The 205,382-nt window shown below is 47.5% G+C and carries 162 protein-coding genes, 3 tRNA genes, 1 other RNA gene and 1 riboswitch; of the genes, 55 read left to right on the forward strand and 111 right to left on the reverse strand.

The window, feature by feature from the left end; all coding sequences use genetic code 11:
- The 13 genes from ACN0VA_RS12750 to ACN0VA_RS12810 form a co-directional block, all read right to left on the reverse strand.
- On the reverse strand, positions 1–4,459 hold a 4,459-nt coding region (locus ACN0VA_RS12750; RefSeq protein ID WP_417821526.1), incomplete at its 3' end, for a type I polyketide synthase.
- Positions 4,460–4,462: 3 nt separating this feature from the next.
- The gene (locus ACN0VA_RS12755; protein WP_417821527.1) at positions 4,463–7,501 is read right to left on the reverse strand and encodes an AMP-binding protein; all 3,039 of its coding nucleotides are present in this window, start codon (positions 7,499–7,501) and stop codon (positions 4,463–4,465) included.
- Positions 7,502–7,599: 98 nt separating this feature from the next.
- A complete protein-coding gene (locus tag ACN0VA_RS12760; RefSeq protein WP_417821528.1) occupies positions 7,600–8,526 on the reverse strand; it encodes a hypothetical protein in 927 nt (308 codons plus the stop codon).
- Positions 8,527–8,637: 111 nt separating this feature from the next.
- Positions 8,638–10,191: a TIGR04463 family radical SAM/SPASM RiPP maturase gene (locus ACN0VA_RS12765; protein ID WP_417821529.1), complete on the reverse strand. Its 1,554-nt coding sequence runs from the start codon at positions 10,189–10,191 to the stop codon at positions 8,638–8,640.
- A 96-nt stretch (positions 10,192–10,287) separates the two neighbouring features.
- A complete protein-coding gene (locus tag ACN0VA_RS12770) occupies positions 10,288–10,947 on the reverse strand; it encodes a CPBP family intramembrane glutamic endopeptidase (protein WP_417821530.1) in 660 nt (219 codons plus the stop codon).
- Positions 10,948–11,043: 96 nt separating this feature from the next.
- Entirely contained in the window at positions 11,044–11,610 is a 567-nt protein-coding gene (locus ACN0VA_RS12775; protein WP_417821531.1) for a hypothetical protein, read from the reverse strand.
- Positions 11,611–11,633: 23 nt separating this feature from the next.
- Positions 11,634–13,004 carry a TolC family protein gene (locus tag ACN0VA_RS12780; RefSeq protein ID WP_417821532.1) on the reverse strand — a complete coding sequence of 457 codons (1,371 nt, stop codon included), beginning with the start codon at positions 13,002–13,004 and terminating at the stop codon, positions 11,634–11,636.
- Between the two features lie 176 nt (positions 13,005–13,180).
- On the reverse strand, positions 13,181–13,723 hold the full coding sequence (locus ACN0VA_RS12785; protein WP_417821533.1) for a cyclic nucleotide-binding domain-containing protein: 543 nt from the start codon (positions 13,721–13,723) through the stop codon (positions 13,181–13,183).
- Between the two features lies 1 nt (position 13,724).
- The gene (locus tag ACN0VA_RS12790; protein ID WP_417821534.1) at positions 13,725–16,655 is read right to left on the reverse strand and encodes an NHLP bacteriocin export ABC transporter permease/ATPase subunit; all 2,931 of its coding nucleotides are present in this window, start codon (positions 16,653–16,655) and stop codon (positions 13,725–13,727) included.
- 1 nt (position 16,656) lies between these two features.
- Positions 16,657–19,002 (reverse strand): NHLP family bacteriocin export ABC transporter peptidase/permease/ATPase subunit, encoded by a 2,346-nt coding sequence (locus tag ACN0VA_RS12795; RefSeq protein WP_417821535.1) that lies wholly within the window; start codon positions 19,000–19,002, stop codon positions 16,657–16,659.
- Complete coding sequence (locus ACN0VA_RS12800) at positions 18,983–20,731, reverse strand: hypothetical protein (protein WP_417821536.1); 1,749 nt, start codon at positions 20,729–20,731, stop codon at positions 18,983–18,985. The genes ACN0VA_RS12795 and ACN0VA_RS12800 overlap by 20 nt, the downstream gene beginning before the upstream one ends.
- 41 nt (positions 20,732–20,772) lie before the next feature.
- Complete coding sequence (locus ACN0VA_RS12805) at positions 20,773–21,753, reverse strand: GNAT family N-acetyltransferase (RefSeq protein WP_417821537.1); 981 nt, start codon at positions 21,751–21,753, stop codon at positions 20,773–20,775.
- A gap of 237 nt (positions 21,754–21,990) precedes the next feature.
- On the reverse strand, positions 21,991–24,144 hold the full coding sequence (locus tag ACN0VA_RS12810) for an adenylate/guanylate cyclase domain-containing protein (RefSeq protein WP_417821538.1): 2,154 nt from the start codon (positions 24,142–24,144) through the stop codon (positions 21,991–21,993).
- 393 nt (positions 24,145–24,537) lie between these two features.
- On the opposite strand from ACN0VA_RS12810, the gene ACN0VA_RS12815 reads away from it, so the two are divergent.
- The 3 genes from ACN0VA_RS12815 to ACN0VA_RS12825 are packed head-to-tail and all read left to right on the forward strand — an operon-like array spanning position 24,538 to position 29,238.
- Positions 24,538–25,614: a D-alanine--D-alanine ligase family protein gene (locus ACN0VA_RS12815; RefSeq protein WP_417821539.1), complete on the forward strand. Its 1,077-nt coding sequence runs from the start codon at positions 24,538–24,540 to the stop codon at positions 25,612–25,614.
- Positions 25,615–25,654: 40 nt separating this feature from the next.
- A complete protein-coding gene (locus ACN0VA_RS12820) occupies positions 25,655–28,057 on the forward strand; it encodes an MFS transporter (protein ID WP_417821540.1) in 2,403 nt (800 codons plus the stop codon).
- Positions 28,058–28,059: 2 nt separating this feature from the next.
- Entirely contained in the window at positions 28,060–29,238 is a 1,179-nt protein-coding gene (locus tag ACN0VA_RS12825) for an ABC transporter substrate-binding protein (RefSeq protein ID WP_417821541.1), read from the forward strand.
- A 50-nt stretch (positions 29,239–29,288) separates the two neighbouring features.
- Here the strand turns inward: ACN0VA_RS12825 and ACN0VA_RS12830 are convergent, their stop codons facing one another.
- The 6 genes from ACN0VA_RS12830 to ACN0VA_RS12855 are packed head-to-tail and all read right to left on the reverse strand — an operon-like array spanning position 29,289 to position 47,345.
- Positions 29,289–31,394, reverse strand: coding sequence for a site-2 protease family protein (locus ACN0VA_RS12830; protein WP_417821542.1), 2,106 nt, complete (start codon positions 31,392–31,394; stop codon positions 29,289–29,291).
- A 3-nt stretch (positions 31,395–31,397) separates the two neighbouring features.
- Positions 31,398–32,693 carry an HlyD family efflux transporter periplasmic adaptor subunit gene (locus ACN0VA_RS12835; RefSeq protein WP_417821543.1) on the reverse strand — a complete coding sequence of 432 codons (1,296 nt, stop codon included), beginning with the start codon at positions 32,691–32,693 and terminating at the stop codon, positions 31,398–31,400.
- A 1-nt stretch (position 32,694) separates the two neighbouring features.
- Entirely contained in the window at positions 32,695–33,483 is a 789-nt protein-coding gene (locus ACN0VA_RS12840) for an efflux RND transporter periplasmic adaptor subunit (protein WP_417821544.1), read from the reverse strand.
- The gene (locus ACN0VA_RS12845; RefSeq protein ID WP_417821545.1) at positions 33,453–35,432 is read right to left on the reverse strand and encodes a TolC family protein; all 1,980 of its coding nucleotides are present in this window, start codon (positions 35,430–35,432) and stop codon (positions 33,453–33,455) included. The genes ACN0VA_RS12840 and ACN0VA_RS12845 overlap by 31 nt, the downstream gene beginning before the upstream one ends.
- 25 nt (positions 35,433–35,457) lie before the next feature.
- Positions 35,458–46,005, reverse strand: coding sequence for a cadherin-like domain-containing protein (locus tag ACN0VA_RS12850; RefSeq protein ID WP_417821546.1), 10,548 nt, complete (start codon positions 46,003–46,005; stop codon positions 35,458–35,460).
- Between the two features lie 35 nt (positions 46,006–46,040).
- A complete protein-coding gene (locus ACN0VA_RS12855) occupies positions 46,041–47,345 on the reverse strand; it encodes a formylglycine-generating enzyme family protein (RefSeq protein ID WP_417821547.1) in 1,305 nt (434 codons plus the stop codon).
- A 275-nt stretch (positions 47,346–47,620) separates the two neighbouring features.
- On the opposite strand from ACN0VA_RS12855, the gene ACN0VA_RS12860 reads away from it, so the two are divergent.
- From ACN0VA_RS12860 to ACN0VA_RS12900, 9 genes are all read left to right on the forward strand, one after another.
- Positions 47,621–48,976 carry a sensor histidine kinase gene (locus ACN0VA_RS12860; RefSeq protein WP_417821548.1) on the forward strand — a complete coding sequence of 452 codons (1,356 nt, stop codon included), beginning with the start codon at positions 47,621–47,623 and terminating at the stop codon, positions 48,974–48,976.
- Entirely contained in the window at positions 48,973–49,653 is a 681-nt protein-coding gene (locus ACN0VA_RS12865) for a response regulator transcription factor (protein WP_417821549.1), read from the forward strand. Before ACN0VA_RS12860 ends, ACN0VA_RS12865 begins: the two co-directional genes overlap by 4 nt.
- Positions 49,654–50,056: 403 nt before the next feature.
- On the forward strand, positions 50,057–50,560 hold the full coding sequence (locus ACN0VA_RS12870) for an ImuA family protein (protein ID WP_417821550.1): 504 nt from the start codon (positions 50,057–50,059) through the stop codon (positions 50,558–50,560).
- Complete coding sequence (locus ACN0VA_RS12875) at positions 50,557–52,113, forward strand: Y-family DNA polymerase (protein ID WP_417821551.1); 1,557 nt, start codon at positions 50,557–50,559, stop codon at positions 52,111–52,113. Before ACN0VA_RS12870 ends, ACN0VA_RS12875 begins: the two co-directional genes overlap by 4 nt.
- Before the next feature lie 5 nt (positions 52,114–52,118).
- Positions 52,119–55,364 (forward strand): error-prone DNA polymerase, encoded by a 3,246-nt coding sequence (locus ACN0VA_RS12880; protein WP_417821552.1) that lies wholly within the window; start codon positions 52,119–52,121, stop codon positions 55,362–55,364.
- A gap of 105 nt (positions 55,365–55,469) precedes the next feature.
- Complete coding sequence (locus tag ACN0VA_RS12885; protein ID WP_417821553.1) at positions 55,470–55,988, forward strand: sigma-70 family RNA polymerase sigma factor; 519 nt, start codon at positions 55,470–55,472, stop codon at positions 55,986–55,988.
- A complete protein-coding gene (locus tag ACN0VA_RS12890) occupies positions 55,967–56,944 on the forward strand; it encodes a FecR domain-containing protein (protein ID WP_417821554.1) in 978 nt (325 codons plus the stop codon). The genes ACN0VA_RS12885 and ACN0VA_RS12890 overlap by 22 nt, the downstream gene beginning before the upstream one ends.
- Positions 56,945–57,033: 89 nt before the next feature.
- Positions 57,034–59,397: a TonB-dependent siderophore receptor gene (locus ACN0VA_RS12895; protein ID WP_417821555.1), complete on the forward strand. Its 2,364-nt coding sequence runs from the start codon at positions 57,034–57,036 to the stop codon at positions 59,395–59,397.
- A gap of 1 nt (position 59,398) precedes the next feature.
- On the forward strand, positions 59,399–60,607 hold the full coding sequence (locus tag ACN0VA_RS12900) for a PepSY-associated TM helix domain-containing protein (protein WP_417821556.1): 1,209 nt from the start codon (positions 59,399–59,401) through the stop codon (positions 60,605–60,607).
- A 341-nt stretch (positions 60,608–60,948) separates the two neighbouring features.
- Here ACN0VA_RS12900 and ACN0VA_RS12905 read toward each other — a convergent pair whose 3' ends face one another.
- From ACN0VA_RS12905 to ACN0VA_RS12980, 16 genes are all read right to left on the reverse strand, one after another.
- Positions 60,949–61,614: an SDR family oxidoreductase gene (locus ACN0VA_RS12905; protein ID WP_417821557.1), complete on the reverse strand. Its 666-nt coding sequence runs from the start codon at positions 61,612–61,614 to the stop codon at positions 60,949–60,951.
- 4 nt (positions 61,615–61,618) lie between these two features.
- A complete protein-coding gene (gene hutX, locus ACN0VA_RS12910) occupies positions 61,619–62,146 on the reverse strand; it encodes a heme utilization cystosolic carrier protein HutX (RefSeq protein WP_417821558.1) in 528 nt (175 codons plus the stop codon).
- The gene (hutW, locus tag ACN0VA_RS12915; RefSeq protein WP_417821559.1) at positions 62,139–63,515 is read right to left on the reverse strand and encodes a heme anaerobic degradation radical SAM methyltransferase ChuW/HutW; all 1,377 of its coding nucleotides are present in this window, start codon (positions 63,513–63,515) and stop codon (positions 62,139–62,141) included. The genes hutX and hutW overlap by 8 nt, the downstream gene beginning before the upstream one ends.
- Entirely contained in the window at positions 63,512–64,348 is an 837-nt protein-coding gene (locus tag ACN0VA_RS12920) for a heme ABC transporter ATP-binding protein (protein WP_417821560.1), read from the reverse strand. Before ACN0VA_RS12920 ends, hutW begins: the two co-directional genes overlap by 4 nt.
- Positions 64,342–65,451, reverse strand: coding sequence for a FecCD family ABC transporter permease (locus tag ACN0VA_RS12925; RefSeq protein WP_417821561.1), 1,110 nt, complete (start codon positions 65,449–65,451; stop codon positions 64,342–64,344). The genes ACN0VA_RS12920 and ACN0VA_RS12925 overlap by 7 nt, the downstream gene beginning before the upstream one ends.
- Before the next feature lie 2 nt (positions 65,452–65,453).
- Positions 65,454–66,314, reverse strand: coding sequence for a heme/hemin ABC transporter substrate-binding protein (locus tag ACN0VA_RS12930; RefSeq protein WP_417821562.1), 861 nt, complete (start codon positions 66,312–66,314; stop codon positions 65,454–65,456).
- Between the two features lie 13 nt (positions 66,315–66,327).
- Positions 66,328–68,367, reverse strand: coding sequence for a TonB-dependent receptor plug domain-containing protein (locus tag ACN0VA_RS12935; protein ID WP_417821563.1), 2,040 nt, complete (start codon positions 68,365–68,367; stop codon positions 66,328–66,330).
- Positions 68,368–68,613: 246 nt separating this feature from the next.
- Entirely contained in the window at positions 68,614–69,285 is a 672-nt protein-coding gene (locus tag ACN0VA_RS12940) for an adenosylcobinamide amidohydrolase (RefSeq protein ID WP_417821564.1), read from the reverse strand.
- Positions 69,286–69,290: 5 nt separating this feature from the next.
- Positions 69,291–70,106 (reverse strand): TonB family protein, encoded by an 816-nt coding sequence (locus ACN0VA_RS12945; RefSeq protein ID WP_417821565.1) that lies wholly within the window; start codon positions 70,104–70,106, stop codon positions 69,291–69,293.
- Complete coding sequence (locus ACN0VA_RS12950) at positions 70,088–70,864, reverse strand: ABC transporter ATP-binding protein (RefSeq protein ID WP_417821566.1); 777 nt, start codon at positions 70,862–70,864, stop codon at positions 70,088–70,090. The genes ACN0VA_RS12945 and ACN0VA_RS12950 overlap by 19 nt, the downstream gene beginning before the upstream one ends.
- Positions 70,864–71,850, reverse strand: coding sequence for a FecCD family ABC transporter permease (locus ACN0VA_RS12955; RefSeq protein WP_417821567.1), 987 nt, complete (start codon positions 71,848–71,850; stop codon positions 70,864–70,866). Before ACN0VA_RS12955 ends, ACN0VA_RS12950 begins: the two co-directional genes overlap by 1 nt.
- On the reverse strand, positions 71,847–72,671 hold the full coding sequence (locus tag ACN0VA_RS12960) for an ABC transporter substrate-binding protein (RefSeq protein WP_417821568.1): 825 nt from the start codon (positions 72,669–72,671) through the stop codon (positions 71,847–71,849). The genes ACN0VA_RS12955 and ACN0VA_RS12960 overlap by 4 nt, the downstream gene beginning before the upstream one ends.
- On the reverse strand, positions 72,672–73,244 hold the full coding sequence (locus ACN0VA_RS12965; RefSeq protein WP_417821569.1) for a hypothetical protein: 573 nt from the start codon (positions 73,242–73,244) through the stop codon (positions 72,672–72,674). It abuts the gene before it with no gap.
- Between the two features lie 8 nt (positions 73,245–73,252).
- Positions 73,253–75,103 (reverse strand): TonB-dependent receptor plug domain-containing protein, encoded by a 1,851-nt coding sequence (locus tag ACN0VA_RS12970; protein WP_417821570.1) that lies wholly within the window; start codon positions 75,101–75,103, stop codon positions 73,253–73,255.
- A 309-nt stretch (positions 75,104–75,412) separates the two neighbouring features.
- Positions 75,413–75,615, reverse strand: a riboswitch (cobalamin riboswitch).
- Positions 75,616–75,690: 75 nt separating this feature from the next.
- Complete coding sequence (locus tag ACN0VA_RS12975) at positions 75,691–76,395, reverse strand: response regulator transcription factor (RefSeq protein WP_417821571.1); 705 nt, start codon at positions 76,393–76,395, stop codon at positions 75,691–75,693.
- On the reverse strand, positions 76,392–77,966 hold the full coding sequence (locus ACN0VA_RS12980) for a sensor histidine kinase (protein ID WP_417821572.1): 1,575 nt from the start codon (positions 77,964–77,966) through the stop codon (positions 76,392–76,394). Before ACN0VA_RS12980 ends, ACN0VA_RS12975 begins: the two co-directional genes overlap by 4 nt.
- Before the next feature lie 416 nt (positions 77,967–78,382).
- Here ACN0VA_RS12980 and ACN0VA_RS12985 point away from each other — a divergent pair, with 416 nt between their 5' ends.
- The 3 genes from ACN0VA_RS12985 to ACN0VA_RS12995 all read left to right on the forward strand — a co-directional run bounded on the left by ACN0VA_RS12985 (position 78,383) and on the right by ACN0VA_RS12995 (position 84,947).
- Positions 78,383–80,185, forward strand: coding sequence for a methanol/ethanol family PQQ-dependent dehydrogenase (locus ACN0VA_RS12985; protein ID WP_417821682.1), 1,803 nt, complete (start codon positions 78,383–78,385; stop codon positions 80,183–80,185).
- Positions 80,186–80,341: 156 nt separating this feature from the next.
- Positions 80,342–80,848: a pentapeptide repeat-containing protein gene (locus tag ACN0VA_RS12990; RefSeq protein WP_417821573.1), complete on the forward strand. Its 507-nt coding sequence runs from the start codon at positions 80,342–80,344 to the stop codon at positions 80,846–80,848.
- Positions 80,849–81,095: 247 nt separating this feature from the next.
- Positions 81,096–84,947, forward strand: coding sequence for an AAA family ATPase (locus ACN0VA_RS12995; RefSeq protein ID WP_417821574.1), 3,852 nt, complete (start codon positions 81,096–81,098; stop codon positions 84,945–84,947).
- On the opposite strand, the gene ACN0VA_RS13000 is transcribed toward ACN0VA_RS12995, so the two are convergent.
- From ACN0VA_RS13000 to ACN0VA_RS13010, 3 genes are read right to left on the reverse strand one after another with little or no spacing between them, the layout of a single operon-like run.
- Complete coding sequence (locus tag ACN0VA_RS13000) at positions 84,941–86,908, reverse strand: hypothetical protein (RefSeq protein ID WP_417821575.1); 1,968 nt, start codon at positions 86,906–86,908, stop codon at positions 84,941–84,943. The genes ACN0VA_RS12995 and ACN0VA_RS13000 overlap by 7 nt on opposite strands.
- Before the next feature lie 29 nt (positions 86,909–86,937).
- Complete coding sequence (locus tag ACN0VA_RS13005) at positions 86,938–93,849, reverse strand: RICIN domain-containing protein (protein WP_417821576.1); 6,912 nt, start codon at positions 93,847–93,849, stop codon at positions 86,938–86,940.
- Positions 93,850–93,903: 54 nt separating this feature from the next.
- Positions 93,904–94,254 (reverse strand): DUF333 domain-containing protein, encoded by a 351-nt coding sequence (locus ACN0VA_RS13010; RefSeq protein ID WP_417821577.1) that lies wholly within the window; start codon positions 94,252–94,254, stop codon positions 93,904–93,906.
- A gap of 505 nt (positions 94,255–94,759) precedes the next feature.
- On the opposite strand from ACN0VA_RS13010, the gene ACN0VA_RS13015 reads away from it, so the two are divergent.
- From ACN0VA_RS13015 to ACN0VA_RS13035, 5 genes are read left to right on the forward strand one after another with little or no spacing between them, the layout of a single operon-like run.
- Complete coding sequence (locus ACN0VA_RS13015; protein ID WP_417821578.1) at positions 94,760–96,664, forward strand: TonB-dependent receptor; 1,905 nt, start codon at positions 94,760–94,762, stop codon at positions 96,662–96,664.
- 15 nt (positions 96,665–96,679) lie between these two features.
- Positions 96,680–97,678 carry an ABC transporter substrate-binding protein gene (locus ACN0VA_RS13020; RefSeq protein ID WP_417821579.1) on the forward strand — a complete coding sequence of 333 codons (999 nt, stop codon included), beginning with the start codon at positions 96,680–96,682 and terminating at the stop codon, positions 97,676–97,678.
- 17 nt (positions 97,679–97,695) lie between these two features.
- Positions 97,696–98,490, forward strand: coding sequence for an ABC transporter permease (locus ACN0VA_RS13025; protein ID WP_417821580.1), 795 nt, complete (start codon positions 97,696–97,698; stop codon positions 98,488–98,490).
- The gene (locus ACN0VA_RS13030; RefSeq protein ID WP_417821581.1) at positions 98,490–99,233 is read left to right on the forward strand and encodes an ABC transporter ATP-binding protein; all 744 of its coding nucleotides are present in this window, start codon (positions 98,490–98,492) and stop codon (positions 99,231–99,233) included. The genes ACN0VA_RS13025 and ACN0VA_RS13030 overlap by 1 nt, the downstream gene beginning before the upstream one ends.
- Entirely contained in the window at positions 99,230–100,429 is a 1,200-nt protein-coding gene (locus ACN0VA_RS13035; RefSeq protein ID WP_417821582.1) for an NnrS family protein, read from the forward strand. Before ACN0VA_RS13030 ends, ACN0VA_RS13035 begins: the two co-directional genes overlap by 4 nt.
- On the opposite strand, the gene ACN0VA_RS13040 is transcribed toward ACN0VA_RS13035, so the two are convergent.
- Genes ACN0VA_RS13040 through dgcN form a run of 3 tightly spaced genes read right to left on the reverse strand, consistent with a single transcriptional unit; the run spans position 100,426 to position 103,286 of the window.
- Positions 100,426–101,289 (reverse strand): D-amino-acid transaminase, encoded by an 864-nt coding sequence (locus tag ACN0VA_RS13040; RefSeq protein ID WP_417821583.1) that lies wholly within the window; start codon positions 101,287–101,289, stop codon positions 100,426–100,428. The two genes, ACN0VA_RS13035 and ACN0VA_RS13040, sit on opposite strands and share 4 nt — an antisense overlap.
- An 18-nt stretch (positions 101,290–101,307) precedes the next feature.
- Positions 101,308–102,291 carry an N-acetyl-D-Glu racemase DgcA gene (gene dgcA / locus ACN0VA_RS13045; protein ID WP_417821584.1) on the reverse strand — a complete coding sequence of 328 codons (984 nt, stop codon included), beginning with the start codon at positions 102,289–102,291 and terminating at the stop codon, positions 101,308–101,310.
- Entirely contained in the window at positions 102,288–103,286 is a 999-nt protein-coding gene (dgcN, locus tag ACN0VA_RS13050; protein WP_417821585.1) for an N-acetyltransferase DgcN, read from the reverse strand. The genes dgcA and dgcN overlap by 4 nt, the downstream gene beginning before the upstream one ends.
- A gap of 151 nt (positions 103,287–103,437) precedes the next feature.
- On the opposite strand from dgcN, the gene ACN0VA_RS13055 reads away from it, so the two are divergent.
- A complete protein-coding gene (locus ACN0VA_RS13055) occupies positions 103,438–103,926 on the forward strand; it encodes an Lrp/AsnC family transcriptional regulator (RefSeq protein ID WP_417821586.1) in 489 nt (162 codons plus the stop codon).
- 26 nt (positions 103,927–103,952) lie between these two features.
- Here ACN0VA_RS13055 and ACN0VA_RS13060 read toward each other — a convergent pair whose 3' ends face one another.
- The 12 genes from ACN0VA_RS13060 to dctP (ACN0VA_RS13115) all read right to left on the reverse strand — a co-directional run bounded on the left by ACN0VA_RS13060 (position 103,953) and on the right by dctP (ACN0VA_RS13115) (position 117,389).
- Positions 103,953–104,801, reverse strand: coding sequence for an alpha/beta fold hydrolase (locus ACN0VA_RS13060; protein WP_417821587.1), 849 nt, complete (start codon positions 104,799–104,801; stop codon positions 103,953–103,955).
- Positions 104,798–105,865, reverse strand: coding sequence for a branched-chain amino acid ABC transporter permease (locus ACN0VA_RS13065; RefSeq protein WP_417821588.1), 1,068 nt, complete (start codon positions 105,863–105,865; stop codon positions 104,798–104,800). Before ACN0VA_RS13065 ends, ACN0VA_RS13060 begins: the two co-directional genes overlap by 4 nt.
- Before the next feature lie 12 nt (positions 105,866–105,877).
- Complete coding sequence (locus tag ACN0VA_RS13070; protein WP_417821589.1) at positions 105,878–106,909, reverse strand: branched-chain amino acid ABC transporter permease; 1,032 nt, start codon at positions 106,907–106,909, stop codon at positions 105,878–105,880.
- On the reverse strand, positions 106,906–107,634 hold the full coding sequence (locus ACN0VA_RS13075) for an ABC transporter ATP-binding protein (protein WP_417821590.1): 729 nt from the start codon (positions 107,632–107,634) through the stop codon (positions 106,906–106,908). Before ACN0VA_RS13075 ends, ACN0VA_RS13070 begins: the two co-directional genes overlap by 4 nt.
- Positions 107,627–108,403, reverse strand: a complete 777-nt coding sequence (locus ACN0VA_RS13080) for an ABC transporter ATP-binding protein (RefSeq protein WP_417821591.1) — start codon at positions 108,401–108,403, stop codon at positions 107,627–107,629. Before ACN0VA_RS13080 ends, ACN0VA_RS13075 begins: the two co-directional genes overlap by 8 nt.
- 92 nt (positions 108,404–108,495) lie before the next feature.
- Positions 108,496–109,677, reverse strand: a complete 1,182-nt coding sequence (locus ACN0VA_RS13085; protein ID WP_417821592.1) for a substrate-binding domain-containing protein — start codon at positions 109,675–109,677, stop codon at positions 108,496–108,498.
- A 242-nt stretch (positions 109,678–109,919) separates the two neighbouring features.
- The gene (locus tag ACN0VA_RS13090; protein ID WP_417821593.1) at positions 109,920–111,398 is read right to left on the reverse strand and encodes a sigma-54 interaction domain-containing protein; all 1,479 of its coding nucleotides are present in this window, start codon (positions 111,396–111,398) and stop codon (positions 109,920–109,922) included.
- A 199-nt stretch (positions 111,399–111,597) separates the two neighbouring features.
- Complete coding sequence (locus ACN0VA_RS13095; RefSeq protein WP_417821594.1) at positions 111,598–113,121, reverse strand: malonate--CoA ligase; 1,524 nt, start codon at positions 113,119–113,121, stop codon at positions 111,598–111,600.
- 11 nt (positions 113,122–113,132) lie between these two features.
- A complete protein-coding gene (locus ACN0VA_RS13100) occupies positions 113,133–114,473 on the reverse strand; it encodes a malonyl-CoA decarboxylase (protein WP_417821595.1) in 1,341 nt (446 codons plus the stop codon).
- Positions 114,470–115,786, reverse strand: coding sequence for a TRAP transporter large permease (locus ACN0VA_RS13105; RefSeq protein ID WP_417821596.1), 1,317 nt, complete (start codon positions 115,784–115,786; stop codon positions 114,470–114,472). The genes ACN0VA_RS13100 and ACN0VA_RS13105 overlap by 4 nt, the downstream gene beginning before the upstream one ends.
- Before the next feature lies 1 nt (position 115,787).
- Entirely contained in the window at positions 115,788–116,318 is a 531-nt protein-coding gene (locus tag ACN0VA_RS13110) for a TRAP transporter small permease (protein WP_417821597.1), read from the reverse strand.
- A 63-nt stretch (positions 116,319–116,381) separates the two neighbouring features.
- Positions 116,382–117,389 carry a TRAP transporter substrate-binding protein DctP gene (gene dctP / locus ACN0VA_RS13115; RefSeq protein WP_417821598.1) on the reverse strand — a complete coding sequence of 336 codons (1,008 nt, stop codon included), beginning with the start codon at positions 117,387–117,389 and terminating at the stop codon, positions 116,382–116,384.
- Positions 117,390–117,767: 378 nt separating this feature from the next.
- On the opposite strand from dctP (ACN0VA_RS13115), the gene ACN0VA_RS13120 reads away from it, so the two are divergent.
- Complete coding sequence (locus ACN0VA_RS13120; RefSeq protein ID WP_417821599.1) at positions 117,768–118,436, forward strand: GntR family transcriptional regulator; 669 nt, start codon at positions 117,768–117,770, stop codon at positions 118,434–118,436.
- A 23-nt stretch (positions 118,437–118,459) separates the two neighbouring features.
- Here ACN0VA_RS13120 and ACN0VA_RS13125 read toward each other — a convergent pair whose 3' ends face one another.
- From ACN0VA_RS13125 to ACN0VA_RS13155, 7 genes are all read right to left on the reverse strand, one after another.
- Complete coding sequence (locus ACN0VA_RS13125; RefSeq protein WP_417821600.1) at positions 118,460–118,873, reverse strand: ExbD/TolR family protein; 414 nt, start codon at positions 118,871–118,873, stop codon at positions 118,460–118,462.
- 1 nt (position 118,874) lies between these two features.
- Positions 118,875–119,495, reverse strand: a complete 621-nt coding sequence (locus ACN0VA_RS13130) for a MotA/TolQ/ExbB proton channel family protein (RefSeq protein ID WP_188665471.1) — start codon at positions 119,493–119,495, stop codon at positions 118,875–118,877.
- Positions 119,496–119,509: 14 nt separating this feature from the next.
- Positions 119,510–120,280, reverse strand: coding sequence for a TonB family protein (locus tag ACN0VA_RS13135; RefSeq protein WP_417821601.1), 771 nt, complete (start codon positions 120,278–120,280; stop codon positions 119,510–119,512).
- The gene (locus ACN0VA_RS13140) at positions 120,277–120,765 is read right to left on the reverse strand and encodes a redoxin domain-containing protein (protein WP_417821602.1); all 489 of its coding nucleotides are present in this window, start codon (positions 120,763–120,765) and stop codon (positions 120,277–120,279) included. The genes ACN0VA_RS13135 and ACN0VA_RS13140 overlap by 4 nt, the downstream gene beginning before the upstream one ends.
- Positions 120,766–120,775: 10 nt before the next feature.
- Positions 120,776–122,032 carry a hypothetical protein gene (locus ACN0VA_RS13145; RefSeq protein WP_417821603.1) on the reverse strand — a complete coding sequence of 419 codons (1,257 nt, stop codon included), beginning with the start codon at positions 122,030–122,032 and terminating at the stop codon, positions 120,776–120,778.
- Positions 122,032–124,101 carry a TonB-dependent receptor gene (locus ACN0VA_RS13150; protein ID WP_417821604.1) on the reverse strand — a complete coding sequence of 690 codons (2,070 nt, stop codon included), beginning with the start codon at positions 124,099–124,101 and terminating at the stop codon, positions 122,032–122,034. The genes ACN0VA_RS13145 and ACN0VA_RS13150 overlap by 1 nt, the downstream gene beginning before the upstream one ends.
- A 101-nt stretch (positions 124,102–124,202) precedes the next feature.
- Entirely contained in the window at positions 124,203–124,571 is a 369-nt protein-coding gene (locus tag ACN0VA_RS13155) for a hypothetical protein (RefSeq protein ID WP_417821605.1), read from the reverse strand.
- 288 nt (positions 124,572–124,859) lie between these two features.
- Here ACN0VA_RS13155 and pqqB point away from each other — a divergent pair, with 288 nt between their 5' ends.
- A complete protein-coding gene (pqqB, locus tag ACN0VA_RS13160; protein WP_417821606.1) occupies positions 124,860–125,792 on the forward strand; it encodes a pyrroloquinoline quinone biosynthesis protein PqqB in 933 nt (310 codons plus the stop codon).
- Positions 125,789–126,550 carry a pyrroloquinoline-quinone synthase PqqC gene (pqqC, locus tag ACN0VA_RS13165; protein ID WP_417821607.1) on the forward strand — a complete coding sequence of 254 codons (762 nt, stop codon included), beginning with the start codon at positions 125,789–125,791 and terminating at the stop codon, positions 126,548–126,550. Before pqqB ends, pqqC begins: the two co-directional genes overlap by 4 nt.
- Here pqqC and ACN0VA_RS13170 read toward each other — a convergent pair.
- The 9 genes from ACN0VA_RS13170 to ACN0VA_RS13210 form a co-directional block, all read right to left on the reverse strand.
- Positions 126,513–127,247 carry a creatininase family protein gene (locus ACN0VA_RS13170; protein ID WP_417821608.1) on the reverse strand — a complete coding sequence of 245 codons (735 nt, stop codon included), beginning with the start codon at positions 127,245–127,247 and terminating at the stop codon, positions 126,513–126,515. The genes pqqC and ACN0VA_RS13170 overlap by 38 nt on opposite strands.
- Positions 127,213–128,340, reverse strand: a complete 1,128-nt coding sequence (locus ACN0VA_RS13175) for a M48 family metalloprotease (RefSeq protein WP_417821609.1) — start codon at positions 128,338–128,340, stop codon at positions 127,213–127,215. Before ACN0VA_RS13175 ends, ACN0VA_RS13170 begins: the two co-directional genes overlap by 35 nt.
- A complete protein-coding gene (locus tag ACN0VA_RS13180) occupies positions 128,337–129,101 on the reverse strand; it encodes a hypothetical protein (RefSeq protein WP_417821610.1) in 765 nt (254 codons plus the stop codon). The genes ACN0VA_RS13175 and ACN0VA_RS13180 overlap by 4 nt, the downstream gene beginning before the upstream one ends.
- Position 129,102: 1 nt before the next feature.
- Positions 129,103–130,140: a 3-phosphoserine/phosphohydroxythreonine transaminase gene (gene serC, locus ACN0VA_RS13185; protein ID WP_417821611.1), complete on the reverse strand. Its 1,038-nt coding sequence runs from the start codon at positions 130,138–130,140 to the stop codon at positions 129,103–129,105.
- A 6-nt stretch (positions 130,141–130,146) separates the two neighbouring features.
- On the reverse strand, positions 130,147–130,656 hold the full coding sequence (locus ACN0VA_RS13190; protein ID WP_417821612.1) for a hypothetical protein: 510 nt from the start codon (positions 130,654–130,656) through the stop codon (positions 130,147–130,149).
- Positions 130,657–130,753: 97 nt separating this feature from the next.
- On the reverse strand, positions 130,754–131,902 hold the full coding sequence (gene pqqE, locus ACN0VA_RS13195; protein WP_417821613.1) for a pyrroloquinoline quinone biosynthesis protein PqqE: 1,149 nt from the start codon (positions 131,900–131,902) through the stop codon (positions 130,754–130,756).
- Entirely contained in the window at positions 131,871–132,158 is a 288-nt protein-coding gene (pqqD, locus tag ACN0VA_RS13200; RefSeq protein WP_417821614.1) for a pyrroloquinoline quinone biosynthesis peptide chaperone PqqD, read from the reverse strand. Before pqqD ends, pqqE begins: the two co-directional genes overlap by 32 nt.
- 84 nt (positions 132,159–132,242) lie before the next feature.
- Positions 132,243–132,389 carry a pyrroloquinoline quinone precursor peptide PqqA gene (gene pqqA, locus ACN0VA_RS13205; protein ID WP_417821615.1) on the reverse strand — a complete coding sequence of 49 codons (147 nt, stop codon included), beginning with the start codon at positions 132,387–132,389 and terminating at the stop codon, positions 132,243–132,245.
- A gap of 33 nt (positions 132,390–132,422) precedes the next feature.
- On the reverse strand, positions 132,423–134,138 hold the full coding sequence (locus ACN0VA_RS13210) for a NahK/ErcS family hybrid sensor histidine kinase/response regulator (protein ID WP_417821616.1): 1,716 nt from the start codon (positions 134,136–134,138) through the stop codon (positions 132,423–132,425).
- Between the two features lie 237 nt (positions 134,139–134,375).
- Between ACN0VA_RS13210 and ACN0VA_RS13215 the strand changes: the two genes are divergently transcribed.
- The 4 genes from ACN0VA_RS13215 (at position 134,376) to ACN0VA_RS13230 (ending at position 138,839) form a co-directional block, all read left to right on the forward strand.
- A complete protein-coding gene (locus tag ACN0VA_RS13215; RefSeq protein ID WP_417821617.1) occupies positions 134,376–134,786 on the forward strand; it encodes a c-type cytochrome in 411 nt (136 codons plus the stop codon).
- A 223-nt stretch (positions 134,787–135,009) separates the two neighbouring features.
- Positions 135,010–135,444, forward strand: coding sequence for a cytochrome c-550 PedF (gene pedF, locus ACN0VA_RS13220; protein WP_417821618.1), 435 nt, complete (start codon positions 135,010–135,012; stop codon positions 135,442–135,444).
- 31 nt (positions 135,445–135,475) lie between these two features.
- Positions 135,476–136,642, forward strand: coding sequence for a nitric oxide-sensing protein NosP (gene nosP, locus ACN0VA_RS13225; protein WP_417821619.1), 1,167 nt, complete (start codon positions 135,476–135,478; stop codon positions 136,640–136,642).
- Positions 136,635–138,839, forward strand: coding sequence for a NahK/ErcS family hybrid sensor histidine kinase/response regulator (locus ACN0VA_RS13230; RefSeq protein WP_188665424.1), 2,205 nt, complete (start codon positions 136,635–136,637; stop codon positions 138,837–138,839). Before nosP ends, ACN0VA_RS13230 begins: the two co-directional genes overlap by 8 nt.
- A gap of 6 nt (positions 138,840–138,845) precedes the next feature.
- Here the strand turns inward: ACN0VA_RS13230 and ACN0VA_RS13235 are convergent, their stop codons facing one another.
- The 7 genes from ACN0VA_RS13235 to ACN0VA_RS13265 all read right to left on the reverse strand — a co-directional run bounded on the left by ACN0VA_RS13235 (position 138,846) and on the right by ACN0VA_RS13265 (position 144,944).
- Complete coding sequence (locus ACN0VA_RS13235; RefSeq protein WP_188665421.1) at positions 138,846–139,481, reverse strand: response regulator; 636 nt, start codon at positions 139,479–139,481, stop codon at positions 138,846–138,848.
- 138 nt (positions 139,482–139,619) lie between these two features.
- Entirely contained in the window at positions 139,620–141,356 is a 1,737-nt protein-coding gene (locus ACN0VA_RS13240) for a PQQ-dependent methanol/ethanol family dehydrogenase (RefSeq protein WP_417821620.1), read from the reverse strand.
- Positions 141,357–141,535: 179 nt separating this feature from the next.
- Entirely contained in the window at positions 141,536–142,438 is a 903-nt protein-coding gene (locus ACN0VA_RS13245; RefSeq protein WP_417821621.1) for a quinoprotein relay system zinc metallohydrolase 1, read from the reverse strand.
- A gap of 38 nt (positions 142,439–142,476) precedes the next feature.
- A complete protein-coding gene (locus ACN0VA_RS13250) occupies positions 142,477–143,241 on the reverse strand; it encodes a quinoprotein dehydrogenase-associated SoxYZ-like carrier (protein ID WP_417821622.1) in 765 nt (254 codons plus the stop codon).
- Positions 143,242–143,250: 9 nt separating this feature from the next.
- Positions 143,251–144,006, reverse strand: coding sequence for a substrate-binding periplasmic protein (locus ACN0VA_RS13255; RefSeq protein ID WP_417821623.1), 756 nt, complete (start codon positions 144,004–144,006; stop codon positions 143,251–143,253).
- Between the two features lie 209 nt (positions 144,007–144,215).
- A complete protein-coding gene (locus ACN0VA_RS13260; protein WP_417821624.1) occupies positions 144,216–144,515 on the reverse strand; it encodes a hypothetical protein in 300 nt (99 codons plus the stop codon).
- Between the two features lie 6 nt (positions 144,516–144,521).
- Positions 144,522–144,944: a hypothetical protein gene (locus ACN0VA_RS13265; RefSeq protein WP_417821625.1), complete on the reverse strand. Its 423-nt coding sequence runs from the start codon at positions 144,942–144,944 to the stop codon at positions 144,522–144,524.
- A gap of 164 nt (positions 144,945–145,108) precedes the next feature.
- Here ACN0VA_RS13265 and ACN0VA_RS13270 point away from each other — a divergent pair, with 164 nt between their 5' ends.
- From ACN0VA_RS13270 to ACN0VA_RS13305, 8 genes are all read left to right on the forward strand, one after another.
- Positions 145,109–146,278 (forward strand): ABC transporter substrate-binding protein, encoded by a 1,170-nt coding sequence (locus ACN0VA_RS13270; RefSeq protein ID WP_417821626.1) that lies wholly within the window; start codon positions 145,109–145,111, stop codon positions 146,276–146,278.
- Entirely contained in the window at positions 146,275–147,240 is a 966-nt protein-coding gene (locus ACN0VA_RS13275) for a YVTN family beta-propeller repeat protein (RefSeq protein ID WP_417821627.1), read from the forward strand. Before ACN0VA_RS13270 ends, ACN0VA_RS13275 begins: the two co-directional genes overlap by 4 nt.
- Complete coding sequence (locus tag ACN0VA_RS13280) at positions 147,237–147,971, forward strand: ATP-binding cassette domain-containing protein (protein ID WP_417821628.1); 735 nt, start codon at positions 147,237–147,239, stop codon at positions 147,969–147,971. The genes ACN0VA_RS13275 and ACN0VA_RS13280 overlap by 4 nt, the downstream gene beginning before the upstream one ends.
- The gene (locus tag ACN0VA_RS13285; protein ID WP_417821629.1) at positions 147,959–148,747 is read left to right on the forward strand and encodes an ABC transporter permease; all 789 of its coding nucleotides are present in this window, start codon (positions 147,959–147,961) and stop codon (positions 148,745–148,747) included. The genes ACN0VA_RS13280 and ACN0VA_RS13285 overlap by 13 nt, the downstream gene beginning before the upstream one ends.
- On the forward strand, positions 148,744–149,274 hold the full coding sequence (locus ACN0VA_RS13290; protein WP_417821630.1) for a rhodanese-like domain-containing protein: 531 nt from the start codon (positions 148,744–148,746) through the stop codon (positions 149,272–149,274). Before ACN0VA_RS13285 ends, ACN0VA_RS13290 begins: the two co-directional genes overlap by 4 nt.
- 180 nt (positions 149,275–149,454) lie before the next feature.
- Positions 149,455–150,975 carry an aldehyde dehydrogenase gene (adh, locus tag ACN0VA_RS13295; protein WP_417821631.1) on the forward strand — a complete coding sequence of 507 codons (1,521 nt, stop codon included), beginning with the start codon at positions 149,455–149,457 and terminating at the stop codon, positions 150,973–150,975.
- An 87-nt stretch (positions 150,976–151,062) separates the two neighbouring features.
- Positions 151,063–151,398 (forward strand): DUF779 domain-containing protein, encoded by a 336-nt coding sequence (locus tag ACN0VA_RS13300; protein ID WP_417821632.1) that lies wholly within the window; start codon positions 151,063–151,065, stop codon positions 151,396–151,398.
- Positions 151,399–151,546: 148 nt separating this feature from the next.
- Positions 151,547–151,623, forward strand: a tRNA-Arg gene (locus tag ACN0VA_RS13305).
- 160 nt (positions 151,624–151,783) lie between these two features.
- Here ACN0VA_RS13305 and ACN0VA_RS13310 read toward each other — a convergent pair.
- Positions 151,784–151,876: transfer RNA gene (locus ACN0VA_RS13310), tRNA-Ser, on the reverse strand.
- 90 nt (positions 151,877–151,966) lie between these two features.
- On the reverse strand, positions 151,967–152,653 hold the full coding sequence (locus tag ACN0VA_RS13315) for a glutathione S-transferase N-terminal domain-containing protein (protein ID WP_417821633.1): 687 nt from the start codon (positions 152,651–152,653) through the stop codon (positions 151,967–151,969).
- Between the two features lie 136 nt (positions 152,654–152,789).
- Between ACN0VA_RS13315 and ACN0VA_RS13320 the strand changes: the two genes are divergently transcribed.
- Positions 152,790–153,005: a hypothetical protein gene (locus tag ACN0VA_RS13320; RefSeq protein WP_417821634.1), complete on the forward strand. Its 216-nt coding sequence runs from the start codon at positions 152,790–152,792 to the stop codon at positions 153,003–153,005.
- 142 nt (positions 153,006–153,147) lie between these two features.
- Here the strand turns inward: ACN0VA_RS13320 and ACN0VA_RS13325 are convergent.
- Positions 153,148–153,234: transfer RNA gene (locus ACN0VA_RS13325), tRNA-Leu, on the reverse strand.
- A 276-nt stretch (positions 153,235–153,510) separates the two neighbouring features.
- Between ACN0VA_RS13325 and ACN0VA_RS13330 the strand changes: the two genes are divergently transcribed.
- The 5 genes from ACN0VA_RS13330 to ACN0VA_RS13350 all read left to right on the forward strand — a co-directional run bounded on the left by ACN0VA_RS13330 (position 153,511) and on the right by ACN0VA_RS13350 (position 157,089).
- Entirely contained in the window at positions 153,511–154,092 is a 582-nt protein-coding gene (locus ACN0VA_RS13330; protein WP_417821635.1) for a YqaA family protein, read from the forward strand.
- Positions 154,093–154,102: 10 nt separating this feature from the next.
- Complete coding sequence (locus ACN0VA_RS13335; protein ID WP_417821636.1) at positions 154,103–154,621, forward strand: disulfide bond formation protein B; 519 nt, start codon at positions 154,103–154,105, stop codon at positions 154,619–154,621.
- 26 nt (positions 154,622–154,647) lie between these two features.
- Positions 154,648–155,199, forward strand: coding sequence for a demethoxyubiquinone hydroxylase family protein (locus tag ACN0VA_RS13340; RefSeq protein WP_417821637.1), 552 nt, complete (start codon positions 154,648–154,650; stop codon positions 155,197–155,199).
- 61 nt (positions 155,200–155,260) lie between these two features.
- A complete protein-coding gene (locus ACN0VA_RS13345) occupies positions 155,261–156,895 on the forward strand; it encodes a cation:proton antiporter (RefSeq protein ID WP_417821638.1) in 1,635 nt (544 codons plus the stop codon).
- A 14-nt stretch (positions 156,896–156,909) separates the two neighbouring features.
- A complete protein-coding gene (locus ACN0VA_RS13350; protein WP_188663025.1) occupies positions 156,910–157,089 on the forward strand; it encodes a DUF3012 domain-containing protein in 180 nt (59 codons plus the stop codon).
- 161 nt (positions 157,090–157,250) lie between these two features.
- Here ACN0VA_RS13350 and ACN0VA_RS13355 read toward each other — a convergent pair whose 3' ends face one another.
- Entirely contained in the window at positions 157,251–157,439 is a 189-nt protein-coding gene (locus ACN0VA_RS13355; RefSeq protein WP_417821639.1) for an RSP_7527 family protein, read from the reverse strand.
- Positions 157,440–157,569: 130 nt separating this feature from the next.
- On the opposite strand from ACN0VA_RS13355, the gene ACN0VA_RS13360 reads away from it, so the two are divergent.
- The 4 genes from ACN0VA_RS13360 (at position 157,570) to ACN0VA_RS13375 (ending at position 160,381) form a co-directional block, all read left to right on the forward strand.
- Positions 157,570–158,487: a LysR substrate-binding domain-containing protein gene (locus ACN0VA_RS13360; RefSeq protein WP_417821640.1), complete on the forward strand. Its 918-nt coding sequence runs from the start codon at positions 157,570–157,572 to the stop codon at positions 158,485–158,487.
- Positions 158,484–159,128: an N-acetylmuramoyl-L-alanine amidase gene (locus ACN0VA_RS13365; RefSeq protein ID WP_417821641.1), complete on the forward strand. Its 645-nt coding sequence runs from the start codon at positions 158,484–158,486 to the stop codon at positions 159,126–159,128. The genes ACN0VA_RS13360 and ACN0VA_RS13365 overlap by 4 nt, the downstream gene beginning before the upstream one ends.
- Positions 159,129–159,156: 28 nt before the next feature.
- Positions 159,157–159,544, forward strand: an RNA gene (gene rnpB / locus ACN0VA_RS13370) — RNase P RNA component class A.
- 27 nt (positions 159,545–159,571) lie between these two features.
- Positions 159,572–160,381, forward strand: a complete 810-nt coding sequence (locus tag ACN0VA_RS13375) for an alpha/beta fold hydrolase (protein ID WP_417821642.1) — start codon at positions 159,572–159,574, stop codon at positions 160,379–160,381.
- Here ACN0VA_RS13375 and ACN0VA_RS13380 read toward each other — a convergent pair.
- The 5 genes from ACN0VA_RS13380 to dctP (ACN0VA_RS13400) form a co-directional block, all read right to left on the reverse strand.
- Entirely contained in the window at positions 160,378–161,160 is a 783-nt protein-coding gene (locus tag ACN0VA_RS13380; protein ID WP_417821643.1) for a 3-hydroxybutyrate dehydrogenase, read from the reverse strand. The two genes, ACN0VA_RS13375 and ACN0VA_RS13380, sit on opposite strands and share 4 nt — an antisense overlap.
- A gap of 162 nt (positions 161,161–161,322) precedes the next feature.
- Positions 161,323–162,627 carry a hydroxymethylglutaryl-CoA reductase, degradative gene (locus ACN0VA_RS13385; RefSeq protein WP_417821683.1) on the reverse strand — a complete coding sequence of 435 codons (1,305 nt, stop codon included), beginning with the start codon at positions 162,625–162,627 and terminating at the stop codon, positions 161,323–161,325.
- Entirely contained in the window at positions 162,608–163,927 is a 1,320-nt protein-coding gene (locus tag ACN0VA_RS13390) for a TRAP transporter large permease (RefSeq protein ID WP_417821644.1), read from the reverse strand. Before ACN0VA_RS13390 ends, ACN0VA_RS13385 begins: the two co-directional genes overlap by 20 nt.
- Positions 163,924–164,427: a TRAP transporter small permease subunit gene (locus ACN0VA_RS13395; protein ID WP_417821645.1), complete on the reverse strand. Its 504-nt coding sequence runs from the start codon at positions 164,425–164,427 to the stop codon at positions 163,924–163,926. Before ACN0VA_RS13395 ends, ACN0VA_RS13390 begins: the two co-directional genes overlap by 4 nt.
- A gap of 74 nt (positions 164,428–164,501) precedes the next feature.
- The gene (gene dctP / locus ACN0VA_RS13400; protein WP_417821646.1) at positions 164,502–165,548 is read right to left on the reverse strand and encodes a TRAP transporter substrate-binding protein DctP; all 1,047 of its coding nucleotides are present in this window, start codon (positions 165,546–165,548) and stop codon (positions 164,502–164,504) included.
- A gap of 236 nt (positions 165,549–165,784) precedes the next feature.
- On the opposite strand from dctP (ACN0VA_RS13400), the gene ACN0VA_RS13405 reads away from it, so the two are divergent.
- Positions 165,785–167,173, forward strand: a complete 1,389-nt coding sequence (locus ACN0VA_RS13405) for a PLP-dependent aminotransferase family protein (protein WP_417821647.1) — start codon at positions 165,785–165,787, stop codon at positions 167,171–167,173.
- A 21-nt stretch (positions 167,174–167,194) separates the two neighbouring features.
- On the opposite strand, the gene ACN0VA_RS13410 is transcribed toward ACN0VA_RS13405, so the two are convergent.
- The 7 genes from ACN0VA_RS13410 to ACN0VA_RS13440 all read right to left on the reverse strand — a co-directional run bounded on the left by ACN0VA_RS13410 (position 167,195) and on the right by ACN0VA_RS13440 (position 175,717).
- Positions 167,195–169,321, reverse strand: a complete 2,127-nt coding sequence (locus tag ACN0VA_RS13410; protein WP_417821648.1) for a methyl-accepting chemotaxis protein — start codon at positions 169,319–169,321, stop codon at positions 167,195–167,197.
- 156 nt (positions 169,322–169,477) lie between these two features.
- Positions 169,478–170,929 carry an NAD-dependent succinate-semialdehyde dehydrogenase gene (locus tag ACN0VA_RS13415; protein ID WP_417821649.1) on the reverse strand — a complete coding sequence of 484 codons (1,452 nt, stop codon included), beginning with the start codon at positions 170,927–170,929 and terminating at the stop codon, positions 169,478–169,480.
- 14 nt (positions 170,930–170,943) lie between these two features.
- Positions 170,944–172,212 (reverse strand): 4-aminobutyrate--2-oxoglutarate transaminase, encoded by a 1,269-nt coding sequence (gene gabT / locus ACN0VA_RS13420; RefSeq protein WP_417821650.1) that lies wholly within the window; start codon positions 172,210–172,212, stop codon positions 170,944–170,946.
- A gap of 133 nt (positions 172,213–172,345) precedes the next feature.
- Positions 172,346–172,780 (reverse strand): universal stress protein, encoded by a 435-nt coding sequence (locus ACN0VA_RS13425; RefSeq protein WP_417821651.1) that lies wholly within the window; start codon positions 172,778–172,780, stop codon positions 172,346–172,348.
- A 4-nt stretch (positions 172,781–172,784) separates the two neighbouring features.
- Entirely contained in the window at positions 172,785–174,110 is a 1,326-nt protein-coding gene (locus tag ACN0VA_RS13430; protein ID WP_417821652.1) for a TRAP transporter large permease, read from the reverse strand.
- On the reverse strand, positions 174,097–174,570 hold the full coding sequence (locus tag ACN0VA_RS13435) for a TRAP transporter small permease subunit (RefSeq protein ID WP_417821653.1): 474 nt from the start codon (positions 174,568–174,570) through the stop codon (positions 174,097–174,099). The genes ACN0VA_RS13430 and ACN0VA_RS13435 overlap by 14 nt, the downstream gene beginning before the upstream one ends.
- A 133-nt stretch (positions 174,571–174,703) precedes the next feature.
- Positions 174,704–175,717, reverse strand: a complete 1,014-nt coding sequence (locus ACN0VA_RS13440; RefSeq protein WP_417821654.1) for a TRAP transporter substrate-binding protein — start codon at positions 175,715–175,717, stop codon at positions 174,704–174,706.
- Positions 175,718–175,895: 178 nt separating this feature from the next.
- Here ACN0VA_RS13440 and ACN0VA_RS13445 point away from each other — a divergent pair, with 178 nt between their 5' ends.
- On the forward strand, positions 175,896–176,834 hold the full coding sequence (locus tag ACN0VA_RS13445; RefSeq protein WP_417821655.1) for a LysR family transcriptional regulator: 939 nt from the start codon (positions 175,896–175,898) through the stop codon (positions 176,832–176,834).
- Positions 176,835–176,885: 51 nt separating this feature from the next.
- Here ACN0VA_RS13445 and ACN0VA_RS13450 read toward each other — a convergent pair whose 3' ends face one another.
- From ACN0VA_RS13450 to ACN0VA_RS13460, 3 genes are all read right to left on the reverse strand, one after another.
- Complete coding sequence (locus ACN0VA_RS13450) at positions 176,886–177,902, reverse strand: zinc-binding alcohol dehydrogenase family protein (protein ID WP_417821656.1); 1,017 nt, start codon at positions 177,900–177,902, stop codon at positions 176,886–176,888.
- A gap of 35 nt (positions 177,903–177,937) precedes the next feature.
- Positions 177,938–178,231, reverse strand: a complete 294-nt coding sequence (locus ACN0VA_RS13455) for a putative quinol monooxygenase (protein WP_417821657.1) — start codon at positions 178,229–178,231, stop codon at positions 177,938–177,940.
- A 146-nt stretch (positions 178,232–178,377) separates the two neighbouring features.
- Complete coding sequence (locus tag ACN0VA_RS13460; RefSeq protein ID WP_417821658.1) at positions 178,378–179,955, reverse strand: hypothetical protein; 1,578 nt, start codon at positions 179,953–179,955, stop codon at positions 178,378–178,380.
- A 320-nt stretch (positions 179,956–180,275) separates the two neighbouring features.
- Between ACN0VA_RS13460 and ACN0VA_RS13465 the strand changes: the two genes are divergently transcribed.
- Genes ACN0VA_RS13465 through ACN0VA_RS13475 form a run of 3 tightly spaced genes read left to right on the forward strand, consistent with a single transcriptional unit; the run spans position 180,276 to position 183,385 of the window.
- Positions 180,276–181,436: an iron-containing alcohol dehydrogenase gene (locus tag ACN0VA_RS13465; protein WP_417821659.1), complete on the forward strand. Its 1,161-nt coding sequence runs from the start codon at positions 180,276–180,278 to the stop codon at positions 181,434–181,436.
- 14 nt (positions 181,437–181,450) lie between these two features.
- Complete coding sequence (locus ACN0VA_RS13470; RefSeq protein WP_417821660.1) at positions 181,451–181,903, forward strand: acyl-CoA thioesterase; 453 nt, start codon at positions 181,451–181,453, stop codon at positions 181,901–181,903.
- Positions 181,904–181,918: 15 nt separating this feature from the next.
- On the forward strand, positions 181,919–183,385 hold the full coding sequence (locus ACN0VA_RS13475) for an NAD-dependent succinate-semialdehyde dehydrogenase (RefSeq protein ID WP_417821661.1): 1,467 nt from the start codon (positions 181,919–181,921) through the stop codon (positions 183,383–183,385).
- 87 nt (positions 183,386–183,472) lie between these two features.
- Here ACN0VA_RS13475 and ACN0VA_RS13480 read toward each other — a convergent pair whose 3' ends face one another.
- The 9 genes from ACN0VA_RS13480 to ACN0VA_RS13520 form a co-directional block, all read right to left on the reverse strand.
- Complete coding sequence (locus tag ACN0VA_RS13480) at positions 183,473–184,126, reverse strand: ABC transporter ATP-binding protein (protein ID WP_417821662.1); 654 nt, start codon at positions 184,124–184,126, stop codon at positions 183,473–183,475.
- Positions 184,119–184,901: an ABC transporter ATP-binding protein gene (locus ACN0VA_RS13485; protein ID WP_417821663.1), complete on the reverse strand. Its 783-nt coding sequence runs from the start codon at positions 184,899–184,901 to the stop codon at positions 184,119–184,121. The genes ACN0VA_RS13480 and ACN0VA_RS13485 overlap by 8 nt, the downstream gene beginning before the upstream one ends.
- The gene (locus ACN0VA_RS13490) at positions 184,898–185,839 is read right to left on the reverse strand and encodes a branched-chain amino acid ABC transporter permease (protein ID WP_417821664.1); all 942 of its coding nucleotides are present in this window, start codon (positions 185,837–185,839) and stop codon (positions 184,898–184,900) included. Before ACN0VA_RS13490 ends, ACN0VA_RS13485 begins: the two co-directional genes overlap by 4 nt.
- Positions 185,839–186,735, reverse strand: coding sequence for a branched-chain amino acid ABC transporter permease (locus tag ACN0VA_RS13495; protein WP_417821665.1), 897 nt, complete (start codon positions 186,733–186,735; stop codon positions 185,839–185,841). The genes ACN0VA_RS13490 and ACN0VA_RS13495 overlap by 1 nt, the downstream gene beginning before the upstream one ends.
- Before the next feature lie 94 nt (positions 186,736–186,829).
- Positions 186,830–188,116 carry an ABC transporter substrate-binding protein gene (locus tag ACN0VA_RS13500; RefSeq protein ID WP_417821666.1) on the reverse strand — a complete coding sequence of 429 codons (1,287 nt, stop codon included), beginning with the start codon at positions 188,114–188,116 and terminating at the stop codon, positions 186,830–186,832.
- Between the two features lie 261 nt (positions 188,117–188,377).
- Positions 188,378–189,616, reverse strand: a complete 1,239-nt coding sequence (locus tag ACN0VA_RS13505; protein ID WP_417821667.1) for an ABC transporter substrate-binding protein — start codon at positions 189,614–189,616, stop codon at positions 188,378–188,380.
- On the reverse strand, positions 189,613–190,968 hold the full coding sequence (locus tag ACN0VA_RS13510; protein WP_417821668.1) for a sigma-54-dependent transcriptional regulator: 1,356 nt from the start codon (positions 190,966–190,968) through the stop codon (positions 189,613–189,615). Before ACN0VA_RS13510 ends, ACN0VA_RS13505 begins: the two co-directional genes overlap by 4 nt.
- Positions 190,961–192,700, reverse strand: coding sequence for a sensor histidine kinase (locus ACN0VA_RS13515; RefSeq protein WP_417821669.1), 1,740 nt, complete (start codon positions 192,698–192,700; stop codon positions 190,961–190,963). The genes ACN0VA_RS13510 and ACN0VA_RS13515 overlap by 8 nt, the downstream gene beginning before the upstream one ends.
- A gap of 399 nt (positions 192,701–193,099) precedes the next feature.
- Positions 193,100–193,324 (reverse strand): hypothetical protein, encoded by a 225-nt coding sequence (locus tag ACN0VA_RS13520; protein WP_417821670.1) that lies wholly within the window; start codon positions 193,322–193,324, stop codon positions 193,100–193,102.
- Between the two features lie 187 nt (positions 193,325–193,511).
- On the opposite strand from ACN0VA_RS13520, the gene ACN0VA_RS13525 reads away from it, so the two are divergent.
- From ACN0VA_RS13525 to ACN0VA_RS13535, 3 genes are read left to right on the forward strand one after another with little or no spacing between them, the layout of a single operon-like run.
- Positions 193,512–195,884, forward strand: a complete 2,373-nt coding sequence (locus ACN0VA_RS13525; RefSeq protein WP_417821671.1) for a caspase family protein — start codon at positions 193,512–193,514, stop codon at positions 195,882–195,884.
- A gap of 37 nt (positions 195,885–195,921) precedes the next feature.
- A complete protein-coding gene (locus ACN0VA_RS13530; protein WP_417821672.1) occupies positions 195,922–197,940 on the forward strand; it encodes a CHASE2 domain-containing protein in 2,019 nt (672 codons plus the stop codon).
- A 16-nt stretch (positions 197,941–197,956) separates the two neighbouring features.
- Positions 197,957–198,697 (forward strand): hypothetical protein, encoded by a 741-nt coding sequence (locus ACN0VA_RS13535; RefSeq protein ID WP_417821673.1) that lies wholly within the window; start codon positions 197,957–197,959, stop codon positions 198,695–198,697.
- 10 nt (positions 198,698–198,707) lie between these two features.
- Here ACN0VA_RS13535 and ACN0VA_RS13540 read toward each other — a convergent pair whose 3' ends face one another.
- The 3 genes from ACN0VA_RS13540 to ACN0VA_RS13550 form a co-directional block, all read right to left on the reverse strand.
- Positions 198,708–199,226 carry an HPP family protein gene (locus ACN0VA_RS13540; RefSeq protein ID WP_417821674.1) on the reverse strand — a complete coding sequence of 173 codons (519 nt, stop codon included), beginning with the start codon at positions 199,224–199,226 and terminating at the stop codon, positions 198,708–198,710.
- Positions 199,223–199,888, reverse strand: a complete 666-nt coding sequence (locus ACN0VA_RS13545; protein WP_417821675.1) for a pyridoxamine 5'-phosphate oxidase family protein — start codon at positions 199,886–199,888, stop codon at positions 199,223–199,225. Before ACN0VA_RS13545 ends, ACN0VA_RS13540 begins: the two co-directional genes overlap by 4 nt.
- Before the next feature lie 73 nt (positions 199,889–199,961).
- Positions 199,962–200,510 (reverse strand): carboxymuconolactone decarboxylase family protein, encoded by a 549-nt coding sequence (locus tag ACN0VA_RS13550; RefSeq protein ID WP_417821676.1) that lies wholly within the window; start codon positions 200,508–200,510, stop codon positions 199,962–199,964.
- Between the two features lie 136 nt (positions 200,511–200,646).
- On the opposite strand from ACN0VA_RS13550, the gene ACN0VA_RS13555 reads away from it, so the two are divergent.
- On the forward strand, positions 200,647–201,546 hold the full coding sequence (locus tag ACN0VA_RS13555; RefSeq protein ID WP_417821677.1) for a LysR family transcriptional regulator: 900 nt from the start codon (positions 200,647–200,649) through the stop codon (positions 201,544–201,546).
- 73 nt (positions 201,547–201,619) lie between these two features.
- Here the strand turns inward: ACN0VA_RS13555 and ACN0VA_RS13560 are convergent, their stop codons facing one another.
- From ACN0VA_RS13560 to ACN0VA_RS13575, 4 genes are all read right to left on the reverse strand, one after another.
- Positions 201,620–202,207 (reverse strand): rhodanese-like domain-containing protein, encoded by a 588-nt coding sequence (locus tag ACN0VA_RS13560; protein WP_417821678.1) that lies wholly within the window; start codon positions 202,205–202,207, stop codon positions 201,620–201,622.
- A gap of 27 nt (positions 202,208–202,234) precedes the next feature.
- A complete protein-coding gene (locus ACN0VA_RS13565; RefSeq protein ID WP_417821679.1) occupies positions 202,235–202,669 on the reverse strand; it encodes a hypothetical protein in 435 nt (144 codons plus the stop codon).
- Positions 202,670–202,823: 154 nt separating this feature from the next.
- On the reverse strand, positions 202,824–204,230 hold the full coding sequence (locus ACN0VA_RS13570; protein WP_417821680.1) for an aldehyde dehydrogenase family protein: 1,407 nt from the start codon (positions 204,228–204,230) through the stop codon (positions 202,824–202,826).
- Between the two features lie 104 nt (positions 204,231–204,334).
- Entirely contained in the window at positions 204,335–205,129 is a 795-nt protein-coding gene (locus tag ACN0VA_RS13575; protein ID WP_417821681.1) for a substrate-binding periplasmic protein, read from the reverse strand.
- Positions 205,130–205,382: the final 253 nt, after the last annotated feature.

The raw sequence follows: 205,382 nt of genomic DNA on the forward strand, positions 1-205,382 counted from the left end.
GTCCAAGAAGATTAACCCGACAGGATAGTCCGCTCTTTTCCAATCGTTCAGAATCAGAACAAAAATCGAGATGACATGTTTGAAAGTCACCTGTTTCTGCAACAGTCACACCATAAAGATCAAGATATTTATGGGCAGCCCTCGTCTCGAATGCATTTGACAGCCCGTGCAACGTCACGCGCGGGAAAGTAGCCTTGCTTTGGAAAACGGATTCAAACACGCTATAGGCCAAGGCCGAAAGCAATGTATCAACGCAAAGATTAGCATCGACTTCGACCAGATCTTTTTCATCCATATCGATAAATCGTTTATCCACCTGTGCACAAACGCCCATATAGCGTTTAGCCCCTTTGGAACCGATAAAGCCATAAGCCCCGAATAGTTTATCATTCGAGACAACATCAATGGCCAAACGGTCACCTTGCAGGCTTTGCCCTTGTTCAACCAATGTATTCTTGAGCGGCCAATCAAAATACAATTGCCGATCAAATCGTGCCGCAACCGGTGTAATATTGGGATCAGGCAAGCGGGTCATGTGCGGGACCCATCCTTTTTGTTCACGGATATGCAAGACCGGCTGCTTACTGTTCATCCAGTCCGTCACGGTTTCCAACAGATCATCAACACGACCGTAAACCAGACGAAGGGCATCTTCGTACCCTTCTTTTTCCAAAACTTGAATAAAGCCATGCAACATATTGGCAAGATATCCGGTAGCCTCATTGTCTTGGGCAAGAACAATCAACAACGTTGCCCCACTATCCTCGTGTAATGCCGTTTTGATATGATCAAACAAAAGCGTTTCGATCTGTGCCACCGGTTGATTCAAATCATGTAGGAATAACAATTTATTATCTGCATCCTCGTCCAGATAAGGGACCAAGCCCTCAACAGGGGCAGAAGCCGGATGCAAGGCATATTTTGTCACTTCAGCACTTTGTTCTGAGGGGTGTGCCTCCCATTGACAGGCATAGCTATCCATCAGTTTTTTGGGTTCTTGCGCCAGCGCAATGAAGCGGATGCCCGCACCATAAAAGACCAGCGCTCCATCCGTCGTATTCACCCAAATATTCAAGCGAATTTCCTGCGCATCCATCTGCGTAATTTCAACCACGGCCTCCAATTCAGGCACAAGTGGTTGCAACAGGCATAAACGTTCCATCGAAAAAGGCACGTAACTTTTACGATAGGTGCTATCAGTTACAATCATGGACAAGACGCTTTGGAAAACACCATCCAGAAGCGGCGGATAACAAGCCCCACCAACGTCATGTGCCGGTGCCTCCAGACGCATGCGCAGGGTCTGGTCACCCACATACAACTGTTTGATGACCTGAAAAGCCGGACCATATTGAAAACCGATCTCCTGCACCTGTTGATAAAACTCATCAACGTCCAGCTCTTTTTCATTCTGTAGATCAGGAACAGGGGCAAAACCTGTTTCTGTGGGAGCATAGCGGGCAACAGCATTTAATTGATGGGCATATAATTGGTTACGCACACTTGTAAACAGTTCCATCTGCTGTGTGGCGCCATCAACTTTGGTGAACAAGGTGAAATTATCATTTTGATTCAGCAGCCACATGGCACGCAGTTCAACCTGATGCAATTCAACGCCGATATCGGCTGGTACCATCTGCGCCGCTGCGCTGAACATGGCGTCGAGATATCCAGCACCGGGGAATGTCGCCTCGCCTTTGACTTTATGGTCAAACAGCCAAGGGAAAAAACCGCGCGAAATATCACCTGCCCAGACAATGCCGGGAACGTTCACCCGGTTCAACAAATAAGGCGATCCGGGCAATCCAAATCGACATTGCTTGGATAAGGCGGACTCCACCCACAACTGTTTTTCCACAACCGGTGCAATCGGTACCGGACAAACAGAACGAACCGGATACCAGGCCGACCAATTCAGGTTAAACCCGCTGTTGTAGAAATGTTTCACAATATCGTGCAGGCGTTCCAATTCATCTTTTTCACGATGCAGGCTATAAAGAACAGGAACATTTTTTTGTAGATGATACAAATTTTCCTGAATTGCCCCGGTTAATACCGGATGTGGCCCGATCTCGAGAACTTGAGGGGTGAATGCCTCAATCATGGCGCAAAATCCGGCCTGAAAAGCAACAGCCTGCCGGATATTGCCCCACCAATAATCTGCTGGTGCGACATCCCCTTCAAAAAGCTGTCCACTGACGGTGGAATAAAGTGCAACATCCGGTTTTTGAAACGAAATATCAGCAAGCCCAAGACGCAAATCTTCTTCAATCGCATCCATATAATGGCTGTGATAGGCCACTTCCACCCGCAGGAAACGATTGAATATACCGGCCTTTTCCAATTCTTGTGCAATCAGGCCAAGTTGATCCAGATTTCCGCCCAAGGTCACCATATTGGTGCTGTTTTGCGCGGACAGGCACACCCCGTCATAAGCCGAGATATAGACCTGTGCCTCTTGCACATTCAGCGCTGTGGCAAGCATTCCGCCCTGCCCGCGCAATCGTGCTTGTAAGCGGCTGCGGTGATAGACAACACAAACGGCGTCTTCCAACGTCAACCATCCACTGGCCCAGAAGGCACACACTTCACCCAGACTGTGCCCCATGACACAATCCGCCTTTAATCCATAATGACGCAACAGCGTTGTCAAGGCGACCTGAAGACCAAAGCCGCAAGGTTGGTCAATTTCTGTACGCCCGATCTGGCTGTCTTCTGACGAGCTTCCCATCGCCTGAATAAACGAAAAACCGGACAGTTTCTGAAACAGTTCATCCACATGATCCAACGTATCGCGAAACAAAGGCACATTTTGATAAAGGCTGCGCCCCATCCCCCACCAATGTGGCCCCATACCCGAATAGATCAGGGCCAGCGTGTTATTTTGAACACCGGGCAAAGCCGGTTTCTCACTCAAAATTTCGTCAAGCTCTTGAAGCAGAGATGCCTCGTTTTTATACCAGATCAGCCTGCGATAGGGCCCGTCTGCATTGCTGTTGCTCAGGGAATATAAATAAGAATAAACATCCGTCGTTTCTTTTAGATCACCCTGAACCTTGCGCACATGTTCATGCAATCCATCATAACTGTAAGCCGACAGGGGAAGCGGTTTACCCTCTTCGCTTTTTACACAAGGTAAAACAGGGATTGAAGACCGCAGCGGACGTTTTACAACAACCATCGCGTTCGTCCCGCCATAACCGAAGGAATTGACAAGAATAGCTGGCTTTTTATCCAGTTTGTCGTGACGGATATAGTCTTGTGGAACCTTGAAACGGTCATCCCATGCCAGCGCGGGATTAAACCTGTTCAGATGCAGGTTTGCCGGTAAATGCCCATGTTCTAGGATCAGAAGGCTTTTAATCAGCCCCGCAATACCTGCAGCGGCTTCGAGATGCCCGATGTTGGTTTTAACCGACCCGACGTACAGACAATCCTGTTCACCAAGGCAGTCCCCGAATACATTTTTTAATGTTGTGGTTTCTGCCGTATCACCAGCTTGCGTTCCGGTGCCGTGGGCTTCCACATAACCGATATCATGGGGGCTGAGATCGCTCTTATCAAGCAAGTCCTGCAACAGACGGGTTTGTGCCGCCATGCTGGGCAGAGTAATGCCAGGGGTGTGACCATCCTGATTAATGCCACTGGCTTCAATCACACCCAAAACCGGATCGCCATCACTCAGCGCCTGTTCATAGGGTTTTAGCAGGACCAGACCGGCCCCCTCCCCGCGCACATATCCATCGGCCTCCGCATCAAAAGTGGCGCAGCGCCCATTGGGGGATAGAAAATGCCCCTTGGACATCGCAATATAATATTCCGGCGACATAATCACGTTGGCACCACCCACAATCGCACAATCGCATTCACCATTTTGCAGACTGCGCACCCCTTGATGCAGCGCAACCAGAGACGACGAACAGGCGGTATCCAGCGAAAAACTCGGTCCTGTAAAATCGAACGTATGGGAAATACGATTGGCCAACATGGTCAGGGTGGAACCTGTTGCAGTATGGGCGTTAATCTCGTCCCAATTGTTTGGCCCAAGTTTCAGTAGCAGATTATCAACACAAAATCCGCCGATAAAGACCCCAACGGGCTGATCCTTAAAAGTTTGTACGCCATACCCGGCGCGCACGAAAAGTTCCTGTGTCAGTATCAGTAAAAGGCGTTGTTGCGGGTCCATATTCGCCGCTTCGCGTGGTGAAATATTGAACGGTGCGGGATCAAAACTTTCAGGGTTCCAGTCGAGAAAGCCCCCTTTACCAACATAACTGTTACCGGTTTTCTCCGTATTGGCATCAACAAAACGCGACGCATTAAATCGACCGGACGGAATATCGGAAATGGCATTGCCTTTATTTTTCAAAAGCTCCCAAAATTCCTCAGGACTATTCGCCCCGCCCGGGAAACGGCAACTCATTGAAACGACGGAAATTTTTTTATTTCTATTGGACATTTTCTAAAGAACCAAATCCGGAAAAAGGGACAGTACATCTGCGCGACATTGTTTCAGAATATCAGCCTGTGCAGATGATTTCATCAGCTCGTATTCTTTTTTGGATATTTCAATATTTCGGTTCAGCGGTAAACTGTGCAGGACACAGACATTGCCCGTTTGCAATACCACAACCCCATAGCGATCGAAAAAGTTCTCGTCCTTCAAATCACCTGTTATGCGAGGCGGCTTGCCAGTAGGGGTCAAAATGGACCATTGCGCCCAATGATCCATTCGTCGGGCAATGGAATCCCCAAAACGCATGACCATAATTTCCGGTTCTTCTACAGGGGACTTCCCGTGATGCGGCTGGCTTAGATCCACCAGTTCCATTTCCGGCCCATTGGCCGTAAAATAATATTCCAGTTGATACACACGGCGTTCTTTTTGTGCAGCCAGTTTAAAAACACCCGCGGCAAGTGCCATATCACTCATCATAAAAGGGACAACCTGTTTGTGGGTCAGACGCCCCCCGGCAAGAACCGTATCGGGCAAGGCAATCAGCAAACGTCCTTCGTTCAACGCCTTTAACAAGTCAACATCAAAACGGGGACTGTCCACATCCAGAATTGCATTGCTGTAATATGCCCGCGTTTCCCCCGACATATATCGCCGTTTTTTATTGAGTAATTTTTCCACCACGGACGTATTGGCAATCAAAACCACGTCTTGTCCCATTTCCTGTACAACATAAAGAATGTTTTCAACAATCCATTCCCAGCCATGCATATGGGCAAGTACAAGGACACTGCCGGGTTCCACCCCATGTAATTTATTGGACAGATGTTTATAGTCAGCCGGAAAACTCGTTTTCCAATCACGCAATATTTTTTGGAAATTGGGCAAATACCAGAACCAGTTGGTATAAAGATGCTCACGATAAATTCTCAAGGCGATATTTAACAGTTTAGAGGCCTTTTGTGGCAGGAAAAAATAAAGCCGCTGACAAATATGAATGACCTGATAGGGGTTATCTTCCAACAGTCCGCTAAACCCGATGAAATCATCATAATTTTTCGCAATGGTCTGCCAGTTTTTTATGCTGATATCCCGATCCTGCGCCGTGATCTCAACCCGTGAAACCGCCTGTACGTCCTTGCTTTCATCCTGAGTGATGTTTTCAATCTGGGCATATAAATCCAGAATGGTTTCAGGAACCTGATCCAAATTCAAAGTCAGGTTAAAGTTTTTTTCCAGTTGAATATCAAGTTGCAGCAGATTGAGAGAGTCAAACCCCAAATCGGCAAGGCCGCTTTGAACCGTCAATTCCAGAGGATCTTTATCGCAAATTGTCGCAATCAGATTTAACAGATCTTGCGGTCCCAGACGGGAGAATTCAGCATGAGGATCATAGGTATGTACAACATCCAATGCCGATTTTTCAAATAAAGCCCGTGTCTGTCGGCGTTGTATTTTTCCACTGGACGTCACCGGCAGGCTGTTATGTCTGACAAAAAGAACTTTGTGCAGTTCGATCCCCATCTCCAGCAAAACCAGACGATATATCCGGTGTGCCGCAGACCCCAGTCGATCCGTGTCCAGCCCGTGATTTTTTTCAATACATAAAATCACATCACTTTCATTGGACAGGGCAAATGCAGCCGCACGGTCCACATTTAGGGTCTGGCGAACAAGATGTTCGATATCGTTGGGATGGAAATTTTCCCCATTCAGGATAATCAAATCCTTAATCCGCCCGGTAATAAACAAATGCCCGTCATACAGAAAACCCAGATCACCGGTGTGCAAATATCCGTTGATAAAACTTTTCTGCGTTTCATCCGCACGGTCCAGATATCCGCTGGAAATAGACGGGCCTTTCAATATCACCTCGCCGATCCCCCCCGGTGCACGTTCCGCATGGGTTTCGGGATCGACAATCCTGACCTCTATTTCCGGTATTGGTTTACCACTGGACACCAGTTCTATCGCATCTTTACGCTCGTGTGCATTTTCCGCACATATGGCCTGAGACTGACGATAGGCCGATTGCTTAAAGAAGGCCCGTAACGGTCCCTGATTTAAAGGGGTAGCCGAAACAAATACCGTTGCCTCGGCCAGTCCGTATGCCGGCATCAGGCTTTCCCGTTTAAAACCTGCCGGACGGCATAACTCGTAAAACTGATCCAGCGTTGACAGGTTGATCGGTTCTGCGGCATTGACGGCCGCTTTCCAACAGCTCAAATCCAAATCCGCAATCTGTTCCGCCTTAATACGTTTTACACAATTGCGATAGGCAAAATCCGGTGCACTGGAATAATCGGCACGGTAATCCGATATCGCCTTCAGCCAGCGATAGGGTGAACGGATAAAATCGATCGGTTGCAAAATAACCAGATGCCCACCAACCGATAAAGTTGAGAGTAAATGACTGAACAATCCGAGATCGTGATAAGGCGGCAACCAACTGACCACCGTCGGCGGATCTATGCGGGTGAAATGCAGATGCTGATTGATTGCCCTCAGATTATGTAAAATCTGTGTCCCGTTCAGCACCACCCCCTTGGGATCGGATGTGGACCCGGATGTGTATTGCACCAAAGCTGCAAGCTCCCCCTCCCCGCTTGCAATCTCATCATAGGAAAGCGGCGGTGGGTTCTTATCCAAAACATTCTGGACACTCAGATTTGCGGCCTCGATACCCGAAATCGGTGAGGAGGAAAGAACCAGATCCGGTTTAAAATTGTCATAAACGGATAGAAAACGTTTCAGGGTACGTGAGTTAGCCGCCTCAAATGTCGGGGCGACAAGGCGTCCCGCAAGGAAGCAACCCAACAAACCTGACAAAAAGGCGATGCCCGGTTTTTCACAAAGCAGAATACGGCTCTGCGGTTTTGTTTTCCGCTGTAGGAATTTAGCAACCTTTCGGCTGCATTCCATCAAATCGTCATAGGAAAAACATTCCTCGCCCTGAGAAGACAAAACGCGAAGCGCCGGCCTCTCCCCTAATTCAGAGAGTGACTGCCAAGCCCATTGTGCAAGGTTTTCAGGTTCTTCTGACATTTTGTTCATTGATGGAAACAGGCAAGAATTTCAAAAATAAGGCTTAGGCGGCGATAAAACGCCGCCTAAGCCCTTTGAGCCTTATCGTTTTGAAACGATTAAGTCCCCGGAACGAGCGGGATAACGTTGATGGCGCACGGACCGCAATCCGCACCGCCAAGAATGTCAACACCACAAACGTTGCCGGCGCAAACACCGGCACCCAAGGCCGCACCGCACGCATCACCAGCGCACGCACCGACACCCAAGGCTGCACCACAGGCCGTACCGACACCGGCAGCCGCAGCACAGGCATCTGCACCACAGACCGAACCGACGCCCACGGCTGCACCACAAGCGGCTGCACCACAGGCCGTACCAGCACTGGCATCGGCACCACAGGCAGCTGCACCACAGGCCACGCCTGCACCCGCAGCCGCACCGCAACCATCAGCGCCACATGCAGTTCCAGCCGATGCTTCCGCACCGCAACCTTTACCACCGGCAATCGCTTCAAGCTGATCGTCCTCAAGCTCCATATCCAGCTCGATTTCGTCATCCCATTCTTCCAACTGGTCTTCAGAAACCAATGTACTGTCACGAAGAACAATGTGACGAAGAATTAAACGGAAATCATCATATTCGCTTTCGATTACCGTATCGGGTTCACCGATCAACCCTTCTGAGATCGCACACGCACCATTGGCAACTGAGATCGTATAATCAGCTGCACCAGTGACTTTAAAGTGAATATTGGTTTCCCAATCTCCAGCATTTGCGGGAACGAAACACATCGGCAGAACTTTTAAGAACAAAAGATCTGCTTTTTCTTTTGCAGGAATGTCATCTGTTGTTTCTACAACATGATCATCTTTTTCCTGTTGTTGTTTTGCAACGTTGACCAACACTTCCGGTTTAGCCGGAAATGCGCGTTCAAACATTCGCAAATCGTCGATATTTGTTGTCTTGATCTTACCCGCCATAAAAGCTGTCTGCGGGTCAAGAATATGAACATCTGCACCAAATGGCTTGTCTACATATTCCATTCACAAGTCCCCTTCTTTGAAAAGAATTAACTGTCCTGATTGAAAACCGGTTTCCCGGCACTCTCACAGGTGACTAAGTATCATTACTGATTTTCGGTTTTGCCTATTGTCTTAACCTGCGGCAACCGCAGACTTCGTCGTAAACAAGCCCGAGTCCGTGTGGTTTCGCCCCACCTCTTCTGTTGTCGTACGGCTGACATCCAAGATATCATTTGCCGAGATTATCCCTCGTTTCTCGGCCCGAATGAGCAAGCGTTCGTTGATATTGAACTTCCAGCTCGGGCAGGGGAGTGAACCTCCCTCTCCTAAAGTTTTATCTGTATAAATAAATTTATATGCACAGGCCCCTGTACAGTTCGGCAGGATTTTGCAAGTCCGGCACGTTTCGTTCATAAAGGGCGACCATTGCATCCATTCATTATGAATGGGGCTGTCCAACGACTTTTCCGGTTCAAAAATTGTGCCGATCTTCATCGTGGTATCATTAACCGTGTCCCAGCATTTATGGAGTTCACCATTGGGAAGAAGAACCAGACCATTTTTGCGAACGGCCGCACAGTTACCATGCATTACAGGCGGACGCGGCAGGCCTGTCAGCCCTTTTTCAAAGGCATAGCGATATAATTCGGCTTCCATGGATGCATATTCCTGCTTGCCCATAGAAATATCATTACAGTTATGGCAGGCCTCTGTAATCGATTCAACCGGGGCAAAATACATGCCCAAATTATTTCGGTTTGAAAAGCCGCGTTTATGCAAATCATCAATCAAGTCAATAATATTGTCCTTGTTATGATGATCAATATTCACCCGCAATGAAACCTGAATAGGGGTACGTTCAACGGCTTCGGCCAAATTGTCCGCAATACGCATATAAGTCGGACGGCCCGACAGCAACATGCGGCGTTGATCGTGCGTTTCCGCCGCCCCGTCAAAGGTCACCTGACAGCTTGTTACGCCAAGGCTATAAAGTTTTTCAGCCGTTTTACCATCAAAGAAATAACCGTTCGTAACGATAAAGGCGCTATATCTCGTATTGTGTTTTTTACAAAGCGCTACGATTTTTTCCGTCAATGTCTCAATCGTAGACAGCCCCATCAAGGGTTCGCCACCATACCACGCAATATGCAACAGATTCAGTTCCGGCAATTTGCGATCCAGATAGTCAAGCAAGGCATCCTGAACAAATTGAGGCATTTTTTCATGCGGCTTGTCGGCACCTTGGAAACAGTAATCACAGGCGAAGTTACAGGCCATAATCGGCGCAACCGTCATAATCATGGTTGCCGGATCATTACGGGCTGCCATATAACGGCTTTCCAGCTCAAGGACCTCGTCCGTCTTGTTGCTCACCATATATCCGCCCGAGATGAAATCGCTCAGTTCCGGGTCGGTGACGGAACGTTTCTGCGTTTCGATGGATTTATAAATTTCCATATCCTGCGCATTCCAGACAGCAAAAGCCCCGGTCAGCGTGTTGTACACAAGATTGCGATCACCTTCGATCGGCACAAAAAGATTGTAAGTAGAAGCTTTGGCATGACGTTTTGAAACATCTTCGCCCGCGGTTACTGTTTTTTGCAAAACGGCATTGGATTGTTCAGCCTTAATTTGCGCCATGATAGAGGCCCGAACGATACTTCCTGCATCACTATATTCATTCATAAATTTGCTCCGTGTTAACCGACCCGCTTTTCTTATTCTTCGGGGCAATTGATAGATTTGTTACATGCGAACCTTTTACGGTCCGTTTTCGAAATATTAAGTTACCCTCAGCGTTCTTTTTTTATAATAGATGTAAAGCAGACTTCCCCCCGCCAGACATCCCAGCGCAAATACCGCGTAAAACCATGTTATTTCAATACGTAAGCCAACCGGCGGCAAGAATGAATTGTTCAACCAGTTCATGGTACCATGAGCGAGCGTCAAAGCGATGATGCCTGCCCCGCACGCTCTGGCAACCGAAAACAGGAACCCGACAGCCGTTGTCGTTAAAACGGTCCCCCAACCTTGTTGGATATGGTAAAGGCCGAAAATCACCGCACAAACACATATCCCGACAAGGGGCGACCCTCCCACATTATCCTGAAGAATGCCCCTAAACCAAAGCTCCTCAACCAATGCGATAAATATCATGTAGCGAATCAGGTCAAATACAGAGAAGTTGCCGGCCGCAAAAGAATGCACGTTCGTGCCATATTGCAGCATTTGAACAATTACCAATATAAATAAGGCAAACTGGAAATTCCCCAAAGTCACCTTTGAAATCGGATAAAGCCAGGCTGCCCAAACAAGCTGAACAACCATCAATCCCCATAACAAAGCCTGCCCGTGAGCGAAACTGCCACTGCGCAACAGCCCTAACCCGACAAGAGTGAGTATAAAGAACAATACAACATGTATGATCGGTCTTTTTCTCATGACACAATAATTACCCTAACTTAATTATTCTCTGAATTATTCATTAGAATTAAATAATAATGATACTCTGTCTAAAAAAGGCAATATACGCTTGAACTATACATGATTTTTTTTACTCCGAATACCATAAACAAGAGTCCCTACTCCAATTAAGATCATTAAAATATAGGAAAAGCTAAATTTCATTCCGTCATATTGGCGCAGGGCAACCGATGCCTCGTTCGTCATCTTATCATCCCCTTTTCTGACCAATGTGATTCGCGTTTCAAGACCTTCAAACTCATCCAATGACATCAAACGATAATAAACATGATTACCAAATTGATTGCGGAAGTTAACAATCTGAAAAGACGTGTCTTCATTTTTAGATAAGTCTCGATTCAAGGCCTCAACTCTGACCAATAATGAAATATCGGTATACTCGATCTGACGATTTCGAACTTTTAGCCATAAGCTTTGATCCGGTTTAATCACGCAACTGTCACAAACCGTTTGAACAGAATCATCGGTCAATGAAATTTTGTTCAATTCTTCAGATGTATAAAGGTTGGACGCAAAAAGAATGATGGATAAAACCAGACCGGTCACGCTCAGGCCAAATCCAACCACGATCAAAATAATTTGCTTTGCCGTCATATTTTTGAAATCAATTTTTTTTCTCATTGCTTTCAACCTTTACTTTGCCCCTATTCTATATTCAGAAATTCCATGACCGTCTGGTTCAACGCACCACGGATATAATTGATCTGGGTTTTGTTCTTTTCGAAATCCACTTTTGCCGAGGCTTTTTTATTCTGCGCCACCGCCAATTGCTGAGCCGCATTCAAGACATCCGTACTTGTTTGCTGACCTTGATTGAACTGCTGCACTTCGGCACGATAAATCCGTTGTGTGATTTCTTCTTCTGCAATCGCTGCCACGAGTTTACGATAACTCTGATAAATACTGTTCAAGGCAAGATCGACATTTTTTGCAATGGTTTGACGTTGTGTTGCCAAAGAGTAACGAACGGTTTTCAAATTAATCAACGCCTGTTTATGGGCTTCGTTATCCGCGCGTTGCATAAAGGGATAAGTTAACGTTAAGCCTACCGTCCAATCGTCTTTTTCACTGGAATTGAACTTGACCGATTTATTATCTGTTTTCCCATCCGTCTCCGTATAGGTGGCGTTAAAATCAACTTCGGGTAGCAACTGATGCTCCGCCGCCTCCAAGGTCATTTGCGCAGAATCAGTTGAATTTTCCAGAATTTTGATTGAAAGCGAATTATTCAACGCCTCATCAAGCAATTGCCTTTTATTCAACTTCGGTTCTGTAACTTCCGGCTCGCTTGTCGGTTGGATCAAGGTATAAATTTCTTCGCTTTCCTCACTGCTGACCAGTTTGGACAGGACATTGTTTGTCGCAATAATATTGTTTTGCGCCTGTAAAATCGCATCCATTCGCTGGGCAACACCGGTCTCTGCCCGTAATACTTCCACATTTGCCGCCAAACCGGCATCCGCCAATTTTTGCGCCAACACGGTCTGCTGTTTGGCCAGTTCATATTGTTCCAGTGCAATATTCAACGATTGAAAGGCCAGCCAATGATCCCAATAAGCATTGGTAACCGCAAGATATTTACCCGACATTGTATCAATATGCGTCATTTTCTGACTATCAAACGTCTTTTCAGCCGTCCGGATCGACAACGCATTCACCACCCCACCGGCATCCTTTAATAAAGGCTGGGTAAGACTAACGGATTTAGAAACCTGATCGGTGGCCAGATCGTTCGTATTGGTTGTAGAATCAGCCTGAGTATAACTGCCCGATGCGGATAAAACCGTACCGGTCTGAAAAGCTTTGCTGACGGTTAAGCTGGCCGTATCGTTAACTGTTTGTGTCGGTGTAACTTCATTTTGCGTCGACGATCTGGTCGTGCTTAACGTAACCGTTGGATCGAAACTCGACTCTGCCGAAATAATTTCCGATTGTGCCGTGTCGATAGCCAACGCAGTGGGCTGCGTCACCAGCTCGTTAAGGAACGTTCTTTGCCGGGCGGCACGCAGGCTCATTTGGACCCTGTTCCCTTGAAATTCAAAGTTATTCCAATACGGGGACAGCGCCCTCAAATCAGCAGCCTGCGCACCTTGCGCTAAAAACATATATGTTAAGATACCCACAAGGGCCTTTTTTTTCTTTATCACGCTCGCCTCATGCAATCATCATTTTAGTCTTGAAGTGAAACTGATTAACCATTTTTCATTTTATCAATTATCACTTTGAAACGGGCACCGGCCAAAGATATTTTTTCCAAAACCTGTTCATCGATTTCATCATCCAGAATGTCATCGTCATCGAACTCTTCAATATCGGCGGTATCCCCAACAGTTAGCTGCAAGTTGATACTTCTCAGACGTTGAGCAAGGAAAACACCCAGCGCTTTATATAGGCGCGCAGCAAAACGATGGTTGGAATCCAGCCGGGCCTGAAGGTCTTTAAAATCAACTCGCAAAACAATCGAGTTGGAACTCGCTGTAATCGTTGCAGAAGGCGGGCGTGAATCCAGCAAGGACATTTCCCCCACCACTTCGCCAATCGTGATTACAGCAATTTTTTTGCCGCGTACCGAAACATCGACCGTCCCGTCAACCAGAATGAAAAAACTGCCACAGGGCTGGTTTTCGGTGATCAGTACATCGCCCTCATTCAGGTGTTCACGATGTCCAACGCTGACCATCCAGTCGATATCTTCATCTTCCAGCAGGCCCAAAATATAAAGTACTTTTTTCAACTTATTCCTCCTCAGTGACGGATTGACGCCTTGCCATAGAAGCAAAGAGGCCGTCTTGTTTGACAAGTTCTTCGTATGTCCCTTCTTCGAGTACTTTCCCCTCGCCCAGCACCACAATTTTATCCGCGTCTTTAACGGTCGATAAACGGTGCGCAATCACCAGACGCGTGATTTTTCTGCGTTGCAGGCTGTCTGACACAATTTTTTGTGTTCTGTTATCAAGGGCACTGGTCGCTTCGTCAAAAAAGATAATTGACGGGTTTGCGGCCAAGGCTCTGGCAATCATCAAGCGTTGTTTCTGACCACCGGAAAGAGTTCCACCGCCTTCAGGCACGACGGTATGTAATTGCATAGGCATTTCACGAATTTCATCGGCAAGACCAGCATCTTCGGCCGCCTCCCACGCTTCTTCAAGCGTCAATTTCGTCGCCCCGATAATATTGTGATAAATAGTACCGGCACTAACGGAACTTTCCTGAAGAACCACCCCAATCTGGCGGCGTATACCCACCATATCAAGCTTGCCCGTATCGTTTTTATCATACAGGATCTGTCCGCTTTCCGGCACTTCAAACCCTAGTAGAAGCTTAAACAATGTAGATTTTCCGCACCCGGATTTACCGACAAATGCGACAAACTGCCCGGGCAGGATTTTAATATTTACCTTGTCAAGAATCGGCGGCAAATCCTCGCCATAAGAAAAACTGACATTGGAAATTTCAATCAGCCCTTCCAGTGGCGGTGGTGATTTTTTGCCTTCGCCGGTTTCAACTTCGGCTTCTAAAATCGGGCGGGCCAATTCACGTTTTGCCATTTGTTGATGAATGGTGATGAAACTGGAAAAGAAACCCACGATCCCACCGACAACCGAACTGAACGCCCCTTGAATGGCAAAAAAACTGCCGATGGTTAACAGCGCAGGCGCCATCGGATCCAGCGCACGCAGGGTTTCACTTTCCTTAATCATGGTTCCTGCAAAATAATAAAGCGCAATGGTACTGAACGTCTGAATGAACATATTGATCATTGACGAATATTGCCCCAGTTGCGCAATCCTGTAAGACCCATTCAACTGTTCACCATAGCGTTTGCTCCATTGTGCAAAAGCATGGGCTTCAGCCCCGGCAATCTGCAACTTGGACACCCCGTTGACCATCTGCACCATAAAGCCGAACAGGTCGCCACTTTTACGTTCCAGATTCAAGGCGAGTTTACGCATGACAAAAGAAAAACTGATCGAGAAAATCGACGTTAAAACCGCAGCGATTAAAGCCAGAAAAGCCAGTTTTGATGAATAATAGAAACACATCAACAACATCATCATCACTGACAGCAACGAAAACATTGCATTGATGACCGTGTTGGAAAAACCCGCACTGATTTCAGAAATCATCATGGCCCGGTTTAGCAAATCCCCACTGCTGAACTGCCGGTAAAATTTTGCCGGAAGTTTCATCAGGCGATCAATAATCATGGATTGCAACTGCGCCGTCATGGCCGTTTGGATCCGTAAGGAAATCAACCCTTGCGACAACGAAAAGAAAAATAGGCCCAAGGACATACAGCTCATCCCCACCGCCAGATCAATCATGAGATCCTTGTTGGCATCAGGGATCACCTTGTCAATCATCAGGCGATTGGCAACCGGAACAAACATCCCCAGTACACCCGACAGAAAAGACAGGCTAAACATCAAAATGAAGTCGGTTGTAAATGGCTTGTACGTAAATCGAGCAAGCTTGAAGAAACTCGTCGCTTCTTCCTTATCCAACGGCATCGGACGAATGAAGTAAAAGGCGTTTTCATTCAGATCAATTTCCATATCCGGATCAAAATCGATCATCTCGCTGGTTTCAGGATCAAACAGCACATATTTGCGCACCAATCCACCCTTGATCGGTAAATTCACAAGGGCCATCGGCTTACCGCTGACATTATCGAAACACAAGACCTGCCCGATATCATCCTTCCACCATTCCCCGATCAAGCGGACATGGCGATAGCGCACACCGGAATCGCGACAGATTTTATCAATTTGATCATCCATGCTGCCATTGACGTCAAAATTGGATTCCATATTGAAATCAATTTTGGCGTAATGTCCAACGACCTCCAGAACGGACAGGATATCATGCTCATACTCTTGCGCCTGCCATTCTGCGGGACCGGTCAGCTTGAGATAATCAATCGCTTTTTTCTTTTCTTTCTTCAGTTCCTTTTGCAAACGTTGAAAGCGTTTTCTTTCCGCCATTTCGGATTGGCGTAACTGATCGAAGAAAAGAGAAAGTAATGCATCTTGTAAATAGCGCACACCCATTACATCTTCAGATCTCGCCTGTTCGACAGGATGGATAATCGCTTTCAACGGTTCCAAAACGCTAAAGTGCATCACCCCTGTGGAATAGAACAGAATACTTTGATCTGCTGCGGTAATATCCTGACTGATCCCCGGCGCAATGGAAAGCGCGCCCTGTTCAATATCTATACGATAAAATCCTGAACTTTCCGGGCGGAATTTCTGATCTGCCGAATATTCAATTTCCTCGTCAATCAGGGCTTTCTCAGAAAAAGTATGATCGCGGAATTTTGCGATAAAATTACATATTTTCTCGCACCAGGCCTCCAACGCATGGGAATATTGTGCGCCGTTGGGACCGTCAAAAGCTTGCGGTCCCACTTTTTCAATAGAGGCTTTTTCGACCGGTTCGGCAATCATGATTAAATCATGCCCCCCGATCTGCGTTACCTGCCCCCAGATCAAAGAACCTTGATGGCAAGTCGTCAGATAATGGCGCTGTCCTGTGGCCTTATTATTTACAAGTTCCACCATATATAAAGACAAGGAACCGGACTGAACCACATAACCGATATTGGGGTCATCCAGTTGCAGATCGTCGTGTCCGGTAAGTTCCAACAATTCCATATCGTTCATCCTACTGCATCTTGACCAGACGGGTGTAGCGACCATCCAAGGCATACAGGGTTTCGTGATCCCCCACTTCCATAACCTTGCCCTTATGCATCACCAGAATTTTGTGACAATTACGAATAGTGCTGAGCCTGTGCGCAACAATCAATGCACTGCAGCCGCGTCGGTGAATATTGCGCATGATCTGTGCTTCGGTTTCCACATCCAGTGCACTGGTAGACTCGTCCATAATCAGGAAAGTCGGTTTGCGTACAAGCGAACGGGCAATTTCAAGCCGTTGACGTTGCCCCCCACTGAGGTTTCCACCGCCTTCTTCGATATCAGCATCAAGCCCACCGGCCATAGCCAGCACCTGATCCAGAATCTCTGCATCCGCCAGTGCTTCTTTTAACCAATCATCAGAAATCGTATTATCCCACAAAGTCAGGTTATCGCGCACGGTGCCCGGAAACAGCAAGAATTCCTGTTCAATAAAGGCCACCGAGTTTGTCAATAGTTCGCCCGGCACATCTTCCCGGTTAACCCCGTTAAAGCGAATTTCACCAGACCAAGGCGGGATCAGACCGGCAACAAGACGGGCCACGGTGGATTTACCGCAACCGGAACTGCCGACCAAAGCAACCCGTTCACCGGGTTGTATCTCCAGATTAAAGTCTTCAATCAACGGTCCTTCAATGGGACTATAACCATAATTCACGTTCACAAGCGAGACAGAGCCGTCCAGCCGCGTGCTTTGATCAACAAGCTGACTGGCATCCACTTCATCCTCTCTATCAGTAGAAACTTCCCCTTCTCCCTCCGTTTCTTGAGAGGAGGTGGGAAGAGTTCCTTTAGTGCCCTTAAACATTTCATCACGGGTGGGGTGGTCCAGAACATCTTCCAGGCGGACCACATTCCCGCGTATTTCCTGCATCTGCACGGCCAAATTCAACACATTGCTGATCGGGCCGAGGAATTGGCCCATCATCAGGTTGAAGGCCATCAGGGTCCCCATTGTCATGTTACCGTTAATAACTTCCAGACCGCCCAGCACCAACGTAATCGTGCTGACGATGGATTGGGACAAGGTCGGAAAGATGGAGAACATCCGGCTATCTAATGAAAGCTTCAGTCCTGCATTGGAAGAGGCAGCGAAATATCCGGCCCATTTTTCAAAAAAGGCATTTTCCATCCCAGAGGCCTTGATCGCAGAAATATTCTGGATCGCTGCAATTGTCGCGCCCTGAACTTTACCCTGTTCTTTGGCGATACGCATGTTGGCTTCAATCCGGCGCGATGACATGGACCGGATCAGGGCGAAGTTAATCAAGGTGGAAAGCACCCCGATTGCCGTTATCTGGGCATTGTATGAAAACAGAATAATGCCGAAAAAGACCATACTAACCAGCCCGACAGCCGTTTGTGTCAACTGCCCAGCCATCAGAGACACCACCATATCATTCAGACTGCTGCGGTTTACCACATCCCCGACATAACGTTGCGTATAGAAATGATAAGGCAGTTTCAGGATATGCTGGTAAAATTCCGCATAAAGCTTGGCAGACAACCCCATGGTTAGTCGCCTTGAAAACAAGCCGCTGATCGCTTGCAAAATAAGCTGGAATATCATCACCGCGACCATCGCAACCAACATGGGGCGGAGCCATTCATAATGGCCGTCGGAAATAATCGCATCGACAAAGAATTTGGAAAAGACCGCCTGCACCATGCCGGGAATAATCCCGACAATGCCAGCAATCATCATAAAGGTAATCGCCCGTTCACTGCCGGCAATCCGTTTTAACAGTTGCGGCAACGGGTTGGGTTGGGAACCTTCGGGTTTAAAATCTTCGCCCGGTTCAAACGTCAACACAACGCCGGTATAACCGTCGCTGAATTCTTCCATCGTCAGTTTACGGTGCCCGCGTGCCGGATCATTGACATAGACATACTGCGGGGTAATGCGCTCTACGACCAAAAAGTGGTTGAATTCCCAAAAGACAATCACCGGAAGTTTTAGTTCTTTGACTTTTTCCAGCCCCTTACTAAACCCTTTGGCTTTTAAGCCATGTTTACGTGCGGCCTTTAGAATATTGGACGCCTTGGACCCATCACGCGACACCCCACAATCTGCACGCAACTGCGTTAAGGGGATAAACCGTTTGTAGTAACCAAGGATCATGGACAACGAGGCCGCCCCACATTCCACAGCTTCCATTTGCAGGACGAACGGCGTCTTGCCTTCATTCAACGCAGCCGATTTCCCACGCAACAAAGCTTCAAGAAGCAAGGGAACAAGACGGGATGGATTCAGGTATTTCAGCCAACGCACATTGATCTTTTTAAGGCGATCAGATAGGAGGTGCATCATTGACATCCCCCATCAACCACTTTCTCATTAACGGAACGACGAACGAAATAGGTGCACGTTCTTCAATTGTGATGCGGCACGTCGTTGTTGTCCCCGCCGTAATTTCACGGTCATACCCTTTGGCCGTCCACGCATAACGTTTTGGATCGTCTTCGTCATATTTTAACTGTGCATTGACCAGAATAGTCCCGCCTTTTTCCAGAAGAGCGGCGGCGACATCTTTATTCCCTGTCAAATTCAGAACGCCTTCAGACGTAACAGGATAAGCCGATACATCTGTGACTTCTCCAATAATACTTCCGTAACGTTGGCGTTCCACGCTGGACGGACTAATCCTGATTTTCATTTTCGGAACGACTTTTTTCCCTTTGCCAATCGGGAAGAAACACAGGTGTTGCAAATCTTTATTCTGTACCCTTCCTCCCAAATTCAATGCCGTGGCAAAAGTTGGAATATTGGCATCATTGAGAAGGTCTTCATCATTGATTTCGAGGAACAGATCAGCATCATCCGAAAAATAAATATCAAATTCCAGTTTGGACGAGCGCGGTTTAACCTGCAATGTGTCAGGTTGCGCAATGGCTCCGGTAGATAACAACGCCTCTTTTATGCTCTGCGCATTTGCCGGATAGGAAACAGGCTGTCCTTTGGACCCGTTCAGCGTAAAGGAAAATTGTCCCTTTGCGATATCTTCCCCAAAAACAAGCCGTTTAAACGGTTCGACTGTTTCTATTTGCAAGATTGCGACCCGTTCCCCGCTGGAAACCGTTTCCCCAATGGATGTCGCAACCTCCAGCGTTTTACCGCTATAGGCACTATGAACGATTTGTTGACGGAAATGGCGTTCTTTCGTTAAACGTATTTTGGCGGCCAACTCGCTCAGCTCCATGCTTTTACGGTGCTTTTCGAAATCAAAATCCTGCTGAATTTGCTGGCGTTTAATAATCTGTTGTTGTAACTGGGTTTCCAGTTGCGTGAGTTCCTGTTTCAGGCGCAAATCCTGCTGTTCTGTATCAATAGAACGAAGCTCTGCGCTGTTTTTACGCAGGTTCATATCGGACATCCGGCTTTCGGTATCCGTCAAAGTCGCCTGCATCTGCAAACGTTGTGAATTAGAGGCTGCCCCATCGCGGATCAGTTTTGTAATGTTTTGTAGCTGTTTCTTTTGGGAACGATGAAGGTCGCTTAAAAGTTTTTGGTTACGTTGCAGACTTTCCGTTTCTTCACTGACATTCTCGCGCATTTGCTGGCCAAGGCGTTCACGAAGATCCGCGATTGCGGCCTTGTCAGTTTCAATCGCCGCAATACTGTTGTTGACCAGATCAATTTCCAGATCACGCTTTGTTGCAGAAATGGCAAGTGTGCGATCATTAAAACGGCTTAAGGCTTCATACCGCGCAATATCGATATCCAGTTGGCGATCCTGTTCCGGATTATTCAAAAGAACAATCGGATCCCCGGCGGTTACCTTACTGCCAACTTCCGTTCTGACGGAAAAAACAGTACCACTGCCGATCGCCTGTACGGTCTTGATGCTTCCGGGTTTTACCAGAATACCAAAACCATCCACTGTGATCGGAATACGGGAATAAACACCCCATACGAGACCGACCAGCAACACGACAATCAATGAAACGAGTGTCCAGACGGAACGCGGCGTCACCACGACCAGTAACTGGTCCAGACTTTCCGGTTCATGCAGTTTATCCATGGACTTCTTACGAAACATATTTATCCCTCATAACCTTTGAACGGCTCTTTTCCTTCATATCAAATCCACACGGCCTCTTGTTCCTGATGTAAAACTTTGAAACTACCCATCGAATAGGTGATCTCATCACATAAGGGGCTCAGCCACTTTTTACAGAAATCTTGCATTCGCCCGTGTTGAACGGCAACACCCATACGGATGATAGAGTAAGATGTTTGTTTCATTTGCATGGCCGCATGGTACCAAAGCCTTGCCAGCACCATATTGGCCTGTTGATCGGGATGGACATAGCTCACACTAAAACGCACCGTCTTTTCATCCAGACGGTGCGAAAAATGCCACCCGATAATTTCCCCTTTTAATCGACAGACGAAGCACAGTTCGGGAAGAACCGCCGCCCCGTCAATCCCTTGGGATGCATGTACTGAAGGTTTCAGTTCCTGCGGGATCCAGTCCTGCTGTTCTAACGCAGCACTTTCTTGCACACTGACACTGTTCCATGCGGAAACAACGCCCCCGTCCTCACCTTCCAGAAAACGCTTAACCCATTGGGCTTTTAAGACATTATCCACATGGGATTTAAACAGGATCATGCGCAAGCTGGCTTTTGGCCAGCCCGCTTTGCTCAGACATTTTTCAATTGCCGGAGATGTTTTTTCAGATTGGGAATATTTGGTTTCAATGGCCCGCACGCCTAAATCCCCCAAAAAGGTCTCAGCCTGCTTCAACAAAGTGCTTCCGATTTCTTTTTGGCGTAACGTTTTCAAAACAAAAACAGATAACAGTTCCGCATTCGCTTTATCGGGATTGGCGCTCAACAACACCAGCCCCGCTGGACGCCCTTGATACCACGCGCCAAGCGCGTAAAGGTTCGGATAGTCGCGACACCGTTTTAACATTGGTCTAAAACGTGGAAAGGTCATGGCCTTGAAATGACCGACCTCTTCATCACGGATTTCCCGCGTTATGATTTCGATGTGAGAAGTCACCGATTGTAATTTCGAAAGCAACTGGATCACACAAAATGTGCGTTTGCCCACCAGCCCTTTTCGCCCCTGAATATTATAAAAATATTATAGATTATCGACGTTGTTTTATATTTATAACCTTATTGTATGCGAGTTTTTAATTGTTTTAAACAGACAATTTCCGAAATTTATGTGTTTATTTGAAAAAAAATCAGAAATAGTCATAAACATTTATATAAGATTTCAGAATTTCGCTTAATAGTGTTCATTTCCTTACACTTCATTACAACTCATTCATTTCCTTTTTTTTCAGGTTAGCTGATCGGTCTGTTTTGTTCTTTCAGACATCGCACTTACACAACGTTCAATCATCACTTTTGAAGGTCCGTCATAACCACCTCTGGCTTTTGCGGTATCATTAAACATCTCGATGGCTTCGCTGTAGAAATGACGTTCCATCATATCCAGACCTTTTTCATAAATGGCAATCCATTCGAATCCGGGAACTGCCATACCGGGACCGGGACGTTCACTAAGTAATTCATAAATGGGTGTTTTCTGATCTTTGCCTTTGACATTGACCGAATCGACCTTACGGATAACCATCTCGTATTTAGAAAACTCAAAGGTCGTTGCACCGATGAGAATGCGGGTATCATATATTTTGTTCAATGCTTCCAGACGGGCTGCCAAATTCACTGGATCCCCAAGGACCGTATAATCCATACGTTTATCCGACCCGATATTACCTACAATCACACGCCCTGTATTGAGGCCGATACGCGCGCGAAAGACCGGTTTTCCGTCTTTTTCCGCCTGTTCTGCCTGTTGTTGTAAAAGACGATTACAGCGCAATGCGGCACGACAAGCATCCGTTGCCTGATTGTCATTGACGTTGGGCGCCCCCCAGAACGCCATGATCGCATCCCCGATAAATTTATCGATCGTGCCGTTTTCCGCATCAATTTGAGCAGACATATCCTTAAGATAATCAGACAGATACGGAACAAGGCCCGGGCCCAGTGTTTCTGAAATCGTTGTAAAACCTTCCAGATCGGAAAAGAAAATCGTCATGGTCCGATTAATCCCACCGACTTGTGCCAACTGATTATTTTTAACCAGAATTTGCACGAGATCGGCCGGCAGATATTTCTGGAAAGCCGCCAATCCATTCGACATCTGTTTAAAGGCTGTCGACAAATCGTCCAGTTCCGCAATATGACTGCCCACTTCATTGACATGTTCGAGATCAAATCGCTCAATGGCCTTGGTCTGCTTGATCAATTGGGAAACAGGTTGAACAATCAGTTTGCGAGACACATAGATTGCCAAAAGAATGACCAGCAAGACTGAGATCGTAATCGCACCAATCAAAATTTGGTTATTACGTTTAATAGAATCCAAAAAGGCAGCTTCGGGAATAATCGTTGTTGCAATCCAGCCTTCACGTCCGATCGGGGAAAACGTGACAAAATACGTCCCGTTCACACCACTTACGTCAACTTGGGCTGTTTCTTCCAACGTGCTTAGGTCCAGATTGCTCTCTCGCAACGCCTGTGCCGCAACACTCAATAACGGATGATAAGAATCTCCCAGCTTGCGCAATTGCAGTTTCTTATTTTCCTTTGAGGTCATAGTCACCTCGCTGGCATCCACAAAGGCAAGCATGGACTGGTCCGGGCGTATGATAACCGCCGTCCCCGGTTTATCCTTAAATTTTTCTTTCAGGTATGAAGACAATCGTTCCAGTTCGATCGCAATCGAAACAACCCCGACATCTCCAGATTTTTTTTCAAGCCGAAGGGCTGTATTCAGCCCAGGTCGGCTGTTGGTGGCAAAGACATAAACATCCGTCCAGATTGGTACAGAACCAGCTGTCTCTGTCTCCATTGCCCGCTTATACCACGGGCGTTCACGGGCATCGTAGCTTTGCTGTTCAAATTTACGCTGGATCAAATAATTGTTGTTATCCTGCACAACATAATATTTCCAGGAACGCTCCGCCTGCTTTAACGTCGGACTCCAAAGACTTTCAACGGAACGGAATTTATCGCCATCAATTCGGTTAACGCCCAAAAAGTCCCCATTCGCTTTACCAAGACTGATCCATGAAAAATGGTCCTGCGTTTTAATAAAGGGCAAGAACAGATTCAAAACCTGTTCGTTTGACGTGACATCAACAACACCATCACGTAGCGCTTCCTTAATGGATTGTTGAACATTCTGTGTTGAGGAAAAAACATCGCTGACTTCATTGGAAATACCTGAAATAATTTCTGTATTCAGTTGTGAAACCAGATCTTTGATATTGTTTGTAGCCGTATAATACCACGGCAAATGGATCGCCGCCGCCGATGCCAAACTGACGAACAATGTTACAAGGACAAAACTGATTTTCAAACCAATACGAAAGCGGATTTTCTTCCTTACGTCTGGCTCTACTTCCAAGGAAGGCATGGACATACTTATCTTTCTATCGAAAGGCTTATCGGGAGAGGGTTCAATAACAGTTGGTACTGTTTCTTTCTCTACCTTAGCTTTTGTTTGTTTCTCTGGCGTTTCTTCCTTGTTGATATCCATCATCCGTTTCCTTTATCTTTAAAAAGAAGAAAGGTCCTGCTTGCCAACTTTCCCCAAGTGCATATACTACTGTAAAAATAAAAAAAATTCCTAGTATTTTCTAGGGCTTGCCAATGCGTCTAGTATGATTTTAAACGCCAAGTAGAATAACTCCTGCAAAAAGAGAGTTATTGCAAATCACTGGATGGGGAGAAAACCCTTTTGCAAAAAGTCAACGAAGTCCGCAGCAATTCAGCCCTGGAATTACACAAACTCCTTTGCCATGCGCAAAAACACATGCGCGTTGCCGTAGTTTATTCTGGTTGCAAAACAGACCCGGGACGGGTTTTGTTTGAAGGTTATAATACACGCCCCTGGAAAAGTTATGAAGAAGTTGCAAACAATATTGCAGACACCCTGAAACAAGCCGGTTTCCTACATGTATCCATTTTTCCAGAAGGCGTGGATCTTCTGGAAAAACTGAACCGGCATAAAATTGATGTGGTCTGGATCAACAGCGGTGGCGTACAGGGAATAGACCCTGTCTGTCATTTACCCGCCTTGTTGGAAATGGCGGGTATTCCCTATATCGGGCATAATCCGGCAAACGCTTCAATTCTGGATAACAAACATTTTTTCAAATGGGGACTGGTTGCAAAAGATATCGCCACCGCCCCTTTTTTAGTCTGGAATAATTTGCGGGGTCGTTTTCCAGGGAGAGACACCCCCCGGTTTCAACGCAATTTCGCTGATTATGACGGCCCATTTATCGTGAAACCCATCTCAGGTCGCGGATCGGTTATGGTTGAAGTTATCGACAATATTGAAGATTTGGCCGACTGTATCGAACAGATTACACAGGAAACCCACAATCCGGTTCTGATCGAAAAATATTTAACCGGTGCAGAATATACGGTGGCCGTATGCGGCGAGGTCACCCATAAGAACCAACACCTTGAAATCGGTGATAGCCCTATGGCCTTTTCCCAAATCCGACGAAACCTGGACAAAGACGAACGAATTTTCACTTCAATGGATGTCAAACCCATTACCAATGATCGCTTCACCCTGCTCGACCCAAAACATGACAAGAAACAAGTTGATCAATTGATTGAACTGGCTCATCGGATTTTTATCGGTTTCAATCTGGAGACTCTGGTGCGGATCGACATTCGAGCCGATGAAAACGGAAAAATGCATGTAATCGAAGCAAACCCCAAACCCGATCTTAAAAGGCCGTCTCCTGAAAAAACCAGTCTGGTCGGCAGCGGTTTACAGAAAATCGGTATGACTTATGACGATTTAATCCTCTCCCTATTTGCCCATTGCTTGCATAATCAATTAAAGAGAAAGACAATTTACCATTGTGCGTAAACAAAAATATCATCTTTCTCGAAACAAGGATGTATGAGAAATGATCAAGCGGATCAAATCAACCCTGCCAATTATCGCGACAACAGTACTTGCATTATTAATGTTGGTTTACGTCGGATATGGCGAAACGTTACGGACCGCACCGAAGTTTGAAAAAGCCAAACTTCAAGCGCAGGCAGAAGTGATCCAAACCGCAATGGAGGCATTTTTACAATCCGGTCTCCCCTTAAAACAATTCATCGGTTTTGACCAATTGGCGCAATCCATTCTGGACACCGACAAAACCATCCAAGCCATTGTTGTCAGAAAAATGAATGGTACAAAAGTTTTCGACGCCGGACAGGCAGACGCGCCGCTTCTCCCGTCTCAAGACATAAGTGATATTGTACAAAAAACGGTCAATAAGGCGGCAATTGATGCCTCTGACAATAATAATTTCAGACATATTCTCCTTCTTCGAAATAAATTTGAAACCCTTGGCGTGTTGGAAATTGTTTCCCCGACCCAAACCATGTCAGCACGCATCACCGCTAAATTCAAAAGCCTGATCCCCGCCCTAGCCCTCATTGTGGCGCTGGTTTTTGTGGTTTCCTATGTCAGTGCTGCCTATCAAAAATCCAGTGTCTGGCTTCAGGAAATTGCCTTTGGCCTAGCCTTTCTCGCAGCCGCTGGCGTTATGGTCGCCACTGTTCTCCCCATCTATTCAGACGGTGTACAATCCAAAACGCGTGCCTTGGCCGATAGTTTGGCCTCACGCCTTGGCATAATTTCTGAATTACAACTGGATTTTAACGATTTTTCCGGCATTGACCGTATGATTGCCGATTATCAGAAATTAAACCCCGATATCAAAACAATCTCAGTCAATTTCAATTCCAAAATCCGTTTCAACACCGACACAGCCAAAATCGGAACCGTCTGGCAACCCGATCCCGAAGCTTATGAACATACCGCGCGCCTAAAAAATGCCGCCAACAGTCAAATTGATGTCAGCGTCGGAATTGCTAAAAAGACTGTTTACCGTGCCATTGTTCAAAATATCAAAAGCTTCATTTCCCTGTTTGTAGCAACCGGATTTATGGCGGTTTTATTTATTCAGCTGTCCGCGACCCTGCAACATAAGGTCCGCGCAATACAAGACCCTCAAGCCCGCCAGCATGACTACGATGATATGATGCTTCAGATGATTAAACCGGTTTATTTGATCGGTGTTTTTGTCGAAACATTGAACGCTTCTTTCTTGCCACAATACCTCCGTTCCATTCTATCTGGGGAAACTGTTGGGCAAGGTGCTTCCGCTGCAATTTTCGCTGTCTTCTTCGTCTTTTTTGCAGCTGTCCTTGTCCCGGCTGGTAAATTTGCCGAAACACGTGGCGCAAAGCCCTTATTACTGGTCGGCGCCCTTTTATGTGCCGTTGCCCAATTTATGCTGGCAAATGCATTCGGATTAGAAATAGCCCTCATCGCGCGCGCTTTATCCGGTGCCGGACAAGGCATTTTCCTCATTGGCATTCAGTCTTTTATTCTGGAACATTCCGCCGGCGGCAAAACAACACAAGGGACCGGTATTATTGTCTATGGCTTTAATGGCGGGATGATTTCCGGTGCAGCGATCGGCTCGCTTCTGTCTGTTTATATGGGCATCAGCGGGGTCTTTTATTGTGCCGCAATCATTGCCATTATCCTGTTTGTTTATGTTTACATGCTGGTTCCGGCGCGAACCGTTACCCCGGAACAGACAGAGGTAGAAACCGATCCTAACACACAAAAACGCCCCGTATTCCAGATATTTCACGATATTTTCAGCTTATTAAAAGACTTGGAATTTATGAAAACGATTTTATTCGTGGGCATTCCGACCAAGGCTATTTTATCCGGTGTCAGTATTTATGCCCTCCCCCTGATTCTGGCTGAATTCGGTTATGAAAACGACAGTATCGGTCAGGTCATCATGTTTTATGCTGCCGGGGTTTTACTGGCGAGCCATTTTGTCTCCAAACTGGTGGACAGGGTGCGCAAAACAGTACTGACCTTATTGATCGGTTGTCTGGTCGGCGGTGTGGGATTGCTCCTGATCGGCCTGCTTGGTAGTGATCTGGATGCATTGGGTCTTGTCTTTGCAAATCGCGAGGCTGTGTTGGTTGTCACCGGTATGTTTATCCTCGGTATCTCCCACGGCTTCATCAATGCCCCGGTTGTTACCCACGTCGTGACCACAGATGGCGTCAATAAAGTCGGCAAGGCCACATCCGTTGCGACTTATCGCTTTATTGAACGGATCGGCCATGTCATTGGCCCGATTGTAGTTGCCGCAATCCTTAGCAGTATGGGTGGTAGCCCCCTTGCCATTATGTATATCGGGGGGGCTATTGTTGTCTTCGGTCTGTTGTTTTCTCTGCCTGTGGGACGCGCCAAACCTGCAAAACCGCAAGGGAGTGTATAATCATGCCTATGTCATCATCCCGGTTCTTCCTTGTTTTATGCCTCGGTATTGTTTTGACCAACACAGCTCTGGCAGCGCCAAAACGTCATATAACCGACTGGCTGAGCCTTGATAGTGAAAAAACAAAACAATGGTCAACACACCTGCGCGCCGATGAACGTTATGTCGACATATCCCCGACCCAAAGCGGAGAAGTTGACAAACGCATCCTTGTTTTAATGGAACGCCCATCTTCTGCCTATGACACCGCCCTATCACAAATACTGGCTGTTTTTGGCAATAAAAACATCAGATCCACCTTTGAAGTTGTTCGCGTCGGCAAAGACCTGCCCTTCATCGAAGCTACACTAAAAAAGGCTGAAACAGACGGTATTGATATGGTCTACGCCCTTGGATCATCCACGGTTGCCAATGTCTATAAACTTTATAAAAACGGCGCTTTGCCCGTTGTCAGCGTCTGTGCCAAGGATCCTGTTCTGCTTGGACAAATGTCGGGATATGAAACCGGTAGCCAAAATAATTTTGCCTTTACCTCTTTGAACGCTCCTGCAGAAACATTGTTTAAGTATCTGCTTAGCCTTAAACCTGACTTGAAAAATGTCGCCGTTTTATACGCCGAACAAAACACCTCATCTGTTCAAACCCAATATAAACCCATGATCGACCCTGCCCAAAAAATGGGTGTGTCCATCATCGGGGTCGGTGTGAAAGATCGAACCCAAGCCGCAAAAGAACTGCGCACCCTGATCCCCGCTGCAATCGCACAAATGAAAGAAAGCGATCCAGCCTTGCAAAACAGTGTGTTCTGGATTACCGGTTCAACGTCGGTCTTTCAGGAAATCGCCTTAATCAACAGCTATACTAAAAACATTCCGGTTTTAAGCGCGGTCACGGATGTTGTGCAGCCGGGGCTGGACAGTGCTGTCTTATCGATAGGCATCGGTTTTGACACCAACGCCCATCTGGCAGCCATTTACGGACTGGATATCTTATCCGGGCGTCCTGCTGGCGAGTTGCCCGTTGGACTGGTCAGCCCGCCTGATATCGCGATTAATTTCCTAAAAGCCCGCCAAATCAACATGAAAATCCCCTTCGACTTCTTCGAAATTTCCAATTTCATCTACGACCAAAATGGACAACCTGTCCGTATGAGTGGCGAAAAAGTCATGGTTAAAAAATGAGGCTCTTTGCCGGTCCCAATTTGATCAAGTTATTGATCCGTGTAATGGTCTCACCATGCACTTTCTTCAATAAGCGATCTGGCAACGAAGCGATAAAGCCTAAACATGAGGCTTTCTGACTTTCCGGAAAACCGAACTAAACCACTGTGGGCAATCGCAGGCACCTTTGTTTCATCAAGCTCCAGAATAACTTTGTAGATGCTTTCATCCGGGTGCAAACCGGCCTCGTCCTGACGCACCGTAATAAGCCCGCCATTCATTGTCGCCAGTTCCTTTTGATGCAATAAACGTGTTGGGAATTTCTCAATTTCAAGGATTTTACAGTCATAACGCAATTTTGGTGCAGCCAGACTATAATATGCACAGCTCGATTGTGTGCTGATACGTTCCATATCGCGCTCAAGAACATAGGCGTTCAGTTTTAACTGTTCAAATGATGTGATCCGTCCAAGGTGTTGACCTACGCCGATCCATTGCCCCGGGCTCAACCCCGTTTCACTATCCAGCCAGACCCCATCATGCGGAGCTTTCAACATCAGGGCCTGTTTGCGTTCATTCAGGATATTTTGCTCGACATCCAATTGGACAAGGTTTGCATAAATACTGTCACTTTGCCCTCTGTAGTCGGCAGAAAGCGCTGTTAATGTCTGTTCATATTCCAGTCTTTTTTTGCGATATATCAAGACCTGTTCTTCTTCTACGAGGTCCGGGTCTTGCAAACGGGTCAGGATCTCGCCTGCTTGAACGGTTTGTCCTTCGTGAACTATTTTATCTTGAAGGATCCCTGAAAACTGGCTGTAAATTTCCGTTGCTTCACCGGCTTTTACAATTGCCGAAGCCGTCACCCCGGTGGACCACGGAATAAAAGCCATCCCAAACAACAGAAAACATCCCGCCAGTCCGATGTATCCCCGTTTTTTCCCTTTAATTTGCTCGCGTAAGCCGTACCAGACTTTCAATTCGTTAAAGACAGGTTTCAGCACAAACCATAAAATTTCAATTACAAACAATAAAATGCCGATTAGCTTGATAAAAAAACTGTAAACCAGAACAGCAATCCCCAAAAACAGCGTCAAACGGTAAATCCACACACCATAAGCAAATAAAATGAGGAAAAGCTGTTTTTTCGGTTTAAATTTTTCCGGCACGGGATGGTTCAGGTTGAATAAAATCTCGCGCATTTTCCAGCGCCCCAAGGCAAAGCTACGTTGATGCAGGTTGGGCATTCCCAGCCAATCGGACATAAGGTAATATCCATCAAAACGCATAAAAGGGCTGATATTGATCAACAGGGACGAAACCCATGTTGTGGTCGCCGTGACCAATGCCATATCGCGCCATGCCCCATTGGGCAGGAAAGACCACGCCAGTGTAGCAATTGCAGCAAACCCCAGTTCCACACACATTCCTGCGGCCCCGACATTCAAACGCTTGCGCCGCGATTTTATTTTCCATGTTTGATTGGTGTCTGTGTAAAGCATGGGCCATAACACCAAAAACGCCACCCCCATCGCCGGAACGCGACAACCATACAGTTTTGCCGTATAGGCATGCCCCAGTTCATGCCCGATCTTGCTGATACTCAAGGCTATTATAAAATAGACTAATCCCTTAACGGACAACATATCGACAAAACTGGTGATAAAAACATCCCATTGACGCGACACTAAAAACAGACCGGCTGCCAATGAAAAGAGCAAAACATAAAACACGCCCTTGCTATATAAAGGACGCACATATTTTAAGGTTGCCTGTAAAAAACGATCCGGTTTGACCAGCGGAACGCGAAAAAACAGATAATGATGCAATAGCCATAGATACCAAGTCTGTTTTTTCTTTCGCTGTTTGGTCAAGGTTTCAACCGATTTTCCCTGCGACAGACGGACAAGCTGGTTCTGAATTAAAAAAGTGCCAAAACCATCTACAAAATCTTTCGAAACTGTCTGGGAGGTTTCCTTATTCACCTCTTGAGCAATGAGTTCCGCATCTCCAAGATGCCAGCGACACAAAACTTCGAATCCTTTTCTATCCAATTGGAAGAAACGATTGGTCGCAGGATCTTCAATAACCCAGGTCGGTTGTCCGTCATATGCCGGTGCCCCTTCATGTAGATCGAGATCTTCACGCAGTGATTGCCAGCTTGCTGATTGCGTCATTGCCTATATCCCGAAGAACTGCCGGACGACGGCAATCGGACGACGAAAGACCCAATAAAAGACGCTGACACGTTCCCCTTCGATACGGGCAGTACCCTGTGCCCCCAGACGGGCAACATCTTTGCCCTGTGTGATCGTAGCCACGATACGGTGGGCCATAATGCCGGATGGCAGTTCCTGCGCCTTGAACGAGACACGCTTGATCACACCTTTTATCGGGGATAAGGGACTTGCATTCAAAAACAGTTTCAATTCACTGTCTTTTTTCAATTCAATCGCATCCGCCACTGCGAGCCATGCCTCAATCTCAACTTCATGTTTATCAGCCAGTGAAAGAATTTTTTCGCCGACCTGAACCGGTTTGGCACTCCATTCCTGTGCATCATCCAAAATAACCGTGGCAGCATGCGGCGCGTGGATATGTGCCCGTTCCATCATATTGGACAGACGTTTTAAATTTGCCTGCTGTTCCTTGATCTGTGCCGCCAGAATAACCAGCTTCGCCTTGCCTTTGGGATCGATCAGCGCCAAACGGGTGGTCTGTCGATATTCAGAACGCAGACCATCCAGTTTTTTCAGGGCAATTCGTTTTTTATTTTCAAGGTCTGTTATATCCATCTGGACCAAGGATGTCCCTTCTGTGACATCCTGATTAGGGTGAACATTAACCGCTTCCACAATACCGTTCATCGGTGCCCGAATGACCACGGGGTCTTTTGCAATGATTTCCGCCTCTGCCAGAACATTGAGATGAACCGGAAAAAACAGAACAGCGACACAACCGATCAATGCCGCAATTTTAACTTTGCGTGGTATATGTTCTATCCACTTTTTTCGTGGTAGCGGCATAAAATACGACCAGCAATAAGCACATGCCCCCATTAAATGTTGCAATAGGGAAATTTCCGCCGTCGTCCAATTCTGATCACGCGACAACAACAAGGTTCCATAAAATCGACCTTGCGCCGTTTTAATCGGTAACAACAAAACATAATTTGCCAACCAATCAGCGGCATCACCGTCAAGCTCATGGCTTGGTTTACAAAGCGGTGCGTCTAGTTCGTCTTCTACTTGTTGTTCAAGCCATTGCACAAAGGGGGTATTGCGATCCACATTGGCGACACCGGATAAAGACACGACCTTATTATGTGCATCAAACAAAGCCGCCTGTCGATAAGGGCTCAGACTGTGAGGTTCGTTAACGAGGAAGTAAAATAACGCGTTAACATCTTCACATGCCCGTGTCTGTGCCTCCAAAGACAATAAAACGGATAAGGGGTTTTCTGCGGCCTGTGTCATCTCATGGAAGGTCCTGTAGCTGGATATAGCCACTCATTCCCACGATAAGTTCCGGGTGAATGTCATCAAAGCGACCAATCATCGTCACCGTGCGACTGACTGGATCAACCACACCACCGGGACGGATAATTTTGGCCCCGTAACTTTCTTGGGTTTCCCCGACTTTAAACTGAAAGGGGCTGCCCTTTGTCAGTTTCGCAATCCAATGGGACGGCACGATAAATTCAATTTCCATATGGCCGGTTTCGATAATATCAATAATGGCCTGACCGGTTTGGACAAATTCAAACTCCCCGGCTTTTTGCATAACGACCCGCCCGGTGTAAGGAGCCTGCAATTCACATTTTTCAAGCTTGGTTTGTATGGCTTTGACCTCGGCGCGGGCCTCCGCCATTTTTGCAGTGGCGAGATCCAGTTCCAGTTGCCCCCCCGATTGCAATGTCATCAAACGTTTCTCAGAAGCATATTTCTTGCGTGCCCCGTCCAGAACCGCACGCGCTTTATCTTGTTGCGCCATAAGTAGGCTGCAATCGAATTTAATGAGAATATCGCCCTTTTCAAAACTTTCCCCGTCCCGAAAAGGAATTACCTCAATCTTTGCCGGGAATTCACTGGACAGGGTTGCCCTGTTACGACTGCGAATATGACCATACACACTATCGCCATCCAACGCCTGAAGTTCTTCCTCACCCAATAATGCAGGTTCCTGCCCCCGTAAAGAGGCAGGAACTAACAAAACCGTGATGAAAGAAAACAGGATCAGGATTGAAGAGCTTGAAGCTTTTTGCATTCTAGCTTGCCTTGCATCAGATATATTTTATGTATCCACCCCACCCGGTTAAGTCCATCTTCGTCTTTACCGGACAGTTCAACCCAACTGTCTTTTTCCACATCTGTTTTCAACGAACCGCAAGCCAGTTTTAAATTATAAACCGGCGGTGTTCCTGGTCCGTTATTCAATTTAAATTCGACATAAAGCGGTTTTGTCTTAATCACTTTTTCAACGGGTTTAACAGGGGTGCTTTTTTCCGCACCGCGTTTTTCTGTCTCGGCAATCGGTGTTTTCTTTACAGGAGTTGATATTGGCGTTTCCGCTTGTGCCTTTACCTGACTTTCCCCCGTATCTGTCATTTGTTGATCAACAATTTTTTCGACTTGTTCAGCCGAATTCGCAACTTCGGTTTCCGGTGCGTTTCTCTTTTCTTCCTGCACAACAATCTTGTGCATCGACTGAACTGTGGCTGTAATCGCCTTGCCTGTACGCCAATCACTCATGGCTTGCGCAACAGCTTGGCTCAGACTAGACACATTATCAGCCTGTGTTCCTTGGGGCACAATGCCGATCCCCAATGTGGAATGAATCTGCCCGATCGAAGCCATTACATCGGCATAGGCCTGATAACGCATCAATTCAGATGCAATGGTCGCTGTTTCCTGAGAAATCCGATCCAGAACCCCTTGGCTGGTATTGTTCTGGCGCTTGGATAAATGGAATGTCAGACGTTTATCCACATTATAAAGTTTGTTTAGCTGTTCAAACTTTTGGACGGCGCTGTAATACTGGCGATCCGCTACATGAACCTGTGCCAGAACCGCCATACGCAGGGCTAATCGCTGCACTTCCGCCAGTCTTTCATTCGCTTCGGAAAATTTCATACGCGCGGGTAATTTAAAGACATTGAAAATATTCCAACTGATCGCCGTGCTGAATTCATACCAACGGTTTTCGTCCAGATACGAATTGTCATCATAATTACGCCCGTAATCCAGATTAATTCCCGGCAAGAGGGACAAAAGTGACTTTTTGGTTTCATCCAGTGAAATACGCGTTAAATACATTTTTTCGCGCAAATCGGGATTGTTATGAAACGCCAACAGTTCCATATCCGCGACCGACGCTTCCCATTTAGGAACATCAAGGGTCTCTTCCGCGGGCAGTGCGACACGAAATGAAGTATTGGGTGCAACGTTGATCAAAGCCGCCAATTCAAATTTGGCCGTGGCGAGTTCTTGATTAACCGTTTCCAACTGCCGCAAATTTTGCAGTAATCGTTTTTGATAACGCAATGATTCTTCAGGCGCACGCAAACGTTCCAATTCAACCCGTTCTGCCTGTGCCAAAGCACGTTTGGCATTGGTGATCGTCATTTTTACGCGAGTTTCGAGTTTCTGCGCTGCCACCATGCGCCAATAGGCACGCTGCACTTCCTTAACCAGATTATGAATAACCTTACGGCGACGTTCTTCCGCAATCAAAGCACGATTGCCGTTCTGTTTTGCATTGAAATAACCGACGCCAAAATCCAGCATATTCCAACCCATCGTCAAATCAGTTGTCACCATGCCTTTGTCCGCAGAATAGGAATAAGCGCCCGGCGGCGTGCTTGAACCGACATCCTGACTGTTGGTCGCATTATATTCAGAACGGTGTGAATAACCGGCATTCGCTGTCAAAGTGGGCAGAAGTTCATATTTTTCCAAATCAGCTTGCGAAACAGACAAGGCTTGTTCCATCGCGCGTGCCTTGTGATCCAGATTATACATCAAGGCGCGTGCAACAGCATCTGAAAGCGTCAATTCCCCATTGATTGCTTCATTATCGCCAAACATTTTTTGTAAATCCTGTTCAGCGCTTATTGTTGTATCTTCATTTGTCAGCGGTTCCGACGTCAAGGAACAGGCTGATAGAAAAGCGACCATCGAAGCCGTTGCCAGAAGCTTTGTTTTATGTATTTGCATATCGCTAGTATTCTCCCCTAAGAGCTTATGCCTGTTTCATTTTTAAAATTTGTTCATTTGCAGATTGAAGCTGACGTGCTTCATTCTTCATTCCCAATGCACCAGCCTGCGCCAGTTGGGATGTAAAGCTGGAACGTCCTGACGGTTGCAACACCGCCTGTCCTTGCCCTGTTGCAGATAAGGGTGTTACCTGCAACCCTGATGCCCCCTCATCTAGACCATCATTTTCCAAAGGCGTATCGTTCACCGGGGCAAAGATGGAACGCCCATCAAACCCATTGCCCAAATCACCGATACCCCCTGTGTCAACGTTACCAAACCCGACACCTGACGATAGACCACCATTGCCCACGCCCGTATCATTTACACCCCCCGGCCCAAAGGAAGGCGACGGATCATTTGTTATCTGACGAACGATTGTGCGGAACCCGTCCCTGCCCAATCCATTTGTCCCATCGGAACCAATAAATGTACGGGTACCGTCTGCCCCCAATGTACCTTGTTGCGCTGTATTTGAAATAAAGGTTTGTGTACCTTCACCGCCCACTCCATTGAGGCCAGCAGCAACCTGTCCGACAACAACCGGGTCGGTGTTGATCCCAACTGGGGGAATGCTATCCTGTTTTGTATTTTCACCTGTAGCCGGTGGTTGCGGGTTAACCTGAGTTTTATGAATATCGATAAAGACGGATTTCGATGTACTTGCATAATCAAAACCATCAGAGCCGATCCAACGGAAACTGTCACTGCCCCCCTTTGAAGGGAAATAAGTCAACAAGCCTATATTAGAAATGCTGATTTCATCCCCGACTTTGACCGCTTCCCCTTTAAAATAAAGGCCTCCTGTTGTTGGCAAACCGACAATTTTAATGGTTTGGATCGTTCCTCCTTCAACGTCGGAAAACGCCGCTGCGAAATCCTCGGCGGTGAAATTAAGTCTTTCCCCAAATTCCATTTTCTTTTGAATATCTTGAAGGATGGGTAAATCATTCACCGACGTAATAACCGTTTTGACCTGAACCGAAGATGAAGCAACGGCAGAAGTCTGTCCATCGCTTGTCGTATCAAATGTCTGACGGTTTGTCCCGCTTGTGAAGGTTAGACTGGCGGAATTATCAACGGCATGAACGTGTAAACGTCCGGCTTCTCCATTAAAGTTTGCAGCTGGTACAAAACGTATCTTACCGGACGCATCCAGAAGCAAACCGGCGCCTGCCGACACTGTCCCCACGTTATTCCAGCTCAATCCGTTATCTGTAGAATATTGCCATAGGCCTTCCGCAGTAGAATTCGCGTCATTTCCGGTGATGACAATGCCGCTCAGGCTTGAAGATGGATCAATATCGCTGAACAGCGTTGAGAACAAGGATGTAACCGTTGCCCCGTCCGGGTTGCTTGCATCTTCCAACACAGCCCCCAAGACGGCCTTATCGGTAAAGGTCGGGGCATCATTGGTATTTTTGACCGTAATCGATAGACTATCAGATGTGCTTTTCGCACCACCACTGCCTACCCCCCCTTGATCGTTTGTTGACAGGGACAGGGTCGCCGTACCGTTAAAGTTTGCAGTTGGCGTAAACTTCATACCATCAAGAGCACTATTGACCGCAGCAACAGTGCCGGTAAATGTCATTGTGCTATCAGATGTACCGTCACCTGTACTAAAGATCAGACCTGTTGTTTGCTTCAACGACAGAAGACCGTTTGTAATGCTCAAGGTTACTTGAACATTATTACCCGCAACATCCACATCCGAGATGGAAATCAAATTGGAATTGGCCGTACTAAAGGTCAGGACGCTATCCTCATTCACCGATACAGAAGACGGCAGGGAATGAACAGGGGCATCATTAACAGCCTGAACACTCGTCCCCAACGACACAGTCGTCGCCCCAACATGGGATGTCGCATTGTCTGTCGTTGTATTGAATGTCTGACGCGTACTTGCGGTCGTGAAGATCGTGTTGGTTGACGTATCAACCGCATACACATTAAGCGCACCCGGGGTTCCGTTATAGTCTTGTGCCGGTTTAAAACGCAATTTGCTTGTTGCATTCAGCAGCAATGCCGCATTATCGGATACGGTTCCAACATTCGCCCATGTTGTGCCGCCATCCGTGGAATATTGCCATATCCCTTGTGCAGATGTCGACGCATCCGAACCAATTGCAATACCGGATAGGAAGTCATCCGCGTCAGCATCTTGAAACAGATTGTCAATAATGGCGTTTATTTGCACCCCATCGGGATTGGATAAATCTTCGTTCACCGCGCTTAATGTCGCGTCACCTGTTAGGGTTGGGGCATCATTCACGCTACGTATGGAAATAGCGATGATGTCTTTATCAACACCAACATCACCTGCGCCATTATTCCCTTGGTCCGAAGTTGTCAGCACAATCTGGGCAGAGCCGGAATAATTAGTCGTCGGGGTGAAGATCATACCGTCAAGCGCGCTATTAATCGCACTGCGGGTCCCTGTAAATGTCATTGTTGTATCGGAGGTACCGTCCCCTGTATTGAAGGTCAGCCCGGTTGTCCCCGATAAAGACAATGTCCCGTTTTCAACCGACAGCGTTACCGACATAGCGTCATTTGCCGCATCCACATCATTGATGGAAACCAGATTACCATTGGCGGCGTTAAATGTAATCGCAGTATCTTCCTGTGTAATCTGCCCTGTCGATACGGAATTAACCGGCTTGTCATTGATCGCATTCAGCTTGATGGTAAAGGTTTGACTGACCGACTGGTTTGCACCGCCATTGGCCGTATCACCATTGTCGGAAACAAAAACCGTTACCGTTGCTGTCCCATTGGCATTGGCAGCTGGGGTGTAAGTCAAATTCCCGTTTGCATCAATCGCAGGCTGAACGCTAAACAATGAATTATTGTTATTGGTTACGGTGAAACTGATCGTCTGGTCACTTTCGTTATCCGTCCCTTTATCAATATCACTTGCCCATCCGGTAACGGTGACCACATCGCTGTCTTCATCAACAACCTGGTCTGCCCCTTTGGTAAAGCCCGGTGCGTCATTTACCGCTGTGACTGTAATGGTAAAGGTTTGCGTCGTCGATTTATAGACCCCGCCGTTTTCAGTCCCGCCGTTATCTTTGATATAAACGGTCACTGTTGCCGTGCCGTTGGCATTATCGGCAGGGGTATAGGTCAATTGACCGTTTGCATCAATGCTCGGCTGTTTATCAAACAATGTATTATTATCATTACCGACAACAAAGCTGATTGATTGACCATTTTCGTTATCTACCCCTTTTGACAGATTGGTGGCCCAATTTGCCACGGTCTGCGCACCGGCGTCTTCTAGAACGGTCTGGTTTGCCCCTTTGACAAAGCTGGGCGCATCGTTGACAGCACTGATATTGATTGCAAATTTAAATTGTTTTGTTGTGGCGTTATCGGAACTATCTGTAACAGTAAATTCGAACCCATCAATACCGTTGGCATCACCTGTCGGGGCGAAACTGATCCGCCCGGCATCAATATCGGCCTGTGTAAAGGTATCATTCAAGCCCAGTGCCGTTTCGTTATTTGACAACGCCCCTTTTGTCGGAGCCGATTTGATGGTGTAAACCAGCTGACTTTTATCGGACACATCCACATCACTTGCACGTAACATGGAAGATGTCAGGGTTGTTGCCCCTGCATCTTCTTTAATATTCAAACCGGACGCAGCTTCTATTTTCGTTTCATCAGCTTCCGGATTTACAATAATGGTAAAGGATTTGGTTTCTGACTGGGCAACCCCGCCATTTGCCGTTGTACCGTCATCGGTAATATACCCTGTCACCGTCGCCATACCATTGGCATTTGCCGCCAAGGTAAAGACCAGATCACCATTTGCATTGATGGTCGGTTGTGATGAGAACAAGGCCGCATTATCAACGTTAAGCGTGATGCTCTGAATGCTTTGGCCGCTTTCGTTAGACGGTCCAAAGCTGAGATTAGAGGCAAAGCTGGTTCTTGTGATTGTACCCGCATCTTCGTTCACGACCACCCCGTCCCCAATATCAAAGGACGGCCTGTCGTTAACGGCTGTCACTGTAATATTAAACGTCTGAAGGGCAGATTGGTTCACACCGTTATTATCGGTATTACCGCTATCTTTGACATAAACACTGACCACAGCCGTCCCAAACTGGTCTTGCGCCGGTGTGAAAGACAGATTTCCAGAACTATCAATATAGGGTTGTTCGGCAAACAGATCGTTATTGTTGTTGCTGAGTGTAAAGCTGAGTTCCTGTGAATTTTCATCACTGCCCCCGCCTGCTACAAGCGAGGTCGCCCAGCCATTCACCGTAGTTTTACCGGCATCTTCCAGAACAGTCTGGTCCGCCCCTTTGGTAAAGCCCGGTGCATCATTTACATCACCAATCGAGATATTAAAGGTCGATGCCGCCAGCGTTGTCGCCCCGTCACTGACACTGAAGGAAAAAGAGTCACCGCCATTTTTATTTGCACCCGGTGCAAATTTAACAAGGCCCGACGCCAAATCAGCTTGTGTGAAGGTGTCATTTGTATTCAACGTAACACCGTTTTTGGTCAACACCCCTTTGGTAACATTTGATGTGATTTTATATGTGATTGAAGCCGCACTGGTATCCTGATCCGATACATTCAACATGGATGTTGTCAGGGGCGTTGCCGCAGCATCTTCTAACACGCTTAGACCTTTATTTGTCTCGATGATTGGCGCATCGTTCACCCCAACCACTTTCACCGTTACGTCAGCATTAGCGCTGCTCGCCCCATCACCATCGCTCAAGACAAAACGAACTGTTCGATCACTTGTCGTCGGGGCAACTGTATCACTGTTGGCGTAAGTCACATTGCGCATAACATTGCTGACAACAGTGGATGTGACGTTTGCGTTAAACGTAATGACAAGGGCCGATGTTCCTGTTCCCCCTGCGATCGTACCGATTTCGGTTCCGCTGTAAGTCAATGTCGTACCGGACACGCCGATTAACCCCGCGCCTGTCCCCTGATTAAGGATCGACAGGATATCTTCGGCGCTATCCCCACCGGAAACGATACTGACGGTCAACGTGCCGCCATTAAAATTAGAAGAGTCCACATCTGCAACAGACAAAGCGTTCGCTCCATCTATCAGAATGATGGTGTCACTATCTTCGGTAAAGGTGACGCTGTCACCATTCAGGTTCGACACCGTCGGTGCATCATTTATCGGCACAACGGTAATATTAAACGTCCCGGTTTGCGCAGTCGCCCCGTTTTCACCACCATCTGCCAGACTGAAACCAAAGCTGTCCGACGTGGTTTCCCCACCGTCATGTACATAGCGCACTTTATTATTGGCAAGATCGCTTTGTGTAAAGCTGTTGATCGCAACACCGGGGTTTGTTGACAATTCCAAACGACCATGCGCCAAGGCACTGGTGAGCGTATAGGTCAATCCTGTCGCATTATCATCAACATCGCTTGCATTCAGCATATCCGTTGTCAAGGTTTTGGTTGCGCCTTCGTCCAACGAGGTCGCGACGTTTTTCGTTATTTCCGGCGCGTCGTTCACATTGCTGAGTGAAATGTTAAATGTCTGATTCGTTAGCGCACTGACACCGTCTTCACCGCCATCGGCGAGATTGAACTTGAAGCTATCGCTCAGATTTTCCGAACCGTTATGGGTATATTTCAAACGATTGTTATCGATATCGTCCTGGGTAAAGCTTTCCCCACTGACTAGTTTTTCGGCATCCCCATCGACAACACCATTGTTATTACTGTCAATAAACAGCGTCCCTTGGGTCACGTCCGAGGATAACGTGTAAGTCACACCCGCCCCCTCATCATCGGGGTCGCCTTCGTTCAACTTTGTATTATCAATCGTAATCGTCGCGCCTTCATTACCGTTCAAAGTATTGTTTGCCTGAAGTGCGGGTGCGTCATTCACCGCCTTAATCGTAATCGTGCTTGTCCCGGACCCGGTTTCCCCATCGGCGTTTCGTGCAGCCCAAGTCAGGTTACGTGCACTGGTGGTCGGATTGTCTGAGCTGTTCTGGAAAGTGACCAGACGCGCAATCCGACTGAGTGTTTGATCATTCAAAGTCGGTTTTGAAACATTCAGTTGCAGATTATCCACATAAAGGGTTGCACCGACACCACCGCCGCCAGACCCGTCGTACGTACCGGAAACAAACTGGAACTTATATAAACCCGATGCAGCAAAGGTGGAGGTTTCCGTTACCCAGGCACTCTGAATATCCCCACGTTGGCCAAACAGGCGGGTGGAGGTATCGTCTGCGGTGTTAAATTCACCATCATTCCCGGCACCGACTAAAAAGCCAAATACTTCAAAATCATCACTGCCGCCAACAGCCTTCCAATCCACGTTTAAGGTGCCACCTTGGCTAGCATAAAACACATTACTGGTGACATAAGGACCATGCAGGGAATAATTTCCATCTTTCTGGACTGTATTGGTGAGTGCTGTACTGCCGGAAATCGTCAGTTTCATCGAACTGTTTCCCGCAGACGCATAATCTGTAGAAACCGAGACGGATGAACTGGAGCTATTGTAACTGCTGCCTGTTGTATTGGTCGTGCCTGTGCCGCTACCAGCACTGTTGCCGCCATTGCCGTCGCCAACATAGGAATAATTGATGGTGGTTCCGTTCAGCCCGCTATATTCTTCGTTTGTAACGGTCCAGCCATCAAGGTTGGTTTCAAATGTGGTATTTGCGATTTCCGAAGACAGGTTAATGCGAAGTTTTTTACCATTGGTCCCGTCAAATGTTTCATCAACAGTCCCGATAATGTCGCGCCCACTACCATTGCCTTGATAAACCGTATCCCCGACGATGGAAATTGCGCCGCTTGCATTAACATCGCTTTCACTGGAAAGGGCAAGCGTATCGGCATTGGTACTTGAAGACAGATCAAATTCCACATAGCCGCCAACATAACTATTGTCACCGCTGAATGTGATATCATTGTCAATAATTGTAGCTGATTGCTGTTCCGTAACGTTCAGATCCGATTGACCCTGGACAATGGGCTTTCCATTAATCCCGGTATCCACCACGACACCCGTTGCCGAAACAACAGATGTTTCGTCATCCCCGGTTGTGTCAAACGTTTGGCGTGTCCCACCGCTTGTAAAGTTCAAGGTATTGGTTGTTTCAACAGCATGTACTGTCAAACCGCCGACAACCCCGCCAGCAAAGGAATTATTGGGCACAAAACGCAATGTTGCCGTTTTATCCAGAACCAGACCAGATGCCGCGGAAACGGCACCAATATCGAACCAGTTATTCCCATCTGTGCTATATTGCCATATCCCTTGCGCAGATGTTGCGGCATTACCAACAATAACAACACCGCCAAAAGCCGTATTTTCCTCATCGCTATATTTAGACGACAGCAAACTTGCAACGGTTTCCCCCGTGGGTGATGCAACATTTGCATCAATCGCGGATAAAGAGGCCCCTTCCCCAAAGGTTGGTGCTGCATTTGCCTTAAGCACATTGAGCGTGCGTGTTTCAACGCTTTGATTTGAATATTGATCGTTTAAGGTAAAGGAAACAGTTCGCGCTGCTTCGCTCGGATCGGAAGATGTATTGTTGAATTTAATTGCCCGCACCACATCCTGCACCAATGTCGTTGTCGCATTGGCATTAAAGGTAATGGTTAAACCGGTTACACCGCTGACTGTCCCTTCACTGGCGCTCAACGTTCCGATTATAGTCGTACCGTTTAACAGATTGACCCCGTCAGTATGGATCCCCCCCGTTATATCGGGGATGGACAGCACATCATTTGCCGTACCGTTTGCACTAATCTGAACCTTAAGCGTTCCGCCGTTCCAATCGGTTGACCCTTCATTGACAATAACAGACCCTCCTGACGCGAGGGTGATTGCCGCATCACCTTCGGTATAGGAAAGCGCACTACCACCAATAGAAACAACAGGTTCGTTATTGATTTTGGTGACATTTACCATGCGCGTATCGCTGGTGCTGGCGTTATTTTTATCCGTGGCTGTAATAGTAATTGTGCGTGGTGCAGATGATGGATCACGTGAGATGCTGCTGTAACTAATCGCTTGAAGCGCATGCTGAACCAGTGCATTTGTGGCATTGGCGTTAAATGTAATCAGCAAGGCTGTTGCACCACTTACCGTCCCCTCACTCGCACTCAGTGTGCCGATCACCGTTGTACCGTAACGTAAATTCGTTCCGTCCGTATTGATCCCATCGGCAACATCCGGGATCGAAAGAAGATCACTAGCTTCTGCATTGGCACTTATCTGAATTTTCAGCGTACCACCATTCCAATCCGAACTACCGTCACTATCACTCAGCGTACCTGTTGATGCGATTTTAACCGCATTGGACAATTCCGTATATGACGTTGCTGTATCATCAACCGATAAGGCCGGTGCAGCATTGGCAACAGGACCATTGGCCCCCACGGTCAGAATAAAAGATGTCGAGGAATGCACACTATCTTGACCAACAGATGATGTTTGCTCGGTTGGGTCAGCGTCAAAAGCACCTGAAACAACACCAGTAAGATAGCTGGTGCCATCGGCGGCAACATCAAAATTCATATTAAAGAATCTACCGTAATCCTCCATATAATATAAATCATGATAATAATCATCATAACCATAAGGCCCTATGTCATAGTAATAAAATTGTTCTTTTTCCGTTACCCCCTTGAACTGAGCATCCCAGACATAATTGCCAGATGTATCCAGTTTAAGAACGAGTGCCAGCGGATATTCTCCGCTCGAAACAGTTTTATTTGTTGTATCAGGCGATATTTTAACTGTATTTCCATTCGAAAGAATTACTGAAACATATAAATTCCCCGACGCATCGTTTCCGATCATTAAATTATTGGGAGAAATATAGGTGCTACTAGCTTCTTCTATTAATCTTGTCGTCCAGAGGGTCGTACCGTCACTGCCATATTTGACAAGGGCAAAAACCTCTTCTGTACCATAGGAAACCGTTTTGTCGTTTCCAAAATCAATATCTCTGTTTTCATTACTTCCTGAGATGTAATCGATAATAACAACATCATCATTGTTATCCACCGTAAACGAACCCAATTGAACGCCGCTGTCTTTGTTAAAGACTTTATGCCAAAGAAGCTTGCCGTTTGCATCATAACTGGCAAGCAGGTTATTCGTATAAATATACTGGTCGGCAACAATTGTTGTATCAGTATTGCCTGGATCAATGTTAAGCGTTCCCTCGACTTCCCCTGTCAAAATGACACCACCGCTGGACGTCGTTTCAATCTGCGAGATTTCAACCTCTTCATCTGAACTAAAGACTTTGTGGAATAAAAGGTCGCCGTTGCTACTAAATTTCGCCAGAATTCCGCTATCATCTGCCACATCCACATAGACTGGTGACGTGGCCGTACCCAGATTTACCTTCCCTTCCAACGTTGCCGCAAACCAGAAAGTTCCATCCGCCGCAACCTTGACCATTCCGTTATCCAAAGAGGAACTGTATTGGTAAGCTTGACTCTCCATCACATCAAAGACTTTTGACCAAGCTAGATTACCAGAATCATCCAGTTTAATGATGTGGATACCGCCCTGATAACCCTTGGCGTCTTCCGATAAATTTGCAACTCCGTCATTGGGATCACTATCAACAGTACCGTTTAAATAGCCAGACAAGTAAATATTGCCGGATCCGTCGAGATCCATCGTTTCGAGGGTAAACCGTTTTGATCCTGTAAAAGACTTGGCCCAAAGGAAGTTACCATCCACATCAAATTTTTGAATAGCAGTGCTTGTCTTCGAGGTTTCCCCATGATTATCAACACCATCGGTGGGATCCAAGTCTTGCACGCCATAAACTCTTGGAATCAATACATATTTATTGCCGTCATTATCTGTAAGGACCGTCTCATAACTTATATAACTATAGGTATAGTCCTGCCCTACGCTTAAATCGTTGGTAAATGCCTCCAGATCATTCATATCCAGTGCTGTCGAGGCTCCAATTTCTCCCTTCTGAACCTCCAACTCCCAATCACCGGAGCCCCCCGTGGTATCGTCAGAAGCCGCAACATCTGCACCACTTAAGTCAGCCAATGTTTCGACAAAAGCTGCCCCTTGACCATCTGCACCAACGTCACACCCATATAACAAAATATCGCCTGTTTCAGACAGGCTATCTCCGATCCGTCCAAGGGCCGACGTATTCGCAACCAGCCCGCTCGTATCAATAATTGTATCACCTAGTGCAATAAAACCGGTACCACCATGCGATAGAATGTGGATTGTATCCAGCCCCTGTTTGCCTGACAGAAGAGTAGCAATATCGTTTAAGCTCGCATTTTCACCCAGCACAATGACATCGGCATTTCCATCCACATTGGTCAACAGGGATTGATAATCCTGTATGCGAGGGTCGACGATAACAACTTCCTTGCGCGGTTCTTGTATAGCCGCGGGGCTGACATCATCGTGATCAGCGCTATCGGTTGCATCGGCAACATCCGCCACTGCGGCCCCGTCAAACATAATGCGTTGTTCCAGCGCAAAAATACCTTGCCCATCAGACATTATTCTTCCCTCGCCCATTTCAAATCTAAGCCAAATTATTGATGTTCTTTAATTTCTCTAACAACGCGGAAACCGACCGCATTAGATCGCAGATCTATACTGGCGTTATAACGGAACGATACACTCGCCCCCTGACTGACCAGATCCCATGCCCCACCACGCAAGACACGATTACAGGTGTTTTGGCCATTTTTATAAGGAGCGGGGTAAGAACGGTGGGTTTTGTATGTATTTTTTGCATAACAATCTTCAACCCATTCCCAAACATTGCCAACCGTATCGAACAACCCGAACGGGTTGGCCCGAAACGTCCCGGCAGGTGCGGTTTTTTTGCCATCAAATTGTGATTGGCAATTGGCACAATTGGCCTGATTTACACCGACGTCATCACCCCACCAGTAATCCCCTGTCGTACCGGCGCGTGCAACATATTCCCATTCTGCTTCACTGGGCAATCGATAGGTCTGTCCGGTTTTCTGCGACAGCCATTTCACATATTCCTGCGCATCTTTCCAGCTCACATAAATAACCGGTCGGTTCGCACGGCCCCATTCCAGATCATCGGGGTTATACCCATCACATCCCCCGTCCGCAACACAAGCATCCCATTGGGCGAAGGTGATTTCACTATTGGAAACGCCAAACTCATAATCAATTTTAATGCGGCGCAACGGAGCGTCACCATTAAGACCACCCGTCTTATTCCCCATGACAAATTCCCCAGACCCAACAACAACCAGTTCCGGGCAAGTCGGGCAATCTTTGATGCGATCACCGGGCAGGTTCATTTCAATAGATTTCGGGGCCGCTGGGACTTTTTCTGCTTTAACAGGCGGGGTCTGCGTTCTAATTTTCTGCAAAGAAACGCTGTATGTATTTGCACCACATGGTGTCACGGCAATACGCCCACCAGCCGGATGATACCCTTTTTTGCGCACAGACAACTCGTGCCCACCGACCGTTGCACTTAAATTTTGCAAAGAACCGGAAAGGGCTTTGCCGTTCAGACTGACTTCTGCATCCTTCGGCTTGATATTCAAGCTAAACTGCCCGATCATCCCACCTTGTGTAGAAAGGTCCAGAAGGTTCTGTCCTTTCTTGAGCAGAACATTTTTACTTACAGTCTTTGTATTGGGGCGCAGATGATTGACTTTAAGCCAGCCATCCCGATTAAAGGCGGGAAATTCGACACATTGAACCTGACCTTGCGGCCCATCCAACATAATCACAAGTTTCGATTTAGTCGTTTCTGCCTCTTTTGCCCCGCCTGCATGTGCAACATTAATCAGGTTCGTCACACCTAAAACACAACACAATCCCCACAAAACCCAATTTTTCATTCCAGGCCCTACACATTTAATCGATTCAAATTGATACTCTTAAGAACTACCACAAAAACAGCTTTCTTTAGAAGCGGAGTATTCTTACAAATTCTTACACATAAGCGCTTCTTAAAGTTGTTTAAGATTTTGTTTTTATTTAGAATTATATGAAAGCTATCAATTATTAATTATTGATAAGCCTACTTATTCAGAATACCTTCTCATTCAACGTATTTTTATTATAAAAACAGATCAATGTGCGTTTGCAACACCCGTAAAATGAAATTAACTGTATGCTCGATATTAGAACTCTTACGGTCGTTTTAGGCGCCGTTTACACCATATCCGCCGTTATGGTCTATTTTGCCTATCGCCAAAATAAACAAATCGATGGCCCACGCGAATGGTCTGTGGGTTTAATGTTTTTTGCGTGCGGTTTTTTATTGCTTCTTTTACGCGGGATGATCGCTCCCTTTGCCTCCATCGTAATCGCAAATTCCCTGATTGCGATTGGAAACGCCATTCTATTTTTGGGTATTCAAAAATATCTAGGCCTAAAACCCAACTACAAATTGGCTATTGCCATTAATGTTATTCTATTTGTCGCTTTTCTTTTTTTGTATGATGACAACCGCAACCTAAATACCCGCATCCATCTTATAACCATAATCAATCTTATCTTTTTTTTAGGCTCGGGGTTTCTTTTACTTCAACGTTTTGCACAAACAAAAAGCAGTGCCTACCTGTTAGCAGGTGGTGGTTTTTTATTTGATGGCAGCAATTTGCTACTCCGTAGTGTCTGGATGATTGTCAAAAATGAAAATGTCACCTATTTGATGAATAACAGCACATCAACTGCTTTTCTTTTCCTTTCTATCAGCATGGGGCATATTTTAATTACCGTCGGACTTTTGATGTTAATTTCCGAACGCCTGCAAGAAAACCTCGCTTCTGCACTGAAAAGTGAGAAACAGGCCCGCCTGGAACAAAACAACTTCTGGGCGATGGTCTCACATGAATTTAAAACCCCCTTAGGGACCATCTTAAATTCCACTCAGTTAGTTGAAAACCTTGAAAAAGATATTCAGGCAGTTTCACGTGACGCATTAGACCGTGTACGCAGGGCTACTTTCCGCTTATCCCGCCTTGTTGACAAATCTCTGATTCATGAGTGGACCAGTTCAACGACAAATGACAACATTCGTCAGGTGGAATTCAGTCTTACAGAAATCTTGAATAACCTATCATTTGAATATGAAATCCCGTTCCACAACCACAACAAAGACCATAACGACATTCTCCTGCAAGGGGACCCTTTCTTATTATCCACGGCTTTTTCTTGCCTGATAGACAATGCATTAAAATACGGGACGAACAGGGACAGTTGTTATGTATCTATTCAAACGGAAAACAATGACACCGTTATTGTCGATGTTTTCAATGAAGGGGCAGAAATCCCAGTAAATATACGAGAACGTATTTTTGAGAAATTCTATCGAGCCAAACAGCATGCAGGCATTTCCGGGAGTGGCTTTGGACTTTACATCACTGAAAAAATCATCCATTTGCATAAAGCGCACATTGAAATTCTCCATCAAGAAGGCACAATATTCAGAACGACCTTTAATCAAGAAAGAACGACAAAATGACGCAGTTGATAAAGACAATTCTGGTCGATGATGATCAGGACTATTTAGCCTCTATGACAGCCTTATTGGCAAGTGAAGGCTTTGAAGTTTTCCCTTTTACGTCATTCCGAGAAATGAACAAAGTTATCCACGAGATCAATCCCCACATTCTGATTTTGGATGTATCCCTGCCCCATGAAAGTGCCTTTGAAGTTTTGCCCACTTTGCGTAAAGAAACAAATTTCGGTTTGATTCTCGCCAGTGGAACCCGAAACCTGGAATTCCGTGTTGAAGGATTGGAACGTGGTGCAGATGTCTATCTGACCAAGCCCATAGATATTCGCGAATTAAAAGCAACGATCCATTCCTTGTACGAACGTTTATACGCACAAAATACAGGCCAATGGATCCTGAATGAAAGGCTGTTGTCTCTGCTTTCCCCTGAGGGACGGTCCCATGACCTCACTGAAAACGAATGCCATTTTCTGAACCTTCTCTTCAAGGCAAAAGGCGAACCTGTTGATAAGGAAAAAATCCTTGAAGCCTTAGGCAGAAACACCTCTCCTTTTGAAGAAGGTTACCTCCATACGTTACTATCCAGATTACGTAAAAAAGTGAGCATAGAAGGTGAAGAACTTCCCATCAAAACAATCCGCAACATCGGCTACAGTTTTCATGGAGACACACGGATCGAATAAATGCCCTTGTGGATGCCATTCAGTTTTCCCGTTTCCCACACAAAATAAACATTTATACAAACGTCCAGACTGCAGAACCAGACAAGGCCTACGCTGCAGGATTGCGCAAGAACGTAATATGGCACGGTCATTGTGACACGTCTTTACATCTGTGCCTATACGGTATGCGGAACAAAGCTTTATAAAAATTCGATATAAGTCCTTAATTGAATCTTCTTGACTCTTTATTTCACTGAATTATCCTAAAAAAGAACAAATAGTGAATATAAAGATGAATAAATTAGCCCTTGCTCGACAAATTTTATATGATCAAAGCCCTCATTCCCCTGTCTTAACACAGAAAAGAGAGCAAGCTTTGTCATGGGGTATACCGGATAGGGAGCACCATATCCCTTGTAAGACAATGGACAGACCGGCTCTGCATGAGTTTTTTGGGCAGATCGGGCATGGAGGAAACAGCCTTTATGTCATTCGACTTGCCGCACAGATCACAAAAGGAAGCAAAAGCAGGAATATTTTCTTTATACCCTCCCCCCATCAACAGGAAACCGGGCTACTCAATGCTATCGTTCTTCCCGTTGCCTTACAGGCATCCGCGATCTTTATTCATCCTGCACATTCTCGCGATATTTTATGGGCATTTGAGGAATGTTTGCGTTCAGGCCAAGCGGCTTGCGTCATTGCGGAGGTACCTTTTCTGGACCTCAAAGCCTCGCGCCGTCTGCAACTGGCTTGCGAACGGGGGCAGAGCTACGCCTTTGCCCTGTGTCATGACACCCGAGGAATGGAGAAAAGCTCGGTGGCCCGTACCCGCTGGCAGATTAGTGGGAAGAGCCAAAACCTCTGGTCTCTCAACCTTTTTGGCGGGAAAGGCGTTCGCCCCCATCAGTGGATAATGGAGCGATGACCCAACGTTTTCTGTACCTCTGGTTTCCCCAACTGGCTGTGGGGCGTTACATTCTTAATGCATCTTCACCTGAACAGCCCGCCGATCTGGCTCAATCCCCTTTTGCCACAACGGCCAGCGATCATCGTGGTACCTACTTGTGCGGTGTGAACGCACTTGCACATAAAAAAGGCCTGCGCCCCACCATGCGATTAGGCGATGCCCGTGCCATCCTGCCTGAACTCAAGACCCTGCCCAATGCGCCCGAACAAGATAAAGCCGAACTTTTAAAGCTTGCCGCGCTGGCGGATCAATTCTCCCCTTGGATCGCGCTGGACGGCCCCCATTTGACAACTGGCGAGGGCGGCCTGTGGTTGGATATGAGCGGGGCGGCCCATCTATTTGGCGGGGAGGAGGCTTTGCTTGAAACGGTTGAGCAAACTTATGCACCCACGGTCACAGCCTTGCACTTAGGGATGGCCGATACTGCCCTTGCCGCTTGGGCGAGCGCCCGTTTTCACACAGGCAATCCACGCTTAAAAGAAGGGGAAACCCTTCAAGAAACACAAGACTTTCCCTTAGCTGCTCTCGACATCCCTGCCCAGACGGTCCAGAACTTAAACCGGTTGGGCCTACGCACCTTGTCTGATTTACGCGAACTACCGCGTGCCAACCTGACCACGCGCTTTGGTCCCGATCTTTTGGACCGTCTGGACCGGATGGTAGGTTCTCATGCGCCTTCCCTTTCCTTTCTGCATACGGATAAACCCTATGAGGTGATCCGCTTTTTCCCCGATCCCCTCGGCAGTCAGGAGATCGTCCGCGATACTGTCGTAACGCTCTTAACAACACTCTGCCACGACATCAAAGAAGCCGGATTTGGCATCCGTATGCTGGGGATACGTTTTAATCGGGTGGACGGCCATGTCATTTCTTTTCCTCTCAAAACCAGTGCACCGGTGCAGGACGTCTCTGCCCTGATGCGGTTGCTGGATAATCAATTACCAGGTGTGGACCCCGGCTTTGGAATTGAACAAATTCACATGCGCGCCCTGCACAGCCAATGGGTTGAACAGACGCAAGTCACCCTTGGTAATGATGAAGAACAGAACGCAGATAGCGGTGCCCTCAGCGGCCTGATCGATCATTTGCGTCAACGCTTGGGCTCTCAAGCCGTCACCTATATGCATCCTCAGGCCAGCCATCTCCCGGAACGGGCATTCACCTATAGTTCCCAACCGTCAAAAGAACATCAATCATTTCCCACCTTGCCAGAACGCCCCATCCGGTTGTTGAACAAACCGGAACCCATCAAAATCGACAATTCCCATCAAAATACTGTTCCTCAGTCTTTCATCTGGCGCAAACAGCGTATTGAAGCCCAGCACATTAGCGGGCCAGAACGCCTGACGCGGGAATGGTGGCATGACCTGAAGCTTGATTTCTGGAACGCTCGCTTAGGCATGCGTGATTATTACCGCATACAGGATCAAGCGGGCCGGGACCTCTGGCTCTGTTGCAGTTACGCCCAAGACAATCAAGCCCGTTGGTTTGTTCATGGCTGGTTTGGATAAAGGTCATGGTTGAATATGTCGAACTTCACTGTGTCAGCAATTTCAGTTTCTTGCGCGGCGCCTCTCACCCTGATGAACTGATTACCAGTGCGGCTGTTTATGGCTTGGATGCATTGGCTCTCACGGATCACAACAGTTTTGCCGGGACCGTGCGTGCCCATATTGCTGCGCGTGATCACAACATGCGTTTTATCCCGGCCATGCAGTTGCTCTTGCGTGATGCCCCGCCATTATTGTGCTACCCCACTGACAGAGCCGCTTATGGACGCTTATGTCAGTTGCTCAGTATCGGTAAACGTCGCGCGCCCAAAGGGGACTGTGAGCTTTATTTCAGCGACCTGCTTGAATTTTCTCAAGGCAGCTTATTTATTGCTGTGCAGCCCGTGCGACCACAAGAAGACTTTATCGACACGCTAAAACGTATGCAAAAGGGGCTGAGTGATCGCTTATGGCTTTCTATCAGTCGTCATTTTGATGGCTTTGATGAGGCCCGTCTTTTGTTCAGCGAACAAGCCGAAGCAACCCTGCACCTGCCTATTGTCGTAACCAACGATGTCCATATGCACACACGCAATCGCAAAGCTTTGTTAGATGTGTTGACCTGTATTCGCAACCATTGCCGCTTGGAAGAAGCCGGATATCGCCTTTTTCCCAACGCTGAACGGACCCTCAAGTCCCCCACAGCGATGGCGGCCCTTTTCCCCGATCATCCCCATTGGGTGGCTGAAACAGTGCGCATTGCTGAAGCCTGCCAATTCCATCTGGATGAATTGCGTTATGAATATCCGTACGAGGAAGAAGACGGGGAAAGCGCACAAGACCGCCTGATCCGCTTGACATGGGAAGGTGCACACAAACGCTATCCGGACGGCTTGCCGCAAAAGGTGGAAACGAACCTTCATCACGAACTGGACGTGATCGGACGACTACACTATGCCCCTTACTTTCTGACTGTTTACGATATTGTCCGTTTTGCACGTTCCCAAAACATCCTCTGTCAAGGACGCGGGTCGGCGGCCAATTCATCTGTGTGCTATTGCTTGTTTATTACCGAAGTGGCACCGGACCGGATTGATCTTTTGTTTGAACGCTTCATCAGCGAACAACGCGGCGAGCCGCCCGATATAGATGTGGATTTTGAACATGAACGCCGCGAAGAGGTCATCCAGTATATTTATAAACGTTATGGTCGGGAACGTGCTGGCCTGACCGCCACAGTCATCACCTATCGTTCGCGCAGTGCTATTCGCGAGGTGGGTAAAGTCTTCGGCCTGAATGACGATACCTTAAGCCGGATGACCAAGACCATATGGGGTTGGGGCACCAGCGGCATTAAGGAGGAACAGGTGCGCGATGCGGGGCTCTCCCCTGACGATTTGCGCATCCGTGCCGTTATGGAACTCAGTGCCGAACTGATCGGTTTTCCCCGTCACCTGTCACAACATGTCGGCGGTTTTGTCATCACGCGTGGGCCACTTTATGAACTTTCACCCATTGCCAATGCTGCGATGGACGGGCGCACCACCATTGAATGGAACAAAGAGGATATCGAGGAACTCGGCATCCTCAAAGTCGATGTATTGGGCCTTGGCATGCTGAGCTGCATCCGCAAATCCTTTGATTTATTGCGTGATCATAAAAATATAGACCTTGACCTGCCAACCTTGCCCAAAGAAGATCCCGCCGTTTATCAAATGTTGCAAAAGGCCGATGCCATCGGGGTCTTTCAAGTCGAAAGTCGGGCGCAATTGTCCATGCTACCACGCCTGAGACCCAGAGAGTTTTATGACCTCGTCGTACAAGTCGCCATTGTGCGACCAGGTCCGATCCAAGGGGATATGGTGCATCCTTATCTGCGCCGGCGAACGGGCAAGGAAAAAGTCGATTACCCGTCAGACGAACTGAAAAGCGTTCTGCAACGCACCTATGGCGTGCCGCTATTTCAGGAACAAGCCATGCAGGTCGCGATTGTTGGAGCGGGCTTTACACCGGAAGAAGCTGATCGCTTGCGCCGGGATATGGCCTCCTTCCGGCGCATCGGGCAAGTGCAGCAGCATCGTGAGAAATTTCTTGCCGGGATGGAGGCCAAAGGATATGCGCCCGATTTTGCCGAACGTTGTTTTCAGCAGATTGAAGGCTTTGCCGATTATGGGTTCCCCGAAAGTCACGCTGCCAGTTTTGCCAATTTGGTTTATGTCTCCGCTTGGCTGAAACATCATCATCCAGAGGTGTTTACTTGCGCCTTGCTCAACAGTCAGCCCATGGGATTTTACGCCCCGGCTCAGTTGATCCGTGATGCGCGTGCCCATTACGTCAAGGTACAACCGGTTGATATCAACCACAGCCATTGGGATAACCGGATTGAACATGGGACCTTGCGCCTCGGTTTTCGTCAAGTCAAAGGGATCAACGAAATGGATGCGCTCACACTGGTCAGCTTGCGTCCCGAAGAAGGTTATCGTGATCTCTATCTGCTGGCCCGGCAAACCCGCCTTTCCCCCGCAATGTTGGAAAAGCTCGCCAACGCCGATGCTTTTGCCTGCCTCGGCCTATCACGCCGCGACGCCCTGTGGGCCATCCGCCGGTTGGGGCAAGGACGCAAGGCTGCCAGCCCCCTCCCCCTTTTTGAAGCGATGGACACAAGGCACAATTTCGGCACCCCCGCCGAGTTCGGAGTTGAACAAACCGTCGTGTTGCCACCAATGAGTTTAGGGGAAGAAGTCATTGAAGATTATGCCGCCTTGCGCCTATCCCTAAAGGCACATCCGCTTTTATTGTTGCGCGATAAATTGACACAGGCCGGGGTGAAACCGGCCAAAGATCTAATCAATGTCACCAAGGATAAAAAGGTCACTGTCGCCGGGTTAATCATTGCGCGCCAACGTCCGGGGACCGCCAGTGGCGTTGTGTTTGTCACACTCGAAGACGAAACCGACATCGCCAACCTGATCGTCTGGCCCAAGGTGTTTGAAGACTATCGCCATGTCCTGATGTCCGCCAGCCTCATGGCGGTGCGTGGCAAAGTGCAGCAGGAAGAAGGCGTCATCCATGTGATTGCGGAAGAACTGCTTGATCTTTCCGGCCTGCTCCATGAGCTCAGCGAAACGACCACCATCCACAGCCGGGCGCGCACGCATCCGCGCAATATCTCCTGGGCCATTACGCCACAAACCAAAACGATCACCGAATTGGCCGAAGAAAGCAAAGACCAAAAAGCCCCGTTCAAGGTGGATAGTCGGGATTTCCATTAGGCATCAAAAGGCACTTTTATTTTACAATATATTTTTGTAATAAATTTTCTTGCTAATTGACATTGATACTAATAATCATTATTAAAATAAGCTCTATGCGAAAAATTGAACGTTGAAATTATAATGATACAAAATTGTAATGTTGAGTATTTATATAATGAGCACAATATTTGGTTGAAAAACTGGTTATACACAAAATTGAATTGTAGTTATCAAGCTGCTGATTTAGCTCAAGATACCTTTGTCCGCGTGTTAATGCGACGGGACGAACTCAATATTTATCAGTTACGTAAGCCACAAGCTTACTTGAGAGTAATTGCAAAAGGTTTGCTCATTGATCATTTCCGACGCAAAGATGTGGAGAGAACTTTTTTAGAGGCTTTGTCTGCACTCCCGCAGCCGGAATCCATTTCCCCTGAATCACAAAAGATCCTGCTAGAAACAATCCAACATATTGATTGTGCGCTAGATCGCTTACCCACTCCTGTACGTAAAGCCTTTCTCCTTTCCCAACTGGAGGGAGCAACCTATCAGGAAATTGCCGATTTGATGAATATTTCCACGCGTACAGTCAAACGCTACATGCAAAAAGGCTTTAGCCAATGCCTGCTCGCACTCGCCTAAAGACCATGCACAAACCCTCACGCAAAATTATGGAAGAAGCGGCAGAATGGCTCACCATTATGCAGGACACCTCTTTAACACCATCAGAGCAGACAGCATTTAACAATTGGCGCACCCTTAGCCCCCAACACGAACAAGCTTGGTTAACGGCTCAAGATTTAATGGGGATGATTGATGCTGTGCCCGCAGAGGTTGGTAAAACCATATGGGGTCGCAAACGCCTAGATCGCCGTAGCGCGTTTAAGGCGCTCGCAACCCTTCTATTTATCGCTCCCGGCGCAAAAATCCTTTGGGATGAATGGCCTTCCCTCTCTGCCGATTATAAAACAAGTGTAGGTGAGACACAAAAAATCACTCTGACCGATGGCAGCAGACTGTATCTAAATACAGCGAGCAGTGTAAACGTAACATTTAATGCGACGCAAAGAGTTCTGCATTTAATAGAAGGTGAAATTCTGGTTGAAACAGCAAAAGCTAAATCAGGAAAATCGTTCCCCCCTTTTGTTGTACAAACCAAAAGCGGCCGTATCCGCGCATTAGGGACCCGTTTCTCTGTACGTCAGTTTGAAGATCGTGAAGAAGTCCGCGTAAATGTCTATGAACATGGCGTTGCAATCACACCGACATCACAGGTTGCAGAAACGCGGTTAAACAAAGGAAACACGCTCACCTTCAACTCAAATAAAACGATGAAGCTAACCACACTCGATCACCCTACCCCTCTTTGGGTGAGTGGACAAATCATCAGTGACAACATGAAGCTTGGCGATTTAATTGCTGAAATTTCACGTTATCGCATGGGGGTTTTACGATGTGATCCTGCCGTTGCCCACCATCGAATTTCAGGTGTTTTCCAACTGTCAAATACGGACGTTGCACTGAATGTGATCGCAAGCACCTTGCCTGTACGTGTCTCCCGCCTCAGTCCTTACTGGGTTTCTATTGTCGAAAAATAAAGTCACTTTCCGTGTCCCCTTTTTCCTTCTCACTCGGCATGTCCAATAGAACCAACAAACAAATCTAGATCGAAGGACATAACAGGCAAATGAAAACATTCAACAACGGTTCTCACTTCCCGAGAAATCGTACACTGCCCCTCACACAAAAACGCTTCACCACTATTTTCAGCGCTGGTGTTTTGGGTTTCGCCGTCACGCTCACTCCTGTCATTACAGGAAGCGCCTACGCACAAGCTCAAATCACCAACCAAAAAACCTACGATATTCCAAGTGGTTCCTTGAGTAGCTCACTCACAGCCTTTGCAAGTACCGCCCAAATCACCCTTTCCTTTTCACCTGAGCTTGTCACAGGAAAGACAGCCCCTGCCTTATCTGGTACTTATGAGATAGAAACGGCCCTACACCAACTTCTTGCAAACTCCTCATTAAGTTTTGAACACGAAAACGGTGCTTACAAGATTAAAAAATTACCAGAAACATCAAGCTTTCAGGTGGCCCCGATCAACGTATATGGTCGACAAAAAACAGACAGCGTCAAAAACATTCCACAAAATATCCACCTCATTGACATTGAAACAGTAGAACTCGCCCAAGCCGATACCGTTGGCGAGGTCATTCGCCTTGTCCCCAGCGCTTCGCGTTCGGGTTCCGGACAAGATATGTTTGCCGATAACTTCCGCATTCGCGGGTATGATACCGCAGAAACCTCAAACGGTTTGGGATTTAGCCGAACAGATCATCCAACCGACCTTGCGAATGTAGAACGCATTGAAGTGTTAACCGGTCCCTCTTCTGTCCTTTTCGGCCAAATGGAGCCCGGCGGAACCATCAACGTTGTGACGAAACAACCTCTCCCCTATTTCTACGCTGATACCAAAGTTAACGTCGGGAGTTACGACAGCTACCGCGGTACTTTTGACATCACCGGTCCCTTGAGTGATCGGGTACGCGTTCGATTGAATGCCGCCTATGAAGAAAAAGGTTCCTCACTGGACAACTGGGATTTCAATCGCAAATTTTTTGCCCCGAACATTACCGTGGACTTGACGGATGACACGAACCTCACCATCGAGGGGAGCTATTCGGAAAACTCATGGAGTGCGATCAACACAGGCACACCATTCGAAGGATCAATCCTTGGAAATCCGAACGGTGACTATCAAAAATCCGTGAATATTGCCTCTAGCGACAGCTATACCAAGCGAGACTCATTTAATGTCAATACACGCTTAACCCACGCTTTGACAGATGGGCTTGATGCGCGTTTTAGCTATACCTACACAGAAAACACTTCCGACTTTATGGAATACTATTCACGAGGCTTGAACGCAGATAACAAAACAGTCAATCGACGTGTCTTTATTGGCGAAGATACGCTCAGGACCGATCATGAAATCATCACGGATTTAGCTGGTGAGCTGCATACAGGCAGCCTGAAACATAAATTTATCGTGGGGGCTAATTATCGTTATTCCGAAGATGATCGTCCTACGAAAATTTACAATGTGGACAGTATCGACCTTTATAATCCGACGTATAAAAAGGCCACTTTGACATTAGCTAATCAGGTGCGTGATAGAACAACGCTTCAGGAAAGCACCATTCTTTCCGCTTTTCTTCAAGATAGGATAACATGGAACGACACCTTCCACGTGCTGGGTGGTATCCGCTACATAGATTCAAAGCAAACACAAAAAACAATCAACAACACAACGGCCGCCGTATCCGTGGACGAAATAAGTCAACGAGATTGGACAACTCAATTCGGTCTAATTTATGACTTGAGTAAAGAAGCCTCCATCTATGTCAGCCGTAGTGAGTCTTTTGTCCCCCAACAAGGAACCACGTCGGGCGCACGCCCACTAGAAGCCGAACAGGGAACGCAGTATGAAATAGGCACCAAGCTTGATTTTGGGAACATACAGGCAAATCTCGCTGGTTTCATTCTAACCAAAGACAACATTGCCATTGAAGATCCGGTAAATACTAATTTCGAAGTTGCAGAAGGCCAATCTCGCTCCAAGGGGATTGAATTTTCCCTCTCTGGCAATGTCACTCCAAATCTCTACCTCGCCACAAACTATGGATACACTAAAACCAGCATCCGCAAAACCGACGATCAATCCCTTGTCGGCAATAGTTTTGCAAATGTCCCGACCCATACAGCCTCACTTCAAGGTCGTTATGATATTGAAAGTGCACCCGGCCTGAGCCTTGGCGGCACACTCTCTTACATCGGCAGCAGATTTGCACAAGATGCAAATACAACAAAAATATCGAGTCATCTGCAGACCGATCTCGGTGTCTATTATGCACTGAATGATGCTCTGCAAATTGATTTTCTGATCAATAACGCACTAGATGAGGAAATTTATTCGCCGGGATCCATCAACGGCATCGTTCGTGAAGACGGTAGAACCTTTAAACTCAGTGTAGATTACACCTTCTAACATGAAAATCAGACAGAAACTGGTTCTTCTGCATAGATACGTTGGGTTGGTTATGGCGGGTTTCCTGATCATAACCAGCCTGACGGGCTCTTTGCTTGTCTGGTATCAAGAGATTGATCTATGGCTGAATCAGCCAGTTGAGAAAACGCCAGAAACAAACCTCTCTCGCCCCCCGCTCAGCGCGTTTGAACTCCGTGATCATGTCGAAAAAAAACTTCCGCATGTTCGGGCGAACTGGATGCTTCTGAAAAACTTACCCAACACCGATATGACTTTGTTTTTTATCGAGCCAGAGACAAAACAACTCCCGTTGAACTTTAATGAGGTTTTTGTAGACCGTTATACCGGAGAAATTGTCGGAAAAAGAGAATGGGGAGACATCTCGCAAGGCTGGACCAACCTGATGCCTTTTATTTACAGATTGCATCAATCTTTAACTTTGGGGCAGACGGGCAGCTACATATTGGGCGCTATATCTATTTTGTGGCTAATCGATTGCTTTACTGGAATTTTCCTGACTTTACCTGTATCCACAAAAAACACTAAATCCAGAGTACAAAAATGGAAGAATTTATGGAAAATCAGATGGAAAGCGGGCTCACACAAATTTACTTTTGACCTACATACGGCATTCAGTCTTTGGGCATGGCTATTTTTAGCCATGTTTGCTCTCAGCAGCCTCTCAATGACACTTTATTCAGAAGTATATCGCCCGGTGATGTCAAATTTCATCACATTTGCCGATAAAAAAGATAAAATCCCCTCCAATAAAATACCTTTAAAAAATGCGCCCGAAATCGGATGGGAAAAAGGCTATGCGCTCGCTGCCGACTTCTTGTCCCAATTAAGTCAAACGTACGATTTCGATATTTTTGAACACGAACGACTTGCTTACTACCCTGATCAAAATGTCCTAAAACTCATGGCACGCACAAGCCTTGATGCAAATGATACCTTTGGACAAACCTGGGTCTTTGTTGATGCTTCTACTGGCGTGTTACGAAACTACTCTTTACCTACCGGCATTGCCTCCGGTGATACTTTCACCTATTGGTTGACAACCTTGCACATCGCGCGGATCGCAGGACTGCCTTATCGGGTTCTTGTAACACTGATGGGGATCCTCATCACGGTTGTTACCGTAACAGGCCTTTTAATCTGGTGGCGTAAAGACAAAGCCAAAAAAGGCCGAGGAGCATCTTCTATATGAGGGATTTTGCTTCTAATTGGTTCAATTCTATTTGCTTCAATCACATCAGAAACAAGAAATCCTATTTGTTGGAAAAATTTTAAATTGTTTACTGTCTCCCAAAATCTTAATTTTGGAAATAGCCCAAGGCAAATCAAAACCAATAACGATGGATAAGACCAAGGATCACTTAACATGACGGATATAAACTCCCACCATGTTTTTAAGTCGCCCGGAAATCCAGCAACACGGACTATATCGTATAACAGTAAATTCCACTGGCATGCTGAAGACCTTGAAATGCAGCCTGTTTATATCAAACCTCGAGTCCACATTTGAACGGCGAAGTCGAGCGATCACAGCTAAGGCATAAATTCCCGTGTGCCTTCTGGGGCTTGTAACAATCCACGATCAATTGCGGAAAAGACTTTACCTTCACACTGCGGGTTTTCCAAACTACACCAGAGAACCCTCGCCAAATCTGTTCGATTGATCCGCCCATGAACGGCCGGACTTTCATATAAAGCCCCCTGCCCGCTCGCCGGCTCATTGATTAACCCGCCGGGGCGCACAATGGTGTAAGAAAGTCCACTTGATTGTAAATACTCTTCTGCCTTGGTCTTTTGTGTCAAAACAGGCCCAATCGCATCCAGCAGGCGTTGACTGGCAAATTCCCGACTATTGCCGCACCCCAGCGAACTGACCAGTAAAAAATGTTGGGCACCGTCTTTACAAGCTGCATCAATAACAGCAACATTTCCTTCGTAATCCACATTATCGGGACCACCTAATGTGCTGACACCGATCCAGTTTGAATGGGCTACCGCAATCGCATTTTCAACCTGTTTCGGGTTTAAGGCATCGGCATAAACCACTTGTACGCCCCATGCCAATAATTCGCTGGGATCGCTATCGGGTCTGATTACGCCAACGACGTTACGTTCCGCCCCTCTGGCAATTTTTGCCAGTTCAAGTCCGGTGCCCGTGCGGGCACCGAAAATGACAATATCGGGTGTCGTCATCCCCATTGATCTAAGCCGCCTGTTGGCTCAAACGATCACGTAACGCATCAAAACGCACAATTTGATCCTCCAGAAGTTTTCGTTTTTCATCACGCCCGACATATACTTTAAACATCGCCTCGCCTTCCTCATTCATAAATAGAATGGCGCACGTATCCATTTTCATAAACGGGCGTTTAACAAAGTGAATGGATTTGCAATGTTTGTAGCGCAAATGCCCACCAATCGCTGTATGCCCTTCAAAATTAAAAAACTCACCTGCCGGTTTACCTGCCGGAACTGGCGCTTTGCTTTCCAAAATAATATCTTTGGTATGAACCAAAAATGTAACATCCCCCCAATGGGTCAAGTCCTCCATCACATCCACAAACGCGGACCCATCTACACCGACCTGATGGCCTTCTGGCAAACATTCCAGAACATCACGTGTGCTCAGTTGATGGTTAGCCGCAATGGATTCTAAAACGCCATCCTGACTTTTAACCAGTTTTTCGCGCAATTTTGCCAATTGTACCGTCTTCGTATTCTCATCAAGCATATTTCTTTCCTTTCTCAGTAAATGCAAAACGGGGTTTTTCCGCTTTATTTCCATCTATAAAAACGCCAATCAGTTCAAAAAGACTGCCAACCAGATTGCAATGCCAGAACCAACCGGGTGTCTTCAAAACGGCAACTGTCCCACTCAGGCTAAGCAGTCCCGCCTGTTGCCATTGTTCAAATAAGGGATACAAGGCTTCTGTCAGACCCGGTGCAGTGCATCGTTCCAGTTCATTCAGATCAAGACGCCCCCCTTCCAAACTGCCCATAATCAAATCACGGGCATGGTGATGGCGTGCGGCCGGCAACATCATCGCAAGGGGTTTTTCACCATTTGCGATACGTTTTTGATAAGAAATCCGGTCCCCATCAACGACATACCGCTGTCCATCCAGCAATCCACCCGCCCCTGATCCATAGGCAATGCAATCGGCACCAGCCTTCACCAGTTGATTATAAAGATTGCGTTCACGTGTGTTTGCCGCCCAATGCGCCTGATTGAGATGGCGCCAACCAGCGTGTTCAATAATCTCCAATCCGGCCTGATACATTTGCGCCATTTCAGAAAGCGGGGCTTGCGTGGGCAAGGCGCCCTTTTCAATCGACATTGCCAACGGTCCTTTATCATGGACCGTCAGGCAATAAAGATCGACACCATCCAATCCCAACTGACTGCATAGGCGTACATCATCCTGCCAACCTTGCATGGTCTGACCGGGTAGGCCAAAAATCAAATCACAAACAACCGCCCCCTTGTTCCGTGTACTCAGGGCAGACAGGAACTCCAACACCCCTTCCTGATCCGCCTTGCGTCCAAAACGTCTGCGAAGTTGGGTGTCAAACGCTTGTACACCAACAGAAATTCGGTTCACACCGACATCAAAACAGGCATCGACTTTTTCAAGATCGAAACCAGCCACCCGGCCTTCCACTGTAATTTCACAATCCGGGGCCAACGGCAGGTTTTGACGCAAAGCGCGAATAACCCGTTGCAAATCCTGCGCAGACAGGGCACTGGGCGTCCCGCCACCCAAATAAACCGCATGGACGGTATCAACCCGGTTTTTCACCGGGTCCATTTCAATCTCTTGCACCAGATGATCCGTATAGTCGCGCATGGCTTCTTCTGCCGAACGATCACGATAAAACCCGCAAAACAGGCAATGGTTTGCACAAAACGGAACATGCACATAAACAACGCATTTCCCCGATTTTTTTTCTGAAACCAGCTCTTTATAATTCGCCCGCGGATCAGGGAACGGACGCATCGAACGCTGCAACCACGGAAACAAATTGCGCCGATCAAATGCCCTTTCCAGGGGATGTTTCCCATTGGCGAAATGATCTTCGAGAACAAGATGCCCACTCATGCGTTTGCCCCCATTGCAGCCCTTGATGGGTTGGAGATCGTATAAGGTGCCGTCACAATGCTCAGTTGATCGTTTATGGGATTGCGTGTCAAACATGAAGACAAACCGAACACCGATTGCATGACATCAGGGACCAGCACATCTTCGGGCTTTCCAAAGGCCACCAGTCGCCCCTGATCCAAAACACCAATTTGATCAGCATATCCCGCCGCCAAATTTAAATCGTGTACAACAGCCAAAACGCCGGCTCCTTCCTCTGCAATATCTTTTGCAATTTGAAACATGCCATGTTGATGGGATGGGTCCAGACTGGCGGTATGTTCATCCAGCAACAACAAGCGTCCATCATCGGACTTTGGCGAGTCAATTTGCGCCAACGCCCGTGCAATTTGTATCCGTTGACGTTCTCCACCTGACAGAGTGGGATACAAACGATGAGCCAAGTCCTGTGCCTGTACCCGATCCAGCGCTGATAAAGCTGCTGCATAATCGACTTGCCGTTCCATAGAACCGGACAAATGAGGGGAACGACCCATCAACACAACCTCCAACGCAGAAAACGCAAAATCCAGATGGGTATCTTGCGGGACCACGCCACGACGGCATGCCAGCGCCTTGCGGCACCAATCCGTCAACGCTTTTCCGTTTAATTTTACCTCGCCCGAAGTCGGTGCAAGTTCCCCCGACAACAGGCGCAGCAAAGACGATTTCCCTGCCCCATTCGGACCAATCAGGGCCACAAGCTGCCCCCGTTGCACAGACAACGATACGTCTTTGACAACCTCCCGGTTCCCTAGGCGTAGTGTTATATATTCAGCTTGAAGATTTAACATGCGATCCTCCCTTGTTTGGCGCGTCGCATCAGCAACCAAATAAAAAACGGTCCCCCTAGACTTCCTGTAATCACCCCGATTGGCAGGTCCGCCGGGGCAACGATCATGCGTGCAAAAATATCGCATAGGGCAAGAATGATTGCCCCAGCCAAGGCCGATGCCGGTAAAACGAAACGATGATCTGCCCCTCCAATCAGGCGAACGACATGCGGGGCGATCAATCCGACGAAGCCGATAACGCCGGAGACCGCCACCGCTGCGCCCACCGTAGCCGTTACAAGTAAAACGGCCCAGCGATTGACCCAAACCGGATCAAATCCCAAATGAACAGCAACGCCGTCCCCCATCAACATGGCATTCAAGGCACGGGCAAAACGCGGCAGGATCACAACGGGTATAAGGATAAAGAAACCCAGCGTAGCGATCATATGCCAGTTCGCGCCCCCCAAACTGCCCATAATCCAGAAGGTAAGACTTTTTAATTCTTCGCTATCGGAAATATAAACCAATAAGCCTGTACCAGAACTGGCAGCCGCGTTGACCGCAATCCCGGCCAGCAACATGGTCGCCTTGTCCGAACGTCCATTGCGTCGTGCGATGGCATAAACAATCCCGGCCGCAAATAAGGCACCGACAAAGGCCGCTAGCGGTAAAATAAAACTATGTAAATAGGCACCCAACGACCCGAACCATGCAGTTCCCAATACGATCACACAAACCGCACCCAAGGCACCACCGCTGGAGACCCCCAAAAGACCGGGATCGGCCAACGGATTACGAAACAACCCTTGTAAAACGGCACCACCAATCCCCAATGATGCGCCAACCAGCATCGCCAATAAAATCCGTGGCATTCGAATATTTAATAAAATAGCCGATTGCTGCGCGGTGAAATCACCGAACCATGACAAACCAATCGCATCGGTAAGAACAGCCAATGTCTGAGAAACAGGAATTGCAACAGGTCCGATCCCGATCCCAAACAAAAAAGTCAGAAAGAGTACCCCCCACAACCCGATTATCAAAAAATAAGTCCGGGGACGAATAATGTCGCTAGACATTTTTGCAGGTGAATGAGAAAGAGACAACGTTTGAACGTTCACAATCATGTCCCTTTTTCTTTATGGATTGCATCAACAAGGAGCTGAACCCCTTCAGCAATACGTGGCCCCAGCCCCAACATTAACGAACCGGGTAATGCGACAAAGCGATTATGCGCCCCTGCCGGGGTATCCATCATGCCGGGCAGTTTTTTCATCCCCTCTGCACCGCCCATACTTTCCCAGCGTTCATCCACACTCAGCACCACATCGGGGGCAAGAGATGTAACCATTTCTGAATTTAGCGGCTTATACCCTTTCAACTCCTGACCCACATTCACCCCACCCGCCAATGTAATCAGGTGATGCACCACGGTTCCACGCCCGGCCACCAGCATTTGTGACGGGTCGTAATTCAGCAAAAACAAAACGCGCGGCTTATCGGTTTTAGCTGCGACTTTTTGCGCGACCGCCCCGAGATCGGATTTGATTTGACGGGCCAATTCATCCGCCTTTTCAGGTGCCGACAATACATCACCGATAATCGCGATATTTTCAAACAACGCTTCCTGAGGGGGCGTACGGCCAAATGTCGTGACGAACACGCCCGCATCCTTCAATTGTTGGACGGCGGTTGCAGGTTCCGTGTCCTCATAGGCGAAAACATGGGTGGGGGTCAGAGACAGCACCCCTTCTGCCGAGATTTTTTTGTAAAAACCAACCTGCGGAAGATCCTTCACTTCCGGTGGCCACTGACTGGTTAAATCCACCCCGACTAGGTGGTCCTGCTGCCCGAGGGCATACACAATTTCAGTCAGAGATCCCCCAATTGTAATCACACGAGGGGCTTGTGCAAACGCATCGCTGAAAGAAACAGCAAGAAGGCCTGTTAATAAAAGTTCACTCGTCATTTTTTTGAAAAACATGGTCATTCCCTCCTTAAAAATCCGCTTCAACTTTAAGAAGGAAACTCCGTCCGGGTTGCTCCATCTCATCCGGTGACGTCTGATAGGCATGATCTGTAATATTCAACAGGTCCAACCCCAGACGATAATCATCGAAATAGGCATTGAACGACATATTGTATGTTTGCCATCCCGGTACTTCGGCCAGACTTAAACGCCCGGAAGAAGATTCAGATAATTCATCCGCCCGACTTCCCGCACGCACATAAAAATCACTTGTCAAATCCACTTTTCCCCAAAGTTTGGTTTCATGTTTCAAACCGAAACGCCCCGTTGCGGACGGCACACCTGTCTTGTAGGTATCCAGATTGGCAAATTGATACTGACGACGCAGATAAGACCCGGAGAGGTACGGCGAAAAACCGGTATCGGCAATTGTATATTCAACAGCCAACTCACCCCCAAAAGACTTGGCCTGATCAATATTCACATAAGTGCTTTCACTTGCACCACACGCCACACTGGGAACGGATGAACATTGTGCACTGGCAATATAATCCTTGGAAATAGACCGGAAGAGCGAAGCGTCTAATGTCAATTGTTTATTTTCGTAGCGTGCGCCAACTTCGTAGTTATCCGATGTCTCCGCCTTCAACCCCGGATTGGGACGCACCGTTGCCGATGTACCAAAATAAGTTCCGGTAAAAGCTTGCAACAATGTCGGATAGACATACCCTTGTGAATATCCAGCCCGCAATGTCGTTGAATCCAAACCGGAATAAGTCAGGGCCATGCTGCCGATTGTCGCGTTGTCACTCGTTGACCTGACCTGAAAACCGGTATCATTGGTATCCAACTCATCCAATGACGCTTTGATACGATAATGGCGCACCCCGGTCGTCAACGCGAGATCAGCCGGTAGCTGCCATGTATCCTGAGCAAAGACAGAAGCCGTTGACATGGAGGCATCCATATTTGCATAGCTATTCACAGGCGTTGCCAGACCGATCCCACGCGCCCCTGTTCGCGTCAGGGATTTATCAAGGTCGTCATGCAGATATTGCAGCCCCGTAATCACCTTGTGATCAGGATGCGGCGTCCAGTCGAGCTGCCCCAAGAGACCAATGGTCGTCTGGGTGTCTTCATCCACATGCTTGTAATCATACCCCATAATCGCCGGAATAAACGGACCACTGGCAACGTTTTGGGTAAATTTGCGATCAATAACTTGATGATAGGCGTCAAAATGAACTTTTGAAATCAGATCGGACGGCTTATCCCAATCATATGTTGCCGCAAGTTTTTGCATATCGCGCTGTGGCATATCCAGTTCAAACTTACTGAAAGCCGTCCCCAAGGCATCGGGGCTGACAAACGATCCACTGGACGATTCATAATAATCTGCCGAAAAGCCAAGCTTGTGATTATCCCAGCCATACCCAAGATATCCTGCCACGCTGGTATTATCGGTTCCGGTATTGCTGAGCTCCCCATTCGGGGTTTTACGATTGTTTTCCTTGGTACGCCCGGCAAACAGACGATAATCCCAACCCGATTGCGCCCCCCGCAATGATGCGTTGACTGTATGACCTTTCGAAGCGGAGATATAGCTACTCGACACATTGCCTTCGAGCGGCTTTTCCCCGCCTTTTTTGGTGATAATATTAATCACACCACTGATGGCTTTTGACCCATACAGAACAGATTGTGGCCCACGCACAATCTCGATACGTTCAATCAGTTCCGGGTTAATCAGAATGGGTGAACCATAAGAGGTATGATCCGTCACTTCCTGTCCATCAATAAGGACCCCACCTCGACGCGCCGCTTCCCCCCGGATTTTCAAACGTTTTAGACCGGCCAACGACGATTCATCAATTGTAACGCCGGGAACATCTCTCAGGATATCTGCGACACTACTGCTGTTGGACTTTTCAATTTCAGCGGCGTCAATTACCGTAATACTTGCCGGACTTTCCTTAATGGATGTTTCCGTGCGCGTCCCCGTAATAACAACCGTGTCCAATTTAACATGTGGCGCAACCTCTTCTGCCTGAACAGAAGTAACAGCCATTGCGCCCGCGATCCCCAAAGAGAGTACCCTAACATTCCCGTAAGTCATTTTGATCTGCCTTTTTATTGCGAATGATTCTGATTTACATTTGCAATAAATAACATTCCTTGACTTTCGTCAATGGGTATTCTGATAAAATTCCGCAGAAAGGCTGGGGCATATCGAAAGGTGAAAACCTTTTCATGCAGTTCTCCCATGCCGTCAATTACATGCAAAAAGTCACAATAGCTTTATACACTTATTGATTTAATTTCTTAATCTTTGAACGGTTTTATGCCAAACAATGACGGCTTCTAACGTCACCGCGTAAACAGCTTCACCGATGGCTTTTCCAGCATTTGTATGAAGCCCTGCAAACATTGTGTGGCTGGCGCTATTGGGGCAAGAGATAACAATGCAATCCGTCCCCGTTCCGGTTATTACAGGTACCTGAGGCATATGCGTGTGATAGAAATCCATTAAGGCAGCGGTACGCGCCTGCGTTGCAACGGATGATGCCTCAATCAATGCACCATCGCTTAAAGGCACATTAAGGGCACAAAGGGAATTAATCGTCCCAAATTTTTGATGGGTCGGTTCATTTTCAGGAAAACCAACGTGAGAACCGTTGCTTAATCCCAGCGTACTGAGGCATTGTGCTTTCACAAAACCCTTTGCAGATTCTACAAAATGATGATGTTGAATATGACGCGACGTCATTAAGCCCAACGCTCCATTGAGGCGGTCTTTCTTCAATTTATCAATCATATAATCCCGCGCATCAATATTGGGATTGAGATCATCGTTGCGCACTTCCAACCACGCAACACGATCATTTACACAAAAACCGGGATGGGTAATTGACCAACTCAGCATGCGTTGCGGCGTTTCAAATTCGGCTAACAGCCACGGGGCCTTGTAGGTAAAAGTAAAACTCATGGGGACTAACCGTTCATCAGGTCAAATCGAATGGGGATACGCAGTTTGCTAGCAATATCAAAGCCTGCTTTACGTGCTGGTTTGAAGGTCCATTTACGAACCGTTTTCAGGGCGGCCCGATCCAGTATTTTATGACCGCTTGATTGTGCAATCTGTACATCGACGGGTTGCCCATTTGCATCCACATGTACGCTTAATACAACGCGGCCCTGCCATCCCCTTTTTCGGGCAATTTTCGGGTACTTGGGTTTCGGATTACCGGCACTGCCCAGTCTGTATTGGGCCGATTGCACCGTCCCGCCAAAACCTGTTTTCTCAATGCCTGCCCGTTGGTTCGCACCATTCACTGTCTCGGCCTTTTCATGACCTTTAATATCCATTAAAGCCTGCGCCAGAACGGGTTTAGACACAGCTTGCCTTGGTGTTTCTGGTTGTTTTTTTTGAACGGGCGGCTTTGGTTTACGTTTCAGAACAATATCGGATAAAGGCGAAATCGGCACATCCTGAGAAATCGTTGCCTTTTCGTTTAAAACATCGACGTCTTCAATTGGTGTTTCAATTGTTTCCTTCATCGCTTCGGGCACGGGTTGTGATTTTTGCATTTGCTGTTGCAAACCGTCCCCACCCCCGGGGGAAGGACTTTCCATAATCACCTCCACAGACAGAAGGTCAGGGGCAGCCATAGGCGGGGTTGCCTCTTTCCAGACGAGTAAAAAGGCACAGGCAAGGCCAACATGGATAAAGCCCGAAAAAATCCATGCAATCGTTTTATTTTGATCCGGTTGTGATGGCAGATAAGCGTTTAGGATGTCAGCCTCCACGGTACAATATAATCTTGTGCCTCATGACATCCGATCAGGGCTTCAATGCCGTAGGCTTGCGCCATATTGGTGGCATTGACAACCGTTCGGCTCTCCCCACAGGATTTCAAACACCCTTGATCCAGCAAATATAATCGATCACAAAAACGCACAGCCAGATTAAGGTCATGGAGCACAACAACAATGGCGCACCCCTTTCGGGCCTGTTCCCGTAATACATTCATAACATGAAGCTGATGACCGGGATCCAGATCGGCAGTCGGTTCATCGGCAATCAAGATATCCGGCTGTCCGGCAAAGGCACGGGCCAACATAACGCGGGCACGTTCACCACCGGACAGGGTAGACACCAGCCGATCTTTTAAGTGTTCGATATCAAACGCGCAAAATGCTGCCTCAACCGCATTACGGTCCTGTTGTGACGTTTGCCTGAACAGTCGTTGATAAGGCAAACGTCCCATTTCAACGATTTTGGCAACCGTCATCGGCCAATGGCAGATATTGCCTTGCGCCACATAACCCATATGGCGTCCGCGTTTTTCAATAGGTGTTTGCGTTAAGGGTTTATCTTGAAAAACAACATGACCCGCAGAAAGATCCTGAAGACCGAGCAGAGATTTTAACAAGGTTGATTTCCCCGCACCGTTTGGACCGATCAGACCGACAAGTTCGCCAGCCCCCACTTCAAAGGAAACATCGTCCAATAGCTTTTGATCGTTTAAGATTACACTTAGGTGATGTCCGGACAGTATGGTCATTAACGCATCTCCCGTCTGGTTTTTAGGATCAGATAGAGAAAAAAGGGTGCCCCGATTAAAGCCGTCAACACACCCAGATTGATCTCTGGTTTAGAAGGAATGAGACGTACGGCAATATCTGCAAGGATCAGCAATACACCGCCCCCCAAACCGCTGACGATTAACAGGCGGCTGGGTTGATAGGAAACCAGTGGGCGTAAAAGGTGTGGCACGACCAGTCCAATAAAACCGATACTGCCCGCTGCCGACACAGAAGCCCCCACACACATGGCGGTCCCGAGGATCAAGCGTATATTCACATGACGAAGGCTTACCCCCATAGAACGTGCTGTTTCTTCCCCAAGCGTCAGTGCATCCAATGCCCGTGCCGTGGACAAAATAAATATCCAGCCGATGATCATAAACGGAAGGGTCAGGGTGACATCCGTCATGCTGCGGTCTTTTAAGGCTCCCATCACCCAGAACAACATTTCCGTTACGGCCCAAAGGGTTGGTGCAAGGCTCATCATCAGGGATGTCAGGGCAACCGCCAACGCACTGATCGCCACACCAGCCAGAATAATGGTTAAAACCGATGCATCCCGCCCCGTCAGCCCAAACAGCAGAAAAACGGCCAATCCGGCCCCAGTCATACTGGTCAGCGGCAAAGCCCATGCAACGGAACTCGCCAAACCAAAATAAATGGCAATGACACCGCCCAGACCGGCACTTGCAGAAATGCCAACCACGCCGGGTTCTGCCAAGGGATTACGCAACAAGCCTTGCAAGGCCGCCCCGCTCAACCCCAAAGAAAAACCGATCACCGCACCCAAGATGACGCGCGGCAGACGGATTTCTTGCACAACAATCTGATACCCTGTTTCCCCTTCCCCGATTAGGCCATGCCACAAAATATCAAGCGGCAACGCCGTATAGCCCACCGATAAACCGATCCCCATTGCAAACAATAAGGCAACCGTCAAACTGAGGGGGAGCAACCTGTTCATACTTTTTGCCTTTTCAGATAATCAATGGCTTCAAACAGAAACCAGCCCCCACAGGCCCAGTACTTCTCGGGCACATCAATAGTGGGGGTATTTTCCATCAATTTTTTCATGGCACTATGTTCACGCAAACGGGTGGAAAGACTATAACCGCTCCTATTAAAGAAGCTCATCACCAGCACGTCCGGCGCTTCCAGCACCAATTGCTCCAAGGACAAAGACGACCATCCCTGCAAACCCAGATCACTTGCCACATTGCGATATCCTGCTGCGTGTAAAACCGTCTCGACAAAGGTGTTTTGTCCAGCGCTATATCCTCCCGGCATGAAATAGGCGGCACGCGGACCGGTTTCCTTTTCATCACGCGGGCGCGTTGTCTGTCGTAATCTGTTCAGCAGCATTTCCGCTTTTGCTTTTTCCCCCACGGCTTTCCCAACCAAGCGGGTTTCCGCCTCTATTTCTTCAAAGGTCACCGGCAAGGACAACATCAGAATTTCAATCCCGGACTGACGCAGAATTTCGACGGTTTTTGCCCCGCGCCAACGGTTCGCAATGACCAGATCAGGTTTCAAAAGCAAAATCTCTTCTGCACTCCCCCGCGTTGTCGCAATCCCTTGTGCTTTTTCATATTGCAAGGAAATTCGCGGATTATGAGCATCTTCTGACAGGGCTGCAATCCGTTCAGGTTTCACCATTCCCAAAACATATTGGTCACCACAAACGCTCATACTAACAATGCGTTGTGGCTTGTCCGCATGGGCAGAAACAAAACTAAGGGAAACTGCGGCGGACAAAAGCCCGCCACAGAGAAGACGCAGAAACACCTAATGCCCTCCGCATCTAAATCTCGTTCCAGCTTGATCTTGAGGATCCGGATCAAGTCCAAGATATTTTTGCCGGAACGCGTTCCACATACTTAAGCGCGACCAGTCCGGATTTTTAAGGATACGCTCTTCATCACTGATGAAAGGATTAGGGAAAAAGACCGTCATCATCTGTTCGTCTTTGCCATTGAAGAAACGCATTCCCCAACTGCGCGGACTGTTGTCCGAATTTAAAATCCGATACATTTCTGCACGTTGACAACGTCGATGATGGGCCAACTGAGGCGAGGTCGGGTTTGTCCGATTACCTTTATGCGGGCCAATACACATATGAAAATGCCAACTGCCAAAATTGACGGTTAAGTACCCATCCAGCATATTAATTTTTGTTGGCGCATTGGGGGCGTGGATTTCAAAAACCGCACCTTGTACGAGCGGACCAAAAACCACACGATCCCAGTAATTCTCAAAAACGTTGGAGAGAATGTTAAAAAGGTTCTCTTCACTGGCCTCAAGAGGGAAAATTTCCAACCGGCCCATGCCCTCTTCTTCTATAATTGTAGATTGTGTCATCTCTTGCCTCAGAATGTTGTACGCACACCAACGTAGGCTGCACGCCCACCTGTGCCGTAAGACGATGCTTCGTGATAGTCTTTGTCGAAAATGTTTTCCACACGTCCATAGACCGTTGCGACCTCGTTAATTTTGTAAGAGGTTTTAAAATCATAAACGGCAAACCCACCCATATAGCGTGACGTTGCGCTGTCATAGGTTCGCCCTTTTGCCCGAACAGACAGGTCTGTGGTCAAATCGTCTATCGGTTCATATGCAAGGGTTAAAGTCCCCTCATGTTTCGGACGACGCGCCAGCGGCCCACCAGTGCTTTCATCTTCTGCCAAGGTAAAGGTATAAGTCGCATCCGCGTTTAAATTATCCAAAACTTCAACATTTAAGCCCGTTTCAACCCCTTTGGTTTTTGCGCGCGCCGTATTCTGATACCCGGCCATAGACCATTGCGTCAGATTTTTGGCTGTATTTTGGAAATAGGTCACATCCAATGTAACCCTGTCCTCCCAAAACAACTGTTCAACCCCGAAATCAAAACCTGTGCTTTCTTCCGGCTTCAAGGCCGTATTGCCCCAACTGGGGGAATAAAGTTCGTAAAGGCTGGGCGCACGAAATCCTGTGCCAATGCTGCTGTGAAACCGCGTACCAAAATCGGCAAGATCATAAGACCCTGTCACACGATAGGTATCATGCGTACCGTATTCTTCATGGTCATCCACTCGCCCGCCGATCGAAAATGATAATTGGTCAAACAAGGCAAACTGATAGGTCAGAAAATACCCATTGTTGCGCACAGACTTATCAATCCCCGCCTGTTCCGACCCTTCCGTTTCGGTTTCTGCACCAAAGACAAGGTTGTGATTTTCAATCAGGTTCAGATTGCCCTGATACTCAAATTTACGTTTATTGCCGTCGTAATACTGTCCACGACTGTTCCCATTATAAAGGTCGCGCTTACTGATCATGTAACTGGCGCCGACCTTGTTTTTCAGGCGATTATCAAACAAGGAAAAATTGCTGCCCAAATATGCACTGGTTTCTTTCTTGTACATATTTTCGTTGCCATCAACAGCCTGACCACCAGACCAACTGTCATATTCAATATGAGAACGCATATGGCGCAATTTTGTTTCAATATCAAAATTTTCCGTAATGGCAAAACCAAGATTGGCATTCAGCGTCAAGTTCTCGTTCCCATCGGTTTCGTTATTGCCGTTGCGTTCATCGGCAGCCGAAAACCCGTGGGAATTAAGATAACTTGCAGACAAGGAATAATTGACTTTCTGCTGCGAACCGGACAGGGATGCCTTGACATTCTTGGTATGAAAGCTCCCATATTCGGCCGAGGCATTGGCACGTGTATCCCCTTTGCCTTTTTTGGTGATAATATTGATCACCCCGCCCATTGCATCCCCGCCATAAAGGGTACTTTGCGGACCGCGCACAATCTCAATACGTTCAATATCCGTCACCATCAAATGACCAAAATCATAAGAAGGTTGCGCGGCGCTGGGATCGGCCATTTCCACACCGTCAATCAACAACTGGGTGTGATGTGCGTTCATACCGCGCATGAAAATTGATGTCGCGGACCCAAGGCTTCCGGTTTGAGTGATGGATAGTCCGGGGACTTTGCGCAGAACATCAATAACTTCGCGTGCTTGTTCACGTTCAATTTCTTCTGCGCTAATAATGGTTGTGGCACTGCCCACCATCGACAAGGGGGTTTCTATTCGGGATGCGGTAACGACCACATCTTTACTTTGCGTTTCCTGCGCATAGACCGGGGATAACATAAAAGTTATATATCCTGCGGTCATAACAGCACATTTGACAGGGCGAACGAGTTCGTTCAGAGTGCGCATTGCAGACTCCGTCTGTGTGAATTTATCCGAGTTCACGAAGCCTTCCGTGGATCCGCCAAGATTTCGGAAGGCTTCATGCATTTAAGCGCTGTGAAATGAGGGAGAGCCCTTCCAACAGCAAGTCATGACGCAAAAACGACATGACAAAACAAACGAATTAACCGCAAACCAAAATAAGGTGTGCAGACAAACCGATAAATGCTCTGGATGGAAACTTTAGGAAAAACTGATAAGATTCCCACCATAGCGACACAAAAAAACGCGTCACCACAATGGTGTGCCATGCCTTCAAACCTCCCCGTATGAAGGACGGGTAACGCTGACGTAGGCAGGTCTCCTGACTATGCGGGTCTTAGCTAATCGGTTCGACCTTCCCGGCTGTGTGCTCTTGCCAGTGATCCTTCTTAGAACCGACGCTTTCCGCTTACAGTTGCGGGGGCAGTGCTGGATTTTCACCAGCTTCCCATTTTCACCCCAAAAATGTTCGGGGCACCAACGTCTAGCGAATTCTTATTATATTTTGATAATAGAGTCAATTTTAGAATTTTATTTAACTTAAACCAGTTTTAATTTGAAGCTATACAGCTTTAATTAAAACTGGTTGTCGTGGCGTTGGATGGGGAGAACCTGTAACCCACTCCGCGTACCGTTTGAATGATAGAATGTTTGCTTTCATTGTCGATTTTACGTCGAAGATAACCGATATAGACATCCACCAGATTTTCGGTGACTTCGGTTTGTAAGCCCCAGACATTTTCCAGAATTTGACTTCGGCTGAAAGCTTTGCCCGGATGGGACATTAGAAATTCTAACAAACGGAATTCACGTAAAGCCAAATCAATTGTTTGGTCGTTCAAGCTTGCTTTGTGGGCGTGGCGATCAATACAAAGATTGTTAACGCGCAATACTTGGGAACCTGCGACCTCGGGCTGATCAACACGGCGTTTCAACGCCCTTAAACGGGCGAGTAATTCAACAAGGGCAAAAGGTTTGCTTAGATAATCATCGGCCCCAGCATCCAAACCGTTGACCCGGTCTTCGACCTCGTTAAGGGCCGTGAGCATTAAGACGGGTTTGTTAATGTTCCTTTTGCGAATTTCACGGCAAACTTCCAGACCATCCATATCTGGTAATAACACATCCAGAATAATGCCATCATATGGATAAACTTCCAATGTCTCCACGGCCTCATGTCCGCGTTCTACCCAATCAGCAATGTAGCCTTCGGCTTTTAAGCCGCGGCAAATGAAGCCTGCAATGCCGGGATCGTCTTCAACAATCAGTAAGTTCATGCTGCTTTTCCTTTTTGTTCTAGGGGAAAGGAAAGTTCAATGCTCACGCCGCCATTTTCGATATTTTTTGCATAGATGTCACCGCCATGTTCGGTGACAATCCATTTGGCAACGGCTAATCCCAGACCGGTTCCACCACGTCTGCGTCCTTTGGGGGTCTGGTAAAATCGATCAAAAATGTGGGGGAGATCGTCTGCCTCCACACCTGTTCCTTGATCCTGAATGGATATAAGGGCATGGCCTTTTCGTTGGGTCAAACAGATGTCGACCACTGTTTTGGACGGTGAAAATTTGATAGCGTTATCCAAAATCGTGACCAAAGCTTGCGCCAGCCAATCAGCCTCACCGGAAATACGACAACCTTCTTTGCTGTTAATCTCGCAATTTAGCCGAATATTATTCACTTTAGCCAAGCCCTGAACCCTGTGTACCGCGTTGAGAACCACTTCTTCCAGAAAAAGTGCAGAACGGTCCAGAATGAGACGTCCATCATCGGCTTTGACAATCATCAACAGATCTTTGATCCGACGTTCCATGAATGTTGCCTGTGCCTGAATGGTGCTCAAACTCTTGTTTGTTTCGATGTCATTGAGTGCTTGCCCCGTGCGCAAGCTGACTTCTGCTTCGCCAATGATGGTTGTCAAAGGGGTGCGGAGCTCATGGCTGACATCTGAAAAGAAACGTTGCCGACTGTCATTGATTTCTTGTAGCCGTCGATTGCTTTCCGTCAAGGAAGCTGTGCGTTCATTAATTTTTTCTTCCAGATTTTGATTGAGCCGGTGGACCTTTTGTCGGCTTTGATGCAGGCGATGGGCCATCCGGTTGACGTGAGCATATAAAAGGCCGATTTCATCATGTGTTTGCCGATGAATGCGATCATCAAAATGGCAACGCCCCAATGTGTTGATATGTTTTATTAAAGAGCTTAACGGACGAACCAAAAAGAAAAACAATACATATATAACAAGTCCAGAAGCGGACACCTGAAACAACAAGATGATCAGCCCTGAAAAAGCCAAGTGGTCTTTGCTGGCTTGCATTTGTTCCGTAACATTTTTTATTTCTTCGCGTTCATCTTGAATGGCGTTCTGGATCAAGATATCGAAAGATTGTTGGAAAATGGGCAGAACGGTTCGGGACCATTCTTCTTGTGTTTCAATGGATTTTTGACTGATATCAATGGCCGTCAAGGCGGCTTTAATTTGTCTGAAACGTCCCTCTTCTTCACGTTCTTTGTCTTGTTCTTCAGTGTCGCGGACAAATTCGATTTCATCAGTGGTAATGCTTTGAAATTGTGCCAGATATTTTGTGATATTGTGCGCAGCGTCTTCTAAGTCATTTGTCACATCCGTTGTATGGTTGAAGTGGAGAACCCGGTACAATAAATATCGATTTACGTTGGCTGATAGACTTTCCAGTAATTCAAGCTGTTGGTGGGATCGTTGCGCCCTTAAAAGTAAATAAAGGGATTTGTCGGCAGAATAATGAACCCAAAATGCCATGACGGTGCTGGCGACAATAACCGCAATCAACACAATTTGTATTCGCCATCGAATAGAAAGTTTGCGCATTTGTCCCTCCTTGCCTCAAAGGGCATGCTAGAAGGGAATGGTCGACCACGCAATTGGACGTAAGTCTAGGGTCAAGGCCTGAAATGGTGAAAAAGACACCCCCGTCCAGAACGGGCATACCGGGCGGGGGTGTGCCTTCCCGTATAACAGGAAGTTTGAACGTTAACGGTAACTCAAAAGCCTAAGGTCATCCTGAGAAAATCATGAGAGCTTTCTCAGAAATGCCTATTTCCCTGTAATTCAACCAAAGTCTAAGAATATCTAAGGCCTTTCTCAGAGGGTTCTCAGCGTTATCTCAGAATTTTAATCCATAGTCGTTGCATCGCCGCTTCTTATCGGGCGGAAAGACGCAAAATCATATTATGTCTGGGAGAATAAACATGAAACTCGCTACCAAAATAAAAAGGGCGCTTTTGATGACGTCCGGCTACGCATTTTTAACGGTCTGCGCCGGGTCGGTCGTTAACGCCAAAGATGTCACATGGGAAGATATCGCCAACGATGCCCAAACGACACAAGATGTGTTGATGTATGGCATGGGACCCAAAGCACAACGTTATAGTAAACTAGATAAAATTAACGCCGACAATGTCAAAAATCTGGTCCCGAAGTGGTCGTTTTCATTTGGTGATGAACGGCAACGTGGTCAAGAAGTTCAGCCCATCATCCATGATGGTGTTGCCTATGTTACCGCGTCCTATTCGCGTCTGTTTGCGATTGATTTGAAAACGGGACTGAAAAAATGGAAATACTCTCATCGTTTACCCGATGATATCCGCCCTTGTTGCGATGTGATTAACCGCGGGGCAGCAATTTATGGTGACAAAATCTATTTTGGAACACTGGACGCAGCAATCGTCGCCCTGAATAAAGATACCGGAAAAGTGGTTTGGAAAAAGAAATTTGAAGATCACAGCGCCGGATACACCATGACCGGCGCACCGACAATTATTAAAGATCAGAAAACTGGCCGTGTGATGTTGGTCCACGGGTCGTCCGGGGATGAATTTGGCGTGGTTGGACGTTTATATGCCCGTGATGTCGATACCGGCGAAGAAATATGGATGCGTCCATTGGTTGAAGGTCACATGGGACGCCTGAATGGTAAAGAAAGCACACCGACAGGTGATATTAAGGCCCCGTCCTGGCCTCGTAATGAAAAGGGTGAATTGAAAGAAGCCTGGCATCACGGTGGGGGGGCACCTTGGCAAAGTGCCTCTTTCGATCAGGAAACCAATACGATCATTATCGGTGCAGGCAACCCCGCGCCCTGGAATACGTGGAAACGCACGCCCGGTGACAGTCTTTTTACATCCGGTCAGGCCTATATTGAACCTTCAACAGGTGAATTGATCGGTTTTTATCAACATACACCCAATGATGCCTGGGATTTTTCCGGTAATAATGAAATTGTCTTGTTTGAATATAAAGATGATAACGGAAAACTGGTAAAAGCAGGGGGACATGCGGATCGCAACGGCTTCTTTTATGTTACAGACCGTGAAATGTTGGCAAAACGGGGCGAATATCCAAACAAACCGACAAGCCTGTTAAATGCCTTTCCTTTTGTGGATAATATTTCTTGGGCAAAAGGTATCGATCTGAAAACAGGACGCCCCATCGAAGTAAATGGACAACGCCCGCCACAACCGGAGCCCGGACAGAAAAAAGGCAAAGCGATTGAAGTTTCACCGCCGTTTTTAGGTGGGAAAAACTGGAACCCCATGTCTTACAACCCCGATACAGGCCTGTTTTACGTTGGTGCAAATCACTGGAAAGAAGACTACTGGACTGAAAATGTGACCTACAGTAAGGGGGCCGCATATTTGGGGCAAGGTTTCCGCATTAAGAAAATGTACGAAGATCACGTCGGTATCTTGCGTGCGCTTGACCCCATCAAAGGCAAGATCGTTTGGGAACATAAAGAAAAATTACCGTTATGGTCGGGAAATCTGTCGACGGCTGGTAATTTACTCTTCACCGGGACAAGCGATGGCTATTTTAAGGCTTTTGACGCCAAAACGGGTGATGAATTATGGAAATTCCAGACTGGCTCGGGGATTGTTTCCTGCCCGGTTACTTGGGAAATGGACGGTAAACAATATGTGGGCATTGCCTCCGGTTATGGTGGTGCGGTGCCTCTGTGGGGGGGCGATATGGCTGCCTTAACGCGTACCGTTTCTCAGGGTGGTTCATTCTGGGTTTTTGAAATCCGTTAAACGAAACGCTTACTCCCTTTTTTCCGTTCTCATGTGTTCGGGAAAAGGGGAGTAAACATGTGAAGGTATTTGAGGATGCGATATATAGCGATCATAATTGGACTGTGTTCAGGACTTGCTTCTTTTTTGTCCTTTTCCCCCGTTCAGGCAGAAGAGATGGGGACCCCTTTGGTCATTAACGGGTGCGAAATCAAGCCAAAAACGGTCTGTCATAATGTTGACCTGCGTCATGCACAATTAAAACAGGTTGATTTATCCGGTGCCGATTTGCGCGGTGCGAATTTAATGAATGCGGATCTGCGTCATGCCAATCTACGCGGGATCAATCTTTCGGGGGCGAAACTGGATGGTGCGAGATTGCAAATGGCCTTTTTACAAGTTGCCAATCTGAAAGGGGCGAGTTTGCACGGGACAAATCTGGAATTTGCCCGTATTACCAAGGCTGATTTAAGTGATGCAGACTTGACGGCTGCCAATCTGGAAATGGTCTGGGCAAAAAGAACCCAATTTGTTGGTGCGCGTTTGATTGCCACAAACCTTCAAGAAGCCAAACTATACGAGGCAAATCTGAAAAATGCGGTTCTGGAAGGGACACGCAACAAGTTCACAATTTTTCAGGACGCCTATATGGAAGGGTGCCAAGGTTGTCCGCTGGATTGGTAGGCGGGAATTTTCCACTCTATTATTTTGCCACTGGCCCGTTTGGACCTATACGGAAAAAGTGGGGTTGGATAAACCCGCTTTTTCTGATCTGATGCGCGAACATCGGGCCAAAACAGTTCCACTAAAAGCGACAAGCTGGTCGCAAATTCCTACAAAGTTGTTAACTTCGTGCATCACATATAGTAATATAACGCTTTGACATACAATGCCAAATCATTCAGCCCCTCCGACAACTTCAAAGAAAGTGATGATGCGAGCCAGCCCGTCCGAAGCTCTTTCCATACGTCTTCTTGGCACGATGGACATTTGCCGTGATGGCTACAGTATCACATCAACCCTGCCTCTCAAGGGTCGTGCGGTTTTGGCATATCTTGCCACTACACCAGGGATCGCTCATTCCCGGCGTAAACTCTCTGAAATATTTTGGCCTAATCTGTCTGGAGAAGCGGGGCGGAACAATTTGCGCCAAGTACTGCTCATTGTTCAACGCAAGCTGATCCAGAATGAAAGAAAGCCCATTGTTATTGCCAATCGAGACAGCCTTACTTTCAATACGCACGCGAATATCCTCCTCGACCTTTCCACATTTATGAGCCCCCTTCCCCCCTGTGACAAACAACACGCACCCACGCCGACCTGTGAGACATGCCTGCACGACTTAGAGACCATGTCATCAGCGTATGGGGGTGATTTTCTTGACGGACTGAACATTGATGATGTGCCAGAATTTGACGACTGGCTGTTGGTTCAACGTGAAGCCCTTCGTCGGCGCGCTGTGTTATTGCTCGAACAGCTGGTTGAATGTCATGAAAGCCAAGGACGCAACAAGAATGCCCTCCACTATGCCCTGCGGCTATGTGAAATAGATCCGTGGAATGAAGAAGCCCAGCGCCGGGCTATGCTGCTTCTGGCGACAACTGGGCAAAGGGCCACGGCCATAGGGCATTTTGAGGCTCTGCGACAATCGCTACATCATGACTTGGGTGTCACGCCACAAGACGAAACCCAACAACTGGCCGAACGTATTCAGTCGGGAAGCTTACGAATCACAGACAGCGGAATGCCTGCGCGCCAGTCCCCGATTTCTTCTGCCGTAGAACGACGACAAGTCTCTGTCGTCTCGGTTGGCATCACACCACAAGACGCCGATATGGAAGGCGCATTGGATCAATTAAATGAGTCCATCAACAACATTTGTAATATTCTCAGTCTTCACTCTGGATACGTTGTCCGCACGCATGACGGTGCCCTTTTAGCCTACTTCGGTTACCCTCACCCGCGGGAAAACGCAGCTGCCTTGGCGGTTAACGCCGCCATGGATGTTTTGAAATCGACCTTGCCTGTTCTAAAGCCCCGTCTGGGCGCACACACTGGCATCGTTCTGATCGGCGACGACCCGCAACTTCCTGACCCGATCGGTCACGTCTCAGCAATGGCGCAAACCTTGCGTTCCAGTGCCGCACCAGGAGATGTTTTGATCAGTGGTGAAACACAAAAACTTGTCGCCGGATACTTTCTAGCAGAACCCGCCCTCCCCGAGAGTACTCACCGAGGAGCATTTCGTGTACTGGCCCCTAGCGGGGCGAAAAACCGCCTGCAGGCCCAATCCAATTTGACGCAGCTATTCGGCCGCGAAAGCGAAATGATCACCCTGAAATCAGTCTGGCGCGATGGGATGATTTCACACACCAGAGCGGTGGTCCTGCATGGTGATCCTGGCATTGGAAAATCTCGCTTGGTTCACACCTTACGCCATGATGTCGTGTCCTCGAGCACACGGGTTGTCGAGTTTCAATGCAATCCTGATTACAATCAATCGCCACTTCGTCCTGTCATCGATGTGTTGGAAGCTTCGTTCGGTTTTCACCAAGACGACAGCCCTGAACGACGTTTCAAAATCATCGCCCAACACCTAGAAAGCGCCGCGCCGCACACGGCAAAGGAAGCACTTCCCCTACTGGCAGAACTGTTGTCACTGCCCGTGCTTCCCCCCTATCAAGCGTCCGGCGCATCCCCCCAACGTCAACGCGAACAGATAATGGACCTTTTGGTCACTTACTGGCTGGACTTTGTCGAACAAGGCCCGACCTTGCTGGTCATCGAAGACTTACATTGGATTGACCCAACGTCACTTGAACTAATTGGCCGCTTGCTCGAAAACCAACATAAGTCGAAATACATGGTTATCATGACCGCCAGGCCCGAGTTCACCCCGCCGTGGGCAGAGAACATTTTCCTTTCTATCGCATTGCAACCACTTTCCGACGATGAAATCCGCGCAGTTGTCTTGTCGTCAAACAAAGCTTTTGGCGCAGAAGAAATCGACCAAATCGTTCGCCTCGCGGACGGCATCCCCCTGTTTGCTGAAGAGCTTCTGCTCTGCGTCCCCACACTATCAGAACATGTTGAGGAACAAAGTCATACGATACCCGCAGCATTGAGAGATTTACTCGCAGCCCGTTTGGACTCTCTGGGAAGTGCCAAGTGGATTGCCCAAACTGCTGCAGCCATCGGGCGAACAGTTGAACTCCCCTTGCTAGAAAAAGTGATCAGCCTCAACATCCAGGATGTGAAACTGCCCCTGCAACAACTCGCGCAGGCGGGCATTATTGAAAGTCAATTGCATACAACGCTGCAGTTTCGACACGCCCTTTTCAAAGATGCTGCGTACAATGCCCTGGCTCGCCAAGACCGTGAAGCCATTCACTGCCGTATAGCCAAAGCTATTGAGGACAACTTTTCTGAGATGGCACTCGCCCGTCCGGAACTTCTAGCCCAACATTGGACAAAGGGGGGAGAGCCTGAATATGCTATTCCCTATTGGATCAAAGCTGGAAAACTTGCGATGCGCCACAACGCCATAGAAGAGGCAATCAGTCACTACAGTTCCGGCCAAAACACCTTGCAGCAATTACCACAAACACAAATGCGTACTGATATGGAATTCGCCCTTCACGTTGCATTGGGCACAGCATGCTACGCCATTGAAGGATACGCATCTGATCGTGGTGCAGCCTCATTTGCAAAAGCCTTAACCTTGATGGAAGACACCCAAGGAAATGCTGAAACCTTTCAAGCTTTATGGGGGTTGTGGGCAGGACATAGCTCACATTCCGATTGGCGGGCATCTCTGGCCTTAACCTCGCGTTTGGGCGTTATGGCCTCGCAAATACCCGATCCACTGTTTCGTCAGCAAGCTGCGTTTGCGGCTGGAAATACGCAATTCTGGCGCGGAGAATTTGCAGATGCCGAAGACCATTTGCGCCAATCCAGAGCCCTGTACACACCAGAACAAAACGCTGTTCACATCGATATATTTGGTGAAAACGGATTTGTCACCAGCACCTCATATCTATCCTGGACATTAAACATATCCGGCAATCAGCGTGAAGCCCGTAAAGCCAGCGCAGCCGCCCTGAAGGAAGCCCACCGCATCGAACACCCGTTCAGCCTAGGATATGCACTAACCTTTGCTACTGTATTGCAACGCATGCAACGCCGTCCCAACCAGACCTTGGCACGAGCCGAAGAAACCATCGCGCTCGCGGAACAATATGGCTTCCCCCTATGGCTGGTCAGTGGATCTTTGCTTCGCGGTTGGGCATATGTCATGCTTGGCAAGCCCCAGGCATTGGATGAGATGCGGCAATGTGTCAACACCGCACGCACCCTGATGGGAGGCGTCTCAGTGATCTTTCTTGAGATTCTAGCGGACGGTCTCTATCACGCTGGGATGATCAAGGAGGCTCGTGCGATTATTGCAGAAGCCTTAGAATTGGTTGAGCCTATGGACGATCATCACATCGAAGCGGAATTGTTCCGCTTGAACGGTCTGTGTCATTTGGCTGATCAACCCACTGAAAACAACGAGGCGATTACATGTTTCTCTAAGGCCCTTGAGATTGCGCACGATCAAAAGGCAACCCTTTTCGAACTACGCGCCGCCATACAACTCGCCAACCAATGGCAAAATATGGGTCAAACCAAGCAGGCACAAAACCTGTTGGCCGATATTCTCAAGCGCATGCCAAAAGATGACGGCTCTCCTGACTTAAAAAAGGCGCATTCACAGATGGAGCGCTTGAACGCTGGTCAGTAGTACAAAAAGCCCAAAGTGCGTTTGATTGCGCCAAAAATGGAATCATCATCTTCAAAGAAACCCAATCCCACATCTCCGGTTCTAAACTGCCGATAAAATTGAGAGTGGTTACCCAAATCAGACATCACCTCATTGAGGTTTGTGTTGACGATTTTTTCGGATGTTTTCAGCTTATCTGTATAAATTCGTTCAAGGTCCATTCCCTGATCAAGTTCTGCTGTGCTGAGGGTCTCATTTGCGTATCGAGGTTTTCGTGGTGTCAAAAGAATCAAAGTTGATTTTTTGGTTTCCGTTTCTTCTTTACGCGAAAACAGGTACTGCACACCCGGGATATCTTGCAAAATAGGAACGCCACTCTCACTCTTGTCCCGCCCCCGTTCGCTGAGGCCGCTGAGGATCAGGGTTTCGCCGAATTTCATGACAGCTTTCGCCTGAACCGAGGTTTTCGTCGTCTGAGAAAAGGCATCATAACCGACATGTTCGGATTGCATTTCCAAGTACTCATGTTCCGCCTGAATCTGGATACTCAGATCGTCATTGCCCATGAATGTTGGCGTAACGCTTAACGTGATACCGACATTTACATCCTCCATGCCACCATCGTACAGATTACTGGACAGTTGCACGTGAAGAACTCCACCGGAAAAGAATTTCGACGTCTCATTGTCCGCAGCCAACAGTGACGGGCGTGCAATAATTTCGGCTTTGTTATTTTCATCGTTAAAGATGTTGAGGTTGTATTCCAATCCCTTCAACGTCAATGCGGGACTACCTGAAAATTTAGAGGGAGACGTCGAGCCGACGCCCGAAGACTCTTCGTAAGAATAAGAAACCAACACACCACCCAAAGTGGTTTGCAATCCATCCAAAATATTGATGCCTTTGGATTGAGCCCGTACCTCTTCGGTGCGGATAATCACCACATCAATCAGGGCCATTTTAGGCTGCGGCGTCTGCTTCTGGGAAAGTTGCGACGCTTGTGTGGTCGCCTCCCCCCCGGCACCTATGTTCCCTCTGCTCACAGGGAGCGTTGGTGCTGCCTTTGGTGAGGTTGGTTCGGTTTCAATATCAGAAGCCCCGGAACCATAAGTCACAATATCCGACGGCGGTTTGCCGAATACCGTATTGTCAGCTTGCACATAAAACCGTTTCCAGTCTTGGACACGCTTATGGGTTTGTTTGATCTTCTCGTCAGCCCAATAGCTTTGCCCCGTATCTACCGATTTGCGAACAAGGGACTCGTATTCATCCAGCAACCGCGGTGTGTCAGAAAAATTGCCTTTTGCGGCTTGAGAAAAGACGACATTGCGAATGCTATCCGCTCGATCTGGCGCTAATCTGTATGCTTTTTGAGATGCCCAGTGCGCCATTTCAGGGTCATGGCTATAATAAGATGCTGTTGCCAACGCATTCAAGACATCTGGATTGTCGAGGTCATAAGTCAGGGCATATGCAAACTGATTTTGCGCCGCGCCATACTCACGTTTATGGAAATAAATTTGCCCTAGCAAATACGCGGCCATAGCGTTCGATTCATCAAACATCAATGCCGTGCGATACCCTGTCTGCGCCAAAGAAAGCATCTGAGCATCCCCAGACTGCCCACGCAGATGATAAGACAACGCATTCAAAAAATGAAGATGGCCGTTATCAGGCTCCAACCGCAAACCAGACTCAAACGCCTTTCCGGCATCTTCGAACTCTCCGAGGTAGATGTGTTCCATGCCTGATTTTACTAGGTTTTGCAATTCATTGCGTACCGTCATTTGAGACAGCATGGTTTCAATTTGGCTCGAATGGTGGTTGACGACAAATTGCGCTGTTCCTGTGTGCATACGATCGCCAGCACACCCTGCAAGTAGGACTGCAGAAATCAGTCCCGCAACCACACTGCCTAGATTCGTGCGGATATGGGAGAATACACGATTTCGTGCGCCTTGGTCTTTCAAGTTTGTTCTCATGCCTTGTAACCTATTTCGTCGAGTATGCATCATGGTTTAAGGAACTCCAGATCTTGTTCTGGGCGCTTCTGACAAGACGCCAGGCTGGCCTTGTGCTCTCTTCTTCCTGCATCTTTCATTTCAAGGTCAATACATCTCGTCTTTGACTTGTTACGTAAAGTAAAGGTGCTTTCACTCATGGCGTGGATTTGCCAGAACATGTCGTCCCCGTTGTCACAAGGCATCAAAATCAAACCTTCCCCCTGGATCCCTGGAACCACGCACCACCCAGACTGAGCGTGAACAAGCTTCAAGTTACCATCGACGGTTTCTACATAATTGAAACTTGAATTGTCATTTGCGGAACATGCCCCAACCAACAGCTGGTTGTCCATTTGACGTTGCATGTTGATCAAATGTTGATGATTTGATGTTGAATGACCGCTACGGGTTTTGTTGAAGTAGCTTTCAAAATCTTTATCCACCTGTAGGCAGTAGCCGTTCTGTGCTTTGATCTTTTGGTTGACTTCGTGGTAGGTCGGCTTTTCAGCATCTTCGATAATTCGAAAGCCCTGACTGTCTGCACCAAAACACGACGTCCAAATAGCATACCCAGCCTTTTCATTGGCGTTAACCGTGTCAAAGTGCAAACACTTTTGAGAAAACCGATTCACAAACTTGCTATACACCTCGTCTTGAGAGATGAATTTCCACTTTTCATGATCATCTTTCCCATTACACTCTGCCAACACCAACGGCTGGCCACTGTTTGCTTTAGGATCACGCGCCTGCAAACACAGGCCTTTACTTTTGAGCATAATGTAACCGCCCTGAAAATCCTTCACTGGCTCAGCGGTCCAGCGCTCGGCTTCAACGTCTTTGCAGTTTTCCTGATAAACATCGACACCATTGGCAGCAACACCCAAACATAAGGCACTATGACCAACGGCTAAGTACCGATTGGTGAACTGCTCACTATGGGGCATGAAGTCCGTCATCTTGTATGTGGACAAGATCGCATTGGTCTGGTCCGTCAAATCTTGATATCCCTTTAAAAACTTGCCGCCGTGACCGTCCAGACTTGCGAAGACCTTTTGAAGCTTGCTTTCTTCCTGGCTCAGTTCGTACTCGATGTTCGCAATGCGTTGTTCGAGACCGTCACGCAAGCCGCCCACCAATTCATATATGTGCGCCTGCAGCCACGTCGTCAGTTTGTCCGCAAGGTTGCCAAGCGATTTCAATGAGCTCAACTCTTGTTCCAACTTTTCTTCCAAATCGTGAACGATATGTTCTGCTGCAATGATCGGCATCAAGCCAAACGAAAGGCTATTGAACTCGGGGTCTGCTGGACTGAAGGCTAGATATTCGCGATACTTTTTTCCATCCAGTTCGAAATACAGTTCCATCACCAAGGGTTTTCCCTTCACAACATCCTGAACGCTGCCTCCAATAAAAGCCTTATCGACCTTAAATACGTTGGCCATGCGCTCAGCGTCATTGGCAAAGCTGCTTAATCCTTTGGTGATGATCGATTTGATATCTGTGGCTGCCGCAACATCCTTCGCGGCAAGAGCGACTTTGGTCGCGGCGTCGGTTGCCTTGATCTCAGCTTTGTGGACAGCTATGGCCAAGGCCTTCGCTTCACTCAGAGCTTTCTCTGCATCCTTTAGCAATTCATCACTGGCTTTCCATGTATCCCACGCTAGACCTTTGCGGGGCCACCACTTTGATTTGCAGTAATATTTTTTCCAGCCATGACAACCGTTATATTTGTTATTTGCATATTCATAATCACGACGATAGCCTTGCGTCGTATTGCGCAGCCGATTAACAGCATCCTTCGACACGGCATCAGCTACTTTCTGGGCGAGTTCAAGGTCCTTTTGCGCTTTTTTATTCAGGTCTTGAACTTTCGATAAATCGCTTTCCAATGTCTTGTACTTAGAGTCCGCCGTGCTCGCGATTTGCTTGATACCGTTCTGAACTTCTTTTACCAACCAATCTTTCAGATCCAAATTGTTGGAATATTCACCTGCAATAATAAAGTCTTTCTTTTTCAGGTCGAACTCGAGCAATAAATCGGTTTCACCAATAACCTCCAACTTGGTTTTAGCCTGCAACACTAATTTTCCGTCCTTGAAAAACATTTCGACGTCTTCTTCGTTACCAAACAGCGAGGTTGTCGATGTGATTTTAAACGGCATCATAGAGATATGATTGTTGCGAAATTCCAGACCGCCCAGCTTGAAGGGTGTTGTCTGGGTAAAGCTCATCTTCGCAAGAAAGTCCTGCACCTGCTTTTTGGTGGGCTTGGGATAGTCGATTTCGATTTTCTTTTTCGCCAGCCCCAGTTCATGTGTCAAAATATCACGTAAGAGATTGAGTTTGCGTTTCATTTCTTTGAACTCAGATTCGCTCAACGCCTTGGTTTCATGACCTGCATCCGATGCTCCATGTGCCACTGCTTTACCCGCGCCAGAGACAGTTTTTTTAACATCCGATTCTGCCGTATGTACCGCTTCGACAATTTTGTAGATCCACCCAATATCAGGCTGGATTGATGGCGACTTAATCAAGCCTCCCAAAAGTTCAATTTTCCCACTGAAGTGAATGCCGTCTGGGATACCAAGATTGGCATCCGATGCCCCCGGAGTTGCAAATGACATATAGATATCTTTGCCCCCAAAGATCCAACCTTGCAGTTTTGCAAAGTCTTTCATCAGTCGGGCTGATTCCGCAAAAGGAGCTTCAGCCAATTGTTTGCCTGTGACCTTTTTGCCCTTCACTTCGTCGTAGATGACTGTGTATCCTTCTGACAGAGCAACATCAGCGACGACACCAACCAATATGGCAGGCCACAAATATGGTGACACCACAATGTTTGGCACGTACGAAGCCAATGCAACTGTGTCGATTATTTCGTACATTTCAACATCAAGGGTGCTGATCTTTGTTTTCACCCCTAGGCCCTCGGGAATAGGGACTTCACCCGCCAAACCAATAATAATATCGCCTGCGGTTAACATATTGTGCCCCCAAAAATCAGCATCCCCGGCCAAGCCCAACTTAATCGATGGTGGTTCTACTTCGACTTCGCCGCTGACCGTCACATTTTCAAGTTCAAATCCCTTAATACCCAAGGCATTCTGCCACGTATCGCTCATCGCACCAGTGAGGCTCAGGCCGATTTCTTCTTCGGCCAGTTGAATACCCAAAGTTCCGGTAAAATCAAATGTCGTATAGTTGTAAGCGACATCAAACCCAGCGAGCAAACCGACCTCAAATGTTGTGTCCACAACCTTGAGAAAGAGGCCGACCTTTTCCGCACTCCCAGCCCATTTCGGTTTCGCCTTGAGGAACGACGGCAGCTTTAAACCGGTCTTTTGCAAATCGTCTAGACTAAGGCTTTGCGCCAGCAAGAATTCCAAATCCAGATTCAAGGGATCGCTATCAAACAAACCGCCAATCGCACCGTTGATGATGGCCTGTTCGGACAAGCCGAGCTTCACGCCCTTTACACCATTCACCAATTTGTCGCCGATATCCCCCATCAAATCCGCTTTAAAGTCGGATAAAAATGTAACATTGTCCAGTTTGACAGGTACTTGAGAGGTGCCAAAAATGTCCGTAAACAAGTCTTTGGCGACACCCGATTTCAGATTGTCCACCGCCAACGGATAGATTTTTTTATTGCTAAGGATCAAAGCTGCATTCGCCACAGCCATAGCATTCAGGTTGGTTTGGATCACCCCCACCTTGTCCCCGCTGAGGCCGGCAATCTTTGCTAAACGACCCAGTGAAAAATTCTGTTTGCTGTTGGCTTTCGCATTAAATGCCAAATCAATAGCGGCAACGATGTTCTTGCCACTGGGCGTGTCGATTTCGAACAAATACAGATTTGTGGTTTCATCAAACAACTTGTTTTTGGCTTCGACTTTCGCTTCGATACCATCTGGATAAATCTTCAAGGCGTGCAAGATGAAATTCCCACCGTTCGGCAAATGCCCCGCCACGTCCGACAACGCTATTGGCCCTTGAACAATGAAGTGCTCCAAGTGCGGTAGACCACCTCTTTCGACAAAGCTGGCATCGACGACGACATCATCCTTATCGTGTAGTTTTGCATCGCTAAAAAAGCTGAGATCAACTTCCGCGCCGCCCTCCCCACCTGACAAGGCAATATCAAATCCACTTTTTTCAAACGTTAGACCTTTGATACCGAACGGGTGCTCCCACTCACCGTCGACCAAACCCAACATGGAAACCGAGCCTTTACCATCATCTACGTTCATGTCGATCAAGGACGTCAGCGCAATCGGTTTAGACGTTTTGGAGCCAAAAGCATTTAGATGCAATTTCACACCGCTCCGCAAGCTCACATCCAAACGTCCTGTTGGTTTTTTTGCCTGCATCGTCGAGGGAAGGTTGCCCCAAAACACATCGTTGCCCTGATTACCACTGATCGACAGGTGCGCATCCTCAAAGGTCAAAATCTTGTCCATCCCCTTGATAGCCGGAGCAGGCACATTAATGGCAATGTCCAAAGAGTCTAAAATAACTGTGACAATTTCTTTTTTCACGTCCCCTGCACCACCTTTGATAAAATCAAAAATTTCGGTGGGAAACATGCCCGCTACGGGCAAGCTCGGTGCACTGATGGATAATTTATTCAAGAGACCGGAAAGCTTCTCACCAAGATCTGCTTTTCGGATCGCGGCAAGGAAGTTCACCCCCTTCTTGAACGCCGTGTTGGAATTTCCATCGCCCGCATCAATTTTCATATCGTCCGGCAGATCATCATGTGTAACACCTGTATTATTCGCAAGAACAAAGACGGAGCGGGCCATTTTCACCCCTTTCAACACACCTTCCCCTGCACCAGGGATCAGCGAAGCTAGATCCAATGCACCAAAATCCAATGCAGCAAACCCCTTGCCGATCCCAGCGAAAATCTTGACCGTTTCGCCCCCCAGTTCCACCGTTGCATCGATTGTTGACTTCGTAATATCGAGCTCATCAAACTTTAGAGTGTTTAATAGCGCAATGTGGCTTAGCGATGGGATCACATCACCCAAAGACAAATCAGGGCTCTTGAGCTTGAACACCCGTATGCCGCCACTTCCTTTACCCGTTGATGACTTTTGGGAGGTGTCTTTATTCGTGGATAATGTCGCTTTCGCGCCGGAAGCAAAGTCTATGGAAGCCATTAGCTCTTTGCTTTTCTCGACAAATTTCAGTCCAGATAAACTAACGCCTTTAAATCCCGGCACACCTGATAACTCTGGAAATAATTGAGCGACAGAGATGTGAGACGTATCGGGCGTAACATTAAGCACCATTGATTTTAGTGCTTTAGCGCCACCTGAAGGTTTCACTGACACGGCCAAAGTCGCGGTTTCCTTACCAAATGCCAAGTCCGCCGACACGGTATTGTCTTTCACTCCAATCGACTGAATACCGAACAACCCTATGCCGGGAACTCCCTTTAGCGGGTCAAGAACATCGGCTAGGCCAACGGGCTTATCCGCGTGCACCACCATTTCACGCGCAGGCCCCGTCGTAAGGCTAAGCACAGCACGAACGTTTCCCAATTCCCCGGTGAGCATGACGTTTTTATCAGCACGACGATAACTCAAATCCTTAAATGCGTACTCATTGATGATGGGCAAACCTTCAAGATTATCAAGCACATCAGAGAGCACAATTTCGTTTTTCGCTTTCAAATCCACAATCAGGTTTTGCAAGCCATTTTTCACATCCAGGCTCAACACACCTGAAGCCCTATGTAGCCGAGCTTCGCCCATAATGGTTTTGGTCTGATGGTTGTAAGATATATCGACCAATCCCAATACATTTACCAAGGGCACGTCGTTTAAATCCGTTAGAACTTGGCCCAATGTCAGCGGGTTATGCGTTGCCTTTAAATCAATGATTGCCGCCTTGCCCCCTTTGGACAAATCCAAGGTCACCTCTGCTTCTGCCTTATTCAGCATACCTGTTCCGGCAAGCATTTTTGTGCGCACATCGTACGTCAATGCCTCAAACGTCAAATCGTTGACTATTGGTGCGTCTTTCAGCTCCACAATCACATTTGCTAGGGAAAGGGGTGCCCTCGTCGCCTTTAGACTAAGTTGCGCATCCTCAATCCCCTTTTTAAGATTGACCGTTAACGTTACCTCGGCATCAACTATCTTACCGGTCAGGTCAAATGTTTTGGTATCTAGTCCGTAAGATAGTTTTTCAAAAGCAAAATTGTTGACCAACGGCACATTTCTCATGTTTGTCATGACAGTGCCTAACGCTATAGGCGTTGTGTTGGTGCGCAAAGAAACGACTGCAGCACGCAAACCTTTACTCACATCCAGACTCAGGCTCGTCTCCGCTTCGTTCAACTTTCCGGCCACCTCGATAACTCGATTTCGCGCCTGCAGGCTGAGTTGTTTTACAATCAAGTCCTTCACCAACGGTATATCCCGCAACACAGGGATTGCCGCCCCAAGACGAGCCCGACTATCCGGCGCATCGGAACGCAGAACTACATTTTCTTTAGGAAAGTCGAACAACACACCGAACGGCACATGGTCGATTTCAATATCGGCCTCAGCTTGCAGAGTGCGCTCCTGAAATGTCACCCGGTCAATCCCAAACTCATTCACACCGGGAAGGTCACGTAGGGGTGGTATCAAATCAGATGCGATCAGCGTGCCGATTTCCGGTTCAACATAAAACGCAAGCACATTTTTGGCCGTGAGTTGCGTAAAACGCATACCCTTGCCATTCAGCGTCCCTGTCACGACCACCCGGTCGCTTTGCCTTTGAACGTGCTGCACGACAACTTTTTCCAACGCCTTAAATTTTGTAGCACCGGGAATATGGTCTTCCAAGCTCTCAGCGAATGCAGGCGCCTCTCCACCAATCATAGAAGCACTCAAAAACAACAAAACGCGAGCAAGCTTTAACATACTGCAATTCCTTTATGATTCATAACATGGCGTCCACACATTTTGCGCAAAGCACTACATTCGACCTTTTGTGAACGATGGGCATATCCCTTTGAAAAGGTCCGCTAAAACGCAAACCTCCCCATTTCTCATCGTACAAATTTCAAGATTATCTTTACCGCCCAACTGTCCACCCGTCAGGGCACAATAGCGTTGTTCAGGGGTTGTATATCCTGTCACACGAACACCCCCGACGGGGCAGTCGCCACGCAGCAAGGCCCACTCACCACATTGACGGTTATCATCAAAATGACAGACCCCAAATTCCGCTCCGTTTGGTAAGGTCTCCGTCATGGATTGACCACCAAGCACATTACAATGTGCGCTGGCCGGGTTAGGCAACGTCACCATAGCTAGCGATGACATCGCAAAGCTGGGAGCGAGAAGCACAAAACAGATAAATATTGGCGTGTATTTGTTCATAGACGCCTTTTAACAAACCCTCGTTAGCTGAGCGTTAGTACAAACTGTAAGTAGCCTCTTTTTTATGGCAGCTACAGAAGATGGCTTGTTATCAATATGAATCTGTATGGAAAAGTGGAGTTGGATGACCCGCTTTTTCCTGACATGAAGGAGTCACAATTGTCATTAAGTGGCCAGTAAATTACTAGGTCCTGAAGCTAAAACACAAAATTGTTTTTAATAGTCCCGCTTGCATTCACCGTTAGGGCCATTCAATTCATCTTCTGACATAACGCAATAAAGATGAAAATGGATATTGATGCCACAAATTGACCAACGTCAATTGACATTAATAATGATTCGCATTATCAATACTCCGCACGAGCAATCGTGAATATCGAATTTTTATCAACATCCATAAGGGCTTATTGGGTGAACGGTTGAACTTTGCCTAATGTGAGGATTCAAAATGTCAGTTAAGATTAATCTGAAGATGTACCGTAGTGTTTGGGCGATGGCAACCTGTGCCATTGCCTTGGGATCGGCGCAAGGGTATGCGCAGTCTCCTTACGTGGACACAACAAAAATGAAGTCTCATGTCCATATGGGGCCGCCGCCTATTATTACGGCACCCGATCACATTATGGGTCGGGCAGAACATCAGTTCAAACAGGGAACGGTTGAAAACACACCCGGCGCAGCTGATAAGGTAGCGACGGCGAAAAAAACGGCCAAAATATCCTTGGGATATGACGGTGGCATTAAAACAGGGGCAGCCCAAGCCGCCCAACGCGGCGGGTCCGGTTTTGTTATGGGCAGTTTGCGCCGCGATGATGCGGGCAATTATGAAGACCGCAATGGCAATGACCTGCATTTTGGGTACGAACGCACACTGGGTCAGGTCGTTCTGGGCTTAACGCCGAACGCAACTACAGAACTTAAATTTATCGGGGTCATGGATCACATTGATGATGACAAGCAACCCCACCACGCAATGGACCCTCATAAAACGGAACGTCATATCGGCAAAGCATTTTTAACGTTTAAAGATGTGGGTGGCTTTGAGGAATTGCAGACTTATTTTTCCGCAATTGATGTGATGAGACGCGCAGATAACTACACGGTACGTGATGCCACAGGTGCCCGTTTACGGGTGGAAACGGACCGACGCATGTACGAAGGTGGTGCATCCGGGCGGTTTGAAACAAACGGTTTTACCAATGCGGTTGGCTTCTCCCTTAAAAAAGATGATCACGAGGCAACCCGTTACAATGTGACGCTTGGCGACGTCATCAACTCCTATCGTTTTCCCGATGTGGAGCAAACGGTTGCAAGTTTGTGGGGCGATAGCGAAACGAACTTAGGTGACACAACACGGGCCAAATTCGGCCTGCGATATGATTATCGTAATGCCGAAGCCACCAAGGCCGATATTACACCAACAGGGAACCCCGCGCCTTTTAATATCAGCGCCATGAGCCTTTATCGCATGTATTACGGGGCAACCGATGCCAAAGTTACAGACCATAACATCAGTGCAAAAATGAAGCTGGAACAAGATATTGATCTGTCCAATGGCATGTTGTTTGGGGAAGTCGGTCGTATGGTTCGCTCCCCCGATAACAAGGAACGCTGGCACGCCCTGTCCGGTCCTTCCGCCAACCGTTGGATCGGGAACCCGGATTTGAACCCTGAAAAACACCATAAGGCGGAAATTGGCGTTGAATTCAAAGGTGACGGGTATAAGGATTATCAGCGTTCCACCGGTCAAGGCAGCGCGTGGAAAACAAGCTTCAGCACCTATTATGACAAAGTCAGCGATTTCATCACATACGACAAGGCCCGGGGGCAATCCGGTGTCTTGTTGGCTGACAATGCGACCATTTCACGCAATGTGGATGCCACCCTGATCGGGGCGAAGGCCGAAGTACAATGGAATGTGAATACCAATTTGGCCACACGACTGGTTGCCACCTATACCTATGGCGATAATGACAGTGATAATCGTCCCCTTTATCAGGTTCGTCCGTTTGAGACCTATTGGCTGGTTGATTACACCGATGACCTGGATGTTATTGGCACATGGAATGTCGGATCAAAATTACGTTTTTCCGGTCGCCAATCCCGATTGGATGATGATGCGACAACCGGGTTAGGCATGGATACAGACGGTACATCCGGTGCTTTTGCCACGCTTGATCTTTATGGTGGTGTGCAGCTGTACAATCAGGTTGGTCTAAGTCTCGGCGTCGATAACGTATTTGACAAAGAATATAACGAACACATCACCGGGGAACATATTGCCAATACGGCCCGCGCGGCTGTGGATGCACCCGGGCGGACATTCTACGTGCGCGCTGTTGCAAACTTCTAAACAAGGATATTGAAAATGACTGAACTTTCACGTCGTAAATTATTAGGGGTCGGTGCGGCAGCTCTCACATGCAGTGCTTTTCCGGGCCTTGCCTTTGGGGCAACCGAAAGATTACGCGATTTGACCTTATGGGGACCGCCTGTCGGGCCGTCCGTCGCCTTGGCCCATTTGGCACAAAAAGGCAAAACACGTGCCTTGGTCGATAATCTGACCTTCAAGGCATGGCGCACACCGGATCAACTGCGATCCGGTATCGTATCCGGGGATATGCAAGTCAGCGGTGTTCCAAGTTATGTGGGTGCAAACCTTTATAACAAAGGACTGCCTGTTCGCATGCTCAATATTATGACATGGGGCTTGCTTTATATGATGTCGTCGGATGACACTGTGTCCAAGCTGGAAGACATTGCCGGTAAGACAGTCACCATGCCGTTTAAAAACGATATGCCCGATCTGGTTTTCCAATATATTACGGCCAAGGCCGGGATGAAGCCGGGCAAAGATTTTAATCTGGTTTATGCGACCACCCCGATGGAAGTCGTCCAGATGATGATGGTGGGCAAAGCTGATATTGTCATCCTGCCCGAACCGGCTGCAACGGCAACCATTTTGAAAGGTAAAATGAATGCCCGCAGTGTCCGCCGCGTCCTAGACATTCAACAGGAATGGGGCGTTGCCACCAATGGTCCGGCCCGCATTCCACAGGCAGGTTTGTTGGTGAACGCTGATTTGGCAGATAAACATATGGATGTTTTAAGAACCTTGCAGGCCGATTGCATCCGTTCTTCCCAATGGGCGTTAAACAATCCGGTAGATGCAGGCGTCATTGCCGAAGACCATTTGGGCGTGAAGGCCGCCGTGACAGAACTTTCCATGCCATATGTCAATCTTGAAACCACATTGGCACTGGATGCCAAGGCAGAGATCGAAGCTTTCTTCACACGTCTGGCGGAACTGTCACCAAAAATTATTGGCGGCAAACTGCCGGATGCTGATTTCTATCTCGGGCTTTAGGGAACGCACAACGTTTCATGACATATTTTAAGGCATGCCTTCATTATATCTGGGGGGGCTGGGGCGCCATAAGCAGCTTATTATTGCTTATGGCGCTTTGGGAGTTTGGGAACACTCTTTACGGCAGTTTTATTCTTCCCACACCGATTGAAACTTTCCATGCCCTGTGGGCTGCATTGAAAGAGGAAAACGGTTGGACTTACGTATTGATTACGACATCGCGCGCGTTAAGCGGGTTTATCCTGTCCGTTGTTGTTGGCAGCGCCTTGGGTATATTGGCGGGCCTGTCCATGACGACCGCACGGGCCGCCCGCCCGATTGTGACATTTCTGATGGGGGTGCCGCCGATTTCATGGATCGTGCTGGCCCTGCTTTGGTTCGGGATGGGGGGGGCTACCCCGGTTTTTACAGTTGTTGTGACCACGCTACCTTTAACCTTTGCCGCCGCCGTGCAAGGCACACGTACCCTTGATCGACGTTTTTTGGATATGAGTATGGTTTTCAATGTCCCATTGACCATGAAATTATGGGATTTTTACCTCCCCCATATTTTATCCTATTTATTTCCCGCATGGATCACCGCCCTTGGGATGGCGTGGAAAGTCACCATCATGGCAGAATTGCTGGCAAGCAACGAAGGCATCGGTGCCGGTATGGCCCTCGCCCGGGTTAATCTGGAAACCGCAACCGCAATGGGCTGGATCATGGCAACTGTTATTTTGTTATTGGGTTTTGAATATCTGTTTCTGGAACCCCTGAAACGCCACCTTGAATCCTGGCGTCAGGATGAAACATCGCTGGGGATGAAATAATGCTTTCCTTATCCCAAATCACCCATAAATATATGTTCGACAATGTGGTGGAAGATGTTTCCTTAAACGTCAGCAAAGGAGAAGTCGTCTCACTAGTTGGTCCCTCCGGTTGCGGCAAGACGACTTTATTGGCCATATGTGCCGGATTGATTGACCCCAGCGAAGGAAAGATCAAAAACGAATTTGGCTGTACCTCTATGGTCTTTCAGGAAGACCGTTTACTGCCGTGGCGCAAGGCCTGGCAAAATATTGCAATGGGATTAAAAGCGCGTGGGGTCGGACGTTTCAAACAACGCACCCATGCTGACAAAATAGCTCAACGTCTGCGTTTAACCCCGGATGATTTGGAAAAATACCCGGATGAGCTTAGTGGCGGCATGCGCCAACGGGTCGCCATTGGTCGGGCATTGGCCATTTCCCCCGACCTGTTGTTGCTGGATGAACCGTTCAGCGCACTCGATATCGGCCTGCGTCGCGAACTTCAGGATCTTGTGATGGAACAAATTCACAACAATGATTTAACGGCTGTCTTTATCACCCATGATTTGTTGGAAGCTGTCCGTATCAGCTCGCGCATACTGGTGTTTAAACCGGAACCGGGGCGCATTATTCGTGAAATTAAAATCGATATTCCTTTTGAAGAACGAACTGACAGCTTTGTCTATCAACGGGTGGGGCAGCTCTTGGAAGAAGATGACGTGCGTACGGCCTTTGACCTAATGAACGAGGAACACGCCTTATGAAAATAGACCTCGGCTTTATCTTCCAATGGGGGTTTCGCCCCTTTTTCATTCTTTCCGGCGTATCTGCAATTGGATTGCTGGCCTATTGGCTGCTGGTCTTAAAAGGAATTGCCTTCACACCAGAAACGATATCCCTTTCTGATTGGCATGCCCATGAAATGATTTTCGGTTTTGGCGCAGCGGCCTTGGCAGGTTTTCTCTTAACTGCTATTCCTGAATGGACAGGGGCGACACATTTACAAGGTCGCGGACTGGCTTTATATGTCGGCTTATGGCTTTTCGGGCGGCTGTCTGTTGCCTTGATTGATCTTCTGCCCTTGTTTTTGGTTGGGCTGCTTAATGTGGCCTTTCCCCTTATACTGGCTTGGCATACGCTACCCCATCTGATGAAAGAAAGCGGCAAGCGTCATCATATTTTCATTCCCATGATATGCCTGTTTATCGGGGCACAAATCGCTGTTTACCTTGGTTGGTCCGGGGTAGGTGAAGATTTTGAACTGTCCCGACGTGCCTTGTTAGGTGGTATTTATGCCCTCATTTTCGGGATCATCATTACATCCACCCGGATTTCGATGGTGGTGATCCGTCTGGCCTTAGATGAACAGAACGATCAAGACAGTTTATTTCGCCCCTATCCTTATCGACGCAACCTCGCCAGCGTGACCTTTTTATTTTTTGCCGCTGCAGATATCATCATACCTGAAACCTCTATTATGGGATGGTTTGCCTTAGCTGCCGGGGCGGCATTGATGGACCGTCTATCGGATTTTCATGTGGGCCGCGTCTTGCTTAAGCCTTATGTGCAATTTTTATATGTAGCTAATTTCTGGATTGCACTGGGTTGTCTTGGGATGGGGGTAAACGCCTTTTGGGAATTGGGGGCTGCGACGGACTTACGACACTTCTTCGGCGTCGGTGCAATCGGAACAGCCATTTTAATGGTTTTCACAATCGCAGGCTTACGTCATTCAGGCTTTGACCTCATCGTCCCAAAACGCATGATTGCGGCACTTCTTTGCATGATTACGGCAACGGGATTGCGCGTCTTACCCGCCATTCCCGACAATCCGTTGCCGATTGAAGCCAGTTATGATGGTGCCGCCTGCTTTATGATATTGGGCTTTATCCTGTTCTTATCCAAGTTCATCCCTATTTTTTGTCGAGATCAGCAAAAGGTATTGCCAGAAAAACACTAACCAGCCTCTATTTGCCCTTGCGCAATCTTTATATACATCTCACGAAGCTGTTGGGTGATACGGCCCGGTTTGCCATTTGCAATATCTTGTCCGTCAATTTTAACGACAGGCATGACAAAGGCAGAAGCAGATGTAAAGAAAGCTTCCTGCGCATTCTGTACTTCCGCAGGTGTAAAGGGACGTTCTTCAATTTTCAGATTGGCGTTCTTCGCAATGGCCAACACGGCCTTGCGGGTAATGCCATGCAAGATATCATTGCTTAACTGGCGGGTGACAATGGTGGCGTCTTTCGTCACGATATAGGCATTGTTCGATGTGCCCTCGGTAATAAAACCGTTATCGTCCATCAACCATGCATCATTTGCCCCTTTCGCCTTGGCTTCCATCTTCGCCATACAGGGATAAAGCAAACCGACTGTTTTGATGTCGCGACGTCCCCAACGTAAATCCGGCAGGGTCACAACGGAAATGCCGTTATCGGCGGTTGGATCGTTCAACAAAGGTTTGGATTGTGTGAACATGACCAAAGTTGGCTTGGCATTTTTGGGATAAGCAAAATCACGATCCGCCGCCCCACGTGTTACTTGCAAATAGACAAGCCCTTCAACAACGTTGTTATCTTGGATCAACTTCATCTGCGCGGCTTCAATTTCTTCATCACTGCACGGTGCTGCCATATCCAATTCATTTAACGAGCGGTGCAACCGGACCATATGCCCTGCGTTATCGACTAGTTTACCATCCAGTACGGAAGAAACTTCATACACCCCATCTGCAAACAAAAATCCGCGATCAAAGACGGAGATTTTCGCGTCTTCTTCCGGTACGAATGCGCCATTCACATAAACAATACGGCTCATTTAACTATCCCTTATTCATTATCCCCAAAGTGCAGGCTTTGGCGGAAACATTGTTCCATTTTTAAATTCAATTGCATTTTCATGGTCTTCGGCCAACAAAAGGGGACCATCCAGATCAACGACCTTTGCCCCTTGAGCAACAACCATTGCCGGGGCCATTGCCAAGGATGTGGCCAGCATGCAGCCCACCATAATGCCAAGCCCGTCTTTCTGTGCCGCTTGTTTGAGAGACAGCGCTTCTGTCAGGCCACCTGTTTTGTCCAGTTTAATGTTAATCATGTCGTACTTCCCTTTAATATCATCAAGGGAAGCCAGACCGTGACACGACTCATCGGCACATACAGGTACAAGACGTTCAATTTCTGCCAAAATCGCATCATCCCCAGCAGGTAACGGCTGTTCAATCATCTCAACACCCAGCGCCACCAACCTTGGCGCAAGCTCTGTATAGATATCGGCCGTCCATCCTTCGTTGGCATCCACGATAATACGGGCATTGGGCGCACCGTTTCGCACAGCGATGACACGATCCAAATCACCGGGACCGGCCAGTTTGAGTTTTAACAAAGGCAGATGCGCAACCTCATTGGCCTTTTGCCCCATGTTCTCAGCCGTATCCAACGACAATGTATAAGCCGTCGTAAGGTTATGAAACGAAGAAAAACCCGCCAAGTCCCATACCCGTTTACCTGCTTTCTTGGCTTCTAAATCCCAAAAAGCGCAGTCAAGGGCATTGCGCGCCGCCCCACCGGGAAGGCGTGATTGCAAGTCCGTGCGGGTCAAACCATTTTCAACATCATTTTTCAAACCGTTAATCAGGTCTGTGACGCTTTCAATACTTTCGTTATAGCGCGCATAGGGAACGCATTCACCACGTCCGATATACTCACCTTCGTGAATTTCAGCGACAACAACATCAGCGGTGGTTTTTGATCCGCGTGAGATGGTGAAACTACCGGCAATGGGCCAGGATTTATGACTGACCTTAAGTGAAACCGTCATTGCAGCACATCCACGATCCGCCCAACACCGTTTCGAACAGGGTCAACACACGGCAAACCAAATTTTTCTTCAGTTTCGCGCATAAATTTCTCGGCATCTTCATCAGAAAGGTTGGATGTATTGACACAGATGCCAACGAATTTAGCCTCTTTATTAGTCAACTGTGCCATATGCAAGGCCAGATCCATGACGGCTTGCATTGATGGGATCGGATATTCGGGCAATCCGCGCATATGTGTACGGGTCGGTTCATGGCAAAGGATGAGCGCATCGGCCTGTGCGCCATGAATAAGGCCTGCCGTTACACCCGCAAATGAGGCGTGATACAGGGAACCTTGGCCTTCAATCAAATCCCAATGATCGCTATCATTATTCGGGGAAATGGTTTCAACCGACCCTGAAATAAAATCTGCTGCAACCGCATCAATAGAAACACCAGATCCTGTAATTAGAATACCGGTTTGTCCGGTTGCGCGGAAATCGGCTTTCATGCCACGTGCCCGCATTTCTTTTTCAAGGGCAAGGGCGGTGTACATTTTACCGCAGGAACAATCTGTGCCAACAGGCAACAGGCGTTTACCTGTACGGTTTTTGCCCGAAGCAACCGGGTAAATTTCTGTTGGATGGCGCACATCAAAAAGCTGACGTCCCAAACGATCAGCAATAGCGACCAGTTCCGGTATATCCGCCAGTTTGTTATGTAAACCGGCAGCCAAATCCAGCCCATTTTCAAGGGCATCAATCAGAACACGGATCCAGGCATCTGAAATCACGCCACCGCGATTGGCAACACCGATCACCATTGTCTTACAACCGGCTTTGACGGCTTCTTCAATCGTCATATCCTGAAGGCCAAGATCGGCTTTACATCCCTCCAGACGGAATTGAGCCATCGCGTTTTCAGGTCGCCAATCCTTGATACCTTGGGCAACTTTGGCAGCAAGCGGATCGGCGGCATCACCGAGGAACAGCAAATAAGGGCGTTTGATCTCCATGCGTCATACTCTTTTCATTGGCACCAGATAAAAGACAAATGGTGGCTGGAAGGTTGAATTCAAATATGTTTTTAGTTTGCACGAATATGCGTGGTAATGTACCCATAGTTTGTAACTCAATTGGGTTTTTGGGATCATATCAGGCACAGGAATGAGCAAATTACCAATCGAATTGGACAAAATAGATCGACAGTTGTTGAATTTATTGCAGAAAGACAATCAGCTTTCCGCCGTGGTCCTAGCAGAAAAGGTCGGGTCGTCACGTTCCTCCGTTCAACGTCGTATCAAACGATTGCGCAATGAAGGGGTGATTGCAGCCGATATTTCTATTCTGTCCCCTAAAATCGTCGCGGATAAAATTCTGACCATTGTTGAAGTCAAGCTGGAAAGCGTACGCAGTGACCTGTTGAACGAGTTTCGCCAAACCATGTTAAAACTGGATCAGGTCCAGCAATGCTATTTTATATCAGGCAAGGTCGACTTTATCGTCATGTTATCGACAGATACCCTGCAGGAATACGAGACCTTCGCCCGGCAATATTTCGCAGACGCCCCCAATGTCAAACGTTATCAATCCAATATCGTATCGGATCGTGTGAAAGTCGGCTTGCATGTTCCTTTGAAGTTCAGCCAAAGCTAGCAACTGTATTCGGCATTACCTAAACATCATTTCGATCTGTCTAGAAAGCTTCGAATACGCTCAATTTGTTCTGCGACATTCATCGCTGGCGCATGACCGACACCTTCAACTTCATAAAGGTCGCAATTCTGGTTATTTGCCAACATAGCGTCGCGGGTTTCTGTGGATAGCAGATCCGTTTCTGCCCCCCGTATCAGCAATATCTGGCATTCAATGCTGTTAAAATAATCCCATTGGTCATAATCATTGGGATGGACAATAAACTGACGCACCATCTTTGGATCATAATGCATGGTGACTGTGCCATCAGGATTACGACGCACGGATGTTTCTGTCATCAAACGCCATTGTTCATCCGTCAAGTAGCCATAAGGTTTATAGATCGTGCGCAAGCCTTGTTCCATTTCACTGACAGTTTGATACACAGGTGGATTACCTGCATAAGTCAGGATACGTTCAATCGCAGACGGTTCAATTTTTGGCCCCATATCGTTCAAGACAAGATGGGTCATATTGTCACGCATTGTGGTTGCCGCCAGACGAATGCCAAGTGCCGCCCCCATAGACGTCCCTATCCATTTATAAGTTTTAAATCCAAAGTGGGCACAGAGATCGCTTGCGATTTTGCCATAAAAATCCAGACAATATTGCGTGTCCGGTTGAACCGCCCATTGTGACAGGCCGCGTCCAATCGTATCCGGTGCGATGATGTGATAGCGTTCGGCTAGAATCTGTGCCAACGGATCAAAGTCACGACCTGTACGCGCGAGGCCATGCCACATGATTATTTTCTCCGCATTGCCTTTGCCCCATTCTGTGACGTGAACCTCCAGCCCCTGACAGGTGATATAATGTGAAACGGGTGTCTGCGTCATGTTTTTACCTTTCTAAGTCGACCAACAATGCCTGTCGGGAAGAAATAAACCGAGAGAATGAAAAGAATGCCAAACCACAACAACCAACGGTCCGGATGGATCAATTCCGGCAGCAGGGGCAGGCCCATTGCACTAAATTGATCAGAAGCCATCTTCATCAATTCCTGTAGATAATTCTGCGCCATGATGAACAAGGTTGATCCAATAACCGCACCATACAATGTCCCCATACCGCCGATCACGACCATTAACAGGATATCAACCATGATATTGAGGCTAAGCGTCGTGTCCGGTCCGGTATATTTCAACCATATTGCCATCAGGCTGCCTGCCAATGCGGCAACCCCGGCCGCCAGACAATTTGTTGCTGTGCGGTAAATCACGGTACGATAGCCAATCGCTTCGGCACGAAATTCATTTTCACGGATTGCCTGTAGCACGCGCCCGAACGGTGAATTCACCACCCGCAGCATGAACAGGAATAACCCGAACGAGGCAAACAGGATGCAATAATAAAGCAACAGCTTCCCGTTAATCCGCACGCCAAAGACTTTGTCCTGAACCAGCTTAAACGCCGGAGATAACTCGCGCGGGATGGAATAGGTCAAACCATCTTCACCACCGGTAAATTGATAAAGCTGAGACACCAGCAATGTAAAGGCACTGGCGACCGCCAAGGTCACCATGGCAAAAAAGATCGCCTTCACCCGCAGGCTGAACAAACCAATAAAAAAGGCCAATAAGACAGAACAGATAAATCCCAAAACCGTCCCGATGACGATGCCTTCGTAACTACGCCCCATTTCATTGAGCGTAATCGCCACCCCATAGGCACCGATGCCAAAAAACATGGTATGGGCAAAAGAGACAATACCTGTATAGCCCAGCAACAAGTCATAGCTGGCGACAAGCACAATAAAGATGGCAATCCGCATTGCCGTTTCCATCGAACGTGACCCCGGGAACAACCACGGTGTCAGCACAAGTCCAACCACGATCACAACTAACAACAATGTCAGCATTTTTGAACGTGGAAAGTCACCGGAGAAAATATAAGAAAACATCAATCAGGCCCCCTATCGACTTTTATTGACCGGCAGCAATCCTTCCGGACGCCACATCAGAATAAGGACCATCAACAGAATGTTGGACCCCAACGCCACTTTTGGGACCAGATAGCCTGTGTAGTTCGCCAACAAGCCAACCATTAAGGCACCAATAAAGCACCCTTCCACGGACCCAAGCCCCCCGATAATGACAACGATAAAGATCAGGATCATGACATTCATGCCCATATGTGCGGTGACGACTTCTTCATACAGTCCCCACAACACGCCCCCAAATCCAGCCAAGGCCGAACCTGCGACAAAGACCAAAATAAAGACCATGGAAATACGATAGCCCAAGGCACTGACCATTTCGCGGTTTTCCACACCGGCACGGATCACAAGCCCCAGACGGGTGCCATTCAGTGTCCAGCGCATGGCAAAGAAAATAATCAAGCCCAGAACCACCGCTAACAAACGGAATTTTTCAATCGCAACTGTACCGAAGGTGAAAGACCCCTGCAAAGCTAACGGGCGTAAAATGGTAATTTCATCCGGCCCCCACAACACATATATCAATTGTTCGGTCACAATCAGACCGCCCATCGTAATCAAAATCTGTTTCAAGTGGTCGCCATATACCGGTTTTACGATCACCCGCTCAAAGACATAACCGGCAAGCCCGGTCAGGCCCATCGCCGCCACAACAGCCAGTAAAATCGCTGCGATATTCAAAAAGGCAATGTCAGCGCCGGTCCAGCTTGGCAACATCAGTAACACTGAAATACCGGCAAAGGCCCCAAGCGAAATAAATGCCCCGTGACCAAAATTCAACACATCCATCAGACCGAAAACCAACGTCAGACCAGAGGCCATGACGAAAATCATCATTCCCATCGCCAGCCCGGCCAAGGTCAATGTCACCCATGTATCCATCTGACCGATCAAGGCCAGTGCCGCCAAAGAGACAATCGCCGTCGCCAATAAAGGCAGGTTCCGTTCGGACAGAACCGAAAATTTTGGCGCGCTTGATGCGCTCAACCCGTTATCGTTCGTACTCATTGGTGTGCCCCCATGCTCAGGCCCAGCAGTTGTTCCTGCAACTGTTCATTTTCGGCTAAATCAGACATTTTGCCACTATGAACAACCCGTCCATCATCCATGACACAGACGGTGTCCCCGATGGTTTTTGCCATTTGAAAATTCTGCTCCACCATCAAGATTGTGGTGTCGGTTTGCTTCAATTCCATAAAGGCTTCCGTCAATGCACCGATAATTGCCGGGGCCAGACCTTTGGTCGGCTCATCCACCAACAGCAGGCTACTGGGCTCAATCACCGCCCGTGAAATTGCCAGCATCTGTTTTTGCCCACCGGACAGGTTACCCGCCGGCCAGTTCCAGAATTTTTTCATTGCCGGGAAGAGTTGAAAAATCCAATCGAGGCGCGTTTCATCCATATCGCCTGTACGCGCCGCCAGTATCATATTTTCTTTGACACTCAGTGCAGAAAAGATACCCATATCTTCCGGCACGTAGGAAATCCCGCCTTTGGCGATATCGTGAGTTTCCTTTTTCGTAATATCATGACCGTTGAAGGTCACACGGCCTTGGCTCGCCTGCCATAACCCCATGATCGTGCGCATGGTTGTTGTTTTACCGGCACCGTTTCGCCCCAGCAACATGGTCACCCCCCCACGCGGAACCGCCATATCCACCCCTTGCAGGATGTGATAGTGCCCGATGTGGGTATGTACACCTTGTAAATTTAGACAAAGTTGATCAGACATGGTCAGCAACTCCTGTCCCTAAATAAGCTTCCTGTACAATCGGGGAGGACATAACCTCTTTTGGCGCGCCGTCGGCGACCAGAAACCCGTTGTGCAGGACAATAATGCGATCTGCCAGTGAATGGATCACATCCATTTTATGTTCCACCATCAGAACCGTTTTGTTTTTATCAGCCTTAATTTCGTGGATTAGATCCAGAATGACCGGCACTTCATCCACACTCATTCCTGCGGTTGGTTCATCAAACATCAAAACGTCATGTTCCAGGGCCAGCATCAGAGCAACCTCGAGTTTGCGCTGTCCGCCATGTGGCAATGTGGAGGCCATCACATCGGCTTGTTCAAACAAACCAACGCGGGCCAGAAAGTGATCTGCCTTTTCATTTAGTTCACGATGACGATCTGCCATCAAAAAAATATTCAAACCGATCCCGGCACGACTTTGTACCGCCAAGCGCACGTTTTCACGCACTGTAAGGTTTGAAAACAGATTGGTCAGTTGAAACGCACGAGCCAATCCTTTGTGCGTGCGTTCGGAAACGGGCAAAGAGGTAATATCCTCCTCGTTCAGGAACGCGCGCCCTGCCGTGGCTTTCAACTGACCGGAGATCAGATTGAAAAAGGTTGTTTTCCCGGCACCGTTGGGACCGACAATCGCAGTCAATGTGCCACGTTGAAATTCTGCTGTGACGTTATTGACCGCCACATGACCACCGAAACGAACGCTCAGACCGTCGGTGCGCAGAACGGGATGTTCTTGACCTGTCATCAAATTTTTCCGAAGTTAGAAAAAGGGGAAGAAAGAGGAAAACGCGTGGGTCAGGCGCCTCCCTCTTTCTGGGGAGTGACACGATGGTCGTGTTAGTTACGGATAGGAACGTTCATTTCTTTGATCGAAATTTCACGTACGAGTTCCGGGACAGCCCATTCCACATTCGGGTCCACTTTCAGCTTAAAGTGATACATGGATTGCAAGGCCTGATGGTCTTCTTTGCGGAATATCATTTTGCCTTTTGGCGTCTCAAACGCCATACCTTCCATCGCAGAAATAAGCTCATCCGTATCGGTTGAACCGGCTTTCTTCAGCGCTGCAACAACCGCCATACCTGCTGTCATACCGCCAGCGGTGAAGAAATCCGGCGGGCTATCAAAACGTTTGTAATGCTCAGACACCAGCCACTTGTTCGCATCATTTTGCGGAATATCATGGTAATAGTAAGTTGCGCCTTCCATCCCCGGCAGCGATTTCAACGCTTTCATAACCGCCAGAATGTTGCCGCCCGTTGCCAGTTCTACATGAAATCGTTCCGGGTTCATGGCCTTGATCTTACCCATCGGGTTACCGGCACCTGCCCAGATCACAAAAATAATTTTGCGACCCTTTTCTTTATCCAACGCATCAAACAGACGTTGTGCAGACGCTGTGAAATCTTTGGTATCGCGCGGGGCATATTCTTCAAAGACCAGATCGGCCCCTGTGTTTTGTAAGGCTTCTTTAAAGGCGGCAACACCGTCACGACCAAAAGCATAATCTTGTGCCAATGTCGCAATTTTCACGCCGTCCTGCCCCAATGCAACCGCGTTTGCAATCGCATCCTGAGACGAATTGCGACCCGTGCGGAAAATATAGCGGTTCCATTTCTCGCCTGTAATGGAATCAGCGACTGCCGGTTCGACCAGCAACAGTTTTTCATATTCCTGCGCAACCGGCAGCATGGCAAGCGCCACACCGGAAGAGACCGGACCAATCGCCAGATCAACTTCGTCATCGGCGTATGCCTCTGCCAGCAAGGCTTTTCCCAAATCCGGTTTTAACTGAGTATCTTTTTCAATAACTTCAATCGTGCGGCCATTTACTTTCATGGTCCCGCCTGTGGCATATTCCAGCCCCATCATCAATCCGGTATGAGATTGTTTCGCATAGGCCTCATACGGGCCTGTTTTCCCATAAACATGAGCAATCTTGATCGGATCAGCGGCTTGTGCTTGAACGCTTAGACCTACAGCGCAGGCCAGCGCCACAGCAAAATGTGGCAACTTCATTTTAGGCTCCCTGTTAAATAATATTTTTTTATAACTGCCCTCTGAAAGGCAAAAGGTGTGCCAGATTAAAAAAAAGGCCCATATCTGCCAATTTATCATGGATATATAGATCTGATGCGTGCTTCCATGATCTCAAAACTGTCCGGCTCATCAGACACAAAGCCTCAAAAAACACATAACCTATTGTTTTATTTAATTAAGTTCGTGAGTGTCTAAAAACCATACACCTGCATACTGTCCGGTTATTCGGACAGTATGCCAAAAGAAGTCAGCTTTTCATAAAACTGTGCGCGAGAAATCCCCAACCTTTTTGCCGCTCTGGATTTCACATTATTTTCTTCCGCCAGTGCCTTAATTAAGGCCTGACGTTCAATATCAGCCAGAACCTCTTTCAGTTTCTTGCCTTCCGGCAGGGGATCAAATCCTGCATTATCGGCCACTGCCTGAATATGTTTTTGACGTTTTGCAAGGCTGGGGATCAATTCGATAATATGGTTTTCATCCAGTATATCGTCATCAAAGCGCGCACAAGCCTGATCCAGTATATTGCGCAGCTCGCGCACATTTCCGGGCCAGTCATACAGCTTCAAAAGCTCGACAGCTTCATCCGCCAAAGTCGGCGTGGGCTGGCCTGTTGCTTCCCCGATGTGATCCAGCAATACATCGCATAGACGCGGTAAGTCCGATGGCCGTTCTTTTAAAGACGGTACAATTAAAGGCACGACATTTAAACGATAATAAAGGTCCGCGCGAAAGTCCCCGTCCTGCACCATTTTCTCAAGATTTCGACTGGTCGCACTGATGACACGCACATCAACCGATTGCACCTTGTTCGATCCGACCGGTTCTAATTCCCTTTCCTGCAACACACGCAAGAGCTTGGGTTGCAAACTGGCTGGCATATCACCGATTTCATCCAGAAACAGCGTCCCGCCATCCGCCAGTTGAAACTTGCCGAGACGATCTTTTTTGGATGCTCCCGTATAAGCGCCCGAGGCTGTACCGAACAATTCAGCTTCCAGCAAGCCTTCGGGTATGGCAGATACATTAATCCGAACCATCGGCGCTTTGGAACGTCCCGACGTGTGATGGATCGCGTGGGCCAAAAGCTCTTTCCCCGTCCCTGTCGCGCCCAATAACAAGACCGGAACATCGCGTTCTGCGGCACGGCGCGCTTGACGTTTCAACTCCTGGACCGCTTTGGCATTACCGACAAAGTTTGAAAAACGGTATTTTGCCTGACGGGTGGCCGCCAATTCTTTTTCCGCCCTTTTCAAATCATTTTGCATGTTTTGAAAGCGCGAAACCAACGGTTTAAGGGCATTCAGGCGATCAAACAGAATGACCCCCATCGCCCCAACGACTTGATCATTGTCATCACTTAAAGGAATACGTGAAATCGTAATTTGACGCTCCCCCAAATCAACAATATCGATCAGGTCCGGCTGCCCCTTTTCAATGACCCGTTTCATATCCGTATGAGGCAAAATTTCTGACAGGTCGCGACCTTCCAGCGGTTCTGTCCCATTCCAGCCTATCAAGGCCTTGAACTTATCATTCATCCAGATGATCCGGCATGACGTATCCACCGCAAACGCCCCTTCGTAAAGATCGTCAAAGACCTTCACAAGCGTGCGTGCAGCTTTCAGCCGGATTTCGCCCTCAATATTTGGTTGTTCGACTTTTTTCAATCGAAAGAAAAACTGGAACGGATCCGCCATCTTACAGTCTCTTTGCGCCTACCTGTTTATAATTATATGTTATTATAGCAAATATCGCGCCACCTTACGTCTTCACTCTCAACAAAGTCCATGCCTTTTTATCCACTTGCAGCAAGACCTCATTCAATTATCCTCAAAAAAAGAGTTCCCAAACCAACAGGTTGGGAACTCTTTTAAAGGACGAATAATAACAAGTATGTTATGTCGCGATGAAGGTATCACTATAATCGTCACGCAGACTTTTCTTTTGAACTTTCCCCATTGTATTTCGGGGCAACTCGTCCACAAAGAAGACTTTTTTCGGTTGTTTATATTTTGCTAAATCCGTGGAAATCGCATCCATAATGGTTTTATCGCTTAAATCAGCATGTGGATCTTTCACAATCACCGCACAAACGCCTTCCCCAAAATCTGGATGAGGCAAACCGATGACAGCGGACTCCACCACACCATCGATATCATCAATCATCAACTCGATTTCTTTTGGATAGACATTATAGCCCCCTGAAATAATCAAATCTTTTGACCGACCGATGATAGAGACATAGCCCCGATCATCAATCATGCCGAGATCGCCTGTGATCAAGAAGCCATCCTCACGTAATTCTTCTTTGGTTTTTTCCGGCATTTGCCAGTACCCCTGAAAAACATTTGGGCCTCGCACTTCGATCGAACCGATTTCGCCGCGTGGTAATTCAGTCTCACCATCCATAATACGCACCTCAACGCCGGGAAGTGGAAACCCGACGGTTCCCGCGCGTCTTTCGCCATCATAGGGGTTTGACGTGTTCATATTGGTTTCCGTCATCCCATAACGTTCCAAAATGGCATGACCTGTTTTTTCTTTCCATAAATCATGCGTTTCCGACAACAACGGGGCGGATCCAGATACAAACAAACGCATATTTTTCGTATGTTCCTTATCCAGTTTTTCATGTTTTAAAAGGCGGACGTAAAAAGTCGGCACCCCCATCAAAACCGTCGCATTTGCCATTGCCTTTAGCACGTCATCCGCATCAAATTTTGCCATGAAATCAAGTGCTGAACCTGCTGCAAACGTGACATTTGTCGCCACAAACAGGCCATGCGTATGAAAAATAGGCAGGGCATGAATAAGTCTGTCCTCAGATGTAAAATGCCAATAATCACGCAAGGTTGCCGCATTACTCCAAAGATTACCATGTGACAACATCGCACCTTTGGACCGTCCCGTTGTCCCGGATGTATAAAGAATTGCCGCCAAATCATCTTTTGCGCGCGGAACCGCTTTTACTCCGGCCATTTGTGTTGCCGCCAAATCCGGTAGGCTGCCGCTCCCATCACCGTCCATTGTTTCCAGTGCGGTAACGCCGCATTTTTTTGCGACAGGCGACAATGCCTCTTTATTTTTGCTGGAACAAACAAAAACACGCGGGCTGGCATCCCCTAGAAAATATTCAATTTCAGCAGGGGTATAAGCCGTATTCAACGGTAAAAAGATCCCACCGGCAATGATCGTCCCGACATAAAGCTGTAAAACCTCAATCGACTTATCGACTTGCACGGCCACCCGGTCACCGGGCAACACCCCCTTGGACATTAAAGCAGCGGCATAGGTTTCCGCCCCTTTGAAAAACTCCCCATATGATAAGGTGCGCCCATCTTGGGTCTTGGCAAATAAGGCTTGGTCACGCCCCTGCGATGATGCCCGCAAGTTTCCTGCTAAGTAATTGCTTTCATACATTTTATTTTTCCTTATTTATGCGTTTCAATAAGACGCGAGACCGCATCCGAAACGATGACTTCATCATTATTGACATAGGCTTCATGGTTTTTCTCAATGGAAGGCAGGTCATACAGATAATTGACCATCAGCCCGTACGATTGCCGGACCCCATTGGCGGACACATCGCCCAACCAGTTTATTCGTTCCAAACGAGCCCCGTTCCCAAGATGGAAACGGGCCACCGGATCGTACGGCATATTTTTACGTTTCACCTGCGTCAGATAATATCCGCACAAACGCGTCAAAAGGGACTGATCTTCATCCTTCAAATCAGCACTGCTTTTGATATTGCGCTGTTTGAATTCAAAATAGGCATCCGCCAATCCCGGTTCACTTAACAAATCAGAAACTTGCCCGCCTTCAAACGCGTTATCCAACCACTTGCGAAAAAGCGGGATCGGTGAAAGGGTTGAGAACGTTTTGATATTCGGTAATTCCTGTTTCAATTCCATCACAACCTGTTTGATCAAGAAATTACCGAACGAAATGCCCAGCAACCCTTTCTGACAGTTACTAATGGAATAGAAAATCGCCGTATTTGCCTCTTCCGCTTTGCCCACAACATCATGGCTGAGCAATGGTTGTACAGACCCGGAAAGATCGTTCGTTAAAGCCACTTCGACAAAGATCAAAGGTTCGCCGGGCAAAGCCGGATGGAAAAAGCCATAGCAACGACGATCTTGTGCCAAACGCCGTCGAAGATCGGACCAGTCCGCAATCGCATGAACAGCTTCATATTCAATGATTTTTTCCAAAACCGTCGCCGGTGTTTCCCACGAGATTTCCTGAATACGTAAAAAACCACGATTAAACCAAGACGAAAACAAATGCACAAAGTCTGCATCAACAACCTTCAACGATTTGTCTTCTTTCACAAATGTCAAAAGATCTTCACGCATACCCAGTAAAGCATCTGTCCCACCTGGTGCCATATTCATGGCGCGGATCAAAGCTTGACGCGGTGCTTCCACATGTTTTTCAAGAAACTGCCGATTTTCCTTGGATGGATCGTTTAGATAGGTATAGATCGCATCTTCCAGTGCCTCTTGTTCAGGTTCAAATTCATCGCGAAGCATATGAAAGAAAGCCAAGCGGCCCGCCTCATCCAGACGCTTGTATGCGTCCATCACATTACATGCGAGGGCCGTTCCCAAGGCTTCGCCTTTTTCCGATAATAAATCGCGGCAAAGCTGAGAAATCGTAACCTCGGTCTTTTGAGTTGGGCTGACAACCTGCATGCGCCTGTTCAACATTTCACGACCAGCGTCCGCAATGGAATTAATCGCCTTTTGAAACAGTTCTTTCCTCATTGCGCGGTCCCCATAACGGCTGTCGGTAACCAAGTCGCCAGTTCAGGAACAAAGCACAGAATAACAATGGCCAGAACCATACAGATAACAAAAGGAAAAGCGCCTTTCAGAACCGTTGTGAGTGAGATATCCGGCACAATCCCGTTGATAACATAAAGGTTCAATCCAACAGGCGGGGTAATCAAACCGATTTCCATATTGATGGTTAAAATCACCGCAAACCAATAAGGATCAAATCCGGCTGCTGTAATAATTGGCAGCAAAATCGGTGCCGTCATCAAAATCACGGCAACAGGCGGCAAAAACATGCCCGACACCAACAGGAATATATTGATACACGCCAATAAGACCCAGCGATTGACCTCTAATGTCGCAATTGTTTCCGCAACTGTCTGTGTGACGAATAGCGAAGATAAGGTGTAGCTAAATAACGCAGAAGCCCCAATGATCATTAAGATCATCACGCTTTCTTTCATCGAGTCAGACAGAATGGTCCAGATTTTTTTAAAGGAGTAGAGCCTGTAAACCACAACGGCAACGATAAAACACAACAGTGCCCCAACGCCTGCTGCTTCTGACGGTGTTGCAACCCCGCCATAAAGCACATAAAGAACACCAACAATAATCGCAAGGAAAGGAAGAACACGCGGCAAAATCGAAAAGCGCTGTCCCCAGGAATAGCTTTGTGCCTTACTTAAAAACGCAGGATCACGACGCCATGCTGAAAAAACCGACCATGCCATAAAGAGCATCGTTAACAGGAAGCCCGGAATTAAACCTGCCAAAAACAATCGCCCGATGGAAGTTTCCGTTGCAACCCCATAAACGATCATCGTAATTGAAGGGGGGATCAAAATACCTAACGTACCACCTGCTGCAATTGACCCGGTTGCCAATCCATCAGGTACGCCGCGCTGACGCATTTCAGGGATACCCATTTTCCCAATTGCGGCACAGGTTGCAGGGGAAGAACCACTCAAGGCCGCAAAGATGGAACACGCCCCCAGATTTGATAAGATCAAGCCGCCGGGTACCTTGTTTAACCAGCGATCAAGCGCGGTATAAAGATCTTTTCCGGCAGGTGATGACGCCACAACGGCCCCCATGACAATAAACATGGGGATGGAAACCAACGTAAATTCGGCAAGTCCGGCATAAAATGTTTCCGCAATACCGGAGATAGAATCTGGGCCTTCCAAAAAGAACAAAGCTCCGACGGAAACAATTCCCAATCCAAAGGCAACCGGAATGCCCGAGCCCAACACAAGAACCAAGACAACCGCAATGACAATTCCAATAATGATTGGGTCCATTTTATTCTCCTTCCAACTCGCTATGTTTTTCCATCGCGAAAGGCATTTCACGACCCGTAATCAACGCCATAATATCGGCGACATATTGTAATGCGAGCAAACCGACCCCGACAGGCATCGCCAAATACGGGATCCATAACGGTAATTCCCATACCGTTTCACTTACCCAGTTGCCTTCCCATGCTTCATGGAACAACTCAAAACCGTAGTAAGCGAGCGTTGCAGAAAACAGCAGGCCCAACAAAGAGCCGCAATAGGCAAGAACAGCGCGTTGTGGGTAAGATAAATAATGTGGCAACAAGTCCACATTGACATGGCCCTTTAACAGCAAGACATAAGGGCTACCGATAAAGGTCGCACCGACCAGTGCAAAGGTTACATAATCTGTTTGCCAAACAGTCGATCCATTTAGGATATAACGAATGAACACCATTTGGCAGACAACGAAGATAGAACTTCCCACCAGAAGCGATGCAACGACACCGCAAGCAATGGAAATCCCATGAATTGATTTAAAGAAAAAATCCATCATACAACTCGGCTATATCGTTAAAAGAAGTGGGAGAACCCGCCCAACGAGGACGGGTCCCGAAACTTATTTAACGGCCAGTGCTTTTTGGATTAACGCCTCACCATTTTTAACTTTTTTGGCGAATTCCGCATAAGACGTCTTGTTGGCGATATCCCGCCATTTCTGAGCCTGCTCACTCGTCATTTCGACGACTTCAACACCGGCTTTTTTAAAGGCATCAACCATTTTGCTATCAAGCTCTTTAGCTGCACCAAAGAAGAAGTCTTCCGCTTTTTGGCCCGCAGCCATAAGGGCGGCTTGCTGGTCTTTATTCAATTTATTGAACGTCTTTTTAGACATTAAAATCGGTTCATACATAAACCACAGCGCATTTGCCCCCGGTGCCGTCAAACATTTTGTTTGTTCATACACACGATAAGAAACAAAACTGCCGGAACTCGTATTGGCCGCATCCAAAACGCCGGTTTGCATCGCTGTGTAAATTTCCGAACTCGGCATAGATGCAATCGAAGCACCTGCCCCAACAAGCATTTGCTCAAACGCCTTACCTGCCGCACGGGAGACTTGGCCCTGAATATCTTCCGGGTTTAAAATGCAGTTTTTCTTGGAGGCAAAACCACCAGCGAGCCAACCATCCGCCAGCACAACAACACCAGCTTTATCAATAATAGCCTTAATATCATCCATGAAGGGAGAGTCATTCAAACGCGCCGCATGGTCATGATTTTTCACCAATCCCGGCATTAAAGTCGCATCAAACTCAGGGTGACGGCTTGCAGCATAGGCCAATGGGAAGGCCGTAATATCCAACTGCCCTTTTGTTAAAGGTCCCCATTGCTCTTTCGGCTTGAAAAGCGACTTGGATGGATAAATTTTAACATCCAAGCCTACATTTGCCTTACCAACCTCATCCGCAATAATCTGGACCATTTGGTGACGGACATCTTTTGTATTCCACTGATGTGACGCTTTCAGTACTTTCGCTTCAGCCTGCCCAGAAAAGACAGATGCAGCCATACCGAACATGAGTGCACTCGCAGATGCGACACTGAACAGTTTTTTTACAGACATGAAATTACTCCCTTGTAATTGTCTTATTTGAATCGTGATTTTCACGTATTTAGTTTCGTTATAAAGTATTTATTCCAGCAAGAGGATACAATGTCAAGACATCTTGTATACAAAAATATATTGATTGTATTTTTCTGATCATATACCTTCACACTTACTCCAACGAGAATGAAGAAGCGTATGTATTTGCACATATACAGCTTTCTTCAAACCTCCCGTGGTGCTGATCGAGAGCACAAAAACTAAAAGCCCCGTCTCCCCGGGACTTCTTTTTGTTTTTTTCAATTTAAAAATTGTATACAATTAGTGACATATTGTTTCTTTAATGGTAAGTTGCAGGATAAGAAGAAATAGACCTCATTGAACAAGGCGACCTATATGTCAGTAAAACGCTCAAATGAACTTATGAAACAAATCGAACATGAAATCCTGACAGGCAAGCTGCAGCCGGGAACAAGGCTTGATGAAAAATCCCTTACAGAACGTTTCAATGTTTCACGCACCCCTGTTCGTGAAGCTTTGCACCAATTAAGTTCGATCGGTTTAATTGAAATCTTGCCACGTCGCGGGGCCACAGTACGTAAAATCGGGCTGCGCGAACTTATCGAAATGTTCGAAGTTATGGCCGAGCTTGAAGGCTTTTGCGGCTCCTTAGCCGCCCAGCGCATGACAAATGACGAGATTAAAACATTACGCGAACGTCACCTTGATACGCAAAAACTTGTCGAGGCAGGTGAATACGATGCCTATTACGATGCAAACGTTCTTTTCCACGAATGCATTTATCAAGGGGCGCATAATAATTTTCTGGCACAACAAACCTTAAACCTGCGCAATCGCGTTGCCCCTTACCGCCGTATTCAATTGCGACACCCAAACCGATTACAAACATCATTTGCAGAACATGAAGAAATCCTCAACACCATTGAAAAACGGGACAGCGCCAAAGCATCAGAACTTTTAAAGGCGCACGTCACCGTCCAACAAGGGTCCTTCAACAGCTTCATTTCCAGCCTGCCAATGGATTTACTGAGTGATGCGGGATAACACTCACTTTACTGGGGCTAGACTTAATCGGGGGAGGCGGTAGCAAACGATATTCTGGATATATCCGCTTTTTTCAATTCAGAAAGCGCATCTGCAACCCGTTGATAAGGGAGATCGGCATCCGCCCCCAAGCGGACAACCATTTTCTCTCTTTTGCTTTCCTTAACAGCCTTAAGGGCATTTAAAAGGTCTGCTTTGTGATAGATCACCCCATCCAATTCAAACTGGCTATTTGCTCGGACGATCAATGAAGCGACAATTGGCTCATTTTCCGGTGCGCCGTTGGCTTTGGGTAAGTTCACCCTTAACGCCTGCGACATAATGGGCGCCGCCACAATAAAGATAACCAACAACACCAGCATGACATCAACTAAAGGGGTTACATTGATTTCAGACAGAGGTTGATCAGGATCTGCCCCATTTCCACCAAGTGCCATCTCAATCTCCCCTGCCCCAATGATTAACGATCCGAACCGCATTGCCGTCAATCAAGGCATTTAATCGGCGCAGTTTACGAAGCAAGAAATTATAGCCAATCACCGCGGGAATAGCGGCCATCAAACCCACAGCGGTCGCGACCAATGCTTCGGCAACAGGTCCGGCAATCATATCCATTGAAATCTGCTCAACACCACCCAGGGCTTGCAAAGCGTGCATGATCCCCCAGACCGTGCCAAACAACCCGATAAAGGGGGCCGAATTACCAATTGTTGCCAACAAAGTCAGCCCGCTTTCCAAATCCAGTTTTTTCTCTCGTAAAATCTGCCCCGCAAATTCATTTAATTCTGACAACTCCGCATGATCGGGGAGTTCTTCCGCTAGATGAACAGAGGGTACATGCACCGGGTGATGTAAAACAAGGGTCCGGGGGGAGTTTGATCCCAAAAGGTATTGGCGGACAAGCCTTTCAAATTTCGAAATATTTTTAAATTGAAAAACCTTCTGGATCATCATTGTCCAACTCGCCAATGACAACAGGACCAATATTATAAAAACGCTACGAATAATCCAGTCGGCCTCGCTCCACCAGGCAAACCAGGACATATCAGTTCCAGACATTTAGAAACTTCCTTTCATTTTGCGTTCAATGAGAAGCGAATAGGAACATCGACAACAGCATTGACGGCCTTCAACCCCTTTTGCGCGGGCTGAAATTTCCATTTTTTGACGGTTTCTTTTGCGGCATTATCCAACAAAGCAAACCCTGAAGATTTTTTAATTGATAAAGCAGATACCAATCCCTTAGCGCTCACAGAAACAGACAGCAGGACAATACCTTCCATCCCTCTTTTGCGTGCCATGCGGGGATAAAATGGTTTTGGATTGCGAAGATAAGAAACATGCGCATTCGGCGGGATGTACGACAAGGCCGGAGCCGACACCTCCTGTATTTTTACCGGATGTTTTTTCTCTACAGGTTGTTGAGCAGGCTTTTGAGGAAGACGAGCAACTTTTGGCGGGGTTGGCTTTTTCAAGACCATCACCTTAACCCGCGCAACCGGTTCTGCGACCTTCTCAATATTTTTCTCCACGACAATTTCGTCCGGCACCTCCGGTTCCATTGCAACTGTCTTTTCCGGTTCAGGTGGCATTTCCATTGGCTGATCAACGGGGTCCAGCTCAGGTACAACGGGCTGAACATTGGGGACCTCAGGCATGACAGTTGGTGACGGTAATTCCACCATTTCGAAACCGCTTAACGGCACGGGTGCCTGTATCTCTGGTTTTGGGATGAAATACAGGGCACCCAAGACCAAGACATGTCCTAAAAGAGCCAAGAACGATGCAAGTGGCAACCGAAACTCATGTGTCATAAACGACGGATAAGTTGCCACGGCCGTCATTTTGAAAACCCTTTATACCATTGATCGAGGCGATCCCCATCTACCGCCCCTGTCAGGCTATGTCGCGTTCCATCGGGGTCGACAAGATAAGTCCGCGGCAATTGCCCTCGCCACTTGCGGTCCACACTGAAACGAATTTTTTCAACGAATGCATGCGCAAACACCCAAGATCCGAACCTTTGTGGCCCATATTTTGCCAAGGTTCGGCGGATACGTTTCATTTGATCCCACGGATCTGTGGACACCAATGTCAACTTCACATCATCATGTTGTTGTGTAAAATGATCAAACTCGGCCATTTCCGCCAGACAGGGCACACAATCGTATGACCAGAAATTCACGATGAGAGGACGTCCCTTTTCCTTATGCAAAATTTCCTGAAAGCTTGTCTCATCAAAGGCATGTTCCTGTGTATCAGCAGCACTTACACGCCCGCCCAGAACAAAAACACAAAATAAAAAAAGGAGAATAATCTGTTTTTTCATCTTCCCCTTCCTATCTTTGTGCAAGCGTAAAGAGTTGCCATCCTTCAAAGGCTGTTGCCCACGAAAGATACAGCCCCTTATCATCTTTAATCAAGAAGGGATGATCCGATGCGCCCTTTGTTGTTGCGACGGATATCGGTGCAGACCAGCTTTGTCCTTCATCATTTGATTGGATCAAAAGGACGCTGCTTTTCTCCCCATCAAATTCTTTCCATACGATATATAAAATCTCATCAACCGAAAGAACCTGAGGGTGAGCGGCTTGATTGTCTGGATTGCCAAACCCCATTGGTGCAGAAAACATCCCGCCTTGTTTTTGTTGATGGGCATAAAACAGGCCTGATCGTTTATCCGCATCGGTAAACCAGACCACATGGCGCATACCGGATCCAGAGATCGAAAGGTCTGGTCCATGATGGGGACACCCATCAATCGCCCAATCATCTTCGCTGATCCGTTCCATTCTTTCCGGCGTTCCATCTGCCTTGATTTTCAACATGGCATGGTCTCTGAAATTCTTACCGAAAATATGACGCCATATGATCACAGGATTATCGTCTAAATCATAATCCATCGCTGTTCGGCAACATTCACAACTGTGATCCATACCCTTTTTATTGGCGGAAAAACTGTTTCCACGGTCATCCGAAAAGGCATAATACATCGCAGAACCGCTATAGTTATTTTTCGCCTTCTTGGCGGTAAACAAATCCCTTTTATCCAGCCAAGCGATATGAATCCGTCCCTGCTTATTCACACCTAATGTCGCAAAACGTTGACTACTGGGACGTTCCTCATCACTGATCTTTCGTGGGACGGAAAAACTATTGCCCCCATCTTGGGACTGCGCAAAATAGACTACGCCTGTATATTTTTTCTCCCCTTTTGCAGTAAAGGTGAGATACACGTCCCCTTGAGGTCCAACAGCAATTTTGGGACGACTTTCCCCATTTATATCCAGTTGGCGCGCTTGTTTTGTAATGCGGGAAATTTTTTCAAAACTACCACTTGCGGGATTTTTGCGATGCCCGACATAAACATGCCCATGTTCTGCCCATATAAGCCAAAGTGAGCCATCTGGTGCGATATGAGGTGTGGGCACATTTGCACACAATAAAGACGGTGAATTTTCGAGTTTTGAACAGTGGTTGAAGGAGGGCTCTTGCCCTCCTCCACCATGTTGATGCGTCCCACCTGCGGCCAAAGCTGTCTCAACAGAAATCCCCAACAACAAGAAAAGCGCTGCAAATGTTAATTTGCGCAACATCAGAATTTAACCTCGATACCCAAGAACGCAGATAAAGGTAAGCCGGGTGCAAATTCTTCCGTCGTACCGTTTAACGAGGCCGCCGTTGCATAACGACGATCCGTCAAGTTCATCACCTTGCCAAAAACATTGAAATTTTCAGTGACTTTATAGGAGCTACGTAAATTAAACAGATGGTGACCTTCATACTTTGTCGTATTGGCTTCATCCATCCAGTATTCCCCCAAATTGACCCATTCAAGTTCTAGGTTCAATTCAGGCAAAAGACGCGGCGTATAGTTTAAGGTCGCATTATTAATCCAACGCGGTGCCGACTTCATCTCTTTACCAGAATAGTCAACAGTTGTAGACGGCATCCATTTTTCATAGGTATGTTTCGCATACGAGGAAGCCAGATTGAATTTCCATTCCTCCGTCAGGCGATACCCAATACTCGCTTCAATCCCTTTGTGCAAAGTTTCACCGGCATTGGTTTGATATCGGTTCACCCCATCGTTATAGGTCAAGATGTCATCTTGCTTACTCATGTAATAAACAGACAATTCATAACTTAAATCTTGTGTGGGCTTCCCGCGCACCCCCATTTCATAGCTATCGACTTTCACAGGATCCAGATGGATGGAATCTGCAGCCTTACCGGATCTAAACAAGTTACCTTCCGATGGTGCTCTAAAGGCATGCTTGTAAGAGGCAAACCCGTTAAGTTCAGGTGAAAATTCGTATGTTAACCCCGCCTTTGGGCTCAAATGGAGGAAGTTAACCGTATTGTCATCATGGCGACGCCAATTCCCCGTTGTCACCACACTTAAGTGGTTGTCATACTCATAACGGATAGCATCAAGGCGTAAGCCGCCGGTCACGCGCAATTTATCGGTTGGTGACGTTTCCAAATGCGCATATGGGGAAGCGGACATAAATGTCGCATCATAATCATAAATTTGATCCCCGACCGTATAGCTGGTGTATATGTTCCCCACTTTCGTGCGCGTCACCTTTGACTCATCACGCTGTCCAGGGCTGTAATCCAGATCGGCACCAACAACAAGACGGGTGCGCATCGGTTCAAAATCTTTACGATATTTGCTCATCAAACCGACAGAACTATGCCCCGTTTTATAAATAACCGGATCATAACCCAAGCTCCAGTTTGGCAACATCTCCATTTCGTTCCAACGCAAATAACCTGTCAAAGACGTCAAGCTATCCACTGTTTCCGTTTCATACGCACTGGAAAAACGCAGTGCTTTCACTTTGCGAAATGAAATCGGCGTGTAGTTCGTTGTCGGGCTATTTTCATAGTCTTGTCGGTTTAAGCGTGAGGACCCTGCCGTTTCCTGATCGATATTGGACGCCGAAAAGACTGTTTTAACGCTGGAGGCATCATCAATAAAATGATCCCATCGAACGGTTGTTGCTTGACGATCATAAGCTGTTGAATCGCGCCAACCATCCGTATGGGTCATATTGGCCGAGGCACGCAGACCATCATTTTCCCAGCTATTGCCGTAATCAATCAGACCACGCATAAAACCGAAAGACCCATATTCCAGAGACATATTTATCTCTTCTTCCAACGAAGGGTCGCGTGTCAAGACATTGATGACACCACCGATGGCATCACTGCCCTGCAAGGATGAGCCCGGCCCTTTGGAAATCTCGACACCACCGGATTGCGGAACGTTGATTTCATACAATGCATTATGGTTAAAAAACCCGGTTGATCGTGTCGGAATACCGTCTTCTAGATAAAGATATACCGGACTGGTCGAAATGGGCTGACGAATTGCCATCGTATGCCCCTCCCCCCCGGTAATAGCGGCATGCGCGCCGGCAACACGACCAATAACTTCTGTTGGGTGCTGTGGCTTGATATTTTGAATTTCTTCTTCACCAACAGATGAAATCGTCGTGGAAACTTCTGCTTTTGGCTGAGCTTCACGTGTACCGGTAACAGTCACTTCTTCCAGTGTAATATTGCTTTGAGCAAAAACAGAATTTGAACAAATTACAAAAGCGCTTGAAACAAGCAAGCATGCGCGCAAGCTACGCGTCGCAAAAAACGTCGTCATTAAGATTACCCCAATTGTCTTTTCATCAAATAAAGACCACCCACGCAATGAGGCGAGCGCCATTCATTGGATAGATGTCTCGTTTTTAGTTTTTTTGATAGTCAGACAAGACGAGGGGGCGCACGTGCCGTATTGTCGGTAACGACACGCCCTTGTGGGATTATCCCGGCATCGATCTCGACAATGTGTTGTTCGCCTTCATAAATTACATATTCGGCAATCAGGTCACCAGCATCAGGCAAAGAAAAGCCCAACAAAGCCAGACGACAACTCAAACAATGCTCCGCCTGATTTTCTGCTTTAGGGGGTTCATCCCCATCACTTACGCGAACAAGTTTCAAACCGTTCGCGGTACAGATGACCGTATATTCCCCACCAATGCCAGTATCAATCTTGGCATTGACAGGTGTCGATGTAATTAAAGGGACCGAAATTTGAATCATCAAAACAGACAAAATAAAAAACCGCATCGTTCCTTTTCTTAACAAAAGGCCCAATTTTTTTATGTTTCTATTTCTGTTAGCGTTCAACATAACGACTATGTAACCTATTTTAAATCCATCTACAATTGATGTTTGTTAATTTTATCTTTCCCTCATTCGGTTCAACCAACTTAAGTTGTGCATTAACTGCAACCTCTAATTAACGGCACAAATCGTCCCTCATAAAATGGAAGCAGCCTAGACCTTTGTCCAATATGTTTTAAGGGGCCCTTTCACTTATCCTGTTGTTCCTTAAAACAGGCATGGGCACGCAAAATGTTGAAAATTAAAATTCTAGGGGCAGCGGCAGGTGGGGGATTCCCGCAATGGAATTGCCATTGTAACAATTGCCGCAAGGCATGGGCAAATAATCCAGATGCGATTGCCCGCACGCAATCCTCGCTTGCCATCACTGTGGATGGGGACAACTGGTTCCTGTTAAATGCCTCCCCCGATATTCGTCAGCAAATTCAAGCCAATCCCTGCCTGCACCCAAAGCATAGTAAACGGCACAGCCCGATTAAAGGGGTTATTCTCACCAATGCCGATGTCGATCATATCGGCGGATTATTGACATTACGCGAAAGCCAGCCCCTCGCCCTTTACGCCACCCAACGCGTCATTAACGTTTTAGGCGAAAACAGCCTGTTTAATATCCTGAACCCCGACTACGTCGCACGCCGCAAACTTCCCATAGATCAAAAAACCGAGCTTTGTTTTCAGGACGGACAAAACAGCGGCATTGAGATTGAACTTTTCCCCGTCCCCGGCAAAATCGCCCTTTATTTGGAAGATGAACAAGCCGGTTCGAATTTTGGATCCGTCCCCGAAGATACCGTTGGCATAAAGGTCACGGCACGCGACAGCAAAAAATCTTTTTATTATTTGCCTGGATGCGCTGCCTTGCCCCCGGACTTGGCTGAACGCGTGCAAAACAGCGATCTGGTCTTTTTTGACGGTACAACATGGGTTAACGATGAAATGATCGAAACAGGCTGCGGCGTCAAAACCGGACAACGCATGGGCCATATGTGCATGGCAGGCCCTGCGGGCAGCATTCAGGCGTTTGAAGAACTAAACATCAAGCGCAAAGTCTTTATCCATATCAACAATACAAATCCCGTTCTGTTGGAAAATTCAACTCAGCGGGCAATTGCCAATAAAGCCGGATGGGAAATCGGCTATGACACAATGGAGGTTATCTTATGATCAAGCTGAATAAAGTTCTGAGCCCGGATGAGCTGGAACAAACCCTGCAAGGTATCGGTGCAGAACGTTATCACAATCTGCACCCCTTTCATAAATTGCTTCATGGTGGGAAATTGTCTTTGGGACAAGTGCAGGCTTGGGCTTTGAACCGATATGTCTATCAACAAGGCATCCCGATCAAGGACTACGCCATTTTGTCCAATTGCCCAGATAAGGAACTGCGCAATCTTTGGCGCCAGCGTATTTTCGATCATGATGGCATAGATCAGGATGAAGGTGGCATTGAACGGTGGCTGAAATTGTGTGAGGCCTTGGGTCTGGAACGTGCTTATGTTCAATCAATGGAAGGGGTTCTGCCAGCCACCAAGCATGCGGTTGATACCTATATCAATTTTTGCCGCCATGCCCCGTTGTTAATTGGTTTTGCGTCCTGCCTGACAGAATTGTTCGCCCCGAAAATTCACAAAGAACGGATCGCAGGTATGTTGGAAAATTACGATTTTGTGGATGAAACAATGGTCGCCTATTTTCGAGAACGCCTGACCCAAGCCCCGCGTGATGTGGATTTTGCCCTGCGTTATGTGAAAGAACATGCTCGTACGATTGATCAGCAACAAGCCGTCATTGATGCTCTTTACATGAAAACAGGTGTTTTATGGGCACAACTGGATGCGCTTTATCTGGCCTATGTTAACCCGGGCATGATCCCACCGGGATGTTTTACCCCCGTTCAGACGGATGTTGCGGCGGCGCAATAGTCCCCTTCTTGATCAAGGTTTCCATTAAATCATTTACACTTGTTTCAAAAAGCCGTTTTCCATCCGCCGGATCCGCCAGTGATACATTGGCCCCGATCCGGCCATCGGGATGTTTATCACGCATATCCTGTGCCCCCTCGTACGCCAACGCGGGGGCACACACAGGATCACAAGCGACATTTCGTAACGTGCTTTCATCCAGATATTGAACAACGGCAATCTCGCTTGGTGTGGCATGACGACCTTCCTGATCGGCATAAAGTGATGCACGTAATTTTCGGGTTTCAGCCCCCATATACCAATTATAAAAACGGCAATTTGTGACGTCTTCCTGAAAGGTACGTTGCAAAACAGGACCATTACCACCATGCCCGTTGATAAAAATAAACTCTGCAAATCCATGCACTTCCAACGAATGCACCACATCACGAATAACCAGCGATAAAGTTTGCGGTTGTAAGGAAATTGTCCCCGCAAACGCCATATGATGTTCCGCCATCCCAATTGACAGAACAGGGGCGCACATCAGGCCACTTCGACGGGCGAGTTCTTTTGTTATCGCCTCTGCAATCATACTGTCCGTCCCAATCATGCCGCTCGGGCCATGTTGTTCGGTTGAACCGATCGGGATCAGGATCGTTTGGCACGATTGCAGATATTCTTCAACCTCCGGCCATGTGGATTTTTGTAGCTCCATTGCTTATTTTCCTTAAATATTGCGCCCGAGCCTGTGGTGTAGGATGCCCGGAATAAACCGCATCATAAAACTGATCCCCTTTTTGCATCATGGCATTTTGGACATGAATTTTATCCAAAGCGCGCAAGAAAGTCTCCGCCCCTCCGCCATAAAAACTTGCAAATCGGTCCGCCTGATATTCACAAGAGCGGATATAGGCATTCAAAACCGGTAGCGCCACTGCCGCCAAAGCCGGAGCACTGATCACCAAAGAACTAAACGACGTTGAAAATTGCCCAAAGATCAAAACACCCAACAACGCCAATCCCCCTTTTAAAAGTTGATACTTAAAAATATGACGATGAGCATGATGGCCTAATTCATGGGCGATAACGCTGAGAATTTCGTCCTCATTCAGGCGATCGAGTAAACTGTCATTCAGCACGATACGCTTGAAAGGTCCGATCCCTTCAAAACGCGCATTCGCATGGCTTGTTCGTTGGGATCCATCCTGAACATAGACATCGACAGGTTCATAACCGGCATAAAGACACATATGGGTTACACGGTTTAACAAACCGGCATCATCCAAAGGTTTTAGCAAACCATCCAGTCGCGATTGCAGCCACGGGCGTATTGTGATCACCGCACTATCAAGGCAGAACCAGACCAGCCACACCCACAGGAAAACCGCCATATGACTTGTCATCGGCATATAATAAAAGACCAGATTAACAGCACCAAACGTCAATACAAGGCGCAGACATAAGGCCTTCAATATCACTTTCCCCAATATTTGCCATGTCATCCGACCAAAGCCGAAATGGCGTTCGATCCCCATCTGCACACTGCCGAGAACCAGGCGTCGCAAAAACCAATGCGTAATGATCAAGCCTGTCAGGTCGAAAACAGTTGTGAAAGCATCACTGACAAGTAACAACGCACACCACAAAATATCCAGCATATAGGATAAAAGCGCCACATATGCTTTGGCCTTGGCATATCGCCCGATGTCATCGTTATGCTGTGAACCAATATAAGACACTTGCCGGGCACATAACCAAGCATGTGCAAACAACAGGAGGGTCAAGATGAAAACCATCGTTATGGTCATGGCCATAACCCTTGCACCAATTCACGCACGGCTTTTGGACCTTTCAACACCAGAAGGCTGAAAATTTCCACTAAATCCGCCCCCGATGACAAACGCATTTCCACATCTCTTTGCGTCATCACCCCACCGACAGACAAGATATTGAGGGGACGTAAATCGGCATAAATGTGTTTAATGTCCCGCACATCCTCTTGTGCGATATGTGCAATAACTACCCCATTCAGAGATAAATCCCCGATCCAGTCCGGTATCTGCTCACGTCGGACTTTCAGGCATATCGGGCGGGAGATCGTCGCATGTAATTGTTGGAACAGATCAACCGTCCAGTCCCGTCCACCTTTTTGCAAGAAAGGCCGACTACGCGGGGAACTCAGATTAATAACCAGAAAATCAGCTTGCGCTGCATAGCTTGCCGCGAGCTTCGTATAATGCACGAGGGACTCGTCCAAGGACATGCAATCAACGTCAGCAGCAATGTTCACCCCAAATGGACCGCTTTGTTGGGAAGAAGGTAACGATTTTTCCTGCATCAGGCTGCCGACTTCCATAAAACCCAACCCCAATTTCCGGGCCAGCGCCATCATGGCTGCCTGTTTATCAAACCCGGCGGCCAATCCCAACGGGTTGGCAAAATCAATTCCCATAACCGTTTTCGAAAATGCTGGTAACGGGGCGCTACATTCAAACCATTGAGCACGTTTACGCGCCATCGGTAATGCGATTTTCACCTGAAGATGACGACTGGTTTGCGCAAAATCCATATCACGATGCCCGCACCAACTGTGTATCAAACCTGTTGATAAAGTCCGCTAAGGCCACTACACCCTCTGTTGGCAGTGCATTATATAGACTTGCACGCAACGGAGCGCCCGCTGAATGGCCGCTTAAGTTAAGTAAACCTTCTTGATGGGCCTGCTGCAAAAAAAGCCCATTTAGGGTCGGATCCTTTAAACCAAAACACACATTAATGTGCGAACGCATCTCCCCGTTCACGCTGGTATGGAAAAAACGACTGCGGTCTATCGTATTATAAAGCAACGCACTCTTTTGCCGACTGCGTTTCGCCATTTCTGCCAAACCACCTTGGTCTATCACCCATTCTGCCATCAATCCCGCCATATAAATCCCAAACAGGTTCGGCGTATTGACACGAGAATTGTTTCTCGCTTGCTGGGTATAATTAAAGACAGTAGGCGTAATATCCAAAGCACGATCAAACAGTTTCTCATGCATAATAACAAGGCTGAGCCCAGCAGGTGCGATGTTCTTTTGCGCACTGGCATAAACCAAGTCCATGTGTGAAAAATCAATCGGGCGGGTCAAAATATCCGATGTCATATCAGCAACAAGTGGCAAACCTTGTGAGTCCGGGAGTTCATGGAATTGCCGTCCCTGTGTTGTCTCGTTCGTGGTTATATGACAATAAGCCCCATCCGCAACAATCCGATCCACGACAATCTCGCCATATTTGCTGGCCTCGGCAATTGCCCGTTTGGACCAATGACCTGTATCTAAATAACAGGCCCGTTTTTTATCTCCCATCAGGTTCATGGCCACAAAGGCAAAATGAGCATAAGCCCCGCCTTGCAAAAACAACAGATGATGACTGTCCGGCAAATTCAAAACCTGTCGCAAAGCCAGACGCGCTGCCTGCATCACCTCCCCAAAGGCCGGATCGCCAAACGGGATTTCAAACAGTGACATGCCGCTTCCTTGCCAATTGAAGATTTCCGCACGTGCCTGTTCCAGAATTTCGTTTGGCAAGACCGCCGGGCCCGCACCAAAATTAAACGACATCATGAGGTTTTATCCCCCAAACAGAAAACTCGTATGTGAGCCCGCCGCCATGAAAAAAACAGTCGGAAAGCTGAGGATTGTGTTGGTTCGTGATGACAAAAAGGTAATGCGCGAACAGCGCACCCGTTCCTCAAAACTTGCGGGAATAAAACCAATGACCTTTTTTTGATGCGGCCAAAGAACCAACCACAAATTCAAAACCATCAACAGGCCACACCAGACCCCCATCCCCAAAACCGCGTGACTGCCATTTAAACGCAGCACGTCCCATAAGATATCGCGGTGAAATAACATAAACAGCCCGCTCCCCAGCACAACGATGGAGGCATAGCGAAACGTTGCATGTTCGCGGCGCAAAGCGGCCTCAAACCGTGCTTCGATGTCAGCCGCAGGCGCCTTCCCCTGTGGCATGTTATAAGTCGGATTTTGAATGACATTTGCAAAATTATGGCCCACCCAAACCAAAATTCCCATAACATGCAGCCAGCGTGCAACCAGATCAAGGACATCCATCGCCATTAACCACTCCCTGCCCAGAAATGCACCAAGAGCGAGAGCAAAACAATCAGACTTAATCCGGCACCAATCGTGCCACCTTTTGTTTCATGGGGAAGCTTCATGCACACACCTTTTTCATAAGATTGCTAACCGCACCGCGCGTGCGCATAACCAAAGGCATGCCGGGGCGCCCCGTAACCCGCGCATTTTCAACAGCCGAGGTAATCATGTCAAAATGCGGTGATTTGGAACAAGCCGGGTCCGTGTTGGTCGCATCCCCGGTCAAGGCAAACGCCTGACAGCGACACCCGCCAAAATCATTTTCCTTTTCATCACAGCCTACGCAAGGCTCCTTCATCCAGCTTGTCCCACGATAGGCATTAAAGGCAGGTGATTCATTCCAGATCCAGTCAAGGGGACGATCTTTTACGTTGGGAAATTCAAGATGAGTGATGGTCTGGGCTTCCTGACAGGGCAAGGCAGATCCGTCCGGCGCAATTGTCAAATGGATCGCCCCCCATCCGTTCATGCACGCCTTGGGTCGGCCATCAAAATAATCGGGAATAACGAAATAAATCGTCATGTTTTTACCCAGACGGGCACGGGCTTCATTCACCTTGGCTTCGGCGTGTTGCAACTGTTCAATTGTTGGCAACAGTTCGTCACGGTTTAGCAGCGCCCAATTGTAATATTGCAAATTGGCAAATTCGAGAAACTCCACATTATGATATTCTGCCAATTTGATAATATCTTCAACCGCATCAATATTAAAACGTGAAACCGGGACATTCATCACCACCGGAAAACCGATTGATTTGATATCTTCGATACATTGCATTTTTTGCTCGAAGCTTTTCACACCGACCATCGCGTCATTTTTTGCCGCATCATTGTGTTGCAGGCTAATTTGTATCTGTTTCAAACCAACGCGTTTTAACTCTTTCAAACGATCTTTGGTTAATCCGACACCTGAAGAAATCAAATTGGTGTAATATCCTAATGTGTCCGCCTCATCGACCAATTCTTCCAGATCGCTGCGCACCATCGGCTCGCCACCGCTAAACCCCAGTTGCAGGCTACCGATTTTGCGTGCATCGCGTAAAACCGTTTTCCATTCTTGGGTCGTTAATTCGTTGGAGTAATCTTCAAACCCCAGTGGATTGGAGCACCACGGACATTTCAGCGGACATTTATAAGTCAGTTCCAGCACAAGCCATAACGGCTTGCCGTTCCCATCAAGTTTTAAGTCTGATCCAGCCTTTGGCATGAGCGACCTCCATAAATTTTACAACGTCTTCATCAAGGCCCTGTTGATCGAACTCTTGCTCCAGTTCATCAATAACCTGGGAAACACAACGCACACCGTCGCAATACTTAAGAATATGCCCGGCGGAATTGTTCAATTTCACAATCCCTTCTGGATAGAGCAGCAAATAAGCTTGTTCCTGTTCTTCCCAGCGAAACACATACATCGGATGGATTTGCAGTTGGCTGGTGAGTTCAATTTTTTCTTCTGCACACATTGATCTAAGCCCTGAGATAAAGATGTCCCGGCACATGAGACGATGAGGAAGGAACATAAAGCCCCTTCCCCTTTGGTTTTTTGCTTAGCGAACGTAAACGTAAGCCGTCACTTCAAAACCGAGACGCAGGTCGCAGTAAGCTGGTGTTTCCCACTTCATGAATTTTCTCCTGTTAAAATAATAGAACCGGAGGAATTGTCTGAATTTTAAGAAAGCACCGCAATTAGCCATTAGTCTTAGGGAAGACAAAGTCAGGGTTGGAACTTACACCAACAGGTGATTGAGCAAGGCGCGCAATTTGGCCGGCTTCAATGGCTTGTTCAAAATATGATATCCCAGACGTTCACATTCGTTGCTCACCGTCTGGGTACGATCTGCCGTAATAATCACAGCAGGGATATCCGAACCATACACCGCATGAATATCCTGAATAACCCTGATCCCGGTTTCGCCATCATCCAAATGGTAATCCGCCAAAATGGCAACGGGTGTGTGTTCAGCATATTTCATTTCTGCCAGCGCAGTACTTTTAGATACAGCGCAATGCGGGATCATGCCCCATTCATTGAGCAAATCAGCCATAGAATGTGTAATACTGCCTTCATTATCAATAATCAAAACAGGTACACCCGACAGGTTATAAGGTTGTCGAGGTAAGGGCGCAGCCTGCATAACCAACGGGTTGACGCCATCACAGACAGGGACATCAACACTAAAGACCGATCCTTTTCCAACAATGGACTGGACATGGACCGGATGGCCTAAGATTTTTGCAATCCGTTCAACAATCGCAAGCCCCAAACCAACCCCTTTGTTCTCGCGATCCAAGCTATTTTCTTTTAGTTGGTGAAACTCCAGAAAAATATCATCCAACTTGTCCGGCGGTATCCCGGGGCCACTATCCCAAACCTGAAAACGGATATGGTCCGCACAGCGCCGACACCCCAACACAACACGCCCACTTGATGAATAACGGATTGCATTGCTCAGGAAATTTCGTAAAATTCGCCCCAAAAGGCGTGGGTCAGTCTTAATCGAATAGCCGCAAGGCATCACGCGCAATTTTACATTGGCTTTATTCGCAACCGATTGAAATTCCTCCCCCAATGCCAATAACAATCGGTTGGCAGGCACTTCTGAAATTTCGTGCACAATCGCATTGGCATCCAATTTTGCAATGTCCAAAAGGTCGGTCAACAATTCTTCAGCACTGCCCAACGCATTATGAATGCGTTGCACTAGCGAGGCATCTTTGTCCGATAAATCACGTTCTTGTAATGTCGAAATTAAAAGGCGTGCGGCATTTAAAGGCTGAAGCAGGTCGTGACTGGCTGCTGCCAGATATTTATCTTTGCTGCTATTGGCCTGTTCGGCCGCTTCTTTGGCCTGCTTCAATTTCTGTTCAATAGTTTTGCGTTCCTGAACTTCACGGCTCAGTTGTTTGTTCAGGGTAACCAAAGCTTTGGTGCGTTCTTCAACGCGATCTTCCAATTCATCATGGGCTTGCTTCAGGCGTTCCTGTGCCAGTTTGCGTTCTGTAATATCGCCCACGGACCCCACCATACGATAAGCAATTCCGTTGTTGTCTCGTAACGCTTTTCCACGGGCAAAAACCCAGTGATAAATACCATCGGTGGCACGCACCCGGTATTCCCATTCAAAATACTCGCTTAACCCTTTCAGATGTTCGGAGACTTTTTGTTCATAGCCTGCGACATCATCCGGGTGCACCCATTCCAACCATTGATGCGTTGTCGTGCGGCGGCTTTGACTGGAATGACCCAACGTTTCCATCAAGCGCGAGGAAATGAACAAATCCTTGGTCACGGGGTTCCATTCCCACAGACCTTCGTTTGCACCATCCATCGCCAGCGCATAGCGTTCTTCAATCATTTCCAGTTCTTTGATACGTTTTTGCAGTTGATCGTTTTCTTTTTTCAACTTTTGCAAATCCATTGCGCCTTTTGACATGTGCGTCATCAATATCCGTTACTTCAATAAGCCTTCCCTTAATATTTAAGAGTATAGCGATTAAGCGGGGACGACACCATAAATCAAATACATATCGTCCTCGCATTAGACTTTTTGCCAATCCCCTTTAGCCAAAAGTCGAACAGCATTCCGGCGCATACTTCCCTATCGTTGAAAGGATATAAGCGGCGTTTCATGTGAGGCTTCGCTTTCGTTAATCACCGCGCATTAAAGGAAAGCACACAGATGTTAAAGAAAATGTTGGCAGCACTTGTCTGCATGGTTCCGTTAGCTGCACAGGCTGGCGACGATGCGGAAGTAAAAGACAGTTACTTCGGATATAAACCACCTAGTACAGAAGCCGCAGCGGGCTTGCAGGTTTTCAAACGCTGCAAGGAATGTCATTCCCTTAATCCCGCCCTCAATACGTTCGGTCCAAATCTGCGTGGCGTCTTTATGCGTCCCGCCGCCAACCTGCCCCGTTTTGATTATTCCGAAGCTTTGAAGAAGTCCGGGATTGTTTGGGATGAAAAGAATTTACGCGACTGGGTTTCCGGCAATACCTGGCTGGTTCATGGAAACCGCATGCGCCATGTCCAAATTACGGACCCGGCAGAACGTGACTATTTGATCGCATTTTTAAAAAGCTTCAAGTAGGTGCTTTTTTTATTTTGACAGACTTTTTTGGGTTTTGCCTCAACTTCCCCGCTTCCTGCTGAACAGTAAGCGGGTTTTCTTTCAAAGAAAGAGCGTTTTAGACCTTTGGCTAATACCAATACGACCAAAGTCGAGGAGAAAACCAATCTGTCAAAAAGTTATAAAATAACAGGATAAAATTTAACAGATAAATCGAAATATTACGATTTGGAGGATCAAAAACATGCTCAAGAAGTTCCTATGCATCGGGTTGGCAAGCGCGATCGTTACCGGAGTGGCCATAGAGGCCATCGCTCATGGTGATGTTACGCCTCAGGCCGTCGACACCAGTGGTTTGCCGCAACTGGGCGAAGAATGGTTAGACGAAAACCCATTTCGTAACGACCAAGCCCTAAAATCGCGTGCCGTTGAAATCGGATCTTCCGCCTATAATCAAAACTGCGCGCGTTGTCATGGGCTTCAAGTGATTTCAGGTGGCATTGCACCGGATTTGCGTTATCTTGAAACAGATATGGATGGTGATGAATGGTTTAAAGAACGTGTCACTCATGGGGCTGTGCGCGACGGTAAAGTATATATGCCGAAATTTGCCGGCACCATTTCACAAGAAGGGTTATGGGCCATTCGGACCTATATCGACGAGCAGCCGGAAGACTGATCACACCCTGTTCAATAAGAAGGTGTAAAACGTGCTGGATAACAAAACAAAAAAACATAAAATACCAAAAGGAAACAGCAAGGCGCGCACCGCCCCCCGTGCAGCCGGGGAGCTATTTATCGGCTTGGGGAACGAACCGTTCTCCGCCATTTTTTTCTTTACCTCAGGTGCCTATGATATAGCGGCCCTGGGGGATGCCTTAGAAGCCTTTTATCCCGACGCCTTGGTCTTTGGCTGTACATCGGCCGGTGTGATCGGGGAAAACGGATATCAAAATGACGGCGTTTGTGCCTTCGGCCTGCCCGAAGATCATTTTATGGTGGAAGGCACCCTGATACCGGATGTATCCACCATTGATATTTCAGACTGGTCGGTTCGAACCAAATCACTGGTGACTGAATTCAGGAATGGTCTGCCGCAAAAAAGCACGGACCATTCTTTTGGCCTTGTTCTAATTGACGGCCTTTCCTTGGTCGAGGAAACCGTCCTGAACGCCCTTTATCCCGAATTAGGCGATATTCCCTTATTTGGCGGATCGGCCGGTGATGATCTAAAATTCAAAGAAACCCTTATTTATTATAACGGGCAAGCCCACCGCGATGCGGCCACATTGGTTTTAGTCCATACAAATTGCCCTTTTAAAGTCTTTCGCACCCAGCATTTTCTGGAAACCAAACGCAAGATGGTAATTACCGAGGCTGACCCGGCTTCGCGCATTGTACGCGAAATCAATGCCGCCCCAGCAACGGAAGAATACGCCCGCCTTATCGGGGTCAAACCAGAAGATCTCAATCCAGAACAATTTGCAGCACACCCCGTCATGGTGCGCGTTGCCGGATCTTATTATGTACGATCAATTCAACGGCCCGAAGGCGAAGATGGTTTGCGGTTTTTCTGCGCCATTGATGAAGGACTGGTCCTGACCCTCGCCAATGGTCAGGATATTGTGACCAATCTGGAAGACACGTTTGACGATATCGAAAAGACAATTGGCAAGCCGGAATTGATCATTGGATGCGACTGCATATTCAGAAAACTGGAACTGGAACAAACCCCACAGAAAAAGGCACAGGTTTCAAAGCTGCTGGTCGATCACAATGTTTATGGTTTCAATACCTATGGTGAACAATTTGCAGGCATGCATGTCAACCAGACCTTTACCGGGGTCGCCATCGGTTGGAGGGACACAGATGATTGATGCACTTGATATCCCCACCGGAACGGCGGATGAAACCCTCAAACTACGCAAAATCATTTCCGCCCTGATGAAACAGGTAGAGCGCACGCTAGACGTCCAAGGCGGGGCTTATTCTTCTTTTCAAACCGCAACCTTGCTGGATGAAAAAGTTCGTGAACGCACTCACCAGTTGGAACAGGCATTGGGGTCTCTGGAAAAAGTTAATCTGGAACTCAAACGCACCAAAGGTGAAGCCGAAACCTCGCGCATTCGTTTGGAAGAAGCCGTCGAAAGTGTATCGGAAGGCTTCGCCCTGTACGATAAGGAAGATCGTCTCATCCTGTGTAATAACAAGTTTTGGGATTTTTGGGGCAATCATCAAAATGATGTGCCCTATGGGACACGTTTTGAAGATATGGCCCGTAAACTGGTGCGCCAATATGTCGTGCCGGAAGACGTGGAAAGTCCGATTGACTGGCTTAAGGAACGTTTAAACCGTCATCGTAACCCAAAAGAATCCTTCGTCATTCAGTTAAAAGATGGTCGTTGGCTGAAAATCAATGAACGCCCGACGAAAGACGGCGGGATCGTCGGCGTCTATACCGACATCACCGATATTAAGGCCGAAGAACAAATCCGACGCGAACGCGAACTGGCTGAACAAAACGTCCTGTTGCAATCCACATTGGACAATTTGCGTCAAGGGGTCTCGGTCTTTGACAAGGATTTAAAACTGGTTGCTTGGAACCAACGCTTCATCGAATTGCTGGACCTGCCCGACGGGTTGGTCGAACATCATATGACCTACGAACGTTATACCCGGTTCAATGTCTTTCGCGGGGAATTTGGCCCCAAAACGGAAGACGCTTATCAAGAACGTATTCAACGGGCGCGAGCGCAGGAACCGCTTTATTTTGAATATACCCGCCCCAACGGGCAGGTCGTGGAAGTTCAACGCAACCCCATGCCCGGTGGTGGTTTTGTCACAACCTACAGCGATATTACCGCCCGTCGTCAGGCAGCGGAAGAATTACGCGAAGCCAAAGAAAATCTTGAAGAACGCGTACGCGAACGCACTGACGAATTGCACATCGCGAAAGAAGCCGCCGAGGAAGCCAACTTGTCTAAAACCCGTTTTTTGGCAGCGGCAAGTCACGATCTTTTACAGCCCCTGAATGCTGCCCGGCTCTTTATATCCACACTTTTGGAACGAGCATTGGATGACAAAAACCGCCCCCTTGTCGAACGTGCCGACTTTGCCCTGAAAGGTGTGGAAAGTTTGCTCAGTGCGCTTTTGGAAATTTCAAAACTGGATGCCGGTGCTGTCCCCGTGGTGATTGCGGATTTCCCGTTAAGTGATTTATTCAACCGCCTTCAAGAAGAATACGGCCCAATCGCAGCCCAAAAAGGCATCGCGTTAAAAGTGATCCCGACTTCGGTATTCGTAAACAGTGACCCCAAATTATTATCCCGTGTCTTGCGCAATTTTGTCAGCAACGCCGTGCGCTATACGGATAGCGGGCGCATTTTGGTCGGAGCAAAACGGGAAGGGGAGAACTTACACCTTTGCGTTTATGATTCCGGCAATGGGATCGCCCAGAAAGATCAGGAACGCATTTTTGAAGAATTTCGCCAATTAGACCGGACAGATCAAACGGAAAAAGGTGCCGGGTTGGGGCTCGCTATCGTCAAACGGATTGCACAAACGCTGGGGCATAAAATCCTCTTGAAATCCGAGATTAATAACGGTGCCTGTTTCAGTGTGGAGGTCCCGCTCAGTCAAAACCCCATCCCCTCCCCGCCGGTTGTGCAAACCAAAATTTTTACCGAGCATATGAACGGGCTGACTGTCTTGATTATCGATAATGAAAATGACATTCAGTACGGCATGCAAAGTCTGATGGAAAACTGGGACTGTAAAGTTCTCACCGCTGGTTCCCGCAAAGAAACCGTACAGCTTTTAGATGGTCTGGGCTATTTCCCCGATGCCATTATTGCTGATTATCATTTAGATGATGGGGACACCGGACTGGATTTACTGGGGGCCCTAAAACGTGATTACCGACCACATTTCCCGGCGATGGTTTTAACGGCGGATCGCACAGACGAAATCCGCGCAAGCGTCAGCTCACATGGCTATGCATTGCTGAACAAGCCTTTAAAACCCGCAAAACTGCGCGCATGGTTATCACACATCGCCAATGGAAACCGCTTGTAAAAAGCTTTAACCAAAATCCAGCGTTTTTGCCATCAGAACCGCCTGTGTCCGGCTGTGCACACCCAATTTACGCAAGATCGCCGATATATGCGCCTTGACGGTGGACTCTTTTATATCCAATTCATAAGCGATAATTTTATTAGGCTTACCCAACGTCAGCAGTTCCAACACGCCCACCTCGGCTGGGGTCAGCAAAGCAGCACGTTCGCGCAATCCGTCATCGACACGGCGTTTTTCTTCAATGGCTTCTGCCAGTTCCGGTGGCACAAACGTTTTCCCAAGCAAAACCGCATGGACTGCATCACCAATACGTTCCTTGCTGGATGATTTCGGGATAAACCCCAACGCCCCGCACGTCAACGCGCGTTGGATAACATCCGGGCTTTCTTCCGCCGAGACAATAACCACAGGCAAAACGGGGGCTGCGTTTCGTATCCCCAAAAGACCGGAAAAGCCTTCGGCACCCGGCATATTTAAATCCAGTAAAACAATATCCAGATCATCATTTTCGATGGCCTGTTCCCGTGCCTCTTCCAAGGTGGAAACTTCAATAATCGTTGCATCAGGCCAACGTTCATCAACAACTTGTTTGATGGCATCTCGAAATAACGGATGGTCATCAGCGATTAAAAATGTGTACATCGTCCCAGAGAACCTCAGTTAAAGGTAGTATTTTATTTTATGTCTTTCCGGTGATTATATACCAGAAGGGATGAAGCCCAAAGACTTCATCCCTTCTCCAAAGGTCGTAGATGTAATTTCGCCCGTTTGCAACCGGGACTACATAACCAGTTTAAAGACCCAAACACTGCCCCCTTGGTTCAGGTTTTTAATCCGTTTGGCCACGTCACCGCCCCACAAAGGAACCGCACCGCCCCAACCGGATACGACCGCGACATACTGTTCACCATCCTGTTCCCATGTAATGGGGGAGCCGACAATCCCGGAACCAGTATTGAATTTCCAGACCTCTTCGCCGTTATTGGCGTTAAAGGCTTTCAGATAACCTTCCGGTGTGCCTGTAAAGACAAGTTCCGGCGTTGTCATCACCCCGCCCCATAACGGCGCGTTATTCTTATATTCCCATTTGATCTTGCCTGTGCGCGGATCAATCGCTTTCAATGAACCGATGTAATCTTCAAACAAAGGTTTGATCGTAAAACCAGCCCCAAGATAAGCTGCCCCTTTTTTGTAGGTAATCGGCTCGTTCCAAATATCCATGCCCCATTCATTTGACGGCACATAGAATGTTTCTGTCACCGGGCTATAAGCCATCGGCATCCAGTTTTTACCACCCAAGAAAGAAGGGATAGAGAAAATGGCCTTGCCTTTTTTACCGCCTTCGGCATCCATCGGGTTGCCCGGACGACCTGTTTCGCTATACATCGGGCGGCCTGTTTTCAGATCAATGCCCTTTGCCCAAGTGATATCCTTCACAAACGGTGTGGCATTTTGCAGTTTCCCGTTGGTACGGTCCAGAACATAGAAAAATCCGTTACGGTCTGCTGTTGCCGCCAGTTTTTTACCATCAAGATTATAAGAAACCACTTCGTTCACACCGTCAAAGTCCCAGCCATCGTGCGGCGTGGTCTGATAGTGCCAATTGATTTCACCCGTATCAATATCAATGGCCAGACGGGATGCGGTATAAAGGTTATCACCGGGACGCAAGTGAGAATTCCACGGTGCCGGGTTCCCTGTCCCGAAAAACAGTTGGCGTGTTTCCGGATCGTAAGTGCCACCCAGCCAAGTCGCACCGCCGCCATACTTCCACATATCCCCCGGCCAGCTTGCATTTTTCACACCGGTCATGGTGCTTTCTTTACCCTTTAGGGTGCCCATGTGACCTTCGACCGTTGGACGGGACCAAACAAGTTCACCGGTTTTTGCATCACGGGCTTCAACCTTGCCAACAATGCCAAACTCACCACCGGAAACCCCGGTTACGACTTTACCTTCAACAATCAACGGTGTCGCCGTCAGGGAATAACCAGCCTTGTAATCACCGACTTTCTTTTTCCACTTCACCTTGCCGGTTTTGGCATCTAACGCAACGATTTTGGCATCCAGCGTCCCAAAATAGACCATGTCTTCATAAAGTGCCGCCCCACGGTTAATCACATCGCAACACGGCATAATCCCATCGGGAAGACGCGCATCATATTGCCATAATTCTTCACCCGTTTTCACATCAATGGCAAACAGACGAGAATAAGACCCGGTCACATACATCACCCCATCCGCAACCAGTGGCTGGGCCTCTTGACCGCGTTGTTTTTCCCCCCCGAAAGAAAAGGTCCATGCCGGAACCAGTTTTTTCACAGTTTTCAGATTGATTTTATTCAAAGGGCTGAAGCGTTGGGCCTGCAAGCCCATACCGTCTGTTACGACTTGGGAGGTATTCTTGTCATCATTGAGAATATCCTCATTTGTGACCTTTGCCAGTGCAGCGTTGGGACCAAGTGCCCCCAGTGCCAGCCACCCTAAGGCGGCTGTCGTGAATAGTGCCCGTTTCATATATATGTCTCCCTTTCAAGGAAAGTGAAAGCCTCAAAAAAAATAATGTTCAGTCGACATGTTTTGCACATGCTTCAAAGACTGCTTTCACTATGAGGGGACGGGTTGTTATGCAATATTGGCAAAAAGTCGAACAAAGCCCATTTACAGCGGTTTTAAAGCACTTTTGGCCTTCAACTTTAGTCGTAAAGGCGTGGCAAAGTCTCTTCGACAACGCTTGGCCACAGGTAAGCAACGGAACGCACAAACTCCGCACGCGCCACAGACAAAGATTGAAAACGTTGCGGGATATCCAGACGCATAACCTCGGTCATTTCAAGGCCATTTTCTGCCGCCTGATACAATGTCTTTTGCAACCAGCCCAGATAATCCAGCGTCTGCTTAAATGAACGACCGTCACGTTCCACCGGCCCATGACCGGGTACAACAACATTATAAGAATGTTTTTCCAGCTGTTCCAAAGCACGCATCCATTGTGCAATATCGGCATGGGGTGTTGTGGGTGTGCGATTATGAAACGCCAAATCCCCGGTAAACAGCACACCGCTTTTCTGGTCAAAAACTGCTAAATCGCCTTTTGTATGCCCTTGAAGCGGCATGAACTGTATTGTGCGCCCTGACAGGTCCATATGGGATTGGTTGATGGAATGACCGGGTTTGACAAGCGTTGTGTCAATCATCCAGTCCCCGACCATGCGATACATGTTTTCCAGCAGGCCTTCACCTTCACGGTTTATGGCCTGAATGGTTTCATCCATCGCCCATATTTGGGCATCATCAAACGCCAGGTTCCCTAAAAAATGATCGGGGTGATGATGGGTAATAATCACATGGCGAACGGGTTTTGGCGTTATTGCGCCAATCGCCGCACGCATTTCATTACCGTATTTTAAAGAGGGGCCAGTGTCGATAACCACCACGCCCGTTTCACCAATTAAGAAACCAGTATTGACGATATTACCACCGTTTTCGCGATTGAAATGATCCGTGCTGCCAATGAACACATAGACCCCGTCCCCAACTTTTTGCGCCTTCAAATCATAAGATAAATCCTCAGCCATGCTGTTGTGAGCAAAAGACATCAATACGCCCCATACCACACACCATATTCCCCATCTCATCATCTTGTCCCCACTTCAACATCAAATTCGTTGGCATTGTTGTCTCGCCCTGAAATACGCAACGGCGCTGTCCCCTTGGGAAAATCAAGTGTCAGAACCGGGTTTTCACTGATCGGTTCTTTCAGTTCAAAACGGCTTAGCAATAATCCGTTGGCATCTTTAAAATTAATCTCTTCGATGATAAAAACCGGGACATCCCCGGACAGGCCCGTATCCATCGGGTGACGCAGGCTCACGCGGATACGTTCGCTATCGCCACGCTGCCACATACGACCTTTTGCCTCTAATAAATGATCAGCCCAGTCGGCCTGTGCCGTTTGTTGCGGTCCTGTCGTACATCCACCACCTTGTGCACTGACAAACGTACCATTCATACGCCAGACACCATCCGGTGTTTTGGCGATTGCATGAATGACGCTGCCTTCATTCAATTTCACCCGTGTTGCAAAATAAGGTTTGGCCTGCATGGGGAAAAAACGCACTGCAATTGGAAAGGGGTTAAGATCCGTCATCAAAACGATCTCTTCCACCTTTCCCAATGCGGACGCATCCACAGAAACAGGAACCTGAAAATTGCTTTCCGCATTGGTCGGGGCAAAAATCTTGAGATTTTCATCCACAATAACCGTTGCATTTTCCCCAAACGTTTCTTCTGCCATATATTCCCACATTGGTGAATTAAACGGATCTTTGGCAATATTGCCCGCTTGTGCAGAAAAGGAAAGTACCGTTAACAAGAACGAAAGAACCAATAAATAAGGCATAACTGCCTCCTAATTATAAAAGCTTGCAGGCGGCGGGGTGTAGGTCAGTCCGTATTTTTCAAACAGCGCCTTCATTCGCCCATCCAGAACCATCGCGGCAATAATATCCCCGACCGCATATCCCAACTGGCGGTAATCGTTTTTAACCGCCAAACCCAATAACCAGCTTTCCCGCGACAGGCCCGGTGTCGGTATTTTACCGATATCATATTGGGCCATATGTGCACCCAAGGCAGCTTCCACCACGCTACGCGGTCCCATCAATCCAAACGCTTTTTGCGCAATTGCCTGATCGGCCGCTTCTTGAATAGTTGGGAAATGCAGAACGTTATTTCGAACACTACCGCCAAATGCCGCACTTAAATAAATATCGGCTAGACTGTCTAATTCGACGGCTATTTTTTCATAACGAAAATGTCCCAAGGTCGCATCCTTGCCTAATTTTTTAATATCACGGGCAACGACCATGTCTTCGCGGTAGTAAGGCGCAAACAGGACAACTAAATCGTTGCGCCGGGCCAGTTCATTGTCATAAGGGACATGCAACATGATATCGGCCTTCTTGCGGTCCAGATAATGCCCTTTCCAGATGGCATTGCGCAAATCATCGTCAACATTCTCATCTGCGCTCAACTCAAACAAATCCAAACGCACGCCTAACCCATTCGCAATAACCTGTGCGATCTCCACATCCACCCCTTTTGCCTGCCCGTTTTCACGATAAGAAAACGGTGCAAAGTCGCGGTAGACGGCAACGGAAATCACACCACGGTCCTGGATATCATCAAAAGAAAGCGCAAACCCGGGAGTTGGGTTTGCGCATACAAGTAATGTTAGGGGAGCTAAAAGCCCCTTCAACAGGTTCGCACTGCCAGAGGCTTTATGCGTCTGAGGTTGAGGCTTAAGCAACTTCAGATACAAGGACCTTAACAAATTGCCGCCATGCCCGATATTCGACTTTAGGCGAGAAGGAATCATTTTCTGGATAAACATTTTATTTCCTTACGACCTGTCACAATGATTGTCCGTTCCCACGGGGTAACGATCTGACACAGCTGTCGGGCATTGTTCATCCACCAGATATTGATGGTCGCGACCCTTTCTTCATTGGCAAAGGCAATTGATTTTGTTTGCCCACCTTCAATGCGCCCAGCGCCGCCAACAGAAGACACTTTCACTTGCCGGTCCGTTTTATTATGGATGATCAGATTGCCCGCCTTGGCCTGCCCCATCATCACAACAAGGATCAAAAGCGAGAGATATATCCGTTTCATGGGTCACTACTTCACATGAATTGAGGTAAATGTGCCCTTTTCTTCCAACCCTGCCGCGTACAGTTTGTAGATACCCGGTTTGATCGGAACAAAGAAAATCTCAGCTTCGCTTTCTTCTTCAAATTCAAGCTCATACAGATGGGATGCCTTGATCTCCATTTCGCCGGCCTCAACTTTGCGCAACCAGATAAAATCAAAAAAATCTGCGCTGCGTAATGCATAAGGCTTGCGCCCGGTACTGACAATTTTCAGCCGATAAGCCGTTCCTGTTTTAAGATCATATTGCTTCTGGCTCACCTGGTAACCCGCTTCGTCCGTCCCCAACACAAGATCCGGTAGCTTCACAGCCTTTCGTGCCAAATACCCTTCCGCAAAAGCAGATGTACTGAGAACAACAAGGCAAAATGCCAAAACACTGAAACGTTTCATCTAACTCATCCCTGTTGAAATTTATTTCGTTTGGATAACGCTAACAATCCGTCCTTGCCTCCGCCATTCGACAAAGGTCGAATTTTCAAGCTTCCGTCACGTTGCTCTAATAGCAAGCATACCGGACTGCCGGTTCGTTCACGCAATAATGGGAGCCAGGTTTCATGCGTTTTTTGCTCTGCCTTATCGCAGTATTAGGCCTGACGTTTCCAACCTCAGCCAAACAGGTAGAAACAATTTCCATCGCCTTTGTGTCGCAAAATGTAGAACACCCGCCAGTCCTGTCCAATTTGATTGAACCGCCTGATGATCTTGGGGTACAGGGGGCTTTGCTCGCCCTGCAAGACAACAATACGACCGGACGTTTCCTAAAACAGAAATTTACGTTGGAAACAATCACTTTGGCAGAGGACGCAAACCTACAACAAGCCATTGATGGACTCATCGCCAAAGGTCATAACTTGTTTGTGCTTGATCTTCCAAGTGTTAGCCTTCAGAGCGTTTTAAAACAGACTGAACATCAAGATTTACTCTTTTTCAACAGCCGTGCCCCTGACAATGCCTTGCGCCAACAGGCGTGCGATATCCGGTTGCTCCACACCATACCCAGTCGGGCTATGTTAACGGATGCCTTGGCACAATATCTGGTCAAAAAACGCTGGAAAGATTGGTTTTTAATCCAAGGCCCCCACGATGATGACCAAAAATTTGCCACATCTCTTAAAGCATCTGCGCGCAAGTACGGTGCAAAAATCGTTACAGAAAAAATCTGGAACGGTGGACGTGACGCCTATCGTAGCGCACAGGCGGAAATCCCCTTGCTCACCCAAGGCAAAGATTACGACATCCTGATGGTCGCCGATGAACTGGGTGATTTTGGGGAATATATGATTTACCGAACTTTTGATCCCCGCCCTGTTGCCGGGACGCAAGGCTTGTTCCCCACTGCATGGTATTGGACACAGGAACAATGGGGGGCCTTACAACTGCAAAACCGTTTTAAAAAACAGGCCAAACGCCCCATGACCGCACGTGATTATGCCGCTTGGGCCGCGGTACGTACAATCGGGGAAGCAGCAACCCGGACAAATTCAAAAGACTTCGCCACTTTAAACCACTTTATGCGCAGCCAACAGTTTGAACTGGCGGGATTTAAAGGACGCAAACTGTCTTATCGTCCTTGGAACGGTCAATTGCGTCAACCCATTGCATTAACAGCTGCGCATTCCCTCGTCACACAAGCCCCGATTGAGGGTTTTTTGCACCGCTATAGCGAACTTGACACCCTTGGCTTTGATCAGCCTGAAAGTAAATGTAAGGAATTTATCAAATGAAACGCCTGATCCTTGCGGCCCTTCTCGGTTCAACTATCATTGCCAGTGACTTATGGGCTTCTACAGCTTTCATCAGCAATGAAAAAGACAACACTGTTTCCGTTCTCGATCTGGATCAAATGAAAGTCACCCGGACCTTTAAAGTCGGCAAACGCCCCCGCGGTATTATTTTAAGCAAAGACAACAAGCGCCTTTATATCTGCACCTCCAACGACGATACGGTGGAAATTTACGACAGTGTGAATGAGACCAAAATAGGGGAGCTGCCATCTGGGGCCGACCCGGAACAATTTGCACTGCATCCTGATGACCGCAAACTGTATATTGCCAACGAAGACGATGCGCTGACAACGGTTGTCGATGTCAAAACCTCGCAAGTTCTAGCCCAAATTGATGTCGGCGTGGAACCCGAAGGCATGGCCGTCAGCCACAACGGTAAAATCGCCATTACGACGTCTGAAACGACCAATATGGTGCATTGGATCGACACCCAAAGCCATGAACTGTTTGACAATACACTGGTTGATCAACGTCCCCGCTACGCCGTTTTTGAACAGGACGACAGCTTGTTATGGGTTTCTTCTGAAATTGGCGGCACCGTATCCGTCATTGATGTAAAAGACCGACAGATTATAAAAAAGATAAACTTTGCCATTAAAGGCATTCATAAAGACCGGGTTCAACCCGTCGGCATGCGTTTAAGCCATGATGGCAAATATGCTTATATTGCCCTTGGTCCGGCAAACCATGTCGCCGTCGTTAATCGAAAAACTTATGAGGTGGAAAAATATATTCTGGTTGGACGACGCGTCTGGCATCTGGAATTCAGCCCAGATGAGAAATTATTGCTCACCACCAATGGGGTCAGTGGCGATGTCACCCTTATTGACACCCAAAACCTGAAAGCGGTGAAATCTATTAAAGTCGGACGCTACCCTTGGGGCATTGCGGTAAAACCATGACCGCATTGTTATCCGCACAAAACCTGTCTTTCACTTATGCGAATGTCAAGCAAGCCTTGAAAGATATTTCCTTTAACATCGAACCGGGATGTTTTTGTGCGCTTTTAGGGCCAAATGGCGCCGGTAAAAGCACATTTTTCGCCATAGCCAGTGCCTTAAACCGCCCGACGCATGGAAATTTATTCATTCATGGATATGATATCGCACAAACACCGCGCGCCGCCTTGGCTTTGATGGGGTTTGTTTTTCAACAGACAACCTTGGATCTGGACCTAAGTATTCTTCAGAACTTACGATATTTTGCCAGCCTGCACGGGATCGGAAACAAACTGGGCGAACAACGCATTCAAGAAGAATTGGAACGTTTAGACCTGTACGACAGGCGCCATGAAAAGGTTCGTCAGTTAAACGGTGGGCATCGCAGACGGGCCGAAATTGCCCGTGCGTTGCTTCATCACCCCGCCCTCCTGTTATTGGACGAAGCCAGTGTGGGGCTGGATATCGTAACCCGGCGCACCCTTGTCGAGCATGTCCATCAACTGTGTCAGGAACGCGGTACCAGCGTCCTTTGGGCAACACATTTAATTGATGAGGTTCGCGAAAATGACCAAACCATCATTTTACACAACGGACAAATAGCCGGACAGGGAACCGCACACGAACTCGCCGCCCCCACATTGGAGCAGACCTTCAATGATTTGACCCAAAGGGGGCAAACATGTCTTACCTGATTTGTCTAAAAGGCGTGATTGTCCGCGAACTTTTGCGTTTCTTACAACAACACGAACGTTTCTTTTCTGCACTGGTGCGCCCCTTGATGTGGTTGTTCGTCTTTGCTGCGGGTTTTCGCGCGGCCTTGGGGGTGTCGATCATTGCGCCATATGAAACCTATATCACGTATGAGGTCTATATCTTGCCCGGCTTGGTCGGTATGATCCAGTTGTTTAACGGCATGCAAAGCTCCCTGTCTATGGTCTATGACCGCGAAATGGGCAGCATGCATGTCCTGTTAACCAGCCCCATGCCGCGTTGGTTTCTCCTGTTCGGCAAGCTCTTGGCTGGGGCCTTTGTTTCCATTGTTCAGGTTTACGTTTTTCTGATCATTGCCTTTGGGTTCGGCATTGAATTGCCACCGTCCGGTTATTTGTTGGTTCTGCCTGTTTTGATTGTCAGCAGCCTAATGCTGGGTGCCTTGGGGATGGTCCTGTCTTCCCGGATTAAGCAATTGGAAAATTTTGCGGGCATTATGAACTTTGTCATTTTCCCTATGTTTTTTCTATCTTCCGCCTTGTACCCCATTTGGAAAATTTCGGAATCAAGCCCATTTCTCGCACAGCTTTGTCGCTTCAATCCCTTTACCTATGCGGTGGAACTCATCCGTTTTTCTTTTTATGCCCAGCTCAATACGCAGGCCTTATGGATCTGTCTGCTCTCTTGTCTTGCTTTTCTCGGCATTGCCTTGTGGGGGTACGACCCGACACACATTCATAAACGAGGTCCGAAATGAAAATCCTTTCCCTACTGTTCTTAATGATATTGGCGGCCTGTAATACTGTACCCCTCCCCGATGGATATCGTATGAACCGTTACAAGGCCCCTGTTCCCGACCACGTTCCCGGCGCACAAACCGTCAGTATCGAACAAGCGGTTCATCTAAAAGACAAAGGCGCTGTTTTCATTGACGTGATCGGATCTGGAAAATTCCTGACAAAATCCCGAAACGGTGGGTGGATCAGCGTTAAACCTCACACCTCTATTCCCGGCAGTTATTGGCTTCCCGATGTGGGGCGCGGTGCTTTAACGCCCGATCAAAACACCTATTTTCAAAAAGCGCTGGCGCAACTCAGTTCACAGAATAAACAGACAAAACTGATCTTCTTTTGCTTAAAATCCTGTTGGATGTCATGGAATGGCGCAAAACGGGCCGCCCACATGGGGTATAAATCGGTTTATTGGCTGGCCGATGGCAAAGACGGCTGGCAAGAGGCAGGCTATCCGTTGGCCGAAATTATTCCTTTTTCCATCAAAAAATAAACTCAATAAAACCAATAAATTAAACCTAAACCATCTAAAGATACGACTTAAGTCGAGTTTCCCCAAAGCCCCAAATCAGGCATTACAGAATTGTTGTGTCTGCAAAAGTCACGGCGTTTCCAGTTAACAGGTACAGGCGCCCGTATCAGGCGTTTGCTTCAAACAGTCTAGGAAGATAAAATGCTATTAAAAGATTTAAAAGAATTGGCTGGTGATGTTGCCATTCGCACCAAATACGACAACTTCATCGGCGGCGAGTGGGTTGCACCGGCTGACGGCGCATACTTTGATAACATTTCCCCGGTGACCGGGGGTGTCATCTGTGAAGTTGCACGGTCCAAAGCGGCTGATGTGGAACGCGCACTGGACGCAGCGCATGCCGCCAAAGATGGTTGGGCAAAAACATCCCCGGCAGAACGCGCACAGGTTTTAAATAAAATCGCGGATCGCATGGAAGAACGCCTGTCCTTGCTCGCGATGGCTGAAACAATTGACAACGGAAAGCCGATCCGTGAAACCACCGCCGCCGACCTGCCACTGGCGGTTGATCACTTCCGCTATTTCGCAGGCTGTATCCGCGCACAAGAAGGTTCTATCGCAGAAATTGACGCAGATACTTATGCTTATCATTTCCACGAACCGCTGGGTGTTGTCGGTCAAATCATTCCGTGGAACTTCCCGCTGCTGATGGCTGCGTGGAAAGTTGCACCGGCTTTGGCTGCTGGTAACTGCGTAGTTCTGAAACCGGCGGAACAAACACCAATGGCGATCATGGTTTTGATGGATCTGATCAAAGATATCCTGCCCAAGGGCGTGCTCAACGTCGTCAACGGTTTTGGTGTGGAAGCCGGAAAACCGCTGGCAACCAGCAAACGCATTGCCAAAGTTGCCTTTACCGGTGAAACCGGCACAGGCCGCCTGATCATGCAATATGCGTCTGAAAACATCATTCCGGTTACCTTGGAATTGGGTGGTAAATCACCAAACATTTTCTTTGAAGATGTTATGTCCGCCGATGATGCCTTTTTCGACAAAGCCTTGGAAGGTTTTGCCATGTTCGCCCTCAACCAAGGCGAAGTTTGCACATGCCCCAGCCGCGTTCTCATTCAGGAAAGCATCTACGAAAAATTCATCGAACGGGCGATCGAACGTGTCAAAAGCATCAAGCAAGGCAATCCGTTGGACAGCTCCACCATGATCGGTGCGCAAGCGTCTAAGGAACAGCTTGATAAGATTCTGTCCTATATTGAAATCGGCAAAAACGAAGGGGCCGAAGTTCTGTGCGGTGGTAATCAAGCCCAGTTGGGCGGCGAATACGCAGACGGTTTCTATGTGGAGCCGACCATCCTGAAAGGACACAATAAAATGCGTATCTTCCAGGAAGAAATTTTTGGCCCCGTCGTCAGTGTCACCACATTTAAAGACGAAGCTGAAGCCCTGGAAATCGCCAATGACACCGCCTTCGGTTTGGGTGCCGGCGTTTGGTCACGTGATGGCAATCGTGCCTTCCGTATGGGGCGCGGTATCAAAGCCGGTCGCGTCTGGACCAATTGTTATCACCTCTATCCGGCACATGCTGCTTTTGGCGGTTACAAACAGTCCGGTATCGGTCGTGAAACCCATAAAATGATGCTTAATCACTATCAGCAAACCAAGAACCTGTTGGTCAGCTATAGCGACAACGCCTTGGGTTTCTTCTAAGCCAAGCCTTCCTATTAAGGGCCGTGAAGAGGGACTCCCCCCACCCTCTTTGCGGCTTTTTTTATTTTTTCGGATAAGGATTTTGCCATGATGCAACTAGAAATAACACCCCAAGCCCTTGATATTTTACACAAACTCAAGGCAGAACATGGCAAGCTTATTTTCCTGATTTCCGGCGGTTGTTGTGACGGCAGTGCACCTCTGTGCTTTATCGCTAGTGAATTTACTCTTGGTGAAAGCGATATACAAATTGGACAGGTGGACGAAACCCCTGTTTACGTCGCCGACACCCTCAGTCAGCATATTAAAGGCGATGACCAGTTTTGCTTGGATGTCGCCCCCGGACGTGGCGGCGGCTTTTCCCTTGAAGCCCCTTACGGGGTGCGCTTTATCAATCGCAAGCAAGCAAGCTGCCCCCTCTAACACCAAATCCACATAAACCGGGACCAAACACGAATGCGGCATATTTTTTAATCAATTTAGCCTTGATAACTAAAAAAACATCCGGCCGGATAGATTCCATGCTTTACCCGCATTCAACTGTCTTGTATGTTCTCGCCAAATCTAACAAGCACCCGTAGCTCAGCTGGATAGAGTGACGCCCTCCGAAGGCGTAGGTCACAGGTTCGAATCCTGTCGGGTGCGCCATTTTCCCTCATCATAATTCCTGAATTTTATAAAAAGAGAATGCAAAGTCGCCTTCCTCTTTTTATTACACGACCTGATAGGTTCCCCTCATCAAGTTTTGCATAATTATTGATTTAAAAGCAAAAAACCCGCCTCAGCAAATAGCCGAAGCGGGTTTTTGTGGCGGACAGTGAGGGATTCGAACCCTCGATACCCGATAAAGGGTATGCCTCCTTAGCAGGGAGGTGGTTTCAGCCGACTCACCCAACTGTCCATATGTAAAAACGAACATCCGTCCGTTCGAGATGGGTTTTCTACAAACAGACGGCTGCCCTGTCAACGATCAAAACGTTTTATTTCACAATTATTTTTTATCCACGTTAAACAAGGTTTTCAGCTCGTCCTTATCATAAGCTTTTGTGCGGGTATGTTCATTTAACACGTCCAACCCACGACGGACCGCCGGGCGCTCTTTAATCGACAGGAACCAGCGTTTCAAGTTTGGATAATCATCCAACTCTTGCCCCTGATTCTTATAAGATCGGATCCACGGCATGCAGGCGATATCCGCGATGGAATATTCACCGGCCAGATAATCTACCTCGCTCAATCTTTTTTCCATCACACCATAAAGACGGGCGGCTTCCTTGGTGTAGCGTTCAATCCCATATTCCACCTTTTCCGGCGCATAGATACGGAAATGATGAGCCTGTCCCAACATCGGGCCGATCCCGCCCATCTGAAACATCAACCATTGCAGTACCTCATAACGTTTCATCGGGTCTTGAGGCAAAAGCGCGCTCTTTGTTTTTTCTGCCAGATAAATCAGGATCGCACCGCTTTCAAAAACACTGATCTCCTGACCATTTGGTCCGTTATGATCAATAAGAGCGGGAATTTTATTATTCGGGCTGATTTTCAGGAAATCAGGCTGGAACTGATCCCCCTTGGCAATATCAATACCGTGCACCTGATACTCAAGGCCGCACTCTTCCAGCATAATATGGACTTTGTGGCCATTGGGTGTCGGCCAAGAATAAAGATCAATCATTTTGCTTGTCCATTATCGCAATGTTAACAACTTTTCAGATAGATTATCCAATTGTGGTACTATAAATATGATGTAATTCACATTTCCACAGGAATTATTAAATAATGTTTGTTTTTCAATCCAAGAGGGTTCCCCAATGAACGAGGTCCTGCCCCAACAAAAGCTCCTGCTGGAACTGCTGATCATGTCCGGCGACATTGCCGTTGCCGACGATATTTCCAACACAATCCTTGAACGTACCGTTATTGAATGTGAAAAGCGCGGCTGGGTCAAGCGTTCCCAATTCGGTGCCGGGTTTCATAAAACCACGATCACGGAAAGCGGACGCGAAGCTTCCGGCTTAAAGCGCTAAAACAGCTTCCTGCGATATTATGACGGGGTCCCCGCTTTTTCGCGGGGATGACAGATGTACAAATCTAAAATTGTCTGTGTTTGACAATTTATCATTTTTGAAATGGATAATAAAAAACCGAGCCATATAAAGGACTGAAGAGTGGTAGCGGTGGCCGGAGTCGAACCGGCACGTCCTTGCGGACAAGGGATTTTGAATCCCTCACGTCTACCAATTCCATCACACCGCCTCGGTGTCCTTTATGGGCTCGGTTGCCCTCCTTTTAATTCGTCATTCCCGAGCTTGCAAGTGCTTTTTCTCACTTTCTGAAAATATTGATGCTTGATTGTAGATCGAGGTCTCGAAAACCTTAAAAAAACAGTCATAAAAACCAGAAAACAGACGCTTTTTTTATATTCAGGAAATTTTGACATAATTTTTCCATCTTCTCTGCCCATAAGTCATTGCGAGAGAGAGAATCCACTGCTAAACAGCTTTTTTTGCAAACGCTTAGGATAAACGTAACGTGCTGCAACGAACCTATGACTGGATGATGGGACTCGCCGCCCATAAACATGCCTTGTTTTTTCTGGCGATCTTATCCTTTGCGGAAAGCTCATTTTTTCCACTGCCCCCGGATATCCTACTTCTGCCGATGGTTCTGGCGGCCCGGGATAAGGCGTGGAAAATCGCATTTATTTGCACCGTTTCTTCTGTTCTCGGCGGGATTGCAGGATATGGGATCGGGTATGGATTTTTTGAAACTATCGGCAAGGCCGTTCTTGAATTTTACAATGCGGTTGAAAAATTCGAGTCTGTCAAAGAGCTCTATAACGAACACGGTGTCCTGATCGTTTTCTCTGCGGGTTTCTCGCCCATTCCCTACAAGTTATTTACGATTGCCAGCGGTGTCACTCAAATGGATATCGTTCCGTTTACCTTGGCGTCTCTGGTTGGTCGGGGCCTGCGGTTCTTTATCATCGCAGCCCTGTTGTGGAAATTTGGCAGTCCCATTCGTCTGTTTATCGAAAAACACTTAGGGAAATTAACACTTCTTTTTGTGATTCTTCTGGTTGGCGGTTTCGCCCTGATTAAACTCTGGCATTAAGGCACTTGATATGAACAGCTTGATCCAACAGATTTCCAAAAACCCGAAACTGCCCGGCTTATTTATTCTGCTGGTTTCTATCGCTGCCCTCAGCACAGCCTATTTTGTTGAATATGTTGTGGGCATTGATCCCTGTATCCTTTGCCTTTATCAACGCATCCCTTATGCAGCAGCAGGTCTTTTTGCCCTGTTCGCCATTATCGGCAAGCCCGGTGGATTTACACAGCAAGCGGCCTTATTTGGTTGCCTCATTGCTTTCCTCATTGGCGGATCCTTGGCTTTTTATCATTTCGGGGTCGAGGAAAAATGGTGGCAAGCGGCCTGTAGCGGTGCCCAGAACCTGAACATGAGTTTCGAAGACCTGAAAGCTTCCATCATGTCAGAGCCATTAAAACCTTGCGATACACGAGACTGGGTCATGTTTGGGATCTCGATTACTGTTTACAATACCATTGCCAGCCTGTTTTTAGCCCTATCCTGCTTTACGAGCCTGACAATCTTGCGTAAACTTAAAGCGCATACACGATAAATCAGTGACAACAGACGAGATAAAGAATGACCCCTCACCCAAAAGGTCGCATGCCCGGCGACTTAAACCATAAAGAAATGATTGAACGCATGGTCCGTGTGGATCAGGCGGGTGAGTATGGTGCGGTGCGTATCTATAAAGGGCAAATGGCGGTTTTGGGCAAAGGGGATAAAAAAGACCTGCTTCAACACATGTTGGAACAGGAAGAAGTCCATCTGGACACCTTTAATAAAATCGCTGCACAACGCCGCGTACGCCCGACATTTATGACCCCCATCTGGCATATGGCCGGTTTTGCCTTGGGTGCAGGAACGGCCTTGTTAGGTGAAAAAGCAGCAATGGCCTGCACTGTTGCTGTTGAAGAAACCATTGACGCGCATTACGCCGACCAAATCAAAGAACTCGGCGATCACGAACCCGAACTGCGCGACACATTTGTAAAGTTTAGAGAAGAAGAACTCGAACATCGCGATATCGGTTATGAACATGGTGCGAAACAGGCACCGGCTTACGGGTTGCTCACCAAAGCCATAAAATCAGGTTCAAAAGTCGCCATATGGGTCTCTGAACGCTTTTAACCCCCCGCCTTAACAATAACAGCTTTACCCGTAAAAAATACACGCCTTTGAGGGATAATGGATGGAAGACCTTCTTATCGCAATTGATCACCGCGACCCGGCATGGATCGCCATTGCTTTTGCCTTCGGGTTGTTATTCAAACAACTGAGGCTCCCTCCAATGGTGGGGTTTCTTGTTGCCGGTTTTATCCTTCATCTGATCGGTATCGAAGGTGATAGTTTTCTGCGGGCCATTGCAGATTTAGGGGTCACACTGCTTTTATTTACAATCGGCTTGAAATTACGCATCGGCAGTCTGCTTAAGCCGGAGATATGGGCATCCACCAGCCTGCATATGCTTGGGTCGATTATACTCACCGTTATTTTCCTGCTGAGCCTTGGCTCTCTCGGGCTGTTTGCATTTGATGGTATTGAATTCAGTACAGCGGTTTTAATCGCTTTTGCCTTGTCTTTTTCCAGCACTGTCTTCGCTGTCAAAATGCTGGAAGACCGGGCGTCATTGACCTCTCATTTCGGGCAAATTGCCATTGGCGTTCTGGTACTGCAAGATATTGTCGCCGTTGTTTTTCTGGCAGCCTCCGCCGGTAAAGTTCCTTCCATTTGGGCTTTGGCTCTTTTCGGTCTGATTCCGGGGCGCTTCCTTCTGCATAAATTTCTTGAATGGAGTGGACACAAAGAATTACTCACCCTCTTTGGCTTTGTTCTCGCCCTTGGCGGCGCTTCCCTGTTTGAATTAGTTGGCATGAAAGGCGATTTAGGCGCTTTGGTTGTAGGGGTTTTAATCTCCAACCACAGCAAGGCCAAAGAACTGGCGAATACTTTGCTCAGCTTCAAAGAAGTCTTTCTGGTCGGTTTCTTTCTTACCATCGGTCTGACCGGGCTACCCACTTGGGAAACGGCGATCAGTGCCCTTTTGCTGTTGCTGCTCATCCCTTTCAAAACCGTTATGTTCTTTCGGTTGTTCACCTTATTCCGGGTCCGTTCACGCGCCAGCACATTGGCGTCCTTGTCGCTTGGGAATTATAGCGAATTCGGCTTAATTGTTGCCGCCATTGCCATATCTTCCGGTTGGCTTTCCTCGCAATGGCTAACCATTATTGCCATCACAGTTTCGGCTTCTTTTGTATTGGCCTCCCCTTTCAGCCTGATGGCAGACAATATCTACCAATCCTATCAGAAATTTTTAAAACGATTTGAAAGCGCAAAACGACTATCCGGGGACGGCGACATCGGATTACACGGTCATTCTATTCTGGTTTTCGGGATGGGGCGGATTGGCAGCGCGGTTTATGATGAGATGCATGATCAGGTTGATGGCCAAATTCTAGGCATTGATTTAGATGATCGGGTTGTCGAACGTCACATAAAGAAAGGCCGAAATGTTATAACAGGCGACGCCTCCAACCCGGAATTCTGGTCACGCGTACAGCATCATGAAAGTGACATTCATCTGATCTTGCTGGCCATGCCCAACCGTGAAGCAAACATCCGTGCAGCCGAACAATTGCGTGAACATGGCTATAAAGGCCCCCTCGTTGCAACAGCCAAGTATGGCGATGACGTTGAAAAATTGCTTGATGCGCAAATTGACGAAGTTTACAACATTTATGAAGAAGCTGGCACGGGCACAGCCAATCAAATGCAAAAATTTCTGATGTTCCCCCGTGAGGATACGCCAGATCAAATTAAGGCATAAGGGAAATATATATTATGACTCGATTGATTAAGACACTTTGTTTGATTGCTGTTCTTGCACTCAGTGTTGCAGGACTATCCGCCTGTTCACCGGAAGTCGGTTCAAAAGAATGGTGTGCAGACTTAAAAGAAAAACCCAAAGGGGACTGGAGCGCAAACGAAGCGGCAGAATTTGCCAAAAGCTGCGTATTCTAATAAAAAAACGCTTCCCCTCGCGGTTTATTCGAGGGGAAGCGCTTAAAAAATGCCCTTCTGCAAGTGGGAGGTTTGCAAAAGGGCATAGATTGGGGACGTCTAGTGTTCCAGTTTTTTGACTTAGATAGGCCAGTCAGGTTGGGGAGGTTTTGCCAGCCTATTTAAGAAGAATGCGCTAGGCCGGAACCGCCTGCTGCATTGTTTGAATGAAATTGCTTCGAAATCCAGGCTGAGATCGTGGCAAACACATTCCACGCTGCTTCAGAGCGCATGACGCGCGCACGTTGGATCGCCAAATCGATGTCTTTTTGGGTCAACGGTTCTGCTTCGAGCAACATATATTTATCCATATCTCTTCTCCTACATTTCAAATCGCATTTTGATCCTTGCGATGAATAACAATGTATTTCTTTTCCTGAGAAATGATAATATACTATTTTGGCAAACGACTTGTGAATTTTACTCACAAATAGGTGGTGCATGACCAAAGAAACCCAAATGAATATCTTTACACAAGCTGTAAAGGAAGGAAGTTTTTCTTCTGCTGCGCGTGCATTGCACCTCACACCTTCCGCCGTCAGTAAACAAATCAATGCCCTTGAAGATCGGCTTGGTGTCCGGTTATTAAATCGCACCACTCGTAAAATTCATTTGACCGAAGCCGGTGCACGCTACCTCGAACATTGCCAACGCATTTTAATGGATATTGAAAATGCCGAAAGCGAAGTTGGCGGTATGCGCGACAGTCCACGCGGGTTGTTGCGTGTCAACGCCCCTGTTGTCATGGGCGCCCGGCGCATCGCCCCCTTGCTGGTCGAATTCAAAGACCGTTATCCCGATATCAAAATTGAAATGAACTTATCGGATCACCGTGTCGATTTAATGGAGTCCGGCGACGATGTTGCACTGCGTATCGGTGATGAACTTTACGATTCTTCCATGATCGCCCGACGCATTTGTCGATTGCGTCGCATTGTTTACGCCGCCCCCAGCTATCTGGATAAATACGGCGAACCACAAACCCCGGAAGAATTGTTGGACCACAACTGCATCACCTATAACGAACCTGCCTATTTGAATGACTGGCCGTTCATCAATTGTCCGGGGCCAAAATTAATTCATGTCAGCGGCAGTTTCCTCAGCAATAATGGCGAGGCTCACCATTATGCGGCCCTACAAGGGCTTGGGATTGCCCGTCTCGCGACCCTTTTGTGCGGGGAACGTATTCAAAGCGGTGATTTGGTGGAAATTTTACGCGATTATGAACCGCCTTCGCGGGTTTATTTCTGGGCAATTTATCCGCAAAATCGTTATGTTGCGCCGAAACTTCGTGTCTTTCTGGATTATCTCCTGGAAAAACTCAGTCCGATACCACCGTGGGATCAATACGAAACATGAAAATTTCATCATCACCCTCCCCTAACTTTGATGAACGTCCGATGGATACACCCATTGACATACTGGTCCTGCATTACACCGGTATGAAAACAGCCCATGCAGCACTGGAACGCATGTGCGACCCACAAGCCAAAGTCAGCGCCCACTACATGATTGACGAAGATGGCAGCATTACTCAATTGGTCGCAGAAGATAAACGTGCATGGCATGCCGGCGTTGCCTATTGGCGGGGACAGACAAACATCAACGCCCGTTCTATCGGTATTGAGATCGTCAATCCCGGCCATGAATGGGGATATCGTGCATTTCCCACATTACAAATCGATGCTGTCATACAATTATCCAAAGACATACTGGCCCGTCATCCCATCCCGGCACGCAATGTCGTCGGACACAGCGATGTTGCCCCGCGCCGTAAACAAGACCCCGGTGAACTTTTTCCGTGGCAAAAACTGGCGCAAAACGGTGTTGGTTTATGGTTAGATTCAAACAATCACCAAACCAATCTCCTAAACCTAGGATACGAAGACGAAAGCACAGATAGTATTCTGGCTTTCCAACGACACTTCACCCCAAATCATCTCAGCGGTGTTCTTGATGATAGAACAAAACAAGCGTTAAGCAGGATTTGCTTGACCTAGCCCCCCTTTACACTTAAGCAAAGCAAAGTCAGGTGGTTGGATGATCGCTCCATAGCTGGTAACGGCTATGGGGAGGAAAGTCCGGGCTTCATGGATATACGGTGCCGGATAACGTCCGGCGAGGGTGACCTTAGGGAAAGTGCCACAGAAAGCAAACCGCCTTTGTTTACAAGGGTAAGGGTGAAAGGGTGCGGTAAGAGCGCACCGCTGGCCTAGCGATAGGACAGGCATGGTAAACCCCACCGGAAGCAAGACCAAATAGGAACGGACGGCAGATTCAACGGGCTGCAAATGCATATCCACATTACCGTTCGGGTGTGTCGCGCGAGGCGTTTGGCAACAAATGTCCCAGACGAATGATCATCCATCCTGTGCAAACAGGGGGACAGAACCCGGCTTACAGACCACCTGACTTTATTTCTTCAACGCATATGGCCCGCATAATGACAAATCGTGACATTTATGTAGATATTCAAGGGAACGGCCCTGCGCTTGTCCTGTTACACAGCTGGTGCGGATCTCATCACGACTGGGCGCGCGTCATTGATCTGCTGAAAGACCGCTTCACCCTTTACACATGGGATGCGCGTGGGCATGGGCAATCTGTACATCACAGCGAAACACCATGCACCTTGTCCCAAATGGCAGCAGACCTGAACAATCTGATTTGTGATTATAAGCTGGATAAGCCGATGGTCGTCGGGCATTCTATGGGGGCGTTTATCCTCTGGCAATATCTGGAAACTTACGGACAGGACAAACTATCCCAGATCGCAATCATTGATCAAACCCCCAAATTGGTCACAGATCCGACATGGCTTCACGGCATTTACGGGCAGTTTGATCAAGATAAAAGCACTGCATTTATCAACGCCTTACAAAATGAATTTGCCGAAAATGTTCTTAAACTCGCGGCTTTTGGTCACAATGCAAAAACACGTAAAAAATACGAAGAAAATTCAAAAGGCATGCAAGCCTTGCGGGCCTATCTTCAGAACCTTGATCCCCTTCCCCTCATTGATATCTGGCGGGATCTAACACAAGCCGATTTTCGTAATCTTCTGCCCAATATCACCCTGCCTACCCTGTTGGTCTATGGAACAGATAGCAATTATTACGGTGAAGCGGTTGCACGCTACATGCAAAAGACATTACCCTATAACCAACTCCACCTGATTGAACAGGCCGACCACTCCCCGCATCTATTTGATCCGGGGAGGTTCGTTGACACTTTAATCAAATTTTACGTTTAAACAGCCGTCCAGCCACCATCCATCGTCAGGGTGGAGCCGGTCATCTGGCTGGCAGCATCACTGCATAGGAACACCGCAGCGGCCCCCAACTGATCAGGCGTTGCGAACTGTTTTGAGGGCTGTTTTTCTGACAACAGGTCACGAGCTTCTTCGTCAATAGAACGTCCTGATTTTTCTGCACGCGCCACGATTTGATCTTCCACCAATGGTGTGCGCACCCAACCCGGACAAATGGAATTGGCCGTGATCCCGCTTTCGGCGGTTTCCAGCGCACAGACCTTGGTTAAACCGATCAATCCGTGTTTGGAGGCCACATAGGCCGATTTATTGACAGAAGCCACCTGACCGTGGGCAGACGCCACATTGATAATGCGGCCCCAATCTTTTTCTTTCATATCGGCCAATGCCAAACGCATGGTATGAAACGCGGCATTCAGGTTCAAAGAAAGAACCATATCCCATTTATCCGGTGCAAAACCTTCAATTGGCGCCACATGCTGCATGCCCGCGTTATTGACCAAAATATCAACCGGACCAAGATCGGATTTGACTTTCGCCATCATGGCTTCAATCTCTGTTTGTTGTAACAAATCCGCCGCCGCAAAAATGACGCGCCCTGTGCCCAAGCCGTTCAATTGTTCAACCAGTGCATCGGTTTCCGGTGTTTGTGTCCGTGCATTTACAACCACATCGGCATTTTGTTCGGCAAATGCTTGCGCTATACCTAAACCAATCCCGCTTGTCGACCCTGTTACAAGTGCAATCTTGCCCGTTAACATGAAATATCTCCCATATATAATTTTGCAGGATAGTTAAACATTTGTTTTCCAAGGTCAAGGTTCTTGGACGCATCAACAGCCCCCTGATCCAACTTGAAAACAAAAAAATCCCTTCTGCAAGAAATCGTAACAGAAGGGATAATAGGTCAGACACTCAGATGATTATTTGTTGCGTAACTTTGCCAATTCCTGTTCGGCAACATCAACACGCACTGTCCCGGATTTAACCAGAATTTCGGCAACGATATCAATTTCATCACCAACACCGCCTGCCATTGCGACAATGTTTTTGGCGTGCAATCCCATATGGCCTTTTTGAATGCCTTCGGTTGCCAGTGCCCGCATGGCTGCGTAATTTTGTGCCAAGCCAACAGCTGCAATGGCTCGCGCAAGGCTTGCAGCACTTTTTGTTCCCAAAATTTCGAGATTGGTTTGTGCAACCGGATGAATTTTTGTGGCCCCGCCAACAAGACCAACCGGCATCGGCACTTCAATTGACCCGACAAGATTACCGTCTCGACCCACTTCCCAATTGGTCAGGCTTGTATAACGCCCCGAACGTGCGGCATAAGCATGCGCACCGGATTCAACCGCACGCGTGTCATTTCCCGTTGCCAAAACAACAGCAGAAATACCATTCATAATGCCCTTGTTGTGGGTCGTCGCGCGATAGGGATCAACATCTGCAAAGTAATAGGCTTGCATCATTGCATCCCGCACACTTTCCCCACCGATATCCTCCAAACGCCATGTGGCGCGCGCACGTGCCAAACGTTGATCCGCGAGGTTGGACAGAATACGCAAATAAGTCCGCCCTCCGGTCCATTCTGCGATAAATGGCGCAAGTTTTTCCGCCATTGTATTGACCGTATTGGCCCCCATCGCGTCGCGTGTATCCACAATAATATGGGTAATCACCATCGGACCGGATTTACTGTCGAGGATACGAACCTCTACATCATGAAAACCCCCGCCTAATTTGATCAAAACCGGGTCGGCATCGTTGCAAATCTCTTTAATTTTCTCGCGCTGTTCCAAGATTTTAATGCGCGCAGCAAAAGGATCACTGCATTCAACAAGTTGGATTTGCGCAATCATCAACGATCCGGTCATGGATGTGGTAAATCCACCACTGCCCCGACATTGTCGTGCCGCATTACAAACCGCAGCCACCACCGATGATTCTTCCGATGCCATAGGGATTAAGACATCTTCGCCATCAATGATCATATTGGTCGCAATCCCGATGGGAATAGGCATGGTCCCAATGGCATTTTCAATCATACGATCAGCCACATCCATCGGCAGATTGCCACTATCGGCAAATGTATCCAACGAAGACGAAGCAAGGCCAGTATATTCGGCAACTTTTTTCAAACGTTCCTCAACAGGCAGCTTATGAAAACCTGAGATACGGGAATTAACAGACATTATTGACCTCTTATTTTTAGTGCCCGACCATGAAATTCGGCAACCACGTCACCAGATCGGGGAACAAAACAAACAGAATTAAAGCGAAAACTTGCAGAAGAAAGAACGGGATCACACCGCGATAAACCTGGGCGATACCGATATGGGGCGGCAAAACCCCCTTCAGATAGAACAACGTGTATCCAAAAGGCGGCGTGATATAGGCCATTTGCGCCGTAATCATAAAGAGAACACCAAACCACAAAGGATCGAAATCAAGGGCTGTGATGATCGGTAGGAACACGGGCACGCATAATAAAATGATACCGATTTCGTCCAAAAACAGCCCAAGAAAGACCAGCACCAAAATCAGGATGCCCAACACCACGTAAGGGGAGAATTGTAAATTTTGAACAAAACTGACGACGGAGTCCGCCCCGCCCGTTGCACTGAAAACAGAAATGAACGTCCGTGCACCGATTGTGATCCATAAAATCATCGCGGTGACTTTCAACGTATCCGTTGCCGCCCCTGAAATTTCCTGAAAAACAAGACGGCGCGAAACCAGTGCAGAAATCAAGGCGCCAACAACCCCCACAGCCGCTGCTTCAGTTGGGGTTGCAATCCCTAAATAGATGGTTCCCAGCACACCTAAAATAATCAAAGCCGGTAGAATGAGAGTGCGCAACGAACGCAATTTTTCCTGAAGAGTAAAATCATCTTCATTCTCATCCGGTTTGGGGGCAAGGGAAGGATTAAGCCACACGCGTATCCAAATATAACCGCTGTAAAGCACGGCTAAAATCAAGCCGGGAACGATACCGGCAATAAACATTTTACCGATCGAAATCTTTGCCGTAATCGCATAGACAATTGTCACCACAGATGGCGGGATCAAAATACCAAGCGTACCGCCCGCACAGATTGCCCCAAGGGCAAGCGGTTGGTTATAATGTCGTTTCAACATCGACGGTAACGCCAAAATCCCCATCGCTGCAACGGCAGCGCCGACCACGCCTGTCATCGCCGCCATAATCGTACAAATGATAATCGTCCCGATCGCCAGACCGCCGCCAATCCGGGAGAACCATTTTTCCATCGCACTATATAAATCTTCGATAATGCCGGACCGTTGCAAAATACAAGCCATCAGCACATAAAGGGGAATGGCGAGCAAGGCCTCCGATGTCATGGTTTCAAACGTTTGCAGGACCGAGATTACCAGCGCATCCTGCCCCCATAATAAAATGGTAAAGCCAAATGCCACACCGCCCAAAACAAACGCCAGTGGTGCCCCTGTCAACATGACGCAAACAAGTGCGGAAAACATTAAAAAGAGTGTCAAAGACGAACTCATGCCGTTTCCTCCTGACGTGTCTCATGAGAAAACAGGAAGACGAGATTTGCCAAAATCTGACCAACCAGCAAACAACTGGCAATCGGCAAAAAGATTTTAAAAGGCCAGATTTGCGGGTTCCACGTTGAAAAGGATGTTTCGTTCAACAAGAAGGAATTGTAAGCCTGCCCAGTCGAATAAACTGTCAAGATAACGGCGAAAACACCGCCCATCATCAAACCGATCAATTCCATACAAAAGGTCAAACGCGGCCCTGCGCGATCTTTTAAAAGATCAACGGCGACGTGCCCGCCTAAATAAAGCAAGTACGGACCACCCAACAAAAAATAAGGGCCAAACAACAAAGTCGCGAGTTCAGATGCCCAAATCGTTGAACTGTCAAAGACATATCGGCTAACGACCTCGAGCAACATAATCGGAACAATAAGAAAAATGATCCATTTCGCCGATTGAAAAAAGAAACGATTCACCGACGTAATGAAATAAGCAATTGATTTCATTTATTTTCTTTTCAGGAAGAGGAAAGGTTCCCGACAGGCACAATCAAAGGACACTGTCGGGACACATCTCAGCTTTAGGCCAAAAGTCCAAGTTGACGCATATAACTCATTTGCGTTTCCAGCACACGTGTTGCCAGTTCGTTACCTTTGGTCGCTTTGCGCCATGACCCAACGGCTGTTTTACGCCCTTGTGCAATATCGTCCTGATCCAGTGTGATAATTTCGACACCGGCGTCTTTGAACTTTTGTAAATATTCGACGTTTGACACCATAATGTTTTGACGCAAAGAAGAAGAAACTTCGCGCGCAGCAACTGCAAGCGCCTGTTTATATTGTTCCGGTAAAGCACCATAAGCGGCCGTATTGGCGACATAGCTTGTGGCGGTTGTTGGCTGATGAACGCCTGGTAAAATAATGTATTTCGCAACCTCGGCCAGTCCTTGTTCGAAGTTGGCTTTGATATCACCACGGTCTGCCAGATCAATCAGACCTTTATCCAAGGCGGAATAGACTTCGCTTGTCGGTAAGGGTGCCACAGATACACCCATATCCCCCATCACACTACTGGCAAGACCGACAAAACGGCCCTTTTTGCCCTTAAAATCAGCCAAAGATTTAAGCGGAACTTTTGAATGGATAGGTTCTTCGCCGTAAACCGTCGGTGCGATATAGGTCAACCCAGCCGGTGCATAGGCTTCGCGTGCCATTTCCAGACCGCCCAATTCATAGAACCAAGCTTCGAACTGATCCGGGTCCGGGAAACCAAAAGGAACCGTGGACGTAAAACCAAAAGCCGGAATTTTACCAGCGGCATAACCATCAAATGTTTTCATCATCTGGAAGGCACCAGAACGCACCGCATCAAAGGCTTGTGCGTTGGGGACCAACTGTCCCCCTGCGAACAATTTAATTTCGAAATTGCCATCGGTTAAATCAGCAACCCGTTTAACAAACTTTTCTTCATAAATTTGCGGCGTTGTGCCCGCGCCCCATAAGGCTTGCATACGCCATACAATTTTGTCACCTGCGCTTGCCGGTTTTGCCCCTGTCAAAACCGCAGCACCCGCGCCAAGGGCCAAAGCGCTGCCTTTAATCAGATTCCGTCTGCTCACGTCTTTCATAGATCAACTCCACTGTTAAAAATTTAGCTTTTGTAGCACTTCTTTACCGAAAAATTGGGACACTTTTTAAAATTGTTCAAAAATAAACAAACATGAACACTTTCAGAAGTAACCCAAATACCTTGACGGCACGAGTGATTGACAACAGTATGCCGATATAGAATTCCGTAAAACAGGGACAATTTTCTTATAATTTTGAGGCACTGTACCATTAAAAATATGGGTACAATTTAAAAATGGCACGAAATATAAACTCCACAAATCTGGTTGAGGCCATCATTGATCGCATCTCAACCATGATTGAAAGCACAACGTTAAAGCCCGGTACACGCCTGCAATCCATTCGTGAAGCCGCCAAAGAGAACAGTGTCTCCAAAAACACAATGGCGGAAGCCTATGACCGTTTGGTCGGCATCGGTTATCTGCGTGCAAAACAGGGGGCGGGTTATTTTGTCATTGGTCCACGCCGCAATATTGTCCCAAAATCCATTCCACAACAAAACGAGGCGATCAGTGTCATTTCTCTGCTACGTCAACAATTGGGGCGCACCTATAAAGTGCCAGTTGGCGATGGTCGCTTACCTTATTCTTGGATCGAGGATTCCGAAGTCGCCGCGTTTTTCAGGAGTCCGAAATCCCTACGTGACACCAATTTACGCGACGGTTATGGCTCCCCTATGGGATATACCCCATTGCGTGAACGCATCACCGTGTTGTTATCAGAACGATCTATTCATGCCGAGCCTTCACAAATTCTGCTAACCAACGGGGCCAATCATGCAATGGACCTGATTATTCGTCACATGCTCGTCCCCGGTGACGTCGTTTTTGTGGATGAACCGGGATATTACCCCCTGTTTGGAAAATTAAAATTATCCAATATCAAAATCGTCGGTATTAAACGATTGGTCGATGGGCCGGACCCAATCGATTTTGCGCAAAAAGCCAACATTTATAAACCAAAGCTTTTTTTCACCCAATCGCTGGCCCATAACCCGACAGGGGGATCAACCAGCATTGCAACCGCTCACCAGATTTTAATGCTTGCGGAAAAACACAATATACTGGTCGTCGAAGATGACCCGTTTGCAGATGTTTTACCGCCTTCAACCCCACGCTTGGCTGCGCTGGATCAATTTAATCGTGTTTTATATATCGGCACATTTTCAAAAACCTTATCGGCCAATCTTCGCGTTGGATATGTCGCGGGAAACCATGATGTCATAGCGGCCTTATGCGATTTAAAAATGCTGACCGTTGTCAGTTCATCTGAATTCGGCGAACGCCTTGTTTATAACTTAATGGTCAACGGTCATTACGTCAGGCATTTACGACGATTGAAAAAACGCACCGACAAAGCCCGAAATCAAGCCCTCATTGATCTGGAAGACATTGGTGCCGAGATCATTGTCCCGCCCACTGGGGGCTATTACATATGGATCAAAAGTCCAGAAAAATACGATGAATATCAACTGGTACAGGCTGCAATGGAACATGGTATCTTTTTAGCGCCCGGTTCCGTTTTCGCACTCGAAGAAACCGTCTCACCTTGCGCCATGCGATTAAATATTGCGCACGTGAGCAATCCTGCCTTTTTGGAGTTTATGGCAGATCATCTACCATAGCCACACAGTCCGTTCTTAACCTTAATAACGAATACCTTTTAAGAACAAGTTTACTTCACTTTCCAAGTCATCACTTGCTTGAGAGATTTCCATACATTTTTCTAAAACCTGCCCAACACTTTGCGCCGTTTTAGTCGTGCTTTCACTCACTTGTGCAATTCCATTACGTACATCCTGCACACCAACGTTGGCCGCTTGCGTATTGCACGACAACTCATTCATGGTTGTACCTTGTTCATTCACGGCCATCGCAACCGATGTATTCATTTCTTCCAACGTATGAATGGAACCTGTTATCGACTTTATCGCCTCGACCACTTCGGCACTGACCACCTGTATTTCATTGATTTGACGGCTAATACCTTCAGTTGCCTGCGCCGTTTGACCAGCCAATTTTTTCACTTCAAACGCGACGACGGCAAATCCTTTACCGGCCTCACCGGCACGCTGGGCTTCGATGGTGGCATTTAAGGCCAACATATTTGTTTGTTCTGCAACATCTTGAATCAAAATAACAACATGACTGATTTCCGAAATGATATGCGCGAGTTTCTGCACACGATCCGCCCCATTTTGTGCCACTTCGTTTGTCGTTCTTGCCATTGTGGATGCTTGACTGACCTGTTGCGAAATTTCGTTTACCGAAGCCACAAGTTCTTCCATCGCGGCAGAGATCAACGTAACATTTTCGCTGGATTGATCAGAACTTCGGTTTACGTGCCCTGCTTGAGATTGAACATCATGAGCGTCTGCTGCAATTTCATTGACCTGATCACGAACACTCATAACTTCAGATGAAACACGTTTTATTAACGCCCCGACAGTTTCTTCAAAACTGGTTGCGAGCTTCTGCATTTCTTGGCGTTTTTCATCTTCTGCGCGTTGTTTTAAGGCTTGTTGTTCTGCCTCCATCTCCCGCATGCGAATTGCGTTTACCTTAAATACATTCACGGACTGGGCAATTTCAGAAATTTCATCACCTCGCTCCAACCCCGGCACATCCACTGTTAAATTATTGTCTGCCAATTGGCGTGTCACAGTGGACAGCGCCTCAATCGGTTTTGTTAAACGAAGGCCAAGGTAAACCATAATTAAAGTAATGATCACCATAACCCCAACACCCGTATAAAGCATGATCAGGCCCATTTCTTTTACGGGTCGTAATGCTTCTGTTTTATCTTGGGCGGCAATCAAATAATATGTTTGCCCGGCCGTTTTAATTGGGGAAAAAGCTGCCAGTTCCGGCCCGACATTTTCATCATTAAATTCAATTGTGCGCACCTGCGCACTCTTGATTTTTTCCAATGCCTCTTTATCAACTTGGTGTGTCAAGGCTTTCGGGCCATTTGTCATCAAACGATCCGATCGGCTTTTCCCATCCACCCCGATGATAAAATTATCCTGTGGATTGGCATCTTCACTACGATCATGAATCATTTGAGCGATCTTTTTGGAAGATAATCGAAAAACGACCACGGCTTCCGGTTTCGCATCTTCCATCGCAAAAGCAGGATAAACCGGGCGTACCCAAAAGGCAGATGTTTCGACTTCATCATTCACCCGATAGGCGGTGAAATCTTGGAAAGCGCTTTCACCTTTGGGCAAATTCAAGCCTGTTCTCGCAATCTGACTGAGTGCCGTTTGCGATTGTTCAAAGATATTATTCAGAAATGCTTCTGATTTTGTAATGGTATAAATCACTAACCCATTGGATTGGATTACATAAGCATCTGAAATACCTGCACTTTGCCAAATTGCAAGAAAAGAGGGATGCAGCGTACTGTGTCGCCATGAATAAATATTGCTTTGCGGATCACCTAGGATTTGCGCGCGTTCCTCTGCTGATTTCTTTTCGACTTGAAACGCTTGTTTAATCTCATCTGGTTCCGTGGTTTTGTAAGCTCCATCCAGATTGTTTAGCGCCTCATAAAACGTTTGGCTGTTTGCAAGACCTTCAAGGCTTTTTTGAGCATTCTCCAGATTATGTGAAAGGATTTGCCCTTTGGCGGCAGCGATCAATTGCAAACGTTGCAATGCGCTCTCCATCAGGGCTTGTTTACTTTCAACATAAGACAGGCTGCCAATTGAAAGACATGACAGGGCACAAAACAAGACAACAACAATAGGAACTTTAAATTTCAGTTTCATTGAGACCTCGGAAGTAAACTTGTCAGCTTCAATCAACAGCTGATTTAGAAAAGATCCCCTTCTCCAAATTGAAGAAGGGGATAAGTAAAGAGTCTCTAGGGGAGAACTCTCGGGAGAGACCATCCTTCCCCCTGATATTAGGAGGAAGGAAATCTATTAAATTTCAGATAAACAGACGTATTTCAGTTCCAGGTAGTCATCCAATCCAAACTTGGAACCTTCACGTCCCAGGCCAGATTGTTTAACCCCGCCAAATGGGGCGGCTTCATTTGAAATCAGGCCTGTATTGACGCCAACCATGCCGTATTCCAATTCTTCTGCCACGCGGAAAACGTTGCTCATATCTTTGGAATAGAAATAAGAGGCCAAACCAAATTCCGTATCATTGGCTTGTTCAATGACATCTTCGGCGTCTTTGAATTTAAACAAAGGGGCGACGGGGCCGAACGTTTCTTCACGGGCGACTTTCATCTCTTTGGTGACATTCTTAATGATTGTCGGTTCAAAGAAACTTTTGCCCAAGGCATGACGTTTCCCGCCACACACAATTTCACCGCCTTTGGCAAGCGCATCGGCCACGTGGTCTTCGACTTTTTCAATGGCTTTCATGTCAATCAACGGACCTTGAACAACACCATCATCCAGACCATTTCCGACTTTCAGTTCCCGAACCTTGGCCGCCAATTTTTCAGCGAAGGCATCATAAACCCCTTCCTGAACATAAAGACGGTTCGCACAAACGCACGTTTGGCCCGAATTGCGATATTTGGAAATCATCGCGCCTTCGACAGCGGCATCCAAATCCGCATCATCAAAAACGATAAACGGCGCATTACCGCCCAATTCCAATCCCAGTTTTTTGATGGTATCGGAAGATTGTTTCATCAACAAACGGCCCACACCGGTCGAACCGGTAAAGGTCACTTTGCGAACTGTGTCATTTGCCGTCATTTCGCCACCAATGGCAACCGGATCACCAATGACGCAGTTGATCAAACCTTTGGGAAGACCCGCTTGTTCCGCCAATTCGCACAAGGCAAGGGCTGATAACGGGGTTTGTTCTGCCGGTTTCATCAGCGTGGCACATCCAACCGCCAAGGCCGGTGCAATTTTGCGGGTAATCATGGCGTTGGGGAAATTCCACGGGGTGATTGAGGCGATCACCCCGATCGGCTGTTTCATCACAACGATACGCTTATCATCAGATGGGGCCGGAATCGTTTCACCGTAAACGCGCTTGGCTTCTTCGGCATACCATTCAATATAGCTTGCACCATAGGCAATTTCACCACGGGCTTCCGTCAAGGGTTTACCCATTTCGGCGGTGATAATTTGCGCGAGATCTTCCTGATTTTCCATGATCAGGGTGAACCATTTACGAAGAATATTTGAACGTTCTTTTGCCGGGCGACGTTTCCATAGTTTTTGTGCAACACGGGCCGCTTCAATCGCACGCCGTGTTTCTGCGGCACCCATCTTGGGAACAACCGCAATCACTTCATCCGTCGCAGGGTTGGTCACTTCCAGCGTTTCACCACTGTCTGCATCCACCCATGCCCCGTCGATATAACCTTTGTCACGCAGGAGTGCTTTGTTGGTCAAGTTCATAAAAATATCTCCCTTTACGCGGCTTGTTTAATGGCAGCGGCAATGATGTTCAGGGCTTCGTCGAAAACTTCGTCCTGAATAGTCAAAGGCGGCAAGAAACGGATGCAGTTGCCATAGACACCGCAAGACAACAAAATCAGGCCGTTTTCTTTGGCAAATTTAATGGCAGAAGCCACCATATCTGCGCGCGGGTTCCCATCTTCGATAAATTCAACAGCAACCATCAAACCTTGACCGCGCACGTCTGCAATTTGGGGAACATCGTCTTTCAATGCGCTCAACATGGCACGTAATTTTTCACCCAAGGCGGTTGTACGTTCATGAAAGGCCGGATCGGACATGATGTCACACACCGCATTCGCGGCCGCAACGGCAACGGCATTACCGGCATATGTTCCGCCCAGACCACCCGGGTTCGGCGCATCCATGATTTCCGCCTTACCAATAACGGCAGAAATTGGCATACCGCCGCCCAATCCTTTGGCAGAGGTCGTCAAGTCGGCTTCAACACCGTAATGTTCCATCGCAAAGAACTTGCCAGTACGCCCAAAACCGCTTTGAACTTCATCAGCAATCATAACAATGCCGTGTTCGTCACAAATGGCGCGGATACGTTCAACAAAATCTTGCGGCGCCGGATAAAAACCGCCTTCGCCTTGTGTCGGTTCAAAAATAATGGCCGCGACATTTTTCGGGGCAATATCGGATTTGAACAGGTTCTCCAATGCCTTGATAGAGGCCTCAACAGAAATGCCATGCACATCATTAGGGAACGGGAAATGGTAAACATCGTTCATCATGGAACCAAAATCCGCCTTATAAGGCATCACTTTACCTGTCAGGCTCATCCCCATAAATGTCCGGCCGTGGAAACCGCCATTTGTCGCAATCACACCTGTACGCCCTGTGTGGGCGCGTGCAATTTTGATGGCATTTTCAACGGCTTCGGCACCGGTGGAGACAAAAGCGGTTTTTTTCTTGCTGGGACCGGGAACAAACTTGTTCAGTTTTTCCGCCAGTTCCACATAATTTTCATAAGGCGTGACCTGATGGCAGGTATGGGTGAAGGCTGCGACCTGTTTTTCAATTGCCGCTGTGACTTGGGGGTTGCGGTGTCCTGTATTGCAGACCCCGATCCCGGCGCCAAAATCAATAAAGCGACGACCTTCTACATCCCATATTACCGCATTTTCCGCACGTTCCGCAAAGAAATCCGTGATAAAGCCGACGCCGCGCGAAATCGCATCAATACGACGTTCCAGAAGATTTGCATTGTTAGCCATTTTAGTACCTCTATTCTTTCCAAAGTAGGTCTTGGGCAGGCAAGGGGGTGCCATATGCATCCCTTGCATACCGTTATTCATTTAATTGTGTGAAAACCGTAGGTGACGGTTAAATCTGTAAAAGCATTTGACGTTAATCCTCGCGAATGACGAAAACCGAACAATGAGCATGACGGACAACCCGTTCCGCATTTGATCCGATGAAGTAGCTGGAAATACCCGGTTTCTGTGCCATCAAGATAATAGCATCCACACCAAGTTCTTCTGCCGTTTCAACAATTTGATCATGGGCTGTGCCTTCCCTGCATAAACTGTCCCCTTTAAGGTTCTTGGGAAGTTTATTCAGGAAAACATCAATTTTTTTAACCGCATCCCCTTGATGGTCCGTCACATTTTTTTTGCTTAAATGCGGATAGCCTGCGCGATGGATCAGGCTTTGATCCACATAAAGCATGTGAATTTCCGCCTCTTCATTGTTGGCAATGGCAACCGCAACCTTGATCTGTTCATCAATTTGTTCTTCATGGGCCAAATCGACAGGTAACAGAATTTTCTTAAAAACAGTCATTTCCCTATCCCATCACCAAGGTTGGCAACCACAAAACAATTTGCGGAAAAATCATACACAGGATCAAAACAATCAGGTTGAGCGTAATAAACGGCGTGACCGACTTGTAAATTTCCGACATACCGATTTCCGGCGGTGCAATCCCTTTTAGATAGAACAAAGCAAACCCATAAGGCGGCGTTTGAACCGCAATCAAAATATTCAGGATCATCAAAACCCCAAACCAGATCGGGTCATATCCCAAGGAAACGGCAATCGGTGTAAACAACGGTGCACACATCAAAACAATGATAAATTCATCAATAATAAAGCCCAACAGCAACATGATGATCTGGAACATGATAATGATCATAATCGGCGGCAGATCCAGCGTGCCGGTGAAATCGGCAACCATGCTTTGTACCCCCATCAACAGATGGAAGTTGCTGAAAACGGATGCACCGAAAATAATCCACATGGCAACACTGACCAATGTCCCGGTCTGAAAACCGGCGGATAAAAACATATCAACTTTGAAACGCTTGAACAGGATTGCCAGAATAATCGCGCCGATTACACCAACAGCACCAGATTCAGTCGGCGTGGCAATCCCGGTGATGATACTGCCCAACACAACAAAGATCAGCAACATGGAACAAAAACCATCCCGGATGATTTTAAAACGTTCTTTCCCCGTTGGTTTGACAAAATCAAGATCGTCTGTGTCTTTTGGTGCGCGTTCCGGGTTGATCCAACAGCTGATAATCACATAAAGCATCATCAGAACAACGGTCAGCAAGGCAGGCATCATCGCCCCCAAGAACATACGACCAACGGAATTCTGGGTCGAAGCAGCAAACATGATCATGGGAATGCTCGGCGGGATCAGGATGCCCAATCCACCACCTGCCATAATCACACCAAGGGCGAGACGTTTGTTATAGCCACGTTCCAGCATAGGGCGCAGGGCGATACTGCCCGATGTCATAATCCCGGCACCAATGATACCGACCATCGCGCCGATCATGGAACACACCCCGATAACACTGAGGGCCAGAGAACCACGCAAGCGTCCGATCAACATTTGGGAAAAATTGAACATGGCATCGCCAATGCCCGATTTCGTCAACAACTGCCCCATGTAGATATAAAGCGGGATCGCTAATAAAATAAAACTAAAATAAGTGGCTTCAATTGTCGTCGGCAGAACGTTAAAAATACCTTCGCCCCAAACAAAATAGCCAACAACCATTGCAATACCGCCCAAGGCCAAGCCAACGGGGGCGCCAATGGCAAAGAAAACCAGAATACAGCCCAATAAGACCAATGTTAAAAGCTCAATTCCCATCATCGACCTCCTCAAGCAATGCCTGCCCGGTTGACAGGAAATAAACATCAACGATCAAATCTTTGATCAGTTGTGCGATAAAGAGGGACGCGGCAACGCAGCCCATAACCCAAAAATGAAACATCGGCGGGGCCCATTCACTTTGGCGGCGATAATCAAATTCGATCGCTTCTTCAAATTTGCCGAAGCAGGTATAGACAATCAGCACTAAGAAGAAGATTCCCAACACATAGGCAACGATGTTAAAGGCGCTACGTGTTTGATGTGAGACCTGAAGATAAAGAATATCTACGTTGATATGAGCTTTTTTCTGTTGTGCATAAGCGCCACCCAGCGCGGCAATATAGCCAAACAGGAACAGTGATGTATCGAAGGCCCAAACGGTCGGTTTATTCAAGACGTAGCGAGAAAAGACTTCGGACGCTACGATGAGGGCCAGCACCGGCATAAGCAAGGCGGCCATTTTACCTGTAAGTGCAACAAGCCTATCGATAAATGTGCAAAAGCTCCTTAGAAGATTGGAAAATTTCATAAATTTTATTGTAAACCGGGCTGTCGACAAATGTGGACAGCCCGGTTACCTCCATAGGGACCTATTATTTTTGTGCGCGCAGAACGTCAATCAACTCTTTGCTGAATTTGTCTTTTGCGGAATATTCGTCCCACAGGCCTGCACCAGCTTTCGCCCATGCTGCGCGGTCTGCTTCAGACGGCTCGGGGCTCCATTTCAGGCCTTTGGCTTCCATTTCCTTAACCGCTTCGGCTTCCCATTGGCGGGACAGGCGCAGTTGGTCTTCTGCGTGTTTCTCAGTGGCTTTGCGTACAACCGCTTTGAGATCGTCAGGTAATTTTTTCCATGCATTGCGGTTTACAACAATCGGCAAAACCTGTGCACCGGCCAGCGGCAGTTTGTACATGTATTTTGCGACTTCGACATGGTTACCGTCACGGTGGTCGATCATGTTGGAACCGATGGAGCCATCAATCACACCTGTTGCCAGACTTGTGTAAATTTCACTCCATGCCAAAGATACCGGAGAGGCGCCCAGATTACGCAGGAACTTACCATAAGCCCCCGGTGCACGGATTTTCAAACCTTTGAAGTCTTCGATAGAATTGATCGGTTTTTTCGTCAAAACATAAACTGCTGGCTGAATATAGGGCTCTAACCATGTCATGCCTTGTGAACCATAGGCTTTGGTCAGGATTTTGTCCCAACCCTGATTGTGGAACAGGTCTTGCAATTTGGCAGGATCATCCGTACCACCGGGCAGGCCGATTTCAACAACACCAGCAGGCAGTTCACCGGCATGCATGGATTGGAACGGTGCGCCCATTGTCACGAGGCCGGATTTCACAGCACCCAACAGGCCGCTGGTCCCCACACCTTCGCCTGAAAAGAGAACTTGAACTTTAATACGCCCGTTTGAACCTTCTTCGATGTTCTTAGCGAGGCTTTCATACACTTCACCAAACGCCGTACCGCGACCATAAAGGTTGCTGAAGCGCCAGTTAAATTCCGCTGCGTCTGCATTTACTGCGAAAGTCGAGACGCCCATTGCCAGCGCCATTGCCGATGCGAATAATTTCTTTTTAATCCCTGTTAGCATTACTGCCCTCATAAAGTGAAAAGTTCATAGATTACGAAGAAATGATTCCACGTCGGAAATTTTGCTTAAATCTCTATTCTCCAATCTTTACGTTTAACTTTTTTTACGTATAATTGACATTTGATACCAATATAACAAACATTAAGTACAAAACTTGCTCGAACACGATTGATTTTGAATGAAAAATAAACCGATCGGCCCTATTGGCGACCATGAAATTAAGCAGCTCAAAATTTTCAAAACAGTTGCCGAATGCGAAGGTTTCGCCGCTGCCGAAGCCAAATTAAATATCAGCCGCCCTTCTATCAGCAACCATATTGCCGCACTCGAAGCCCGGTTAAATATGAAATTATGTAAAAGAGGGCGCGGTGGCTTTTCCTTAACAGACGAAGGCGCCATCGTTTATGAACAAACCTGCCAGCTGTTAAATCAGATTTCAAAATTCAGAAGTGCCGTCAACAATCTGGTCGGTTCCCCTGCCGGAACCCTGAAAATCGCCCTGACAGATAGCCTCGCAACCGACCAGCGTTGCCAACTTGCTGATATTATAAGGCAATTTTCCGCCGTGGCCCCCAGCGTCAAACTTCATTTCGATGTCGAAGAAATGACGGAAATGGAAAACAAAATCCTCAACAACCAGATTGATATTGCCATCATTCCCTATCACCGCAAAATTTACGGTATTGAGTATTTCCACCTTTTCACCGACAGACACTATCTTTATTGCGGCGAAGGCCATGCTTTATTTGATTTACCCGAAAAGGAAATCACCCGGGAAAAATTAAACCAATATGATCTGGTCCATGCGGGATTAACCCCGCATATGGAAGTTTACAAACAGTTTTTCGATATGAAAGCCTCTGCCGTATCGTACTTTTTTGAAGCGCGTATTCCTTTGCTTCTGTCCGGGCAATATATCGGCTTTTTACCGGAAGCCTACGCCCAGCCCTATGTCGAAAGCGGTCAGTTAAAAGTCATTGGAAAATCAATCAAAAGCTTCCCCTTAGGTGTGGCTGTCATTTCCAAGGTCACCGCCCAACCCAGTCTGGCCCGCGATATGTTTATTAACATCATCAAGAAAACCCACGAACTCAACGAACAGACGCCCCCATATTAAAAAAGAAACCTTCTTTGCATCTATGAACAATACAAAGAAGGTTATCTTCTATCAGGACGAAACGGGATCAAATCCGCTTAGTACATTTTTACCAATCACCCGAGCGCTTTCTTGACGACGATGTGCTTCGATTAATGTCTCTACGCTGATTGGGCCGAGGTTATTGGTTACCGTCGACACCAATGCTCCCTTATCAACCAAATCTGCGATACGATTAAGTAATTGATGTTGCTGATCCATATCATCCGTTTGAAACATCGAACGTGTAAACATAAACTCCCAGCTAAAGTTCAATGCCTTTAATTTGCCTGCCTTGATATCCAAATTTTCCGGATCATCAATAAAGGCGACATGTCCGCGCGGTTTAATCAAATCAATAATGGCATCAAAATGCCCATCCGTCCCAGTCAATGCGGCGACATAACGTGGCTCCAGCCCCAGTTCTTTGATTTGATCCGCCAAAGGTTTCCGGTGATCAACCACATAATCGGCTCCCATTCTTTGTACCCATTGTACAGTTTCCGGACGCGATGCGGTTGCAATAACGCTTAATTTTGTCAGTTGTTTTACCAGTTGAATGAGGATGGAACCAACGCCCCCAGCCCCACCAATAATAAGGATGCTATCACCTTCGCCCTCATTTTCCTTGACTTGAAGGCTCTCAAACAACAATTCCCATGCTGTGATGGACGTTAACGGCAATCCGGCAGCCTCGGCAAAATCAAGTGCAACTGGCTTTTTACCAACAATGCGTTCATCAACTACATGCAGTGCCGAATTGGTCCCTGCCCGGGTCAAATCACCGGCATAAAAAACCTCATCCCCCACTTTAAATTTACTGACGGCGCTTCCAACTTGCTTCACAACCCCGGCCGCATCAAACCCGAGGATTTTAGGTGTGTCTTCCGGCTGCGCTCTTTCCCGCACCTTTGTATCAACGGGATTAACCGACACACCACGCACCTCAACCAATAGATCGTGCGAACCGATATCCGGTGTTTCTGTTTCAAATTCAACAAAATCAGCCGCGTCGACCGCGCCTGCTGTTTTATATCCGATTGCTTTCATAATCTGTCTCTTTTCACGTTACAATTTTCAGCTCATTAATCTGCAAGATGTGTCATCTCGTACAGCCTGAATTCAGCCACGTTGCCTTCTGTAACCGTCTTGTAATGCGCCAAATGTTTGCTCGCCAAATGTTGTTGCCACATGGCGCGGGACTGCCAGTTTTCATAAAACATAAAAGAGGCTGGATTATCCCGGTCTTGATGAAGATCGTATTGTAAGCACCCTTCTTCTTCGCAAGTCGGCGCAATAAGCTTTTCCAGCTCTGCCTTAACCTGTTCGATTTTATCGGCTTTCGCCGTAATATGGGCAACAATGGTAAGTTTTGACATGTACGTGCTCCTCATGAACTGTGAAGGAGAACATAACAATTTCGATATTTTTTAATAATTGCTAAAATATTGAATTTATAATTCTCTAATTCCAAATAATAAGGTCAACACAAACTTATACATTCGTGTGCAAATTATGGAACAGATCAAATATCAACAAACAACGTCTGTGCGGGGTCATCCTCGGTTTGGGTCGACTGATAAGAAACCGACGTGTTATTGTCGGCTGGCACGCTTTGGATAACGTTTAGCTCGCCGGACGGACCCCAATCTATATTGTAGAGCCCGTTGTCAATTTTTTCGACCCCATCAGCGTTAAGGCGATAGGTTGCGTCAATAAAGCCGATTTTCTCAATTGAAACCAACTGATCTTGCCCATAGTCATCCAGTAAATCCAGAATGCTATGATGTGTCAGGTCCAATTCAAATTCAGATGCAAAGCCCCAATAAAAGGCGGTGTCTTCCCCCTCGCCACCTATAATAATATCGTCGCCATAGCTGCCTTCTAAATGATCATTGCCATTTCCGCCGATTAAGACATCGGCGCCACCACCACCAAATATAAAATCATCGCCATCGTCCCCAAGCAACAGATCCTTTTCCCAACTCCCTGTAAGAATTTCCGATGCCTTGGTTCCCTGCACAATATTGGCAAAGCCATCCTCATCTTGCAGGTTAAAAACGGATAACGCTTCCTCTTGCTCCTCTATCCCTTTATGAGCTGGCATATCCTCTTGGTCCATTCCCTTTAGTTTGGATTCAGGGACAATATTGTTCATTTCTTTTGAATTGTCTTGTTGCAGGCCTTTTGTCTCGACATCCGTTTCCTGAACAAGATTAGACAATGGTTGCATATCAACAATTTGCGGGTCGTGCCTTTGGTCGCCATACGTATCTATTACATTAAAATGTTTCAATATATCGCGTAAACTGAAAGAAGGTGTTCCCTCATTGTCGGCAAAAGAAAAGCCGCTCCAGGACAATTTGTTATAGATACTGTCCTCAGCGGCGTTTTGATAAAGCAGACCTTGTGATACATCCAGCGTCCCATCCTTGAAACGTAAAAGTTCCACCCCCATTAAAGAATAGAAACTTTCGCCATTTCCATCTAGGTCGCTACTCACAACTTCCAAATGATCTTTCTTGATTTCGCGAATATCATAATTTGACTGATTTTGGAAAAAGACAACTTCATCGATACCTTCCCCCCCAACAATCATATTATTACCGTCACCCGGTATAATCGTATCGTCGCCTTCTCCACCGTTAAACAGAACATGGCTTCGCCCTGACGAAATCAGGCGGTCATCACCATCTCCACCATAAAGACGATAGGACACATTATAAAAGGCGTTGGAATAGAGTACGACCATATCGTTGCCTTGATTGGCAAACACATGGATCTGGGATTTTTCACGCAAGCCAGCATTACTGACGATATCTATATAATCATCCCCTGCTTGCGTGCGCACCAACGCATTGGGGACATCTTTCAAGATCACTTCTGAATTTTTATCACTACCCAGAAAAACGGTTATATCCTTATAATTTCCACCTGCACATTTTGCAGCTTGGGCAGAATATACCGAAAGCGATCCTTCATCTTCGTTGGTTTCCACCTCTGGCGTATCCGTATAAAAATACGGACTGTCCGATGAAACAGGTTGAACAGTAGCGTTCTGTTCATTCCACAAGGTTTGCAGAACAGAATATAAGTTAGACACGTAATCCCTCGTTTATTGATTTTTTTAAATCGTTATCCCAATTAATATACAAAAACAGACAAAAAATCTATCCTTTTTGAAGTATTACAATGCAGGTTATACAACCGAGACCACACGATAGGGTGTGATTTTATTCAATTAAAGACATGAGCGTTTTGCGCTCCCTTTCACACAAATATGAGCGTCAAAAGCTCTCTCGGCTTACCTGATTGACAAAAAGCCATACATTTCAATGCATTAGTTTAAAAATATGAATGGCACCATGCTTGCAAATTGTCGCTTAATTTCTCGATAATTTCGATTATAGCAGGGAGCTTTCCATGAATACCTTCACCTTTAACACTACCAAAAGCATCATTTGCGAACCGGGCGTCTGTAAACGACTTGGCGATCTGGTTAAAGACCAAATCGGTAAAAAAATATTCTTTGTCACCGATCCCGGTCTTGTGGATCTGGGCCTGATTAATCCCGCATTGGACAGCCTCACGCAAGCGGGTGTCACCTTTGAAGTGTTTAGCGATGTTGTCGCCGACCCACCGGCAAGTATTGTGGAAGACGCCTGTGCCAAGGCCCGTGCCCTTGATATCGACGGCGTTATCGGTTTTGGTGGCGGTTCCTCAATGGATGTTGCCAAACTGGTTGCCTTGATGGTCGGCAGTGGTGAAAAGCTGGACGATATTTACGGCGTCAATATGGTGAAAGGCAAGCGTCTCCCGCTGATCCAAATCCCAACGACCGCCGGGACCGGGTCCGAAGTCACCCCCATTTCCATCATCACGGTTGGCGTGACCGAGAAAAAGGGCGTTGTCGCCCCGGCCCTTTTGCCCGATATTGCTTTGCTGGATGCCGAATTGACCTTGGGCCTGCCCGCCAGCATCACTGCCGCCACCGGTGTCGATGCAATGGTTCATGCAATTGAAGCTTATACTTCCACCTCTGCCAACAACAACCCGGTTTCACGCGTTTTGGCTTGCGAGGCTTTGCGTTTACTTGGTGATAACATCATGCGCGTTGTCACAAATCCAGGTGATATAGAGGCACGGTCCAATATGCTGTTGGGGTCCACACTTGCCGGGCAAGCCTTCGCCAATTCCCCGGTTGCCGCGGTTCATGCCCTTGCTTATCCCTTGGGCGGGATTTATCATATCCCACATGGCTTGTCGAACGCACTGGTTCTACCGCATGTCATGGCCTTCAACGCACCAAACTGCCTTGATGAATACAGCGCCCTTGCCCCATGTATTTTCCCACAACTGGCAGAAATTTCAGATCCGAAAGAACGCGTCGATCAGTTGATCACCCAAATCGCACAACTTTCCAAAGACCTTGGCCTGCAAACAACCCTGCGCGAAATGAACATTGGTGAAGATGCCTTGGCAACATTGGCATCAGAAGCCATGAAACAAACGCGCCTGCTGGTAAACAACCCACGCGAAGTCGATGAACAAGCCGCGTTGGAAATTTATCGCAGCGCATTTTAAGGGAGATCGGATCCATGTCAGGAAAGCCTACTCCCAAAACACGGGATAATTTCGCCCATTTCAGCAAGGTTCAAACACGCTGGATGGATAACGATGTTTATGGGCATGTTAATAATGTCAATTATTACAGCTACTTCGACACTGTGGTAAACAGCCACCTTATCGAACAAGGTGCATTGGATATTCAAAACAGTCCGGTTATTGGGTTGGTGGTGGAAACCAAGTGTAATTACTTTGCCTCCTTCGCCTTTCCCCAAACAATTGAGGCCGGTATTGCCGTCAGTAAAATCGGCAGCAGTTCCGTCGTTTACGAAATCGGCCTGTTCCATGAAGGTGAAAATCTTTGTGCGGCCCAAGGTCATTTTATTCATGTCTACGTGGATCGGGCCACGAATAAACCCGCCCCCTTACCCGGCACGTTACACAATGTTGTTCAGGCCCTCCTTCTTCCTCAATCCACGTCATAAAGGAAAAACACCCCCATGACTTTATCCCTTTCAAATCCGTCTTTATTAAAATCAAAAGCCTTTATCGGTGGTCAGTGGGTGGCAGCATCCAATGGTAAAACACTGGACGTAACCAACCCTGCTGATGGTTCTTTTTTAACCAGTGTTCCCGATATGGGGGCCGAAGAAACACAACAAGCGATTGATTTAGCCAATAAGGCTTTTGACAACTGGAAAAGTCGCACCGCCAAGGAACGCACCAATATCTTGCGCCGCTGGTATGAGCTGATCCTTGCTTCACAAGAAGACCTTGCCCTTTTAATGAGTGCCGAACAAGGTAAACCACTGGCTGAAGCGCGCGGCGAAGTCGTTTATGGCGCCAGTTTCATTGAATGGTTCGCCGAAGAAGCCAAACGCATCTACGGTGATACCATCCCCGCACATGGTACGGATAAACGTATTGTGACTATCAAGCAACCGATCGGGGTTGTCGCTGCGATTACACCGTGGAATTTCCCCATTGCCATGATTACCCGCAAGGTCGGTCCGGCCTTGGCTGCCGGTTGTCCGGTAGTCATTAAACCGGCGGAAGATACACCGCTCAGCGCCCTTGCTATTTGCGCCTTGGCACAGGAAGCAGGTTTGCCTGACGGTTTGCTGAATGTCGTCACCTGTTCCAAAACCAATGCCCCGTCCGTCGGCACGGCCTTAATGGAAAGCCCGCTTATTCGCAAAGTTTCCTTCACTGGTTCCACCCCTGTTGGCAAACTTTTGATGAAACAGGCTGCAGATACCGTTAAAAAAGTCAGTCTCGAACTGGGTGGAAATGCACCGTTTATCGTATTTGATGATGCCGATCTGGATGCTGCGGTCGATGGCGCCATTGCCTCAAAATACCGGAACACGGGGCAAACTTGTGTCTGTGCCAACCGAATTTTGGTCCAAGACAGCGTTTATGACGCCTTTGTCGATAAACTGGCGGCAAAAGTATCCGAATTTAAAGTTGGCCCCAGCCTGGACGGTGATAACCAGCAAGGTCCGTTAATCAATCCGGCGGCCTTGGAAAAAGTCCAGCGCCATGTGGATGATGCGATTGCAAAGGGTGCTAAAGTCAAACTCGGCGGGAAAGCACATGCCTTGGGCGGCACCTTCTTTGAACCGACAATCCTGACCGATGTCACCGCTGATATGATCGTCACCCACGAAGAAACCTTTGGTCCCCTTGCCCCGATCTATCGTTTCCAAACCGAGGAAGAAGCCATCGCACTGGCCAACAACACCCCCTTTGGTCTGGCGGCTTATTTCTACAGCCGTGATATCGGACGTATCTGGCGTGTCGGTGAAGCCCTTGAAAGCGGCATGGTTGGCATTAACGAAGGCATTATTTCCACCGAAGTTGCTCCGTTTGGCGGTGTAAAGGAAAGCGGTCTGGGCCGTGAAGGTTCTTTCTACGGGATGGATGAATATGTCGAGGTCAAATATCTGTGTATGGGTGGTGTTTAACGTCCCCAAATCCCTGTAAAAACACCCCCACAACAAAAGGCCACCGATGAAAAATCGGTGGCCTTTTTCATGTCTCAAGAGAAGTTTCTAGGCTTTTTCGTCTTGGCGAACAGCCCCACGTTCAATCATATAGACCTTATCCACCAGATCGGCGGAATGGGTATAATCGGATTCAGACAATAAAACGGATAAACCTTCGTCTTTTAAGGTTTTAATGACTTCCAAAAGACGACGAGACAAAGCTGGGGCAACCCCTTCAAACGGTTCATCCAACAACAGGATGTGAACGCCACTCATCAACGCACGGGCAAGGGCCACAAGTTTTTGTTGCCCCCCTGACAGTTGCAGGGCTTTACGTGTCGCAAAACCTTCAACCTCCGGCATCAGTTCATAAATCCATGCCAGACGGGCTTCAGCTTCCTTGATATCATTGGCCCATGCGGGCAACAGGATGTTTTCTTCCACACTCAAGGCCGGAATGAGACGACGATCTTCGGGCATGAACCCGACTTTCAATTTGGCGCGTTCATGTGCACCTGCTTTCGTCATATCCTGACCATCAATGACAATTTTGCCCGATGTCGGCGCTAAGATCCCCATGATCGTACGGTTCAAGGTCGTTTTACCGGCCCCGTTACGCCCGATCAGGCCAATCATTTCACCTTTGGCAATTTTCAGGTCCACATCGCGCAGAATTTGTGTGCCCTGAATTGACGTTGAAACCTTTGACAGTTCAAGCATTGACCGTATCCTCCAATTCATCCATATCCAGATGGTGACCGATCACAAGGGTCTGCACATTTTCATCACGCATAACCTGCCCGGTCGGGCCGTCCGCCAAAATACGCCCGTCATAAAAGGCCAGCAAACGGGTGGAATAGCGCGCAATCACATCCATGTCATGTTCCACAAACAAGACAGCCGCACCGGATTTTTTCACCGCCGCCATCACCGTTGTCATCAAATCGAATTTATCCTCGATCGCCACACCGGAGGTCGGTTCATCCAGCAACAGGACTTTGGGTTGGCTCAACATCGCCATTGCGATATCCAGCAGTTTTCGAACACCTTGGGGCAAGGTTGCAACGGTTTCATCAACATATTGCAAAATGTCATATTCCGTCAAAACCTCACGCGCCGCCTCTTCGCGAACAGGCGTATGGATCGGGGACAAGAACGATAAGTTCCTTCCTTCCGCCATCGCCATTGCAATCAGGATATTTTCCAGAACACTCAGTTCCGGGAAAAGTTGCGCGACCTGAAAAGAACGACACATTCCATCCCGCATAACCTCGCGCGGTTTACGTCCGATGACGTTTTTACCGTTGAACAGAATTTCACCGCTGCTGGGTTTTAGGTAACCTGTCACCATATTGATGAAAGTGGTTTTGCCCGCCCCGTTTGATCCGATCACGCCGACAATTTCACCTGCATTGATTTTGACGTTAATGTCGGCTGCCGCCGTGACGGCCCCGAAATTTTTCGCCAAATCGCGTGTTTCCAGAAGGGTTGTCATGATTTGGCCCCTTTCATCAATTTTTCTTTTAACGACCACAAACCGTTCGGCAGGAAAATAATGATCGCCAACAAGGCAATCCCCAAAATCATCTGCCATGTATAAGGCGACACCTGAAAGGCAAAGGTGCGAAGCAATTCAAAGATAATCGCCCCTACCAACGGTGCGGCAACATGTCCGGTCCCTGCCATCAAGGCAATAAAGACAAATTCGCCCGATGTGGTCCAATAAGCCATTTCCGGGTCGATATGCCCGACCGTCATCGCAGTAATCGCCCCGCCAAGTGAAGCCAGAACGGCTGCAATGATATATTTGATATAAATAACTTTCTGAACGGAAATCCCGAGATATTCCACACGGATTTCATTTTCACGAATGGCTTCACCCGCCATACCCATCGGAGATTTGAAATATCGCCAGATAACGGCCCCGACAAGAAAAGCCAAAACGATAGCCGCCCAATAGGTCAACATATTGCCGCCACTGGCGTGAACCGTCCAACCGAAGAAGGTCGGCGAAACCACATTAAACCCATCCGAGCTGCCAAGAGCAGCGCTTTTGACCAAAATCCCGTAAAGGATCATGGAAAACGCCATTGAGAACATGGCAAAGAAAATATCGCGATACCGTGACAGCAACAGTCCGACAATAGACGAGATCACAAGCGCGCAAACAATCGCCACCAACAATAGCAACAACAAATTATCGGTCTTGAAGTAATCGCTGAATGCACCGACCGCGTAAGCCCCCGCGCAATAATAAAGCCCTTGCCCGAACGAAACCAACCCGGCGCGCATCAGGATGACAAGCCCCAGAACAACCAACCCTTTGGCAAGGGCAACGGTCACAAGGAAGCTGAACCAGTACGGCATAACCAGACCGGCAAAGATCATAGCGACAGCCAGAATTAAAAGATAAATACGATTTTTCGTCATCATTAAATTTTCCTCGCACCGGCAATGGCGAACAGGCCTTGAGGGCGAAATGCCAACACCAGCCCCATCACACCATAGATGACAAACAGTTCCCCATCGGGGTACAGGTGAACGGATAATGCGCGCGATAACCCAACGATCAAAGCTCCGACAAAGGCACCACCGACGCTGCCCAACCCACCGATCACAACGACGGCAAAGGCCAGAATAATCACTTCAATCCCGATGCCCGGCACAACGGAAATCCCCGGCGCCGTCAAGGCCCCGGCAAACGCACCCAAAAAGGCACCAATGACAAATGTTATGGTAAAAATTTTCGTGACATTCACCCCCAATGCCCCAGCCATTTCCCGGTCATGGATAACCGATTGCAAAATCTTGCCTGCACGAGTGCGGTTCAAGGACCACCATAAGACCAAGGCAACCAAGGCCGTGACGGCAATCAACATGAAATCATAATTAGCAAAGGACAGACCGTACATTTTGGTACGACCCAACAGCGTATAGGGTTGATAGGCGAAATACGGATCCACCCCCCATAGCAATTTAATGGTATCTTCAAGAATGAGCAAAATGCCATAGGTGACAAGGATCATCACCACCTCGTCGCGGCCATACATAAAACGCAGGAACCCGCGTTCGATCAACAGACCAATAATCAGGCCTGATACCAAAGCCGCACCGATCAACAACAAATAACTGGCCCAAGGCGGATTGCCACCGGCAAAATAGACACCGATCAGGGACGCGCCCGCATATGCACCAATGGCATAGAAGCTGCCATGCGCCATGTTGAGAATTTTCATCACCCCATAGATGAGTGTCAAACCGGCCGCGATTAAAAATAACCACGACGAATAGACGACACCATCCACGAGAACCGCAAGAGCCAAGTTCATCGTTTAACCCCAGTATTAAAGATTTTAAGATTTTCAAAATGGGGATGAGTCTTTAGACCTGACCCATCCCCTTGTTCTGATCGCGTTGGATCACTTAGTTACAAACAGCACCTTTGAAACCGCTTGCAATCCAGTCAGCCGCTTTCACACCGTTCGGCGGGTTCACACAAGACGGAGCATAACGAACCACGTCTTTCATCACCAACTTGCCGTCAACTTTGGAAACCTGACCAAAGACCATTTCCTGAACGGCCTGATGACCATTGCCGCTGGACATTACGATTTTACCCGCCGGGCTATCATATTCCAGATATTCAAAGGCCGCTGCAACCGCTTCATCCGTGGGGATGGAACCGTCTTTTTCCGCTGCTTTTTCCGTTGCCAGTTTCAGACCCATAATGGCCTGTACCATGTGGTAAACCGGATAAGTTGGTTCTGTCCCAAAGCGGGCTTTATATTCTTTCTGGAACCAATCGTTTAATTCGCTTTTCGGCGCGTAGATACCGTTCGGACCGCGCGCACCAACGATGGCACCTTCCGGGAAGTTATCGGCAAATTTATAAAGCGCACTTTCACCACAAGTCAGCAGAACTTTTTGATCTTCAAACAGACCACGGGCAGAACCTTGCAGCAGGAACGCTTCCATATCCCCACCCCAGAAAGAAGAGTGAATAACGCTGGACGGATTTACCATCAGAGCAGAAACCTCTGCGCCATACTGACCTGCATAAATTTTCGGGAATTGCTTGGTTGAAACATCCACGCCCTTTTTGATCTGTTCAAGCGAGGTTGTAAAATCGGTCCAACTGTCATGCCCGAAAGAATAGTTCTGGTTAATACCGGAAACCATGTTCAAACCATTGACTTTTTCAGCAATATAACGCGCTGCACCCACGTTATCCATTGTCGCGGTCGAAGCCGTACGGAAAACATATTTATAGTTGGCTTCTTCAAAAACGCGCGGCGTCCCGCAATCAAACAGAACGGTTACCTTTTTCATTTCTTCGGCAACACCCGGAACAGCCAGACAATCCCCGGAAGAGATATAACCGACAACACCGTTTACACCTTGGCGTTCAACAAGGTTACGATATTCAGAAACTTGCTTGGTTGCGCCGCCCGCTTCATCGACATAAACCGGGGCAATCTTCACACCGTTAATCCCGACTTTATTATAAGGGGCCGGCATGGTGCCTGCGTTCAATGCATCGATCAAAAGGTCCGCGCCATTTTTTGCCGGAACACCGAACGGACCCGCCGCCCCGCCAGACAGAAACGTTACAAGACCAAGCTTATATTCATCAGCAGCCTGCGCCGTTGATGCCAGCGCACCGATTGCGACAGCACCGCAAACAGCCATTTTGGAAATTGTCTTAAGCATTTAGATATGCCTCCAAACATCAATTGAGAAATGGAGGCAGAGAGCGTTTTCACTCATAAATCAAAATTCTCCCTGCCTGTTATATGCGAGGGCCTTTTGCAGGACCTTCCCCCATACAACAGCAGGGAACATGCCAATTCACAGGAATGGCATAACCATCTATTTTTAAACGATTTTTTATATATTTTCTGAATATCCAGTTTTATATGATCGGCTAACGCTCCGCTCATATGACGGCTTTGGGCGCAATGCGCTCATTTATCAGGGATGTCTTATCGGCAAATAATTTCGCCAATTGCCCAACAGGCGCGTTGCCGGGGGAAAACGTTCATCGGCAACGGTTTGACCGATAGATATGACCTGTTCAATTTGATGATTTTCAGGATCCATATAAGAGGAAAAACCATCCGGGTCTTCCGGTAACTTAAAACGCAAGCCCCCCAATGTTTCGCGCACTTTATCAATTGTATGAGGGGGGGGCGTATGTTTCAGCGCATAGGCAATCGCCAAAATACCGGAATAGGCCCCTTGGGCGACATAGGATGGGTAATGACCTGCGCGTTGATAAAAACGTTGCACAAAACGTTTATTTTCTTTCGTATTCGGCCAATTGACATGATGACGTGCTGACAGGATCAAGCCCAACGGCATATCATCGCCCAGTTCTTTTAAAACGTCATAATCCCCGCCGGAACCAAAGTTAGCCAATTTGGAATGTTTTAATAAATCCGTATCCTGCACCTGACGTAAAAATGTAATGAAATCATCCCCCCATTGTTCATTGACAATCAAATCAGGTTTGGCATTTAAGAGTGAGTTGATATAGGTACTGAAATCTACTTCGAATAAATTGGGCCACAAGGCCGCGACGGTCGTATAGGCCACATCCTGATCCGCCATTGCACGGCGAAAATCACGCCAGTTCTGATAGCCATAATCATAATCCGGCCCGATAAACGCAATCCGCAACGGGCGATCTTCTAAAATGCCTTGAAAACTGTCTTTGATATATTGTGCAGCGGCATCCATTGTTTGTGCGGTATTATTGGTCATGCGAAAATAATTGCGTTGCAAAGCCGCCCCGGTCAAACGGGAGGACGCGTTATCCGTTCCAACAAAAATCACGCCAAGTTCTTCGATAATTTTCGTGACTTCAAGGGCAATGCCCGAGCTGACAATTCCACAGATATACTGGACTTTGTCCTGTTTCACGAAATCACGCACAAGCCGCAAGGAGCGGGAGGTTTTAAGTTTCGTATCATCAATAATCACGTGAATTTTGGGCGGGTCTTCATAAAGCGCATTGATATCTTCCAACGCTAACTGGATACCGACAACACTGTCTTTCCCAAAATCCACCCCATAACCGCTTAAAGGATACAAACATCCAACATGGGCATCGGCATCCGCCTTGGACGCGCCAAATTCCTGACGGGCAAAAGCACCATGTGACCATAAAAACAAAAACCCAAAGGCTGCAAAGGTAAGACGTTTTCTCATCCCTTATGTCCCGCTGTCATATTCAGACGTTGCATACGCCGTTTCAACGCATGGCGCGAAATGCCCAATGCCTCCGCCGCCAGTCCTTTGCGCCCGTTATGTTCCAGCAAAACTTTTTCAATCACTTCGCGTTCATAGGCTTCAACACTATCAACCAATTCCGAATTGGTCTCGGTACTGACTTCACTTTGTACAATTTCATGGGGCAAATGGGTCATTTGTATATCCTGACCGGGATATAAAATGGTCAAGCGTTCCATCAGGTTTTTCAACTCCCGCACGTTGCCCGGCCATTCATAACTATTCAACCGCGCCCGGATTGCCTCAGACAACACAACAGGCTGTTGTCCTTCCTGCTCGCAAAAGAAATCGATAAAATAATCCAGCAGCAGGTTGATATCATCCCCACGTTCTTTCAAGGCAGGAACAGTAATGGGAACCACATTCAAGCGGTAAAACAGATCACGTCTGAAATTGCCTTCTTCCACTTCGGCCAGCAAATCCCGATTGGTTGCGGCAATGACAAAAACAGACGCCTGTTTTTCCCGTGCAGACCCGACGGAACGAAATGTCCCACTTTCCAAAAGCGTCAAAAGTTTGGCTTGCAACGCCGGGGACATTTCCCCAATTTCATCCAGAAACAGCGTGCCGCCTTCTGCCAATTCCACTAGACCGATCCGTTTTTCAACCGACCCGGTATAGGCGCCTTTTTCCGCCCCAAACAATTCAGCTTCCATCAAATGTTCCGGTAAGGCGGCGCAATTGACTTCCACAAACGAGGTATCCCCATGACGCATTGTGTGAAGGCCACGCGCAACCAAGGCTTTGCCTGTTCCCGACGGTCCGGTGATCAAGACCTTTTGCGTTGCACTTTTCCCGATTTGTTCAATTTGCGTATTCAGGTTTTCAATCGGCAGGCTGGTTCCCACAATACCATTTGTGACAGTGTCCTTTTGTCGACGAAAAACAACTTCCTTTTCCAGCTTGGTACGTTCCACGTTGCGTTTTATCAGCAACACCAGCTCGTCCAGTTCAAAAGGTTTGGTCAGATAATCCACCGCCCCCAATTTCACCGCCTGCACCGCCGCACGCGTATCACCATGCGCGGAAATCATAATAACCGGAATATCTATTTTTTCTTTTTGCAGGGTTTCCAGCACATCCATGCCGGTGATATCGGGCAACTTCAAATCCAGAAAAATAATATCGGGGTTTTCACGTTTCGCCAAAAAGATACCTTCTTCGCCATTATATCCGGCGACAACTTCCATTCCTTCGGCTTTTAACGAAAACTTGATACTGTGGACGAGGTTCATTTCGTCATCGATCACCAGAACTTTGATTTTACTCACGTTCCTTTTTCTCCTTCTCGTTTTCCTGATAGGTCCATCTTAAAATCGGCATATGAAGGGTCACTGTCGTGCCTGATCCCGGATCACTTTCAATCGTCATCGTACCTTGGTTACGTTCCACCAGACTGGCACAAATGGCCAAGCCTAATCCCGTGCCATAGGGTTTTGTGGTAAAGAACGGTTCCAGCACGCGGGCGAGCGCATGTTCCGGAATGCCGCATCCTTCATCCTTGATCGCAATGACACAATGGTCACCTTGTCGCCGCGCCGTAATTTCCAGAAGGCCCTTCTTTTTGCCTTCCATCGCTTGCAAACCGTTCAAAACCAAATTCAAAACGACTTGGCGTAAATGAATGGAATCTCCGAACAAGGTGAGAATATTTTCGGCATCTTCTTCGATAAACAATTCAATACGACTGTGATATTTCTTGGCGACAACATCGGCCAAGACCTTGGCATGTTCAAACAAGGCCCGTACCGCAATCAGACAAGGTTCTGGATCACGCGGACGGGCATAATCCAGCAAGCCCTTAATCACTGTATTTGTTCTGGAAATTTCATCACCCATAATTTCCAGAAGTTCCAGTTTCTCGCTTTCCTTTTCCTGCTTGGCCAGGGCTTGTACGGCTGTATTCAACGTCGTTAAAGGATTGCGCACTTCATGGGCAATACCAGCCGCCATTTGTCCGAGACTGGCTTGACGTTCCATCTCAAGGTTGGATCGAATGAATTTTTGTAATTGGTTGCGCATACTTTCAATGGCAACGCTCAACCGATGAATTTCCCAGTTCCCCGCGACTTTCAACGGCGTGTTAATGTCGCCTTGGGCCACCCGTTCCACCCGCTTGACCAAGCGCCCGACCTGCTCATTTAATCGGTAACCGATGCTATAATGAACATATAAAATCACGCAAACCGTAAACAGAGTGGTCAAGAGCAGCATATAACGCACCTGCTGACTTGGCGGGATTACCTTGGCTGACTCATCGCGCAGATACATTTTCCAGCCGGGCAGAATTTCGCTGACATCTTCCAGTAAACCGCTGGGACGCCCCTGTAAATCAAGTCCAGATGTGTCGAAATACCGCCCATCCCCGACCTGAAGATAGGCTTGACGAAACCCATGCAGAATAAAGTCATCCATAAAACGGGTTAAGGATGAAAACCGGATGACCAGCCCAATACCACGCTTGCTTTGGCGGGCATCAAACGAATTTTTCATAACGACCCAGCTGGGCAACCCAATCTCGGAATGCGACGGGCCGATAATTTCCATATTTTGATAATCTGTAACCTGATTGTTTTGGTCATACGGGGCCAGCGGACTATTGCTTGGGAACGTATGAACGACCTGACCGTCATCACCATAAAACAAAATGGCATAAATATATTTGGTATCGGACAAGACCCGTAAGATCGCCTCGAGTTCAGGCACGAGATCAAAATCACCCCCTGCCTGATAAAACCGTGGATGGTCAAACTGATCTTTCAGGTCGTCCAACTCGATCTCGCGTTCTTTAAAGAAATGGCGCACGGTATTTTCATACGCGACAATCTGTGCCGTATTCTTCTTGTCTGACACTTTATTGATCAATTCGACAAAATAATTGTCGTAAAGCGCAGACAAAACCACGATCGGAAGCAGCGCCGCCGTCAACGAGAAAATAATATATCGTGACGCAACACGACTATATGGCGCAAACCATGTCAGGCCGCTTTTCATTTTACGCATCGCCTGTCTTCCAGACCGTCTAATCTTGTTCAACCCTGTTGCCAGCCCTTTTTGCAAATTTTCTGCCAGCCCAAAAACACCATATTTTCTGTAATTTTTTATCAATCAGGTTCAAACGATGAGCGCTTTTCGATCAAAATACCAGCGCGAAAGAGCGATTTTCGATCATCTTGTAAATAAAACCGGAACAAGAACCTTTTGGAACATTTCCAAAATTGAAAATAACAATGAACAAACAAGGATAGAGAGCTCTCTGCCCCTTCATACCATCGCCACAAGAACAGGATTCGCATATAAAAAAAGGCAACACCTTATTTCCTAAAAAGGAAAGGCGCTGCCTCTCAAGAATTCTTTAGCGATAACAGACGAAGAATGAAAGCTATCGGGTTTCAGTCTTCATTATTTTTTCTTCATTTCTTCTTTAACGTCGTCTTTCATTTTCTCTTTCATATCTTTTTTATCTGTCTCAGATTTCTTTTTGTCTGCTTCTTCCTGAGAGACTTTGGAGACCGTGCTATCCAAAACTCCTTGTACACTTTCTACGGTCGGAGATTTTGCCTGTGCACTGGACAGGGCAAAAGTCAAAATAGCAACGCTGAATAGGCTGAGAAGGGCTGTTTTCATAATGATCGGCTCCTTGTTACATTATGCTTTAGTATAAAAGCTTTTGCTGAACTTGTCCATTAAAGCGCAAAATAAGTAACCTATTTTATTCACTTTTTGATATAATGGTTCTAATCGTAATTTAACGCTAAACTTGTGATTACCTTCATAGGTCGTCACCAATATGCGAATGGGAGTTTAAGGGAACATGATTAGTCGTAGAAAATTTTTAACCTCGACTGCGATCACAACTGCTGGTGCCGTTCTGGCCAGTAACGCAGCCTTGGCCCAGTTTATGCCGCCTTCTGTTATTACACAAACCGTCACATCGACCATTACAGATGCGATCAACAGCTCCCTTAGCCTTGTCGTAAACGCCCATGCAACTGTGGATTTACAGCAAGTTACCGCAATCAACGCCATCACATCTGCAAAAGTATCCGGGACTCGGGATAAAAAGCATATGTTGAAAGCCCATGATGATGGGTCTGTCACCATTTGGGATTTGGATCAGGGCCGTCAGGTTAAGAAAGTAGACAACCTCCATCAGGCACCTGTAACAACCATTGCCATGTCCGAACATAACGCAACAGCCCTCAGTGCCGCAGAAGACGGTTCTCTCAGCGTTATCAATGCCAATAGCGGTCAGGCAAAAGGCAGTTGGAAACCACAGTCCAGCACCAAACCAACAGCCGTCGCCGTTGCGAACAAAAGCTCAAAAGCAGCCGTAGCAATGGAAGACGGCAGTTTGGTTATCGTTGATACGGACAAGCCGGAACAAGCCGTTCAAACAAAAGTTTCCAAAAGTCAGCTCAAGGCTGTTTCCCTGTCCAACGACGGGAAAACGGTTCTTGCCGGACGCAATGACGGGAAAATCACAATTGTAGACAGCACCAGCAACAAGGCCGTCAAAACCGTCAAGGCCCATAAATCTGAAGTCACCCATATTCAGGCCTTAAAAGACGACAGTGGCTATATCACGACCTCAAGCGATGGCACCGTCAAAAAATGGAATGCCGATTTCAGCAAAACCGTCAGCGAAGTCAACACAGGGGCGCCCGTGACCCAAGCCAACGTCAGTGATGACGGAACCAAGGTCGCAACCGCCTCCCCCGATGGGCAGGTCAAGATCAACGATATCAATACAAAAACGACCATCGCGGAACTTAAAAACACCGAAGAAGTTAAATCCGTTGAATTCGGCACAAGCAACAATGTGGTGCATGTGGCCAGCAAGGATGGCACCTCGCGCATTTTAGATGCCAACAAAGGCAAGGAAACCGCCCGTGTTGTTGTGACCAAGCAAGACGGTTGGGCCGCACTGGATGTTGAAACAGGCGGTTTTGAAGGCGATGGCGATGCTTTAACCGCTGTGAAGTGGGAAAATGCCGATATGTCGCTGGATATGGATCAGTTCGGGGAAAGCCATATGGAACCGGGCGTTCTGGCGTTGGCATCGGCAAGTGAAGCCCCCACAACCGTTCAGGAACGCCCAAAATTATCCGTTTCCTTTGCAACCCCGCCCGAAGTCGCCATTGCCAGCCCCAGTTCCGATGAAGACACCGATGAAGATGAATTCGAAGTCAGCGTACAGGCCGCTGATTTAGGCGGTGGTGTCAAAGAAATCCGTCTTTATCAAAACGGCAAACTGGTTGCTAAACATATGCCCGATGAAGGCGATGCAGAGGACAAGGTTTACAGCCACGATTTCGAAATTAAATTGGCACCGGGTAAAAACGACTTACGTTGTGTTGCACTCAGCAAAGATGCGATTGAAAGTAAACCCGCCAAAGTTAAAATCGCCTATAGTGGTGCGGAACTGAAAAGTGTGCTGCATGTTGCCGCCATCGGCATTAATGATTATCGCAACCCGGCCCTGTCATTGAACTACGGGGTGCCCGATGCCACAGGCATCAAGGATTTCTTTGAAAAACAACCGAAAAAACTGTTTAAAGATATCCGCACCACCGCTGTTTTTGATAAACAGGCCACCAAATCCGGTATTAAAGCCGCCTTGATGTCGATTAAAGATGACGCCAAGCCCGAAGATGTCGTTTTGATCTATCTGGCTGGACATGGCGATACCTTGGGCGAAAGCTGGTATTTCATGCCTTATGACGTCACCTACCCCGAACGCCCGGATCATGTGCGTGAAAAAGGCATTCCGTCTTCCGAACTGGAAGCCTGGGTTGCAGAAATCCCGGCCCAAAAAGTCGTTATGCTGATGGATAGCTGTAAATCCGGCGCTGCCGTTGCCAAAACACGTGGTTTTGAAGAACGCAAAGCTTTAAGCCGCCTGTCACGGACCTCTGGTATTCATGTTATTGCGGGGGCCGCGAAAGAACAGTTTGCCGTTGAATTGACGGACCTGGGACATGGGGCCTTCACCTACACCATTTTGGAAGCCTTGAACGGTGGCGGTGTCAACCCGCGCAAAAATGATGGCTTGGTATCGGTACGCGGCCTGTCACGCTTTATTGAAGACCGTTTGCCGGAACTGAGCGAAGAAGGCGGACGAGAACCGCAATTCCCCGTCATCAGCTCGCGCGGGCAAGACTTCCCGTTGGCCGTTAAAGTCTAAGGTCTATGCGTTTGCATAAACACAACAAGGGGGAAACATGGCAACGGTAAAAAACCAAACTTTTGTCATGGTGCAAATTGCGATCGTCATTTTGACGGTCGCTTTTGCCACCCTGCCCGCCCGATATATCAGCATTATTTCGATTGCCGAAAACTGGGCCTCCGACATGCGGTTCAGTATCTTCAATACGCCTTCACAAACAGACAATCAGATTGTGATTGTGCGCATTACCGAAGAAACACTGGCAAAACTGCCATACAGATCCCCGGTGGACCGTGGATTTCTCGCCGATAAAATACAGTATTTGCAAGGATTAGGTATTCGGGCCATCGGGTTGGATATCCTGTTTGACCAACCGACCGAAGCTGAAAAAGACGCCCGCCTGCAAACCCTGTTACGACAATCCGACATCCCGATTATCACAGGGTGGACAGACCTAGAAACCGGCTTGACCGAAACGCAATACACGTTTCAAAAAGACTACCTGCAGGGGGTGCGTTCCGGTTTTTCAAACCTGTATAAAGACCCTGTTGATGGGACTGTGCGCAATGTGTTTGTGGGAAAAGAAACACAAGACGGGTTCAAATACAGTTTCGCATCCGAAATCGCAAAAGCCGTTGGTGCAGCCCCCTTAAAGGAAAGTGTCCGTATCCAGTATCGCAGCCCACCGGATGCCGACACCCCGGCTTTTCCCATGTATGCGATTGATGTGATCGAGTTTTTACCCAAAGAATGGTTTAAAGACAAAATCGTTATGATCGGGGCCGACCTGCCGTTTGGGGATCGTCACAGAACACCGTTTGCCGCCGCACTTGGCCCCAAGGACGGGGTTATTCCCGGCGTTATGATCCAGTCACATATGTTGTCACAGATCATTGAAAACCGCACAGAAAAAGGCACCTCCCTTATTGCAGAAATCACAATCGCAACCATTTTGGGCCTATTGGCCGCGATTTTGGTCTTTGCCCCTATTGGTGCTGCGTTACGCATCTTGCTGTCCTTGGCCGGTGTTGTCGCCATAACCTATGTGATTATCTGGCTATTTACGCAAATGGCGATCGTTGTGCCCATGCTGTCCCCGCTTCTGGCTTATGGCGGGGCGATTGGATTGGGGTCGGCCTATTCCGCTTATCAACAAAAACAACATTCCGCCTTTGTCCAAAATGCCTTTAATCATTATCTGTCGCCTGCGATGGTTGACCAACTCGTCTCTGCGCCCGATCAGTTAAAACTCGGCGGGGAAACCAAGGTTTTAACCCTTCTGTTTTGCGATGTGCGTGGTTTCACGACCATTTCAGAACAATATGATGCCGAGGGGCTGACACGCCTTATCAACCGGATGCTGACACCGCTAACCGATCAAATCATGTCCTATCGCGGGACCATTGATAAATATATGGGCGATTGCATCATGGCTTTCTGGAATGCCCCGCTTGATGACCCGGAACATGCAAAAAACGCCTGCATTAGTGCACGGCGCATGCTGGATGAAATGGTCACTTTAAATGCGGTACTGGAAGAAGAAGCCAAACAAAACAACAAACCCTTTATTCCGTTAAAAGTCGGCATCGGTCTTAATAGCGGCGAATGTGTCGTTGGCAATATGGGATCCCAACAACGTTTCGATTATTCCGTGTTGGGTGATACGGTCAACCTGGCGTCTCGTTTGGAAGGGCAAAGCAAAACCTACGGCGTTGACGTCGTAATTTCCGAAGAAACCTTGAACCTCGCCCCCGATCAAGCCTGTGTGGAACTGGACCTCATTCAGGTCAAAGGGAAAACACAGGCCGTACGGATTTATACTTTGCTGGGCGGGGATGAACTTGCTCAGGATAAAAGCTTCCTCGCGTTTAAAAATGATTTTGAAACCATGCTTGCAAACTACCGGGCGCAAAATTGGGCAGAGGCACTTGAAGGTCTGAAGCGCGCGCGTACAAGCGCCGCCCCCTTTAACATCCCCGGCTTATTCACCCTTTATGAAAATCGCATTCAGGCGTGGCAGGAAAGCCCACCGGATGCGGATTGGGACGGTGTTTACCGTGCCACAACGAAATAACCAAGGAGCTTTGGCAATGTTTAAACTGAATAAAAAACTTCTCACCGCTGGCCTTGCCCTTGTCATGGGGCTAAGCACTCAAGCTTTTGCCAGCTCATATGTTGTGATTTCTTCCTCCATAAAAACCTTTAAAGCGGGCGATCAGATTACATCGGAGACCATCGTCGATATCCCCGACAAAAAATCCGTTGTCTTTATCAATGCCCAAGGAAAGACCCTGCATTTAAAAGGTCCCTATAAAGATAAACTGGAAAAAGACGGTGCAGGCGGTGGGGACAGTAAAGCCATGCGCGCCCTTGCCAGTCTGGTAAAATCCACGGCAGAAGATTCAAGCAGCGTCGGGGCCATCCGGGCCGCCTCCCTGAAAGGACGTGATCAGGCGCTTGCCATTAATATTTCAGAAACCGGTGATTATTGCATCATTGACAGCAAGCAACCGATTATTGATCGTTATAAAAAAGAAAACTATGCCACGGTTACTTTGGTTAATGTTGCCGACAGTATGGCGGAAACCCTCAAATGGAAAGATGCTGGCGAGATCAACCAATGGCCGGAAAATCTGAAAATCACCGATGGCGACCGTTTTCTGGTTATGCAGGAAGGCAAAGATAGCAAAACCCTTATCAACCTGCATATCCTGGAAAACCGCACCTATAGCGATGTGGAATTTTTAGTCTCGCTGGCGGCAAAAGAATGTAACGATCAAGCCCGTGGCCTGCTGGCGATTATCCAGCGTGAAGCCATCAACGCCAATTAAAGGGAAGTATTTACCAATATTTCGGGTAGCAGATATTCGGTCTGAAATTATTATAAATAATGGCAAAACCGGCAATAAGGCAGGCACCGAAGAACACAGGGGTCAACAGGAACATCAAATCCGGTTGGGCAGCGTAAACCACCAATGGGTTGGCCCCAGCCGGTGCATGCGAGGTCCGCGTGATCAGCATCAAAAAGACCGCGAGCCCAACCCCAAAGGCCCCACCGAACCAAGAATCCCCAAACAGATAAAGCGATATAAAACCGGCACCCGCAGATAAAACATGACCAATCACGATATTCCTGGGTTGTGCCAACGGGCTGTCGGGCAAGGAAAAGGCCAGAAAACAACTGGCACCGAACGGGGCCATCATTAACGCGCAGTCATAAATTGCGCTGAGAAATACACTTAACGTTATCGCCAATGTCGCACCGAGTGAAGACAATATAATAAACCCGATAGTGGCCCGTTGCGGTAATTTATCGTTACCCATCATTTTATCTATATATTTTCTGGATACTGCGATCATTGTTCGCCTCCTTTACGGCGCTTATTCTTAAAAATTTGACGATATGCATCTTTATCGCCTTGCTCCTGCCCAACTTGACGTTCCAATTCATCCAATCGTTCCAGCAAGGGTTCCATTGCAATTTGAATTTCCTCTTCGCTATAACGCGACACAATATGTTGCGGGCAATTCCAGTCTATTGCCTCCACCGTCAAGATAACCCCACGTTCCACACGGGCGCGGTAAGTTGGGTCTTCCAGACGTTGAACCAAGGCAGGATCATCTTGATAGTCCACCAATTTGGCCCGCGCCCAAATTTTCAAACGCCGACGATTGGGGTAATCCATTAAAATTAAAGCAACTTTATCATTCTCTGCCATATTGCCGACGCTGATATATTGGACATTTCCACGGAAATCGGCATAACCAAGGGTCTGTTCATCCAATACCCGCAAGAACCCCTTTGGACCGCCACGATATTGGACATAAGGCCAGCCATCTCCATTGGCCGTTGCCTGATAAAAACCGTCACGGGCCGCAATAAAGGCTGTTTCAATGGGTCCTATTTTATCCGGTGTTTGATCATGGTCTTCCAATCCGGCATAGGCCTTGCGCGATCCATATCGCGTTTGAGCCGCACGGACGGACGGTGTAAAACTAATCTCAGCAAACCTGCGCGACATTTCAAACCTCCTTCAAATAAAAAGGACGGGTGCTGCTCTCATTCAGGAACAACACCCGTCAGTTGGCGGGGCATTATTCCGCGGCTTGTGCCAATTCCACTTTCGGGAAATCAATATCAACGTATGTGGCTTTGCCTAACAGGTTGGTCAAAATATTCATGCCGACATGTGTGATAATTTCAACGATATCTGAATCACTGAACCCCGCTGCGCGCACACTGTCGAACTCAGCCTGCGTTACATCGCCCATATTGTTGTTCAGGGCTTTTGCAAAACTGACTGCCGCAGCCGCCTTGGCGTCAAACGACGTGCCTTTGCGATTGGCCTCAATCTCGGCATTATTCAAACCAGCTTTGCGCCCAATCGCGCTATGGGCAGACAAACAATATTCACAGGAATTGCCTTGTGCCACGACCAAAGCAATCCGTTCGCGGGTTTGGGCATCCAGTGTGCCATTTTCCGCAATACTGTGCAGTCCAAGGAAAGCTTTCAGCGCATCAGGGGATTGTGCAAATACGCCTAAAAAGTTCGGCACCATGCCAAGTTTGGCTTGGATCGCATCCAGCAATTCACCTTGTTCTGTTGTGGCATTTTCTTTTTTAATAATTGCAATACGGCTCATTTTCTTCTCTCTCGATTTTTTGGGTTTTAAAACGTTCAGGCTTGTTCGCCTTGACGAAAGAGAAGTTAGATTGTTTTATAAAAAATATTAATATACTATTTATACAATTTATTATTACGATATTCGGAATTATAAAATGGATCGATTTTTGGAAATGGAAGTCTTCGTTAATGTGGCTGAGACGGGCGGCTTTGCCGCAGCCGCCCGAAAACTCTCCATGTCGCCCCCTGCTGTCACGCGTGCGGTGGCTTCCCTTGAAGACCGTATTGGCAGTCGCCTGTTTATTCGAACCACTCGGTCTGTGCGCCTCACCGACAGCGGTCAACGTTTCTTGCGCGATTGCCAACGCATTCTCAGCGATGTAGAAGAAGCACAGGAAGCCGCCATTGGTTCACACAGTGCGCCACGTGGACGGTTAAACGTAACCGCCCCCGCCCTTTTCGGACGCATGTATGTAACACCTGTTCTCATAGATTTCTTGCGTGATTTTCCTCTGGTCAATCTTAACACCCTGTTCTTGGACCGGGTGGTCAATATGATCGACGAAGGCATGGATATCGCTGTACGGATCGGGGACTTACCGGACTCTTCTCTCAATGCTGTTCGGGTCGGTTATGTCCGCAAAATCACCTTTGCCTCACAAACATATTTAGAAACACACGGTATCCCCCAACATCCAAGCGAGCTTGAACACCATCAAACCCTTCAATCCAACGCGGTCGGGTCATCAAATATATGGTCGTTTGAAGAAAACGGCACACGCATTCACGCCAAAGCCAATCCGCGTTTTGAAACCAACACCAACGATACAATCATCGAAGCCGTTCTCAAAGATTTTGGGATTTCAAGGCTTTTATCCTATCAAATCGCGCCTTATCTGGGTGATGGTCGGTTGAAAATCATTCTTTCCGAGTTTGAAGAAAAGCCCCTGCCTGTTCATATACTCCATCAGGAAGGGCGCATGGTTTCCGCCAAAGTTCGCGCCTGTGTCGATTATCTGGTGGAACGTCTGCGTGCCGACCCTCACCTGAACTAGGTCGTAAACTCAAAAGAAAAGGCGCAACTGTATAGAAACAATTGCGCCTTTTCTCATTCGTACTTGGATAGATTTATTCTGCGGCCATATACATTTTTTCGAAGTTCAGCTTATAGCCCCACGGCAAACCGGAATTACGCCATCCATCGACATCGCGCACTCCCTTGGAATTACCTTCCTTGTTTTTACCGCCTTCAAAGCCATCCACCATTGTATAGCTTTTCGTCCATCCTTCGTTGAAGAACAGATCAGCCGCCGGTGCACTGCGCGTACTGCCGGAGCGGCACATAAAGACCAAAGGCGTGTCTTTCGAGACATTTTTTGCCAACAAGGCTTCTTTGACTTCTTTCACAAAGTTCGGATTTTTTGTCATCGCATAAACCGACTTTTTCGCATTTTGCTTCGTACGATCACTCAGAAGATAAGGGACATGAATATCGGTTTCATCGGTAAAACCGGTAAACATCACTTCGATCGGGTCGCGCACATCAATCAAAACAACCTTTTCATCCTTTTGCATCATGTCCCATGCTTCTTTTGCTGTGACATATAGGCCGGATTGTACTTGTGCCGTTTTTTTGGTTGGAACATCTGCCGCCTGTGCCTGAAAACCCGGCGCAATCAACGTAAATGCCAACAAGGCCGCTGCAACATATTTCATAGAAAAACCTCCTGTCCTATTCATTGATTAGAATGTGAAATAACGAACGGACGGGTCTGCCATATACGCCCCGATTTGCGGCGGTTTGGCATTGGAAACGCCTTCGATCAAAGCATCCATACCCAGGCCACGGTTCGGCAGATATAACGCACAGACATCAGCCTTTGCCCCAGTTGACATTGCTTTTTTCAGCAATTGTTGCGGTGTCGCGTTCAAGGGTTTCAACGGCGTTGCCTGATAGTCTTTTTTAGCAATATCCCCACCATGATCACAAAGCAAAATACGGACATCAGAACCATTCTTCAGCGCTTGCAAGCTCAAGACCAAGGCCATTCCCTGTGTTTCCACACTCTCAGATGTAATCACAACAAAGGTCTTTGATGCTGCTTCGGCTGCATAGGAAGAAACAGAAGATAGCATTAAACCCATGACAAGGGCGAGAGACGAGAATATTTTCATCATGCGGGGGTACTCCAATAAGTCAGAAATAAACATTAGTTAAATCTTATATTATAATTTTATTGTAAAGTACATTGCGAATTATCAATTTCTTTTCACATAAAAAAAACAGCCTGCCTCAAAATGAAGCAGGCTGTTCTTGAATCAATAGAGTCTTTTAACTGAAAATCACCTGAATATTGGTATATTCCGCCAAACCTTCTTCACCAAATTCCACACCGATACCGGATCCTTTGACCCCACCAAACGGCGCATTGGGCTGGATCGCACCATGTTTATTGATCCAGACCGACCCACATTCCAGTCGGCTGGCAATTTCTTTGGCTTTTTCAATATCTTTGGACCAAACCGATCCCCCTAACCCATTGGGGCTGTCGTTGGCCCGCTCAATCACTTCGTCAATATCACGATAGGAAATAATGGGAAGAACCGGACCAAATTGTTCCTCATCGACAATGGGCCAGCCATTATCAACCCCCGCAATCAATGTTGTCGGATAAAATAGCCCTTCGCCTGCTTCGCCACCTGTTAAAATACGTGCCCCTTTGCGTTTGGCATCTTCGACCAAACCTTTGACCTTTTCAAATTGCATAGTGTTTTGGATAGGGCCGATGACGTTCGCCTCATCCAAACCGTCCCCCATCGGGATCGTGCGCACCACATTGGCCAATTCCTCACAGACCTGATCATGCAGGCTTTCATGCACATACAAACGTTTCATCGCTGCACAGGTTTGACCGTTGTTAATAAAGGCCCCCCAGAACAGCCCTTCCGCGATTTCCTTGGGATCACAGTCAGGTAGAATAATCCCGGCGTCATTTCCGCCGAGTTCCAAAGTCAGACGTTTCATGGTTGCCGCGGCACTCATCATCACTTTTTGCCCGGTCGCACACGATCCGGTAAAGACAATTTTATCGATTCCTTGATGGGTTGACATGGCAGCCCCGAGACTATCATCTCCCGTAATGCAATTCACGACACCGGCAGGTAAAACCTCGTTCATCAATTCAATCAAGCGGATGGTGGATAAAGGGGTAAAAGGCGACGGCTTACACACCACTGTATTACCAGTTCGCACCGCTGGAATAATATGCCAAATCGCAATCATCACCGGCCAGTTCCACGGGGTGATCGACCCGACGACGCCAATAGGTTTGCGATGAAGAACGACTTTGCCCTCTTCTGTGTCCTGCAAAACCTTTGGCAGAACTTGCAAAGCTGCGGTTACTTGCGTCCAGGCTTTTGCTCCACCAATTTCAAAACGTGAACCCAATCCGTTTAACGGCTTACCTTGTTCTTTCGTCAAAAGGGTCGCCAATTCTTCACTATGTTCTTCGATTTTAGCAGCAATGTTCAAACAAGCCTGCTGGCGTTCTTCATCTGAAACCGCGCTCCATTTTTTAAAAGCTGTACGTGCAGCTTGTACCGCCTCATCCAATTGAGTTGTTGATGCCTTGGGCGCATGACCAACGGGTTGCCCGTTTGCCGGATTCAAAACCGTAAAATGATCATCCGTCGCAACCTGTGCACCATCAATCAACAGCGCATATGTTTGTTCTGTCATCTTTTCCTGCCTCGTCTGTCAGAGTTTTAGTTTCTTTTGTAACTTTTATCTTGCCGAGAAAAACGCGTGTAAACAAGTGCTATTTTATCCGTAAAACTGCGCACTCAGCTATTGGGTTCCAAAAATTCATCAAAACCAAACTCGTGATAAATTCGGATAAATTCACCCGTTTCTTTCATTTTTTTCAACCCCTTGTTAAAGGCTGAAATAATTTCCGGGCCACGTTTATTTTTAAGAGAGACAATTAAACTGAGCGGTGTTTGTGCAACCTTCATTGGTTCACGTCGAACTGTGTCCATGTCCAACTTTGCCCCGGAAATTCCATAATCCGCATCCCATTGAGGAGAAACCACCAGATCCACCCGGCCCTCTTTCAACATTTTAAAGCAAGACACCATGTTCAACGGCGCCTCCCTTTTCATCAGGTTCTTTTCCTTGAGTTCTTTAATCACACCGAAATCACCATATCCATTAGGATTACAATAGACTTTGCCTTTCAAATCCTTTCTTTGGTGAATCGACACATCCGATTTTTCCAGAACATAGGCATAATTTGTCATATGCAGAATTGGGTCGGAGAAATAAAAGATTTTATAACGCTCCGGCGTCGGTCCCCACGGGAAAGCTGCGTCAAGCACCCCGGACTGTGTCAACGAATACCCCCGTGCCCAAGGTTGCCATTTGACTTTCTCCACAGGGAATTGCGCCAATTCAAACGCCCGCATGACAATGCGCAAACCCAGTCCGCCATGTTTCAGCTTCTGTGACGTGATAGGCGGATAATCATCGCCTGTGACGATTGTAATCCCTTTATCTTGCGCCCATGCGGCCTTTATTCCGATAGAAAATCCAACCAGAAAGAAGAGAGACAACGTTTGTCTTAACCACTCCCTTCTCATTAAATATCCCTTTCGTTTTATATAATGCTCTTCCTATTATTTATAATTGAGCTTTCAATTCAATATTTTCAATACAATTCTACAGCCATAAACCAACAAAAAAACGGGCAGACCATTGGCCTGCCCTTAAGTTTCTGCTTTCATTGCGGGATGAAAGGCAGGTCTAAGTCAATGAATTTTCCAGTTCCGGTACGGCATCAAAGAGGTCCGCAACCAAACCGTAGTCAGCCACCTGAAAAATGGGGGCTTCTTC

The organism is Terasakiella sp. (assembly GCF_048267425.1).
Lineage (GTDB): Bacteria > Pseudomonadota > Alphaproteobacteria > Rhodospirillales > Terasakiellaceae > Terasakiella.

Coding starts and splice junctions, on each gene's coding strand:
- ACN0VA_RS12755 (WP_417821527.1), bottom strand. CDS start 7,501: ATGTCAGAAGAACCTGAAAACCTTGCACAATGGGCTTGGCAGTCACTC.
- ACN0VA_RS12760 (WP_417821528.1), bottom strand. CDS start 8,526: ATGGAATATGTAGACAAGCCATTTGGTGCAGATGTTCATATTCTTGAC.
- ACN0VA_RS12765 (WP_417821529.1), bottom strand. CDS start 10,191: ATGAATGAATATAGTGATGCAGGAAGTATCGTTCGGGCCTCTATCATG.
- ACN0VA_RS12770 (WP_417821530.1), bottom strand. CDS start 10,947: ATGAGAAAAAGACCGATCATACATGTTGTATTGTTCTTTATACTCACT.
- ACN0VA_RS12775 (WP_417821531.1), bottom strand. CDS start 11,610: ATGAGAAAAAAAATTGATTTCAAAAATATGACGGCAAAGCAAATTATT.
- ACN0VA_RS12780 (WP_417821532.1), bottom strand. CDS start 13,004: ATGAGCCTGCGTGCCGCCCGGCAAAGAACGTTCCTTAACGAGCTGGTG.
- ACN0VA_RS12790 (WP_417821534.1), bottom strand. CDS start 16,655: ATGAACGATATGGAATTGTTGGAACTTACCGGACACGACGATCTGCAA.
- ACN0VA_RS12795 (WP_417821535.1), bottom strand. CDS start 19,002: ATGATGCACCTCCTATCTGATCGCCTTAAAAAGATCAATGTGCGTTGG.
- ACN0VA_RS12800 (WP_417821536.1), bottom strand. CDS start 20,731: ATGTTTCGTAAGAAGTCCATGGATAAACTGCATGAACCGGAAAGTCTG.
- ACN0VA_RS12810 (WP_417821538.1), bottom strand. CDS start 24,144: ATGTCCATGCCTTCCTTGGAAGTAGAGCCAGACGTAAGGAAGAAAATC.
- ACN0VA_RS12815 (WP_417821539.1), top strand. CDS start 24,538: ATGCGCGTTGCCGTAGTTTATTCTGGTTGCAAAACAGACCCGGGACGG.
- ACN0VA_RS12820 (WP_417821540.1), top strand. CDS start 25,655: ATGATCAAGCGGATCAAATCAACCCTGCCAATTATCGCGACAACAGTA.
- ACN0VA_RS12825 (WP_417821541.1), top strand. CDS start 28,060: ATGCCTATGTCATCATCCCGGTTCTTCCTTGTTTTATGCCTCGGTATT.
- ACN0VA_RS12830 (WP_417821542.1), bottom strand. CDS start 31,394: ATGACGCAATCAGCAAGCTGGCAATCACTGCGTGAAGATCTCGATCTA.
- ACN0VA_RS12835 (WP_417821543.1), bottom strand. CDS start 32,693: ATGACACAGGCCGCAGAAAACCCCTTATCCGTTTTATTGTCTTTGGAG.
- ACN0VA_RS12840 (WP_417821544.1), bottom strand. CDS start 33,483: ATGCAAAAAGCTTCAAGCTCTTCAATCCTGATCCTGTTTTCTTTCATC.
- ACN0VA_RS12845 (WP_417821545.1), bottom strand. CDS start 35,432: ATGCAAATACATAAAACAAAGCTTCTGGCAACGGCTTCGATGGTCGCT.
- ACN0VA_RS12850 (WP_417821546.1), bottom strand. CDS start 46,005: ATGTCTGATGGGCAAGGTATTTTTGCGCTGGAACAACGCATTATGTTT.
- ACN0VA_RS12855 (WP_417821547.1), bottom strand. CDS start 47,345: ATGAAAAATTGGGTTTTGTGGGGATTGTGTTGTGTTTTAGGTGTGACG.
- ACN0VA_RS12860 (WP_417821548.1), top strand. CDS start 47,621: ATGCTCGATATTAGAACTCTTACGGTCGTTTTAGGCGCCGTTTACACC.
- ACN0VA_RS12865 (WP_417821549.1), top strand. CDS start 48,973: ATGACGCAGTTGATAAAGACAATTCTGGTCGATGATGATCAGGACTAT.
- ACN0VA_RS12870 (WP_417821550.1), top strand. CDS start 50,057: ATGGACAGACCGGCTCTGCATGAGTTTTTTGGGCAGATCGGGCATGGA.
- ACN0VA_RS12875 (WP_417821551.1), top strand. CDS start 50,557: ATGACCCAACGTTTTCTGTACCTCTGGTTTCCCCAACTGGCTGTGGGG.
- ACN0VA_RS12880 (WP_417821552.1), top strand. CDS start 52,119: ATGGTTGAATATGTCGAACTTCACTGTGTCAGCAATTTCAGTTTCTTG.
- ACN0VA_RS12890 (WP_417821554.1), top strand. CDS start 55,967: ATGCCTGCTCGCACTCGCCTAAAGACCATGCACAAACCCTCACGCAAA.
- ACN0VA_RS12895 (WP_417821555.1), top strand. CDS start 57,034: ATGAAAACATTCAACAACGGTTCTCACTTCCCGAGAAATCGTACACTG.
- ACN0VA_RS12900 (WP_417821556.1), top strand. CDS start 59,399: ATGAAAATCAGACAGAAACTGGTTCTTCTGCATAGATACGTTGGGTTG.
- ACN0VA_RS12905 (WP_417821557.1), bottom strand. CDS start 61,614: ATGGGGATGACGACACCCGATATTGTCATTTTCGGTGCCCGCACGGGC.
- hutX (WP_417821558.1), bottom strand. CDS start 62,146: ATGCTTGATGAGAATACGAAGACGGTACAATTGGCAAAATTGCGCGAA.
- hutW (WP_417821559.1), bottom strand. CDS start 63,515: ATGAGTGGGCATCTTGTTCTCGAAGATCATTTCGCCAATGGGAAACAT.
- ACN0VA_RS12920 (WP_417821560.1), bottom strand. CDS start 64,348: ATGTTAAATCTTCAAGCTGAATATATAACACTACGCCTAGGGAACCGG.
- ACN0VA_RS12930 (WP_417821562.1), bottom strand. CDS start 66,314: ATGTTTTTCAAAAAAATGACGAGTGAACTTTTATTAACAGGCCTTCTT.
- ACN0VA_RS12935 (WP_417821563.1), bottom strand. CDS start 68,367: ATGGCTGTTACTTCTGTTCAGGCAGAAGAGGTTGCGCCACATGTTAAA.
- ACN0VA_RS12940 (WP_417821564.1), bottom strand. CDS start 69,285: ATGAGTTTTACTTTTACCTACAAGGCCCCGTGGCTGTTAGCCGAATTT.
- ACN0VA_RS12950 (WP_417821566.1), bottom strand. CDS start 70,864: ATGACCATACTGTCCGGACATCACCTAAGTGTAATCTTAAACGATCAA.
- ACN0VA_RS12955 (WP_417821567.1), bottom strand. CDS start 71,850: ATGAACAGGTTGCTCCCCCTCAGTTTGACGGTTGCCTTATTGTTTGCA.
- ACN0VA_RS12965 (WP_417821569.1), bottom strand. CDS start 73,244: ATGACACAATCTACAATTATAGAAGAAGAGGGCATGGGCCGGTTGGAA.
- ACN0VA_RS12970 (WP_417821570.1), bottom strand. CDS start 75,103: ATGCGCACTCTGAACGAACTCGTTCGCCCTGTCAAATGTGCTGTTATG.
- ACN0VA_RS12975 (WP_417821571.1), bottom strand. CDS start 76,395: ATGAACTTACTGATTGTTGAAGACGATCCCGGCATTGCAGGCTTCATT.
- ACN0VA_RS12980 (WP_417821572.1), bottom strand. CDS start 77,966: ATGCGCAAACTTTCTATTCGATGGCGAATACAAATTGTGTTGATTGCG.
- ACN0VA_RS12985 (WP_417821682.1), top strand. CDS start 78,383: ATGACGTCCGGCTACGCATTTTTAACGGTCTGCGCCGGGTCGGTCGTT.
- ACN0VA_RS12990 (WP_417821573.1), top strand. CDS start 80,342: ATGGGGACCCCTTTGGTCATTAACGGGTGCGAAATCAAGCCAAAAACG.
- ACN0VA_RS12995 (WP_417821574.1), top strand. CDS start 81,096: ATGATGCGAGCCAGCCCGTCCGAAGCTCTTTCCATACGTCTTCTTGGC.
- ACN0VA_RS13000 (WP_417821575.1), bottom strand. CDS start 86,908: ATGAGAACAAACTTGAAAGACCAAGGCGCACGAAATCGTGTATTCTCC.
- ACN0VA_RS13005 (WP_417821576.1), bottom strand. CDS start 93,849: ATGTTAAAGCTTGCTCGCGTTTTGTTGTTTTTGAGTGCTTCTATGATT.
- ACN0VA_RS13010 (WP_417821577.1), bottom strand. CDS start 94,254: ATGTCATCGCTAGCTATGGTGACGTTGCCTAACCCGGCCAGCGCACAT.
- ACN0VA_RS13015 (WP_417821578.1), top strand. CDS start 94,760: ATGTCAGTTAAGATTAATCTGAAGATGTACCGTAGTGTTTGGGCGATG.
- ACN0VA_RS13020 (WP_417821579.1), top strand. CDS start 96,680: ATGACTGAACTTTCACGTCGTAAATTATTAGGGGTCGGTGCGGCAGCT.
- ACN0VA_RS13025 (WP_417821580.1), top strand. CDS start 97,696: ATGACATATTTTAAGGCATGCCTTCATTATATCTGGGGGGGCTGGGGC.
- ACN0VA_RS13030 (WP_417821581.1), top strand. CDS start 98,490: ATGCTTTCCTTATCCCAAATCACCCATAAATATATGTTCGACAATGTG.
- ACN0VA_RS13035 (WP_417821582.1), top strand. CDS start 99,230: ATGAAAATAGACCTCGGCTTTATCTTCCAATGGGGGTTTCGCCCCTTT.
- ACN0VA_RS13040 (WP_417821583.1), bottom strand. CDS start 101,289: ATGAGCCGTATTGTTTATGTGAATGGCGCATTCGTACCGGAAGAAGAC.
- dgcA (WP_417821584.1), bottom strand. CDS start 102,291: ATGACGGTTTCACTTAAGGTCAGTCATAAATCCTGGCCCATTGCCGGT.
- dgcN (WP_417821585.1), bottom strand. CDS start 103,286: ATGGAGATCAAACGCCCTTATTTGCTGTTCCTCGGTGATGCCGCCGAT.
- ACN0VA_RS13055 (WP_417821586.1), top strand. CDS start 103,438: ATGAGCAAATTACCAATCGAATTGGACAAAATAGATCGACAGTTGTTG.
- ACN0VA_RS13060 (WP_417821587.1), bottom strand. CDS start 104,801: ATGACGCAGACACCCGTTTCACATTATATCACCTGTCAGGGGCTGGAG.
- ACN0VA_RS13065 (WP_417821588.1), bottom strand. CDS start 105,865: ATGTTTTCTTATATTTTCTCCGGTGACTTTCCACGTTCAAAAATGCTG.
- ACN0VA_RS13070 (WP_417821589.1), bottom strand. CDS start 106,909: ATGAGTACGAACGATAACGGGTTGAGCGCATCAAGCGCGCCAAAATTT.
- ACN0VA_RS13075 (WP_417821590.1), bottom strand. CDS start 107,634: ATGTCTGATCAACTTTGTCTAAATTTACAAGGTGTACATACCCACATC.
- ACN0VA_RS13080 (WP_417821591.1), bottom strand. CDS start 108,403: ATGACAGGTCAAGAACATCCCGTTCTGCGCACCGACGGTCTGAGCGTT.
- ACN0VA_RS13085 (WP_417821592.1), bottom strand. CDS start 109,677: ATGAAGTTGCCACATTTTGCTGTGGCGCTGGCCTGCGCTGTAGGTCTA.
- ACN0VA_RS13090 (WP_417821593.1), bottom strand. CDS start 111,398: ATGGCGGATCCGTTCCAGTTTTTCTTTCGATTGAAAAAAGTCGAACAA.
- ACN0VA_RS13095 (WP_417821594.1), bottom strand. CDS start 113,121: ATGTATGAAAGCAATTACTTAGCAGGAAACTTGCGGGCATCATCGCAG.
- ACN0VA_RS13100 (WP_417821595.1), bottom strand. CDS start 114,473: ATGAGGAAAGAACTGTTTCAAAAGGCGATTAATTCCATTGCGGACGCT.
- ACN0VA_RS13105 (WP_417821596.1), bottom strand. CDS start 115,786: ATGGACCCAATCATTATTGGAATTGTCATTGCGGTTGTCTTGGTTCTT.
- ACN0VA_RS13110 (WP_417821597.1), bottom strand. CDS start 116,318: ATGATGGATTTTTTCTTTAAATCAATTCATGGGATTTCCATTGCTTGC.
- dctP (WP_417821598.1), bottom strand. CDS start 117,389: ATGTCTGTAAAAAAACTGTTCAGTGTCGCATCTGCGAGTGCACTCATG.
- ACN0VA_RS13120 (WP_417821599.1), top strand. CDS start 117,768: ATGTCAGTAAAACGCTCAAATGAACTTATGAAACAAATCGAACATGAA.
- ACN0VA_RS13125 (WP_417821600.1), bottom strand. CDS start 118,873: ATGGCACTTGGTGGAAATGGGGCAGATCCTGATCAACCTCTGTCTGAA.
- ACN0VA_RS13130 (WP_188665471.1), bottom strand. CDS start 119,495: ATGTCTGGAACTGATATGTCCTGGTTTGCCTGGTGGAGCGAGGCCGAC.
- ACN0VA_RS13135 (WP_417821601.1), bottom strand. CDS start 120,280: ATGACGGCCGTGGCAACTTATCCGTCGTTTATGACACATGAGTTTCGG.
- ACN0VA_RS13140 (WP_417821602.1), bottom strand. CDS start 120,765: ATGAAAAAACAGATTATTCTCCTTTTTTTATTTTGTGTTTTTGTTCTG.
- ACN0VA_RS13145 (WP_417821603.1), bottom strand. CDS start 122,032: ATGTTGCGCAAATTAACATTTGCAGCGCTTTTCTTGTTGTTGGGGATT.
- ACN0VA_RS13150 (WP_417821604.1), bottom strand. CDS start 124,101: ATGACGACGTTTTTTGCGACGCGTAGCTTGCGCGCATGCTTGCTTGTT.
- ACN0VA_RS13155 (WP_417821605.1), bottom strand. CDS start 124,571: ATGCGGTTTTTTATTTTGTCTGTTTTGATGATTCAAATTTCGGTCCCT.
- pqqB (WP_417821606.1), top strand. CDS start 124,860: ATGTTGAAAATTAAAATTCTAGGGGCAGCGGCAGGTGGGGGATTCCCG.
- pqqC (WP_417821607.1), top strand. CDS start 125,789: ATGATCAAGCTGAATAAAGTTCTGAGCCCGGATGAGCTGGAACAAACC.
- ACN0VA_RS13170 (WP_417821608.1), bottom strand. CDS start 127,247: ATGGAGCTACAAAAATCCACATGGCCGGAGGTTGAAGAATATCTGCAA.
- ACN0VA_RS13175 (WP_417821609.1), bottom strand. CDS start 128,340: ATGACCATAACGATGGTTTTCATCTTGACCCTCCTGTTGTTTGCACAT.
- ACN0VA_RS13180 (WP_417821610.1), bottom strand. CDS start 129,101: ATGGATTTTGCGCAAACCAGTCGTCATCTTCAGGTGAAAATCGCATTA.
- serC (WP_417821611.1), bottom strand. CDS start 130,140: ATGATGTCGTTTAATTTTGGTGCGGGCCCGGCGGTCTTGCCAAACGAA.
- ACN0VA_RS13190 (WP_417821612.1), bottom strand. CDS start 130,656: ATGGCGATGGATGTCCTTGATCTGGTTGCACGCTGGCTGCATGTTATG.
- pqqE (WP_417821613.1), bottom strand. CDS start 131,902: ATGCCAAAGGCTGGATCAGACTTAAAACTTGATGGGAACGGCAAGCCG.
- pqqD (WP_417821614.1), bottom strand. CDS start 132,158: ATGTGTGCAGAAGAAAAAATTGAACTCACCAGCCAACTGCAAATCCAT.
- pqqA (WP_417821615.1), bottom strand. CDS start 132,389: ATGGCTAATTGCGGTGCTTTCTTAAAATTCAGACAATTCCTCCGGTTC.
- ACN0VA_RS13210 (WP_417821616.1), bottom strand. CDS start 134,138: ATGACGCACATGTCAAAAGGCGCAATGGATTTGCAAAAGTTGAAAAAA.
- ACN0VA_RS13215 (WP_417821617.1), top strand. CDS start 134,376: ATGTTAAAGAAAATGTTGGCAGCACTTGTCTGCATGGTTCCGTTAGCT.
- pedF (WP_417821618.1), top strand. CDS start 135,010: ATGCTCAAGAAGTTCCTATGCATCGGGTTGGCAAGCGCGATCGTTACC.
- ACN0VA_RS13230 (WP_188665424.1), top strand. CDS start 136,635: ATGATTGATGCACTTGATATCCCCACCGGAACGGCGGATGAAACCCTC.
- ACN0VA_RS13235 (WP_188665421.1), bottom strand. CDS start 139,481: ATGTACACATTTTTAATCGCTGATGACCATCCGTTATTTCGAGATGCC.
- ACN0VA_RS13240 (WP_417821620.1), bottom strand. CDS start 141,356: ATGAAACGGGCACTATTCACGACAGCCGCCTTAGGGTGGCTGGCACTG.
- ACN0VA_RS13245 (WP_417821621.1), bottom strand. CDS start 142,438: ATGTCTTTTGCTCACAACAGCATGGCTGAGGATTTATCTTATGATTTG.
- ACN0VA_RS13250 (WP_417821622.1), bottom strand. CDS start 143,241: ATGCCTTATTTATTGGTTCTTTCGTTCTTGTTAACGGTACTTTCCTTT.
- ACN0VA_RS13260 (WP_417821624.1), bottom strand. CDS start 144,515: ATGAAACGGATATATCTCTCGCTTTTGATCCTTGTTGTGATGATGGGG.
- ACN0VA_RS13265 (WP_417821625.1), bottom strand. CDS start 144,944: ATGAAACGTTTCAGTGTTTTGGCATTTTGCCTTGTTGTTCTCAGTACA.
- ACN0VA_RS13270 (WP_417821626.1), top strand. CDS start 145,109: ATGCGTTTTTTGCTCTGCCTTATCGCAGTATTAGGCCTGACGTTTCCA.
- ACN0VA_RS13275 (WP_417821627.1), top strand. CDS start 146,275: ATGAAACGCCTGATCCTTGCGGCCCTTCTCGGTTCAACTATCATTGCC.
- ACN0VA_RS13280 (WP_417821628.1), top strand. CDS start 147,237: ATGACCGCATTGTTATCCGCACAAAACCTGTCTTTCACTTATGCGAAT.
- ACN0VA_RS13285 (WP_417821629.1), top strand. CDS start 147,959: ATGTCTTACCTGATTTGTCTAAAAGGCGTGATTGTCCGCGAACTTTTG.
- ACN0VA_RS13290 (WP_417821630.1), top strand. CDS start 148,744: ATGAAAATCCTTTCCCTACTGTTCTTAATGATATTGGCGGCCTGTAAT.
- adh (WP_417821631.1), top strand. CDS start 149,455: ATGCTATTAAAAGATTTAAAAGAATTGGCTGGTGATGTTGCCATTCGC.
- ACN0VA_RS13300 (WP_417821632.1), top strand. CDS start 151,063: ATGATGCAACTAGAAATAACACCCCAAGCCCTTGATATTTTACACAAA.
- ACN0VA_RS13315 (WP_417821633.1), bottom strand. CDS start 152,653: ATGATTGATCTTTATTCTTGGCCGACACCCAATGGCCACAAAGTCCAT.
- ACN0VA_RS13320 (WP_417821634.1), top strand. CDS start 152,790: ATGAACGAGGTCCTGCCCCAACAAAAGCTCCTGCTGGAACTGCTGATC.
- ACN0VA_RS13335 (WP_417821636.1), top strand. CDS start 154,103: ATGAACAGCTTGATCCAACAGATTTCCAAAAACCCGAAACTGCCCGGC.
- ACN0VA_RS13340 (WP_417821637.1), top strand. CDS start 154,648: ATGACCCCTCACCCAAAAGGTCGCATGCCCGGCGACTTAAACCATAAA.
- ACN0VA_RS13345 (WP_417821638.1), top strand. CDS start 155,261: ATGGAAGACCTTCTTATCGCAATTGATCACCGCGACCCGGCATGGATC.
- ACN0VA_RS13350 (WP_188663025.1), top strand. CDS start 156,910: ATGACTCGATTGATTAAGACACTTTGTTTGATTGCTGTTCTTGCACTC.
- ACN0VA_RS13355 (WP_417821639.1), bottom strand. CDS start 157,439: ATGGATAAATATATGTTGCTCGAAGCAGAACCGTTGACCCAAAAAGAC.
- ACN0VA_RS13360 (WP_417821640.1), top strand. CDS start 157,570: ATGACCAAAGAAACCCAAATGAATATCTTTACACAAGCTGTAAAGGAA.
- ACN0VA_RS13365 (WP_417821641.1), top strand. CDS start 158,484: ATGAAAATTTCATCATCACCCTCCCCTAACTTTGATGAACGTCCGATG.
- ACN0VA_RS13375 (WP_417821642.1), top strand. CDS start 159,572: ATGACAAATCGTGACATTTATGTAGATATTCAAGGGAACGGCCCTGCG.
- ACN0VA_RS13380 (WP_417821643.1), bottom strand. CDS start 161,160: ATGTTAACGGGCAAGATTGCACTTGTAACAGGGTCGACAAGCGGGATT.
- ACN0VA_RS13390 (WP_417821644.1), bottom strand. CDS start 163,927: ATGAGTTCGTCTTTGACACTCTTTTTAATGTTTTCCGCACTTGTTTGC.
- ACN0VA_RS13395 (WP_417821645.1), bottom strand. CDS start 164,427: ATGAAATCAATTGCTTATTTCATTACGTCGGTGAATCGTTTCTTTTTT.
- dctP (WP_417821646.1), bottom strand. CDS start 165,548: ATGAAAGACGTGAGCAGACGGAATCTGATTAAAGGCAGCGCTTTGGCC.
- ACN0VA_RS13405 (WP_417821647.1), top strand. CDS start 165,785: ATGGCACGAAATATAAACTCCACAAATCTGGTTGAGGCCATCATTGAT.
- ACN0VA_RS13410 (WP_417821648.1), bottom strand. CDS start 169,321: ATGAAACTGAAATTTAAAGTTCCTATTGTTGTTGTCTTGTTTTGTGCC.
- ACN0VA_RS13415 (WP_417821649.1), bottom strand. CDS start 170,929: ATGAACTTGACCAACAAAGCACTCCTGCGTGACAAAGGTTATATCGAC.
- gabT (WP_417821650.1), bottom strand. CDS start 172,212: ATGGCTAACAATGCAAATCTTCTGGAACGTCGTATTGATGCGATTTCG.
- ACN0VA_RS13425 (WP_417821651.1), bottom strand. CDS start 172,780: ATGACTGTTTTTAAGAAAATTCTGTTACCTGTCGATTTGGCCCATGAA.
- ACN0VA_RS13430 (WP_417821652.1), bottom strand. CDS start 174,110: ATGATGGGAATTGAGCTTTTAACATTGGTCTTATTGGGCTGTATTCTG.
- ACN0VA_RS13435 (WP_417821653.1), bottom strand. CDS start 174,570: ATGGCCGCCTTGCTTATGCCGGTGCTGGCCCTCATCGTAGCGTCCGAA.
- ACN0VA_RS13440 (WP_417821654.1), bottom strand. CDS start 175,717: ATGCTAACAGGGATTAAAAAGAAATTATTCGCATCGGCAATGGCGCTG.
- ACN0VA_RS13445 (WP_417821655.1), top strand. CDS start 175,896: ATGAAAAATAAACCGATCGGCCCTATTGGCGACCATGAAATTAAGCAG.
- ACN0VA_RS13450 (WP_417821656.1), bottom strand. CDS start 177,902: ATGAAAGCAATCGGATATAAAACAGCAGGCGCGGTCGACGCGGCTGAT.
- ACN0VA_RS13455 (WP_417821657.1), bottom strand. CDS start 178,231: ATGTCAAAACTTACCATTGTTGCCCATATTACGGCGAAAGCCGATAAA.
- ACN0VA_RS13465 (WP_417821659.1), top strand. CDS start 180,276: ATGAATACCTTCACCTTTAACACTACCAAAAGCATCATTTGCGAACCG.
- ACN0VA_RS13470 (WP_417821660.1), top strand. CDS start 181,451: ATGTCAGGAAAGCCTACTCCCAAAACACGGGATAATTTCGCCCATTTC.
- ACN0VA_RS13475 (WP_417821661.1), top strand. CDS start 181,919: ATGACTTTATCCCTTTCAAATCCGTCTTTATTAAAATCAAAAGCCTTT.
- ACN0VA_RS13480 (WP_417821662.1), bottom strand. CDS start 184,126: ATGCTTGAACTGTCAAAGGTTTCAACGTCAATTCAGGGCACACAAATT.
- ACN0VA_RS13485 (WP_417821663.1), bottom strand. CDS start 184,901: ATGACAACCCTTCTGGAAACACGCGATTTGGCGAAAAATTTCGGGGCC.
- ACN0VA_RS13490 (WP_417821664.1), bottom strand. CDS start 185,839: ATGATGACGAAAAATCGTATTTATCTTTTAATTCTGGCTGTCGCTATG.
- ACN0VA_RS13495 (WP_417821665.1), bottom strand. CDS start 186,735: ATGAACTTGGCTCTTGCGGTTCTCGTGGATGGTGTCGTCTATTCGTCG.
- ACN0VA_RS13500 (WP_417821666.1), bottom strand. CDS start 188,116: ATGCTTAAGACAATTTCCAAAATGGCTGTTTGCGGTGCTGTCGCAATC.
- ACN0VA_RS13505 (WP_417821667.1), bottom strand. CDS start 189,616: ATGAGAAAACGTCTTACCTTTGCAGCCTTTGGGTTTTTGTTTTTATGG.
- ACN0VA_RS13515 (WP_417821669.1), bottom strand. CDS start 192,700: ATGCGTAAAATGAAAAGCGGCCTGACATGGTTTGCGCCATATAGTCGT.
- ACN0VA_RS13520 (WP_417821670.1), bottom strand. CDS start 193,324: ATGAAAACAGCCCTTCTCAGCCTATTCAGCGTTGCTATTTTGACTTTT.
- ACN0VA_RS13525 (WP_417821671.1), top strand. CDS start 193,512: ATGATTAGTCGTAGAAAATTTTTAACCTCGACTGCGATCACAACTGCT.
- ACN0VA_RS13530 (WP_417821672.1), top strand. CDS start 195,922: ATGGCAACGGTAAAAAACCAAACTTTTGTCATGGTGCAAATTGCGATC.
- ACN0VA_RS13535 (WP_417821673.1), top strand. CDS start 197,957: ATGTTTAAACTGAATAAAAAACTTCTCACCGCTGGCCTTGCCCTTGTC.
- ACN0VA_RS13540 (WP_417821674.1), bottom strand. CDS start 199,226: ATGATCGCAGTATCCAGAAAATATATAGATAAAATGATGGGTAACGAT.
- ACN0VA_RS13545 (WP_417821675.1), bottom strand. CDS start 199,888: ATGTCGCGCAGGTTTGCTGAGATTAGTTTTACACCGTCCGTCCGTGCG.
- ACN0VA_RS13550 (WP_417821676.1), bottom strand. CDS start 200,510: ATGAGCCGTATTGCAATTATTAAAAAAGAAAATGCCACAACAGAACAA.
- ACN0VA_RS13555 (WP_417821677.1), top strand. CDS start 200,647: ATGGATCGATTTTTGGAAATGGAAGTCTTCGTTAATGTGGCTGAGACG.
- ACN0VA_RS13560 (WP_417821678.1), bottom strand. CDS start 202,207: ATGAAATATGTTGCAGCGGCCTTGTTGGCATTTACGTTGATTGCGCCG.
- ACN0VA_RS13565 (WP_417821679.1), bottom strand. CDS start 202,669: ATGATGAAAATATTCTCGTCTCTCGCCCTTGTCATGGGTTTAATGCTA.
- ACN0VA_RS13570 (WP_417821680.1), bottom strand. CDS start 204,230: ATGACAGAACAAACATATGCGCTGTTGATTGATGGTGCACAGGTTGCG.
- ACN0VA_RS13575 (WP_417821681.1), bottom strand. CDS start 205,129: ATGAGAAGGGAGTGGTTAAGACAAACGTTGTCTCTCTTCTTTCTGGTT.